The following is a 230,686-nucleotide window of genomic DNA, read 5'->3' on the forward strand; positions in this document are numbered from 1 at the left end:
GATCGGCGCCGTAATGCTCGCCGAATTCACCGCGCTGCCAGCGCGGCGGCTGCGGCCAGGTGGCGCAGGGCGGCACGCTTTCCGTGCGTCGGCGCAGCACCAATGTGACATCGATCGGTTCGGTGCCTTCGTGTTTGCCGAGGTATTTCATGCCTTCCGGCGAGGTCCAATGCGAGGTGCGCTTGCTGGGCTGGCTCATGACGCGACTCCAGGGAGGGGGACGTGCAATGCCCGAAGATGCCACACGCTTTGTGTCGATCTTGCTAACGCGGGCATGGGCGTTCATCTAGCGTCGTAATTGTTGATGACGCGCATCTCAGCGCCTGCGCCGACGCGGCGCGGCGATGTGTCCGAGCGCACAGAAATGCACAGCGTTAAACTAGGCGAACTGATCGCAAGAGATTTCACCGATGAACTTCCCCGCCATCCGCATGCGTCGCATGCGCCGCGACGCCTTCTCCCGTGCACTGATGCGTGAGCACAGCCTGCTGCCCGGCGATCTGATCATGGTGGCGTTCGTGATCGATGGTGAAGGCCGACGCGAAGCGGTGCCCTCGATGCCGGGCGTGGAGCGCGTTTCCATCGATGGCCTGCTGCAGCTCGCCGCCGAATGCGTGCGACTGGGCATTCCTGCCCTGGCGTTGTTTCCTTCGCCGGGTGCCGCAGTGAAAAGTGAAGATGCAGCCGAAGCCTGGAATCCGCAGGGCCTGATGCAGCGGGCCACGCGCGCGCTGAAGGCGAAATATCCGGAGCTCGGCCTGATCGGCGATGTCGCGCTCGATCCCTACACCACGCATGGTCAGGACGGCCTGATCGACGAGCACGGCTACGTGATGAACGAGCCCACGGTCGAGGCGCTGATCAAGATGTCGCTGGCGCAGGCCGAAGCGGGCATGGATTTCGTGGCGCCGTCGGACATGATGGATGGCCGTATCGGCGCCATCCGCGAGGCGCTGGAACAGGCCGGTCATATTCACACCCGCATCCTGGCCTATTCGGCCAAATATGCCTCGGCGTTCTACGGTCCGTTCCGCGATGCGGTCGGTTCGGCCGCGAATCTCGGCAAGGGCAACAAGCACACTTACCAGATGGATATCGCCAACAGCGACGAAGCGCTGCGCGAAGTGGAACTGGATATCGCCGAAGGTGCCGACGCGGTGATGGTGAAGCCGGGCATGCCGTATCTGGATGTGTTGCGGCGAGTGAAGGATGCGTTCGGCGTGCCGACCTTCGTGTATCAGGTAAGCGGCGAATACGCGATGCTGAAAGCGGCCGCGCAGAACGGCTGGCTGGACGAGAAGGCGGTGGTGCTGGAGTCGCTGACCGCGTTCAAGCGTGCGGGCGCCGATGCGATTCTTACCTATTTCGCAATCGACGCTGCGCGCTGGCTACGCGGCGAATAAAACAGCATTCTCGATGCGCACTGTAGGTTGGGTTGCCCCGGACTTGATCCGGGGTAACCCAACAGTTCCTCATGGCTTCGGTGGAGATTTGTTGGGTTACGCTGCGCTAACCCAACCTACGCCGGTGACGCGTTACGCGTATTGCGCAACGCCATGGCCGAACGACCAGTTTTCCTTGGCCGTTTCCAGCAAATTGATAAACACGTCTTCCGGCCGCACGCCCGGATCGGCCGCGAGCTTCTCCGCCACCGCTTTATAAAACGCCTGCTTCTGCGCCACTGTGCGCGTGTTGTTGCAGGCGATCTGCACGATCACCAGATCGTCGCTGCGCGCAATGTCGAGATAGCTGGGGTCGTAGTCGAATTCCTCGGCATCGTGCTGGCTGACCAGGATGAAGCGATCTTTGTCCGGCACGGCGAAGCTTTCGCGCATGGCTGCGTAGATGCCGTTGCGCAAGGCGGCGATATAGGCGGCGGATTTGCCGCGGCGCAAAGCGATGCGAACGAGTGGCATGGCTGACTCCGGATCAGGATTGAGGTTGGGAAATATGGCCGATGGCGTAGACATCCGCATCATCGCCTTGCGGCCGTTCGACGAGGTCGCGCCACAGGCGGAAACGTAGCAGCGTCCATGACGCAGGATCGAATGCACTGAGCGAAGCGAGCGCGCCGCGATCCAAGTCGGTCTGCAGCCTGGCGTTTTCTTGCGCGCGCACCGCATCCAGCGCAGCGTGTGCGGGAATGGGGGCGATCTCACGAGTGGCATAGCCTGCACTGGAAAGATCGCGCGCTGTTTCCGCGCGCCAGACCGACCACGTGCGCACCAGCGGGCGCCCGAACGAGGCCACCACGCCGGCAAAGCCGGCACCGCCGAGGAAGGCATTCATGCCTTCCGTGCTGTGCCACAGATAAAACGGCGCATATAGATTCTCGCCGCCCACCGCATCGCGGCCGGCGTACAGGTAGGCCTTGAAGGCCAGTCCTGGCAGCTTGTCAGTGAGGTGTCCGCGCTCGGCGATGCGGCGGCGAATGATGTCCATGTCGTAATCGGCGGGCAGGCCGATGCGGTATTGCATGGTGATCATGGCAGGTGCCTGAGGTGACTTGACGGACCCAGCCTAGCGGTCCAGCATCGTGTTGAAAATCGGTAAATTCAATATCGAAACTTCAGAAAAACAGGACGATTGCCATGAGTCGCGTGAATCTCGACCTGGATGTGCTGCGCAGCTTCGCGGCCGGCATCGAGCTGGGCAGTTTCGCCAGGGCGGCGGACCGGCTGGGGCGCTCCACCTCGGCAGTCAGCGCGCAGCTGAAGAAACTGGAGGAGCAGGCCGGTACGCCGCTATTGCGCAAGGCCGGGCGAGGCATGGCGCTGACCGAGGCGGGCGAGGTCATGCTCGGCTATGCACGGCGGTTGCTGGAACTGAACGACGAAGCGGTCAGCGCGGTACGTGGCGGCCAACTGGAGGGACGCGTGCGTCTGGGCCTGCAAGAGGATTTCGGCGAAAGCGTGCTGCCCGAGGTGCTCGGCCGCTTCCGCCGCGCGCATCCCAAATTGCGCGTGGAAGTGCAGCTGGCGCGCAATACGGCCCTGCTGCAGTCGCTGCAATCGGACCGGCTCGACCTGGCGCTGGCCTGGGAGACCGAATCGGCCGCGCCGCATGCCGAGCATGTGCAGATGTTGCCGATGTGCTGGATCGCCGGCCAGGAGGAGTTGCCGCTGCTGCGCGAAGCAGGCGAACCGTTACCGCTGGTGGTGCTGGATGCGCCGTGCCTGATGCGCACCGCGGCTACCCAGGCGCTGGATCGCGCCGGGCTGCCCTGGCGCATCGCCTTTACCAGCCCCAGCCTGGCCGGCAACTGGGCCGCGGTAAAAGCGGACCTGGGGCTCAGCGTGCGTACGCCGCTGGGCTTGCCGCCGGATCTGCGCGTGCTGGATGCTGCCGCGGCAAAACTGCCACCGCTGCCGCAGCTCGGGCTGGCGCTTTACCGCAGTGAAGCCGAGCCGGAGCCGGCGGTGGCGCGGCTGGCCGAACTGATCATGCAGAAGCTGGGCGAATCGCTCGCCGCCTGATGCTTAATGGGCGGCCTGTGCGGCCCCGGCTGCGTTGTTCGGCAGCGGCACCAGCTTGATCTCGTAGATCAGCGGCCAGCGCTTGCCGGTGACGAACAGGCGATCGTGCACGGCGTCGTAGGCAATGCCGTTGAGCACGTCGTTGTCCGGATCCTTGGTTTCCTGCGGCTTGGGGCCGAGGCCGGTGAGATTGATCACGCCCACCACTTTGCCGCTGGCCGGATCGATGCGCGCGATCACGTGGGTCAGCCATACATTGGCGTAGATCTGCCCCTTCACCCATTCCACTTCGTTGAGATTGTTCACCGGGCGGCCTTCCGCGGTGACATCGATCTTGCCCACCTGCTTGAGCGTGGCCGGATCGAGGATGCGCAAGGTGGGCGTGCCGTCGCTCATGTAGATGTGGCGACTGTCGGCGGTGAGCGCCCAGCCTTCGCCGGGATACTGGAATTGCCCGATGCGCTTGAAAGTCTTCAGGTCGTAGATGAAGCCGTGCTGCGACTGCCAGGTCAGCTCCATCAGGCGGTCTTTCCAGGCCACGATGCCTTCGCCGTAGTCCGGCGGCCCCAGCTCGGCTTGCTGCAGCACCTTGCCGGTATTCATGTCGACCTTGCGGATGGTCGATTCGCCGACGGTGCCGGTGCCTTCGTAGAAATAACCGTCGCGGTAGAAGAAACCTTCCGTGTACGCGTTGGTATCGTGCGGATAGGTGCGCACCACCTGGTAGCCGTAGACCGGAATCGCGTCCTGCGCCTGCGCCATCGGCATGCAGCACGCCAGTACCAGCAGCAACGAACAAATCAGTGACTTCATGGCGCCGGATCATCCCATGCCAGGATGCATACGTCAGTAGCAAGCGAAGCGTTTTTTCTTGCGCTGGCGTGAAATAATCGACATCTGCATCGGCGTTCAACAGGAGCAAGCGTGGATAGCCATCATTTCCTGCGGGCCGCGGTGGTCTTCTTGCTGGCCACGGTGATTGCCGTGCCGCTGACCAAGCGCTTCCGCCTCGGCGCCGTGCTGGGCTATCTGCTGGCCGGTATCGCGATCGGCCCGGAAGAGCTGGGCCTGATCGGCGACTACAACGGCGTGGCCTCGATTTCCGAATTCGGCGTGGTGCTGATGCTGTTCGTGATCGGCCTGGAGCTGTCGCCGCAGCGGCTGTGGGTGATGCGGCGTGCCGTGTTCGGCACCGGCCTGCTGCAGGTGCTGGCTACCAGCGTGCTGGTGGGCATGGTGGCGTATGCGTGGTTCGGCTTGATGCCCGGCGCGGCGGCGATCGTCGGCGGCAGCCTGGCCTTGTCGTCCACCGCCTTCGGCCTGCAGATCCTGGCCGAGCGCAAGGAAGCCGGTTCGGCCTACGGGCGCCAGTCCTTCGCCATTCTGTTGTTCCAGGATCTGGCCGCGATTCCATTGATCGCCGCCGTACCGCTGCTGGCCTCCACCACGCGGCACGGCATCGATCCCTACGCCGTGCTGCGCACGGTCGGCGTGATTGTGGCGGTGGTGGCGGGCGGCCGTTATCTGCTGCGCCCGATCTTTCGTTTTGTCGCGCGCACAGATTCGGTGGAGGTCTCCACCGCCACCGCCTTGCTGGTGGTGATGGGCACGGCCTTGCTGATGGAAGTGTCGGGCGTGTCGGTCACGCTGGGCGCCTTTCTGGCCGGCGTGCTGCTGGCCGATTCGGAATACCGGCACGAGCTGGAATCGAATATCGAGCCGTTCAAAGGCCTGCTGCTCGGGCTGTTCTTTATCAGCGTCGGCATGTCGATGCAGGTGCACATACTGCTCGAATCGCCCTGGCTGGTGCTGGGACTGACACTGGCGATCATGCTGATCAAAGGCGTGCTGTTGTGGCCGCTGGGGCTTACCGCCGGCGGCCTGCATCGCGGCGATGCCTTGCGCATGACCGTGCTGCTGGCCAGCGGCAGCGAGTTTGCCTTCGTGGTGTTGCGCGCGGCGATGGACAAGGGCCTGATCCTGCCGCAGCAGGGCAACGTGCTGGTGCTGGCGATCACACTGTCGATGGCGCTGACGCCACTGCTGGTTGCCGGCACCGGCAAACTGCTGGGCGCCAAAAAGAAAGAAGCGTCCACGCGCCCCTACGACACCATCAACGTCGAGCATCCGCGGGTGATTATCGCCGGCTACGGCCGCATGGGGCAGATCGTGGCGCGCGTGCTGCGCACCCGCAAAATTCCGTTCGTGGCGCTGGATCACTCGGTCGAGCAGATCGACCTGGTGCAGCGTTTCGGCAATCTCGGGGATATCTTCTACGGCGATCCGGCCCGTCCGGAACTGCTGCGCGCGGCGCAGGCCGAGAAGGCCGAAGTGTTCGTGCTGGCCACCGACGATGCCGAATCGAGCCTGCGCGTGGCGCGCGTGGTGCGGCGCATGTATCCGCACCTGAAAGTGATCGCGCGTGCGCGCAACCGCCAGCACGTATGGCGCCTGATGGACCTGGGCATCGAGGAGCCGGTGCGCGAGACGTTGTATTCCAGCCTGAAGATGACGCGCAAGGCACTGGAGGCACTCGGTATCCCGAGCGAGGAAGCGATGGAGGAGATCGACCGCTTCCGGCGCAAGGATGCGGAGCTGATCAAGATCCAGTACCTGGTCTACGACGACGAAGCCAAGCTGATGCAGACCACGCGCGAGGCCATCGCCGATCTCAACAGGTTGTTCGAGGCCGATGCCGAGACGCCGGCGCCGCCGCCTGCGCAGGGGCCGGATACGGATGCGCCGTTGATCGAGCCGCGCTGATGACTGGCTAACTCGGAGCGGACGTCATTGCGTTTTCGCGGAAATGACGTCCGTGGAGGATGCAGCTCGTTACGCTTGATCCGAAGGCTGTGCCGGTTGGCGCAATGTCTGCCGCACGCTGGGAATCGCACTGCCGCCACGCGCCGCCAGTTCGTGCGCGATATCGATAAAGCCCAGGTGCCGCGCCACATCCGCCGCGGTGCGGCCGAAGTTGTCGGCCGCATTGCGATCCGCGCCGCGCGTCAGCAATACGCGTGCGGGCGGCAGCAGCGCATGCATGGCGCTGGCATGCAGGGCGGTCACGCCGCGTTGGTCGGCGTGCTCGATGCGCGCACCGGCATCCAGCAGCACCGGCAGCAGTGCGCCGATATGCGTGGCATCGCAGGCACTGCCCGGACGCTGGTGCGCCCCAAGCAGCAATAGCAGCGGCGTCTTGCCTTCGCTGTCGGCCAGGTTTACGTCGGCCTTGCGCTTGAGCAGGGCGTCGAACAGGCGGCGTGCGCGCAAGCTGTCGTTCTGTTCGAAGCCGAACTGCGCAGCCGCATGCAGCGCGCTATGGCCGCGCGCATCGACGGCATTCGGCTCGGCACCGGCATCGAGCAGTTGTTCGGCAGTGTCCGGATAACCCTGCACGGCGGCAATCATCAGCACGGTGGCGTCACCGGGCAGACGCTGGTCCACCGCGGCACCGCGTTCCAGCAACAGCGCCACCAGGGCTTCGCGGCGCGCGGCGACCGCTGCGGCCAGCGGCGTCATGCCGTTGTTGGCGCTGGCGGCGAGATCGGCGCCAGCGTCGATCAGGGTGACGGCCACCTCGCGGTGACCGGCGCCACAGGCGTGCAGCAGCGCGGTGGCGCCTTGCGCGTCGCGCGCATCGACCGGGAAATCCAGCTCCAGCAGACGGCGCACGGCGGTATCGGCGCCTTGCTTGGCCGTCTGGATCAAGTCTTCGGCGCGCAGGGCGCGGCGCGGACGCTGCCAGTCGCTCCAGTCCAGCCAGCGCTCCAGTTCGGGATGCTCCAGCGCCAGGCCCAGCGGCGTTTCGCCGTTGGCATCGGTAGCTTCGGCATCGGCGCCATGTGCGACCAGCGCCCGCACCAGCGGCAAGGCCGTGCTGCCGTGTTCGAGCGCGGCGAACAGCGGCGTGCGCCCCTGGCTGTCGCGCGTATTCGGATTGCCGCCGCGACTGAGCAGGCTCTGCAGCAGCGCAAGCTGGCCATTGACTGCAGCCAGATGCACCGGCGTGCGTGCGCGTTCGTCCGGGCCGAACGGATCGGCGCCGCGCTCGAGCAGATCCAGTGCGAGGGCGGCGCCCTGCGGTGCGTTGTGCAGCCCTGCCAGCGCCTGCGCCAGCAGGCCGGTGCCGGCCGGGCTTGCGCCGGCGGCGAGCAGGTCGCGGATGGCTTCGGCGCTGTCGGGCAGTTGCGGCAGCAGCGCATCGAACAGGCGGCGCCCCAGCGGCGGCAAGGTCGGCTGATCGGTATCCGGATCGTCGATCAGCTGCGGCTGCATGCGTGCTTCGGCCTGCAGGCCATGATCGAGCAGCCAGCGGCGTGCGGCGCCGAGGCCCGGCTCAGTCAATTCGAGATACAGCTGGGCCAGCTGCGCTTGCGACCACTCGCGCACGCGTCCGGCAAAACCGGACACGATCGCCCAATGGCCGAAGCGCAGTGCATCGAGCAGATGCGCGGGGGTGTCGGCGCCTTCGGCGATGGTGTCCAGGTCGAGGCTGGCCGGCAGCGGCGTATCCGGGTCGAGCAGGGCGACCAGATCCCAGCGTCCGCTCGCGGCCGCGTGGTCCAATGCGCTGCGGCCGTCGCCGCCGGGTGTCTTGGGCTCGGCACCGAGGGCGAGCAGTACGCGCACCGTTTCGACTTGTGCATGCGGCGACTGGCAAGCGAGCGTCAAGGCATCGCGGCCGTGCTTGTCGCGCGCCAGCGCATTGGCTTGTGCATCGGCCAGCAACTGCACCACGGCCACGGCGCCGGCACGCGCGGCTTCCATCAAGGCGGTGGCGCCATGATGATCGGCCAGATTTACATCGGCGCCGGCAATGCGCAGCGCGCGGGCGATTTGTTCGTGGCCTTCGGCGGCGGCACTCATCAGTGCGCTGCGCTGGCGCGCATCCACGCCGTTCGCTGCGGCGCGGTGCTTGAGCAGCATCTTGACGCCGGTAACGTCGTCATCCGCAATGCCGGCAGCGGCGACCAACGCCGGCTCGCCGTTGGCCGGCGACGGCTTGGCGCCGCGCTCCAGCAGGAACTGCGCGAGCGGCCAGTTGGCGGCGCGGCAGGCGACCGACAGCGGCGTGGCGCCGGCCTGGTTGAGTGCATCCACGCTGGCGCCGGCATCCAGCAGCATTGCCGCCACCGTAGGCTCGCCGCTGAGCACGGCGCCGTGCAAGGGCGTGTTGCCGTCGGCATCGGCGGCCAGCGGGTTGGCGCCGTTGGCGAGCAGGGTCATCACTGCGTCGGCACGGCCGTGCCAGCTGTCGCGGGTGGCGGCGAGCAGGGCGCTGAGGCCGCCGCTGGCGCGGTTCACGTCAGCGCCCTTGACGATCAGCGCACGCAGCAACTGCGGGTCCGGCAGCAGGGCGGCCAGCATCAGCACCGGCCGCTGGTCGCGGTCGCCGGGCAGCGGGGCGGTGTTCGGATCGGCGCCGGCCTCGATCAGTGCGAGCGCGCGGGCGATATCGCCCTGGCGCGTGGCCGCGAGCAGGGCCTGCGCCTGCTCCGGCGTGCCGGCAGTGCGTTCCTGCTCGCTCAGCTGCGGCGGCGCGACGGGAATCGTGGCTTCAGGCTCTGCGCGCTCGGCGTCCTTGCGGCGCGGCCGGCGGCTTTCGCACAGCATCACGCGCAGCGTACGGTTGGCCACCACCAGGCAGCCCAGCGGCAGCACCACTACCGCGTACAGCACCAGCGCCGCGGTGCGCATCTCGGTCGGCAGCACCACATACAGGCCGCTCAGCGCGATGCCGGCAAAAGACAGAATCACCAGCGCCAGTGCGCTGGGCAGGAAGTGGCTGAAGAAATGTTCTTCGCGCGACAGGTGCCGGCCGAAGGTGAGGCTACGCGCGGTGGCGGTAAACAGCGAGGAGCCTTCGTGCTTGTCATGCGCGGGATAGGCGTCATCCCATACGAAGACCAGGGCAAACGCCGGCCACAATCGCCATAGCACCGCCAGCGCCACCACCAGCGCCGCAGCCAGCAGCAGGCTCGCGCCCAGGGTCGGCTGCTGCGTCAGCCGCAGCATCGGCCATGCGATCAGCAGGAACACCAGCGCCACGTAGCAGGTGAACATGGTCAGGTGCGCCGTACCTCGCCGCAGCACGGTGCGGGCGAAGTTGGGCTCCGGGTCGAAGCCGATCGCGTGGCATACCGCGGCCATGGTCAGCGTATTGGCCAGCAGCAACAGGATCAGCGTTGCCGGATGAGCACCGACGGCGGCGGCTATGCCGGCCACGGCGAAGCCCGGCAGAAACCAGATCAGGGATGTCAGTGCGGAGGATGGGCGGCGCGGTTTGTTGGATGGCATGTCGGCGAGTATAGGAATCGGGAGCGCGTCAGACGGTAATCACACGTTAACCGTGGCTTGTCAGTGCTTACTCAGGTGCGTCATCCCGATTCAGCGCAGCACCCTCCACCAGGCCGGCATCCGCATCGGATGTAGCGGGTGGCGCAGCCAGTGTCTGCTGCGGCGGCAGCTGCAAATGCCAGCCCTGCGTGCGCAGATGTTCCATCACCACCTCGACATCCTCATGCGGCAGGCGGCGTTGTGCGTGCAGCTCCACTTCCAGCACGAAGCGCAGGTCGCCCAGCAGCATGGCCAGCGAGGCCGGGATCGGCTTGAAGTTGTCCCGCTGCTGCAGCCACACGTAGGTATCGGCCTTGCGCTGGCTGGCATAGACGAAACAGTGCATGGCTTGAACCCGCGAAATCCGTAGTGGGTCGTGAAGGTTAGCAGCACGCCCTGTCAGCGTCGCCCCAATAACCAAGTAGGCACATGGGGTAGGAGGCTGTAGCTGAATGCTGCAAGCGCACTTGCGCGGCCCCACCCGAGCCGGCAGAGTGCCCGCCGGGGTTATCAAACGCGCGTATGAAATTGGCCGTGATGCCCCCCGCCCAAACCCGAGCCGTCATTCCACCCGAGGGATGCCGATCCCTCGGCTGATGCCGGTCGCCCGTTGGCCGCACTCGTCACCAAGAAGAAGCAGGAGCAAGCAAGCGATGCACATGTTTTTCCGCAACACCGTTCGTGGTGGCCGTCCGTTCGCCCTCGCCGCGCTTGGCCTGGCCATCGCCGGTGCCCTGGCTGCGCCGCAGCAGGCCCGGGCCAGTGCTTTCCAGCTGAAGGAAGACAGTGCGCAGAGCATGGGCCGCGCTTATGCCGGTTCGCTGACTGCGGGCGGTGACGTATCGGTGGTGGCCAATGGCCCGGCCGCGATGAGCGATCTGAAGGGTACCTATTTCGAGGCGGACGTCACCGCGATCAACTTCGGCACCAGCTTCAGCGGCAGCGCGCACGACGTATTGAACAACCCGATCAGCGGCAATAACGGCGGCAATGCCGGCACCACCATGCCGGTGCCGGCGTTCTTCTTCGAAACGCAGCTGAGCGATCGCTGGCACGTGGGCGCGGCCTTCAGCGTGCCGTTCGGCTTCAAGACCCAGTACGACAACAACTGGGTGGGTCGTTACAACGCGATCGAGTCCAAGTTCGAATCGCTCGATGCCACGCTGTCGGCCTCCTATGACATCACCGACAACTTCAGCATCGGCGGCAGCGCCATCGCGCAGCGCACCAGCGCCACGCTGAGCAATGCGATCAATTTCGCCAGCGTCGGCCTGGACCTGGCCGGTCCGAACTCGGCGCTGCAACTGCCGCCGAGTAAGGTTTACAGCCTGATCCCGCCGGGCACCGACGGCTACGCCCGCATCACCGGCAGCAGCTGGGCCTGGGGTTGGCAACTGGGCAGCTACTGGAAGATCGATCCGCAGGATCGCCTCGCTTTCAACTACCGCTCCAAGATCAGCCACCGCCTGCAGGGCACGGCTGATTTTGCCGTGCCGCAGAACGTATCCACCCTGATCGGCCAGCTGGCGCCGGCACTGGGCCTGAACACCTCGAACCTGCCGTTCCAGAACACCGGCGGCACCGCCGACTTCACCACCCCGGCCGTGGCCACCGCCAGCTACTGGCACCAGGAAGACAAGTTCGGCTTCGGCATGGACGTGTCCTGGACCGAGTGGGACGTGTTCAAGAACCTCACCGTCAACTACGCCAACCCGTACCAGCCGGCCACCACCCAGGTGTTCAACTGGCATAACTCCTGGTACACCTCGATCGGCGGCGAGTACTACCTGACCGACCAGCTCACGCTGCGCGGCGGTATCGGCTTCGATACCACCCCCACCTCCGGCCCCACCCGCGATGTGCGCGTGCCGGACGAAACCCGCAAGCTGGCTTCGGTGGGCATCGGCTACAAGGCTACCGAGCACTTCTCGATCAATGCTTCGTATGCGCACATCTTCGTGAACCGGGCGACCATCGCCACCGACGTCAGCGCCACCGAAGACACCATCACCGGCACCTCCAGCGACTACGGCAACCTGTTCGCCATTTCCGGCGTCTACAAGTTCTAAGCTGCCGGCATCGAGGGCCTTCCCTGCTTCGGTCGGGAAGGCCCTTTGTTTTGCAGGGGATTGAGGCAACACGTCACAGCTCCATCAGGCGGCTTGTGGAGACCGCGTCATGGCGCAGGCGGTTCTGCTATAAAAGCCGGCGTCCCGTTACCTGCCTATGAGATCGGCAAGCAATGCTGCAAACCGTTTCCGCCCGTCAGCATCTCCGCGAAGCGTTCGTGCCGCTGGCGGTAATGTTCCTTATTTCCCGGCTGGTACTGCTGGCGATTGCGGCAACAACGATGCAGCTGGCCGGCGTGCATGGCGAAGCGGCCTCGGTGGCGCACGTACTTTGCCGTTGGGATTGCAAGTGGTACCTGGATATCGCCGCGAACGGCTACTCGCCGCTCGAGACGGGCGGTATTCCGGGCGAATCCAATTTCGGCTTCTATCCGCTGTTTCCGCTGCTGTTGCGGCTATTCATGCCGTTCAACGGCGGCGATGCTCTGCATGCCGGCATATTTGTATCGAATCTGTGCTTTTTCGGCGCGCTGTTCTATGTCTATCTGTATGTGCGCGAACTGGGCCTGGATCGGACGGTGGCCCTGCTGACGGCGGCGATATTGTGTGTTTTTCCGCAAAGCATCGTGTTCAGCGCGCCCTACACCGAAGGTCTGTGCCTGTTGCTGCTGGCTGCGGCGATGTATCACTTACGGCGCGAGCATTATCTGGCGGCAGGCGTGGCGGCGGCGATGTTGTCCGCGGCGCGGCCGAACGGGGTGTTGTTTATTGTTTTTGCGGTTGTCTGGATCTGGCAACGTGATGGCCTGCGTGCCTTGCTGATGCCCTGGCGTGCCCCGGAAAAATTCATCCCCGTGGTATTCGCGCCGCTCGGTGCGTTTCTGTTCTTCGGCTATTGCCTGGTTGCCACTGGGGACGCGTTCGCGCATTCGTCCACTCAGCTCATCGGCTGGGGCTGGACGTTTGCGCCGCCATGGGAAAACGTACCGCAGCAATTGCATAGCGGCGGCAACTTCATGCTCGGCGCGCTGGTCAGCATAACGGTTGCCCTCTGCTCCTTGTTGCTGCTGCAGGAACGGTTGTACGCAGAATTTGCGTTTTGTATCGTCACCGTTGTGCTGATCTGGTGCGGGCAGGGCCTGGTATCGGTGTTCCGCTACTGGCTGGTGCTGTTTCCCGTCTGGATCGGCGTGGCGCGGGTCTTTGCGGCGCGGCCGCTTGGAGCGGCGCTGTTATGTGGAACGCTGGGCATGATCAACGGCGTCCTGGCTTGCGCATGGGCACTCGGCATGGCGATTTCGATATGACCGCTCCGGCATGGCGGCGAGGGGTGTTGTTCGGGGCGCTATTGGTGCTGGGTGCCGGCTACATCGCCGCCTATGCGCTGTTTGTCACGCACAGCGAAAATTTCATCGTGGTGCAGCGCAATCGCCAGGCCACGCTATTCAGTCAGGCGCATCCGCTGTTGCCGCCGGCGACCTTGACCTTCGGCAGTAGCGGCCATGACAACGCCTATCTCGGCAATGGCTGGATCATGCTGCGCGATCATCACGGCATGTGGATGGCCGCCAACGATGCCTTGGTGATGCTGGCTACTGCTCCGCGCAATGCCGATCGGGTGCTTAGCCTGCAGACCATGGTGGCGACCACGCCGCAACAGCCGCGCAATCGGGTGGAAGTGTCGGTCAACGGACACGTGCTGGGTTCATGGGAGCGCGGTGGTCCCGACGGCATGACGCCGATTGCCGTGCGTGTGCCAGGCGCGTTGGTGCGAACGGGAATGCTGCGGGTGAAGATCCATGTCGATCGCCTGGCCTCTCTTTACCGCCAGGATGTCGGCGACAGCAGGGATGGGCAGCACGTCGGGATTACTGCCATTTCGCTCGATCAGGTGGACAGCGCGCCGCACTAACGCGTCGCGCGCCGCAGCGTATCAACCGCGGCGCAGCAAGATCTCCAGCATCTGTCGGAACCGCTTGCCATACGGCGGATTGAGCAGCCCGGTACCGTTGAAGCGCGCCTGCCGGAATACCGGCTTCATATGCGAGAACGTGCGGAAGCCGGCTTCGCCGTGATAGCTGCCCATGCCTGAAGGGCCGACACCGCCGAACGGCAGGCTGTGCTGGGCGATGTGATAAAGCGTGTCGTTGAGGCTGACGCCACCGGCATGCGTACGTGCCAGCACCCGGTCGATACGCGCCTGTTCCTGCTCGAACAGATACAGTGCCAGCGGGCGTGGATGACGCGCCACGTAATCGATGGCCTCGTCGAGCTGGTCATAGGGCAGCAGCGGCAGCAGCGGGCCGAAGATTTCCTCCTGCATCACCAGCATGTCGTCGTGCACACCGGTCAGCAGCACCGGCGTAAGCAGTCGCCGCTCGGAGCGGTCTTCCACGTCGGCCAGCCTGGTTACGCTGGCGCCCGCGTTTTCCGCGCCGTCGCGCAGATTGGCCAGGCGCTGGTAGTGGCGTTCGGTGGCGATGCTCGCGTATTGCGGATTGCGCGCCAGATCGGGATAAAGACGCGCCGCCGCCGCGCGCGCCGCCGCGGTGAAACGCGCCACGTCGGCGCGCGGCAGCAAGACGTAGTCGGGTGCGATGCAGGTCTGTCCGGCGTTGACCAGCTTGCCGAACACGATGCGTTCCACCGCGTGCTCGAAGCGTGCGCCGGGACCGATGATGGCCGGCGATTTGCCGCCCAGTTCCAGGGTCACCGGGGTGAGATTGGCGGCCGCCGCGCGCATCACGTGATGGCCCACGGCGGTGGAGCCGGTGAACAGCAAGTGGTCGAACGGCAATGCGGCGAAAGCCTGGCCTACCGACGCATCGCCATTCACCACCAGCACCTCGTCGGGCTGGAAGTGGTGCGAGACCAGCTCGGCGAACAGCTGCGAGAAGCGCGGGGTGAACTCGCTCATCTTCACCATCACGCGATTACCGGCTGCGAGCGCATCGGCCAGCGGACCCACCGCCAGATACAGCGGGTAATTCCACGGCACGATGATGCCGACTACACCCAGCGGCTGCGGGCGCATTTCCGTGCGCGCCGGCAGGAACGCCAGGCCGGCCAATGCACGGCGCGGTTTCATCCAGCGCCGGCCATGGCGCAGTGCGTGGCGAATCGCCGAGAGGCTGGGAAATACCTCCAGCATTTCGGTTTCTTCGCGCGGTCGGCAGCCGAAGTCGGCGTGGATGGCCTCGGCGATGTGCTGGCGATGCTGGTACACCATCGCCTCCAGCGCGCGCAGGCGGCGCGCGCGCGTGCGCCAGTCGGGCAGCGGCTCGCTTGCCTGCACGGCACGCAGGCGTGCCAGTTCGCTGGGCAGGTCCAGATGATCAGGCTGGTTCATGATGGCCGTGGCGCCTCCCCCGTTCAGAACTTCGTGCGCAGCTCGATACCGTATACGCGCGGCGGCGTTACGATAGCGTAGGGCGTGCCGAAGTCGTTGGTGCTGTCATTGCCGATGCTCACCACGTAGCGCTTGTTGAACATGTTGTTGACGTACAGCGCCACGCCCCAGCGCTGGTCCGGCGTGTGCCAGTCCAGGCGCGCATCGGTGCGCTGGGTGGAGGTGCCGACCGTAAACAGCGGGGTGCTCAGGCAGGTGCCCTGCACACCGGAGTCGGCGTTGCAGCGCGTCGGGCCGCGATAGGCGTATTGCAGGTTGAATTCCAGATTGCCGCGGTAGACGCCAAACCAGGTGTAGTCCATGCCGGCGGTGGCGGAGAAGGTCGGCTCGCCGGTGGGCTGGCCGTTGAGGCTGACGCCGGAGGTGGAGACGCCCTGGATGTAGGTGCTGTCGATATAGGCGCTGGTGAAATTCAGGCGCAACGCATTCACCGGCTGCCACTGTGCTTCCACATCCAGGCCGTGCGCATGCTGGTCGCTGGTCATCACCGTATAGAACGGCACGCCCGAACCGTTGAAGTTCGGATCGAGCACCGAAGACTGCAGGTTGGAATAGCGGTAGTAATACGCCGACGCGTTGAACATCAGGTTGTACTGCGGGAACACCGCTTTCACGCCGCCCTCGTAGTTCCACACTTTTTCGGGCGCATACAGCGAGCCGACCTGCAGGCTGTTGTAGCCGCCGGCCTTGTAGCCCTTGGTCACCGAGACATAACCCATCACGTCGGGCGTGAACTTGTAGCTGAGCACGGCGCGCGGGCTGAAATCGTGCCAGCTGTGCTGGGTCTGCACCCATTGGCCGACCGCATTGGGAAAGATCAGGTTGGTGCCGAACGCATTCAGCGCCTGCTGCGCATCCGGCGGCAGGATGCCGAAGATGCCGCTGCTGACCAGTTGCGCAACGGTCTGGTCGAAGGCGTTGGCCTGGCGCAGCGGCGTGTACCAGGTGAAATCCTTCTGGTCCTCGGTGTAGCGCAGGCCGGTGGTCAGGTCGAGCTGGTCGTTGAGATGCCAGATCACGTCGCCGAACGCGGCATAGGCCTTGAAGTGGCCGACGTTGTTGATCTCCTCGCGCCACGGGTCGCCGAGCAGGTTGTAGGGCAGGCCGAACTGCTGCAGACCCTGCGTGATCTCGGTCAGCGGCAATCCTTCGTTGTCGACGTTCTGCGCCAGCGTGTCGAGGCTGTAGGTGTTGGTGTTGACCTGGCTGGTCTGGCGCGCCTGCTCGGAATAGGCGCTGACCCCGGCGACCCAGTCCATCAGGTCGTTGTCGCCGGCCAGCTTGAACTCCTGGTAGTAGCTGTTGTTGTGCTCGATATTGGCGGTGTCGAGGTAGCTGACGATGTGGTCGGTGCCGTCGTTGTCTTCGTCGTTGAAGGTATTGAAATGCCGCCAGGCGGTGGTGGAGGTAAGGCTGCCCCAGGAGAACGAGTGATCGATGATCAGGGTGGAGCCGTCAAAGTGGCGCCACTCGGCGGCCTGGCTGGCGTCGTTGTACAGCGGCGCGTTGAGCGGATCGAGGTAGGTTTGCGGATTGGGCGGAAACGGCGGCCGCTGGTACGTGTTGTTGGACAGCGCCACCAGGCCGATCGCCGGCTGCGGCGGCTGGTCCAGGCGCTCGTGATCCCACGACCACAGCAGGCGCGTATCTGACGTGATGTTCCAGCGGTAGACCATGCGGGTGCCCCAGTCATCGTTGCGGCCGTAATGCTGGCCGGTGGCCTGGTCGCGGATCCAGCCGTTGCTCTGGTTGTCCAGCACGCTGATGCGCAGCGCCATATCCTGGTTGAGCGGGATATTCACCAGCGCGCTTTCGTATTTCTCGCCGTAGTTGCCGAAGCGCACCAGCGCATTACCCTCGAACTTGTCGGTGGGTTCGTTGGTGACGATGGAGATCGCGCCGCCCGCCGCATTGCGGCCGAACAGCGTGCCCTGCGGGCCCTTCAGTACTTCGATGCGGTCGATATCGTTGAACGCCAGCAGGGCGCCGCCGGAACGCGCGGCATACACGCCGTCGATATACACACCCACTGCCGATTCGGTACCGATGCCGAAGTCGCTGGTGCTGATGCCGCGCAGCGAATAATTCGGCTGCGTCGGCTGGCTGCCGCTTACCACCAGCCCCGGCACGAACAGCGAGATCTTGCTCAGATCCGTGGCCGCCTGCGTGGATATCTGCTGTGCGGTAAGAATCTGCAGCGGAATCGGCACCTGTTCCATCTGCTGCGAGCGGCTTTGCGCGGTAACGGTGATATTGCCCAGCTGCTTGGCCTGGCTGGCGTCGGCGGCGGTCTTGCTGGCGGTTTGCTTGCCGGCAGGCGGATTGCTGTTCGCATCCTGGCCCTGTGCGCCGCCCGGCCAGCAGGCGCCGAGCAACAGTGCCGCGCCGCCGAACATCGCCTGGCGCAGGCACCTGGATAAAGTACGTTGCCGCATCGTCATGTCGATCTCCCCTCTCGCTGTGTCGGATTGCATCGCCGCATCAGGCCGATGCATCGCGTTTATTTGAAGTGCTCGCCTCCGGCCAAAACCCCGTTCCCGTCGCCGGAAGGAGCGCGAAACTTCACCAACAACAAAGCCACCACTACGCACACCGCGAATCCCGCCGCGATCAACGGTATGCCTTGTACATCGTCGCCGTGCACGCTGAACGAAGCGGCCAGCGGCCCGAAGCCGGAACCCAGCAGCTGCGCCGGCGGCACCAGCAGGGCGATGCGCCCGTGCGGATCGATCTGGAACGCCAGGCGCACGTGGAACGGCATCTGGAACAGCCAGGCAAAACCGAATACTGCGCAGAGCGCGGTAAAACGCCATGGATCGGGCGTGGCCAGCTGGTGCATGCCCAGGCCGATCATGGCCACTACCACGGCGCTGGCCACCAGCGTCGGGCCGACGCGCCAGCGACGTACCACCAGCGCGGCCAAGCTGCCGCCGATGACCTGCATCAGCAACGTCAGCGCCACCAGGGCATCCGCGTTGCCGCCGGCAATGCCGGCGTGCTTGCTCAAGGGTTCCAGATACGCCCACAGCGTGCCGATCGCACTCAGATGTGCAAAGGGCACCAGCAGGGCAAACAGGCCGCGCCATGACACGATCGACGGCATGATCGCATCGCTATGCGAGCCGACCTGGCGCGGCAGGCGCGAGATCACCAACAGCGGGGTGATACACACCGCCGCCAGCACCACAAAGCCGGCCTGCCAGCCCAGCGCATGCAGCGGCAACTTGGCCAGCGCAAGCGCCACCAGCGCCTGGGTCAGCGTTTGTGCGGTGAGAAAAATGCCGGCCAGGCGGTCGGGCTCATGCGAGCGCACGATCACCACGGTAGTGATCCAGAACAGGCTCGCTTCCAGCAGCCCGGCCAGCACGCGTATCGCGGCGCAGGTTGCGTCGCCGTGCACGAGCAGGGTGAGCAGATTCACCATCACGAGCAGCAAGCTGCCGCAGATCGCCACCGGGCGAAGATGCTGCAAGGGCAGGAATTTTTCCGCTAGTACCACGCCGATGCCGAGTGCGAAGATTTCGCCCATCGCCACGATGCCGACGCCTTCCATCGAAATGCGCTGCTGCTCGACCAGATCGCCCAGCAGTGCCGGCTGCAGGCCCAGCATCATCAGCGCCACGCAACCCACCGCCAGCGCGGCGGCGCGTTCGGAGCGGCGGAAGGTGAGCGACACGGCGGTGCTCATCGGCCGGCCCTCCCTTGCAGTTTGCTATGTCGATGCATGCATGCGCCTCAGTAGCCTTTCACTTCTTCGGGTAGCAAGCCTTGGGCAAAACGTTCGGTGGCTTTGCGCTGATCTTTTTTCAGGCGCCCGTTGGCGATCCGGCAAACCCACCAGGGCAGCGTGTGTACGCGCGCTCCGCACGCTAGCGCCAGCACATAGGCCTTGGCGCATTTCTCCAGCAACTCTGCATTGAGCACCAGCCGATGTGCGGTGCTGCCGAATACCAGCACGGCGTCGCCGCAGACCCAGGCATCGCCGCCGGTGCCCAGGCAGCGCTCGGCGCCGGCCTGCGGATCGCCGCGCCGATCGTGCAATGGCAACGCGGTGCGCCCCAGATGGCGCGCCTGCTCATCGAACACCTGCGGCAGGTTACCGCCGAAGTCGCCCAGGCTACGACCATAGCTGCCGCCGCCCAACGCAACCGCACCGACATCAGCGCGTGTGCGGTAGACCGCGGCATGCCATGCTTGCTCGCCTTGTGCGTCGGCCAGTGCTACGCGCGCCACGGGATGTGCCACGGTGCCGAACAGCATGTCCTGCGTGCCAGGCAGGCGCACGGATACGCTGGCGCCGCTGCCCAGCAACTGCTTGCCGTCCAGGCGTTTGATCGCGTCTTCGAGCAGAGAGGTCAGCGGCATGTTCGCTACACCTGTTTCAGCACGTCTTCGAAGCGGTTCAGCGCATCGTCGATCACTTCGTCGGTGTCGGCCATGCTGGTGTAGATGCGGCTGCCGGCCAGGGTGATCAGGCCATGCGCGGCATACGCGGCGCCCATTTCCTCCATCATGTGCTTGCGCTGCTTGGCTTCGTGGCGCGCGCGCACCAGTTTGAGCAGGCTGCTGGTGTCGAGCAGCATCACACCCGAGGTCTGCAGGTGCACGATCGAACCCATGTTGTAGGCGACGTAGGGCAGGCCCAGCCGCTCGATGATCTGTTCCAGGCCCTGGCGCAGGCGATCGCCTGCGCGGCCGGCCTTGGCCGCCGCATCGGTGCGCTGCATTTCCTGCAGCGCGAAATAGCCGGCGGCGCATGACAGCGGATTGGCGGTGAGCGTGCCGCCGACGAAGGCGCGCTTGGCGGTCGTGCCGATGCCGCCGACCAGCATCATCATGATGTCGCGCTTGCCGCCGATGGCGCCGGCCATTGGATAGCCGCCGGTAAGGCATTTGCCGAGAATGGTCAGATCCGGCTGCACGTTGAAATACGCCTGCGCACCGCCCATGCCGGCGCGAAAACCCGTGACTACCTCGTCGAAGATCAGCAAGGTGTTGAATTCATCGCACAGCTTGCGCAGCTGGGCATTGAAATCTCTGGTCACCGGGCGTGTGCCGCTTTCCGGGCCGAACGGTTCGACGATGATCGCGGCGGTGCCGCCGCGCAGCCGGTTCCATTGCAGCTTGCGGCGGATGGCGGCGAGATCGTTCGGCAGGCTTTCCTGGGTGCCGGCAGTGGCGCCGCGCGGAATGCCGATCGCCTCCATGCGACCGGTATTGGGCAGGCGCATGCCGTACACCATCTGGTCGCTCCAGCCGTGGTAGCCACCGCCGATCTTGATCACGCGCCGCTTGCCGGTATACGCACGCGCCAGCCGGATCGCGCCCATCACCGCCTCGGTGCCCGAGCCCATCATGCGTAGCATGTCCACGCCCGGCATGGCATCGCAGACCAGTTCGGCCAGCTTCACCTCGTACTCGTGCAGCAGCCCGGTGACCGGACCGCAATGCTCCAGCAACGCGCGCACTTGTTCGCGCACCACCGGATGATTGGAGCCGAGCAGGGTGGGGCCGCCCGCCTGCAGGAAGTCGGTATAGCGATTGCCGTCCACGTCCGTCATATGCGCGCCGTCGACCTGGGCGATGGCCAGCGGGAACGGATAGTTGAAGGCCAGGTTGTGCTGCACGCCGCCGGGAATCACCTGGGCGGCCTGCTCGGCCAGGCGCTTGGAGCCTTGGCAGCGCTGCTCGAAATGCGCGAGCACGCGCTGCATGGCATCGCGCTTGAGCGGGCGCATCGGCTGCTTTACCAGCGCGTCGAAGCGACGGTACAACGCATCGGTATCCGGCCATTGCGATACCGCGCTGGCGGCTGGCAAGGCGGCGTTGGCGTGATTGAAATTCATGCGATCAACTCCTGCACGGGTTGTGCGTCGAGCGTGGCGACCAGCTTTTGCAGTGCCGCCTGTTCGGAGGCCGGGCGAGTGGCGCGCGCGGCGATGCGCGCGCGCAGATGGGCGGCGGCGAGCGCTTCCAGCGCGGCAATGGATTGCAGCGCGCGCTCGGCGCTGCTGCCGCAGCAGATGGCGCCATGCGTGCGCAGCAGATAGGCATTCACCTCCGGCCGCAGCACGCGTTGCAACTTGCTCGACAACCAGCGCGTGCCGGATGGCGCATAGCCGGCGATCAATACCTGCGGCCCGAGCAGTGCGCGCTGTTCCGGCGGTACGGGCAGCGGTTGGCCGAGCAGGCTTAGGGCGCTCGCTACCGGCTGATGGGTGTGGATGCTGGCGTGGCAGTCGGTGCGTTTGCGCAATACCTGCGCATGCATGCCGGTTTCCACCGAAGGCTTGCGCTCGCCATCGATCTTGACCAGATCGCTCAGACGCAGCACGCAGATGTCCTGCGGACCCATCTCGTAATAGTCGACGGCCGATGGCGTTACCACGATATGTTCGGCGTCCACGCGCAGCGCGAGATTGCCGCCGGTTGCCGCGAAATAACCGCGGTCGGCCAGCAGTACGCTCATCTCGACCACGCGTTGGCGCATCGATTCGAATTTCATCGCGGCGGACTCCGGTGTTGATTGATGCGGCGATACAGCGGCGCAAGCCGGCGATGCAATTGCTTGAAGGTGGCGAAGCTGTCGTCGTACAGGCTGCGCAGCGCCGGGCGCGGCTCGAAACGCTGCCGATAGCGGCATAGCGCAGGCACATCCTGGAACGACAGCTCGCCCAGCCCGACGCCGGCGATAAACGCCGCACCCAGTGCGTTCGCCTGGATCGGCGCCTGTGGCTGCTGGATCAGCATGCCGGTTACGTCAGCCATCATCTGGCACCACACCGCCGACTGGCCGCCGCCGCCCACGATAGTGATGGCGCCGCCGCGTGGCGCGCCGACGAACGCCAGCATCGGCTCCAGCATCCAGCGGGTGTTCAAGGCCACGCCTTCGAGGAAGGCGCGGATTATATCTTCGCGCGTGTGTTCCAGCGAAAGATTGAACAGCCCCGCGCGCAGATGGCGGTCGTCTACCGGCGTGCGTTCGCCCAGCAGCCACGGCATGTAGAGCAGTCCGCGCGCGCCCGGCGGCACGCGTTCGGCAATGCGGTCGAGCAGCGGATACACGTCGCCGCGCTGCTCGTCGACCTGCAGTTCGTCGCCATGGAACAGAATGCGGTCGCGCAGAAACGCCAGGTTGCCGGCAGCCGAGGTCTGCATCGCCATGGCCAGATAGCGGTCGCGCTGCGCACAAGGCAGCGATGCGATGTATGCACTCAGGTGCGTACGCTTGCGCGGCATATGCGCACCGAGCCAGGACGAGGTGCCCAGATACAAATGCAGTTGGCCGTCGCGCACCGTGCCGGCACCGATCGCCGCCGCGGAATTGTCGATCGCACCAGCCACCACCTTGGTATCGGGGGCCAGCCCCAGCGCGTGCGCCACGGCGGGCAGCAAGGGGCCGAGCACGTCGGTGGAATGCACCAGCTCCGGCAGCTTGTCGCGTTCGATGCCGAGCAGGCGCAACAGGCCCTCGTCGTAGTGCACGTGGGACAGATCGCGGTTGTCGGTGGCCCAGGTGGTGAGCGCCGAATCGTAGGTGGCGCAGCAGCGGCCGGTCAGGCGCAGATTCATGAAATCCAGCGCATTGAGGAATTTGCTGCTGCGCTCGACCACCGCCGGTTGCCGGTCGTAGAGCCATGCAATGTGACCGGCCGGATCCTTGCCCGACAGCGACGGCACGCCGCCAGTCAGGCGCAACCAGCGCGCCAGACGCAGCGGGCTGTAACCCTGGATATGCAAGCGCCCGCGCCGTGCGCGCCGGCGGATCGCATCGGCACCGCGCATATCCACCCACAGCATCGCGCGCGCCAGCGCGTTGCCATCCCGGTCAACCGGAATGGTGCATTCGCCGAAGGTGGAGCAGCACACCGCCACTACCTGCCGGCGCCGTTGCGCATCGGCTGCCAGCAATTCCTGCGCGCCGTCGAGGAAGGCCTGCCACCAATCCTGCGGATCCTGTTCGACGCCCAGCTCATCCACCAGATGCAGTGCTACCGGGCGGAAGGTCCACGCCAGCACGCTGCCGTCCATGCCGACCAGCGCCACCTTGCAGCCGGACGTGCCCAGGTCGACCGCCAAGACCAGGCGTTCGCTGCGGATAGGCGTGATGGCTGGCGCCGCGCTGGGCATGAACACTCGCTCCCCAAAAGCTAGTATTAGCTACAATATAGTTATAGCTATAATTCGCGCAATAGCCGAAGGACCCCGATTCCGTGCCAGCCCCGACCAAGCGGCCCCGCCGCAGCGCCAAGCCGCCCAAGCTCGATCTGGCTCCCAAGTTGGCCCCCGCGCAGTCGCGCGCGGCTGAGACCTACGAACAGCTGCTGGACGTGACCGCCCAGGTATTGGCCGAAGTCGGCTTCGAGCAGCTCAGCACCAATCTGGTATGCCAGCGCGCGGGCTTGTCGCCGCCGGCTCTGTACCGTTACTTCCCCAACAAGTACGCGCTGCTGCACGAACTCGGCCTGCGCCTGATGCAGCGGCAGAATGCGTTGCTCGGCCAATGGCTGACGCCTGCGGCGTTCGCTTCCGCAACGCAACTGGAAGACGCGCTTACCGGCCTGCTGCTGGAAACCTACGAAGTCACCCGCCAGGCCACCGGCGGCATCTGGATCATGCGCGCATTGCGCGCCATTCCCATGCTGCAGGATGTGCGCCTGGCCTCGGCCAGCGAAGTGGCGGCGCAGGCGACGGCGCGTTTGCGCGACGCGTTTCCCGGCGCACCGGCCACCGAACTGCAGCTGCTCAGCCGGGTTGCCGACAGCATGGCCTTTGCCGCGCTGGAAATGCTGTTCGACGATCCCTCGCTGGATGCGCCGTCGGTGATGCGCCTGGTGGCCGCCAGCCTGGCCAGCAACGTGGCGCGCCTGCAGAACAAGCCGGGGCGCTGAGCGGCACGGCATTCGGGAGCGGGCGGCGAAAGCGCTGCCGCCGGTGCGCATGGCGATCCCGGCCATGTTCAGTGCAGTACCACGCATTGGCCGGGCAGCGATGCAATCCACGCTTTGATCAGCGCAAGCCCCTCCTGATGCACGGTGCTGCGCCCTAGTTCCGGCATCATCGTGCCGGGCACGGCGGAGCCGAGACGATAGGGAATGATCGAGTCGTCCGGATGGCCCGGCACAATATCGAACAAATGATCGCCGGTGCCCTGGCCGGCCGCGGTAGGCGGCTTGCAGATGCCGATATGCCGGTCTTCTGCCGTGGCGATGTCCAGCGTCAGGCCGGTGGTATTGGCCGCTCCCTTAGGGTTGTGGCAATGGCCGCAGTTGATATCCAGATACGCGCGCGCCCGTGCATCCAGCGACGCGTGCTGATCCAGCCAGTTGGCGTTGCGCGGCGCGTCGGCCGGTGCGGGCGCACCGCTCAGATAGCCCACGCGCACCAGATGCTCCAGTTCGTTCTCGTCGCCGTCGGCGTAGCGGTAGTCGCGGTTGAGATGACGCGCTTTCGGGCCGATCGGCTGGATCGCGCGCGTGGTCCAGTCGCGGGCGTGACAGCTGGCGCACTGGCTTTGATCGGGCACGACGTAGTTGAAGTTTTCGCGTGTACCGTCGTCACCGACCAGGGTCAGCGCCTGCACGTCGCCGGTGCGCGCGAGCACCGCTTCGGTCTGGTCGGCATTCCATACATAGGGAATCGCCACCCAGCCTTCCTTGCGCCGCACCAGCAAGCGCGTCTCCACCAGATGCACATGGGCCAGGTTCAAGCCTTGTCCGGCGAAATCGCGGCTGGTGTCGTAGGTGCGCGCGATATCGGTGGCGTTGCGCGCCTCGCCTTTCGGCAGCGGATAGAAGAAGGTCTTGCTGATGATGGTGCCGACGGGAAAATCGAAGGTATCGGTGGCGCTGTATGTGGCCGCGACGCCCTTGGGCATCCAGATCGTGCGCAGTTTGTGCGCGTAGTCGGTGAACAAGGGTGTATTGAGTTCGTACGGCACCACGCCTTCGTTCAATTGCAGCACGCCATCGCGTGCTTCCACGACGTGCCAGTCGCTGAGCTTGGGCGGATAACCGTCGTCATGGAAAGCCACGGCATCCATCGAACGATGGCAGGCCGACACGCACAGTGCGGCCAGCAGCAACAGCATGCGCAGCAATGGGCTCCTCCCCCTGCTCCCAGAGGGAGATTGGATAGGAGGTGTCCCCGCTTGCGATGGATTGCGCGGGCGTGGAGAACCCCACCCCAGCCCTGCCCTGCAAGCAGGGGAGGGAGTCGCGTGCGTCACTTCGTGGCTGCTCATCAGACCTTCGGTTCCGGACTCAGCGTTACCGGCGGCAGCTTGGGCAGCGTGCACTGGTAGGGCTTGGTATCGGTGCTCGGATTCTTGTAGCCGTGCGGGCCATCGATATCGAGCACGCCGTTTACATCCTGGATGCAGATGCGGTTCTCCGGCGCCGGAGTTCCATTTACTGCCTGCTTGGGATCGGCATAGCCGTCCCAGACCACATCGGGGAATTTGCCGGTAAGGCCGAATACCGCGGTCTTCAGGGTTTTCAGCTTCAACCCGTCGGGCGAATCGCCGCCGCCACTGAGGCGGTTGCCGTAGACGTAGATCGCCTTCGGATAGGGGTTGTAGTCGGCGGCCACACCGCTGGTGTTGTAGTAGTTGGTGGAGAAATAGCTGGAGATGATGACATTGGCGGTCTGGTTGTCGGCGATGTCGTTATCGAAGATTTCCACTTTGTCGTTGGAATTGACCACGATGCCCGAACCGGCCGGCACGCTGGCCACGGCAGCGCCCTTGCGCGCGAAATTGCCGGTGTTGTTGGCAAACACCTTGTTGTGGAACACGCGTGTGGAATGACCTTCCTGCGACAGGTTCGGCATGTTGAACACCAGGATGCCGCCGGTGTTCTTGGTGGCGGTGTTGTCGTACACATCGGCATTCACCGAGTTTTCGATCTCCACGCCCGCCACGTTCTGCTCGGCGCGATTGCGGCGCACCACGATGGTGTTGGACTGGCCGACGTAGATACCGGCATCGGACGCGCCGATCACCACCGAGTCTTCTACCAGCACGTTCTGCGTCTTTACCGGATACAGGCCGTAGGCGCCGTTGGTGGTCTTGGGGCCGTCGGTCCATTCGATGCGCACGCCGTGGATGGTGATGTTCTTGCCCTGGTTGATCTTCAGCGCATCGCCCATGGTGTCTTCGATGGCGAGGTTCTCGATGGTGAAGTCGTCCGCATTCACCAGCAGCCCTTCAGGGCCCACCACCTGGCCCTTGAACGACAACACGGTCTTGTCCATGCCGGCGCCGCGAATGGTCACGCCGCTGGTACGCAGACTCAGGCCGCGCTTGAGCGAGTAATGGCCGGCGGGAATATCGATCACGCTGCCCGGTTTGGCGTCGAGCAGTTGTTGTTCCAGTTTGCTTTCGAACGACACATCGCCCTGGCTTTGCGTGGCGTTGTCCTGGTGGCCGCAGGCGGCCAGCAGCCCGGCCATGGCGATCAGCGTGCAGGTCTTGCGCATGACGGCATCTCCCCTCGCGCCATACGGGCGCGTACCCCTGCACTGTCCTGCAAGCGGCGCCGGGAGGGGAGGGCGGAAGGGACGGGGATGGGGGGTGAATCGGCCAGCGTGAGCCTGGCGTGATGGTGGCGCGGTCGACCCTCTTGCGCGCACTTGAGTGATCAGCCTTCACATCAGCTCAAGGCTGGCTTGCAGAGATATCGCTTTTGCGCCACATCGAACACTTCTATCTTGAATGCAGATCAATGGTTCCGGAGATGATCATGCACTCGTCCTGGATGAATCGGCTGTTCCGCCACGCTCCCGCTGGCGGCCGGGTTTCGACCCAAGCGATGTTGAGCTTGTCCGCTTTGCCCCCGCAGCCGGCCATCAAAAAAGCAGCGGCGCGAGTGCGCGCGGCCAACTCCTCCGCATCGCCGCGCCTATGCCTGGGGATTGGCGACGGCAGCGTGCATCGGCAATAAAAAAGGCCCTGCCGGATCCGGCAGGGCCTGTTGTTTCATGGCGTCGCTGAAGCAGCGGATCAGCGCATGCCGCCGGCCGCGAACAGATGCTCGCCGGTCAGCCAGTACGAATCGTCGGAAGCCAGGAACACGGCGATCGAAGCGATATCGTCCGGCTGGCCGATGCGGCCCAGCGGGGTCTGCGCGGTTGCGTGCTGATGGAAATCCGAGCCGATAAAGCCGGCTGCGTGCGTGCCTTCAGTCTCCACCATGCCCGGATTCAGCGCGTTGACGCGGATCTTGCGCGGACCCAGTTCACGCGCCAGTACGCCGGTGATCGCATCCACCGCACCCTTGGTGGCGGTGTACACCGCACTGCCAGGCGGGGTCAGGCGCGTCACCAACGAGCCGATATTGATCACGCTGCCGCCTTCGCCCAGATGTTTGGCGGCTGCCTGGGTGGTCAGCAGCAGGCCCAGCACGTTGACGTCAAAGTGCTTTTTAAAATGCTGCTCGTTGATCTCTTCCAGCGGTGCGAACTCATACACACCCGAGTTGTTGACCAGCACGTCGAGACGGCCGAATTCCTTCACTGCCGCATCGATAATGCCCTGTGCCTCGGCGGCCTTGGAGACATCGCCGCCCACCGCAATCGCCTTGCCGCCGGCCTTGGCGATATCGGCCACCACGGCATCCGCGCCGGCCTTGCTGGATGCGTAATTGACGACGACGGCAGCGCCCGCGGCGGCGAGCGCCTTGGCGATGGCCGCGCCGATACCCTTGGAACCGCCGGTTACGACGGCGACTTTGCCTTTCAGCTTGCTCATGGATGTGTCCTCAAGACAGGTGGTGGGGTTGGTTCATAAATCCCATAGTTCGTAACTTATGAACTATGGAACTAGAAATCAAGCCCCTGGTAAAATGCGCGACATGAGACCGCTGATTCACCCGTCCATCGAGGACATCACCGTCGAGGGCATCCTGCACGCACTGTCCGATCCGGTGCGCGCGGCCATTTTCGCCGAGCTGGCCGTCTGCGCCGGCGCCACCTGTTCGAACTTCCTGAAAATCAGCGACCGCGATATTCCTAAGTCGACCTTGTCGCAGCATTTCCGTGCGCTGCGCGAGGCCGGCCTGATCCGCAGCGAGCGGCAGGGTGTGGAGATGCGCAACAGCACGCGCTACGCCGAAGTCGAGCAACGCTTCCCGGGACTGGTCGGCACCATCATGAAAGCGCATCAGGCGCAGGCCGAGGAGCGGCTGCGCGCAGGTAGGCGCAAGGCTGCCGCCAAGAAAAGCAAGGCAGGCTGATCGGCGTCAGACCGGAAAACTGCGCCGTGCCAGCTGCGGCGGCATGCCGGTCCAGCGTTTGAATGCACGGCGGAATTCGCGCGGATCGCTGAAACCCAGTTCGATGCCGATTTCGGCCACGCTCATCTGGCCGGCATGCAACAGTTCCAGCGCGCGTTCGGCGCGCACGCGATCGTGGATCTCGCGGAAGATGCGGCCGCTGTCGGCCAGCCTGCGGCGCAGCGAGCGTTCGCTCAGATGCAGCGTACGCGCTACTTCGGTCAGCCTGGGATGCTCGCGCAGGCGGCTGCGCAGCAGGCGCTCCACCGAACCGACGATTTCATCCGAGCTGCTGGTGCCGCGCAGTTGCTGGTGGCATAGCGTCAGCGCCTGGCGCGAGGTAAGCGGGTTGTAGCCGGGCAGCGGGTAGTCCATCCAGTGCGTATCGATCAGCACGCGGTTGTGCTGCGCGCCGAAGCGCAGCTCGCACTGGAAGGTTTTGGCGTATTCGTCGCGATACGGCGGTGCCGGATAGGTGAATTCCACCCGCACCGGAATCAGCTTCGGCCCGACCAGTTCGCGCGCAATGGCCAAACTGCTGGAAAACAGCTCTTCGCACAGGAACGGCAGCAGTTCGATTTCGCCGAAGCGCGGCCATGCCTGCGCCGCCACGGTGCGTGCATCGACCTCGGCAAAATCCACATCGAGCAGGCTGCCGCAGATTTTGTGGTTTTCAATGCCCACGCCCATCGCATCGCCGAAATTGCGCGAGGTCATCATGGCCAGACCAAGCAGGCCGAAGCTGCCGATGGTTTCGTTGCGCCCGACCGACAGGCCAAGCCCCGGATCCCGCAGCACCTTCAGTGCGCGCGCGATAACCGTGCGTGCCTGGCGATAGGAAACACGCACCGACGGATCGTTGATCTGCTGGCGCGTGATGCCGAGCCCGGCAAACCATGCTTCGCTGGAAAGCCCGCGGCGCGCGGCAAGCTCAGTGAGATGCACCAATACATTGGGCGGTATATCGGCGGCGAGTGCGCGCGGATCCGGTTCGATCGGTAGCGGCGACATGCGCCGCGTGCGCTGCATTTCAAATGCCAGTTCTGACATGCCAGACCTTCCCCCGTGCCGACCCTCTTCGGCGCAGAACGTATCTTCTAGCACGTGTGGGCGCGAGGTGGTTGGCGCGGCGCACAAGCGTCGCCGCGTATGTTGCGAAGCGTTACGGCTTCGTCGACATGGCGTGCTGCCACTGCGCGACCCAGCCATCCAGATCGGCCAGCCGCTTCACGGAATCATCACTCAGCGACATGCCCACCGCTGCGCCTGCGACGCGGCCGCTTGGATCGATCAACATCAATGTCGGATACGTACCGACGCCCAGCGTATCGGTCAGCGCAACGCCGTCGTACAGCACGTTCCAGCTCAGGCCGTGGTCGTCGACAAAGCCGCGTGCAAGCACAGCGTCTTCGAATGTGATCGACACCACATTCATCTCGCCATGCTCGCGTGCGAAGGCATTCAAGGTAGGCACCTCGGCGATGCATGGCCCGCATTCGGCGAAGAAAAAGCTCACGAGCGTATAGCGCCCGTGAAAATCACTGAGTCGCTGGGTGGCGCCGCGCAGCGAGCGCAATTCAAACGGCGGAAAGGCATCGCCGCGGCCGAACGCGAAGCGGCCGGGCTCGCCGGCATGGGCGCCGGGCGGACGCAGCCGCAGTACGGCGGCGCCGGCCTGACGATCGCGCGTAATGCTGTAGGAACGGCGCGCGTGCAGTTGCTGCGCGAAGCCGGCGTAGTCCAGCGGCTTGCCGTTGGAGTCGAGGTAGCGGACGTGCGGTGTGCTGCCGAGTTGCAGGGTGGCGAGGAAGCTTGCTTCGTCGCTGTCGTGCGAGGCCGCGCTTGCCTCACACTTCACGCTCAAGTGGATTTGCCCTTGCCAGGTCCGCGCAATGAAGAAAGATTGCGCGAGGTTTCCCCTCACCCCAACCCTCTCCCCGGAGGGGAGAGGGAGCAGGGCGGCTTACTCGCCGATCGTCAGCAGCGACGCGTTGCCGCCCGCCGCCGTGGTGTTGATGGTGAGCGTGCGCTCACCCGCAAAGCGCAGCAGATAGTGCGGGCCACCCGCTTTCGGGCCGGTACCCGAGAGGCTCTCGCCGCCGAACGGCTGCACGCCCACTACCGCGCCGATCTGGTTGCGGTTGACGTAGCAATTGCCCACCCGCGCATGGCTGCGGATGTATTCCACCGTATCGTCGATACGGCTGTGCACGCCCAGCGTCAGGCCATAGCCGGTGCCGTTGATGGCGTCGATCACCTGCGCCAGCTCGCTACCCTTCCAGCGGATCACGTGCAGCACCGGACCGAACACTTCGCGCTTGAGGATATTGAGCGAGGGAATCTCGTACGCGCGCGGCGCGAAGAACGTGCCGTTGCCGGTTGCGGCCGGATCGAGCGTGGCTTCAGCGATCTTCTTCGCTTCCTTGTCCATGCGTGCGGCATGGTCGTTGAGGATCTTCAGCGCATCCTCGTCGATGACCGGACCCACGTCGGTGGACAGCTGGCCGGGGTCGCCCACCTTCAGTTCGGCCATCGCACCGGCCAGCATGCCGGTGACCTTGTCGGCGATATCTTCCTGCACGAACAGCACGCGCGCGGCGGAGCAGCGCTGGCCGGCGGACTGGAAGGCGGAGGCGATCACGTCCTTGACGATCTGCTCGGGCAGGGCGGAGGAGTCGGCAATCATCGCGTTCTGGCCGCCGGTTTCGGCGATCAGTGCGGCGATCGGCGCATTGCGCGCCGCCAGTGCGCGGTTGATCGCCCAGGCGGTTTCGGTGGAGCCGGTAAAGGCCACGCCGGCCACGCGCGGATCCTTGGTCAGCGCGGCGCCGACCACGGCGCCATCGCCGGGCAGGTATTGCAGCACGTCGGCCGGCACGCCGGCTTCATGCAGCAGCTTCACGGCCACGTAGCCGATCAGGCTGGTCTGCTCGGCCGGCTTGGCGATCACGCTGTTGCCGGCAGCGAGCGCCGCCGATACCTGGCCGAGGAAGATCGCCAGCGGGAAGTTCCACGGACTGATGCAGACGAACACGCCGCGGCCATTGAGGAACAACTGATTGCTCTCGCCGGTCGGGCCGGGCAACTGCTCCGGATGGCCGAACAGGCGGCGGGCCATGGTGGCGTAGTAGCGCAGGAAGTCGGCGGCTTCGCGGATTTCGGCGATCGCGTCGGGCAGGCTCTTGCCCGCCTCGCGCACGCACAGCGCGATGAATTCGCCGCGGCGTGCTTCGAGCTGGTCGGCAGCGTGCTCGAGGATGGCGGCGCGGCTGGCGGCGGGCAGGCGGTCCCAGTTCGGCTGGGCGGCCACGCCATTGGCCAGCGCCTTGTCGACCAGCGCGGCGTCGGCGCTGACATAGCTGCCGACCGGGTCGCGCCGATCGGCCGGATTGGTGACCGCGACCGTGGGGCCGTTGCCCTGTGCGCCCGGCACCAGCGGCGTGGCGTTCCACTGGCCGGACTTCGCGTTGATCGCCTCGGCGAGGGCCTTCAGTTCATTGTCGTTGGAGAAGTTGACGCCCATGGAATTCTTCCTAGATACCCAATTTGGATTTTGCGCAAGCGCAAAATGGTCACCAAACAAGTTGACCGGCAGGGGAATGCGCGGGTGCGCAAAGCTGGAATGATTGGCCGCGTAGTAGCGGCGCACCGTTTCGCACGGATCGGCCACCAGTTCGCGCACCGGCAGCGTTTCATCCACCACGCGGTTGACGAAGCTGGTGTTGGCGCCATTTTCCAGCAGGCGGCGCACCAGATACGGCAGCAGGTCCTCGTGCGTGCCCACCGGCGCATACACGCGGCAAGGCACGTTGAGGTTCTGCGGGCCGATCACTTCGGCATACAGATCCGTGCCCATGCCGTGTAGGCGCTGGAATTCGAACGGACGGCCGCGGGCAATGTGATGCACGGCGGCGATGCTGTGCGCGTTATGCGTGGCGAACTGCGGATAGATCAGCTCGCTACCGGCATCGAACAGCTTGTGCGCGCAGGCCAGGTAGGACACGTCGGTGTTCGGCTTGCGCGTATACAGCGGATAGCCGGACAGGCCCAGCTCCTGCGCGCGCTTGATCTCCGCGTCCCAGTACGCGCCCTTGACCAGGCGCACGTACCAGCGGCGGCCGCTGGCGCGCGCGGTTTCGATCAGCCAGTCGATCACGAACGGCGTGCGCTTGGAATACGCCTGCACCACGATGCCCAGGCCGTTCCAGCCCTGCAGCGAAGGGTGCGCGAACACATCGCCGATGATGTCCAGCGAGAGTTCCAGGCGATCGGCTTCCTCGGCATCCACCGACAGCGCGATGCCCTGCTTCATCGCCAGCTGCGACAGTTCCAGCAGCTTGGCGCTGAGGTCGCGGCGCGCGTGTTCGCGATTGGCCACTTCATAGCGCGGGTGCAGTGCGGACAGCTTGACCGAGATCGACGGCGCATCGGTGTGATTGGCAAACGGGCCGCGCGCGCCGATGCGCGCGATGGCGTTGCGGTAATCCTGCTGGTAGCGCTCGGCGGTTTCGCTGGTGAGCGCCGATTCGCCCAGCATGTCGTAGGAATAGCGATAGGCGGCGTATTCGCCCTTGGCGCAGCGATCCAGCGCCTCGTCGATGCTACGGCCCATCACGAACTGGTGGCCCATGATGCGCATGGCCTGGCGCACCGCCAGGCGAATTGCCGGCTCGCCCGCGCGGCCGATCAGGCGGCGCAGCGCGCTGGTGAAATCGTGGCGCGTTTCCTCGGCCAGGTTGACCAGCTTGCCGGTGAGCATCAGGCCCCAGGTGGAGGCGTTGACGAACAGCGACTCGCTCTGGCCCAGGTGCTTCTTCCAGTTCGCGTCGCCCAGCTTGTCGCGGATCAGCTTGTCGGCGGTGGCCTTGTCGGGAATGCGCAGCAGGGCCTCGGCCACGCACATCAGCAGCACGCCTTCCTCGCTGGAAAGGTCGTACTGGCGCATGAACGACTCCACCGCGCTCTGGTCCTTGGCGCGGGCGCGCACTCGGGTGACCAGGTCGGCGGCCAGGTCGATCACTTTTTCGCGCTCGACCGGGGGCAGGGTGGCTTGAGCGAGCAGGTCGTTGACCGCCTCGGTCTCGTCGCGCAGCCAGGCCGCGGTGATGCGTGCGCGGGCCGGCTCCGCGCCGGTCGGCAGTTCGGGGGTAAGAATGGGTTGGGTCACGATGGCGTGGCGCGTAGGAATGGGGCTTGGGAACGCGGAATTGTACGGCGGGGCGGCCTGTGAACGCATCCGTATAGATAAGGTGTGGGCCGGAAGCGCCTGGCCGCCCTGGCCCCCGGTCATTCCGGCGCAGGCCGAAATCCATGTGCCGTCTGGCGCAGGGCGCGCCGATGACGGTGACATGTCTGCCGCCGATGCTTTGAGAATGGATCCCGGCCTGCGCCGCAATCACGGTCAGCGGGAAGGGGGTTGCTGGCGTGCGGCGCGCATTCGCCCCGCGACAATTTGTAGCAACCGCAGAAGCGGGCACCGGCTCGCACGCGTCCCAAATCGGTATCGGCACGCAAACTCCGCACAACGCGTATATCCCGGCAAATATTCGTTTTTTTGCCGGTGCGCAACGCGGCTGCCGACACCTTGCACGCGCTGCACCCATCCTTGCCGGCTCCAGCATCGCGGCCTATGATCGGAACGTTCCAGGCACGCCGGACTTCCCATGATCGTGCTTCGACCAGCCCTCGGCGGCCTGCCGTGCGTGTTGTGGCTACGGCCCAATCGCATGCTCAGCCGGCGCGGCCTGCGTCGCCTGATCCTGGTGCTGGCTACCCTGGCGTTGATGACGGCAGGTCTGGGAGCGTGGCAGGGCAATGTATTCGCCCCGTTGTTCGCCCTGATCGAGGCTTCCGCCGTGGCCATCGCCTTGAGCGTGGCCTGGCGAGCCGGCGACCGCAGCGAACGCATCACCCTCGACGCCGAGTCGCTGGAGGTGCAAACCCTGCCGGGACGCCGCTGTACGCGCTTCCAGCCCTATTGGGTGCGCGTGCTGCTGGAATCAGGGGAGGGGCGTTACCGATTGTTGTTGTCGTCGCACGGACGCAAGCTGGAAGTTGGGGCTTTCCTCGCGGAGGAGGAACGCGCCGAGCTGTTCCGGAAACTCAGGGTGCTGCTGGCCGATTTCCAATCCCAGTCGCGCAGGTAGGTTCAACAAAGGTGCAAACATGAGAGCTGGCGGCATCGGGAAGCACGGCATCAGGTTCGGGGCGAAGCACATAGTCGGGGCATGGGGGGCAGCAGTCCTCGGTTTGTTCGGCAGCAGCGTTGAGGCGAATCCGCAGCCCGGGCAATTGAATCTCACGCCTGGCGTGACGACCTATTCGGAAGTGCCGTACCTGCTCAACAACGTGTCGCTGGGCGTCTGCGTGGTGATCGGCATCCTGGTGTTCGGCGCGATGTTCATCGCCATGTTCCGCTTCCGCAAATCCGCCGGCGCGGTGGCCGAGAAGTGGTCGCACAACACCACGGTCGAGATCATCTGGACCGTCATCCCCATTCTTATTCTTATTACCCTGGCGTGGCTGGCCACCAACGGCCTGCGCCAGTTCTCCGACACCACCGGTGCGCAGATGACGGTGAAGGTCACCGGCTACCAGTGGAAGTGGCGCTACGACTACGTCGACTACCAGGGCAAGGCGATCAGCAAGGTCGGCTTCATGTCCAAGCTGGACGACCAGAGCAATGCCACTCGCCAGCTCAATTCCGGCCTCGATCCGTGGGCGGTGAAGGCCGATGGCGAGCAGACCTATCTGCTCAACGTGGACCACCCGCTGGTGGTGCCGATCCATACCAAGATCCGTTTCGTGATCACCGCCGACGACGTGATCCATTCCTGGTTCGTGCCCGCGCTGGGCTGGAAGATGGATGCGATCCCGGGCGTGGTGAATGCGGCGTGGACCAATATCAATACGCCAGGCATCTATCGCGGCCAGTGCGCGGAACTGTGCGGCCAGGACCATGGCTTCATGCCGATCGTGGTGAAGGCGGTCTCGCAGGAAGATTTCGCCAAGTGGCTGGCTTCGCAGCAGCAGCCCGCTGCCGCACCGGCTGCGGCCGCCACCGCGGCGGCGCCTGCACAGGCCAGCGTGCAGGTCCCGGCACACGCAACACAGGGTTGATCATCCGGCTGCTTTCGTTCCGCAGTTCACGTAAACGCATTCATTAAGGCAGAGGTTCAAGGCCATGGCCCAGGCAGCCACCCACGACCACCACGATGAGCACCACGACGAACACCACGAGCATCTGAACTTCTTTCAGCGCTGGGTGATGTCCACCAACCACAAGGACATCGGCACGCTGTACCTGGTCTTCTCGCTGCTGATGTTCTTTATCGGCGGCAGCTTCGCCATGGTGATCCGCGCCGAGCTGTTCAAGCCCGGCATGCAGCTGGTGCAACCGTACTTCTTCAACGAAATGACCACCATGCATGCGCTGGTGATGATTTTCGGCGCCGTCATGCCGGCCTTCGTGGGCCTGGGCAACTGGATGATTCCGTTGATGGTCGGCGCGCCGGACATGGCGCTGCCGCGCATGAACAACCTGTCGTTCTGGATCCTGCCGTTCGCCTTCGCGCTGCTGCTGTCCACGCTGTTCCTGCCGGGCGGCGGTCCTGCCGGCGGCTGGACCATGTATCCGCCGCTGTCGCTGCAGAGCGCTTCGCTGGCCTACGTGGTGTTCGCGGTGCACTTGATGGGTATCAGCTCGATCATGGGCGCCATCAACATCATCGCCACCATCCTCAATATGCGCGCGCCGGGCATGGACCTGCTGAAGATGCCGGTGTTCGTGTGGAGCTGGCTGATCACCGCGTTCCTGCTGATCGCGGTGATGCCGGTGCTGGCCGGTGCGGTGACCATGCTGCTCACCGACAAGTACTTCAATACGCACTTCTTCGATGCCGCCGGCGGCGGCGATCCGGTGTTGTTCCAGCACGTGTTCTGGTTCTTCGGGCATCCCGAGGTGTACATCATGATCCTGCCCGCGTTCGGGATCATCTCGGAGATCATTCCGACCTTCGCGCGCAAGCCGATCTTCGGCTACAAGGCGATGGTGTTCGCGATCGCCTCGATCGCCTTCCTCTCGTTCATCGTGTGGGCGCACCACATGTTCGCGGTGGGCCTGCCGCTGGGCGCTGAAATCTTCTTCATGTACGCCACCATGCTGATCGCGGTGCCCACCGGCGTGAAGGTGTTCAACTGGGTCGCCACCATGTGGGGCGGCTCGATGACCTTCGAAACGCCGATGCTGTTCGCCATCGCCTTCGTAATTCTGTTCACCATCGGCGGCTTCTCCGGCCTGATGCTGGCGCTGGTGCCGGCGGACTTCCAGTATCACGACACCTACTTCGTGGTGGCGCACTTCCACTACGTGCTGGTGACCGGCGCGATCTTCGCCATCATTGCCGCTACCTACTATTGGATCCCGAAGTGGTCGGGCCATATGTACAGCGAGTTCTGGGGCAAGATGCACTTCTGGAACTCGGTGATCTGGGTGAACGTGCTGTTCTTCCCGCAGCACTTTCTTGGCCTTGCCGGCATGCCGCGCCGCATTCCCGACTACAACGTGGCCTTCGCCAACTTCAACATGATCAGCTCGATCGGCGGCTTCCTGTTCGGCGCCTCGCAGCTGATCTTCCTCGGCGTGCTGATCCACTGCGTGTGGTTCTCCAAGAAGAAAGCCACCGACCGCGTGTGGGAAGGCGCCAGGGGCCTGGAGTGGACCGTGCCGTCGCCGGCGCCGCACCACACCTTCGCCATCGCGCCGGTGATCCACGATGAAGAACTGGCCCATGGCCATGTCGAGGATTGATCGATGAAGCTCGACCAGCAGATGCTCGAAACAGACCAGGCGCGGCGCGTAAAGCGCGCCCGCCGCACGGCGGCGGCGATCGGCATCGTTGCCTTCGCCGTGTTCGTGTTCTCGATCGCGCAGATGCTCTGGCTTCAGCACCACCCCGAGGCGCACGCGCGTGCGGTTGCCGAGGCGCTCATGCAGTAAACCTTGCCAAGGCAGGGACGTAGGTCACCAGGAACATCTACGGGATACACATCATGGGTCAGCAGCACGACATTTATTACGTACCGAGCAAGAGCCAGTGGCCGATCGTGGCCGCCGTGGTCATGTTCCTCACCGTGTTCGGCGCGGCGCACTGGCTGAATGCCGAACCGGGCGAGGCGGGCTTCGGCAAGACGCTGCTGCTGATCGGCTTCATCGGCATCCTCGGCATGTTCTTCGGCTGGTTCCGCTCGGTGATCCACGAGTCGATGGCCGGCCGCTACAACAGCCAGGTGGACCGCTCGTTCCGCATGGGCATGATGTGGTTCATCTTCTCCGAAGTGATGTTCTTCGGTGCCTTCTTCGGCGCGCTGTTCTATGTGCGCATGTTCTCGGTGCCGTGGCTGGGCGGCTATGGCCACGGCGTGCTTACGCACCAGTTCCTGTGGAGCGACTACGCGGCTTCGTGGGGCAACGGCGGCGGCAACGGCCCGGGACATGTCGGCGGCGACTTCGAGACGGTGGCGCCGTGGGGCCTGCCGCTGATCAATACGCTGATCCTGCTCAGCTCCAGCGTGACCGTGACGATCGCGCACCATGCGTTGAAGGCCGGTCATCGCGGCAAGGTGCTGCTGTTCCTGGGCGTGACCGTGTTGCTGGGCGCGGGCTTCCTGTTCTGCCAGGCGCACGAGTATGCAGAGGCGTACAAGGAACTGAACCTCACCCTGGGCAGCGGCGTGTATGGCTGCACCTTCTTCATGCTTACCGGCTTCCACGGCCTGCATGTGACGCTGGGTACGATCATGCTGGCGATCATCTGGCTGCGCGTGCTGGCCGGCCACTTCAGCAAGGAACATCACTTCGGTTTCGAGGCGGTGGCCTGGTATTGGCACTTTGTGGATGTGGTGTGGCTGGGGCTCTTCATGTTCGTCTACATTCTCTGAGCCCGCATTGTTCGAGGGAATGAAAAAGCCCGCCTTTCGGCGGGCTTTTTACGTAGGTTGGGTTAGCGCAGCGTAACCCAACGATGCCGCTACGAAGATGGATCGTTGGGTTACGCTGCGCTAACCCAACCTACGCATGTTTCCGTTGCGCTCAAAGGTCGCAACCCAGGCGTATGCCAAACCGGCCCGCTACAATTCGTTACTGCCCCACACCATGGGGATGTATCCAGCCCATCTTGATCCCGACAATCACCAAGGCAATCAGCAGCAGCGAAAAGCTGATGCGCCGGGTCAGCGCCCAGACGGTGCGCTTGCTGTTGTCCTTGTCGGTCATCATGAAATACAGCGCCTGGCCGAGGTTGAAAATCACCACCAGGAACATGATCACCAGCACGACTTTGTAGATGGTTTCCACGTGATTGACCTGAGCAGGCGCGACATCGCCAGTATAGCCATCCCACCCGGAGCCACTGCATGACGTGGCTGCGGCGCCCGGCGTGGTGGGCGGTGCTGCTGACGCTGGCCGCAGTGCTTGTTTTCGCGCGTCTTGGCATCTGGCAATTGCATCGTGCCGATTACAAGGAAGCACTTCTGCGACGGTATGCCGCAGCGGCCGGCAGGCCCGCGCAGGACTTCGCTGCCGTGACAGCCAATCCGGTCGAAGACGGCTATCCGCGTGTGCGCGTGAATGGCCATTACCTGGCCGATCGCCTCTATCTGCTCGACAACCCCAAGCACGATGAAATGGGCGGCGTCGAGGTGTATGCGCCGTTCCAGCCGGAGCATGCGAATCAGCTATTGCTGGTCGACCTGGGCTTTTTGCCCGGCAACGGCAGTGGCAAGGCGCCGCAACTACCGCCCTTGCCGGATGCTGCATTGACGCTGCAAGGGTTGTATCAACCGCCCCCGGGCCATGGCTTTGAAATGGGCGGCGATGCGCTGGTACGGCAAGCGCAATGGCCGAAGACCTCGATTTACCTCGACCTGCCGCAGGTCGCCGCGGATCTGCATGCAACGCTTTATCCGCGTGTGCTGGTGCTGGATGCGGATCCGGCGGCCATCTATGTGCGCGTGCATACGCTGGATCTTTCTTCCATGCCGCCGGCAAGGCATCGTGCGTATGCGTTCCAGTGGTTCGCGTTTGCGCTGGCGGCGGTCGTGTTGTTTGTCGTTTTGCACCGCAAACGTCGTGGGCAGAATTAAGCCATGCATCTTTCGACGCGCCCACCTGTAACCGCATGCCGCATACGCCAGCCGTCATCCCGGCGAAGGCCGGGATCCAATGACTTTACGCCGCGCGCGGCGCTGGGTCCCGGCCTTCGCCGCGATGACGGTTTAGGGTGCGAAGCCGGCGTGTTTTTCAAATGTCCCGCAAAGTCCGCAATGACGGCACAGCAGCTTGAAGCTTCACAGGGGTATGCATGAACACTGTTACACCAAACCGCCGTTCCAGCCGCCTGAAATTCCTGCTGGTGGTCTTCATTTTCGCCGCACCGATCATCGCCGCCGCACTGCTCAACCTCAGTGGCTGGCAACCCACCGGCAAGGCGTACGGCGAGCCGATCCAGCCGCAGCGCAATCTGGATCAGCAGCACGTGCAGATCCGCCTGGCCGATGGCAAGGACTGGCCCTGGCGCGACAGCTCGCCGCGGCTCACCCTGATCGCCCTGGCCGGCCCGGGCTGCGCCTCCCGCTGTATGGATACGCTGACCAAGATGGCCGCCGCGCGGATCACCCTCAACAACAACGCCAGCCGCCTGCGCCTGCTCTACGTGGGCCAGCCGCCGGCAGATGCCGCCACCGATGGCATGCAGAACTACTGGGCCCTGGGGACCGACGCCGACGACAGCCTTGCGGCCTATCGCCCGGTCGCCGCCGATAGCGTTACCGCGCTGCTGGTGGAGTCGGACGGCACGGCGCTGACCCTGTATCCTGCCGGCTTCGATCCAAGCGGCCTGCGCAAGGATCTGCAAAAGGTCATTCGTTGATGTCTGTGCGTATACGCAAAATCGTGCCGTATCTGGCCGTTTTGGCGGCGGTGTTCGCCTTCGGCCTGGTGATGTTCGGTGCGTTTGTCCGGCTCTCCAATGCGGGCCTGTCCTGCCCGGACTGGCCGACCTGCTACGGCCAGGCCACCTGGCCGCAGCATGCGCAGGCAGTGGCCCAGGCCGACCAAGCTTTTCCGGATCGCCCGTACGAAGCCGACAAGGCCTGGCGTGAGCAGGTGCATCGCATGCTGGCCGGCACGCTGGGCGTGCTGGTGCTGCTGCTGGCGTTGATCGCCGCGCGGCGCGAGCGCATCGTGCTGTTGGCCTTGATCGTCAGTGCCGTGTTTGCGGCAGCCGGCGTCGTGCTTTATCTGCATGGCGAACATCAATGGTCGTCGGGCCTGGCCTTGCTGGCGATTCTGTTGCCGGTCACCGGCGCGCTGTGGTTGCCCGAGCATGCAGCGCTCAAGATGAGTGTGCTGGCGCTGGCCGTGATCATCTTCCAGGCCATGCTGGGCATGTGGACGGTCACCCTGCTGCTCAAGCCGATCGTGGTGATGGGGCATTTGCTGGGCGGCATGAGCACCTTCGGGCTGCTGGCGTATGTCGCGCTGCGCTACATGGGTGTGGGTGCGGCCGACAACAGCCATGCATCGCTGCGCCGGCTGGTCGTGTTCGGCATCCTGCTGCTCGCCGCGCAGATCGCGCTCGGCGGCTGGACGTCGGCCAATTACGCCGCGCTGGCCTGCGGCACCGACTTCCCCACTTGCCTGGGGCAATGGGCGCCGCCCACCGATTTCCACCAGGGTTTCGTGCTGTGGCGCGAGATCGGCGTGAATTACGAAGGCGGCATTCTCGATATGGCGGCGCGCAGCGCGATCCAGATCGCGCACCGCATCGGCGCGCTGGTGGTGTTCTGCTACCTGAGCTGGCTGGCGTACCGTTTGCTGCGCGGCGGCTTCCGTTTCGGCGGTATCGCGCTGTTCGTGGTGCTGCTCGCGCAGATCGCGCTGGGTATCAGCAACGTGCATTTCGGCCTGCCGCTGCCGGTGGCCACCATGCACAACGGCGGCGCCGCGCTGCTGCTGTTTAGCCTGCTGGCGAATTACGCGCGCCTGCAGCCGTGGCGCAGCGACGTCGTGGATGTGCTCGCATGAGTCTGATTCGCGAATACATGCAGCTGACCAAGCCGCGCGTGGTGGCATTGCTGGTGTTCTGCGCGGTGATCGGCATGTTCCTCGCCGTGCCCGGCATTCCGCCATGGCGCGCGCTGCTGTTCGGCACGCTTGGTATCTGGATGGCCTCCGGCTCGGCCGCGGCCTTCAATCATCTGATCGACGAGCGCATCGACAAGCTGATGGCGCGCACCGCGCGCCGCCCGCTCGCCACCGGCACGCTGAAGCCGCGCCAGGTGCTGGTCTTCGCGATCGTGCTGGGCGTCGTGTCCATGCTGATACTGGCCCTGCTGGTGAACGGCCTGACCGCATGGCTCACCTTTGGCGGCCTGATCGGCTATGCGCTGGTCTATACCGCCTATCTGAAGCGCGCCACGCCGCAGAACATCGTGATCGGCGGCCTGGCCGGCGCGATTCCGCCGGTGCTGGGCTGGACCGCCGTCACCGGCGCGCTGCATCCGTTCGCGCTGCAGTTGTGCATGATCATCTTCGTATGGACCCCGCCGCACTTCTGGGCGCTGGCGATCTTCCGCCGCGACGATTACGCCCGCGCGGAAATCCCGATGCTGCCGGTCACCCACGGTGTGCGCTATACGCGCTGGAACATCCTGCTCTACACCATTCTGCTGGTGATCGTGAGCCTGCTGCCATCGATCACCGGCTACAGCGGCCTGCTCTATGGCGGCGGGGCCGCGGTGCTGGGCGTAGGCTTCCTGTATTACGCAATCCGCATGATGAATCCACCGGACGAATACTTCGCCATGCGTACCTTCAAGTATTCGATCATCTACCTGATGGCGCTGTTCGCTTTCCTGCTGGCCGACCACTGGCTGGTACCGCCCCTGCTGCTGCAGCCTCCCGCATGAAAAGTTTCATGACCAAGGCTTGACACTTGCGCATCGCAGCATAACAATACGCGCGCCCACCGGCGCGTCACCGGCCGACCGGGCCTCTGTCCGAACTTAACCAAGGCATATGGACGTTTACCCTAGTCGCAACGTCGACATCCGCAAGCATCGGGTGCCGGCATTGCATAACAAGCTGATCGTTCGCGGCAACCGCCAGCGGTTGGCCGGCGCTTTCCTCGACTAGGGAAGTCCGGCCCGCTCCTAACGGTGCCGCGGCACCGTTATTAAGGAGATGGGCCCATGAAGCTCCTTCGCGATTTCTTCCGTCTGCGCACCGCAGGTCGTTCCCCCCTGGCCGCACGCCGTCAGGCCGTGCGCGTCCCGCTGACCGTCACGGTTCCCCAGCCGCTGAGCCCGGCCGCTCGCCAGCAGCAGGCCGAGCACGCCCGCACGTCCCGTCATCTTCATCTGGTATCTAGCCACTGATGCGCCGTTGCGAACTGCGCAAGGGGTGGCCTCCACCCTGGCCGCCGATGCGGCCGGGGCGGTATCGCCCCGTGCTCGGGTTGCCATAGCGGAAGCCGGTCGTTCCACACGCTCGTCTCCGTATCGCATGCGACACCTTTCCACGGAAGCGAGACATGACCAAGCAATCCCCCCAGGCTGTGCTGGCCAAGGCCGTTAGCAAGACCGTGGCCGCGCCGCCGCGCGTAACCGCGGCGCAGGATGCGTTCAAGGACAACGACGCCCTGCTGGCTGGCCTGGACACCACCCCGGCGGGCCTGAACGAAGATGAGATCACCGAGCGCCTGTCGCGCGACGGCGTAAACGAGGTTTCGCACGAAAAGCCGCCGCACTGGACGTTCCAGCTGCTGCGTGCGTTCAAGAACCCGTTCATCATCGTGCTGCTGATCCTGGCGATCGTGCAGGTGGTGGTGACGCCGGACGATCTGTCCGGCCCGATCATCATCGCCGTGATGGTGGGGATCAGCGTGCTGCTGAGCTTTACCCAGGAATTCCGTTCCTCGCGGGCAGCTGAAAAGCTCAAGGCGATGGTGCGCAACACCGCCACCGTCACGCGCCGCGCCTCCGACGGGCACAGCGAGCGCATCGAAGTGCCGGTGGGCGAGCTGGTGATGGGCGATATCGTGCATCTGGCGGCCGGCGACATGGTGCCCGCCGACCTGCGCCTGCTTACCGCCAAGGACCTGTTCATCAGCCAGGCCATCCTCACCGGCGAATCGCTGCCGGTGGAAAAGGCCGGCCCGGCCCAGGCCCATGCGGTGGAGTCCGGCGCGGAGGGCGTGCAGCAGGGCAATCCGCTCGACCTGCCCACCATCTGCTACATGGGCACCAACGTGGTCAGCGGCACCGCCGCCGCCGTGGTCGTGGCGACCGGTGCACGCACCTATCTGGGTTCGCTGGCGCGCAGCATCGTGGGCGAGCGCGTGCAGACCAGCTTCGATCGCGGCGTCAGCAGCGTGAGCTGGCTGTTGATCCGCTTCATGCTGGTGATGGTGCCGGTGGTGCTGGGCATCCAGTGGTACAAGCACGGCTTCCTCGAGGCGCTGATGTTCGCGCTGTCGGTGGCGGTGGGCCTTACCCCGGAAATGCTGCCGCTGATCGTCACCGCCAACCTGGCCAAGGGCGCGATGGCGATGTCCAAGCGCAAGGTGGTGGTGAAGCGCCTCAACGCGATCCAGAACTTCGGCGCCATGGACGTGCTGTGCACCGACAAGACCGGCACCCTCACGCTGGACAAGATCGTGCTGGAGCGTCATCTCGACCTGGACGGCGAAGATTCGGACGACGCGCTGGAATACGGCTACCTCAACAGCCACTTCCAGACCGGCCTGAAGAACCTGATGGACAAGGCCGTACTGGGGCATCGCGACCTGGAACCGATCGTCCAGCGCTATCGCGTGGTGGACGAAATTCCGTTCGACTTCCAGCGTCGCCGCATGTCGGTGGTGCTGGCCAACGGCGACGGCCGCCACCTGCTGGTGTGCAAGGGCGCGGTGGAAGAGATGCTGTCGATCTCTTCGATGGAGCGCATCGGCGACGAGATCGTGCCGATGACCGACGAGCGCCGCCGCGAGATCAAGGCGATGACGCGCCGGCTCAACGAAGACGGCCTGCGCGTGCTGGTGGTGGCGATCAAGCAGGAAGATCCGCATAACCGCGCCTACGGCGTGGCCGACGAAGCCGGCCTCACCGCCGTCGGCTGCCTGGCCTTCCTCGATCCGCCCAAGGACACCGCCGCCACCGCCATCGCCGCGCTGCATCACCACGGCGTGGAAGTGAAGGTGATCACCGGCGACAACGAAGCGGTAACGCGCAAGATCTGCCGCGAAGTGGGCCTGAATGTGGAGCACTCCGCGCAGGGCCGCGATATCGAGCCGCTGGACGACAGCGCGCTGGACGAGCTGGTCAAGCGCACCACTGTGTTCGCCAAGATGTCGCCGCTGCAGAAGGCGCGCGTGGTGAAGTCGCTGCAGCGCCAGGGCCATACCGTGGGCTTCCTCGGCGACGGCATCAACGATGCGCCGGCCCTGCGCGAAGCGGATGTGGGCATTTCGGTGGATACCGCCACCGATATCGCCAAGGAATCGGCCGACATCATCTTGCTGGAAAAGAACCTGATGGTGCTGGAGGAGGGCGTGCTGGAAGGGCGCATCACCTTCGGCAACATCATCAAGTACATCAAGATGACCGCCAGCTCCAACTTCGGCAACGTGCTCAGCATGGTGGTGGCCAGCTTCTTCCTGCCGTTCCTGCCGATGTTGCCGCTGCAGGTGCTGGTGCTGAATCTGCTGTACGACATCTCGCAGCTGTCGATTCCGTTCGACCGCATGGACGAGGAATACCTGCGCAAGCCGCGCAAATGGGATGCCAGCGATATCGGCCGCTTCATGGTGTGGATCGGACCGACCAGCTCGATCTTCGACATCACCACCTTTGCCTTGCTGTGGTTTGTGTTCGGCGCCAATGGCGAAGCGCATCAGTCGCTGTTCCAGTCGGGCTGGTTCATCGAGAGCCTGCTGACGCAGACGCTGGTGGTGCACATGATCCGTACGCGCAAGATCCCGTTCCTGCAGAGCGTGGCGGCAGCGCCGGTACTTGGGCTGACCACGGCGATCATCGTGATCGGCATGATCATTCCGTTTACCGCAGTAGGGACCAAGATCGGCATGGTGCATTTGCCGGGCGAGTACTTCGGCTGGCTGGCGGTGACGGTGGTGGCTTACTGCATGCTGACGCAGGTGGCGAAGCTGCTGTACATCCGTCGCTATGGGCGCTGGCTCTAATACACGCATCACGGTGCGATGCTTTTTTGTGCCGTCATTCCCCCATTCGCGGGAATGACGGCTGGCAAGATTTGTTGCACAGGTTCTGTAGCTCATTCGTCTTACGGATGAATCTGCAGCGCCGTTATTTTCAGGAGTGCCACTATGAAAGGCACCATTTCGACGTGTTAGTTCTACCGTAACGTCATTCCGGCGCAGGCCGGAAGAGCTTTACAACAGCGGATGCTGGTCATCCACGCTTCGCATCCGCCATGGATTCCGGCCTGCGCCGGAATGACGGTGGGGCGAGATTTTTGCTTTGATGTTCTATCGTTCATTCGTTTTTCGAATGAGCCATGGCATCGTTTTTTTAAAAGGAGTGCCCGCCATGAAAGGCACCTTCGCTCTCTTCGATATTGCCGGTTACGTCGCTCTGCTGCTGTGGGGCACACATATGGTCACCAGCGGCGTGCTGCGCGGCTACGGCAGTGCATTGCGCCGTTCGCTGGGCCGTTTTCTCGGCCACCGCCCGGCCGCGTTCGCCTTTGGCGTGTGCATCACGGCGCTGCTTCAGAGCAGCACCGCCACCGGCATGATGGCTACCTCGTTTGCTGCCAACGGTTTCCTCGGCCTGGCGCCGGGACTGGCGGTGATGCTGGGCGCCAATGTCGGTACCACCCTGATCGTGCAAGTGATGTCGTTCGACATCGCCCTGATTGCACCGGTGCTGATCCTGTTCGGCACGGCGCTGCATCGGCGCAGCGACGATGTGCGCTATGAAAATCTCGGCCGTGTCGGCATTGGCCTGGGCCTGATGCTGCTGGCGCTGCACCTGCTGGTGCTGACCATGAAGCCGATGGAAAACGCACAGCTGCTGCAGGCAGGCATGCAGGCGCTGGCCGACGAACCGGTGATCGCCATGCTGGTGGCGGCTGCGCTGACCTGGATGTGTCATTCCAGCGTGGCGGTGGTGCTGTTGATCGTATCGCTCGCTACCGGTGGCGTGATCGATGCGCCGGGCGCGCTGGCACTGGTGCTCGGCGCCAACCTGGGCGGTACCTTGCCGGCCCTGCTGGAGGCGCATACGCCGGTAGCCCGCCGCCTGCCGCTGGGCAATCTGCTGGTGCGCGCCTTCGGCTGCGTGATCTGCCTGCCGCTGCTGCATCCGCTGGCCCATTGGCTGGCGCCCCTGGGTGCTACGCCGGCGCGTATCGCAGTGAATTTCCACACTGCTTTCAATCTGGTGCTGGCGCTGATTTTCATTCTGCCGGTGCAGAAGCTCGCGCAGCTGCTGGTGCGCATGCTGCCCGAGCCGCCGCGTCCGGCCGACCAGGGCCTGCCGCTGTATCTGGACGAAGCCGCGCTCGACAGCGCCGGTGTGGCGCTGGTGAATGCCACGCGCGAATCCATGCGCATGGCCGACATGGTCGAAGGCATGTTGAAGGGCCTGGTCGAGATTTTCGGCAAGGACGACATCACACGCGCCACCGCCATCAGCAAGATGGATCCGTTTCTGGATCGCCTTGGTGTGGCAATTCGCCAATACCTCGCCGACCTGGTCGGCGAAGCCTTGAACGAAGAGGACGGCGAGCGCAGCCAGGAAATCCATGCGTTCGTGATCAACATCGAGCACATCGGCGATATCACCGCTAATAACCTGATGGAATTTGCGGCGAAGAAGGCCGAGCGCGGACAGGATTTTTCGGCCGACGACATCCAGGATCTTGCCGCCATGCACAGCCAGCTGATGGAAAGCCTGCGGCTGGCGATTGCGGTGTTCATGCGCGGCGACTTGCGCGCTGCGCAGCATTTGATGGAGCGCAAGGAATTGCTGTGGCGGCTGGAAAACGATGCTTCCGACCGGCATGTGCGCGATCTGCGCCAGCAACGCGATGGCGCCGGTGGCGATGTGTATCTGCGCATCCTGCGCGACCTGCGCCGCATCCATTCGCACCTTGCCGCCATTGCTTATCTACCGCTCGAACGTGCCGGCCTGCTGCAAGCAAGGTTGGTGCAAGCTAACGCATCTCATCTCGCAGAAGGAAAAGCCTGACCTTGGACAGTCATACGCAAGCCGAACCACCCAGTATTAGCCGGCCTGACTGACCCTGCCTTCGCGCGCGCTCCCTAGCGGAGCCGCACCCGGATGCAGTGGTTTTGGGCGGCCAAACCACGGTCCGGGGCAATACCTGCCAGTTTTTTTGCACTGGCAGGCCTTCCCTTCACCGTTTTGCAACAGCTCTGTGGCCTTGTGGCTACGGGGAACGCATTCGAGCACCAAGCCGAAGGGAATTTTATGTTTCATCACCTGATTCGATCTGCATCGCGTCTGACCCTCGCCGTTACCGTGGCACTGAGCATGGCCGCCTGCTCACACGGCAGCGACGACGCCGAACAGCCGCCGGCCTTCACCGTCGACCATGGCGTGTACAAGGTTCCGGACAGTTCCCCGCTGCGCAAGGAATTGCAGGTGCAGCCGGTGCAGATGCATCAGGCACCGCATGCCAGGATTTTCCCAGGTATTGTCGAAGCCGATCCCACACATACTGCCAACGTGCTGCCGCCGCTGACCGGCAAGGTGCTGGAGTTGAAGGTGGGCCTGGGCGACCACGTCACCCGCGGGCAATTGCTGGCAGTGATCGATTCGGGCGACCTGGCCCAGGCCTATGCCGATAACGACAAAGCCAAGGATGCGCTCGACCTGGCCAAGAAGACGCTGGATCGCGCGCGCGCCGTAAAAGCCGCCGGCGGCAATGCCACCAAGGATCTGGAAGCGGCGCAGAGCGGCTACAACCAGGCGTTGGCCGAATTCAATCGCGCACAGACGCGCCTGGGCGCCGTAGGCGGCGAGCAAGCTGCACAAGGCAAGCGCCCGATGCAGATCACGGCGCCAGCCAGCGGTTATGTCACCACGCTGACGGTATCGCCGGGCACCTACGTCAACGATGCCACGGCATCGATGATGACCATCTCCAATCTCGACAGCGTGTGGATCACTGCCAACGTGCCGGAGAGCGATGTCGGCCAGATCGCCAAAGGCGAAAACATCCATGCCGTGCTGGCGGCTTATCCGGACCAGGTATTCAACGGCACTGTCAGCTTCGTCAATCCGGTACTGCAGCCCGATACGCGCCGCGACCTGGTGCGCGCGGTGTTCGCCAATCCGGACGCCAAGCTCAAGCCGAACATGTTCGCCAACGTCAGCATCGATATTCCGCAGCCGGAGCAAGTGTTCGTGCCGGAGTCGGCGTTGCTGATGAACAACGACAACATCAGCGTGTTCGTGGAGACCGCGCCGTGGACCTTCGAGCGGCGCACGGTGGACCTGAGCTATGACGAAGGCGATGGCACTCGCGTACTGAAGGGCCTGAAGGCCAGCGATCGCGTGATCGTCAAGGGCGGAGTGCTGCTCAATGATTAATCAGCTCTTCCGCTTCTGCTTCGAGAAGCGCCTGCTCTTTATCGTGGTGACCATCCTGGTGGTCTGCTTCGGCTACTACTCCTGGACCCAGATTTCGATCGAGGCCTATCCGGAACTCAGCGACGTCACCGCGCAGGTCACCACCCAGGTGCCGGGCCTGGCTGCCGAAGAAATCGAGCAGCAGATCACCACGCCGCTGGAGCGCAGTCTGGCCAATACGCCGGGGCTGGTCAGCATGCGTTCGAGCAGCACCTTCGGCCTGTCGCTGATCACCATGGTGTTCAAGGATGGCGCCGAAGATTACTGGGAACGCCAGCGCATCATGGAGCGCATCAGCCAGGTGACGCTGCCTGCCGGCATCACCCCGGGACTGGACCCGGTGAGCGGTCCGGCCGGCGAAATCTATCGCTACACACTCGAATCCACCAGCAAGAATCTGATGCAGCTGTCGGAGATCCAGAACTGGGTGGTGATTCCGGCGCTGAACCAGGTGCCCGGCGTGATCAACGTCGACAACTTCGGCGGCTTCACCAAGGAATTCCAGCTGGAACTGGATCCGCAGCAACTGCTGCACTACGGCGTCAGCGTCAACCAGGTAACCGCGGCGATTTCCGCCAATACCTCCAATGCCGGCGGCGGACGCATCACGCGCGGCGAGCAGTCCTACATCGTACGCGGCATCGGCATGGTGCATTCGCTCGCGGACCTGGGCGAAATCGTGGTGACGCAAAACAACGGCGTGCCGGTGCTGGTAAAGCAATTGGGCAAACTGCGCTACGGGCATCAGGTGCGCGAAGGCATTCTGGGCAAGGACAACAACCCCGATACCATCGAAGGCATCGTCGACCTGCTCAAGTATGAAAATCCGTCGCGCGTGCTGGATGGCATCCACGCCAAGGTGGCGGAGCTGAACAAGCAACTCGCCGCGCAGAACGTGCGCATCGTGCCGTATATCGACCGCGACGATCTGGTCAATGCCACCAAGGAAAAAGTCCTCCACACCGTGATGGAAGGCATCGGCCTGGTCTGCATCGTGCTGATCCTGTTCCTCGGCAGCCCGCGCTCGGCGATGGTGGCCGCGGTGGCGATCCCGATGTCGCTGGTGACCGTGTTCATCCTGATGCAGTTCACGCATATGTCGGCGAACCTGTTTTCGCTGGGTGCGATCGACTTCGGCGTGATCGTGGACGGCGCCATCGTGGTTACCGAGGCGATCCTGCATCGGCGCGAGCAGAAGCCGACCGAAGTGCTGACCGAGGACGATGTGATGCTGGTCACCGGCCACGTCGGCCGCTCGATCTTCTTCGCCACGCTGATCATCGTTACCGCTTACCTGCCGCTGTTCGCCTTCGAGCATGCGGAAGGCAAGCTGTTCCGCCCGATGGCCTTTACCGTCGGCTATGCGCTGTTGGCGGCGTTGCTGTGCACGGTCACCCTGACCCCCGCGCTGGCGTATCTGGCCCTGCGCAAGCCGCGCAAGCTGTTCCACAACAAGCCGCTGGAACGCTTGCGCGAGATGTTTACGCACAGCCTTGGCCGCCTGCTGCACAACCTGCCGGTGGCCTATACCATCGCCGGCGTGGCGTTCTGCGGCGTACTGGTGCTCGGCGCCAGCATCGGCCGCGAATTCCTGCCGGACCTGGATGAAGGTTCCTTGTGGCTGCAGGTGCAGATGCCGACCGGCTTGTCGCTGGACAAGGCCAGCCAGATGACCGCGCAGCTGCGCAAAGTGGTGCGCGAGTTTCCGGAGGTGTCGTTTATCGTCACGCAGCTGGGACGCAACGACACCGGTACCGATCCGTGGACACCGTCGCACGTGGAAGCCGGCGTAGGCCTGAAGCCGTACAGCAGTTGGGCGCATGGCGAGACCAAGGCGGAATTCCTGCGCAAGTTCAATGCGCGCATGCAGCAGATTCCGGGCATTTCGGTCGGTATCAGCCAGCCGATCATCGACGGCGAAAACGATATGGTCGGCGGCGCGCACAGTCCGCTGGTGCTGCGCATCTACGGCGATGACCTGCATGAGATGCGCCAGATGGGCAACCAGATCGTCGATGTGCTGAAGGGCGTGCGCGGTACGGCAGATGCGTCGATCTTCCAGGAGCCGCCGATTCCGCAGTTGGCGATCACCGCCAATCGCGATGCGGCGGCCCGCTACGGCATCAATGTCAGCGACATCACCAACCTGATTCAGACCGCCATCGGCGGCGCGCCGATCACCCAGGTGTATGTCGGCGATCGCACCTATAACGTCACCGCACGTGTTTCCAACGAGGTGGCCAACAGCCTGCAGGCGGTGGGCGAGTTGCCGCTCTCCACCAGCAGCGGTGCGCAGGTGCCGTTGAAAGAGGTGGCGGATATCAAGCTGGCTTCGGGCGAAAGCACCATCGCGCACGAACATGGCAAGCGCGAGCTGACCATTCGTATCGATAACCGCGATCGAGCGTTGTCGGAGTACCTCGCCGACGCGCAGCAGCAGATCGATGCCAAAGTGCATTTCGACAAACAGACCAACCAGCTCGAATGGGCCGGCAACTTCGAGAACGAGCAACGTGCCGAGGCGCGCCTGATCGCGGTGATGGGCATGGTGATGGCGATCATGGCCGTGCTGCTGTTTGCCGAATTCGGCAAATTCCACCAGGCGGTGCTGGTGCTGGCGGTGGTGCCGCTCGCCACCGTTGGCGGCCTGATCTCGCTGCACCTGCGCGGCGAAACACTGAACATCGCCACCGCGGTGGGCTTTATCGCCTTGTTCGGTGTGGCCGTGCAGAACGGCATCATCATGGTCTCGAACATCAACCGCGTGCGGCGCGAAGGCTTGTCGCTGTTCGAGGCGGTGCTGGTCGGCGCCACCGAGCGCTTCCGTCCGGTCTTGATGACGGCCACCGTGGCCAGCATCGGCATGCTGCCGGCGGCGCTGGCCACCGGCATCGGTACCGATGTGCAGCGCGGTCTGGCTTCCGTCGTGGTGGGCGGCTTGCCGATCGCCACCTTGCTGACCCTGTACATCCTGCCCAGCTTCTATTTCGGGCTGGAGAACTTTATCCAGAAGCGTTGGGGCCACGCTCCTTCGGCAGAGGAGATCTGAGCATGCACGCCATCCAGAATGTTGCTATGCGCCGTGCTGGCCGCAGCCTGCTGGTGCTTGCCATCGCGCTGGCGCTCGGCGCCTGCGCAGTCGGGCCTGACTTTCATCGTCCGGCCGCACCTGCGGCCAAGGACTACGCGCCGAATGCCACGCCGGCGGCTACCGCATCCGCGCCGGTGGCGGACGGCAACGCGCAGCAGTTCGTGCGCGATATGGATATTCCCGGCCAATGGTGGACGCTGTTTCACTCGGTGCCGTTGAACGCGCTGGTCGACGATGCGATCAAGCACAATCCCGATGTCGGCGCGGCGCAGGAAGCACTGCGGGCGGCGCTGGAAAACGTGCGTGCGCAGCAGGGCCAGTTCTTTCCACAAGTAAACGCCAGCATCGATCCCACGCGCCAAAAAACCGGTTCGGTGCTGTCCAGCGGCGTGGTTTCCAATGCCACGCTGTACAACCTCACCACCGCGCAGCTCAGCATTTCCTACACCCCGGATCTATGGGGCGCGAACCGCCGTTCGGTGGAGTCGCTGGTGGCGCAGGAGGATGCGCAGCGCTTCCAGCTGGAGGCAACCTATCTCACCCTGACCACCAATGTGGTGAACGCGGCGGTGAGCGAGGCCTCGCTGCGTGCGCAGATCGTGGCGATGCAGGACATGATTGCCAGCCAGCAGAAGATCCTGGACACCAATCACCAGCAGTTGAGCGCGGGCGACATGGGCGAGGCCGATATCGCCGCGCAGATCGCCACGCTGGAACAATTGCGTGCCGGTTTGCCTCCGTTGCAAAAGCAGCTGGCGCAGCAGCGCGATCTGCTGGCGGTGTTGAGCGGGCGTACACCTGACCAGGAGGTACCGGCCACGTTTGAGTTGCAGGGTCTGCAATTGCCGCCCGATCTGCCGATGAGCCTGCCGGCGCGGCTGGTGGAGCAGCGGCCGGATGTACGCATGGCCGAAGCGAATCTGCACGCGGCCTGTGCACAAGTGGGCGTGGCCTTTGCCGCACGTTTGCCGAATATCGCCATTACCGCCAATGGTGGTAGTGCGGCCGATCAGATGCACAACCTGTTCGGCAGCGGTACCGGCTTCTGGAATATCGGTGCGGCGATTACCGCGCCGATCTTCGACGGTGGCACGCTCAAGCATCGCCAGCGTGCGGCGGAGGCGGCTTATCGCCAAGCCGCCGAGCAATACCGCAGTACGGTGATGTCGGCGCTGCAGAACATGGCCGATTCGCTGCATGCGGCGCAGTCCGATGCCGATGCGCTGGTGGCCAGCTCGCGTGCCGAGCGTGCCGCGGCGCACAGCTTGCAGATTGCGCAGAAGCAGTATGCGGTGGGTGACATCAGCATGGTGGCGCTGTTGAATGCGCAGGTCACTTATCGGCAGGCGGAGCTGACGTTGATCCAGGCGCGTGCGGCGCGGTATGCCGATAGCGTGGCCTTGTTCCAGGCGGTGGGCGGTGGCTGGTGGAATCGCCAGGATGTTGCGTCCACACCGTGACGGTGGGTTGGGTTACTCCGGACTTGATCTGGGGTAACTGAACAATGCCTCACGGCGTCCGTGAAGATTTGTTGGGTTACGCTGCGCTAACCCAACCTACGCGGCTGCGGTGTGTGGCTTGCGGCTAGCGCGTGCAACCCCACCCCAGCCCTCCCCTGCCGAGCAGGGGAGGGAGCGATGCATCTCCACGCTAGCACGATAAGCTCCCTCCCCTACGTGCAGTAGGGGAGGGTTGGGGTGGGGTGAAGCCCCCACACTCGCGGCCAAAGTAAGTAGCCACGTATACAGCCACCCCTACACAGCGCGGCGGAAAATCCTACATCCACGCTCAGTGCCTTTTGCTAACGTCGCTATCGTCGTCAACGCCTACTTAAACCCCAGGTGCCGATGACCCACGCAGCGATGTGTGGAAGAACGCGGATCGTACGAGTCATCACCTCGCACGACCCGCTAACCCCAACCAACTTACTAGGAGCTGATCGTGGCTACCACGGATCATACGGCACGCCCGTACTCTTCTGTTTCTCCCTTGTTCCCACTTGGACCCGCACGGCGGGTGTAGCAAACCTTTGAGACACGTACGGCCGGCTTGAAGCTGGCGCGACAAAGCTTGAACGGTTTACTGGACTACAGCACGGCCTGCTTGAACGTCCGTCGTTTTGTGCTCGACGAAAGCACCAGTCCCTGGCCGCTGACGGCAGCGCAAACCGACGGGCTGCAGGCCGCACTGCATTTTCTGGATGAATACACCGAGCTGCTCGGGCGGGAGCGGGATGGATAAGTTGCGCGTATACGCATGATCCCCTCGCGGCACCCGGTTGAGGTCGTGGTGCCGCATTGGGAACGGCGTACCACGCTCCGCTCCCTCTACCCTCCGGGGAAAGGGCTGGGGTGAGGGGACAAGCTTGCGCGATGGTGGAGAGTGCCGCGGACATCGAAGCGGTTGCTCGCATGCATTGATGAAGGCTGGGGCAAGCCGTGACCCCTCACCCCAACCCTCTCCCCGGAGGGGAGAGGGAGCAGAACGTGTGTTATTGGGAAAGTTTTTCGCTTGCGAGTGCTGTTGATGTTGTCACCAGCTATGTATCAGCAAGCTAACCTGCATACGATGATGCGCCCCCTCTCCCCTCCGGGGAGAGGGCTGGGGTGAGGGGACAAGCTTGCGCGATGGTGGAGAGTGCCGCAGACATCGAAGCGGTTGCTCGCATGCATTGATGAGGGCTGGGGCAAGCCGTGACCCCTACCCCAACCCTCTCCCCGGAGGGGAGAGGGAGCAGAGCGTGCGTCATTGGGAAAGTTTTTCGCTTGCGAGTGCTGTTGATGTTGTCACCCGCTATGTATCAGCGAGCTCACCTGCATACGATGATGCGCCCCCTCTCCCCTTCGGGGAGAGGGCTGGGGTGAGGGGACAACCTTGCGCGATGGTGGACAGTGTCGCGAACATCGAAGCGGTTGCTTGCATGCATTGATGAGGGCTGGGGCAAGCCGTGACCCCTCACCCCAACCCTCTCCCCGGAGGGGAGAGGGAGCAGAACGTGTGTTATTGGGAAAGTTTTTCGCTTGCGAGTGCTGTCGATGTTGTCACTCGCTATGTATCAGCAAGCTCACCTGCATACGATGATGCGCCCCCTCTCCCCGGCGGGGAGAGGGGGCAGAGCGCGCGTCAGGTATCAGTGGTTTTTTGCGTGCACACGCCGTTGGCGGCGACGCCAGCCAAGTACCAGCAACAGCACGAGCACCACGCCGCCGAGCACCCACAAGCTGCTCTGCCCGCGATGCACCCACATCAGCAACCACTCGCGCCGGTTCGCGCCGAAATACCCCAGGTACACCCAGAACGGCACACTGATCAGCGCCGCCATGCCATCCAGCAACAAAAAGCGCCAGAAGCTGACGCGATGGCTGGCGCCGGCCGTGATGTACACCGCGGTACGCATGCCCGGCAGAAAGCGCGCAAAGAACATCAGGCGATTGCCGTAGCGGGTGAACTTGTCCTGCATCTTGGCGTAGCGGCGCGGCGGCATCAGCAGTGCAATCGGCTTCCACTGCAGGATATGCGCGCCGTAGTGATGGCCAAGCAGGAACATCGCCGCATCGCCCAGCAGTACGCCGACCATGGTGACGCCGGCCATGATGTGCACGTTGGCGTAGCCCAGCCCGGCGATTGCGCCGCCGGCCACCAGGGTGATGTCCTCCGGCAGCGGAATGCCGGCGCCGCACAGCATCAGGGCGATAAACACCGCTGCGTAGCCGTGGTCGGCGAAGACCGCGATCAGGCGTTCAAGCAGATCCATCGACGGTCCTGGTTGTCGGTGGGCGGGGCGGACATCATGGCGCCGCGGTCGGTGCGGGCGCGCGCGCGGCGAGCAGTTCGCGCAATTCGGTTTTTTCGGCGTTGTCGAGCGTGCCGTTGCGGCTCTTGGCGACCAGTTCGTCGCGGCGCTGGTCGATGACCTGCTGCTGCATGCGCGCGAGTGCGTCGAAGAATTCCAGCCGCTGCGTTTCCGGTTCGCCCACCGCAGTGGCGGCCATCAGCTTCTGCAGCGCGGCGTATTCCTCGCGTTCGGCGAAATGTTCCACCAGCATCGCCGGATTGATGCCGGGACGCGCACGTGCGGTATCCAGCAACTCGGCCAACAGTTCCACACCAGGTTTGTTCAAGCGCAGAAAGCCGTAGGGCCGTTCCACCTGATCGGCAATGCCGGGCTGGGCAAGCAATAGCGAGATCGCGCTGCGCACCAGCGAGCGTTGCACGGCGACCGGACGCTGCACCGGTCGCCGCGCCGCTGGCTCGGCTTCCAGCACCGCGCGTGCACCGCTGCGTTTTTCCAGCTCCTGCGCCATCAGGTCGCGGAAGGCGCCATCGGGCAGGCGTGCGATCAGCGGGCGGGCGCGTTCGGCCAGGCGTGCGCGGCCGTCGAGGCTGGCCATGTCAACGTCGTGCGACAGTTCGTTGAAGAAGTATTCGGACAGTGGCGTGGCTTCGCGCAGGCGCTTTTCGAAACCGTCCTTGCCTTCCTTGCGCACCAGCGTGTCCGGATCTTCGCCATCCGGCAAAAACAGGAAGTACGCCTGGCGTCCGTCACGCAAACGCGGCAGCGCCGATTCCAGCGCCTTCCAGGCGGCCGAACGGCCGGCGCGGTCGCCGTCGAAGCAGAACACCACATCGGCTGCGGCGCGGAACAGCACTTCGGTATGGTCGGGCGTGGTGGCGGTGCCCAGCGTGGCCACGGCAATCGGCAGCCCGGCCTGATGCAACGCGATCACGTCCATATAGCCTTCCACCACCACGATGCGCGCCAGGTTGCTGTTGGCTTGCTTCACCTGCCACAGCGCGAACAATTCGCGGCCTTTGTGGAACAGCGGCGTTTCGGGTGAATTGAGGTATTTCGGACCTTGTTCCGATTGCAGCACACGGCCGCCGAAGGCGATCACGCGGCCGCGCCGATCGAGGATCGGAAACATCAGCCGCTCGCGGAAGCGATCGTATTTGTTGCCGCGCTCGTTGCTGGCGACCATGCCGGCTTCGGTCAGCAGCTGCATGCGGCGGTCGCTGGTGCCGAGGCTGCGGATTACGCCGTCGAAGCCCGCGGGCGCCCAGCCGATACGGAAGCGCGCCATGGTGGCCGCGTCCAGGCCGCGCTTGCTGCAATACGCCTTGGCCTCGGTGCTTTTCGGCAGCTCGTTTTCGTACCAGCGCGCCGTGGCGTCGAGCACGGCGTAGAGATCGGTCTTGTCTTCGCGCGGGGCGTTGTCGCGCGCGCCTTCGTACGGCACTTTCAGGCCGACCGATTGCGCCAGTTCTTCGACGGCGTCCGGAAATTCCAGCCGCTCGTAATCCATCAGGAACTTGATCGCGCTGCCGTGCGCGCTGCAGCCGAAGCAATGGAAAAACTGCTTGGCCGGGCTGACGTAGAACGACGGCGTGCGCTCGTTGTGGAAGGGGCAGCAGGCGGTCCATTCGCGCCCGGCCTTTTTCAGCGGCACGCGCCGCTCGATCACGTCGACGATGTCGACGCGAGCGAGTAGTTCGTCGATGAAGCTGTCAGGGATGCGGCCGCGCATGATCCGGCTAGTCTAGCCGGAGGGCGGCTGCTTGATCAGAGCAGATGGATCAATCCGATCACCGCCAGCATCACTACCAGGAAGATCACCACGAAGATCGCGAACAGCACCTTGGCGATGGTGGCGGTGGCGCCGGACAGCGAACCGAAGCCCAGCCAGCCGGAGATCAGCGAGACGAGGCCGAAGATGATGGCCCATTTGAGCAGGTGCATGCGTTTCTCCGTCCAAGATCGCGCACGGGCGCGGTGGCGTGAGCCTAGTTCAAACGGCAGGGCGGTGAACATGCCGTCACCGCCGGGTTGCGCCTGGGCGATCAGCCGCCCAGCTTGGCCTTGATGCGGGCCGAGACCTGGCCCATGTCGGCCCGGCCGGCGACCTTGCCCTTCACCACGCCGACCACCTTGCCCATGTCGCGGGCGCTGCTGGCACCGGTTTCGGCGATGGCGGCGTCGATCAGGGCGTCGACCTCGGCCTCGCTGAGCTTGGCCGGCATATAGGCCTCGATCACCACCATTTCGGCGCGCTCGACGTCGGCCAGGTCCTCGCGGCCGGCGGCGCTGTACTGGGTGACCGAGTCCTTGCGCTGCTTGAGCATTTTTTCCAGCACGCTCAGGACCTGGGCGTCGTCCAGTTGGATGCGCTCATCCACCTCGCGCTGCTTGATTGCGGCCAGGACCAGGCGGATCACGCCCAGGCGATCCTTGTCGCCGCCGCGCATGGCGGTCTTCATGTCGTCAGTGAGCTGTTCTTTGAGGCTCATGGGAAGACTCCTTTACGGAAAGCGGAAAGCACAAAGCCGACGTTGCGGGGCAACGTCGGCCAGTGCAGGTACCTGCTAGCGACAGCGGCTGCGGATCAACGCGCCTGGCTGACGGCCTTTGAGGGTTCGGCGCGGATGGCGCCCGAACGCATGCTCCGCCCGGAGGCGGGGCGGACTCAGTACAGGCGGGTCTTGCGGGAAACGTCGCGCGACAGACGGCGCAGATGACGCTTCACGGCAGCGGCGCGCTTGCGCTTGCGTTCCTGGGTCGGCTTCTCGTAGAACTCGCGCTTGCGGGTCTCGGCGAGCACGCCGGCCTTTTCACAGGTGCGCTTGAAGCGACGCAGGGCGAGTTCGAACGGCTCGTTCTCGCGAACTTTTACGCTGGGCATGGAAACTCCGGGTAGTAAACGGGCCCGCTGAACCGGGCGAGCCGCAAAGTATAGCCGCAGGCGTGGATGAATTTCAAAGGCGTCGAAGCGATTTCGGCGTAAAACATGCGCCCCCCGCCGTTTGCCGATACCATTTCGCTTTCGCGCGGCTTCGATTTTCGCCGCTGTGCGACCCACTTTGTTCCCGGTTCCCGCCACGAGCATGCCCTTGCCCGCCACCCCGCGCCCCATTCTCGGCATTGAAACGTCCTGCGACGAAACCGGCGTGGCTCTGCTGCGCTGGGAGCCGCAGGCGCCGGGGCAGGGCCTGCTGGCGCATGCCCTGTACACCCAGATCAAGCTGCACGCCGATTACGGCGGGGTGGTGCCGGAGCTGGCCAGCCGCGACCACGTGCGCAAGCTGCTGCCGCTGGTGCGCGAGGCCCTGGCCCAGGCCGGGCTGACCCCCGCCGATCTGGGCGGCGTGGCCTACACCGCCGGCCCCGGCCTGGTCGGGGCCCTGCTGGTCGGCGCCGCCACCGGCCGCGCGATGGCCTGGGCGCTGGGCGTGCCGGCCATCGGCGTACACCATATGGAAGGGCATCTGCTGGCGCCGCTGCTGGAAGAGGACCCGCCCGAAGCCCCGTTCGTGGCCCTGCTGGTGTCCGGCGGCCATTCGATGCTGGTGGAAGTGCAGGCGGTGGGCCGTTACCGGATTCTGGGCGATACCTTGGACGACGCGGCCGGCGAAGCCTTCGACAAGACCGCCAAGCTGATGGGCCTGCCATATCCGGGCGGCCCCGCACTGGCCAAGCTGGCGGCCAGCGGCCAGGCGGGACGATTCCGCTTCTCGCGCCCGATGACCGACCGCCCCGGCCTGGACTTCAGCTTCTCGGGCCTGAAGACCCAGGTGCTGCTGGCCTGGCGGCAGTCGGACCAGAGCGAGCAGACCCGCGCCGACATTGCGCGCGCTTTCGAGGAAGCCATCGTCGACACGCTGCTGATCAAATGCCGCCGCGCGCTGGCCGAGACGGGCGCGCGTCGACTGGTGATTGCCGGCGGCGTGGGCGCCAACCGGCGGCTGCGCGAAGAACTGGCCGCGGCCGGCGTCAGCGATGGCTTCAAGACGTATTTCCCGCGCCTGCAGTTCTGCACCGACAACGGCGCCATGATCGCCCTGGCCGGCGCGATCCGGCTGGCGCACGGCCAGCAGCAGGACGAATCGGTGCAGGTGTTCCCGCGCTGGGACCTGCAGACCCTGCCGCCCGCGGCCTGAACGCGGCACTATTCCCCTCTTCGCCGTTACGTTGCCGCCTATGGATATCGTTTTTATCGAAGACCTGCGCATCGATACCGTCATCGGTATCTACGACTGGGAGCGGCGCGTGCGCCAGACACTGTCTTTCGATATCGAAATGGCCTTCGACAACACGCTGCCTGCGGCCAGCGACGATATTGCGTTGACGCTCAACTACAAGGATGTGTCCAAGCGTTTGATGGCCTATGTCAGCGAATCCAGCTTCGGCCTGGTGGAAACGCTGGCCGAGCGCTGCGCGGCGATCATCCGCGAGGAATTCGGCGTGGCCTGGGTGCGGTTGAAGCTGTCCAAGCCCGGCGCGGTACGCGGCGCCAAAGCCGTGGGCGTGTGCATCGAACGCGGCCAGCGGCCCGGCTGATGGCGCGCGTCTATTTGAGCCTTGGCTCCAACCAGGAGCCGCATCGCTATCTGCGCGCCGCGCTGGATGAATTGCAGGCGCGCTTCGGCCGGCTGGATATCTCGCCGGCTTACCGCAGCGCGGCGGTGGGTTTCGATGGGGCGGATTTCATCAATCTCGCCGTCGGCATGGATACCGATCTCGACCCGATGCCCTTGAACGACTGGCTGCACGCACTGGAAGACCGCCATGGGCGCCGCCGCGACGTGCCGCGCTATGCCGACCGCACGCTCGACGTGGATATCGTGCTGTACGACGACCTGATCACCCAGGGCCCCGGGCACCTGGATATTCCGCGCAAGGAACTCAAGCACGCCTTTGTGCTGAAGCCCTTGATGGATATCGCCCCGGCCCTGCGCCATCCGGTCAGCGGGCGCAGCATGGCCGAGCTGTGGACGGCGTTCCCGGTCGAGAGCGAGCCGCTGACGGTCGAGCCGCTCTAGCGCCCCGTTGCGCGGCACCGGCCCTCCCATCAAGCTAGCCGCACGCAGGATCACACACAGGGGAGGGCTTGGAATGGCCGGCAAATTTGCACGCAGTTGGGCGTTGCTGAAGGCGAGCGCGGATGTGTTGCGCTCGGATAAATCGCTGCTGATGTTTCCGTTGATGTCGGGTATCTGCACGCTGCTGGTGGCGGCGACCTTCTTGCTGCCGGTCGGCATCGAGGTGCTGGCCGACGAGCGCATCCGTGCCTATGGCGTGGCGCATCAGCTGTCGCCGCTGCATTACGCCTTTCTGTTCTTGTTCTATCTGGCGCAGTACACCGTGATCATCTTTTTCAACACCGCGCTGGCGGCGGTGGCCACCGCACGCTTGCGCGGCGATGAGGCGGATGTGAACTATGGTCTGGCGGTGGCGCGTTCGCGCTTCGGCACCATCCTGGGCTATGCGGTGATCGCCGCGACGGTGGGCGTGATTCTGCGTTCGCTGCAGGAACGCCTGGGCTTGATCGGCCGCCTCGTAGTCGGCCTGATCGGCCTGGCCTGGACGGTGGCCACCTTCCTGGTAGTGCCGGTGCTGGCCAATGAAGAAGTCGGCCCGCTGGAAGCGGTGAAGCGCAGCGTGGACATGCTTCAGCGCACCTGGGGCGAGAACCTGGTGGGCAATGTGGGTATCGGCCTGGCCTTCGGCATCATCACGACCGCGGCGGTGCTGGTGTCGGTGCTGCTGGTGATGGGCGCGGCGGCATCGCAATCGCTGTCGCTGCTGGTAGTCACCCTGACCATCGTGGTGATCGGCCTGGCCTTGCTGGGCATGATCCAGTCGTCGCTGCAGGGCGTGTACGCGGTGGCCTTGTATCGCTATGTGGACGAGGGCGAAGGTGGTGCCGGCTTCGACCAGCAGGTGCTGCAGCAGGCGTTCCGCTCCAAGTCCTGAGCGGCTTGCATGTCGCTGCGCAGCTGGCCTGCGCAGCGACAATATTCAGATCGAGACCGAGCGTCCGCCATCCACGCGGATGATCTGGCCGGTGACGAACGTTGCATCGCGCAGCAGCCACAGCACCGCGACGGCGACATCTTCCGGCGAGCCGTCGCGACCGAGCGGCGTGCGCGCCAGCATCGCTTGCTGATCGTCGTAGGCCTTGCCATCGCTGGGCCACATCACCGCGCCCGGTGCGACGCCGTTGACGCGTACTTCCGGGGCCAGATCCAGCGCCAGCGTGCGCGTCATCGCCGCCAGCGCGCCCTTGGCCATCACGTAGATGGGATGTTCGGCGATGGCGCGTTCGGCATAGATATCCACGATATTCACGATCGCGCCATGTGCGGCGCGCAGCGACGGCAGTGCGGCCTGGGCCAGGAAAAACGGCGCCTGCGCGTTGGAGGCGAACAGTTCCTGCCACTGCACTGCGGTGGCGCTGCCGATCGGCGTGGGATAGAACGCGGAGGCGTTGTTGACCAGTGCGTCGAGGCGCCCGTAGCGCGCCAGCGTGTCGTCGACCAGGCGCGGCAGCGCATCGATATTCGCCAGTTCGGCCTGCACCACCAGCACGCTGTCCGCCCGTTGCGCGCGCAGTTCATCGGCGAGTGCGGTGGCTTCCTGCACCGAATGCCGGCAGTGCAGGGCGAGGTCGTAGCCCGCGGCATGCAGGGTGCGTGCAATCACCGCGCCGACGCGCCTGGCGCCGCCGGTGATCAAGGCAACCGGGCGCGGATGGGTGGGACGCATGCGTTGACTCCTGCACGACAACAGTGATGGCGCAGCTTGCCGCAAACGCCGCGCGCCGTCACATCAATGCGGGCGCGTGGCGGGAATCTCGCGCGCAGTGGCCTGGATCGGGTGGTCGCCGCTGTCGCTGGCGATCTCGCTTTTCAGCATGGCGATGGCGGTGGCGGCAACCTGGCGCGTGTCGTAGTAAGCGTAGCCGCCCACGCCGATCGCACCGATCACCGGCATCCAGCGCGACAAACCTTCGCCCAGTGCACGCTGCGTCACTTTCACGCCGATCTGCTTGGCGACGCGCTCGATCATGCTGTAGGACAGGCGCCGGAAAATCAGCCGGTCGCCCAGGCGCACCACCAGATCGCGAAATGCTTGCGCGGAGGTGTGGCGAAACAGGCACCACAACATCTGCTCGCGGCCCAGCTCGGCATGCTTGCCGTAGGCGGCGGCGATATCGCTGACCAGCTGCGCCTGGATTTTCCAGATCGAAATCAGCTCGGGCAGAATCGTCAGCCAGCCCAGCGGCCCCGGCGGCAGCGCCAGCGAACCGGCGGTGATGGCGGCGCGCTGCGCGGCGCGGCGCGCCAGCTTTTGGGCCTGCGCTTCCGGGTCTTCCTCGCTGCGCACCTTGCTGTCGGGGATCTGGCTGATGAAATCCAGGATCGCCCGGGTGACCCGGTTGCTGGCGTCGTCCTGGCCGATCACGGCCGGCAGGCTGGCGCCCGACGCGGTCTGATTGGGAACGGTCTGCTTGGGCTCGGTCATGCCGTGCTCCCTGTCGAAACGTCCGCCGATCATAGGCCGCCTATGTGGCCGGCTGATGAGGGCGGCATGAACCCGCAAATCGCCAGGCATGACTTCTGGGAGGGGCGTACAGGTGTGATGGGAATGTTATAACATATCGGTCTTCGGCCCCTTGGCCGACCCTTATAACAACATCCGCCCCGGTACCCCTGCATGAAATTGTCCCCGCTTGCCCTCGGACTCAGCCTCGCCTTGTACGCAGCCACGGCCGCTGCGACGACGGCTCCGAGCACGACTAATACGCCTACCGCTACGCCTTCACCGGCAACAACGGCCCAGCAGCCGGCCGACGACAACAGCACCGATGGCACCGACGGCAATAACGACGGTGGCTCGCGCAATCGCCGTCCGAGCAAGGTCAAGCAGCTTGGTGCCGTCAGCGTCACGGCGGCGCTGGACGAAGCGCGCAACAGCCTGTCGCCGGATACCGGCAGCAGCCAGTACGTGATCACGGCGCAGAACATCCAGGCGCTGCCGCTGGGCGACGCCACGCCGATGAACCAGGTGCTGCTGCAGGCGCCGGGCGTGGTGCAGGATTCCTACGGCCAGCTGCACGTGCGTGGCGACCATGCCAACCTGCAATACCGCATCGACGGCGTGATGATTCCCGAATCGATTTCCGGTTTCGGCCAGACGCTGGATGCGCGCACCATCGAAAGCGTGAAGCTGCTGGACGGCGCGCTGCCTGCGCAATACGGCGAACGCACTGCTGCGGTGGTCGATATCACCACCAAGAGCGGCAGCGATCTGACCAATGGCGGCAGCGTGGGCATTACCGGCGGCTCGTTCGGCACGGTCAATCCGAATGCCTCGTTCTGGGGCCATAGCGGCAACTGGAGCTACTTCTTCACGGCCAACTATCTGGAAAACAACGTCGGCATCGAAAATCCGACCGCCAGCCGCGATCCGGTCCACGATCACACCAACCAGGTGAAGGCGTTCGGCGATGTGTCGTACCTGATCAATAACGACACGCGCCTGAGCTTTATGTTTGGCGTCACCAATAACCGCTTCCAGATTCCGAACAACCCCAGCCAGACGCCGCAGTTCGGCTATCTGGACGTCACCAATTTCAACTCCGCCGATTTGGACGAGCGCCAGAACGAGCAGACCCGCTTCGGCGTGCTCGCGCTGCAGGGCAAGCTGGGCGATACGGCGTACCAGGTCTCGGTGGGCCAGCGCTTCAGCGGCCTGCAGTATTACCCCGATGAAGTCGGCGACCTGATGTTCAACGGCGTGGCCGCACAGATCAATCAGGGCGACCGCGCTTCCACCCTGCAGGCCGATTTCTCCATGCCCTGGGGTAGTAACCACACGCTTCGCTACGGTTTGTACGGTGAGCTCGATCGCGCGTACACCAATACGTATTCCTCGGTATTCCCCGCCGATGATGCCGGCGACCAGATCAGCACCACGCCGATCAATATCAATACCGGCGATCGCATCCTGGCCAAGACAATGGCGCTGTACGTACAGGACCAATGGGACATCAGCGAAAACTGGACCATCAACTATGGCCTGCGCGGCGACCGCTACCAGGCCTTCCGCGAAGAAAGCCAGCTGAGCCCGCGCGTGGGTGTGGTCTGGCAGGCCACCGACAGCACCACCGTGCATGCCGGCTATTCGCGCTACTTCACGCCGCCGCAGACCGAGCTGATTTCGTCCGAGAACATTGCCGCCTTCGCCAACACCACCAATGCGGTGCAGAACTACGGCAACAACACGCCGCTGACCGAGCGTTCCAATTACTACGACATCGGTGTTTCGCAGAACGTCGGTTCGGCCTGGACCTTCGGCTTCGACTCTTACTACCGCCAGGTGGACCGCCTGCAGGACGAGGGGCAGTTCGGTACCGCGCTGATCTATTCCACCTTCAACTACCGCTATGGACGCATCCGCGGCAACGAATTCAGCGCGACGTATAACGACGGCCCGGTCTCCGCGTATTTCAACTTCTCCTACAACCGCGCGATGGGCAAGGACGTGATCACCAGCCAGTACAACTTCGGTGTGGATGAGCTGGCCTACATCGCGGATAACTGGATCCATCTGGATCACGACCAGAAGGAAACCTCATCGGGCGGGATCAACTACGCGATCACCGACAGCACCAAGGTCGGTGCCGACTACCTGTTCGGCAGCGGCCTGCGCGAAGATGGCGAAGTGCCGAACGGCTTGTCGCTGCCGTATTACTTCCAGCTCAACTTCAACGTCTCGCACGATTTCAACTTCGACGGTTTCGGCAAGCTGCATACGCAGCTGGCGCTGATCAATGCGCTGGATCGCACGTATGAACTGCGCAGCGGTACCGGCGTGGGCGTGGGTGCGCCGCAGTACGGGCCGCGGCGCGGCTTGTACCTGAGCCTGCAGAAAGATTTCTGAGGAAACGGCGTAGGTTGGGTTAGCGCAGCGTAACCCAACGATGTCGCTAAGAAGATGGATCGTTGGGTTACGCTGCGCTAACCCAACCTACGCTGGCTACTCGGGCTCACTCCCTCTCCCCAGCGGGGAGAGGGCTGGGGTGAGGGGGCAACCTCGCCAGGATGCAGATTCAAGCGGCGCTTCGAGGGTGCTCACTCGCAAGAGCGGCCCCTCACCTCAATCCTCTCCCCGGAGGGGAAAGGAGGCGGATGCGAAAAGCGACGTTATTTGATGCGCGCTGTGGTTAGTGCGCCGTGGCTGCGGGCATGCCTGCGTCATGGCGCAAGGCCAGTCCCTTCAGAATATTCAACGCCTGCGACAACGCATAATCGCTGGTCGCCAGCTTGGCGTTCTCCGCGCTGCCATCGTTGTTGATGTTGGCGCCCGGTATCGCGGCAATCTCATTGGCCAGATGGTGCGGCAGGTCCGCTTCGGAGCTGACCGGCGCCTGCGAGTCGTCCACCTTTGCCACGGTCAGGTCGGCCAGGGCGATATCCGGCTTGATGCCTTCGGCCTGGATCGAGGTGCCGTTGGGTGTGTAGTAGCGCGCGGTGGTGAGTTTCACGGCGTGATCGGCATCCAGCGGCAGCACCGTCTGCACCACGCCCTTGCCGAAGGTGCGGCGGCCGACGATCAAGGCGCGGTGGTTGTCCTTCAAGGCGCCGGAGACGATTTCCGCGGCCGAGGCGGTGCCGTTGTCGGCCAGCAGCACCATCGGTGCGCCGTGCAGCAGATCGCCATTCGGGTGGGCGTTGAAGGTGAGGTTGGAGTCGGGCAGGCGACCGCGCGTGGTGACGATGGTGCCGGAGTCGAGGAAGTCGTTGCTGACACCTACGGCGGCGGTCAGCAGGCCGCCCGGATTGGAGCGCAGGTCGAGGATCGCGCCTTTCTGCGCGCCATCCTTCTTTAGTACATCGCCCAGTTTCTTTTCGAGATCGCTGGCGGTGTCGTCCTGGAATTGGCTGATGCGGATATACGCATAGCCCGGCTCCAGCTCGCGCACCTTCACGCTGGTCATGGAAATGCGTTCGCGGGTGAGGGTCATGCTGACCGGCTGGTCGGACTTCTCATGCAGGATGCCCAGCGTGATCTTGCTGCCCGGATCGCCGCGCAGGGCGTCGAACATGTCGTCGATATTGTCGGTGGTGACGCCCTTGCCGTTGATCGCCGTGATCACGTCGCCCGGCTTGATGCCGGCGCGCGAGGCGGGGGTATCGTCGATCGGCGACACGATGCGCAGCAGGCCGTTGTCCTCCATCACCTCGATGCCGAGGCCGCCGTACTGGCCGGTGGTGTCTTCGTTGAGCTCCTGCAGGCCGTCCTTGTCGAGGTAGGCGCTATGCGGATCGAGGCCGGAGAGCATGCCCTTGATCGCGTCGTTCATCAGGGTCTTGTTGTCGACTTTTTCCACATAGGCCTGGCGGATGATCTGGTACACGTGCGCGAAATTGCGCACATCGTCCATATCGACCTGGTCCGACGGGGCAGCGGCGCTGCTGGAAGCCTTGGCGGGGGTGTCGCTGTCGGTTGCCGCACCCGCATCCGTCTTGGGCGCTGCCTGCGCGTGCAGCAGCGGCGCCGCCAACAGCAGGGCGAGCAGGCAATGGCGGGGGAAACGCATGGGGCAAACTCCACAGGAAAGTGTGACGGCGGGGGTTGGACCGCTTGATGCCGTCCGAATTCAACCGCGACAGAATACGCCGATCTTGGTTGCCGGAGTGTTGTACGGCGCCGGGTGGACGCGGCGTGTAGGGGCCTGCCGGCAGGGTTCACGCAAGCCGGCGGCGCTCAGCGCCGCTGGCTGAGCCAGGTGCGCGGATCCACCGGCTGGCCGTTGTGGCGCAGTTCGAAATACACCCCGTTGCTGTCGCTGGTGGAGAGCATCGCGGTGCCCAGCGTCTGGCCGGCGGCGACGTCGTCGCCCACGCCGTGCAGCAGGGTTTCGTTGTTGCCGTACATGCTTAGCCAGCCATTGCCATGGCTGAGGATGATCAACTGGCCGTAGCCGCGCATGAAATGCGCGTACACCACCCGGCCGGCGGCCACCGCGTGCACGTCGCTGCCGCGCGGGGCGGCGATCAGCACGCCGTTACCGAAGGTGTGCACCGGTCCGGCGGCCGGCCACGGCAGGTTGCCGCGGATATTGGCCAGCGCCTTGCCGCCGCTGGGCACGGTGGGATTGGCGCGCGCCTTGCGCTCCGCTTCGCGGGCGGCCTCGTCGATCGCCTTCTGCAGCTTGCTCAGCAGCTCGTCCAGCGACTGCTCGTTCTGCTTCATCGAGGCCAGCTTCTGTCCCTGGTTCTTGTATTGCGCGTCGATCTGGCTGGCCACCTGTTGCTGTTGCCGGCGCTGCTGTTCCAGTGCGCCAGCCTGCTGCTGGCGCTGGGTGCGGGTGGCCTGCAGGGCCTGCTGCTCGGTATTGATCTGGGTTTCCAGGTCCTGCAGCTTGGCCAGCTGGGTCATCAGGTCCTGCACTTTCTGCACACGGTCCTGCTGGAAGTATTTGGAATAGGCGAGCGAGCGCGCAATGCGCGCGATGTCTTCATCGCCCAGCAGCAGGCGCAGGTCCGAACCCTGGCCGACGGCGTAGGTAGCGCGCAGCAAGTCGGCGATCGCCGCACGCTGGCTATCCAGGCGCTTGCTCAGTTCAGTTCGTTGCGTTTGTAACTGATCCAGCTGCTGCTGCTTGGCGGCGATCTGCGTGTCGGTATCGCGCACGGCCCTGGCGGCGACGGCGACCGCATCGGATTGCTTGGCCAGGGTGGCGTTGGCGCTGTCGCGCTTGGCGGCGGTGTCGGCCTGCTCCTTGGTCAGCGCCTGCATTTTTTCGCGCAGGTCGGTCAATTGCTGCTTGGCCTCGGCCTGCTGGGCTTCGGCTTTATTGTCCTGGGCAGTACTGACGGGTACGAAGACGCTGGCGGCAAGGACGATCGCAGCAGCGATCAGCGGGGCCAGGAGTGGGCGAAAGGCGCGGGAAGGTGTCGGCATGGGGCCGGATTATCCCTGAGCCGGCTTGTTCCGGCGAGATGGCACGGATGGCGCCGTGATGCGGGCTGGCGGCGATCGCCGCGGCACTGGTCTGTTAGCGCGCACGCTTACAAAGCGTGGAGATTCTCATTTGGACGTCTAGAAGGCTTTGACGCGACGCACAACTTATGCGTAAAGTCGGGTTGCAAGCCTCATCGCATCTGCTTGCCGTCCCCGCGACGGCAGGCGTTTTGCGCCCCTGCGAGCCGGAGTAAAGCAAGAGGAAACAGCACATGTCGGTGGTACCGCGGTTGTACGACCCCAGCTTCGAACACGATAGCTGCGGCTTCGGTCTGGTTGCCCAGATCGACGGCCGCGCCAGTAAATGGGTGGTCGATACGGCATTCGCGGCGCTGGCTAAACTTTCCCACCGCGGCGGCGTGAATGCCGACGGCGTCAGCGGCGACGGCTGCGGCGTGCTGATCCATCATCCACAGTCCTGGCTGCGTGCGCTGGCGGTGGAGGCGGGCATTGCGCTGGGCGAGCGTTTCGCTGCGGGGCTGGTATTTCTGGATGCGGCTAGCGACGCGGCCGCCAAGGTGCTGGAGCAGCACGTGGCCGAGGAAGGCCTGCGCGTGGCCGGCTGGCGCGATGTGGCGGTGAACGCCGATGCGTGCGGTCCGCTGGCCGCCGCCGCCAAGCCGCGCGTGCGGCAGATCTTCATCAATGCCAAGGGCGACCTGGATGATGCGGGCTTCGAGCGCGCGCTGTTCCGTGCGCGCCGCCGCGCCGAGACCGCGCTCAGCCAGGACGAGCAGTTCTATGTAGTGTCGCTGTCGGCGCAGGTGATCGGCTACAAGGCGATGGCCGCGCCGGGCCGGCTGCGCGAGGTATTCGACGATCTGCAGCATCCGGCCCTGGTCGCCGATGCGGTGGTGTTCCACCAGCGCTTCTCCACCAACACCACGCCGCAGTGGCGCCTGGCGCAGCCGTTCCGCCTGCTGGCGCACAACGGCGAGATCAATACCATCCGCGCCAACCGCCGCTGGATGCAGACGCGCGCAGAAATCTGGCGCTCGCCGCTGGTCGAGCTGGGCGATATCGGCCCGTTCGTGCGCCAGACCGGTTCGGACTCGGAAAGCCTCGACAATGCGCTGGAGCTGCTGCTCGCCGGCGGCCTCGACCTGATCGCCGCCATGCGTGTGCTGGTGCCGCCGGCCTTCGCCGCACGCGAAGGCATCGACGAAGACCTGGCCGCGTTCTACGAGTATTACGCCCTGCACAGCGAACCCTGGGACGGCCCCGCCGGACTGGTGATGTGCGATGGCCGCTACGCTGCCTGCACGCTGGATCGCAACGGCCTGCGTCCGGCGCGCTGGGCCTTGTCGGACGACAACCATCTGATCGTCGCTTCCGAAGCAGGGTTGTGGGACGTGCCCAGCGCCCACGTGATCGCCAAGGGCCGGCTCGCGCCCGGCGAAATGATCGCGGTCGATTTCGCGGCGCGCCGTCTGCTGCGCGATGCCGATATCGACGAGATCAACCGCAAGCGCGCGCCGTATCGCGACTGGCTGCGCGCCGGCGTGAGTTATCTGGAATCGGATCTGATCGATCCCTCGCTGGCGGCCGAACCGCTGCCGACCGACGAATTGCGCTGCTATCAGAAGCTGTACGGCCTTTCGCGCGAGGAGCGCGAGACGGTGCTGAAGGTGATCGCCGAGCTGGAAGCCGAAGCCACCGGCTCGATGGGCGACGACACGCCGATTGCCGCGATGTCGCGCCAGGTGCGCCCGCTGTTCGACCGGTTCCGCCAGGGCTTCGCCCAGGTCACCAATCCGCCGATCGATCCGCTGCGCGAGAAGCTGGTGATGTCGCTGGTGACGCAGATCGGGCCGGAAGGCAATGTGTTCGAGCTCAAGCCCGAGAACGCCAGGCAGATCCTGATCAATTCGCCGGTGCTCTCGCAGCGCAAGCTGCGCCAGCTGCTGGCGATGCCGCAATACCAGCAGGCGCCGCGCTTCGACCTGATGTACGCGGCCGAAGAAGGACTGGAAGCGGCGCTGCGCCGGCTGTGCCGCGACGTGGCGCAGAGCGTGCGCGAAGGCTGCTCGCTGGTGTTCCTCAGCGACCGCTATCCGCGCCGCGATCGCCTGCCGATCCATTCGCTGCTGGCCACCGGTGCCGTGCACGCCTACCTGATCGACGAAGGCCTGCGCTGCCAATGCAACATCGTGGTGGAGACCGCCACCCCGCGCGACCCGCACCAGTTCGCCTGCCTGATCGGCTATGGCGCTACCGCGATCTATCCGTGGCTGGCCTACCAGAGCCTGTTCGAGCTGGGTCGCGAAGGCCATATCGAAGGCGACCGGCAGGAAATCGGCCGCAGCTACCGGCGCGGCATCCGCAAGGGTCTGCTGAAGATCCTGTCGAAGATGGGCATTTCCACCGTCGCCGGCTACCGCGGTGCGCAGCTGTTCGAAATCGTGGGGCTGGCGCCGGACGTGGTGGGACTGTGCTTCCCCGGCACACCTTCGCGCATTGGTGGCGCCGGCTTTGCCGAGCTGGAGCACGAGCAGCGCCTGCTCGCCGCCGAAGCCTGGAACGAAGCTCTGCAGCTGCGTGCCGGCGGCCTCTACAAATACGTGCACGGCGGCGAGTACCACATGTACAACCCCGACGTGATCGCCAGCCTGCAGAAGGCGGTGCGCACCGGCAATGCGGCGGACTACCGCGCCTACGCCGATTTCGTCGACCGCCGGCCATCGTCCGCATTGCGCGATCTGCTCGGCCTGAAGCTCGCCGCCGCGCCGCTGGCGCTGGAACAGGTCGAGCCGGTGGAGGCCATCCTCAAGCGCTTCGATTCCGCCGGCATGTCGCTGGGCGCACTGTCGCCCGAAGCGCACGAAGCGCTGGCGATCGCCATGAACCGTCTCGGCGCACGCAGCAATTCCGGCGAAGGCGGCGAAGATCCGGCGCGCTACGGTACCGAGCGCGCGTCGAAGATCAAGCAGGTGGCGTCGGGCCGTTTCGGCGTCACGCCAGCCTATCTGGTCAATGCCGAAGTGCTGCAGATCAAGATCGCCCAGGGCGCCAAGCCGGGCGAGGGCGGCCAGCTGCCGGGACACAAGGTGGACAGCACCATTGCGCGCCTGCGTTATGCCAAGCCCGGCATCGGCCTGATCTCGCCGCCGCCGCATCACGATATTTATTCCATCGAAGACCTGGCCGAACTGATTCACGACCTGAAGGAAGTGAATCCCGAAGCGCTGGTATCGGTGAAGCTGGTGTCGCACGCGGGCGTGGGCACGGTGGCGGCAGGCGTGGTGAAGGCCGGTGCGGATCTGATCACCGTCAGCGGCCACGATGGCGGCACCGGCGCGAGTCCGCTGTCCTCGATCAAGTACGCCGGCACGCCGTGGGAGCTGGGCCTGGCGGAAACGCAACAGACCCTGCGCCGCAACGATCTGCGCGGCCGCGTGCGGCTGCAGACCGACGGTGGTCTGAAGACCGGCCTGGATGTGATCAAGGCGGCGCTGCTCGGTGCGGAAAGCTTCGGCTTCGGCACTGGCCCGATGGTGGCGCTGGGTTGCAAATACCTGCGCATCTGCCACTTGAACAATTGCGCCACCGGCGTGGCCACCCAGCATCCGGTGCTGCGCAAGGATCACTTTATCGGCCTGCCCGAGATGGTGATGCATTACTTCACCTTCGTCGCGCAAGACGTGCGCGCGCACCTCGCTCGCCTTGGCGTGCGCAGCCTGGGCGACATCGTGGGCCGCAGCGATCTGCTCGAACAGCTCGAAGGCGGCACGCCGGTGCAGCACAAGCTCGATCTCACTCCGCTGATCGACGGCGCCGGCCTCAGCGCCAGCAGTGATTTCGCCTGCACGCTGGCGCGCAATCCGATGCGCGACGAAGCCGAGCTGGCCTCGCGCATTGCCACCGACACCGCCGATGCGGTCGCCACGCTGGGCGGCGGCAGTTTCAGCTACCGCATCGCCAATACCGATCGCGCGATCGGCGCGCGCCTGTCCGGCGATGTCGCGCGCAGGCACGGCGATCACGGCATGGACGAAAATCCGATCGAATTGAAACTCGAAGGTGCGGCCGGCCAGAGCCTGGGCGCATGGAATGCCGGTGGCGTGCATATCGACCTGGTCGGCGAAGCCAACGACGGCGTCGGCAAGGGCATGGCCGGCGGCCGCATCGTGGTGCGTCCGCCTGCGGATGTACCGTATGCCAGCCAGGACGCGGCGATCATCGGCAACACCTGCCTGTACGGCGCCACCGATGGCGAGCTGTACGCCGCCGGCCGCGCGGGCGAACGCTTCGCCGTGCGCAACTCCGGTGCGCTGGCGGTGGTGGAAGGCGCCGGCGATCACTGCTGCGAATACATGACCGGCGGCGTGGTGGCAGTGCTCGGCAAGGTCGGTCTCAATTTCGGCGCCGGCATGACCGGCGGCTTTGCCTACGTGCTCGATCTGGAGCGCGATTTTGTCGACTGCTACAACCACGAGCTGGTCGACATCCTGCGTATTTCGCCCGAGGGGATGGAAAACTACATGCAGCATCTGCGCAGACTGGTCACCCGTCACGTGGAGCTGACCGGCAGCGACTGGGGCCGGCAGATCCTGCGCGACTTCCGCGGTCTGCAATACAAGTTCTGGCTGGTGAAACCGAAAGCCGCGAGCCTCGCCGTGCTGGCCGAAGAACTGCGGAGGGCGGCATGAGCGCAAAGCTGTTCCAGTTCCTCGATGTGCCGCGACAGCCGCCGCGCACCGTGCCGGTGGCGGTGCGCGTGCTCGGCTACGGCGAAATCGGCGGCGACTTCGCCTCGCCGCAGGCGGCAACGCAGGCCGAGCGCTGCATCGATTGCGGCAATCCGTATTGCGAGCATGCCTGCCCGGTACACAACTACATTCCCAACTGGCTGAAGCTGGTGCAGCAGGGGCGCATCATGGAAGCGGCCACGCTGATGCACGAAACCAATCCGCTGCCGGAAATCTGCGGCCGCGTCTGTCCGCAGGATCGTCTTTGCGAAGGCGCGTGCACGCTGGAGCAGACCGAATTCGGTTCGGTCACCATCGGCAGCATCGAGCGGTGGGTGACCGATGAAGCGCTGCGCCAGGGCTGGCGGCCGGATCTTTCCAAGGTGCGCGAAACCGGGCAGCGCGTGGCGGTGATCGGCGCCGGCCCTGCCGGTCTGGCCTGCGCGGATCGTCTGCGTCGCGCCGGCATTGCGGTGGATGTCTACGATCGCCAGCGCGAGATCGGCGGCTTGCTCACCTTCGGCATTCCGCCGTTCAAGCTCGACAAGGGCGTGGTGCGCACGCGCCGCGCCGTGCTCGAAGACATGGGCGTGCGCTTCCTGCTGGAGCGCGAAATCGGGCGCGATGTGGAATTCGGCAGCTTGCTCGAAGACTACGACGCCGTGTTCATCGGCACCGGTGCCTACACCTTCGTCGATGGGCAATTGCCGGGCCGCGAACTGCTCGGCGTGCACGATGCGCTGCCATTCCTGATCGCCAATACCGAACGCCTGCTGCGCGACGAGCCGGCATCGCTGTTCGATTTCCGCGACAAGCATGTGGTGGTGCTCGGCGGCGGCGATACGGGCATGGATTGCAATCGCACCGCCATTCGACTCGGCGCGGCATCGGTCACCTGCGTGTATCGCCGTGACGAGGCGAGCATGCCGGGCTCGGCACGCGAAGTGAATTACAGCCGCGAAGAAGGTGTGACGTTCCTGTTCCAGCGTCAGCCGCTGGCGATTCTCGATAACGGGCATGGCCAGGTATGCGGCGTGCGTGTGATCGAAACGGAATTGGTCGATACCGGCGATGGACGTCCGCGTCCGCAAAACGTGGCCGGTACCGAATCGGAAATTACTGCCGACGTAGTGATTCAATCCTTCGGTTTCCTACCCAGCCCGCCGAGCTGGCTCGCTGCGCATGGCGTGGAACTGTCGGCGTCGGGCAAGGTAGTCACCGGCGCGAACGGCCGGCTGCCGCACCAGACCAGCCATCCGCGCATCTTTGCCGGCGGCGACAATGTACGCGGTGCCGATCTGGTGGTCCGTGCGGTCTACGACGGCCGTGAAGCTGCCGTGCACATCGCAGCCTTGTTGGCCGAAACGGCGGCGGAGAAGCAGGCCTCGGCCTGTTAAGCGATCCTCACGTTAAACGCAGGTAATTTCGGATAGATCAAGGGCCGGTAGCCATGGGTTACCGGCCTTTTTATTTTTATTGTCGCTATATCAGCTAGATAGCACGGAAATCATCAGGCGAAACCTGAATAAGCCGGCACGTACCTACTTTCGATTTGTTAAGGACTTGTCGGATTAAATCGATCTGTGAAACACTCGGGAAGTGTCCCCACACACCCAACGTCCCCAATCCCTGATTTATCCCCCGTTGGGTTAATCACAAATCAAGTTGTTCCTTGGAGGGTTGAAAAATGACTCGTAATAAGCTTGCGCTTTCGTTGGCGGGCTTGCTGCTGGCTCCGATTGCCGGCACTGCATTTGCCCAGAGCGCACCGGCACAGGATCAGTCCCAGCCGACCGCCAGCCAGAGTAACCCGCAGCAATTGCAGACCATCACGGTGACCGGTTCGGCACTTCCCCGCGTCGATACGGAAACCCCCTCGCCGGTGACGGTACTGACCGCGCAGCAGATTGCCCGCAGCGGTTACACCACCATCTCCGACGTTGTTCGCTCGATCTCCGCCGACAACAGCGGCTCGATCCCCAATGCCTTTACCGCCGGCTTTGCGGCCGGCGCTTCCGGTGTCGCACTGCGCGGCCTGACCGTGAACTCCACCGTGGTGCTGATCGACGGCCATCGCGCCGCCAGCTACCCGGTTTCGGATGACGGTGAGCGCTCGTTCGTCGACCTCAACACCATTCCGATCTCGGCCGTCGAACGCATCGAAGTGCTGAAGGACGGCGCGTCCTCGCTGTACGGCGCCGACGCCATCGCCGGTGTGGTCAACATCATCCTCAAGCCCGGTTACCAGGGCGTGGAAGGCACCGCCGACATCGGCAACTCGCAGCACGGCGGCGGCTTCACCAAGAAGGCCACCTTCCTGGCCGGCTTCGGCGACCTGAACAAGGATCGCTACAACGTCTACTTCAGCGCGCAGTACGAGATGGACAACCCCATCTACAACCGCGAGCGCGACTATCCGTACAACTCCAAGGACCTGACTGCGCTTGGCGGCCCGAACGGCAACTTCGGCAACCCGGCAACGTTCAACGGTTCCACCGTCGGCGCCACCGCCCCGGCTACGCTGGGTGTAGGCGCCAATCCGCTGACCGGTGCGACGCAGGTCAAGAATTCGCTGTACTCGCCGCTCGGTTCCTGCACCAACGGCACCGTGCTGACCAGCACCGCTGGCGTCGGCAGCTACTGCGCAGAAAATCAGGTTGCGCAGTACGGTGAAATCCAGCCGCAGACCGAGCAGGGCGGCCTGTACGCCCGCGGCACCTTCAAGATCAACGACACCACCAAGGCTTACCTCTCGGTCAGCTACATGGAGTCGAAGCTGTGGGCACAGCTGACGCCGCAGCAGATCCAGACCTCCACGCCGAACAACACCAACAACATCGCGCTGCCGCCGGTGCTCACCACGGGCCCCAACGCCGGCAAGCTCAACCCGAACGATCCGTATGCGGCGGCGGGCGAGTACGCGCTGCTCAACTACCAGTTCGGCGACATCCCGCAGAACAACACCTACGACAACCACAACGCACGCGTGGTGGCTGATGTCTCCGGTATAGCGGGCGAGTGGAACTACGACGCCGCCGTGGTGCTCAACCACGACTGGCTCAACACCACCCAGACCGGCTTCATCAACTACCCGGCACTGGTCAACGCGATCACCAGCGGTTCGTACAACTTCATCAATCCGTCGGCCAACAGCGCTGCGGAGCTGGCCCAGTTGTCGCCGAACCTGTCCAAGCAGTCGACCTCGGACCTGGATTCGCTGGACTTGAACGCCAGCCGCTCGCTGTTCGACCTGCCCGGCGGTTCGGCCGGCCTGGCCGTGGGTTCGCAGTTCCGCTACGAAGCGCAGAACGATCCGGCGCTGAACCCGGATGACCTGTTCCAGAGCCTGGGCATCGCCCAGACCAAGGGTCACCGCAACGTCAGCGGCGCCTACGCCGAACTCGACCTGCCGCTGCTGGAATCGCTGGAAGTGGACGCTTCCGGCCGTTACGACCATTACAGCGACGTGGGCAACAACTTCTCGCCGAAGATCGGCTTCAAGTGGAAGCCGCTGGACTGGGTTGCCATCCGCGGTACCTACTCGAAGGGCTTCCGCGCGCCGAGCTTCGCTGAAAACGGCTCCAGCTCGTCGGAAGGCTTTGTCACGCTGAACCCGGCGCAGTACACGAACTTCGTGAATGCGCACAACGGCAATGCCTATTCGACCGTGCCGTACAGCCTGGCCGAATACACCGTGGCCAATCCGAACATCCGTCCGGAGAAGGCCAGCAACTTCACCTTCGGCGTGGTGCTGCAGCCGACCAGCTGGCTGAATGCCTCGGTCGACTACTACGACATCAAGAAGAGCAACGTGATCACCGGCCCGAACTTCGGCCAGGCGATCAGCAACTACTTCGCCACCGGTGCCACCGGCGTGCCGGGCGTCACCGTGATCCCGGACATTGCCGACCCGACCGCACCGAACGCGCAGGCGCGTCCGGCTGAGTTCATCGGCCAGTACATCAACGCCAACTCGCTCAAGACCGATGGCGTCGATATCGATCTGCAGGGCCATTGGGACTTCGGCAACGGCATTCACTACGTCAGTGAACTGTCGGGCACCGAGGTGTTCAACTGGCGCATGGTGCTGCCGGACGGCACGGTTGAGTCGTTCGCCGGTACGCAGGGTCCGTACAACCTGTCCTCGGGCGCCGGCACGCCGCGTCTGAAGGGCTCCTGGTCGAACACGGTGCAGTACGGCCCGGCCACGGTCACCGCCACGATCTACTACACCGGCGGCTACTCCGAGATCGCCGAAGACGTGGGCGTAGGTCCGGATTCGTGCCTGTCGTTCAACGCCGCCGGCACTCAGTTCCTGCCGTCCAACTGCCGCATCAGCTCGTTCACCGACGTGGACCTGACCGGCAGCTACGCGATCAACAGCCACATCAGCGTGACCGCCTCGATCATGAACGCCATGGACCGCAAGGCCCCGTTCGATCCGGCCAACTACGCCGCTGTGAACTACAACCCGACGTATTCCTACGCCGGTGTCGTGGGTCGCTTCTACAACCTGGGCGTGAAGGTGAAGTTCTAAGCCGGATACGGTTTTCGCCACGGCAGTCCGCTGCCGTGGCGGATGTATTCCAAGCTTCGAATTGGACCATCAAGGCGACGTACCCTTACCGGTACGTCGCTTTTTTTTGGGAAATCGCAGCCTCTGCACCGTCATCCCGGCGTAGGCCGGGACCCAGTGACTTTGGTGCCCCCGAAAACGCGGGGTCACGGCCTTCACTGGAATCACGGCGGTGACGCCATGCATTGGCCTGCGCGCGCCAGTGACCGACAATGCCCGCATGCCCCTGCCATCTCCCAGCACTGCACCAGCATGCTGAGCCGCCTCTGGTTCGGCTTCTTCCTTGCCGCCACCCTGGCGGCCCTGGCGCGCTGGCTGGTCGGCGGCGACGAAACAGTATTCGCGGCCATTGTCGGCTCGCTGTTCGAGATGGCGGATTTGTCGGTCAAAGTGATGCTGCTGTTGTTCGGCACGCTGACCTTGTGGCTGGGTTTCCTTGCCATCGCCGAGCGTGCGGGCCTGGTCGATGGCCTCGCGCGCCTGCTGGGCCCCTTGTTTGCGCGCCTGATGCCGGAGGTGCCGCGCGGGCATCCGGCGATCGGCCTGATCACGCTGAATTTCGCCGCCAACGCATTGGGCCTGGACAATGCCGCCACGCCGATCGGGCTGCGCGCGATGCGCGAGCTGCAGACGCTCAATCCTTCCGACAGCACTGCCAGCAATGCGCAGATCCTGTTCCTGGTATTGAACGCATCCTCGCTGACGATCTTGCCGGTGACCGTGTTCATGTACCGCGCGCAGGCCGGTGCGCAAGATCCGACCCTGGTGTTCCTGCCGATCCTGCTGGCGCATTTCGCCTCCAACCTGGTCGGATTGCTGTCGGTGGCGTACATGCAGCGTCTGCGCCTGTGGGATCCGGTGGTACTGGCGTGGCTGCTGGGAGGTGCTGCGGTGCTGGCCGCGTTCCTCGCCTTGCTCGTGTCGTTGACGGCGACGGCGCTGGCCTCGTTGTCGTCGCTGCTGGGCAATCTCGCTTTGTTCGGCATCATCATCGTGTTTCTGTGTGCCGGCGCGTACAAGCGGGTGCCGTTGTTCGAAAGCTTTGTCGATGGTGCGAAACAGGGCTTCGACGTATCGAAAGAATTGCTGCCGTACCTGGTGGCGATGCTGTGCATGGTCGGTGTGCTGCGTGCCTCCGGCGCGCTGGATTTTGCGTTGGACGGCATCCGCTGGCTGGCGCAGCACGCGGGCATGGACACGCGCTTCGTCGATGCCCTGCCCACCGCGCTGGTCAAGCCGTTTTCCGGCAGTGCGTCGCGCGCGATGCTGATCGAAACCATGCATCATTCGGGGGTGGACAGCTTTCCCGCGCTGGTCGCGGCGACGGTGCAGGGCAGCACCGAAACCACCTTCTATGTGGTGGCCGTCTATTTTGGTGCCGTGGGTATCCGGCGCGTGCGCCATACCGTGGGCTGCGCGCTGCTGGCGGAGCTGGCCGGCGTGCTCGCGTCGATCGGCGTGTGCTATTGGTTCTTCGGTTGAGTCGACAAACAGGGGATAAGCAATGCGAATGGGTCTGGCTGCCAACGCGATTCATCACGATCACGATGATGCGGCCCTGTTTCGATGGCTGCGCGCCAGCGAGCGTGGCATCCGCGAATTGAACCTGGGTCTGCATGCGGTAGGGCGCACGTATGCGGCCATTGCGCGGCAAGGCCTGCTCGCCGATTACCCCGGCCTGGTGCGCTATCCCTATGGCCACGAAGGCGGCCTGATGAAGCTAGTGGCGGAAGTGGTAGGCATGCCGCAGCCGGGACGCATGCTGGATGGTGCGATCTACCTGATCAATCCGGTCGATCCTTCCTCGACATTTCCCGAAGCGGTGGCCTTGAAGCGCCAGTGCGTGATTCACCAGAAACCGTTTATTTCCACGGTAGCTTCGGCGCGCGACTGGATCGAGGTCGAACGCATTCACGCCGGCCTGGCGCCGGATCCGGGTGCCGACGGGCTGTATGCGCTGGAACAGCAGACCATCGCAATGATCGCCCACGATGCGATGAAGCCGCAGATGATGGCCTACGCCACCGATCACTTCGATGTGCTGTCGCGCTTTGCGCGCCGCGTCGCCACCGGTACCACCGGCCAGCAGTTGAATGAGTTGGCCTGGAGTCGCGGCTGGCCGCAGGACCAGCTGTGGGTGCAGCGGTTCCAGAGCGGCCCGATGGGTGGCGATGCACAGATCGCCGACATGGTGTTGGAGCGTTGCTGTCAGCGCGCGATCTTTTTTGAAGACCCACATGTCGCGCGCCAGCATGAAGCGGATATCCAGCTGCTGGAACGCGCCGTTACCACGGTTACCGATGAAACCGTATGCATGACGGCGCCGCGGGTGGCCCATCGCTGGGCCGAGGCAGTGCGGCAGCGCTCCGCGCGCCGATGAGCTAACATCGCCAGTCCTATGTGCCTGATCGCCTTCGCCTGGCAAGCCCATCCCCGCTGGCGCCTGTTGCTGGCCGGCAATCGCGATGAATATCACGCGCGTCCCAGCGCTGCGCTGGCGCGCTGGGACGATCTGCCGATCGTCGGCGGCCGCGATCTGGAGGCGGGCGGCACCTGGCTCGGTGTGACCGAAGCGGGCCGCTGCTGCGTGGTGACCAATGTGCGTGATCCGCGCGATCCGCAGCAGGGCACTTCACGCGGCCTGCTGGCTACCGATTATCTTGCCGGTGCGAACGATGCGAGCGCGCATGCGCAAGCGCTGCTGGCCGCCGCATCCGCATATCGGCCGTTCAACCTGCTCACCTTCGATGAAGAGCATGGTTTTTATCTCGGCAATCGCCCGTCGGCGCGTGCGCAATGGATTGCACCTGGCGTGCACGGGCTTTCCAATGCGGACTTCAATACGCCGTGGCCGAAGACCAAGGCCTTGATGCGGCGTTTGCAGGCGTGGCTGGATGCCGGGCATGAAGTGGATTTCGCACCGCTGTTCCGCGCGCTGGCGAATGAGCAGCATGCGCCGGATGAATTGCTGCCCGATACCGGTGTGGGTGTCGAGCTGGAACGCTGGCTGTCGTCGGCATTTATTCGCGGCGAGCAATACGGCACGCGCGCCTGCACGGTGGTGGCGATCGGCTATGACGGCAGGGGCATGATCGTGGAGCGGCGCTTCGGCCCGAACGGGCGTTTTGAAGGCGAAAGCGAGCTTTCGTGGCAGGCCCCGTCCGACCTGCCCATGCGCCGGCTGGGCTAGGTTGCGTAGGTTGGGTTAGCGCAGCGTAACCCAACAAATGCTCGGTCGAGCACGAGTGCTGGAGGCTATGGGCGAGGGTGTAGATTTTGTTGGGTTACGCTGCGCTAACCCAACCTACACGGGTGCGGCTCAGCTTTCCGGGAACTGGCCGTCCAGGTAATACCAGCGTCCCTGCTCGCGCACGAAGCGGCTGATCTCATGCATGCGCTGCGCCTTGCCGCCGCCGTAGCGCAGCCGGGCGATGAATTCCACGGTGGCATGCTCGCCATCCTGCTCGTGCCGGCGCACCTCCAGCCCCAGCCAGGTCGGTGCGGGCTGCTGCGCGGCGAGCTTCAGGCTGGCCGGGCGCGTGCTGGCGTGCCAGGTGGCCAGCAGATAGTCCTCGCGCTTGAGCACATAGGCGCTGTAGCGCGAACGCATCAGGACCTCGGCACTGGTCGCCGCCTCGCCCGCATGCAGCGGGCCGCAGCAGCGCGCGTAGCCGGCGCTGTTGCCGCAGGGGCAGGGCGTTAGCGTGTCGATGGCCTGCAAGCGCGTGCTCCGGTGGGGAGAGCGCTCATGCTAATGCAAGGCTTATCTAGGCAGAAAGTCATGCATGGCTTTTGGCCTGGATCGCTTAAAGTCGAGCGGCTGCCGGGAGAGCAGCTTCCAGACATCGATGGCACTCGCCGCCTTCAGAGTGGGGCGGCCGTTGCGGAGATCCCCATGCACGCACTTCGTTCCCTGTTTTCCGCCACTGCGCTCGCGCTGGCCTTGTCCGCGGCCGTTCACGCGCAGACCGCGCCGATGACGCCCGATATTCCCACCGGCTTCACCGCACCCACCAGCGCCAACGACTACATCAAGCGCGTGGTGATGATCCCGATGCGCGATGGTGTGAAGCTGCATACCGTCATCGTGATCCCGAAGGGCGCGCATAACGCGCCGATCCTGCTGACCCGCACGCCGTACAACGCGGATGGACGCGCCCAGCGCAACGACTCGCCGCGGATGCTCGATCTGCTGCCGCAGGGCGACGAGGTATTCGTCAAGGCCGGCTATATCCGCGTGTTCCAGGATATCCGCGGCAAGTACGGCTCCGAAGGCGACTACGTGATGACGCTGCCGCTGCGCGGCCCGCTCAACAGCGGCAAGGTGGATGAATCCACCGATGCCTACGACACCATCGACTGGCTGTCGAAGAACATTCCCGAGTCGAACGGGAAGATCGGCATGCTCGGTTCCTCGTATGAGGGCTTTACCGTGGTGATGGCGCTGATCAATCCGAACCCGGCGCTGAAAGTGGCCGCGCCGGAAAGCCCGATGGTGGATGGCTGGATGGGCGACGACTGGTTCCACTACGGTGCCTTCCGCCAGAACAACCTGGACTACATCACCGAGCAGACTACGCAGAAAGGCACGGGCTACACGATCCCGCGCGAAGGGTTGGACGACTACACCAATCTGCTGCGCGCCGGCTCCACCGGCGATTTCGCGCGCGCCAACGGACTGGATGGACTGCCGTTCTGGCGCAAGATCCACGAACATCCGGCCTACGATGCGTTCTGGTCGAACCAGGCGCTGGACAAGATCCTTGCCAAGCAGCCGCTGAAAGTGCCGGTGATGTGGGAGCAGGGCCTGTGGGACCAGGAAGACATGTGGGGCGCAATCCACAGCTACGAGGCGCTGGAGCCGAAAGACACCGGCAACAACATGAACTACCTGGTGATGGGCCCGTGGCGGCATAGCCAGGTCAACTACGACGGCAGCACGCTGGGGCCGATGAAATGGGATGGCGATACCGCGCTGCAATTCCGCCGCGACGTGCTGCTGCCGTTCTTCAATCAATACCTCAAGGACGGTGCGCCGAAAGCGAATACGCCGCCGGTGCTGATCTACAACACCGGTGAAAACCATTGGGATCGCTTCAAGCATTGGCCGCTGTCCTGCGCGCAGGGCTGTACGTCCAAGCCCAAGCCGCTGTATCTGCAAGCGGATGGGAGCCTGTCCTTCGATGCGCCCGCGGCCGGCGCTACGCAGTACGACGAATACATTTCCGATCCGGCCAAGCCGGTGCCGTACATTCCGCGTCCGGTGGTGCCGACCGATCACGAGGCGTGGACGCACTGGCTGCTCGACGACCAGCGCTTCGTCGACGGTCGCCCGGACGTGCTTACCTATGTCAGTGCGCCGCTGAGTACGCCGCTGCATTTGGGCGGCGCGCCGCAGGTGAACCTGGTGGCTTCCACCAGCGGCACCGACAGCGACTGGGTGGTGAAGATCATCGACGTCTATCCCGACACGGTGCCTTCCAATCCGTCGATGGGCGGCTATGAACTGCCGATTTCGCTGGACATCTTCCGCGGCCGCTACCGCACCAGCTTCGAGCATCCGCAGGCGATCGAGGCGAACACGCCGCTGTTGTACAGCTTCGGCCTGCCGACGGTGAACCATGTATTCCAGCCGGGGCACCGCATCATGGTGCAGGTGCAGTCGAGCCTGTTCCCGCTGTACGACCGCAATCCGCAGACCTTCGTGCCGAACATCTTCGATGCCAAGCCGGGCGACTACGTGAAAGCCACCCAGCGCGTGTGGCACGCGCCGGACCACGCCAGCTTCATCAGCTTGCCGGTAGTGTCGGGGCAGTAAGAACCGTGTGCCGGCGCAGTGCTCAGGCGCTGCGCCGGCGCCACAGCCGCAGGTAGTTGTTGGCGGGCATGGCGACATCTTCCGCCAGTTCGAAACCGGCGGTAGCAGCAAGCTCGTCCACTGCGGCGGCATCGCGGATGCCCATGTGCGGCGCGCGCATTTTCAGCTCGCGATCGAAGGCGGCATTGCTGTCGCTGGTGAATTGGCCGTCGCGATTGAACGGCCCGTAGATCGCCACGCAGGCATCGTCGGTGGTGACCTGCGGCAGCGCGGCGAACATCTGCTGCACTTCGTGCCAGGCCATGATGTGCAAGGTGTTGGCGCTGAATACCGCGTCGTAGCGCCATTGCGGCCAGCTGCCGGTGACGTCGAGCTGCAGCGGCGCCGGTGCATTGGGCAGTGCGGCGGCATCCAGCCATAGGCGAATACCGGGCAGATGTTCCGCGCGATCGGAGGATTGCCAGATCAAATGCGGCATGGCCTGGGCGAAATGCGCCGCATGCTGGCCGGTACCGCTGCCGATTTCCAGCACATGGCGCCGATCGGCGAACCACTCGCGCAGTTGCGCCAGGATCGGCGCGCGATTGCGTTCGCTCGCCGGCGAGTAGGGCTTTTCGATCAAGCCGGGCGTCCGCGCAGTACGCGCGCCGGCAGCATCAGCATCGCGCCGAGCAGCGAGAACACCGCAGTAACGGTGATGCCGAGCAGGCGGAACGGCAGCAACAGCAGCCACACGATGGGATACAGCACCAGCGCCAGCAGCGCGAGCGGCCAGCACACCACCAGCAACAGCAACCAGAGCAGGAAACCGACCATGTGCATCACCATGACGACGGGTTGAGTAGCCGACTCTAGCGCAGGCGACCCGGCCGGCGTAGATGACTGCCGGCACCCCGTTCAGACCAGCGGGCTGACGCCGATCAGCCGGCTGTGCAGCCAGAACGCGAACAGTGCCCAGGCCGCTACGCCGATCGCCACGGTAACGATGTCGCCCTTGATCGAGCCGGCCCGATAGACCGTTCCCGCGCGCCGGTCGCGGCTGCGCGAGATCGTGAACAGTGCGATCGACCAGCACAGGAACGGCACGAACAGCACCAGGTCATGCAACATGCCGGTAGCCAATAAGTGACCGAACGACCATGCGCCCGCCGACAGCGCCTGTGGATGGCCCAGCTTCGAGCGGAAATGATTGCCGGGCACATAGGGCGCCACGAACAACACCAGCGCCACCAGCATGAACAGCGCGTTGAGATGCATCAGCCACACTGGCGGCAGGTAGATCGGGGTTGGATGCTGGCGCGCGTGGCCGAAGCCGACCACGATCAGCACGATGCCGATCAGCGAGAGCAGGGCATAGAGGCCCTTATAGGGCATGCCCATGCGCGCGACCAGCCGATTGCGCCAGTCGTTGGCGACCAGGCGGATGGAATGCACGCCGAGAAAGACGATCAGGCCGAGGATCAACACAAGCATGGTGAGATCTCCAGATGGGTACGCTTGATTCGCTCTATAGGGAGCGGCACCTACGCTAATTGCCGCGCGATTCCACTCGCGCCACAAGTGCCAACGCCCCCGGATTCATCGTGATACGCCCGATCGAGCGCACCGGCAGCCATGCATCGCCCGGCTGCAGGCGTCCCTCGGAGGTATCGATATGGCCTTGCGCGCAATAGATCAGCACCACCGCATCGTCGACCACCTGGCGGCCGGGCTCATCCCATACCACCAGTTCGCCGTGCACCTTCGACCGCCGCAGCATCAGATTGAAATCGCGGGTGGGACCGCCATTCAACGTGACTTCCACCTGTGCTTCGCCGGCAAATGCAAACGGCGAGAACTTTGTGGCGAGCGCATGCATGCTGCCATCGTCGAGCTTCATCACGAAGCCTGCGCCTTCGAGCAAGGCGATATGCCGGTCGATACCCGGGAACGCCGAGAACGGCGCGGCGCTATCGACCTCGGCCACGCTTACGCGCCAGTCGAATTCGTCCATGCCGGCGCCGACCGGATGCACGGCGAGCTCGCGCGTGCGGCCCATGCCGTTTTTCCAGGGTGTTGCGACACACTCGCGCAAGCGGATGATGCTCATGCCGTACGCTCGATCACGCGTTGGAAAGGTGGCAACGCTTTTAGCATCTGGCTGCCGTACTGGCGCGTAACCACGCGGCGGTCGAGCAGCACGATGCGGCCGCGATCGGTTTCGCTGCGGATCAGGCGTCCGCAGTACTGGGTCAGCAGGCGCGTGGCTTCGGGTACCGCCACTTCGATAAAGGGATTGCGTCCGCGCGATTCCAGCCACTCGGCATAGGTGGCGCCGACCGGATCGGTCGGTACCGCAAACGGCAGCTGCGTAATCACTACGGTTTCGCACAGCTTGCCGGGCAGATCCAGGCCTTCGCCGAAGGACGCCAGGCCGAACAGCGTGCTGCCCTTGCCGGCCTCGATCGCCGCGGTGTGTTCGGCGATCAACTGCGTCTTGCCGAGCGAGCCTTGCGCGCGCACCTTGCGCACCTTGTCGATCGGCAGCCGCTGCAGCACGCGCTCGAGCTTTGCGCGCGAGGTGAACAGCACCAGGTTGCCGGCGTCCCAGTCCAGATGTTCGGCCAGCCAGTCGGTAATTTCCTGGGCGTGCTGTTCGCGCGCATCGGGCATGGCGGCGATGGCCGGTACTTCCAGCCGCGCCTGCGCGTTCAGATCGAACGGCGAGGGCAGACTGATGGTGACGGCGTCGTCGGGCAGGCCTACCGCATCGGCGAAACCGCGAAAATTGCCGCCTGCACTGAGGGTGGCCGAGGTCATCACCGCGGCGCTCGCGTTGTCCCACAGGATGTGGCGCAGCAAGGCGCCGGCCGATACCGCCGAGGCGTGACAGACCAGCTGCTGGTCGGGCGACAGCGTGACCCAGCGCGCCAGCGGCGGCAGGTGCTCGGGATCTTCGCCGGCCCACGCGCGCCAGGTACGCACCTGGCGGTCGATGCGCTCCAGCGCCATGCCCAGTTCGCGCGACAGCGCTTCCTGGGTAGGGCCGCCTTCGCTCATCTCGGTGACGGTACGGCGCACGGCGGTGAGCCAGCGCTGGATTTCCGCGCTGGCGAGAAACAGCAGGTTGGCCTGCTGCACCCATTGCTCCGGCAGCTGTCCCAGCGAGCCGCGATACATCGGTTCGGTTTCGGCGGGATCGGGCAGCCAGGACTGGCGGATATCCTTTTCCAGCTCCTCCAGCGCGTTGCTCAGTTCCTGCAGTTTTTCATCGCCCACATCGAGCGTGAGCTTGCCGATCACTTCCTTGTCGGTCAGCGAATACGCCGCGTGCACCTGCCGCCCGAGCCGACTGATCTGGCGCACGGCATGGCCCAGTGCCACCTCCGACGCGCCGCGGTCGATGGTCTTGTTCGGCATGTGGTGCGCTTCGTCGAACACGTACAGCGTTTCTTCCGGCTTGGGCAGGAATACGCCGCCCCAGCTTTCTTCACCACTGGATAGGGTGAGATCGGACAGCACCAGGTCCTGGTTGGCGACGATGATGTCCGCGTCGGCCACCGCGCGGCGCGCGGCGAAGAACGGACACAGCATGAAATGCCCGCAACGGCGGCCGGTGCAGCCGCCAGCGCTGGTGGTGATCAAGGCACGCAGCATGTCGCCCGGTGTTTCCGGCGCGGCATCCATGTCGCCGTTCCATTCATTGCGCTCGAACGCATCGGTGAGCTTGCGCATCACCTGCTTGTCGCGCTCGGCCGGCGGCTTGCTCCACAAGGCCAGATCGTTGTCGAAACCCAGGCCCATCTGGTCGGCGCCGCCAAGGCTGCCGGCGGCCATCTGCAAGTTGCGCGGGCACAGATAACGTCCGCGGCCCTTGGCCAGCGCCACCTTGGCCTCGGTGCCGTTGAGCTTGAGATAAAGCGGGATATCGCGTTCGACCAGCTGTTCCTGCAAGGCCACCGTGGCGGTGGCGATCAGCAGCTTTTTCTTCTGCGCCCTGGCCACTTCGACACCGGCGATCAGATAGGCCATCGATTTGCCGGTACCGGTCGGCGCTTCGATCACCGCCGCACCCGCTGGCTGCGCCAAGGCCTTGGCCACTTCGGCAATCATGCGCAGCTGCGCCGGCCGCCCGCGGAAGCCCGGCAGGCCATCCTTGATGCGCGTGTAGGCGCCACGGATGGCGTCCTTGGCAGTGTCGGTGAGCATGGATAGATAAGGTGCGAGGCGAAGCTGCTGCCCATTCTCGCATATCGGCGCCGGCACCCGCGGAGACCTGTTGCGTAGCCATGGCGGACAAGGCATGGCGCCTTGGCGGGGGCCTCAAGGTCGATGAGCCATATTCCAGCGCGCCCATAGATTCGACCAACCCATCCATTGCCCCGGGTAGCTGCGTACCAATTGGCTGAAGTAATCGTTGACTCGCTGGCTCGCCTGTTCACCCGACAGCGAACGAAGATCGAGGGCTTCACCGATATCCAGCACCTGGCTGCCGTCCCTATAGATCGATGCGGTAGGCACCACGATCGCGCCGGCCCGTTGGCCCAGGCGGTACAGCGCTCCGGGTGATGCGGCCGGTTTGCCCAGGAAATCGGTATACAGGTCCGTGTCGGCGCCGTAATAGCAATCGAGCATGGTCGCCACGGTCCCCCCGCGCCCTAGCTGCCTGAAAATACGTAGCGCGACGGTACTCTCGGCGGATCCTACGACCTGGATGGGAAAGCCGCAGGCGAGCGAGATTTTCTCGAACAGTCGCAATCCTGGCCGCGGATCGCCGGCTGCGACGACCAGCAACTCTTTTACCCATCCCTTCATTGCCAGCAAGGCGAAGAACATGAAGCCGAAATACGAGCAGCCAAATAACAGTGGTCGCCCATCTTGGACATATCTGCGAACGGCTGCGTAGTTGATGTCGTGTTCGCAAATGGTGGGGGCGAGCTTGCCGATGTCATGCGGGTCGGCATGGGCAAGAAACATCTGGTCCGCCATGAATCTTGCGCGTACCAGGCTGATATCGCGCAGCGTTTTGCGTGAGTAATGGCCTGCCTGCCGCAATGCGCTTTCGGCATCTTGCAGATAGTGTGCATGCTCGTTCGAAGTATGGAGTTTCCGCGCTGCGATTAGCGGCAATACATGGCGAGCAAGATGCGGGTGGTGCTTGATGAGCAAGGGGGCGAATTTCAAAAATGTTTCCTTGTCGCTGGCATGTGTCGCGCAATACGCAGGTGCGTATTGCACGTGGCCAGCTATGCCGGCCACGTGCAATCCATACAGACACTTACCAATGCATGGCGCAGCAGGGGCAGCCGACCCTGCTGGCCACGGTGTTTGCATGAGCGATCACCGGTAGCGACAAGGCGGCGACGCCGGCGAGTGACGCGATGCGGCGCCAGGTGTTTGCGAATAGCTTCATGGAAATCTCCTGATGTGTTTCGGCGTTTGCGCGGGATGCGAACGTCGGGCGACGATGATCAGAACGCGCTCCAGCCCGTGTCCCAGCAAGGGCATCCACGTGCGGAAAGGGTGCTCGATGCTTGCGCAATGGCTGGCAAAGGCGTCGCAGCCACGCTTGCGGACAATGCAAGGTGGTGCCAGATCCTGGCGGGTAACTTCATCATTGTTCTCCGTATCTAGCGATCGAATGAGGTTCGCGGCAGCAGGCTGCAGCCGCTCATCCAGCATTGCGATACGGTCTGTGCTTCACAATCGGAGAAGTGCGCGTACCCGGGTCGTTGTTCGCGGAAAGCTTGTAAGGCTTTTCTTAAGCTTCACACTGTCGGCGTCGCATTCATGGAATCGCCACTACGTTTGCCATTCGAACACTTTCAGGCTTTTGTGCCGATCGCCAGCGCTACCGCCTCTGCGATACGGATGCCGTCCACGCCGGCAGAAAGAATGCCGCCGGCATAACCGGCGCCTTCGCCGGCGGGAAACAAGCCGCGGGTGTTGAGGCTCTGGTAATCGTCGTCGTTGCGGCGGATGCGTACTGGTGAGGAGGTGCGTGTTTCCACGGCGGTAAAGATCGCATCGGGGCGACCGAAGCCCTTGATCTTGCGGTCGAAGGCCGGCATCGCTTCGCGGATGGCTTCAATCGCATAGTCCGGCAGTGCGCCGGCCAGGTCGGTGAGATGGACACCGGGCTTGTAGGAAGGTTGGACTTCGCCGAACGCGCTGGATGGCCGGCCGGCAAGAAAATCGCCGAGCAATTGCCCCGGCGCTTCGTACGTACCGCCGCCGAGTTCGAACGCGCGGCTTTCCCAATGGCGTTGCAGGGCGATGCCGGCAAGCGGGCTGCCGCTGTTGTCGTACGGCGTGAAATCGGCCGGATCGATGCCGACCACGATGGCGGCATTCGCATTGCGCTCGTTGCGCGAATACTGGCTCATGCCATTGGTAACCACGCGGCCCGGTTCGCTGGTGGCGGCCACCACGGTGCCCCCGGGGCACATGCAGAAGCTGTAGACCGAACGCCCGTTGCGGCAGTGATGCACCAGCTTGTAGTCGGCGGCGCCGAGCAGCGGATGGCCGGCCTGCGGGCCGAAGCGGGCCTGATCGATCAGCGACTGCGGATGCTCCACGCGAAAGCCGATCGAGAACGGTTTGGCTTCCAGGTAGACGCCGCGCCGGTGCAGCATTTCCACGGTGTCGCGGGCGCTATGGCCAAGCGCGAGCACTACGTGGTCGGTGCGGATCTGCTCGCCGCTGGCCAGCATCACGCCGCGCACGTGGCGCGTGCCTTGTGCATCGGTCTCGACCAGCAAGTCGTCGACGCGCTGCTGGAAGCGGATCTCGCCACCCAGCGCCTCGATCGTGTTGCGCATGTTTTCCACCATCGTCACCAGGCGGAAGGTGCCGATATGTGGCTTGCTTACATAGATGATTTCTTCCGGCGCGCCGGCCTTCACGAACTCGGTGAGCACCTTGCGGCCGTAGTGGTGCGGATCGGAAATCTGGCTGTAGAGCTTGCCGTCGGAAAACGTGCCGGCGCCGCCTTCGCCGAATTGCACGTTCGACTCCGGATGCAGGTTGCGCTTGCGCCACAGATCCCAGGTGTCCTTGGTGCGCTCGCGTACTGCCTTGCCGCGTTCGAGGATGATCGGGCGGAAGCCCATCTGCGCCAGCAGCAGGCCGGCGAACAGTCCGCAAGGGCCCAGGCCGATCACGACAGGACGATGTGCCGCTCCCTCCGACGCCTTGGCGACAAAGCGGTAGTCGGTGTCGGGGGTGGGACGTACATGCGGATCATCGGCAAAGCGCTGCAGCAGCTTTGCCTGGTCGGCAACCTCGACATCGAGCGTGTAGATCAGCTGGATGTTGCCGCGTTTGCGCGCGTCGTGGCCGCGGCGGAACACGCTATAGCTGCGGATAGCCTGGGCGCCGATATGCAGCTTGGCGCGGATGGCCGCGGGCAGCGCATCTTCGGCGTGATCCAGGGGCAGCTTGATATCGGTGAGTCGCAGCATGCGGGGCAGGGCAAATGAGACGGTGGGCTATTGTCTCAAAGCTGGCCGCAAACCGCTGCGTACCGTGTTTTGCCCCCTCGCCCCGGGTTCCGCAGGGGCGGGGGGGCAAAGCGCATCAACCTTCGGCGGCGACCTTCTGCAGAATCTCCTCGAACGCTTCCGGCGGCTGGCCACCCTGGATCAGATACTTTTCGTTGATGATCACCGAGGGTACGGCGCGGATGCCCTGCGACTGGTAGAAGCGCTCCTGCTCGCGCACTTCCTCGGCAAAGCGGTCGCTGTCCAGCAACTGGCGCGCCTGGGCGGCGTCCAGCCCGGCCTCGCCGGCCACGCGCGCCAGCACCTCATGCGAGCTGACATTCTCGCCATGGCTGAAATAAGCCTGCAGCAAGGCTTCCTTCAGCGCCTGCTGCCGACCTTGCTCGCCGGCCCAGTGCAGCAGCCGGTGCGCATCGAAGGTGTTGTAGATGCGGCTGCGCTTGTCCATGTTGAAGGTGAAGCCCAGCGCTGCGCCGCGCTCGCGGATGCCAGCCTGGTTCTTGGTGATCTGCTCCGGCGTGCTGCCGTATTTGTGCGCCAGGTGCTCGGTGATGTCCTCGCCTTCCGGCACCATCTGCGGATTGAGCTCGAACGGCTGGAAATGCAGCTCGGCGCTGACCGTGCCGTCCAGGTTCTTGAGCGCCTGCTCCAGCGATTTCAGCCCGACCGCGCACCAGGGGCAGACGACGTCGGATACAAAGTCGATTTTCAGGTGCTTGGTCACGGCGGCTCTCCGGTGGCGAAGGCCCGAAGATGGGGGCGCGGCCATGGCCAATCAATGCGACCCGGCCCCAAACAAGCAGGGCCGGCGATGCCGGCCCTGCGATCGATGTGCCCCTCGTCCAGTGGCTTACCAGTCGTAGCTGGCCGACACGCGCACATAGCGCGGGTCTTGCAGATACAGCGGCATGCCGTAGGTATTGGAGACCGTATACGGTGCCGTTTCATAGGTGGCATCGAGCACCGTGGCCTTGCGCTCGTTCAGTACGTTGAACACGTCCAGGGTCAGCGCCAGCTTCTTGTCCGCAAAGGCGGGCTGGTAGGTGACGCCGAGATTGAGCTGCCTGGTCCAGGGCAGGCGGCCGAGGCTGCCCAGCGGCGTGGGGCTGCCCGCGCAATAGCGATAACGCGAGCCGTACAGCGTCGGATCCGATTCATTGCTGCCGTAGTAGCCGAGGCAGGCCTTGGGGGCGCCGGACATCAGCTGAAGCGAACCGGAGACCATCCATTCCGGCGAAATCAGGTAGGCACCGTAAGCCTTGAACTGATGCGTGCGATCGTTGGACAGCACGCCATTGCTGTTTTCCATCAACTGCGCGAAGTCCCAGTCCTGGGTCTTGGAAATATCCTTCTGGCCCTGGGTGGACAGCACCTGTCCCTCGGTATTGCCGTAGTTGCGCGAGAAGGTGTAGTCGATGCGGCCCTGCCACTTGCCGTCGAAGGGGTGTTCCAGGAACAGATCCAGCGCGTAGTACTTGCGCTTGGCTCCTTCATTGAAGCCCCAGTCGCGATTGCTCATGGTGACTTCGCTGTAGCCGATGCCGTTGCTGTTGGGCAGCAGGAAGGTATTGCTCCTGCCGGGATTGAAAATCCAGCAGCCGCCGGGGATGGTGATCTTGCTGACATCGATGCCCTGCGCCGTGGCGGCTTTCTCCAGTGCGCCGGCATCGCACACGTCATCGATGGCGGCCTGCAGCTTGCGCACGGTCAGCTTGGCGCCGTAGACCCAGTTGCTGCCGAGGGTTTTACTGAAGCCGAGGATGGCCTCGTCCTGATATTGCGAGCGCAGGTTCTTCGCCGTCACCGTGTGGGGATCCGGCGTCTGGCCGTATTCGTTGTTGGCGGAAACGGGCCCTGGACCGAGCGGCTTCAGGCCGGTCGGTGCGCCGGTGACCGGATCGATGCCGCCGTAGGTGAAATATTCCTTGGTATAGGTGGAAGCGGATGCGCCGCGCACGGCCACGCTGTTGGGCAGGGCCAGGTAATAGCGCCCCAGGTTGCCGAACAGCTTGAAGCTGGCATCGCCGAACACGTCCCAGCTGAAGCCAAGCCGCGGCGCCCACTGGGCGGTGTTGTGGACGAAGGCCTGGTGCGCGGAGTTGTAGTTGGTGAACTGGTCGTTGCGCAGGCCGATGTTGAGCAGCCAGCGGTCGTTGATCTGCCAGCGGTCTTCGATGTACTGCGCTTTTTGATCCACCGACATGTTGGTGGTGGAGTCGAAGACATACTTGTAGGCGTAGTAACCCTGGCCGCCCGGTGCGCCGATGCCGAAGCTGCTGTTCAGCGGCTTGCTGGGATCGGCGGCCTTGCTGTAATACCAGGCGTAACCGGGGCCGAATACCCGCATGCCTTCGTCATGCGCATTGCTGCTGATGTTGTCGATACCGGCCGACAGCAGATGATCGCCCAATTTGTATTCAAGATCGGCGCGCAGGCCGCGGCTGCTGTAACGCGCGTCCGGTGCTTTCACGTCGCGTGTGGTGATGCCGTTGCGGATCGGCGTGCCGCCGGTGATGGTCGGATCCTGGTCGGTGACGCCGGCGAGGTAGGTGAGGCTGGGATTGGCGCCCGGATATTGCTGGAAGTCGATGGCGCGGTTCACGCCGTAGGTGGCCGAGAAGGTCAGGTCTTCGGTGATATAGCTGGTGAATTTGCCGGTGTAGATGTCCGAGCCGGCCTTGGTCCAGGCGTTGTGTCCAAACAAGGCACCTTGCTGGCCGGTGGTGTAGTCGTACGCATACAGGTTGCTGTTGTAGGAATTCTTGTTGGAGATATTGGTCAGCTCGAGGATGTTGCTGTCGTTGATGTTCCAGTCGAGCTTGACGTAATGCTTGGGCAGGCTATAGCTGTAATGATCGACGTTGGGCTGGGCCGATGCGATGTTCGAGGTCGACTTTCCATCCTGCTTCTGCGCCTCGACCGCTGCGAACAGGAACAGCGTGTTCTTGATCAGCGGGCCGCCAGCATAGGCATCGTAGGTGGTGACGGTGCGCGTGTTGTTCTTTTGCGCGCGGTAGATCGTTCCCGGCAGCTTGTCGTTGGTGTAGCCGAAGCCGACCGGTAGCGGGCGATCCGGGTAATACACGTTCCTGGGATCGGAGGCCAGCGCGCTGGGCGACCACTGCACCTGCACGCCAAAGTGCCATTCGTTGCTGCCGCGCTTGCCGATCTGGTTGATCACGCCGCCGGTGGAGCGGCCGTACTTGGCGCTGTAGCCGCCGGTGAAGATTTCCTGCTGGTCGATCGCGCCGTAGGGCAGGCCGATGCCGCCCAGGCCGTTGAGCGGATCGGTGGTGTTGTAGCCGTTGATGTAATACGCGTTTTCGGACACGGAAGCGCCGCCGAAGGACACCAGCGGATTGCCGGTCGGTCCGGTGAAATAGCTGCTGCCGCCGACCACACCCGGCGCCAGCAGCGCAATCGCTTCGGCCGAGCGGCCGAGCGGAAGCTGCGCCAGATCCTTGGCGGTGATGACGGTGCGTGAATCCACCGTGCTGACATCGATCGGCGGCAACGCCGAGGCGCTGACGCTCACGGCCTGAAGGGATTTGGCATTCGTCTGCGAAGCAAACGAGACATCGGCGCTGGCATTCACCACTACCTGCACGTTGCTGCGCGTATCGACCACGCTGCCGGCGTTTTGCAGGGTTACCGTGTAATTGCCGACCGGCAGACTGGTGATGGTGTAGTGCCCGCCGGCGTCCACGCTGGCCTTGCGGCTTACGCCGGTATCGCTGGTGGCGATGACGGTGCTGCCCGGTTGCGCCTGCCCGGCAATACCGCCGGTGGTCGACTGCGCGGACACGTCAGTCATGCCCAGCGCCATTGCACATGCCAGTGCGAGCAGCTTGTAGCCATGCCGTGGGTGATGTTCTGCCTTCATGCTTGCGTTCTCCCTGCTTGGAATGATGTCGACCGCATGCCTGAGCGCAGGCAATGCCTCCCCTTGGATCGCCGCGGCGATCGGTGTCGACGTGAATGAGTTCGAAGGTTTTCCCCCGCGGCACCCGCGTCAGTGGCGGGTGAATCGGGTCCGCGCATTAACACCTGTTAAAAAAGGCGTAACAATCGGATTGATCGCAAACTCACTGCAGAAAGTGATGTTGTGCATGCCGGCGGCGATGCATCGTGCAGCGGCGCAGTGGCAATGCTGCGCAAGCACAAAAACAAAATGGCGCGGTCGGTGCCGCGCAAGCACAAAAAACGGCGCGGTCGAAGCCGCGCAAGCAAAAAAAAACGGCGCGGTCGAAGCCGCGCCGTTGCTGTTGCATGGGTTATGTCTGATCAGGGCTTGCCGATGAAATCCTGCTTGCCGATATCGGCGCCGGCTTCGCGCAGGATGTTGTAGGCGGTGGTGCTATGGAAGAACAGGTTGGGCAGTACGAAGTGCAGCAGATAGGCCTCGCCTTCGAAATCCTGCGTGCCGTTGCGTGTCTTGATCGTCACGGTGCGCGTTTCGCAACCGTCGAGCTGTTCGGGCTTGAAGCTCTTGATGTAGTCGACGGCGCGCTCGATGCGGTTGTACAGCTCGTGGAACGAGGTTTCGTTGTCCTCGAATTTCAGCGGGTCGACGCCGGCCAGGCGCGCGGTGCCGTTCTTGGCCATGTCGGTGGCGATCTGCACCTGCTTCACCAGCGGCAGCATGTCGGCGATCAGGCGCGTCTGCAGGATGGTCGAATCGTCCACGTTCTTGGCCTTGGCGTGCGCCTCACCCTGCTTCAGCACGTGCTGCAGGTTGTTGAGTGCGCGCAGGAATACGGGGACGGCGACCTGGTACATCGAGATGCTCATGGGGATGACTCCGGTTGATCGTGAGGATGATGCTCGTGGGCGATGACGTCGGCCACGGGGGAAAGCTCGCCGTGCGCCGGCATCGACGGATGTTCAGATGCTGTCGCCGCCTGCACCGGCTGAACGTGGCGGATGGCATAGCTGGCAAGGATGGCCGCACCCACCAGCAGCAAGGCGGCCAGCACAAAGGAGATGCCGGGCAGGTGCATCGGCGCGTGGTCGCTGATGAACAGCGCGAACAGGTTGGCGAACACCGCCGGACCGAAAATACCGGCGAGACTGGCCAGGCTGGTCAGGGCGCCTTGCAGGCGGCCCTGTTCGTGCGGATCCACCTGCTGGGTCATCAGCGCTTGCGCGGGCGGCCCCGACAAGCCACCCAGACACAGGAACGGAATGCCGAGCAGGAACACCCATCCGACCGATGCCAGTCCGAACAGCAAGTAGCCCAGCACGCACAGCGACAGGCCGATCATGATCAGCCGCCGTTCGCCCAGGCGGGGCATCAGCTGCCGCACCAGCACTGCCTGCACCACGCCGCTACACAGGCCGACCAGGCCGAGCGTAAAGCCCACTGCCTGCGGGCCCCAGCCATAGCGGTAATCGGTGTACAGCACATAGGTGGAATTGAGCGAAAACTGCGCCAGATTGATCAGGAAGACCACCGCGGCGAAGGCGAACACTTGCGGATAGCGGCGCAACAGCACCAGCGCACCGAACGGGTTGGCATGGCGCCAGTTGAAATGCCTGGTGCGCTGCTCCGGCGGCAGCGATTCGGGCAGCACGAAGAAGCCGTAGCAGAAATTGATCAGCGACAGCACGGCCGCCACCCAGAACGGCAGGCGCAGGCCGATATGCCCGAGGAAGCCGCCCAGCGCCGGACCGATGATGAAGCCGACGGCGAAGGCCGCGCCCATCATGCCGAATGCGGCGGCACGCCGTTCCTTCGGCACGATGTCGGCGATATAGGCGTTGGAGGTGGAGAAACTGGCCGCGCAGATGCCGGATACGGCACGGCCCACGAACAGCAGCCACAGCGTTGGCGTCAGCGCCATCACCAGAAAATCCACGCCCAGGCCGAAGCTGGAAATCAGGATCACCGAGCGCCGCCCATAGCGATCCGACAGCGTGCCCTGCACCGGCGAAAACACGAACTGCATCAGCATGTAGACCGTGCCGAAGGCGCTGGTCCACACCGCGGCCTTGGCGATGCTGCCGCCGATCAGATCCACGATCAGGTGCGGCAGCACCGGAATGATGATGCCGAAGGCCAGCATGTCCAGCATCACCGTCACGAAGATGAAGGCGAGGGCGGCTTGGTGGCGGGGTGATGCGGTGGGCGGGGCGGAATCCATGCTGCGGGCGTGGCCAGTGCGGGCTAGGACAAAGGTGCAACGATAGCCGATGGCGGGCGGCTTGGCATGGGCGGTGCCCGCGCAAAAAGTCGCGCCGGCCCGGGAGATGCGTTATTTCACTTTTGCGTCATGCCGGCTTGCGCCAGCATGACAGCCCGGCGCCTTACTGCGGCGGCTGCAGCAGTTCCCGCTCGGTCAGGTAACCGTGGTGGTGATGGTCGAGCTTGCGGAATTCGCGGCGCAGATTGTCCTGCCACTCCTGCAAGGTCACGGGCTTGCCGTGGCCGCCGGGCAGTTCGTCCGCTTCCAGTACGCCGTCGTGGTTGCGGTCCAGGCGATAAAAGCCCTGGCTCATGTACGCCACGTACTCGGTTTCGCTGACGCGGCCGTCGCCGTTGCTGTCCATCGCCTGGAACAAGCTGCTGGCCGTGCCTTGTGCGCACACCGCCAGAGGCAGCCACAGCAGCCACGCCGCGACTGCCGCGCGCATCAGCGGCGGCCGCCGCGCAGGCCGATGAAGTCGAGGAATTCGGCGCGGGTGCGTGCGTCGTCGCGAAACGCGCCCAGCATCTGACTGGTCACCATCGAGACGCCGCGCTTGTGCACGCCGCGCGTGGTCATGCATTCGTGGCTGGCATCCACCACCACGGCCACGCCGGCCGGATGCAGGTTTTCCTGGATGCAGCGGGCGATTTCCGCGGTCATCTTTTCCTGCACCTGGAAGCGGCGCGCATAGGCGTCCACCACTCGGGCCAGCTTGCTGATGCCGACCACCCGGTTGGTCGGCAGATAGCCCACGTGGGCGCGGCCGATGATCGGCGCCATGTGGTGTTCGCAATGGCTTTCGAATTCGATATCGCGCAGCACCACCATCTCGTCGTAGCCGGCCACTTCCTCGAAAGTGCGGCGCAGGTATTCGCCCGGATCGGTCTGGTAGCCGCTGAACCAGTCGCGATAGGCCTTGACCACGCGGCGCGGCGTATCGATCAGGCCTTCGCGCTGCGGATCTTCGCCGGCCCAGCGCAACAGGGTGCGCACCGCTTCTTCGGCTTGCTCGCGGGTGACGTCGGTGGGCTCGTGATGCTCGCTCATGCGGCTTCCTTGATACGGGTTCAGACCGCTTATTGTAATGCTCGCGTCAAGCCTTGACGTGCCGGGGCGATCACTCCGGCACAAGCCCGCCCCGGCAGGGGGGGTATGATGGTCGGCCCCTGGCCCGTCCCCGCTCGCCATGACCCGCAGCATCAACCGCGATACCCAGTTGTGCATGTCCCTGTCTGGCCGTCCGGGCAATTTCGGCACGCGCTTCCAGAATTTCCTGTACGAGGCGCTGGATCTCAACTTCGTCTACAAGGCCTTTACCACCCGCGATCTGCCGGCGGCGATCGGCGGCATCCGTGCGCTGGGCATCCGCGGCTGCGCCGTCTCGATGCCGTTCAAGGAAGCATGCCTGCCGCTGGTCGATGCGATCGACGATTCGGCCCAGGCGATCGCCTCGATCAACACCATCGTCAACGACGACGGCGTGCTGCATGCCTATAACACCGACTACATCGCCATCCGCAAGCTGATCGAGCAGCATGGCCTGTCGCCCGATCTGCCGCTGGCGCTGCGCGGCAGCGGCGGCATGGCCAAGGCGGTGGCCTGCGCTTTTCGCGACGCCGGTTTCCGCCACGGGCAGATCGTGGCGCGCAACGAAGCGGCAGGGCGCAAGCTGGCCGAGGTCAGCGGTTTCTCATGGGCGCGCGATATGTCCGGTGTGCAGGCGCAACTGTTGATCAACGTGACGCCGCTCGGCATGGAAGGTGCCGAGGCGGATCAGCTGGCATTCGAGCGCATCGAGGTCGAGCACGCGCACGTGGTGTTCGATGTCGTGGCGCTGCCGCCGGAAACGCCGCTGATCAAGCTGGCGCGGGCGCTGCACAAGCCGGTGATCACCGGCGCCGAAGTGATCGTGCTGCAGGCCGTGGAGCAGTTCGTGCTCTACACCGGCGTACGGCCGGACGATGCGCTGGTTGCCAAGGCCGCAGCGCATGCCTTGGGCCAAGCTGCGTAGCTGGGACTCAATCTTCGGTCGTTTCTTCGTCGCCGACGATCGCATCACCCAGGAATTGCTGCGCCTGCTCGCCCGGCAATGATTCCACGTCGCGCAAGCGGCGCTCGATCGCGCGCGTGCGTACGCTGGTGGCATCGATATGCTTGCCGGCTTCGTCGAGCTTCTTGCGCACCATGCGCAGCACGTCGCCGAACTTGCCGAATTCGTTCTTGACGGCGCCAAGCAGCTGCCACACTTCGCTGCTGCGCTGCTGGATCGCCAGAGTACGAAAGCCCATCTGCAGGCTGTTGAGCAAGGCCGACAGCGTAGTCGGGCCGGCAATGGTGACGCGCTGTTCGCGCTGCAGGCTTTCGAACAGGCCGGGGCGGCGGATGATTTCCGCATACAAGCCTTCGGTGGGCAGGAACAGAATGGCGAAATCGGTAGTGGCCGGCGGCGCGATGTATTTGGCGCGGATGGTCTTGGCTTCTTCGCGGATATGCCGCTCCAGTGCCAGCGCGGCGCGCTCGACGCCCTCCGCGTCGGCCTGCTGTTGCGCATCGAGCAGGCGTTCGTAGTCTTCGCTGGGGAATTTTGCGTCGATCGGCAGCCAGACGTGATGATCGCGATCGCTGCCGGGCAGGCGCACGGCGAATTCCACGCGATCGTCCGAGCCGGGCACGGTGGCGACATTGGATGCGTATTGCTCCGGCGCCAGCATCTGCTCCAGCAGTGCGCTCAATTGCATTTCGCCCAGGATGCCGCGCGTTTTCACATTGCTCAGCACGCGCTTGAGATCGCCCACGCCGCTGGCCAGCGACTGCATCTCGCCCAGGCCGCGCTGCACCGCTTCAAGGCGGTCGGAAACCAGCTTGAAGGAATGACCCAGCCGCGTCTCCAGCGTGGCCTGCAGTTTTTCGTCCACCGTGGCGCGCATTTGTTCCAGCTTGGCGGCGTTGTCCTGCTGCATCGCGCTGAGCCGGGTTTCCAGCGTGCTGCGCACTTCGCCGAGCCGCGTTTCGCTGTTGGCGGTGAGTTCGCTCAGGCGCTGCTGTTGCTGTTCGCCGAAGCGTGCGAAGGTCGCAGCCAACTCCTCGCGGCCGCGGCGCGCATCTTCGGCCAGGCGCTGGGCCAGTGATTGCATGCCGTTGTCGGTGCGTTCGGTCAGCAGCTCCAGCCGCTGGCCGAACTGGCCGATGCGCTCCTGCTGCTGTGCGGCCATCGCATCGAGCTGCTCCTGTACCAGGCCGCGGAACTGCGCCAGCGCCTGGCTGAGTTCGCCGCGCCCGGCACGCTGCTCCTGCGCCAGCGCGTCGCGCAGATGGCGATTGTCGTCCTTCAGCGCATCCAGCCGCGCATGCAGTCCGCCATCGCCGCGACCACGCAACAGGAGCACTACCTGCAGCACCAGCAGCAGGACGGTCAGGGCCAGCAAGAGATCGATCAGGGGCATGGTGGATTCCGAAACAGTGCGGGGTACAGTTTACGCGCTGCGATATCAATCCTTGAGATCGACGTACCGACGGGGCCCGCGCATGCCAATTACCCATACGCTGAACGGCAAGACCCGCTGGCTGGCTGTGCTGATCGCGCTGGCCGGCTGGAGCGGCTTGCTGCTGCAATGGTATCTGCTGCAGCGTGCGGCGCAGACCGATGGCCGCGGCATCGGGCAGTTGCTGGTGGCGTATTTCGGCTATTTCACCATTCTCACCAATCTGCTGGTCTGCGCTGCCGTGAGCTGGCCGCTGGCGGCGCCGACATCGGCACCCGGCCGGTTCTTCCTGCGGCCCGCGGCGATCGGCTGGGTCACCGCCAGCATCGTCTTCGTCGGCCTGGCTTATCACCTGCTGCTGCGCCGGATATGGCAGCCGCAGGGCCTGCACTGGGTGGCCAATACGCTGCTGCATTACGTCACGCCAGGGCTGTTCGTGATCTATAGCCTGGCGATGTTGCGGGGGATTGCGCTGCGCTGGACGGCGCCGTTGTGGTGGAGCGGCTATCTGGTGGCTTACTTCGTCTACGCGCTGGTGCGTGGGGCTCTGATCGGCAGCTATCCGTATGGGTTTATCGATGTGGCGGCGCTTGGTTATGCGGTGACGATACGCAACGGGTGCTTTTTGCTGCTGGCGTTTTTGTTGCTGGGTTATGTGCTGATCGGTGCGTGGCGCCTGGGCTCGCGTCGATCGTAGGTTGGGTTAGCGCAGCGTAACCCAACGAATTCGCTACGAAGCGGCATCGTTGGGTTACGCTGCGCTAACTCAACCTACCCCTGCCTACCAAGCCATGTGCTGGTGGGGTTTAGTCGACGCGGCAGAACACGGCTTTCAGATAGCGACTCTCCGGCACATCTGTGCGCACCGGATGATCGGCCCCGGCGCCGCGCACTTCCAGCACCTGGATTTCGCGCCCTGCGTTCAAGGCCACACGTCGCAGCATTTCCAGGAAATCCGCCTCGCTGACCAGGCCGGTGCAGGAGCAGGTCAGCAGCAGGCCGCCGGGCGGGATCACGTCCAGCGCCAGCCGGTTCATGGCGAAGTATTTCTTCAGCGCATCGAGCACTTTGTTGCGATCGCGGGTGAGCTTGGCCGGATCGAGGATTACCGCGTCGTAGCGTTCGCCGCGCGCCACGGCCTGGCGCAGCCATTCGAAGATATCGGCCTGTTCGAAGCGAGCGGCCAGATGATTGGCCTGCGCATTGGCGCGGGCGATTTCGAGGATGCCCGCATCCATGTCCACGCCGGTGGCTTCGCTGGCGCCGCCGGCCAGCGCATGCACGGCGAAGCCGCCGGCATTGCAGCACAGGTCCAGCACGCGGCGGCCGCGCGCCAGCTCGGCAAAGCGCCGGCGGTTTTCGCGCTGGTCGGCGAAGAAGCCGGTCTTGTGGCCATAGCCGGGCGCCGCATGGAAACGCAGGCCGTGCTCGTGCACTTCCACGGGCGTAGGGGCTTCCATCGCGCGGCAGTCGAAAGATTCCTGCTTCTGCACATGACTTTCGGCAAACCAGTACAGGCGCGCACCCGGAAAATTGCGCAGCAGCGCCGCGTGGATGGCGTCGCGGAATTTCCACATGCCGGCGGCGAAATACTCGATCACCAGGATATCGGCGTAGCGGTCGACGATCAGTCCGGAAAGGCCATCGCCTTCGCTATGCACCACGCGCCAGGCGTCTGTGACGTTGTCGAGAGTGAGCAGCTGCCGGCGCAGCGCCACCGCGCGGTCGATGCGTGCGCCGATCCAGTCGGCATCGATCGCTTCATCCGCATCGGCGGTCAGCAGGCGCAGCGCGATGCGCGCATGCCCGTTCCAGAAGCCGCGCCCGACAAAGCGCTGCTTGGCGTCGACGACATCGACCACGCTGCCCGGTGGAATCCGCGATTCGGGCTTGTGCACCTGCGCCGACCAGACCCAGGGGTGGCCCGGCGTGCGGTCGGATTTCAGGCGGATAAGAGGCAGTTCGGCGGGGGTATTCATCCGCCCATGATAACCGCTACCCCGGCTTTTCCAGCGAAATCGCCCCACCCGCAGGTTGGGTTACCCCGGACTTGATCTGGGGGTAACCCAACAAAATCGCGCCAAACGCAGGCTTATCCCCGCATAAAGTCCGATGTAGCCCAGTGGACGCTAACAGCTCAACGCAGCTTCAGCACCAGCCACGACAGCAGCGCCAGCACGTTCACCCCCAGGCGGGAAACGCCGGGTCCCGAGAACGCCAGCATGAAGCGCTGGCTGCCGAACTGCCAGCTGAGCTCCGGCCGGGTGGGAATATGCAGCGCCGCGTACAGATCGATGCAGGCGCCGCAGTGCAGGGCATAGACGAAGATCGGCGTGGCGATCAGCGGCAGCTGCAGCAATTGCGCGATGCTGGAGAAGCGGATGCCGCGCTCGCTGTTTTCCAGCAGCAGCACGCCGGCCACCAGCACGAAGGCATACAGCGCAAACTGGATCAGCCCGATCGCTGCCGTATGCAGCGGTCCGATCGCCAGCAGGCGCGGCAGTACGGTGGCCATGCCGTAGAAGCCGCCGGCGACTTCCAGGATACCGATCAGGCGAAACAGGATCAGACGCATTCAACACCCCAGCAAGAAAAATTATTCGAGTTCATCGGCCTGCTCATGCAGGTCCGTGATGTGCTGCTCCCACCAGCGCGCCTCGGCAGCGAACGGAAACGCGGCAGGGAAGGCCGGATCATGCCAGCGTGCGGCGATCCAGCCCGCATAATGCACCTGGCGCATGGTGCGCAGGGCCGGAATCAGCGCCAGTTCGGCGTGATCGAAGTCACGCATCGAAGCATAGCCTTCCAGCAAGGCCTCCATCGCCTGTTCGTCGTGCGCCAGCATCCATAGATCCTGTACTGCCGGGCCCATGCGCGCATCGTCGAGATCGACGAAATGCGGACCGGCATCGGTCCACAGCACATTGCCCGGATGGCAATCGCCATGCAGGCGCAAGGTGCGCACCGGGCCGACCGCGTCGAAGCGCGCAGCTACCGCACGATCGACGCGCTGCACCGCCTGGCGATAGCGCTCGCCCAGCGCGGAAGGCAGCAGGCTGGAGGCGAGCACCGCATGCATCGGCTGCGCGATCAGGCTGTCGCGATCGAGCCGCCCACGATGCGCAAACGCGCTGCGCGAACCCACCGCATGCATGCGTGCGATCAAGCGCCCCAGCCATTCCAGCTGATCGGCCGATTCCAGCGACGGCGCGCGTCCGCCATGCCGCGGCGAGAGCGTGTAGCGGTAGCCATCGTGATGCAGCAGAGTGCGGCCGCCGAATACGCACGGCGCCACTACCGGCAATTCCGCCTCGGCCAGTTCCTGTGCGAAGGCATGCTCTTCGAGGATCGCCGCATCGCTCCAGCGCTGCGGCCGATAGAACTTGGCGATCACCGGCGAGGCATCTTCCAGGCCTACCTGCCAGACCCGGTTCTCGTAGCTGTTCAAGCCCAGCAGGCGCCCATCCGGCCACAGGCCGCAGGCGCTCACCGCGTCGAGCACGAGGTCGGGCGTGAGCCGGGCGTAAGGGGTTTCGTCAGACATGCGCGCACTTGCGCATCAACGCGCACCCACCGCGCCGGCCGGCACCACGGCCATGGTCAGGCGTGAAATGCACACCAGCTTGCCGGCCTCGTCTTCGATGCGGATCTCCCACACCTGCGTGGAGCGTCCCAAATGAAACGGACGGGCGGTGCCGACCACGTTGCCGCTGAGCACGCCGCGCATATGGTTGGCATTGATATCCAGGCCCACGGCGCGTTCCTTGTCCGCATCGAGCGTGAGCATGGCGGCAGTGCTGCCGAGGGTTTCGGCCAGCGCCACCGAGGCGCCGCCATGCAGCAGCCCGTAGGGCTGGTGCGTACGGCGATCGACCGGCATGGTGCCCTGCAGCCAGTCGTCGCCGACTGCGCTGATGCGGATGCCCAGGGCCTCCATCAGCGTGTTCTGGCTCCAGCCGTTCAGGCGGGCGAGGTCGGTATCCTGTTTCCAGATGCGCATGCGGTTGATACTCGTGCAGGGAGGCCGCATTGTCCGCCGACCACCCCTGCGGCGACAATGCGCCCCGTGTTTATCGTCACTCTCAAATCTTCCGGCCGCCGCTTCGGCGTGATGCCCGGCGAAACCGTGCTGGAAGCGGCGCAGCGCGCCGGCATCGCGCTGCCGTATTCCTGCCGTGCCGGCGTGTGCGGCAGCTGCAAGGCGCTGCTGCTGGAGGGGCGCTGCGAATATCCGCACAATCCGCCCGCCGCGCTCGATGCGCACGATCGCCTGCAGCATGCGGTGCTGCTGTGCCAGGCGGTGCCGGCGAGCAACCTGGTGCTGCAGGCACGCGAAGTGACCTCGGTGGAAGATATCGCGCGGCGCCGGCTGATCGTGCAGGTGAGCCGCAAATGGCAGCTTGCGCCGGACGTGATCGGCCTGCATCTGCAGCCCGCGCAAGGCGAATTGCGTTTGAACTGGCTGCCGGGCCAGTACCTGGACGTGCTGCTGGACGATGGCCGGCGGCGGCCGTTCTCGATCGCCAACGGGCCGCAGGCCGATGGCGTGATCGAGCTGCATGTGCGGCATGTGCTCGGCGGCGGCTTCACCTCCTGGGTCAGCGATGTGCTGCGCGAGGGCGACACGCTGCCGATCGAAGGCCCGTTGGGCACGTTTGTGCCGCGCGAGGATTCGGAGCGGCCGATGGTGTTCATGGCCGGCGGCACCGGCTTTGCGCCAGTGAAAGCGATCGTCGAGCACTTTCTGGCGCTCGGCACGCGCCGCGCGATCGAGGTGTATTGGGGCGCACGCAACCGGGAAGATCTCTATCTGCAGCCGCTGGCCGAAGGCTGGGCGGCGCAGGCGCATCGGCTGCGCTTTCACGCGGTGCTGTCCGATCCGCAGCAGGCGCAGGCGGCCGGCATACGCGCCGGGCTGGTGCATGAAGCAGTGCTGCATGATCAGCCGGATCTTGCCGGCCACGACGTGTACATGAGCGGGCCGCCGCCGATGATCGATGCCGGCCGCCGGCTGTTTGTCGAAGCCGGACTGCCGGAAGACCGGCTCTATTACGACTCGTTCGACTATGCGCCCGACGTGCTGGCGCAGATCCTGGCCGCGCGTGCCGGACTCAACGTCGGTTGAAGCGGGCGCTCAGTTTTTGCCCTTGGCCACCGGCATCTGCGCCTGCTGCCAGGCCAGCACGCCGCCGCCCAGGGTATAGACGCGGGTAAAGCCGGCCTTGATCAGGCGTTGCGCGGCGCCGTCGCTGTTGCGGCCATCCTTGTCCATCACCACCACCGGCAGCTCGCGCGCCTTGGCCAGATCCTTGTTTTCCGGATCGAACTGGCTCATCGCCACATGTTTGGCGCCGGGCACGTGCATCTTCTCGAAGTCGGCGATGGCGGAAAGGTCGATCAGCAGCGGGGTGTCGCGGTTGATCAGCTGGGTCAGGCCGGCCGGGGTCAGTTCCTTGTACTTGCGCAGCAGCACCATGAGCTGGGTGACGATCAGCGCAATCACCAGCGCGACGAGGGCCAGGACGAGCACGAGGTGGTTGCCCAGGAACTGGGGCAGCTTATGCAGGAAATCGTTCATGGAGGGCCGGACCGGTTGCAGGCAAACGGCAATTATAGGCGAGTTCCCCGGCGCCTGTTCGCACCGGGGCGGCGATTCAATTGGACTGGTTGATGTCCGGGATGCCGCTTTCCAGCCACCAGTGGTTCTTGTCCTGGTCGTAGTGCCAGACCTGGTGGTCGACGATGGTGCGTACCGACTGGGTATGCACATTGGTCAGGCTGATCTGCACTACCTGGCGCACTTCGTTCGGGCCATTGGGCATCGGGCCGTTGCCGTCGTCGTAGTCGCTGACCTGCACCTGCTTGAAGCGGGCGCGGTCCAGGTCGGTGATCGGGTGGGCGTCGCGCACCTTCGGATCGACAAACTGCTCTGCCGCCTCGAAGCCATTCCAGCGGACGGCGTTGGCGTATTCGATCATGGTGTGGGTCAGCGCATCGCTGCGCTTGTCGGTGGCGCAGCCGGCCAGCAGCAACATCGTCGACAGCAGGATCGGACCAGTCATAAGGCGCATGGACATACAGCGAACTCCCCTCCCAGATCGGCTCATTCTGCCGCAGGCGTGCGCCGTTTCGCCACGAACTGTGCCGCAAGCGTGGCAGCCGGCTTGCCGTCCTCGCCCGGCACTTCGGCGGTAATCGCGATGCGGGCCCGGCCACGGGCCGACAAGGTGGCGAAGAACACTTCCCAGCTGGCGTCCTCGGCACGCTGCGCCAGGGACTGGAAATCGCCCCAGACCGGGCTGAGGTAGCGCACAGCGGATTCGCCCACGTAGACGTCGCAGTCTTCGCCGTGCTGGCGCAGGGCCAGCTCCACCACGCCCCAGCCGGTGAGCGTCATCAGGCTGACCAGGCTGCCGCCGAAGGCGCAGCCCTTGTCGTTGACGTTGGGCCCGAGCGGGCAGGCGAGGGTGAGGCGTTCGCCGTCGTAGCTGCCCAGTTCCAGTGCCATGGATTCGGCCAGCGGAATGCCGTCGCGGATAAAGTCCACCAGATTCTGGGCGGCCGCGTGCAGGTCGAGCTTGTCCATCGAAGATCGTATTTGGGGGAGGGAGTCGGCAAGTGTAGAGGCTAGACTCGGGTTCCTGCCTCCCTCGCTGCCGCTGCCGATGCCATCTCGCGTGCGTCCGACCTCGCCATCCTCTGCGCCGGGCCCGCTGGCTGGACGGACGATCGTGATTACGCGCCCTGCCGGCACCGGCAGCAGTCTGGCGCGCAAGGTACGCACGCTGGGTGGCCTGCCGCTGCTGCTGCCGGGCTTGTCGCTGCGTGCCGCGCCCGCTACGGATGCGCTGCGCAGCCAATGGGACGCCGCCCAGCACGACGATGTGCTGATCTTCACCAGCCCCGCCGCGGTGCGTTATGCGCTGCGCTTGGCGCTGTGCCGCACCACGGCCGTTGTCGTTGCCGTGGGACAGGGCACGGCGCGCGCCCTGCAGCGCCATGGCATCGAGGCGCTGTTGCCGGAAGTCCAGCAAAACAGCGAAGGGGTCTTGCAGTTGCCGCTAATGCAAGCACTGCGCGGGCGCAGCGTGGCGCTGATCACCGCGCCTTCCGGGCGCGGCCTGCTGCAAGCGGAAATCGCCACGCGCGGTGCGGCGCTGCGTGAAGTGCATGTCTATGGGCGGGCCGCGCCGCGGCTGAACCGGCGGCATGCCGAGGCGCTGCTGCAACTGCCGGCCGGCGCCTGTGTGCTGCTGTCCAGCGGCGAGGCCATCCAGCATCTGCAGGCCCAGCTGCCGGCGCAGGCATGGCAGCGGCTTTGCAGCGCCTGTGCCGTAGTCAGCAGCGAGCGTATCGGCGAGCAGGCGCGCGCCGCCGGTTTCAAACGACTTCATCAGGCTACATCGGCCACGCAGGCCGATTTGCTGGCCGCAGCCGTGGAGATTTGTTCACAAGTACGCCACGAAGCGGGCGACGCGGGCTGTTAGCATGCGCGCATGAGCCAGGACGATCTCACCCCCGAACGAAACACCGCGCCAGCCGGCGTGCCTGCCACCGCCACCCGCGCCGCGCGGCCGCCGGCCCGCTCCAGCGGCACCCTGGCACTCGCGCTGCTGCTGGCGCTGATTGCGCTGGTCGGCACTGCCTACGTGGCTTGGCGGCAATGGCAGGTGCTGCATCTGGATGCACGCACCTTGCGCGTCACCGCCGGCCTGGAACAGCGGGTCAATACGCTGGAACACAATCTTTCCGGCGCCACCGGCCAGAACAATCTGCTGAGCCAGCGCCTTAACGACGCCGACCAAGTCAACCGTTCGCTGCGCGAAGAGCTGCTGTCGCAAGACCAGCGCGTGCGCGATCTGGAAGAAGCCGTCGGCCGGCTGTCCGAAAAGACCCTGTCCGGCCAGGACGCCATGCGCCTGGACGAAACCGAGGCGCTGCTGCGCATGGGCGCCGAGCGCTACACCCTGTTCCACGATGCGCAAAGTGCGGCGCAGGCTTTTGCGCTGGCCGAACAGACGCTTGCCGGCGTCAACGACAATGCTTTCAACGGCGTGCGGCAGAGCATCGATGCCGAACACGAAGCCCTGCTGAAGAGCCAGCCGGCCGATCGCCAGCAACTGCTGGACAACATGGCGCAGCTGCGCAACGCATTGCCCGAGCTTGCACTCAAGCCGCTGGACCAGCCGGTTACGGGCAACGACAGCGGCGTCTGGGCACGCATTCGCCATGCGCTCTACAGCGTGGTGCAGATCCAGCGCGACAACGGCGCACCGATCGATATCGCCGATGCACGCATTGCACGCGAAATGGTGGCGCTGGACCTGGCGCAAGCGCAGGCTGCGCTGATCGCCTGGGACAACGCCGCCTGCAGTGCTGCGCTCAAACGCGCCGATGCCGGCCTTGCGGCACAGTTCGACCTGCAGTCGCCGCCGGTGCAGCAGGCGCGCGAACAGCTCGCCACGCTGGGCAATCAGCTCAAGCCGGCCATTCCGGTCACCCTCGGCGGTGCCTTGGCCGAGTTGCGCAATCTGCGTGCGGTGCATGCGTTGAAGCCCGCCGCCGAGAGCACGGCGGCGCCGGCACCGGCAGGTAACAAGCCATGAAGGTCTGGCGCTGGATTCTGCTGCTGGTGATCGTGGCGGCGGTGGCCGCCTTCGGCTGGCACTGGATTGCCACCGATCCGGGCTATGTATTGGTGCGTTTTCGCGGCGTCACCGCGCAGACCAGCCTGCTGGCGGCGGTGGTATTGCTGCTGTTGGCCTGGGCATTGCTGGTGGCGCTGTGGCGTTTGCTGCGCTGGCCATTCGGTGCGTTTTCGCGCCGTCATCGCCGTCTGAGCCAGCAACGCCTGGCCGATGGTCTGGTAGCGCTGATGGAAGGACGACATAGCGAGGCGGAACGCGATCTCAGTCGCGCCTCGCGCCTGAATACCTTGCGCGGGCCGGCCTTGCTGGCGGCCGCGGAAGCGTCCTCGCGCCGTGGCGAGCATGCGCGTGCGCTGGAATCGCTGGATGAGGCGGCACAGGTCGCGCCGCGTGCCGCACGTGTGCTGCGTGCGCGCGTGCTGCGTCGCGATGGTCGTCCGGCCGAAGCCCTGACCCTGCTTACGCCCGAGGCGGAAAGCGGCAATCTCAGCCCGGGCGGCTGGCGCGAATATGCGTTGGCGGCATTGGCCAGCGGCGATACGCGCCGCGCGCGCGAAGCGCTGGATCCGCTGCAAAAGAGCGGTGTGCTTGGTACGCGCGCCTACGGCTCGCTGGAAACCCTGACCCTGGTCGCCAGCATCAATGCGGCGACCGATGGCGCGGTGCTCAATACGCTGTGGTCGCAATTGCCGAAGTCGCAGCGCCGCGCGCCGGCCGTGATCGATGCGTATGCGCGCAAGGCCGCCGCGTTCGGGCTGGAATTGCCGGCCATGGACGAAGTGGAATCGGCCTTGCGGCGCGAATGGTCGCCGCAGCTGGTGGAGACCTACGGCAACTTGTCCGGCGGCGATCTCGAAGCACGCCTGCGCCGCGCCGAGGCCTGGCAGGATAGCCATCCGAACGATCCCAGCTTGTTGTTGGCGCTGGGCCGCATGAGCGTGCGCCTGGGGCAGTGGAACAAAGCGCGCCAGCATCTGGAGCGTGCGCTGGCGCTGGTGCCGACGCCCAATGCGTGGGAGGCGCTGGGCGATGCGTATACCGGGCTCGGCGATGCGCAGCTGGCGCAGCGTTGCTATCGCAATGCGATTGCGATGGGGCGTGGGGAAAATCCTGAGCTGTTGCCGGCCAGCAGCATGGTTGGCGGGCGCCTGGATACGCGGCCGATTGCGATTGAAGAACGCGATGAGCATGGGGTGCCGCGGTTGCGTTCGTGATGTTTGGCGGTGAGTTGTGCACCGCGTGCCGTACGCACGGCATGTCGTTAATGCGGACCACTGCCTGCGGCGCTTTCGGCCCCGCACCGCTGCCGAGGGGCCCCGGGAGAACAGCGCGCCATTCTGGCGCGCACTCTTCAATGAAGCTCGCAGACCGGAATACGCGGCAAATGTGCTGCCTTATCGAATCCCGCGCGATCGACCCCCTACCCTGCTCGGCAGGGGAGGGTTGGGGTGGGGTTGCACGCGCTTGCCCCGAAGCACGCTAAATCTCATAAGCCGCGCCGGAATGTGCGACAAAGTCACCTGCAGGCAGGCCTGCATCGCACCAGTCAACCTTACGCGTTCATACCCGGCAAGAAGCGATAACCAACACCCGGCTCGGTCTTCAACCAGCGCGGCGTCGCGGGATCATCGCCAAGTTTCTGCCGTAATTTACCCAGCACAATGCGCAGGTAGTGGGTGTCCTGCACATGCGTGCCGCCCCAGATCTCGCGCAGCAATTGCTGCTGGCTGACCACGCGCCCCGCATGCCGAACCAGCATCGCGAGCACCGCATATTCCTTGCGCGTCAAGGATAGCGGTGCACCATCCAGCGTCACTTCGCGCAAACCAAGGTCGATATGCAGCCGTTTGTCTTCGTAACGCGGCGGTGCTTCGGCGCCTGCCACGCGATTGCGCAGCAGCGCGCGCAGGCGCGCCATCAGTTCCTGGATGCCGAACGGCTTGGTCATGTAGTCGTTGGCGCCGGCATCGAGCGCTTTTACTTTTTCCTGTTCGGTATCGCGTACCGACAACATCAGCACCGGCACCTGCGTCCACTGGCGCAGCTCGGCCAGCACTTCGTGGCCTTCGCGATCGGGCAGGCCGATATCCAGCACCACCACGTCCGGATCGCGCGTGGCGGCCAGCGCCAGGCCGTCTGCTGCATTTGCCGCCAGCAGCACGTCATAGCCTTCGGCGCGCAGGCCGATATCGAGGAATTTGCGGATCTGCGTTTCGTCGTCGATGACCAGCACGCAGGGAATGGCAGCAGTCATGGGGTAGGCGGCGCGGGCAAGGGCAGGCTGATGCGAATGGTGGTGCCAACGCCTTCGCCGGGCAAGGCTTCCACGCTGCCGCCGTGCGCGCCGATCATGCCGCGGCAGATCGCCAGGCCCAGGCCGGTGCCTTGCGGGGCGCGGTCGCCGCGGGCCACGGAATAGAACATGTCGAAGATGCGTGCGCGTTCGTCTTCGGGAATGCCCGGACCGCGGTCGATCACGTCCATGAACAAGCGATCGCCGGCCACGCGCACAATCACCCGTACCGCCTCACCCGGCGGCGAGAAACGCGCCGCGTTTTCCAGGATATTGAACAGCGCCTGCTCGATCAGCGCCGGATGCACGAACAGCAGCACCGTTTCGCTGGGCAGCATGGTATCCACGCGCAGTTCGGGGAACAGCTTGCGCAGGCGGGTGATGGCCGAGGCGACGATTTCCGCTGCATCGGTCCAGTCGCGATTGAGCTTGAGTGTGCCGTGGCCCAGGCGCGTCATGTCCAGCAGATTCTGGATATAGCGATCCAGGCGCTGCCCTTCGCCCAGGATCGCGTCGAGCAGCTCCTGGCGCTCTTGCGCTGGCAGCTGTTGCCAATAGCTGGAGAGCGTGCCGGCTGAGCCGATCATCGAGGCCAGCGGCGAGCGCAAGTCGTGCGACACGGAAGACAGCAGCGCATTGCGCAGGCGCTCGGTTTCACCCTGCACGCGCGCACCTTCCAGCTCGGAAGCCAGCCGCGCGCGTTCCAGCGCCTGGCCGATGTCCTGCACCATGGCCAAGGCCAGGCTGCGCCGTTCGATGTCGGGCGAGTTACCGTTTTCGAAGCGCAGCGCCGCCACGCCGAGATGGCGCTCATCGGTACCCAGCGGCAGCATCCAGCAGCGCGCGCCGTTGAGGGTGTCGGTAAAGCGGCCGGCCGGTTCCGCGTGCTGCTCGCACCACTCCGCGGCGGCCATGTCCTGGGTAGTAAGCGCAAGCGTGCGCGAGCTGTTGGCGGCCACCTGCAGGTGATGCTCTACATCGCGCGAAAGAATCGCCGCTTCGCAGCGCAGGCCATGCGCGAGCGCGGCGGCGCCGACTTCGTGCACGCCATCCGCATCCGGGCTGGTGGCCAGGCGCTGGCCCAGCGTGAGCAGCGCATGCGAATGATCGTGCGCGGCGCGCAGCGATTCCACCTGACTGGCCAGTCGCGTCGCCAGCCGGCTGCAGATCAGCGCCACCAGCAGGAACAGCACCACCGCCAGCACGTCGTCCGAATTGGCGATGGCCAGTGTGTAGCGCGGCGGCGCGAAAAAGAAGTTGTAGCCGATAAAGCACAGGATCGCGGTGTAAACCGCCACCGCCATGCGCGTGCGCACCGCCACGGTCATCACCGCAGTCAGGAAGATCAGCGCGAGGTTGGCCACGGACAGATAGCGGTCCGCAATAAAGGCCAGCCCGATCGCGATGGCGGTGACCACGGTAGCGAAGATGTATTCGTCGCGGCGCCCGCGTGCCGGCATCAGGCGCAGTCGTTTGCGCGCACGCACGCGTTCGGTCGGCGTGGCGATGATGGTGAGTTCGAGATGCGCGCCGCGGCGCAGCAGCTGCTGGGTCAGCGAACGTCCCAGCATGCGGGCCAGCACGCGTTCGCGCGTGCGCCCCAGGATGATCTGGCCCACGCCTTCGCGATCGGCGTGCACCAGCAGCTCATCGGCGATGGCGTGGCCGCGCAGTACGGAGGCATCGCCGCCAAGGCGGCGCGCCAGGCGCATGGCGGTATCCACGCGTTCGCGCCGGGCATGGTCGAGCGTGGCGCCGGTATCGACGAATACCACGCTCCACGGCGCGCCGCGCCGTTCGGCGATGCGGCGTGCAATCCGCACCAGGTATTCGCTTTGCGCATGGCCGTCGATGGCGGCCATCACGCGGCGCCGCACCGGCATGGCGCCGCCGCGCGCGAGCATGTGTTCGCGCAGGTCGCTGTCGACATGGCCGGCGACGGTATCCACCGCCAACTCGCGCAGCGCGCCCAGGTTGGTGGGGGAGAAAAACGCGTCCAGGGCTGCGGCCGCGGTCTCCGGCACATAGACCTTGCCTTGCCGCAGGCGCCCGATCAGTTCGCGTGGCGGCAGGTCGATCAGCACGATGTCGCGCGCGCGATCGAGGAAGGCGTCCGGCACCGTTTCGCGCACGGTAATGCCGGTAATGCGCCGCACCTGGTCATTGAGGCTTTCCAGGTGCTGCACATTGAGCGCGGTATACACCTCGATGCCGGCATCGAGCAGCTCGGCGATATCCTGCCAGCGCCGTTCGTGGCGGCTGCCGGGCACGTTGCGATGGGCCAGTTCGTCGACCAGCAAAATCGCCGGCTTGCGTGCCAGCGCGGCATCGGGGTCGAACTCGGTGAAGTCGCGGCCCTGGTAGGTGAGGGTGCGCCGCGGCAGTACTTCCAGGCCTTCCAGCAAGGCGGCGGTTTCGGCGCGGCCATGCGTTTCCACCAGGCCGATCACCACGTCCACGCCCTGGCGCTTCAGCTCGCGCGCGGCCGACAGCATGGCGTAGGTCTTGCCCACGCCTGGCGCGGCGCCGAGGAAGATTTTCAGGCGGCGGTTGCTGTCTTCCTGCACCACGTCGAGCAGGGCGTTGGCGCGTGCGTCACGGGAGGGGTCGGTCATGCGCGCATCTTAGCTCTTGATATCAGGACGAAGTCGGGGCGGTACCGCAAGGCAGGCTTATACCGGACGTCATTCCCGCGGTAGCGGGAATGACGTCCGGTGTCACGTCGACATGATGCGTTGAAGAGGCGCCGTTCCTGGCCTATGCACAGGGCCGATTTCTACTTCGCCGACAATTGGTCAAGCGCCAGATTCAACTGCAGCACATTCACCCGCGGCTCGCCCAGCAAGCCGAGCTGCCGCCCTTGCGTGTACTGCGCTACCAGTTGCTGCACCTGCTCCACGCCAAGCTTGCGCACTCGCGCCACCCGTGCAATCTGGTACTGCGCCGCCGCCGGGCTGATCTCCGGATCGAGGCCGCTGCCCGAGGCCGTGACCAGGTCCGCCGGTACCGGCGCGTTGTTGCCCGGATCGGCCGTACGCAGCGCATCGATGCGCTGCTTCGCCGCATCGTGCAGCGCCGGATTGGTCGGGCCCTGGTTGGAACCATTGGACGCGGTGCCGTTATACGGTTGCGGCGACGTGGCCGAGGGACGGCCCCAGAAGTACTTCGGATCGTCGAAGCTCTGGCCGATCAGCTCCGAGCCGACCGGCTTGTCGCCGTGCATGATCAGGCTGCCGTTGGCCTGATGCGGAAACAGTACCTGCGCCACCCCGGTGGCGACCAACGGGTAGACCAGGCCGGTGATCACGGTCAGTACCAGCAGCATGGTTACGGCATTGCGAATCAAGCGAGCCATGGCGGCTTACCTCAGTAGTGAATGATGGCGTCGATCAAGGCGACGAACTGGTAGTCGCGATTGCCGCCGTTGTACGCATTGGCGTCGTAGGAGCGCTCGTAGCGGATCTCCGGCTGGATCTCCAGGTCCTGCGTGACGTAGTGCGTGACGCCCAGCGTGTGGCTGCTGTAGCGCGTGGCGTAGCCGGTGCGCTGGCCCTTTTCGTCGTTGTAGAACTCGTTGCGGAACGACAGCATGTTGTTGCTGTCCAGCTCGAAGTTCAGATAGTTCACCACGCCGAATTCACCCGCAGTGCCGGCAAATTCGGACGAGCCGACCACGCCCGGCGTGCCGCCCGGACCATAGCCGGGGATATTGCGCCCGTACATGCGATAGGCCTCGGTGAGCATGTGCACGCGCTTGCTGAATTTGTGGCCCCAGGTGGCCACGTACATCTGCACGTTGTTGTAGTTGTAGTCGGAGTGGTTCCAGTTATTCACGCAGGGGTAGAGCATGTCGTTGTTGTCGGCCGACACCCAGCGCACGCAGGTCTGCAGGGACGGGCGTGCCGAATGATTCCAGGGCGCGGTGTCGTTGCTGGCGTTGATGCCGAGCTGGAAGGTCCACTGCTGGCTCAGCCGGGTGGTGGTGAGAATGCCCGTCTGGGTATACGGATCTTCCGTATAGAGAATCGAGTGGGTCATCAGATAATTCTGCGGCGAGAACTGCGCCTCGATATCCGGCAGCGACAGATAGCGGCCGATGCGCACCACCATGCCCTCGGCCACCCACGGAATGTAGATGTCGCCGTAGAACAGCATCGGGTCGTCGCCGTAGATCTTGCCGTTCTGCGGTTCGCTGGTCGTAGGGTTGTTCAACAATTGATTGCTGAACACGCCTTTGGTGGTGGTGTAGTGATAGTCGTAGCCATACAGATTGGAGATGGCGAAGCCCCAATCGAGGTGATCGGTCTGCACCGTGTCTTCCACGCGCGTGATGGTGGTGACCAGCTGGTCGAATTCCACCCGGTTGGCGCGCGTGTTGTAAGAGAGCGGCGCATTGGTGAAGTTGGACGTGCTCAGGTTGGCCGAAGGCGTGACCCAGCCGAACACCTCGATGCGGTTGCGCTGCATCCACTGGCCGAGACTGGTGCAGCCAAGCGCCTTCTCCAGCGGATAAGTGTTGTCGGTATCCGGCACGCCGATCGGCGTGGCCACGCCGCCGAGCTGCCATTCGGCGCTGGGGAAGGGCGGGGAATCGAGCGGTGCGTCCATCGCGCGGCGTGCCGGCGCGGGTGCGTTCGGATCGGCCGGCTGCGCGTCTTCGCGGTAGGCAGCGGCAAAGCGCGAGAAGAAACCTTTGCTGCAATCGCCGCTTACTGCGGCGACCGGCGATGCCGGCAGGCTGCCGGCGGGCATGCTGCTGACATTGGTCGATTGCGCCAATACCTGCGTCACTGGCGCTGCGGCCAGCAGGATCGACGTGACAAGAGCCTTCTTGGAAACCATACCTTCCTCTCGAACGGGGCGTTACTGGGCGGCATCGCCCAGTAGCGACGCCGATGTCTAGGTGGTCAGATGCCGGCGTAGCCGCCGAGCACGTATTCGTCTTCTGCGGACATCGGTGTGTCCGGCGCCCTGGCGGCGGCTTCCCTTGACTGGCCTCTTACCGGCAGCTCAATCACTACATCGCAATCGGAATCGTTGGAGGAGACGCGTAGTTCCATTTGCGGGTGGTTGGCGTCGGGCAGCGAGACAGACAGTTTCAGGGTTTGCATGGCAACACTCCTCAGGCCAGTCCGAACAGGACCAGCAGCATGTCGATCAATTTGATACCGATGAAGGGGACGACCACGCCGCCCAGGCCGTAGACCAGCAGGTTGCGGCGCAGCAGCGCACCGGCACCGAGCGCGCGGTATTTCACGCCTTTCAGGGCCAGCGGGATAAGAAAGATGATGATGATCGCGTTGAAGATCACCGCCGACAGGATCGCGCTCTGCGGCGTCGCCAGTTTCATCACGTTCAAGGTATTGAGCGCGGGATAGGTGGTGGCGAACGCAGCCGGGATGATGGCGAAATACTTGGCCACGTCGTTGGCGATCGAGAAGGTGGTGAGCGAGCCGCGCGTGATCAGCATCTGCTTGCCGATCTCCACCACTTCGATCAGCTTGGTCGGGTTGGAATCGAGGTCGACCATGTTGCCGGCCTCTTTCGCCGCCTGCGTGCCGGTGTTCATCGCCACCGCCACGTCGGCCTGGGCCAGCGCGGGCGCATCGTTGGTGCCGTCGCCGCACATCGCCACCAGCCGGCTTTCGCTCTGCATGCTGCGGATCAGCTTGAGCTTGGCTTCCGGCGTGGCTTCGGCCAGGAAATCGTCCACGCCTGCTTCGGCAGCAATGGCGGCGGCGGTCAGCGGATTGTCGCCGGTGACCATCACCGTCTTGATGCCCATGCGGCGCAGTTCGGCGAAGCGTTCCTTGATGCCGCCCTTGACGATGTCCTTCAGTTCGATCACACCCAGTGCGCGATCGCCTTCGGTAACGATCAGCGGGGTGGCGCCGCGGCGGGCGATATCTTCGGCCATGCGCTTCACCGCGGGCGGCAGATGGCTGCCCTGGCCGTCGAGATAGCGCTCCACCGCATCGAGCGCACCCTTGCGGATGCGGCGTTCGCCCAGGTCCACGCCACTCATGCGGGTCTGTGCGGTGAACGGCACGAACTCGGCATGCAGAGAGCCCAGCTCGCGTTCGCGCAAGCCGAATTTCTCCTTCGCCAGCACCACCACGCTACGGCCTTCCGGCGTTTCGTCGGCCAGCGAGGCGAGTTGCGCGGTATCGGCCAGCGTGCGCTCCTCAATGCCCGGCGCCGGATGAAACGCGACCGCCTGGCGATTGCCGAGCGTGATCGTGCCGGTCTTGTCGAGCAGCAGCACGTCTACGTCGCCGGCCGCTTCCACGGCGCGGCCCGAGGTGGCAATCACATTGGCGCGGATCATCCGATCCATGCCGGCAATGCCGATCGCCGAGAGCAGCGCGCCGATGGTGGTGGGAATCAGGCACACCAGCAGTGCGATCAGCACGGTCAGGGTGATCGGATTGCCCTTGCCGGCCACCTGCACGCTGTAGATCGAATACGGCAGCAGGGTGGCGCAGGCAAGCAGGAAGATCAGGGTGAACTTGGCCAGCAGGATGGTCAGTGCAATCTCGTTCGGCGTCTTGCGGCGCGCGGCACCCTCCACCATGGCGATCATACGGTCGAGAAAGCTCTCACCCGGATTGCGCGTGATCTGCACCACCAGCCAGTCCGACAGCACGCGAGTACCGCCGGTGACGGCACTGCGGTCGCCGCCGGATTCGCGGATCACCGGCGCGGATTCGCCAGTAATGGCGCTTTCGTCCACGCTGGCGGCGCCGACCACTACTTCACCGTCGCCGGGAATCTGCTCGTTCGCTTCCACCAGCACGTAGTGGCCGGCGCGCAGTTCGCTGGACGGGGTGAACACGATGGCGGCATCGCGCTTGGGTTCGGCCAGCTTCTTGGCGACGACATCCTTGCGCGTGCTGCGCAGGGCCGCGGCCTGGGCCTTGCCGCGGCCTTCGGCCAGCGCTTCGGCGAAGTTGGCGAACAGCAGGGTGAACCACAGCCAGATGCTGACCCAGAAGATGAAGGCGGTGGGTGCTTCGCCGTGGCCGGCCAGTGCCTGGAACCACAACAGCGTGGTCAGCACACTGCACACGAACACCACGAACATCACCGGGTTGCGGAATTGCAGGCGCGGCGACAGCTTGCGGAAGGCGTCGCCGACCGCCTTGAGGATCAGCGTGCGATCGAACGAGCTGACGGTTTGGGTATGCGAAGTCATGTGCTCGAAACTCCGGAATCTCTCACTCCCTCTCCCGGCACGGGAGAGGCAGAAAAATCAGTGCGCCGACATCAGGTACTCGGCAATCGGGCCGAGTGCCAGGGCAGGCAGGAAGGTGAGTGCGCCGACAATGATCACCACGCTGGCGAGCAGGGTGACGAACAGCGGCGTATGCGTGGGCAACGTGCCGGCCGAGGCGGGTACATGTTTCTTGGCGGCGATCGAACCGGCCATCGCCAGCATCGCGATCGCCAGCATGAAGCGCGCCCAGAACATGCACACGCCGAGCATCACGTTCCAGAACGGGATGTTGGCCGAGAGACCGCCGAACGCGCTGCCGTTGTTGTTGGTAGCCGAGGTGACCGCGTACAGGATCTCGCTGAAGCCATGCGCCCCCGGATTGCCCACGGTAGCGGTGGCCGCGGGCGTCATGACGGCGATGGCCGTGCAGATCACCACCAGCGCACACGGAATCAGTACGGCGAGGCTCGCCATCTTCATCTCGTAGGCTTCGATTTTCTTACCCAGGTATTCCGGCGTGCGGCCCACCATCAGGCCGGCAATAAACACCGCGACCACCGCGAAGGCGAGCATGCCGTACAGGCCCGAACCCACGCCGCCGAAGATCACCTCGCCCAGCTGCATCAGCCACATCGGCACCAGGCCGCCGAGCGGCGTGAGCGAATCGTGCATATTGTTCACCGCGCCGCACGAGGCCGCCGTGGTAACCGCTGCGAACAGACTGCTGGCGGCGATGCCGAAGCGGGTTTCCTTGCCTTCCATATTGCCGCCCGACTGCAGCGCCGAAGCGTGCTGGTCGATCGGCAGGCTGTGCAGGATCGGATTGCCGGCCTGTTCGGCCGCCGTCACACCGATGGTCAGCGGGACAAAGATCACCAGCATGGTGGCAAGAATCGCCAGTCCCTGGCGCCGGTCGCCCACCATCTCGCCGAAGGTGATGCACAGCGCAGCGGGGATCAGGAAGATCGCCAGCATCTCCAGGAAGTTGGAGAACGGCGTGGGATTCTCATACGGATGCGCCGAGTTCGCACCGAAGAAGCCGCCGCCGTTGGTGCCCAGCATCTTGATCGCGACCTGCGAAGCGGCCGGACCCATCGGCAGGGTTTCGGTGGTGAGCTGGGCCGGCTTGGTCACCGCATTGCCCGCCGCATCCTTGACCGGATTGCCGGCGGCATCGGTCACCGGGTTGGCGTAGGTGGTGGTCTGCACCACCGGCACATCCACATACGGCTTCAGGTTCTGGATCACACCCTGCGAGACAAGCAGCAGCGCCAGCACAAAAGAGATCGGCATCAGCACATACAAGGTGCTGCGGGTGAGATCGACCCAGAAATTGCCGATGCCTTTGGCCGTCTTGCGCGCAAAGCCGCGCACCACCGCAATCAGTACCGCAATGCCGGTCGCCGCGGAGACGAAATTCTGCACCGCCAGCGCCGCCATCTGGGTCAGATAGCTCATGCTCGATTCGCCGGAATACGCCTGCCAATTGGTATTGGTGACGAAACTGATGGCGGTATTGATCGACAGATCCGGGCTCAGCGCCGGAAAGTGCTGCGGATTCAGCGGCAGCCATTGCTGCATGCGCTGAAACGCATAGACCAGCACCATGCCGCATACGTTGAACAACAGCATGGCGATCGCATAGCGCTTCCAGCCCATGTCCTCGCCGGCATCCACGCCGCAGATGCGGTAGATCAATCGTTCCACCCCGCCGCCGAGGCGGGTGATGCGGTTGGGCTGGTCGGCAAACACGTGGGTCATATAGCTGCCCAGCGGCTTGATCAGCAGCAACAGCACCACCAGAAAGATGCCGATCTGCAGAAAATCATTGGCAGTCATTCGAACCACTCCGGTTTCAACAGCGCCACGCACAAATAAACCGTCAAAGCCACCGCAAGCACGGCGGCCAGTCCGTAGAAGAAATTCATGGGATTGCTCCGTTAATCAGTCGCGGCCGCGCCGCCAACACTCAGCCGCGCGGGCCCAGGCGGTCGCAAAGCAGCAGGAAGCCCAGCGTGGCGGCAGCCAGCACGAAGCCGAACAGCAGGTAGATAACGTCCATGGGAATCACTCAATGCCTCACAGCTGCGCACTGTAGGCACCGGGGCATAAGAAGCGGGTAGCGAAAGGGCGATCCCGCGTATAGAAAGCGTAAAATTTTTACGCGAGGCGGAACTTGGAGCGGGCCAGCACGAGCAGGTTCAAGCGTAGTGGCGGCGCGAGCAAGCGGCGGTGGCCGGCTTGGCGAAGGGATTAGTCAATGTCTGCCTGGCATGGAACATCCCTGTTCGATGCCGGGTAACGTACCGCGGCTGCCAGCCTCGGCTGGTACGCGCGTCGCTCAGTTGCATTCCGTGCCGGAAGAGAATTTCCTGGAAGAAAGATAGCTCTGCACCTTGGGCACGCTCGGATTCTCTACCGAGGCATTGATGGCGTCGGTGAGTTTTTCGTCGTAGCACAGCTTGTTTTGGGTGGGATCCAGGGCATACAGCTCCAGGATGTCTTCGTCCTGCCCGTCGCCGACTTGCGGATTGGAATAGGTCGACATGAAAGCGATCCAGGGCTTGCCTGCACCGTCCTTGCCGGTGGCATAGAGCGCCACCTTGGTGCATGGCGTGCTGTCTTCCGAGCTTCCTGAATTGTATTTGCGCTTGACTACTGACAGCGCCTTCTTCGAGGCGTCGTAGATGCCGACATAGCAGCGGTCGATGCGGCTGGAGTGGTCGCTGAAGTCCTCGCCGATGAAGCTCACCACCGACACCGAGTTAGACAGCGAAACATCCTTGGGCGAAATGGCCAGGTCCGATTCCGGCGTATCGGTTTTGGATGACATGAAGTCGCGAGCAAGTCCGTGAACCGCATCGGTATCGGTCTTGGATAAGTTCTGTTGCCGCAACTCTGTCTCTTGGGCGTTCACCTGGTTTGCTCCTGCCAATAGAAGTGGCGTTATGGCCAGCGCTAGTGCTGCAATTTTTGTGATCATGGTCTTTGAGGTGTGTAGTCGACTTTGACGCTTGCGGTTTTCTTGCCGTGCGAGGCGGAAATCTCTTCGCTGCCGGATTTTATTTCGTCAGAAATAACAGAGTACGCATATCTGGCAAATCCTTGCCGCTCGAAATAGCCGTTGCCGCCGCCATTTACCAGCACGGAGACGCGGCCGATAGTGTCAGTGGACAAGGCGGCATCGCAGTTGCGATTGATATTGTAATTTTTGCTGCCGACGTACTTGCTTACCCAATAGAAGCCACCGCTGTCGCAGGCTGAGTAGTTGTCCGACGCGACCTTGTCCGGGTCGTAGCGAGGCGCCCATTGCTTGAGCAGTTTCGAGTCGAGCGTGCCGTCCTTTTTTTTCGGGTTGGACCAATAGTGCTCGCTGGTCTGGGTCAGGCGATCGTCGACATAGGCACCGGTGTTGCTAGGGAAGTTTCTATACGTGCCGTAGTCTTCATAATTGCTGGCCCAGGTCAGCTGCATGATGCCGCGGCCGTAAAAAACGGTGTAGTACTCCATCGCCGGTGCCGGCCATTTGCCCTTCTTGTTCTTTTTACCTTCTCCGTATTCCTTGACGGTCCTGACCACGTCGGTTTCGGTATAGACCTGAGCAAATAGATGCGCCATCCGCGTTGCGGTGGTGATGCCGTACTTCAGGAAGGTCTTGTTCAAGTTGATGCGGTAAGGGCTGAATCGGCCGGAGCTGGTCGCATAGCCAATCGAGCCTTGCGTTCTCTTCATGGCATCGGAGCCCTTTTGGGCCGAATAAGTAAAGAACGTCCTTGGTAGCAACTGGCTTATTTCGTCCAGGGAAAGCCATTTACATTGCTTATATTGAGCTACGAACTGGGCCGGGTGGAAATGCCACACACTGCGATCCAGACCGGTCTTCGACCAGAACGCCAGCTTGCTCGCATGAGTTTTGAAATTGTTCCATGAGGTGTCCTGGCCATCGTTGTTGGCCAGGTCTTTTCCGGGCTGCCGTTCCTTGGCAAAGCGGGTTTCCAGATCGCTGTCGTCCCATTCGCTCGGATGCTGTACCACCAGATAGCGCAGCTGGTCCGCTACGCCTTGGGCAGTGGCATGCGCGATAAAGTCCTTTTGCTCGTCCGCCATGGATGGTGGTGTGGCGGGTGGAGTGGTCCCGTGCAGTAGTTCCAGCAATTTAGGTACGTCGCAGATGCCGCTGACAGGGTCTACCGCCTGGGCTTGTCCGATCTTCTGCCAGCCAAGCCAGTACGGAAAATCGGCATCGGACAGCTTGGTTATGTCATCACTCGCCAGATCGATGTAGCCGGTCTTGTCGCTGGCGTAGCGGATTAGTTCCCAGTTTTCGTTGGTCTGCGTGGTATCCGTACCCAGCACGCGGCCAAAGCGCAGCCATTCATAGCCGGCGCTGGGGCAGTCCTTGTAGAGCTTGCTCGCCAGTTGGTGCAGTTGATATTCGTAGCTGGCCTGGATGACCGGCTGTCCGACCTGTTCGAATTTTCCGCTTGGCAATTTGCGATACGTGGTTGCCGTGCGCGTGCCACGAGCCAAATGGACGCTGACGTACAGGTCACCTGATTGGATCTGCCCTTGCGTGCCAGCAGGTGCCAGGCTGCCCGACGGTGGAGTGACCGTTGGCGCCGGGGTGCTTGCATCATTGTTGTTGCCGGCTACCGGCTTTTCCGTCGGAGCGGCCAGCAAGCCGTGAATGGCCTGCGCGTGTGGATGGTTGGCCTGGAAACTCTTGCCCGCAGGGATAATAAAGCCAGCGTTGCCGAAAAAGTCGGCCGAACCGTTGGCGCCTTTTGCCAAGGCGCTGCTGTCTTTCCAGAATGTACCCAGGTCGGTATCGGTTGCGAAGATTTCGAAATGCACGCGCTCTTCGCCGCCGTACACGCCGCTGAATCCCAGCACGTCCTTGCGCCATACCTTCTGTGCTTTGGCCGGTTGTTGCACGGTGTCGCTGGCGGAGGCAGTGCGTAACCAGTCGGGCAGCAGCTTTTGCTCGTCTGCGCTGAGCTTGCTACGTCCCTTCAGATGCATCAGCAGTGAATAAAACACGACCGGCGTATTTTCGCCGCTCTCGGTAGAGTGTTTGAGTAATACGAAACTGGTGTCGTAGTCACCCAGGCCAGGATAATTTTCCGCCTGCGCGGCCACGCGATAGCACACTACTTCGCCGTCGGCGATAGCGTGCAAGGCTTCCTTGCCTGGCTTGAGATGGATGCCGCCATGCCAGCGATCTTCAAAGCTGATCGGGTAAAAGCCGGTTGCGCTATCGACGTAGGTGTCCAGGAAATGCTTGAGTTGCGCGTCCTCGTCGGTGGCATCCGCGCCGCTCGGCAAGATGGGGTAGCTGATCAACATGCGTGCGTCCTAGCCTGAAAAGGGTTTGATGCCCTGGAATTTCGCCTTGTCGTTCGGCAGCGGTGGCAATGCCGGAGATTCATTCTGCGGCCCCACCCACTGATGCGTCCCACTCTTCACCGTGAAATTGCCGGGACACGCAAAGGTGATGTTGCCGCCTTCCAGCGTCACCGTGCTTTGCCCCGCCTGCAGCACGATCTTGTCCTTGGCCAGCACCTCGATGGTATCGGTGGTGGAGGTGACGGTGACGGACTGGTCGGCCAGGATCTGCATCGCATCGGTATGCGCTTCGATGCTGACCGGGCCATGGTTGGCGATGACATTCATGCCGCCATCGGCGGTGTAGAGACTCACGGCATCGCCGGTGGCGGCACCGATGGTCGCTCCGGCAGCCAGGTGCATATCGCGCTGGCTGGTGGCGTGAAGATGGTTGCCGGCGAAGGCGGCGGCGCTTTGCGAGGAAGCGAGCACCATCGATTGCGGGGCTTCGACCAGGATCACCGGTTGCGCGAAGCGTTCGACCGGATCGCCGCCGCTGCGCTGGTTGTCGGTGGGCTTGGTGGCAGCCAGACCGTTGACGTCGCCGCTGTATTTGCCGTTCTTGCCGGGATCGATCGCCTGCTGCAGGGCGGTTTGCGCCGGATTGGCGGCGAGACCGTTGGCCTTGGCCTGGGTGGCGGCGCTGTCCAGGCGTTGTGCGGTGGCGGCTGCGGCGTTGAGTTGGCTGACGGCGCCGGCGGCATCCATCTGGGTGGATGCGCCTTGGGCTTGTTGCGTGCCCGATAGCAGCAGGCCCTCACCGGCGCGCACTACGGCCCAGCCTTCGGTCAGCAGCTCGAAGCCTTCGCCGCGATAGTTGCCGCGCGTATTGCCTTGCTGCTCGATCAGGTAGCCGAGATTGAGCTGGCTGTTGGCGGTGCTGTTGGACAGCGAGTGGCGCATTTGCCCGCCGGCATCGTCCAGCACCCATTGGCTGCCGGCGGCACCGTCGAGCGTTTGCGTCTGCATGCCGCTGAGCGTGCCGGGATGGTTGGCGCTGCTGTTTTCGCCGGCCGAGAACGGCGGTGCGGCCTGGCCGTTGTAGAGCTGGCCTACCACGATGGGCTGGTCGATATCGCCGTGGGCGTATTCGATCAGCACTTCGTTGCCGATGCGCGGCGCCATGCTGTGGCCGTGATTGGCGCCGGCCGATACTTCGGTCACGCGCACCCAGGTACCGGATTGGTCGGTGCCGGGCGCATGGCCTTGCGGATTGCCTGTGCTGGCAGTGTCGGTCAGGCCGCCGGGCAGCGGCGCGCTGCCGCGCTGCCAATAGAACTGCACACGCACCTGGTGATCGCGGCTGCCGCTGAGAGCATTGCCGGGCACGCCTACCACGATCGCGCTCTGGCAGCCGGGTGCGATCGGCTTGTCGCGATAGGGCGGCGCGATCGGTGTCTGCGCGGGTACGGCGGTGAAGCGGTTGCGATAGCTGCCCTTGTCCTGCATGCCGCTGCGGCCGTGCAGATGGGTGATGTCGGTGCCCAGGTTGTTGCTGGCGATGTGTTCGATGCGCAGCGGCACAAAGGCGTAGCCGCTGAGGTCCGGATGTTCGGTGAGCGTGTAGCTCTTGCCCGCTTCCAATGTGCGCACCGAGCCTTCGGCGCGGTTGCTGCGTACTTCCAGGCGCAGGGCATCCAGGCGATGGGTGGCAAAGCGTTGCGCCTGGTCGGCGTTGTCGAAGCGGTTGCTGCGGTCGGCTTCGAACACTTCCAGCGGCGGCAGCGCCGGCGCGCCTGACGTGGGCGAGGCCTGCGCGCTGCCGGTAATGCTGGCGACCTGGTCCGGACGCCAGCTCGCGGCCGTCACCGTATCCGGCGCCATTTGGCGGCGATCGGTGAACAGGGTGATGGTGTCGCTGGTTTCGGTGGCATCGACGCGATGGAAGCGGATGCTGTCCGGCGTACCGCTGGGCAGGCTGGCCTGGCTGTCGAAGATCACCAGGGTATGGCCGGCGCCTTCGCTGTCCTCGCCCTGGTCGTGTTCGAAGCGATAGGACAGGCCTTCTTCGCCGAGCAGGCGATGCACGAAGTCGTAGTCGGTTTCGCGGTACTGGGTGCAGATCGGCCGCTGGCGCAGGCTGGCGGTCACCTGGGTCTGGCACTGCACTTGCGGATAGTCGGCGAAGATCGTGGTGACCACGTCGAGTGCGGTCTGGTCCTGGAAGATCAGCGCATTCCGGCGCAGCTTCAGAAATGCCAGGCTCGATTCCATCACCACGCGATAGCGCGCCAGGCCGCCGTCGGCACCCAGCGACGCGGCATGTGTGACATAGCCATGCCAGTAGCGGCGACTGCCGTCGGCGGTCGCCACGCCCAGGCGCAGCGGCTTGCCCAGCAGCTGGGTGAGGTCGAGAAAGGCCGATGCGCAGACGCAATCGAGATCGAAGCGGAAATTATCGTTGACCGCTTCGTGGCCATTGAGCTGTTCGACAATCAGGCCATCAATGGCTGCGTCGAGCGTGATAAAGCGGGTGGTTTGCGACAGCAAGCCCAACCAGGCGGAGACATCCATTCCTTCCATTGCCGATCCTCTGCGACAACACAACGACCGGGATCGCTGCTCCTAGGCGTATTGCTTGATCCCGTGGGGTTCCCTGTAAGGGGCGAGCTTACCCTGACGGGCGGTAGGGAGGAAGCTGCAAGGCGGCTAGCTAGCCGGAATTTGGCGGGTTTTTGTGACTTGCCCCGCGCTGGCGAAGGGTGACATTTATGTGTCACGCCACTGGCGGCCGCCTCGCCCCAAGGCGGAGGTATGTGAAATCCGCGTGCAGATACCTAGTGGAAGGACGATATCGCCCAGGTGATAAAGGCGGCATTGACCGCGGTGAGGGTCAGCGAGCCAAGGAACAGCACGTCGGCGATCCGCTCCAGGCGGTGATTGCGGCCCAGGCTGCGGGTGCGCAGTGCCCAGTAGGACATCAGGCAGGCGGCCAGGTAAGCCATGGCGTTCAAGGCCAGCAGGTCATCGCCGAGCACGTCCGTATGCCGCAGCGACACCACCATGCGGATGATGCCGATGACGGTAAGACACACGCCGACCATCGCCGCCGAGGCGGTGAAGATGTGTACGCAAATATCGTGATCCAGCAGTGGCTGTGGCGGGTTGTCGTTCATGACCGTCCAAACGCATGGGCACCGACTTGGATGGACCGGGATGCGCCATGCGGGTTGCACGGCAAGAGCTTGCGTTTAGGCTTGATTAGGAAATTTGCATGGCATCGAATGCGCCAGCCGTCATGCCGTAGGTTGGCCTACCCCCGGATCAAGTCCGGGGTAACCCAACCTACACAAGGGCGAGGCTGGGTGAAAGCTGGGCCTGGATCTCGTTGATCGAACCACGAATGCGCGCGGTGAATACCGATTCTTCGTGATGGATCAGCACCAGTTGCTCGGTCGCACGCGTCATCGCCACGTACAACAGGCGCGCTTCCAGCGTTTCATCCTGGCCGGCCTTGGGCATCGCGCCGAGATGGGGAATGATCACCAGCGGAAATTCCAGCCCCTTGCTGGAATGCATGCTCACCAGCTTCACGCTGTCTTCGGCGGAAAACAGCGAACGCTTGCCTACGCTGTCGGCCAAGCGACAGAGAATGCCGGCCTGCTGCAGGGCCTGCTGGATTGCTTCGCCTTCCCAGTTGTTGCGGAAAATCACCGCCATATCGGCCAGCGCGCGTCCGTGCTCGTGCTCGCGGCGCAGGCGTTCGACCAGGCTGCGCAATTCGGCCTGCGCGTTTTCGACCCGGATCAGTTCCGGGATGGCGCCGCGGCGGCCGGCACTCTCCGGTGCGATCAACGGCACACCATCATCCTCGCCCTGGCGTTCGTCCAGCAGCTCATGCGCGAAGCGGCGCGCGACGGAAAGGATTTCCAACGTATTGCGGTAGTTGATGCGCAGGATGGTGGTGCGGCCCTGCGCTTGCACGCCCACGCTTTTCCAGGTGAAGGCAGGGCGCTCGGCCTTGCCGTAGATATTCTGCGCATCGTCGTACAGTACCAGCAGCGCATTGGTATCCGGATCCACCATCTGCACGATCAGGCGATACCACTCCGGTTCGAAATCGTGGCCTTCGTCGATCAGCACGGCGCCGTACTGGAAACGCGGAATGCGGCCTTGCTCCACGCCACTCATCACGCCTTCCACCATGGCTTCGAAGAAGCCGGCGCCTTCCGGCGGCAGCGGTTCGTGGTAGGCCTCCAGCATCTTCCGGCACCACTTGTGGAAGTTGTAGACCTGCACCTTGTCGCTGAGGCCGCGCTCGCCCATCAGCTGATCGAGGCGTGCGGCCAGCGTCTTGTTGTAGCAGAGGATCAGGATCGGCTTGGCCATGCTGCGCGCCAGGTGGATCGCGCGATAGCCGAGGATCATGGTTTTGCCGGAACCGGCCACGCCGTGGATGATGCGATGCTCATCGCCGAGCGAGCGCGCCAGTTGTTCCTGTTGCGTGTCCATCACGCGGACCAGGTCGGGAATGGCGATCTGTACGCTGCTTTCCGGTGCGGTGTCATAGGGCAGGCCGAACTGGCCTTCGCCCCATTCCACACGCAGCTCCGGGAACATGTGCCAGCGGATGCGATCGATCTGCGGCAGGGTAAGTGCGCACGGGAAGGATTGCTGGAACATCGCCCACAGCCGTTCCTGGAAGGCTTCCGCATCCACTGTCTCGTACATCTCTTCGCGGCAGATCACCAGGTGCGCCGGAATCACCTCGCCCAGGCCGCCGTCGTCGAATTGCTTGCGGCTGATATTGCTCAGCACCACGCCATACGCCCACGGCAGCAGCAGATGGCCTTCATGGCGATGTCCCGCCGGATGGCGCAGTGCCGGATCCTGCTCCAGCATGCTTTTTATTTCCTGCACGCAGGCGCGCGCCTGCAGCAGCGGATTGGCTTTCTTTACCGCGCCGTAGCTGGTGATCAGGGTGAACTGGGTCTTGTCCGCGCCGCTGACGTTTTCGTATTTCCAGTCCTTCACTTCCAGCACCAGCAGGCCGCGGCGCGGATGGAAGATGGCGAAGTCGGGCTTGGTCTGGCGCGGGCCGATCGGCACGTCGTACCACAGCAGGTAGTCGTCCTCGAGCTTCTGTTCCAGGCGTTCGGAAAAACGCTTTTCGCCGGCCTGCATCCGCGCCAGGCAGCTGTTGCGAGTAGGAATCAGCTTTGCCATCGATGGCCGTCTCCGGCGTGATTGGTGTAGTCCAGCACGCCGGCCATCATAGGGGAATTCCGCCGGATTACCCCAGGTTTTCCCTACACCGGTCCGCCTAAGGCGGGTCGTCGTGCGTACCGGGCTCGCGTTCCAGCCAGCGTTGTTCCAGCCACTGCGCCACCCCGGTCACCACCAGCGCGCAGGCGATGCCGAGCGTGACCTCGCCCAGGCGGGTCAGTGCCACTGTCCAGAACGGTCCCTCATGCGGTACCAGCATCACGATGGTGGCAGTGGTGGCGCTGAGCTTGCCGGCGTTGCCGATGTTGAAGCACCAGCACAGCATGATCACTAGCACCATGGTGCCGGCGTAGCACAGATAACTGTCGCCCAGCAGATAGGTGGCGCCGATGGCCACGGCGGCGCCGATCGCTGCGCCGATCACCTGGTCGCGCGAGGAATTGCGGGTATCGAGATAGGTCTGCTGGGTGACCGAGATGGCGGTCAGCGCCGCCCAGAACGCCTGCTGCGTATGCAGCAGCAAGCCCAGCCCGTAACCCATGCTGGCGCCAGCCAGGGCCTGCAGGCCCATCGATACGCCCTTGAGCAGCCGATGGCCCCATGGCATGCGCCGATAGATCTGCACCAGCTGCTGTTGCCCATGGCTGAGCTGGCGTGCGCTCTCGCGAATGGGGCGTGATTCGCTCATCGCGCTATCTGAACTAAAGCGGTGTGAGATTGGCGTAGGCGGCGACCAGCCATTTGCTGCCGGCGCCTTCGAAATTCACCTGCAGCCGCGTATGTGCGCCGCTGCCTTCCGCACTCACCACCACGCCTTCGCCGAAGCTGGGATGGCGGACGCGCTGGCCGAGCTTTACCGGCAGATCTTCCTTCAGCGAGGGCGCCGGCTCGGCGAAACGCCCCGCATACAAAGGCCGGCTGACCTGCACGCGCGGGCGTATTTCGTCGACCAGCGAAGGTGGAATTTCGCCGAGGAAGCGCGAGGGCCGCGCCAGCATCTCGGTGCCATGCATGCGGCGCGATTCGGCGTGGGTGATCACCAGCCGTTCGCGCGCACGGGTGATGCCGACATAGGCCAGGCGGCGTTCTTCTTCCAACCGGCCTTCGTCTTCCACCGAGCGCTGGCTGGGGAACAGGCCTTCTTCCACGCCGACCAGGAACACCAGCGGAAATTCCAGGCCCTTGGCCGAATGCAGGGTCATCAGCTGCACGCAGTTGTCCCAGGATTCGCCCTGGCCTTCGCCGGCTTCCAGCGCCGCGTGAGAGAGAAAGGCGGAGAGTTCGCTCAAGCCCGCTTCGATATCGTCGGGAGTCATCTCGAAGCGGCTGGCCACGTTGACCAGTTCGTCGAGGTTTTCCACCCGCGATTCGGCGTTGCCGCGGCTGTCCTTTTCGTAGAACTCGCGCAAGCCCGATTGCACAATGGCGTGGTCGATCTGTTCCGCGAGCGAAAGCGCATTGGCTTTGGCAGCGCGCTTGCCCGCGGGGAGCGCGCTGGGCGAGGAGCTGTCCGCAGCGGGATCGTCAGGCAGGAGCGAGCCTTCACTCCAGGCTTCTTCAGGTTGAGTGGAGGGAGCGAAAGCGCGCGCCATGTCCTCGATCATGGCGAGAAAACTCTTGACCGCGTTCTTCGCGCGTCCGGCCAGCTCGCCACTTGAGCCCAGCTCTTGCAGCGCCGCTTCCCACATCGACAAACCTTCGCCGCGCGCACGGCGACGCAACACGTCCAGCGTGCGATCGCCGATGCCGCGCGGCGGCGTATTTACCGTGCGCTCGAACGCGGCGTCATCGTGCCGGTTGGCGGTAAGACGCAGATAGGACAACGCATCCTTGATTTCCGCGCGCTCGAAGAAGCGCAGGCCGCCGTACACGCGATACGGAATATCGCGCTGGATCAGCTGCTCTTCGAAATTGCGCGACTGCGCGTTGGAGCGATAGAGGATCGCGCAATCCTTCGCTTCGCCATGCTCGTCGATGTATTCGCGAATGCGTTCGATCACGAAGCGCGCTTCGTCCTGCTCGTTATAGGCGGCGTACACGGCGATGCGCTCGCCTTCCTCGCCGGCCGTCCACAACTGCTTGCCCAGGCGATTGCCATTGCGCTCGATCACGCTGTTGGCGGCCTTGAGGATATTGGAGGTGGAGCGGTAGTTCTGTTCCAGCTTGATGGTGCGTGCACCGGGGAAATCGCGCAGGAATTGCTGCACGTTCTCCACCTTGGCACCGCGCCAGCCGTAGATCGACTGGTCGTCGTCGCCGACCACGAAGACCTGGCCGCTGTTGCCGGCGAGTACGCGGATCCACGCGTATTGCAGTGCGTTGGTGTCCTGGAATTCGTCGACCAGCAGATGCCGCCAGCGCTGCTGGTAGTGCTCCAGGATAGCCGGCTGCTTCAGCCACAGCTCGTGCGCGCGCAGCAGCAATTCGGCGAAATCGACCAGGCCGGCGCGGCGGCAGGCATCTTCGTAGGCTTGATAGATCTGCACCAGGGTGCGCGTGACCGGGTGCTGGCCGTGCTCGATATTTTCCGGGCGCTTGCCTTCGTCTTTCCAGCTATTGATCTGCCAGGCGGCCTGGCGCGGCGGGAAGCGCGCCTCATCCAGGCCCAGGCCGGCGACCACGCGCTTGACCAGGCGCTGCTGGTCGTCGCCATCCAGGATCTGGAAGCTTTCCGGCAGACCCGCTTCGCGCCAGTGGCGGCGCAGCAGGCGATGTGCAATGCCATGGAAGGTGCCGACGGTGAGCCCTTGCGTGCCGCCCGGAATCAGGTTGTCCAGGCGCGCGCGCATTTCGCCCGAGGCCTTGTTGGTGAAGGTGACGGCGAGAATCGCCCACGGCGGCACGCGATCGACCTGGGTGAGCCAGCCGATGCGGTGGGTAAGTACGCGGGTCTTGCCGGAACCGGCGCCGGCGAGGACGAGGTAGTGGCCAGGTGGCGCACAGACCGCCTCACGCTGGGCGTCGTTGAGCGAATCGATCAGGTGGGAGACATCCATCCGCTCATTGTAGCGGCTGCGCCACTTTCACCAAAAACCGCACGCGCAGCTTGGGTCCGCGCAGCGTAGCCCAACAGATCCGGCGCAGACCGTCGAATTGCCCCCGAATCATGTCCGCACTAACCCAGGCTGCATCGATGGCGCTCAGCGCTTGGAGAACAATCCGCCCAGCGTCAGCAGCGCACCGACCACAATGCCGGCAATGCCCAGCCATTGCGGAATGGCCTTGTCGTGCGTGGCGGTGAGTTTGGCCGAGCCCAGCTGCAGCACGGTGTCGGTCTGGGTGTAGCTGCCGTGGCCGAATACGGCCCACAGGCCGCCGACCAGCAAGATGAGTCCGATCACGATCAGGATGGCGCGCATGGATCGCTCCTTGGAAAGAGTGTGCCGATCATAGGTGGCATGCGCGGCCGAAGGAAGGCGCGCGCAGCGCCTTCCTCAGGCTTGTTTCACGATCGGCTAGAACTTGTAGTCGATCATCAGGCGGTTGTAGACGAAACTCTTGTTGCTCGGGTTGAGATTGTCGACCCCGCCGTTGGAAATCTCCCAGCGGTCGCGCAGGGTGAGCCCGCGCAGATAGCCGTCCAGGTGATAGATCACGTCGAAATACAGGTCGTGGCTGTTGCCGCGGTAGTCGGTGATGTATTTGGCGTATGCGACGGTGAGATCCAGCTTCTTGTCGAACAGTTGGTAGTTGAAGCGGCCCTTCCACGCACGGCCGGGGCCTGCTTCGACCAGGCCGCGGATCATCGAGGTGGTGAACAGCGGATCGGTGCCGTAGTTGCTGGTGTAGGGCGAGATCAAGGCGCCGCCGCCTACCGCGCCGTCTTCGCGCGCCAGCTTGTTGTAGAACAGATCGAAGCGGCCGTCGGGAATCACCACGCCCAGATCGCCGCCAATGGCCTGGCTTTTCACCCGGTCGCCGGCGATGCCGAACAGCTTGGTATCCGTCTCGCTGAAGCGATTGTCCGAGCCGTAGTTCTGCGTGAGGTATTGCGCGCCGACCACCGGATTGAAGCCGCTGTCGGTATCGAACACATAGCTGCCCACCGCATAGCCGGTGCGCGCGAAGTTCATGAAGTCGTAGTAGCGCACCTGCGCGTTGAGGCCGCCCTTGGTGTAGCTGGTGCCGCCTTCCCAGGTGCCCGGGTCGCTGCGCGTATCGAGCGGCAGCGAGCCGTTGTTGCCGTACATCGAATCGCCGTCGTATTTGGACGGGTAATACAGGTTGTCCGGATACATGCCGTAGGAAGTGCGGCTTTTCCAGCTGTATTCGCGCAAGGCGAACAGCTTCCAGCCGGCGACCGGCGTGAGCTGCAGCAACAATGCGTTGTAGGAGGAGGGGATGATGCGCGAATCGTTATTGCCCATCCACGGATCGTCGACCAGGTATTGATAGCCGCCGCGGAACAGGAACATGCCCTGCTGGTATTGCAGGTAAGCCTGACTGAAGGCGCCGATGGAATTGTTCGGGCCGGCCAGGGTGGTGTCGATCTTGGCGGTGTTGTCCGAATGCGTGCCCAGCGAATTGACGGTGACGAACGAGCCGCCGATGCTGAAGCCGCCGAAGAACGTGCCGGTCTGCGCATTGATCAGTGCGCCCAGCGAAAACGCGCTGGCGTTCGGCGTGGTCTTGCTGTCGTACAAACGGTTGAAGTTGTACAGGCGCAGGTCGCCGTCGACGTGGCCGTTGGTGAAGATGTTATCCAAGCCATAGTCGTCATCCGCATGCGCGGCGAAGCTGCCGGCCATCAGGCCGAAGGCAGCGGTGGCAACGATCCAGTGCTTCAACATGCAGGCTCTCCGGGTGAAGGGATGGCGTATCGCGTTGATGGTGTGAAGCAATTCAATGGCGATCAGGGTGTTGCAGCGCTGCGTGTGACCTCGATGGTGGTGACGCTATGGATCCAGCGGGCCGGCCGCTTGTCGCCAGGTACGACCAGGCGGAACGGACCGTTCTTGCTGAGTGGCTGGCCGTCCTGCGTATCGGCCAGCAGCACCTGCTCGTTGCCCAGCAGCGGGTCGAGTTCGCCGAGGCTGAACACCACCTGGTAATGGTCGGCAGCGCTGACACGCACCACGGTGCTCATGCTTTTTCCGCGCAGTTGTTCCCCGCTTACGGCGCCGGCACGTTGCAGTACTTCTTCCAGCGTTACGCCTTGCCAGTGCGTCGCCGGTTCGTGGTGGATCGCGGCGGTATCGATACTGGTGCGCGGCATGGCGGCGAGCGCGCTGCGGTCCAGCGTAAGCGGCGGCTTGCCATCGACCAGCACGCGGATCGTCGATGCTGCGGGTGGGGTGGTCTGTGCCTGGGCGGGATGGGCTATCAGAACGAAACAGCCCAGCAGCAGGGCTGCGCCTGCGATTTGCACATGTACGCCGAGCCATCGCCGGATCAGGCGATATCCGTTATCGAGCAGCATCTGGCTTTTCCCCAACGCCCGGTAGGCGCTATTACATGGAGTATATGACGGGGTGGGGCTAACGCGCCGTGACGGCAGTTCAGCGGCTTGTGCCGAGGATCACACTGGAGGCTTTCACGATCGCCAGCACCGGCGTGCCTTCGGCCAAGCCCAGCGCGGTGGCGCTTTCGGCGGTGATGATGGCGCCCATGGTGCTGCCGCCGGCCAGGCGGATACGCACGTCGGCATTGACCGGCCCGAGCGTCACCTGAGTGACGTTGCCCGGGAACTGGTTGCGTGCCGACAGGCGCAGTCCTTCGTCGGGCAGGCCGACCAGCACCGAGGAGGCCTTGATCAAGGCGATTGCCTCGCTACCCACTTCCAGCCCCAGATCCTGGGTGCTTTCGCTGGTAAGCGTGGCCACTACGTGTTCGCCGCCGGGCAGGGCGAGTTCCACCGTGTCATTGACCACGCCCTTGTGGATGGTCACTACCCGGCCGGCAAACTGGTTGCGCGCGCTGGTGCGGAACATAAGGCTCCTTAGCAGCCGGATATCGCTGGCCGAGGCATCGGCCAGGGTTTCAAATTGCGCCAGGAAACGGCGATGCACTTCTTCCAGTGCGGCAAACGCCTCGATCAGTTGCTGTCCGCGTTCGGTCAGGCGCGTGCCGCCGCCGCCCTTGCCGCCGGCCACACGCACCACCAGCGGCTGGTCGGCCAGATTGTTCATCGCGTCGATGACGTCCCAGGCACCCTTGTAGCTCATGCCGACCGCGCGTGCGGCGGCGGTGATCGAGCCGGTTTCGCCGATTTTCGCCAGTAGGGCGATCCGGTCGGCGCCGCCCAGGGTCTGGTCGCCGGATTGCAGCGAAAGCATGCCTTTCAGCTTGAACATGATGCGCCCGAACTGTCGGCTGAGGACCGGGCGAGTCTAACTAAATACGAGTTGGCAATCTGTGCCTTGACCACAGCATGCCGCGCTGTCATTCCGGCCTTTGCCGGAATGACAGCGCGATAGATGTTGGTCTATTCGCGAGAGGTACCGATATCCGGAATCAGGGCACGAACTCGTAGTAGTCCACGCCCAGATCCTGGAACGTCGCCTCATAGGTGCTGCCGGTACGGGCGATGCGGAACTGGTCGCGCGGCGGCACATCCAGTTCGATGTGCTTGCCATCGTGCAGCCCTTCGTACTGCTGCTGGGTCAGGTCGGCGGCTGCGGCCAGCGACTGGCGGAAACCGATCTTGCCGGCGGCTTCGCGCCAATGCGGCACCACCTTCAGCGGAATCGCTTCGGAAGCGTCGCCGCTGCCGTAGCCGATCGCGTAGAGGCGCGCATTGGCCAGCTCGACCTGGTCTTCCAGCGCCTGCTCGAAACCGGCGGCGATCCAGGCCGGCAGGGCGGCGGTGTAGAGATTGCCCAGTTCCATCGCCCAGTCGGTGCCGAGCTTCACGCGCTCGGCCAGCAGTTGTTGGAACGCCGGGCTCTTGCGCACCACACCCGAGAGTTTGGTGGTGAGCGGATGCGGTTCCTGCGCGGCATCGGCGCCGGCACCCAGGCGTACGAATTCGCCGAACAGGTCCGGCTTGTTGGCACACTCGGCCACCACGCCTTCGGCCGATACGCCGGCCTGTTCGCACAGCGCCTGGAATGCCGCATTCGGCTGCGGCGCGCGGGCCAGTGCACGCGCATAGATAAAGGCCAGCGCCTGCAGCGGCATCATGTGGTACGGGCGATGGAAGAACAGACCGTCCGCGCCGTTGATGAAGTCCATGTCGGAGATGCCCAGGCGGGCGAGCATCGCGTCTACCGCTTCGCCGGTTTCGTCGAGGTAGGCGAAGGTGGAGTATTTGCCGCTGAATACCGGGAAATCGTGCGCGCGCTTGCTGCGCTGGCCGTAGTCCTGGTCGAAGTGGCGCGAGAACGGCTTGCGGAAATCCGGGCCGCGGTAATCCGAGGCGCTGCCGGCATGGGCCAGGTCCACCTCGAACAGCTTGGGCTCCGCTTCCACCAGCATCGCCACTGCACCGGCGCCCTGGGTCTGCTCGCCGCTGGAGCCGCGCTCGTACTCGGCGATGTCGCTGCACACCACAATGGCCTGCTTGCCCTTGGCGTCGAACGCCACGTAGCGCAGCGCGCTCTTCAGGGCGTACACGCCGCCGAGGCAGGCGTGCTTGAACTCGGGCACTTCCAACTGGCGAGACAGGCGCGGCAGGCCCAGGCGTTCCAGTTCGCGATCGACCATGCCGCGCACGATCACGGCGCCGGCCGAGTTGTCCTTGCTGCTCTCGGTGCCCAGCGCAAGCTGGCCGACGTTGCGCGGATCGATGTTGTACTGGCGGATCAGCCGCAGCACAGCCGTGGCGGCCATGGTGTAGGCGTCTTCATACGGCGCCGGGCGGCGGAAGCTGCGGCCGACCACGGCTTGCACCTTGTCCCAGGAGTTGCCGGTCCAGGTGCACCAGTCCTGCAGGGGGATGCGCGGCTGGGGGACATACAGGCTCATGCCGCTCACGCCAGGATTACGCTGCTGTGCTGCCGTCTCGTTCGCTGTGTTCAAAACCTGTGTTCCTCGGTGATTTGCTGGGGGCAAAGCCGGCGTCACGATAGCCGAAGCCTGCACGCACGGGCATGCATGGTGGGGTGGCCATGGTTGAGCGCGTCGTATGCCGGAATCAGGGGCCGCCTGCGGTCGCTGAAGAGCCGTCCATAACGGGGACCCATGCGGTGCGCCCTGCCGGAACTACAGGATTTTAACTCTTCTTTCCCCGAGGGGCGACTGCCGGTGTCGCGGTGCAGGTGTTTGCTTTGGCAATATTTGTAGGTAGTTACGCATGTAACTGATGGTTTCTTGTTGGGTTCGCCTAGCTTGGCTTGTTGTTTATCGATAAGCGATATACGATGGCGACGCGACTTAATTTTTACGCGTTGCCAGAGAAGGCGGCCTGATGATCAAGACCTTTGCGGATAGGGATACCGCAGCCCTGTTTGATCGAACACGTGTGCGCCGCTGGATGAATATTGAACAGGTGGCGCGCCGAAAGCTGGAACAGCTGGACGCCGCGGCCACCCTGGATTTCTTGCGTAGTCCGCCTGGAAATCGGCTAGAAGCACTGAAAGGCAATCGCGAAGGGCAGTACAGCATTCGCATCAACGAACAGTTTCGCCTTTGTTTCCATTGGCGAGGCTGTGATGCATACGACGTCGAAATTATTGATTACCACTGATGGAGCATGGAGCAGGCATTTATGTCCAAGAAGCTGGCACCGATCCATCCGGGCGAAATCCTGCGCGAAGAATTCATGCTGCCGGCAGGTCTATCTGCCAATGCCCTGGCCCAGGAACTGGGCGTTACGGCGGCGCGGATCAACGAGATTGTGCGGGAAAAGCGCGGTATCACGGCGGACACCGCGCTGCGCCTGGCGCGGTTCTTCGGTACTGACGCGCAGAGCTGGCTGAATTTGCAGATGCGTTATGAGTTGCTGATGGCACAAGATGCCATCGGCGACGAGCTGAAACAAATTCGTCCGCGCGCCGCCTAGACAGGCAAATAGGTTTATTTACTTCAGGCGGGCGAACAGTACGCCATGTCCCGGCAGCCGTACCTGACCGTCGGCCAGTGTCCCTTGCTGCAACCCATGGCCGTCAAGCAATTCCGCAGCTGCCATGCCGGGTAAATCCAGCGACTGCGGCTGCTTGCCAAGATTGAACACGGCCAGCACTTGTTCGCTCGCATGGCTGCGCACAAAGGCGAGCACCGGCTCGGGCGCGTCGAGAAAACGAATCGTGCCTTCGCGCAGCGCTGGCTGTGCGGCGCGCCATTGCATAAAGCGGCGGAAGCCGTGCAGTACCGAATCGGGATCGGCTTCCTGGTGCGCAACGGCCAGCGACTTGTGCGCCTCGTCGATCGGCAGCCACGGCATGGCGCGGCTGAAGCCGGCGTAGTCGCTGGCATCCCACGGCATCGGCGTGCGGCAGCCGTCGCGTCCCTTGAAGTTCGGCCAGAAGGTGATGCCGTAGGGATCGCGCAAGGCTTCGAACGGTACCTCCGCTTCGGTCAGGCCCAGCTCTTCGCCCTGGTATACGCATACCGAGCCGCGCAGCGAGCACAGCATGGCGGTGAGCACGTTGGCCAGCTTCGGCGTGGCATTGCCGTTGCCCCAGCGGGTGAGCACGCGTTCCACGTCGTGATTGGAGATTGCCCAGCACGGCCAGCCCTGGTCCATCTGTGCTTCGAGCTGCTCCACCGTGTGGCGGATATACGCGGCGCTGAATTCGCTGCTCAGCAATTCGAAGCTGTAGCCCATGTGCAGGCGCTGGCCGCGAGTGTATTCGGCCATCGTGGCGAGCGAATCTTCAGAAGAGATTTCACCCAGCGTTACCGCGTTGGGATAGCGATCCAGCAGCGCCCGCAATTCTTCGAGAAAGGCGAGATTTTCCGGCTGCGTATTGTTGTAATAGTGGTACTGGAACGCATACGGATTGTCCGGACTGAAACCGCGACCGACCCGCATTTCCTTGGGTTTGGGCGGGTTGTCGCGCAGCTCGCGGTCGTGATAGCAGAAGTTGATCGCGTCCAGGCGCAGGCCATCCACGCCTTTGTCCAGCCAGAAACGCACGTCGTCGAGTACGGCTGCGCGTACTTCCGGATGATGGAAATTCAGATCCGGCTGCGAAGCGAGAAAGTTGTGCAGGTAGTACTGGCCGCGGCGCGGCTCCCATTGCCAGGCCGAACCGCCGAACAGCGACAGCCAATTATTCGGCGCACTGCCGTCGGGTTTGGCATCGGCCCACACATACCAGTCGGACTTGGGGTTGTCGCGGCTTTCACGGCTTTGCTTGAACCAGGCGTGCTGGTCGGAGGTGTGGCTGAGCACCTGGTCGATCATCACCTTCAGGCCCAGCGCATGCGCGCGCGCCAGCAGGCGGTCGAAATCGTCCAGCGTGCCGAACAGCGGGTCGACATCGCGGTAGTCGGCGATGTCATAGCCGAAATCGGCCATCGGCGAGCGGAAGAACGGTGCGACCCAGATCGCGTCCACGCCCAGGCTCGCCACATAGTCCAGGCGCTGGATGATACCGGGCAGGTCGCCTACACCGTCGCCGTTGGTGTCGAGAAAGCTGCGTGGATAGATCTGATAGATGACGGCACCGCGCCACCAGGATGCTTCAATCATTGAAAACCCCACCTGTGAGCGCAGGAATTCCGTGGTCCTGCGCTGCGAACGGTGTGCAGCTTAGCCGTGGCCGCAAGGCAATTCGCAGGGCCCTGCATACGTATTCATTCGTGCTGCGGTTGCGTTATGCATGCCGGTGCCGGCCACCGCGGGTGCGTCTGCGGCGGCTCGCGGCAAGCGCGGAAAACTGCGAGAATTGGCGGTTTTTCGCGTTGCCATCACGGTTACGATGAGGCACGCGGCGGCCTCATGCTGCAATGCGATGCGCACGGAAAGGGGCTGGTTATGAATACGTATGCAGGATGTGGTTTGCGCGGAAATCCGCGCCCTACCATCCGCTTCACGCCGTCGGCATGACCTGTCGGCGTGCAAGCGGCCGGTGTCTGCGTTGCGCGAAAGAAAAAAAGACGGGCCGCCAGCGATCAGAAAACCAGGCGACTAAATAATTTTGGGGGAGGGGAACACGTGATACTCAAGCGAAATATGCTTGCCATGGCGTTGGCATCGACGGGTCTGTGCATGACCTTTGGTGTGGCTGCGCAGACGGCGCCGGCCACGGCGACGCAGCAGACCGGCACCGCCAACAGCACCAGCAACAACAGCAGCCCGGACCAGACCGGCACCAGCCCGAAGAACCAGCAGCAGCTGGTCAAGAGCCTGTCGTCGGTGACGGTGACCGGCTTCAGCAGCAGCGTCGAGAAGTCGATCGACTACCAGCGCTATTCCGACACGCTTACCAACGTGGTGACGGCGGCCGATATCGGCGGCCTGCCCGATCAGTCGATCGCCGATTCGCTCACCCACTTGCCGGGTGTCTCGGCCGAGCGCATTGCCGGCCAGGCCTCGCAGATCAATATCCGCGGCCTGTCGGGCGATTTCATTCTCACCACGCTGGACGGCCGCGAGCAGCCTTCCACCAGCGGTACCAACTACATCCAGTTCGATCAGTATCCGTCGGAGCTGATCAACCAGGCGACCGTGTACAAGTCCTCGCAGGCGTCGCTGATCGAAGGCGGCGTGGCCGGCACCATCGCCATGCAAACGGCCAATCCGCTGGAAAACTCCAAGGATCAGTCGCTCAATATCGATGCGCGCGGCAGCTATGACGGGCAGGCGCACGATGTGCCCGATGCCAACCCGATGGGCTACCGCCTGAGCCTGGCGTACCAGGGCAAGTTCCTCGACAACACCCTGGGCGTTGGCCTGGGTTTCGCGGATATGTACCAGCCGCACGTGGCCGAGCAGTTCGTGGGCGAAGCTTCCGACGGCAGCCTCTACCAGCTCAACAAGAACAGTTCGCAGCAGGCCTACCTGCCGGAAGGCGTGCAGGTGCAGCAGAACGGCGGCGAAGAGCGCCGTCGCGGCTATCTCGCCACCGTGGTGTGGAAGCCGGTCGACGAACTGCAGCTGACCGCCGATACCTTCTTCTCGAAGTTCGACAATACGTCGTTCGGCTACGGCATGCGTTCGCAGAACTATTACGGCAACAACGCGCAGATCACCAATCCGGTGATCGGCTCGCTGGGCACGGTGACCGGTGGTACGGCGAGCTCCAATCCGGCCGGCGTGGGCGGCAATCAGTTCTCCAACGAAACTACGCTGGACAACTACACCACCGATACCAGCGTGTTTTCCGGCGGCCTCAACCTGAAGTGGAACCACGGCAACTGGCATGTGGAATCGGACGTCTCGCTGTCGCATGCCTCCAGTGACGAAATCAACGTCGACGCCACCGCCGATCCGTACACCGGCCTTGGCACCAGCAATCCGCAGCTGATGTCGCAGTCGGCCAACTTCCAGCTGGCCGGCCGTTCGATCGGCAATTTCTCGGTCGCCAATCCGGGTGTCTATACTAATCTCAACGACATGGCCCTGTCGCGCTACGGTGTGTATCCGTACATCTATCACGACAAGGACAAGGCGTTCCGCACCAGCGTGCAGTACGACCTGCCGAACAATCCGGTGTTCTCGGCCGTCGAGGCCGGCGTCTACGTCAACAACCACGACTACAACGCCGACCGCTCGGTCTACGTATACGGTTCGGAATGGAATACCGCCCCGATTGCCGGCCAGCCGCCGCTGACCATTCCGGCGGCCGATGCGAAAGTCACCTGCTGGCAGGGCAAGTTCAGCGGTTTCCCCTGCTTCCTGACCCTTAACGGCCCGGCGATTCTCGCTTCGCACGGCATCACCGCCAATCCGGTGAAGAACATCACCGACCAGAGCTGGTCGGAAATCCAGAGCGGCTCGGTCAACGAGAAAACCCGCGACTTCTTCCTGATGGGCGACATCGATGCACAGCTGTTCGGTCATGAGCTGACCGGCAATGTGGGCGTGCGCGTCTCGCACCAGTCGCAGTACAGCAGCGGCCTGCAGGAAGTCGAGCCGGGCGAAGGCATCCTGATCGTCGACGGCAATGGCAACAGCAGCAATGCCTATGCGCCGATCACGGTGGGCAAGACCTATACCGACTATCTGCCGTCGTTGAACCTGGTCTATCACTGGACCGATAACGACCAGTCGCGTTTCGCCGTGGCGAAAGTGCTGTCGCGTCCGCCGATCGATACCATGCTGGCCGGTGCGGGTTCCTGGATCTCCAATGGCCAGTACAACGTCTACGGCAGCACCAGCCCGCTGCTGAGTCCCCTGCGCGCCACCCAGTTCGATCTGGATTACGAGCACTACTTCGACGACTCCACCGGCTCGGTCACGGCGGGTGTGTTCTTCAAGAAGGTGGATTCGTTCATCCAGCAGGTGACCTACAACAACTTCAATTTCGCCTCGGTCGGCATCGTGGTGCCGAACGATCCGGATACCGGCAAGCCCTACGAGAACGGCGAGTACCAGACCGCCTACAACGCCAAGGGCGGCGACGTGCGCGGCCTGGAAGCCTCGTTCACCAAGACCCACTTCCTGCCGGGCATCTGGTCGGGCCTTGGCTTCGACACCAACCTGGCGCTCACCTCGAGCAACGTGCACAACCCGACCAATCTGGCTGGCCCGACCACCTACATCGGCCTGCCGGGTCTGTCGCGGCGCGTGGCCAGCGCGGCGGTGTTCTACGACAACGGCACGTTCTCGGCGCGCCTGTCCGGCAACTATCGTTCGTCGTTCCTCTCCAACACGCAGATTGCGGTCAACAATCAGCTGGTCACCTTCGCGTCCGAGACCGTGTATGACTTGCAGGCCTCGTACAACATCACCAGCCAGCTGAGCGTGGTCTACCAGATGCTCAACCTGACCAATCAGCCGACCAAGACCTATTTCGGCGGCAATCCGCAGCAGACCGGCACCATCCAGTACTTCGGTCGCACCAGCTACCTGGGTTTCAATTTCAAGCTCTAAACCCTGCGGTAGTGCCGGGTGGCGTCCAGCCGCTGCCCGGCATACTCCCCTCACCCGGTTCCATGGTTGATTGTGGAACCGGGTTCTTTTATTTCAGCGCTTGAATCTCCGCTGGGTGTGACGGTTCAAGGGCGGTAACGCTCCGTCCCCGGGAGATCACCATGCCAGGCTTACGTGCTGTTTTTCTTCAGGCTGCGCTCGCCGCGGCGACTTCGCTGCTGTGCACGGCGTCGCTGGCGCAAGCGGCACCGATGGCTGCATCTGCCGCACCGGCAGCATCCGGCGTCTATTACGAAATTTTCGTGCGCGCCTTCTACGACAGCAACGGCGACGGCATCGGCGACCTGAAGGGCATCACCCAGAAGCTCGATTACATCAAGTCGCTGGGCGTCAGCGGGATCTGGCTCACGCCGATCAATCCCTCGCCCAGCTATCACGGCTACGACATCACCGATTACGAAGGCATCAATCCGCAATTCGGCACGCTGCAGGACTTCAGGCAACTGCTGGATGAAGCGCATAAGCGCCATATCCAGGTGCTGATGGACATGGTGATCAACCACACCAGCGATCAGCATCCATGGTTCAAGGCGGCGCTCAACCCGAAGGATCCGCATCACGACTGGTACGTATGGGCCAAGCCGGGCAGCGATCTCGGCGCGATCAGCGCTACCGGCGGACCGGCCTGGCATCGCGCACCGAACGGCCAGTACTACGTGGGCGTATTCACCGGCGCCATGCCCGATCTCAACTACGACAATCCGGCCGTGCGCAAGGCGATGATCGATGTCGGCGCGTTCTGGCTGCGCCAGGGCGTGGACGGTTTCCGCCTGGATGCCGCGCAGCATATCTATGACGATCTGCGCACCGATGTGGATAGCCCCATCGCATTGCAGAAAAATCTTGCCTGGTGGAGCGAATACCACCGTGGCCTGGAAGCGGTGGATCCGAAGGTATGGCTGGTGGGCGAAGTGGCGCGCCAGAATCCGGACGATCTCACGCCCTACATGGGCGCCTTGAACACCGTGTTCAATTTCCCGGTGGCGACCCAGCTGATCGACAGCGTGAAGCAGGAGCGCAACCTGGGCATCGGGCGCGGCCTGCAGTACACCTATGCGGCCTATCGCGCGCATGATGGCGGCCAACTCGACGATGCGCCGTTCCTGACCAATCACGATCAGGAGCGGGTGATGAGCCAGCTGGATGGCAACATGGCGCATATGCGCCTGGCCGCGGCGCTGCTGCTGACGTTGCCGGGGCATCCGTTTATCTATTACGGCGAGGAACTCGGCATGCAGGGCACCAAGCCCGACGAGGATATCCGCGAGCCGATGCGCTGGTACCGCAAGGGCGATGGTCCCGGGCTGGCGCATTGGAAGGACTGGAGCAGCAAGGACGGCGCGGATATTTCGGTGGAAGCCGAGCAGGCCGATCCCACCTCCTTGCTCAATCTCTATCGCAAGCTGATCGGCTGGCGCGAGCAAGTCAGCGCGCTGCGCGACGGCGTGTTGCACGATGTGCCGGCCGACGATCCGCATCTGCTCGCCTACATGCTGCAGGACGCGCAATCGCGGGTGCTGGTGGTGCATAACCTGTCGCGCGAAACACGCAGTTTGCCGCTACCTGCCGATGTCCGTGTAGCGAACGTGCTGCTGCAGAGCACGCCCGGCATCACGCTGACATCCGGCCGCCTCAGCCTGCCGCCGTACGCCACGGCGATCCTGCAATAAGCCGGCGGCGGTGCATGGAAGTGCACCGCCACGGCGATCATCTGGCCGTCTAATGCCCCCAGTGCGCAACAACTGCGGTTATAGTCGGGCGGCCTCGCGGCGGCGTGCCTGGCGGTAACGTCGCGTCGAGGCGGCAAAGCTCCTGCACTGAAGAAGGACGGTTGGATGAGTACACCGCGTCATCTCGTTATCGGCGGCCTGTTGCTGGCTGCCGCACTATCCACCCAGGCAGGATCTCCAGACAGCGGCAGCAGCGGTTTCCAGCTGCAGCACGTCGATGCACAAGGCATGGTGCTGGCGCAGGGCGCCGCGCGCATCACGCTGCGTTTTCTCACGCCCGACACCGTGCAGGTGCACGGCATGCCGCATGGGGTGGATACCGCGCCGGGCATCGTGATGGATCCCCACGCCAGCCGCGAAACGCTCACTAACCTGCGCGTCAGCAGCACGGCCGATAGCGACACGGTTGCCAGCGATGCGCTGGCGGTTACCTGGGACAAGCATGGCGGCCATCTGAAGATCGCCGATGCGCAGGGCCAGGTCCTGCTGGAGACCGATCCTGCCAGCCTGATGGATGGCCATATCGAGCTGCAGCACGCCGCCACCGATACCTTCTACGGCATCGGCAGCTACGACGCTTTCGAGCCGGCCAAAGAAGGCGTGACGCGCAGCGGCGCGAAGGTGGTCAAGGCCGGTGAGCAAGGTTACGCCGGCGGTCCGTTCGTGTGGAGCACGCGCGGCTATGGCGTGCTGGTGGATACCCTCGGCGCTCGCTTCGAGCTCGGCAAGGATGCGATCAAGGTCAGCGGCATCACGCGCCCGGACGTCAGCTATGACGTGATCGTGGGTCGGCCGCCGCAGATCTTCAAGGCGCTCTCGCGGCTCAGCGGCGCGCCGCCGCTGTTTCCGAAATGGGCCACCGGTTTCACCAATAGCCAGTGGGGCAGCGATCAGCAGGAAGTGCTGGCGATCGTGCACGGCTACCGCACGCGGCATATCCCGATCGACAACTTCACCTTCGACTTTGACTGGAAGGCCTGGGGCGAGGACAACTACGGCGAATTCCGCTGGAATGCGAAGAAATTTCCCGATGGTCCCAGCGGTGCGCTGAAGCAGACCATGGATCAGCTAGGCATGCACATGACCGGCATCATGAAGCCGCGCATCCATGTCGACACCGAAGAAGGGCGCTATGCCGAAGCGCACCACTACTGGGTCGCCAGCCGTCCGGCGAGCCCGGATTATTTCTCGCTCAAACCGGTGCGCGATGTGGATTTCGATCAGCCCGCCGTGCGGGCCTGGTTCTTCAACGCCGCGCTGAAGCATTCCTTCGATACCGGCATCGTCGGCTGGTGGAATGACGAGGCCGACAATACCAACAGCAATACGCAGTTCCTCAACATGCAGCGTGCGCTGTATGACGGGCAGCGCGCGTTCACGCAGACGCGCGTGTGGTCGATCAATCGCGATTTCTTCCTCGGTTCGCAGCGCTATGCCTATGGCCTGTGGTCCGGCGATATCGATACCGGCTTCGAGAGCATGGCTGCACAGCGCCAGCGCATGCTCAGCGCGATCGATGTGGGCGAGATGAAGTGGGGCATGGATACCGGCGGCTTCAAAGGCCATCCCGACAACGAAAACTATGCGCGCTGGATGGAATTCGCCGCCTTCGTGCCGATTTTCCGCGTGCATGGCACCTTCGGCGAAAAACGCCAGCCATGGATGTACGGGGCGGTGGCGGAAAAGGCGGCAACCGATGCGATCCGCCTGCGCTACGCGTTGATTCCCTATATCTACAGCTATGACCGTGCCGCCACCACCGAAGGCGTGGGCCTGGTGCGGCCGCTGTACTTCGACTATCCGAACGATCCGCAGGTACGCGACGACGTCGACGCCTGGATGTTCGGCGACGGCCTGCTGGTCGCACCGGTAGTGGCCAAGGGGCAGACGCAGAAAGACATCTATTTGCCGGCCGGGCAGTGGATCGATTACTTCAAGGGCACGGTCTACCAGGGCGGCCAGACCATCCATTACGCGGTGGACAGCAAGACCTGGAGCGACATCCCGCTGTTCGTCCGGGCCGGCGCGATCATTCCGACCCAGCCGGTCATGGACTATGTGGGCGAGCATCCGCTGACCGAGCTGACGGTGGATGTATTCCCGGCCAGCGACGCCACCCATTTCGACTACTACGATGACGACGGCGATACCTATGCCTACGAGCAGGGCGCATTCTTTTCACAGCGCATGAACACCCAGCGCACGGCCGAGGGCGTAACGTTCGCGACCGATGCGGTGAAGGGCACGTTCAAGCCGGTGCTGCGCACCTATCTGGTCAAGCTCCATGGCAACGCTGCGCAGCATGTCAGTGCCAACGGCCATGGCGTGCGCCAGTATGCGGACCTGGATGCGCTCAAGGCAGCCACGGAAGGGGAGGGCTGGGCCAGCGGCAGCGACCGCTATGGTCCGGTGACGTGGGTGCGGATGGCGGCCGGTGCGGCGACCAGGCTGGCACTGGATAACCCTGCTGCGCACTGAGGAAAGCAGCCAGGGCGGCAGAATGGTGCGCCGTGCTGCAGCCGCAGCGGGCGTGCCTCCGGCGTCATGAGATAGCTGAAATACGGCTAAGTATCCAACAGCGGAGTATGCATGCTGAGTGTGGTGATGATGGCGGCTCTGGCGGCAGCTGCGGGAACGGATACCTGGACCGAACAGACCATTCCATGGCGCGGCGAACAGGCGCGCATGACCGCGCAGGCGGACGGCCGTTTCACTCTGCAGGGCCCCTTCGGCCAGCGTGACATCGCTGCGCAGCGCATGCGCAGCGATACCGCCAGCCCGATGTTCGACGGCCTGTTTGCCATGGCGCAGGACGATCTGGCGCAGGATTCGGTCAGCGCCATCCGTGACGGCGCCTTCGACGATGGCAAGCCGATGCCGTGCACCTGTTTCGAAACCGGTGCGAAGTGGCCGTATGTGTGGACACGCGATCTGTCCTACTCGATCGACCTGGGCCTATGGAAATTCGATCCCTTGCGGGCGCGCAATGGACTGAAATTCAAATTGTCCGATGTGCGCGATCCGGTGCAGCCGCAAGGCCTGTATGCGATGCAGGACACCGGCTCGGGCGGCAGCTGGCCGATCAGCACGGATCGCGTGGTGTGGTTCCTTGCTGCGCAGCATCTGCTGGAAAACCAGGCCTTCGCCGACGATGTGTACCGCGCCTTGAACGACACGCTGGCGCAGGACCGGCTGTACACCTTCGATCCGGACCTCGGCCTCTATCGCGGCGAAACCTCGTTCCTGGACTGGCGCGAGCAGACCTATCCGGCGTGGACGGCGAACAACGTGGTGTTCATCGCCCAATCCTTTGCGCTGTCCACCAACGTGCTGCACTACCAGGCCCTGCAGCTGGCTGCGCGGCTGGCCGGCCAGCACGGTGACAGTGCCAGGGCGATGGGTTATGCCGAGCAGGCGGCGGAACTGAAGGCGGCGATCAACGCGCGCTTCTGGCGCGAGGATCGCGGCATGTACATGAGCTACATCGGCGGCGACGGCACGGCTTACGACACCTATGATCTGCTCGGTACCGCGCTGGCCATCACCAGCGGCGTGGCCGAGGGCGATCGCGCGCGCAGCGCATTGGCGCGATATCCGACCTGGCCGGCGGGCAGTCCGGTGATCTGGCCGGAACGCGCCGATCAGCCGATTTATCACAACCGCGCGATCTGGCCGTTTGTCAGTGCGTATGCGCTGCGTGCGGCGCGGCTGGTCAACGATCCTGAGCGCATCGCGCACGAGTTGCGCTCGATCATGCGTGGCGCGGCGCTGTCCGGCTCCAATATGGAGAATTACGAGCTGGCCACGCAGTCCGTACATGTCGACGAAGGCAAGCTCAGCGGTCCGGTGGTGGATTCGCCGCGCCAGCTGTGGTCGGTGGCGGCCTACCTGGACATGGTCAGCGAGGGCGTGTTCGGCCTGAACGAGGATGGGCGTATCGAGCCCAAGCTGCCGCTGTCGCTGGTGCCGTTGCTGTTCGGCGATCGAACCAGCATCAGTCTGGAGTTGTCCGAGCGACGCATCACCTTGCGCCTGCCGCGCCGCCTGAGCGGCAATTTGCTCGTGGCCGGCAAGATCACCCAGCGCAAGGGCGAAACGGTGGTGGCCCTGAAGGGCATCGATGTAGCGACCACGCCCTTGCGTACCGATGCGCCGCTATACGCGCCGCCGATGCCGGATGCACCCACGCTCAGCGCCGACAACCGCGGCTGGCGCGTGCATGTGGATGGCAAGACCGTGCTGTATGCCGATGGCCAGCGCGTCGGCAATATCGACGACAGCACCTATATCGCACAAGGTGGCAAGCCGCCGTGTGTCAGTGCTACCACTCAGGACCGGCAAGGGCTCGAATCGATGCATAGCCCGATGGTCTGCGCCGGTGAACCGGAAACGCTGGACGGCACCTGGCCGCGGGCGTGGACTGCACCGGGCACCGGCCGCTACCGCGTGGCGCTGCGCTATGCAAACAATCACGGCCCCATTCCCACCGGCGTCACGGCGGCGGTGAAAATGCTGGTGATGACCTGCGGCAGCGATCCGGCGCAGCGCGTGCCGATCGTGATGCCGCACAGCATCGGCGATCAGCTTTCCACCTACGGCGTCGTTACCGTGAAGGCCGGCGTGCAGTGCCGCTTTGCGCTGGAGCCGGGTTTCAATATGAGCGCGCTGAGTCACAACGCGCATTACACCGGCGGCAAGGGCGGTGCGGATGGCGTGGTCAACGATGCGCGCGTGGGCGATTTGCTGATTGCACCGACGGCGAAGAAGCCATGACGCGCAAGCCGGCGCTTTCGTTCTGGCAAATCTGGAACATGTGCTTCGGCTTCCTGGGCATCCAGTTTGCCTTCGCGCTGCAGAACGCCAATGTCAGCCGCATCTTCCAGACCCTGGGCGCGGCCGTGGACGATATTCCGGTGCTGTGGATCGCCGCACCGCTCACGGGGCTGCTGGTGCAACCGCTGATCGGCTATGCCTCCGATCGCACCTGGGGCCGGCTGGGCCGCCGGCGGCCGTATTTCCTGGCCGGTGCTGTGCTGACCACGCTGGCGCTGCTGTGGATGCCCAATTCGCGCGCATTGTGGATGGCCGCATTACTGCTGTGGGTGATGGATGCGTCGATCAATGTATCGATGGAACCGTTCCGCGCCTTCGTCGGCGACCAGTTGCCGACGTCGCAGCGGCCGTTGGGCTATGCGATGCAGAGTTTCTTTATTGGTGTAGGCGCGGTGGTGGCTTCGCTGCTGCCCTATCTGCTCGCCCAGCTGGGCGTGAGCAATGTGGCCGGCGCCGGCGGCATTCCCGCTACGGTGCGCGATGCCTTTTATATCGGCGGTGCGGTGTTGCTCGGCTCGGTGCTGTGGACGGTGTTTTCCACCCGCGAATATCCGCCCGAACAATTGCGTGTCTTCGACGAAGCCGCCGCGCCCGCAGCGGTGCCGGTGAATCGCACCGCGGCATGGCGGCGCGGCGCGCTATGGCTGCTGGTCGGCCTGCTTGGCGTTGCGCTGGTGCATGGCTATGGGCTCGAGCGCGAGCTGTACCTGCTGGCCGCGGGCGTGGCCGTCTTCGGGCTGGCCCAGCTGTGGCTCGGCACGACACGGCGGGGAGGCGTGCTGGTACAGGTGCTGACCGACATGCACAACATGCCCGCAGCCATGCGCCGGCTGGCCTGGGTGCAGTTTTTTTCCTGGTTCGCCATGTTTGCGATGTGGATCTACACCACTGCCGGCGTGGCGCAGGTGCATTTCGGCAGTACCGATCCGCACTCGGCGGCCTATAACGACGGTGCCAACTGGGTGGGCGTGCTGTTTGCCGCCTACAACGGCTTTGCTGCCGTGGCCGCGCTGGTGATTCCGCTGATGGTGCGGCTTTGGGGGCTGCGGATCAGTCATCTGCTCAATCTATGGCTGGGCGGTGCAGGGCTGGTGGCGTTCCTGTTGATCCGCGATCCGCATTGGCTGTTGCTGCCGATGGTGGGTGTCGGCTTTGCCTGGGCGTCGATACTTTCGCTGCCCTATGCGCTGCTGTCGGACAATCTGCCGGCGGAGAAGATGGGCGTGTACATGGGCATCTTCAATTTCTTTATCGTGATTCCGCAGCTGCTGGCGGCGAGCGTGCTGGGCGTGTTGCTGCGGGTGTTCTTTCACGGTCAGCCGATTTATGCGCTGGTGCTGGGCGGTGCCAGTTTGCTGATAGCTGGATTGAGCGTGCTACGCGTCGACGAACCAAGACCCGGTGCGTAGGTTGGGTTAGCGCAGCGTAACCCAACGATGTCCCGTCGTTTCGATCGATGTTCCGTCGCTTCGATGAGGGATTGTTGGGTTACGCTGCGCTAACCCAACCTACGTGGCTTATGGGGTGCGGGCGGCTTCGGCACAGGCTGCTGCACGCTGCTCCAGGAAATGCCGCTCGCGCGCATTGCGTGCCAGCGCTGCGGCACGCTCGAATTCACCGCGTGCTTCATCATGCCGCTGCAAGCGGCTCAGCAGATCGCCGCGCACACTGGGCAGCAGATGGTAGCTGCGCAATTGCGGTTCATCGGCCAATGCATCGACCAGGGCCAGGCCGGCAGCGGGTCCGGCGGCCATCGCCACCGCCACCGCACGATTGAGCTCCACCACCGGCGACGGCAGCACGTTGGCGAGCACTGCGTAGAGCGCAGCAATGCGATTCCAATCCGTCGCTGCGGCGGTGCGCGCCCGCGCATGGCAGGCAGCGATGGCCGCCTGCAAGGCATAGGGCCCGTTCGCGCCGCCGAGTTTGTCGATGTGTTCCAGTGCGCTCAGCCCGCGGCGGATCAGCAAGGGATCCCAGCGGCTGCGGTCCTGGTCCGGCAGCAGAATCGGTTCGCCATCGGGCTTGGTACGCGCGTGCAGGCGCGAAGCCTGGATTTCCATCAAGGCCAGCAGGCCGAGCACTTCCGGTTCCTGCGGCGCCAGGCCGGCCAGTACGCGGCCCAGGCGCATGGCTTCGTTGCACAGTTCCGGCCGGATCCAGTCTTCGCCCGAGGTGGCGGTATAGCCCTCGTTGAAGATCAGGTAGATCACTTCCAGCACGGACGCGAGGCGTTCGTCGCGCTCTTCGCCGCGCGGCACTTCGAACGGAATCTGCTTTTCGGTCAGCGTGCGCTTGGCGCGCACGATGCGCTGCGCCACGGTAGGTTCGGGCACGAGAAAGGCGCGCGCGATTTCATCCGTGGTGAGGCCGCCGAGCAGGCGCAGCGTCAACGCCGCGCGCGCTTCGGCCGACAACACCGGATGGCAGGCGGTGAAGATCAGTCGCAGCAGATCGTCGCCGATATCGTCGTCGAGCATGTGCTCCAGCTCCAGCCGTTCGTCCGTGGCTTCGAACTCCGGTTCATGGGCGAGGACTTCATGCTTGCGTTCGATCAGTTTCTTGCGACGCAGCTGATCGATGGCGCGGTGCTTGGCGGCGGTCATCAGCCAGGCGCCCGGGTTGTCCGGGATGCCGCTCTCCGGCCAGCGTTCGAGCGCGGCGACCAGCGCATCCTGCGCCAGTTCCTCGGCCAGCCCCACGTCGCGCACCATGCGGGCGAGGCCGGCGATCAGGCGTGCCGATTCGATGCGCCAGACGGCGTCGATCGTGCGATGGATGTCGGTGGCCGTCATGGCCACCGATCACAGCACGTGCTTTCTTGCGACGCAAGCGACGAAAGTCCCGTCAGGCGGCACTCTGGCGCGGGTCCTGGAAACCCTCCGCCGCCTTCTGCACATCGACCGGAAAATCGGCCATTTCGAACACCTGGCGCACTTCGATGGTGTCGCCGGCCGCGAGCGGGCAGCGCGAGGCCCAGGCAATGGCTTCGTCGCGCGAGCCCACGTCGATCATCCAGTAGCCGCCGACCACTTCCTTGGTTTCGGCGAACGGGCCGTCGGCGACGCGCACCTTGCCGTCCACCAGGCTGACGCGGGCGCCGGCCGAGGGCGGATGCAATCCGTCCAGCGCCAGCAGCACGCCGGCCTCCTGCATCAGTTTGTTGAACCGCATCATTCTCTCCACCGCCTCGGCACTGGGGCGTGCGTCGGGCGGGGCCCCGCATTGGCTGGCGGGAAGCATCAGCATCATGAAGCGCATGGCGGCCTCTCCTCGATCGATGGCTTATTGCTGCGGGATGATGACCATCCAGTTCACGCCGAAACGGTCCGCCACCATGCCGAAATACGGCGAGAAAAAGGTCTGCGTGAGCGGGCAATGCACCTGGCCGCCGTCGGCGAGCGCGTTGAACGCGCGATCGGCTTCGGCCTTGTCCTTGACCGTAAGCGAGAGCGAAAAGCCCTGGAACTTGGTCTCGGGATTGACGCAGTCGTCCGAGGCCATCAGCACGGAATCGCCGATGGTGAAGTTGCAGTACATGATGTGTTCGCCGTTGGCCTTGGCGGCCATGCCGTCGCCGGGCGGCGCTTCCTTGTAGCGCATCTGCGCGTTGAGCTTGGCGCCCAGGTGCTGCTGGTAATACTTCACGGCTTCTTCGCAGCGGCCGTTGAAGAACAGATAGGACTCGATGTGCATGGCATTCCTCCGTGGGGTGGCAGGGACCGGCGTTTTCCGGTTCTTGCTGAGGCGACGAACCGGCCCTGCCGGAATCGACACGGAAGCTGCGGCGACGCTCAGGCGCCGAACTGGCTGGACCGGCGCACCACCAGCCGCACCGGCAGCAGGCGGGTCTCCACCGATTCGTTGCGGATCAGCCGCAGCAGGTTGTCCACCAGGGTTTCGCCGGCCAGCTTGGTGTCCTGCAACACGGTGGTCAGCGGCGGATTGAGGAAGCGGGCCATCGGGATGTCGTCGAACCCGGCCACGGCCACCTGGTCGGGCACCTTGATGCCGCGGTTGGCGAGGGCGCGCATGGCGCCGATGGCGATCAGATCGCTGGCGGCGAACACGGCGTCGAAGGCGGTGCCGCGCTCCAGCAGCACGGCCATGGCGTTGTAGCCGGCTTCTTCGGTGCTCTCGTTGGCGTCCACCTGCAGTGCCGCCTCAGCCGTGAGGCCGGCTTCCTGCAGCGCCGCCACATAGCCGCGGTAGCGCTCGAAGAATTCCGGATAGTGGCTGGAGGCATCGCCCAGGAAGGCGATGCGCCGGCAGCCCTGTTCCAGCAGATGCGCGGTAACCGCATGGCCGCCCTGCAGGTTGTCGCAGCCGATCGATACATCCGGCTGGTCCGGCAGCACCGCGCCCCAGCGGATCGAGCGCGTGCCCTGGGCCGCCAGTTTTTCCAGCTTGTCGCGGTAGGCCAGGTAATCGCCATAGCCGAGCAGGATGATGCCGTCGGCCTTCTTGGTATCGGCGTAGTCGGCGTGCCAGTCGTAGGACAGCTGCTGGAACGAAATCAGCAGGTCGTAGCCGCGCTGCGCGCAGGCGCGGGTGATCGAGCCGAGCATCGACAGGAAGAAGGGGTTGATGTGCGAGTCGTCCGCGGTGGGATCCTCGAACAACAGCAAGGCCAGCGTGCCCGAGTGCTGCGAGCGCAGGTTCGAGGCGTTCTTGTCGACTTTGTAGTTGAGCTGTTCGGCGGCCGCCTTGATGCGCTGGCGCGTTTCCTCGCTGACCAGGGGACTGCCGCGCAACGCTCGCGACACCGTGGATTGGGAGACCCCGGTGAGGTGGGCGATGTCGAACGAGGTGGCTTTCCCTTTGGTGGACACTGCGCAGGAACTCTCTGCTCGGGCGAGCCGCGGGCAGCGGCGGGCCGTGATAACGCTATCCTAACGGTTGCACTGCCGCCTGTCCTGACGCGGAGCAAGAAAAAGCCCCGAGAACTTAGGGGGAGTCCTCGGGGCCGGGGGGAATCGGAACCCAGGGGAGAGGACCGATTCCGGTTGGCGACCCAGGGAGGTGGGCGCCGGGGGATGCCGTTGCGTGCATCCGATAGGTAAGAACGCAGATGCACCCCAAAAGTTGCACTGGCGAGGACAAAAATTCCGGAACTGGTCAGCCGTGATTCATCTGCATGACACGGATGCATGACCTTTGGCATACGGACGTCCAAATCAGCGCGGTTGGAGGGTGCTCAGTGCGCCTCGTCCCAGTTCTTGCCGACGCCCACGTCCACGATCAGCGGCACATGCAGCTCGGCCGCGCCGGACATGCGTTCGCGCACGGCTTCGCGTACGGTATCGATCGCGTCGGCGCGCACTTCGAATACCAGTTCGTCGTGCACCTGCATCAGCATGTGCGCATCGTCGCGGTTCTTCAGCCATGCGGCTACGGCGATCATCGCGCGCTTGATGATGTCCGCGGCAGTGCCTTGCATCGGCGCATTCACTGCGGCGCGTTCGGCGCCGGCGCGCAGCGCCTGGTTGCGTGCGCTGAGGTTTTCCAGGTACAGGCGGCGGCCGAACAAGGTTTCGACATAACCGTCACGATGCGCCCGCTCGCGGGTGGCTTCCATAAAGGCATGCACGCCGGGATAGCGCGAGAAATAACGCGCCATGTAGTCGCTGGCCTCGCCGCGGTCCACGCCCAGCTGGCGCGCCAGGCCGAAGGCGCTCATGCCGTACATCAGGCCGAAGTTGATCGCCTTGGCTGCACGGCGCTGGTTGCTGGTGACTTCGCCGGGATCGAGTCCGAACACTTCCGCTGCGGTGGCGCGATGGATATCGCCGCCTTCCTGGAACGCGCGCACCAGGCCTTCGTCGCCGGACAGATGCGCCATGATGCGCAGCTCGATCTGCGAATAGTCGGCCGCCATCACCAGCCAGCCCGCGGGTGCGATAAAAGCCTGGCGAATGCGCCGGCCTTCTTCGGTGCGTACCGGGATGTTCTGCAGGTTCGGATCGGTGGAGGAAATGCGCCCCGTAGCCACTGCACCCTGGTGATAGCTGGTATGCACGCGGCCGGTACGCGGATTGACGATTTCCGCCAGTTTCTCGGTGTAAGTGGAGCGCAGCTTGGCCAGGCCGCGGTAATCGAGGATCAGCCGGGGCAGCGCGTGTTCCTCGGCGATGGCTTCCAGTGCTTCTTCGTTGGTGGATGGCTGGCCAGTGGGCGTTTTCAGTTTCGCCGGCAGGCCGAGCTGGTCGAACAGAATCGCCTGCAACTGCTTGGGTGAGTCCAGGTTGAATTCGTGCCCTGCCGCTTGCCAGGCTTCTTTCTGCAACTCGTGCATGCGCTTGCCGAGCTGCTGGCTTTGCTTGCGCAATTCGTTGACATCGATCAACACGCCATGCTGTTCCATGCCGGCCAGCACAGGTACCAGCGGAATCTCGATGTCTTCGTAGACTTTCAACAGTTTCGGCTCGCCTTCCAGCAGCGGCCACAGTGCATGGTGCAGGCGCAGGGTGACGTCGGCATCTTCGGCGGCGTAGCGGCAGGCGGTATCCAGGTCGACTTGCGAGAACGAAATCTGCTTCGCGCCCTTGCCGGCCACTTCCTCGTATTTCACGGTTTCGTAGCCGAGGTATTTGCGTGCCAGCGAATCCATGTCGTGACGCGTCGCCGTGGCGTTCCACACGTAGGATTCCAGCATGGTGTCGTGCTTCAGACCCTGCACCGCAATGTCGTAGTGCGACAGGATGTTCATGTCGTACTTGGCGTGCTGGCCGACCTTGGGGCGCAGCGGGTTCTGCAGGATCGGCTTGAGCGCGGCCAGCACCTGCTCGCGCGGCAGTTGCGCGGGCGCGCCGGGATAATCGTGCGACAGCGGGATATAGCAGGCGTGGCCCGGCTGCACCGACAGGCTGATGCCAACGATATCGGCCTGCATGGCGTCGAGGCCGGTGGTTTCGGTGTCGAAGGCGATCAGTGGCGCATCTTGCAGGCGTGCCAGCCAGCCGTCGAACTGTGCCTGGGTGGTGACCAGTTCGTATTGGCCCTCGCCACTCAATGCCACCGGGGTGGCATTGAGCTCAATGCGCGCAGGTGCCGGTGCCGTGGGCGCCGTCGATGTAGGGGCGGCAGCGCTTGCTTCTGCGGCGGCGTTGTCCAGGTCCTTCAAGGCGGCCTTGAATTCGTAGCGGGTGAACAGCTCACGCAGAGCCTCGATATCGCGCTCGCGCAGCATCAGCTGTTTGACGCCCAGCTCCAGCGGCACGTCGGTCTTGATGGTGACCAGCTGGCGCGACAGCGGCAGCGACGGCAGCGCCTCGCGCAGGTATTCGCCGATCTTGCCGCCGATCTTGTCGGCATGCGCGATCACGCCATCCAGCGAGCCGTATTCGGCCAGCCATTTGGCGGCAGTCTTCGGACCGCATTTGGTCACGCCGGGCACATTGTCGACGGTGTCGCCGGTAAGGCTGAGGAAGTCGATGATCTGCTCGGGCTTTACCCCGAATTTCTCCATGACGCCGGCACTGTCCATGGTGCTGTTGGTCATGGTGTTGATCAGGGTGACACCGGGGCGCACCAGCTGCGCCAGATCCTTGTCGCCGGTGGAGATCAGCACGTCGACGCCTTGTTCGTGCGCCTGCGTGGCCAGCGTGCCGATCACGTCGTCCGCTTCCACCCCGCTGACCCGCAGGATCGGAAAGCCGAGCGCGCCCACGATCGCCAGCATCGGCTCGATCTGCGCGCGCAGATCGTCGGGCATCGGCGGCCGGTTGGCTTTGTACTGGTCATACAGCACGTTGCGGAAGGTCGGCCCCGACGCATCGCTGACAAAGGCCACGTAGTCGGGCCTGGCCTTGAGTGTAGCGCGCAGCATGTTGACCACGCCGAACAGCGCACCGCTCGGCTCGCCCTTGGCATTGCTCAGTGGAGGAAGCGCATGGAAGGCGCGATAGAGATACGAGGAGCCGTCGATAAGCGTGAGGTTTGGCATGAGCGGGATTCTAAGCGAAGCGGGTGCAGGGGGCGGGTAGATGAAGGTTCGACGAATTCGGTTGCGGCCGGCGCCAGGCATTCACGGCCGGGGCCAGCGGCGGCTGCTATGCTTCCCGGCCCTGATGAGGTGCTCGCCATGAAACACGTCGCCTGCCTGTATGCCCTTGCCTTGCTGGCCGCATCACCGGCCTTTGCGCAGTCCTCATCATCGTCTTCGGCAGCTCCCCATTTTGCGCCGGCGCCGATGCCGCCCGGCATGAACGATCCGGGCGTGGATCCGCGCAAGGCGCCGCCGCCCGCGGCCGAGTCATCCACCGCCGAGCCGGCCGTGAGCCCGGCCGAACTGCAGCCCAGCCATCTGCAGGGCAAGCCGATTCCGATGCCCAAGATGCCTGGCGCGCCGGCCGGCGCAGACGCCAACGGCGATGCGCCGCCGGACGTGAGCGTGCATCAGGAAGGCGACAACACCATCCAGGAGTACCGCCAGAACGGCAAGGTCTACATGGTGGTGGTGACGCCGAAGTTCGGCCCGCAGCAGATCTACAACGTCGATCCGGATGGCCACATGCTCAACCAGAACGGGCAGCCGCCGGTGAAGCCGGTGATGTACAAGATCATGCAGTGGGGCGGCAGCAAGCCGGCCTCGGCATCGTCGTCGGAAGACAGCGGCTCCTGATTTTTCTCCAGCGCGCAAACACGCATGAATCTGCGCGAAAGCTGGCTGCTGTTCGCCCTGGGTTCGGCGTTCTTCGCCGCGCTTACTGCCTTGTTCGGCAAGCTCGGCGTGGCGGGCATCAACTCCAATCTGGCCACCTTTATCCGCACGCTGGTGATCCTGGCGGTCACAGCGGGCATCCTGAGCCTGCGTGCGGAATGGTCGCGGCCGACGGGCCTGCCCTGGCATAGCTGGGTGTTCCTGGTGCTGTCGGGCGTGGCGACCGGGCTTTCCTGGCTCTGCTATTACCGTGCCTTGCAGCTGGGGCCAATCAGCAAGGTGGCGCCGATCGACAAGCTGAGCGTGGCGATCGCGATCGTGCTGGGCCTGTTGGTGCTGGGCGAGAAGCCGAGCTGGCCGGTGTTGATCGGCGGCGTGCTGATCGTGGCCGGTTCGCTGGTGATTGCGCTGTTCTAGCGTGCGCGATCCAGTTCCGGATAGTGGCGGAAGATGCCGTCTTCGTTGAATGCAATGCGCCGTGGCGATTGCAGGTAGGCGCTGATGTTGGGGCGCTCGGCGATCCGTGCGGCCAGTGCGCGCAGGCGCGTCATACGCTTGTGCATGCGCGTCATCGCATTGGGAAAGGCGTAGTCGAGTCCGCTGACTAGCTGGAACAGCGACAGATCGACATAGGAATGGCGCGACAAGGCCTGCCTTCCATTGCCTCGCGCAATCACGTCTTCAAAATAGCCGAGGAATTTCGGCAGGCGCTCGTCGAGAAATGCCTGCGTGCGCTTGCGTGCCGCCGGTCGTTGCTGTTCGTAATATTCGCTCAGCACCAGGGGATGATGCGTGTCGTGCACTTCGGCGACGAAGTCGGTGATGGTTTGCTGTAATTGCTGCGCGTAAATTTCGGCGCCGGATCCTTCCGGCACCAGGCCAAGGCGCGGGCCCAGGTAGGCGAGGATAAGTGCGGTCTGTGCGATTACCAGGCGACCCGCCTTGAGGAATGGCGGGGCAAACGGCAGCGCGCCAGCCTGCATGCCTTGCAGGAACGACAGCATGGCGTTATCGCCGCGCTCGCGGGCCACATCGATGTAATCGGCCCCGGCATCTTCCAGTGCCAGCCGCACAAATTCGCCGCGGCCCTGGATGCCGGTCCAGTAGTAGAGCTCGTAGCGCATGTCGCATGCTCTGGCTTGCTGTGAGGGTGCGAGGCTAGCGAACCTGCGCTCAATACGATGTGAGCTTGTCGTTGGCAGCCAGTTCGCGCAGGCGATTCCAGACCAGCGCAGCCAGCGGCGACAGCGAGCGCAGGCGGCGGTGAATCAGCATCACCGTGCGGTGTTCCACCGGCGTCAACGGGCGCATGGCCAATGACGGTGGCGGCGAGGAAAGTGCGGGCGTGATGGTGATGCCCAGTCCCGCTTCGACCATACGGAACGCGGTATGCGTATGTCCCGTCTGTTGCACCACATCCGCCACCACGCCGTGCCGATGCAGGGCCTGGTCGATCAGGCGCCGGCTGCCGGAGGAATAGTCGAGCAGCACCAGCGCCTGTCCCTGCAGCTTTTTCCACGGCACGGATTTCAGGGCGGCGAGCGGATGATCGGGGCGGCAGGCGAGATAGAACGGGTCGCGCATGATCGTTTCACTGTCGAAGTCGCCGGTTTCCGGCGGATCGATGGCGATGCCGAAATCCACTTCGCCGCCGCGCACGCTGTCCAGCACCAGGGTTTGCGCCTGGTCGTGCAACTGGATGGTGAGTTCCGGGTATTCGCGCGCGCAGTCGGCAATGCATAGCGGCATCAGGCTTGCCGATAGCGTGGGCACCGAAGCGATGCGCACCTTGCCGCGCCGCCGCTCGCCTTCCGAATGCACATGGCCGAGCACGCCCTCAAGCTCATCCAGCACGCGCTCGATCGCGCTTTCCAGATAGCGGCCGGTTTCGGTAGGCACCACTTCGCGCGTGGTGCGATCGAACAGGCGCACGCCCAGCTCGGCCTCCAGCTCGGCGATATGGCGGCTGATGGCGGGTTGGCTCAGATGCAGATGTTCGGCTGCGCGGCGGAAATGCCGTTGCCTGGCCACCGCCAGAAACGCACGCAATTGCCGTAGGCTGATATTCATGCTCATATCGAATCAATCTATTCAATAAAACGATTTGATTTATCAATAGGGTAGCAGTGAAATACCTCGCATCCCAACTACCCAGGTCGCCTTGTACAGGCGTGTAGCCATGTCTTTGCGCCGTTTCCTGCCGGACAACTTCACCCTCTGCCTGATCGCCACCGTCATCACGGCCAGCCTGCTGCCGTGCAGGGGTTCGGTCGCGCATCTGTTCGATCTGCTGACCGACCTGGCCATTGCCATGTTGTTCTTTCTGCACGGTGCGAAGCTCTCGCGCGAGGCGGTGGTGTCGGGGCTGACCAACTGGCGCCTGCACCTGACGGTGCTGGCAAGTACCTTCGTGTTGTTTCCGATCCTGGGGCTGCTGCTCAAGCCCGTATTGATGCCGCTGGTTACGCCATCGCTCTACGTGGGCATGCTCTTTCTGTGCACGCTGCCGTCGACGGTGCAGTCCTCGATCGCATTTACCTCGATCGCGCGCGGCAACGTCTCGGCCGCGGTGTGTGCGGCATCGGCGTCCAGCTTGCTCGGCATCGTGATCACGCCCCTGCTGACCGGCCTGGTGCTGCAGGCGCATGGGCAGGGTGCGATGTCATGGCATTCGGTGGGCGAGATCGTGCTGCAGTTGTTCGTGCCGTTTGTGGCGGGGCAAGTCGCGCAGCGCTGGATCGGCGGCTGGGTCGGGCGCCATCGTCCGCTGGTGGGCCTGGTCGATCAGGGCTCGATCCTGCTGGTGGTCTATACCGCGTTCAGTGCGGCCGTGCTGCAGGGTTTGTGGAAGCAGCTGCCATTGTCAGTGCTGGGCGGCGTGCTGATCGTCAATGCCGTGCTGCTGGCCTGCGCCCTGCTGATCACCCGCTATGGCTCGCGTGCACTGGGCTTCGATCGCGAGGATGAGATCACCATTGTGTTCTGCGGCTCGAAGAAAAGCCTCGCCAGTGGCGTACCGATGGCCAACGTGCTGTTTCCCGTGCATGCGATCGGCATGATCGTGCTGCCGTTGATGTTGTTCCATCAGATGCAGTTGATGACGTGCGCGGTGCTGGCGCGTCGTTACGCGCAGCGTGCGGGCATCAACCGGCGCAAAGCACCGGAAATGGCCACCGCGTCCGAGTGATTTCGTAGGTTGGGTTCGCGCAGCGCAACCCAACGATGCCTGATCGCTTCGACGTATATCCGTTGGGTTACGCTGCGCTAACCCAACCTACGAACTGCGAATTGCGGACAGATTCCGCCTCAGTGGCGGAAATGGCGCATCCCGGTAAACACCATCGCCATATCGTGCTCGTCGGCCGCCGCAATCACCTCGGCATCGCGCATCGAACCGCCCGGCTGGATCACCGCACGGATACCGGCCGCCGCCGCGGCATCGATCCCGTCGCGGAACGGGAAGAAGGCATCGGATGCCATCACCGAACCGCGCACTTCCAGCTTCTCGTCCGCGGCCTTGATGCCGGCGATGCGCGCGCTGTACACGCGGCTCATCTGGCCGGCGCCGATGCCGATGGTCTGGCGATCGCGCGCGTAGACGATGGCGTTGCTCTTGACGTACTTGGCCACTTTCCAGGCGAAGATCAGGTCGTTGATTTCCGCCTCGGTCGGCGCGCGGCGGGTGACGATCTTAAGATCGTCGGCAGTCACCATGCCGCGGTCGGCGGTCTGGATCAGCAGGCCCGAGCCGACGCGTCGGCAGTCGTTGCCGGGATGGGCGGCCGCAAGATCGCCGCCGGCGGGCGGCGGAATTTCCAGCACGCGCACGTTGGTTTTCTTGGCGAAAGCCTTCAGTGCATCGTCTGCGTAACCCGGTGCCAGCACCACTTCCACGAACTGGCGTTCGACGATGGCGCGGGCGGTGGCACCGTCGACCTCGCGATTGAACGCAATGATGCCGCCGAAGGCCGAGGTGGGGTCGGTCTGGTAGGCCAGATCATAGGCACGGCCGATGCCGTCCAGGCTTACCGCCACGCCGCAGGGATTGGCGTGCTTGACGATCACGCAGGCCGGCTTGCTGAAGCTGCGTACGCATTCCCACGCGGCGTCGGAATCGGCGATGTTGTTGAACGACAGTTCCTTGCCTTGCAGCTGGCGGAACGTAGCCAGCGTGCCGGGTGCGGGATACAGGTCGCGATAGAAAGCAGCCTGCTGATGCGGGTTTTCGCCGTAGCGCAGATCCATCAGCTTGACGAAGCGGCCGTTGGCCTGGCCGGCGAAGGCTTCATGGCCGGCAATGGCATCCTGCGTTTCATTGAGTTGCAGGCCGGACAGGTAATCGCTGATCGCGCCGTCATAGTTCGACACGCGATTGAAGGCCGCCACGGCAAGCTTGAAACGCGTGGCGCGGCTGAGGCCGCCATGCTGCTCGAGCTCGGCCAGGGCGGCGTCGTATTGATCGGGCGAGGTAAGCACGCCGACATCGTTCCAGTTCTTGGCCGCCGAGCGCAGCATCGCGGGGCCGCCGATATCGATGTTCTCGATCGCCTGCTCCAGCGTGCAGTCGGGCTTGGCCACGGTGGCTTCGAACGGATAGAGGTTCAGCACCAGCAGATCGATCGGCGCAATCTCCAGTTCGACCATGACCTTGTCGTCCGTGCCGCGGCGCCCCAGCAGGCCGCCATGCACCTTGGGGTGCAGGGTCTTGACGCGGCCATCCATGATTTCCGGAAAGCCGGTGAGATCGCTGACGTCCGTTACCGCCACGCCGGCATCGCGCAGGGCCTTGGCGCTGCCGCCGGTGGAGAGCAGTTCCACCTTTGCCGCGGCCAGGCGCTGCCCCAGTTCAATCAGCCCGGTTTTGTCCGATACGCTGATCAGGGCGCGGCGGACAGGGGTGACGGCAGGTGCGGACATGGCGGCTTCCAGGGCTGTAGAGCCGCGCATTATAACGCGCCCGGGCCGCTCTGGCCGGGTGCATCACTTCATGCGGTTTGGACGGCTAAACGGAGGAAGCGCGCAGCGCTTCAGAGCAGGCCGTGTGCGGCCAGCTTCTTGCGCAGGGTGGCGCGGTTGATGCCGAGCACGGCGGCGGCGCGGCTCTGGTTGCCATCGTGGAATGCCAGGACTTCGCGCAGCAACGGACCTTCGACTTCGCGAATGACCAGTGCATGCAAACCTTCGTCGCACGCAGTGTCACCGATGTCCGCCAGATAGCGGCGCACGGTACGGCTGACACATTCGCTCAGTGCGCTCTGCGACGAGGTCTCGCGAACAGCCTCGTTGGCAGGCAGTCTGACGGCGTTCAAGGACATTTCCCCTCACGTACTTTCGCAACGGCTGCATGGGCCGTCGCCATGTTTATGGCAGTTACCGCTTTCGCGGCGGGTAGGCAGTTTGCGCTCTTTCTTTTGCGCGAGGGATCGAGTGTACTCGCGACCGGCGACAAAATTAAGAGGCTTCCGACAAGAAAAACAGAAGCCTATGCCGAACAGGTACTAACGAAGCCTACCTGCGATAAGGTTGCAGCTAAGCCATGGCTCTATTCGAAACCGAGGTCAAAGGCAACTGCCTGATGACCGGGATCTTCCACTTCAAAGACCAGGGCAGTACTGGCTCCTGCAGCCAGGCCGCGATGCAATGTGTCGGCATCGTCCAGATACTCATAAGGATTCAAGCGGCGCATGGCGATGACCTTGCCGTTGCCGTCGGACAAGCGGATGGTTACCACCGGCCAGGGCTGGGTAAAGGCCGCGTCGTTGCGCATGGTCGCGCTGATCAGCAACGCGCCGGGAACGGTTGGATGTGTTTGCACGTCGCGTGCCAGCAGGCGCAGCTTGGCCACGTCGCGTACCGGCGGCAGCGTGCATTGCAGGGTGGCGCAAGCCTGGCGCAGCAGCGCGCCGGTATCCGGATCGGTGATCAGCGTATCGCGCAAGGCCCATGCAAGCTGCGCGGTAAGGCCAAGCAGCAGCGCCACGGTAATCAGTATCCACGGCCAGCGCCGCGGCTTGTCGGCGTGACGGTCGCGTGCAAAGCGCGGCGTGACGATCAGGTTGGCGAACTCGTCTTCTACCGATAGCGGCGGCGACTCCGGCTGCGGTTCCGCTGCGGCCGGCTGCGGCCGGTAGACCACCAGTTCGACCCGCGGCGGCTCGATGCCCGGTTCATGCGAAGGCAATTCGTCGAACGGCTCCGGCGGCAGTTGTTCCGCCAGCGTGGCAATGCAATCGAAGCCCGCGCCGCAATGCCCGCACATGACGAAGCCGTGTGCCTGCGCAATGGTGCGCGCATCCACAGAAAACACCGACAGGCATTCAGGGCATTGCGAGTACATGCTTGAAAAGGGCGCTAGTGCGATTGCGGATGGGAGGGCAGCTCAGTGCTGGCGACGCAGGCCGCTGATGCGCACCCAGTCTTCGCGTGTATCCACGCGCAGTGCATCGAACCACTCGCCATAGCGTGCCACCAGTTCATCCTGTTGGCCTTGCAGGATACCGGAGATCGCAAACGGTGCGCCCGGCCTGGCGGCTGCGGCAAAGGTGGGCGCCAGTTCGCCCAGCGGGCCGGCAAGGATGTTGGCGACGAACACGTCGGCCGGTTCGCCAGCGAAGTCTTCCGGCAGGAACAGTGCCAGGCGCTCGGCCACGTCGTTGCGCTCGGCGTTGTCTCGCGAGGCCGTAAGGGCTTGCGGGTCGTTGTCCACGCCGACTGCTGCGGCGGCGCCCAGCTTCAGCGCGGCGATGGCGAGGATGCCCGAGCCGCAGCCGTAGTCGATCACGCGCTTGCCGCCGAGCGCGAGGCTGTCCAGCCATTCCAGGCACAGGGCGGTGGTGGGGTGGGTGCCGCTGCCGAACGCCAGGCCCGGATCAAGCCGCACGATGACGCTGTCGTCCTGCGGTGGCTCGATATTCCATGGATAGATCCATAGCCGCCGGCCGAACGGCATCGGCTTGAACTGGTCCATCCAGGCGCGTTCCCAGTCCTCGTCGGCGACGTCGCGGAACAGCAGTTGTTCCGGCTCCAGCCATGGCAGCAGTTCACCCAGTGCCTGGGCGAGGCCGCGACGATCGGTATCGGCCTCGAACAGCGCGTTCAAGGTAATGGTCGGCCACAGCGGCAGCTCGCCTACGCCAGGTTCGAAGATGGCCTGTTCGTCGGGCGTTTCCGCGTCGGCGTCCTGCAGCGTGATCGACAGCGCGCCGAGGTCGTCCAGCGCCTCTTCCACGCGAGGCTGTTGTTCGGCGCGGACGGTCAGGGAGAGTTCGAGCCAGGGCATCGGCGTTCCGTGGAATGGCGTGAGACGACGATTTTCCCTCGCCGCGGCGGTCGGAGGGTAGGGCGATGGGTGAATCTTGCGATGATCTTCACTAACACCCCACCGTCATCGCGGCCTTTGCCGGAATGAAGGTGGGGGTCATGCTCGGCATCGCGCCGATGCCGAGGAACTCAGTGCCCGCTATGCGGATGCTCTTTATGCTCCGCCATGCGCTTTTCCAGGTAGTGGATGTTCTGTCCACCCTGCTGGAATCCCACGTCGGACATGATGCGCTGTTGCAGCGGAATATTGCATTTCACGCCTTCGATCACCGTTTCGGCCAGTGCCAGGCGCATGCGCGCGATCGCCGTTTCGCGATCCGGGCCGTGCACGATCAACTTGCCGATCATCGAGTCGTAGTTCGGCGGGATCTTGTAGCCGTCGTACAGATGCGTATCCACGCGCACACCGGGGCCGCCCGGGGCTTCGAAGCGCTTCACCGTACCCGGCGAAGGCATGAAGGTGTCGGGATCCTCCGCGTTGATGCGGCATTCGATTGCATGGCCCTGGATCTTGATGTCTTCCTGCTTGATCGAAAGCTTTTCGCCGGCGGCGATCAGCAATTGCTCGCGCACCAGGTCCACGCCGGTGATCAGCTCGGTGACCGGATGCTCCACCTGGATACGCGTGTTCATTTCGATGAAGTAGAAGCGACCGTTCTCGAACAGGAATTCGAAAGTGCCGGCGCCGCGATAGCCGATGCGCAGGCATGCATCCACGCACACCTTGCCGATCTGCGCGCGCTGTTCCGGCGTGATGCCGGGGGCAGGCGCTTCTTCCACCACTTTCTGGTGGCGACGCTGCATCGAGCAATCGCGCTCGCCCAGGTGGATGGCGTTGCCCTGGCCATCGGCCAGCACCTGGATTTCCACGTGGCGCGGATTCTCCAGGAACTTCTCCATGTACACCTGATCGTTGCCGAAGGCCGCCTTGGCCTCCTGCTTGGTCATGGTGACGGCGTTGCCCAGATGCGCCTCGGTGCGCACCACGCGCATGCCGCGGCCACCGCCGCCGCCAGCGGCCTTGATGATCACGGGATAGCCGATTTCGCGCGCAATGCGCATGTTGTCTTCGACATTGTCGCCGAGCGGGCCGCCCGAACCGGGCACGCAGGGAACACCGGCTGCTTTCATTGCGCGGATCGCTTCGACCTTGTCGCCCATCAGGCGGATCACATCCGCCGTAGGGCCGATAAAGATGAAGCCGGACTGTTCCACCTGCTCGGCGAAGTCCGCGCGTTCGGACAGGAATCCGTAGCCCGGATGGATCGCGTTGGCGTCGGTGATTTCGGCCGCGGCGATGATGCGCGGAATATTGAGGTAGCTGTCGGTCGACGGTGCGGGGCCGATGCAGATCGCTTCGTCGGCCAGCCCCACATGCTTGAGGTTGCGATCGGCGGTGGAATGCACGGCCACCGTCTTGATGCCAAGACTGTGGCAGGCGCGCAGCACGCGCAGCGCGATTTCGCCGCGGTTGGCGATAACGACTTTTTCGAGCTTTTGCATATCTCGCGGGCCGCTCAGGCGATTACGAACATCGGCTGATCGAATTCCACGGGCTGGCCGTTATCGATCAGGATGGCCTGCACGGTGCCGCTCACGTCGGCCTCGATCTGGTTGAACATCTTCATCGCTTCGATGATGCCCAGGGTTTCGCCGGCCTTGACCTGCTGGCCGACCTTCACGAAGGCGGCCGCGCCCGGGGTGGCCGAGGCGTAGAAGGTGCCGACCATCGGCGCTTTCACCACGTGCCCGGCCGGCAGGTTGCTGGCGGCTTCGGCCGGCGCCGCGGCGGGAGCGGCAACCGGTGCTGCGGCCACCGGGGCCGGCATGTGCACGGCGGCCGGTGCGGCGGCAACGACGCTGCCCTTGGGTACGCGCGACAGGCGCACGACTTCTTCGCCTTCCTTGATCTCCAGTTCGGCGAGGTTGGATTCCTCGAGCAGGTCGATCAGTTTTTTGATCTTGCGCAGATCCATAAGTGTTGCCTTCTTAGGGTCTTGGCCACAGCTTGGCGGCCGGAAAGTGAAAGATAAGGGGTAGCGCGAACTAGCCGGCTGGCGTCGGTTCAAGTTTGGCCAGCGCCGCGTCCAGGCCCAGCCGGTAGCTGTGGCTGCCGAAGCCGCAGATCACGCCCATGGCGAGATCGGACAGATAGGAGTGGCGCCGGAACGGCTCGCGGGCGTGCACATTGCTCATGTGCACTTCGATAAACGGAATGGCCACCGCCGCCAGGGCATCGCGCAGGGCGATGCTGGTGTGGGTGAAGGCGCCGGGATTGATCACGATGCAGGCGACCTGTTCGTCGCGGGCCTGATGGATGCGGCCGATCAGCTCGTGCTCGGCATTGGACTGATACCAGGCCAGGTCATGGCCGGCGGCTTGTGCGCGCTGGGCCAACTGGTTGTTGATATCGGCCAGCGTTTCCCGGCCATAGATGTCCGGTTCGCGCACGCCAAGCAGGTTGAGATTGGGTCCGTGCAGGACCAGCAGCTTTGCCATATGAGCTCCAGGCAGCCCCAGGCGCCTCGGAATGCGCGCAGTGTGCGCGCTGCCGTGGATGTTGTCTAGTTCGACGTAGTTCGGCGATGTTTGCCGGAGAAGTGCGGGCTGAACCGTGCGGGAACGTATGTGCGGTGGAAACCGCGTCAGGGCGCGGTTGCCGGGGACAGCCAGCGGGCCAGTTGAGCGGCATCGAGCGCGCCGCGGTGGCTGGCGATCACCCGGCCCTGCCCATCCAGCAGCACGCTGAAGGGCAATACTTCCTCGGTATCGCCCAGGCGCAGCGAGGTGCTGGGGCTGTCCAGCTCGCCCAGCAGCACCGGGTAGGCCACGGGATGGGCGGCGAGGAAGGCCTGTACGCGGGAGGGATCGTCCATCGCAATACCCAGCACGATCGCCCCCTGATCGCCGAACTTGCGCTGTGCCGCATCCAGCGCCGGCATTTCGGCCAGGCAGGGGACGCACCAGCTTGCCCAGAAATTGATCAGCACGCGCTGGCCGCGGAACTCGGACAGGCGATGTTCCTTGCCGTGGAGATCGAGAAGGGCCAGGTCTGGACGAAGATCGCCGACGTTCGCGACATGAACCCCATCAGGCACCTGCGCTAGCCGGCTGCGATGCTGCAGCCAGCCGCCGGCCACGGCGGCCAGCAGGGCCAGCAGCAGGATCAGCAGGTTGCCGCGGCTCAGCATGCGGCTTACTTCGCCGCCTCGGTCAGCGCCGTTTCCACCAGTGATGCGGTCAGCACCGTCGGCAGTTGCTTGCCGGGGCCGCCGTCGCGCGGAAACACCACGTACAGCGGTACGCCGGGCGAGTGGTATTGCTGCAGGAAGGCGGTGATGGTGGGGTTTACGTCGGTCCAGTCGCCTTTCATATAGACCGCGCCGGTGCGCTTGAGCAGGGCCTGGAAGGCCTCGCCGTCCAGCACCGCATGTTCATTGGCCTTGCAGGTCACGCACCAGTCGGCGGTCATATCCACGAACACCGGTGTGCCGGCTTTGCGCAGTTCGGCGAGCTTGTCCGGCGAATAGGCGACGGTGCCGTCACTGCTTGCGCTGGCCTGTGGAGTGGCAGCCGGCAACTTGGCCAGGGTGTACAGCGGCACCACGGTGGCGGCGGCCAGCACCACGACCAGCACGCTGCTGAGGGCGCCGCGGGCGCGGCTGCGCTCGAACCACCACAAGGTCATGGCCAGCAGCACCGCGGCCACCAACAGCAAACCGACCGCGTCGGCACCGCGCTGATGCGCCAGCACCCAGGCCAGCCACACCGCGGTGAGGTACATGGGAAAGGCCAGTACCTCTTTCAGCGTTTCCATCCAGCGGCCCGGCCGCGGTAGCAGGCGCGATACCGCAGGCACGAAACCCACGGCCAGAAACGGCAGCGCCAACCCCAGGCCCAGGGCCACGAAGACCAGCAGCGCGCTCAAGGTCGGCGCCACGAAGGCATACGCCAGTGCGGTGCCCATGAACGGCGCGGTACACGGACTGGCCACCACCACGGCGAGCACGCCGGTGAAGAAATCGCCGGCCGCGCCGGAGCGACTGGCCAGAGTGCTGCCGGTATTGCCCAGCGAAGCACCGAATTGCACGACGCCCGACATCGACAGCGCCACCGCCAGCATCACCAGCGCCAGCACCGCCACCACCAGCGGATTCTGCAGATGCGCGCCCCAGGCGCTCTTCAGGCCGATCACGAGCAGGCCGAGCGCGACGAAGCTGATCAGCACACCAGCGGTGTACATCAATGCATGACTGCGCCGGCGCGCCACGCTTTCGCCGCTTTCCAGCAAGCCGATCGCCTTGATCGATAGCACCGGCAGCACGCACGGCATCAGGTTCAGCACCAGGCCGCCGCCAAAGGCGAGCAGCAGCGCATACCAGAGGCTGACACTGCCCGTGCCGCCTTGTGCGTCGGCCGGCGGCATTTCCGGTGCGGGGCCCTGTGCGGCCACGCTGGCGGCAGTGCCGCCGTTGACCAGGTCGATGTTGGCCTGGCGCGTCATCAGCGGATAGCACAGGCCGCCGTCCTGGCAGCCCTGGAAACTGGCGGTAAGCGCGAGCGTTTTCAGTCCGCTGACATCGCCGTGCACGGTGACCGGCACATCCACCTCGTTGAAGTACACGGTGGTGTTGCCGAAGTGCGCATCCTGGTGCGCGACACCGGCCGGCCACGCCGGGGTGAGCGACAGCTGCGGCGCGTCTTTCGCGGCCAGCGTGGTCTGGTCGCGGTACAGGTAATAGCCCTTGGGCATGGTCCAGCGCAGCAGCAGGTGCTGCGCATCCTGCGCAATGGCGGTGAACTGGAATGCCTGCTCGGCCGGCAGCGGCGAACCATCGCCGGCACCCAGCGACTGCGGCCGCGCGCCGAGCAGGTTGCTCAGCTTGTTGCCGGCGGCGCCGGCCGGCAGCGGCAGCTCGAGCTGTTCGGTATGCGGCGGATAGCAGATCTTCGGTTCGGTTTCGTGGCAGCCCTGGTAGCGCACGCTCAGCGTCAGCTTGCCGGTGCCGGGCGCAACCGTGTACGGAATGCTGGCATCCACGCTGTGGTGATAGGTCTCGACCGGGCCCAGGTAGGGATCGTCGTGCTTCTCTCCATCGGGCAACTGCGCAGTGCCCAGGGTGACGCCGTCGCCGCCCTTGAAGTTCATGCGGCCGCGATAGAGGTAGTAGTCCTGCGCGATATCCCAGTGCAGCTTGATCACGCCGGGCGTGCTGCTGTCGGCAGTGAGCTTGTAGGCCTCGGTGACCGGCAACAGCTGGGCGGTGTCCTGGGCCGATGCCGTCGATACGCCTGACAGCAGGCCGAGCCATAGCAACAAAGTGGCGACGATGCCGCCGTAACGAAGCGAACGCATTCCAGCTCCAGCATTTGGGGTCGCGCCGAGGCGCGCATAAGGGGGAATTATGGCCCAGCCTTATGCCTCTTCGGTCGCACCCCGTAGCTTGGTTACACCCCGCAGCCTGAGCATGCCGGTGGTCAGCGCCACCCCCAGCAAGATCACACTGCAGCCGCCGGCCATCGCCAGGGTCACCGTCTCGCCCAGGAACAGCGCACCCCATAGCACGCCGAAGACCGGGATCAGGTACAGCACCGCCATCGCCGGCCCCGATCCGGCATGCGCCATCAGCCGGTAGAACAGCACGTAGGCGAGCGAGGTGCAGCCGGCGGCGAGGCCGAGCATGGCGAGCCATGCCTGTGCATCCGGGGTCTTCGCAGGCCACAGCCAGAGCGTGAAAGGCAGCAGCATGATCGCCGCGGCGAACTGGCTGCCGATCGCCACCGTCAGCGGCGTTACCCGGCGCAGGTGGCGTTGGCTGTAATGCGCGCCGAAGGTGTAGCAGAGATTGGCGCCCACGCAGGCCGCCATCGCCCAGCCGGTGCCCGCGCCGCCGTGCCCGAAGCCGATGCTGCCGCCGATCAGCCACACCACGCCGAGCAGGCCGATCAGCAATCCGCTGGCTCGCGAAAGATTGAGCTTCTCGCCCAGCCACAGCCAGCCGGAAGCGGCCACCAGCAGCGGTGCGATCGCATCGAAAATGGCGGACAGGCCCGACGGCAGACTGGTGGCGGCATACGAGAACAGTACGAACGGCAGCGCCGAATTGCTCAGCCCGATCAGCGTGACCGGCCACCAGTTTGCACGCAGCTCGGCCAGCCGCTGGCGCGAGGCCAGCAACGGAATCGAGCAGATCGCCGCGCCGATCGCGCGCATGCCGGCCAGCGCCATGCCGCCGAACTGATTGGCGCCCATGCGCATGAACAGGAACGATGCGCCCCACAGGGCGCCCAGTGCCAGCAGTACGAGCAGGTCGGATTTCTTCATGGCCGTGGACTCTCGGGCGATAACGCCAATCTAGATGGACGCAGTGACAGAACCTGTCAGCAGTGCGAGGCCGTTATTTCGGCGAAGAGGCCTGCTGCCCGAACAACACGCGCCGCTCCTCGTCCGACAGGGGCTGTTTGGGCGCATACGCGTTTTCGACACCTTCATAAGTACGCAGCGTCGCCGGCCGCACTGCCATCGCTTCGAACCAGCGTTGAAGATGCGGAAACGCCTCCAACTGCTGGCCATGCGCCTCGTGCGGCACGATCCACGGATAGCAAGCAATATCTGCGATCGAAAACGCGCCGGCGATAAATTCGCGATCGGCCAGCCGCTGATTCAGCACGCCGTACAGGCGGCTGGTTTCGCGGGTGTAGCGTTCAATCGCGTACGGCACTTTTTCCGGCGCGTAGACATTGAAGTGGCCAATCTGCCCGGCCATCGGTCCCAGGCCGGCCATCTGCCAGAACAGCCATTGCAGCACTTCGGCGCGGCCGCGCGGGTCGGCAGGAATCAGCCGGCCGGTTTTTTCGGCCAGGTACAGCATGATCGCGCCCGATTCGAACAGGGTGACCGGCGCGCCGCCGTCGGCCGGATCGTGGTCGACGATGGCGGGGATTTTGTTGTTGGGCGAAACGGCCAGGAACGCCGGCTGGAACTGCTCGCCCTTGCTCAGGCTTACCGGCCGCACCCGGTACGGCAGCTGCGCCTCTTCGAGGAACAGCTTGGCCTTCAGGCCGTTGGGGGTGGCGGCGAAGTAGAGCTCGATCATGGCGCGGACCTTGGCGTCGTGGTGTTGGAGACAAAGGGTAGGGTGACTCATGGACTTGCAAAAGCACCACATCAGGAGAAATCTACAGATCCAATTTCGTGCCTGGTGATCGCCATGGATCATCTGTTCGAGTTTCCGCTCGAGATTCCGCAGCGCGGCTCGCGCCAGCGGCTCGGGGCACTGCATGGGCAGTTACGCAGCGCGATCCTGGATGGGCGCCTGAAAGCCGGTGCGCGGCTGCCGGCCACGCGTGCGCTGTCCGAGGCGCTGGGCGTTTCCCGCAATACGGTGGTGGCTGCATACGACTTGCTGCTGGCCGAGGGCTATATCGCCGCGCGGCGCGGCGCCGGCAATTTCGTCGCCGATCTGGCATTGCGCCGCCACGCCATGCCGCTGCCCGCTGCCGATGCGGATGTGACCGCGCGGCTGGCGCCGTATTGGCGCCGCTTTATGCAACTGCCGGTGTCGGCAGCGCCGGCGGTCTTCGCGTTCGATTTTCGCCTGGGCGTGCCCGACAGCCGCCCGTTTTCCTACGACACCTGGCGCAGGCTGGCGGCGCGGGCGCTGCGCCAGATGGTCAGGCACGCACCGCTGTACGACCTGGCCGCCGGCCGTCCCGCGCTGCGTGCGGCGATTGCGCGGCATATCTCGTTTGCACGCGCGGTGGCCTGCGCGGCGGACGACGTGGTGGTCACCAACGGTGCGCAGCAGGCCTTCGATCTGCTGGCGCGCGTGCTGGTGACGCCGGGTCGCACGGTGCTGGCGGTGGAAGACCCCGGCTATCCGCCGTTGCGCGCGGCCTTTGCTGCGGCGGGTGCGCGCGTGGTCGCGGTGCCGGTGGATCAGGAAGGACTGGTGGTGGAGCAACTGCCGCCCGATGCGCAAGTGATCTACGTGACGCCCTCGCACCAGTTCCCGCTCGGCGTAGTGATGTCGCCCCGGCGGCGGGTGGCTTTGCTGGCGTTTGCGCGGACCCATGGCGCACTGGTGATCGAAGACGACTACGACAGCGAATTCCGCTACAGCGGCCGGCCGCTGGATGCCTTGCAGACGCTGGATCGCAACGATTCGGTCTGCTACGTAGGCACGTTTTCCAAATGCCTGTTTCCGGCGCTGCGGATCGGCTATGCGGTAGCGCCGCCGTGGTTGCACGCGGTGCTGATCAACGCCAGGCAACAGGCGGACTGGCACGGCGACGTGGTCACGCAAGATACGCTCGCCGCGTTCATCGACGAAGGACATCTGGTGCGCCACGTGCGGCATATGCGCAAGCTCTACGCCGAGCGGCGCGACAGCTTGCTCGATGCGCTCCACCGGCATGCCGGTGAGCGCCTGCAAGCATGGCCGGCCGATGCGGGCCTGCATGTGGCGGCCCGGCTGTGCATGCCGTGCGATGCGGCAACGCTGGCGGCACGCGCGGCGTCACACGGTATCCATATCGAAGCCTTGGGTGGCTATGCGCTGGAAGCGAAAACCGCGAATGGTTTTGCCTTCGGCCTGGGCCTGCTCGATACGCCGCGTATCGATGAAGCAGTACGCCAACTCGCGGCCTTGCTTGTCGCCTGAGCAAGCCGCACGAAGCGGAATCAGTTTTCGCCGGCGTTGCGGACCCAGTCCAGATACGCCTCGTGGCCGCGTTCCACCGGCACGGCGATCAATTCCGGCAGTTCGTAGGGATGCAGGTCCAGCAATCGTTGCTTGAGTGCATCGAAGCGTTCGGCGCTGGTCTTGATCAGCAGCAATGTTTCGCTGTCCGTCGTGACCTGGTCCTGCCAACGATAGGTGGACTGGATGCCGTCGAGCCGATTGACGCAGGCGGCCAGTCGTTCGTCGACCAGGGTCTCGGCCACGCGCTGCGCGCTGGCTGCATCGGGACAGGTGCAATAGCACAGCAGCACGCGCTCGGGCTGGCTCATGCCGAGGCCTGTTTGGACATCAGCCCGTAGTTGCCGAATTTCTCCAGCGCTTGCACCACTTCCGCATCGGTCAGCAGCACGGGTTTGCCGGCCTGCAGCGCCAGCGTGTACTGGCGTGCCAGCGTTTCCACTTCCACTGCGCGCCACATCGCCTGTTCTATGTCGGCGCCGGTGGCGATCATGCCGTGATTGGCCATCAGGCAGGCGCTGCGCCCTTCCAGTGCGCGTACCACCGCATCGGAAAGCGCCTGGGTGCCGTAGGTGTAGTAGTCGCTGCAGCGGATCGAGTCGCCGCCGCTGACCGCGATCATGTAATGCACGGCGGGGATGTCCATGCGGCAGATGGCCAGCCCGGTGCTGTAGGGCGGGTGGGCGTGCACCACGGCATGCACGTCGGGCCGGGCGGTATAGATATCGCGATGGAAGCGCCATTCGCTGGAGGGGCGCCGGCGGTGTTCGTAGCGGCCGTCCATGTCCACCAGCACCACGTCCTCAGCAGTGATCTCGCCATAGGGCACGCCGCTGGGGGTGATCAGGAAGCCGTCGCCGCAGCGGATGCTGAGATTGCCCGAGGTGCCCTGGCTGAGCCCGGACGGGGTCAGCTTCAATCCGTTGGTGACGATGTCCTCGCGTAGCGCGCGTTCGTTACTCACTGCCGAAAGCCTTTCTGTACATGCAATGCGCCATCGTTGACGTTCCGCGGGCGCATGTCGATAGGCCGTCCAGCGTTGCCAGGCTGCTCCTGGGAAAAGACTTAGGCTCTTGGTGTCTCCGGGCCCCTTGAAACCCGCCCGGCCACCCCTATTCACCCTGACAGTCCCGTCCGCCCCTGTTGCAGGGGTTTTTTTGGAGGCTAGAATTGGCACTCATCCTCGCCGAGTGCTAACAGCTAGCCGCCTCAAGGCCGGTCCGGGGTCAAAAATTGTCCATCAAACCAAAGCCATAGCTGGAGTCCATCCCATGAGCAAACTGCGTCCGCTGCACGATCGCATCATCGTCAAGCGCCTGGAAGAGGAGCGTGTCTCCGCCGGCGGCATCGTGATCCCCGATAGCGCCACCGAAAAGCAGACCCGCGGCAAGGTCATCGCCGCTGGCGAAGGCCGCATCCTGGAAGACGGCAAGGTCCGTCCGATGTCGGTCAAGGTCGGCGAAGTGGTGCTGTTCGGCAAGTACTCGGGCCAGGACATCAAGATCGACGGCGAAGAGCTGGTCTTCCTGAAGGAAGACGATGTGGTGGCTGTTATCGAAGGCTGATTCGACGGCGGCGGGTGTTGGAGCCAGGAGCTCGCATCCAGTCGCCTTCGGCTCCTTCTGTAGGTTTTTCGCGAGATTTTCCGTATTTATTTAATTTTTTTGAGGCAAAAAAATTATGGCAGCTAAAGAAGTACGCTTCGGCGAAGACGCCCGTGCGCGCATCCTCAAGGGCGTGAACACCCTGGCCAACGCCGTCAAGGTGACCCTCGGCCCGAAGGGCCGCAATGTCGTGCTCCAGAAGAGTTTCGGCGCCCCGACCGTGACCAAGGACGGCGTGTCCGTGGCCAAGGAAATCGAACTGGCCGACGCCTACGAGAACATGGGCGCGCAGATCGTCAAGGAAGCCGCTTCCAAGACTTCCGACAACGCCGGTGACGGCACCACCACCGCCACCGTGCTGGCCCAGGCGTTTGTGCGCGAAGGCCTGAAGGCCGTGGCCGCCGGCATGAACCCGATGGACCTCAAGCGCGGCATCGACAAGGCCGTGGTCGCCGCGGTGGAAGAGCTCAAGAAGCTGTCCAAGCCCACCGCCGACGACAAGGCCATCGCCCAGGTCGGTACCATCTCCGCCAACTCCGACGTGGCCGTGGGCGACATCATCGCCACCGCGATGAAGAAGGTCGGCAAGGAAGGCGTGATCACGGTTGAAGAAGGTTCGGGTCTCGAAAACGAACTCGACGTGGTCGAAGGCATGCAGTTCGATCGCGGCTACCTGTCGCCGTACTTCATCAACAACCAGCAGAGCCAGCAGGTCGAGCTGGATGATCCGTTCATCCTGCTGTACGACAAGAAGATCGCCAACGTGCGCGAAATGCTGCCGATCCTCGAAGGCGTGGCCAAGGCCGGCAAGCCGCTGCTGATCGTTGCCGAGGAAGTGGAAGGCGAAGCGCTGGCCACCCTGGTGGTCAACACCATCCGCGGCATCGTCAAGGTTGCCGCCGTGAAGGCGCCGGGCTTCGGCGACCGCCGCAAGGCGATGCTGGAAGACATGGCCATCCTCACCAATGGCCAGGTCATTTCCGAAGAAGTGGGCCTGCAGCTGGAGAAGGCGACCATCGCCGACCTCGGCCGCGCCAAGAAGATCGTGGTGACCAAGGAAAACACCACCCTCATCGACGGCGCCGGCGAAGCCGACAAGATCCAGTCGCGCATCAAGCAGATCAAGGCGCAGATCGAGGAAACCTCCTCCGACTACGACCGCGAGAAGCTGCAGGAACGCGTGGCCAAGCTGGCCGGCGGCGTGGCCGTGATCAAGGTCGGTGCCGCTACCGAAGTGGAAATGAAGGAAAAGAAGGCCCGCGTCGAAGACGCCCTGCACGCTACGCGCGCAGCCGTTGAAGAAGGCGTGGTGCCTGGCGGTGGCGTGGCGCTGATCCGCACGCTGAAGGCGATCGACAGCCTGAAGGGCGACAACGAAGACCAGAACCACGGCATCGCCATCACCCGCCGTGCGCTGGAAGCTCCGCTGCGCGAGATCGTGTTCAACTCCGGCGACGAGCCGTCCGTGATCGTCAACCAGGTCAAGGAAGGCAAGGGCAACTACGGCTACAACGCCGCCACCGGCGAGTTCGGCGACATGATCGAATTCGGCATCCTGGATCCGACCAAGGTGACCCGTTCGGCCCTGCAGTACGCCTCGTCCGTGGCCGGTCTGCTGATCACCACCGAAGCGATGGTGGCCGAGCTGCCGAAGAAGGAAGAGCACAACCATGGCGGCGCCCCGGGCGGCGGCATGGGCGGTATGGGCGGCATGGACTTCTAAGTCCTGCGTTCATCGCAAGCTGTTACGAGAAAACCCCGCGCAAGCGGGGTTTTCTTTTTGCGTGATCGCCGTGCGGCAGATGGCTTACAGTGCGGCTTCGCGGCAACAGCCATCAGCAGTGGAGAGAGCGATGAAACGGATGTTGTTGCTGGCCTTGCTGTCGCTGCCGCTGCACGCCGCGGAGCTGCCGTCCGCCGTCGCCAGCCAGCTGCCGCAGGGCTATGAAGTGCTGAGCTATGCCGCCGGCCAGCTCGACGATAGCGGGCGCACTGATTATCTGGTGGTCATCCACCGCGCCAACGACAGCAGCGATACGCCATCGCCGCGCCCTCTGCTGATTTATACGCAGAATGCCGATCGCAGCTTCACGCTCGCGGCGCGCAACGATCAGGTGGTGATGCGCGCCGACCAGGGCGGCCAGTGCGATCCGTTCGAGGACGGCGACAACGGCCTGGCGATCAAGAACCGCTATTTCACCGTGCAGAACGGCGTCGCCTGCGGTCAGCACTGGACCGACTACATCACCTTCCACTACGACGCGCAGCGGCATGCGTGGTTGTTCCACAAGCAGATTTTCGAAAGTTGGGAGATGAATGACGATCCCAACGGCGATGCGCTGAAACCCGGGACGCGCAAGGTGACGTCGGCGGATGTTGCGCATCCGATTCGCTTCGAGGCGTGGCGGCCCAGCGATAAATAGGCAGGGCAAATAAAAGCCGTATCCACGCCTCCGCGTCATCCCAGCGAAAGCCGGGATCCAGCGTCTTTCGAATGTGGTGGAGTCACTGGACCCCAGCTTTTGCTGGGGTGACGCGGAGGCGAGAGTGAGGCCGGCGTTCCAGCTCTCTAGCACCGCCTCAGCGATGCATACCCATGGCCGACAAGGTCGTTGCATCGTGATCGGCGTCATCCTGCTTCGCCACCGCCGTATTGGCGGGTAGCAGGCTCGCCGGCAGCAGCTTGTCCAGCTTGCCCTTCATGCGCAGCACCGCAACGCTGGCCATGTCGCCGTCGAACTGCTTCTGCTGCGCATTCTCCGATACCGGAGCGGCGCCGGGTGCACGGGTGAGCATGGCCAGCGAAGGCGCCAGCACCTGGGTCAGCGCGAAATATGCATCGTCATGAATGCCGGCGCGTTCCAGCAGCAAGCCCGGCAACATCCACGAAGCCATGTCCACGCGCTGCGCATGGCCCGGATTGCGCGGATCGATCAGCAACCACGTGCCAGCCTGGCTCAATGCCGGCTGGCCGTCGACGAAACCGGTGGATTGGAACGCTTCGTTGAGGCCCGGCAGATGATCGCCGTAGAACAGCAGCAAGGTCGGGCGGCTGCGCTTGGCCAGCATGGCGGTCAGGCGGCCCAGCTCCTGGTCGGCGTGTTGCATGTGATAGAGATAGGTCTGCACTTCCGCCTTGTCCTTGGCGTTCACCGCGGCCGGTACCGGAATGGCATCGCGTGCCGCTGTGTCCTTCGGCGGTACGTCGTACGGGCCGTGCGCTTCCAGGCTGATCGCGAACAGGAACTGCGGCGGACCGGCGTCCTTCAGCTGCGACATGATCTCGTCGGTCATCGCGCTGTCGGCCATGTACTTGCCGTCCATCGCTGCATTGGCCGGGAAGCTCGATTGCGAGACGAAGCGATCGAAACCCAACACCTTGAAAGCCGTGTTGCGGTTCCAGAAAGTGGGATCGTTGCCGTGGATCGCCACCGTTTCATAGCCGTGAGCGCGCAGCACGCGCACCATGCTCGGCACCACTTTGTCGTGCATCTGCAGATACGGGAACTGCATATTGCCGAAATAGCGCAAGGACAGGCCGGTGAGCACTTCGAACTCGGTGCGGATGGTGCCGCCGCCGTAGGTGGGCACATGCAGCGGACCGCTCATGCCTTCGCTGGCAAGGCGCGTCAGATTGGGTGTGAGATTGGCGTTCTCATAGCCGTGCAAGATGCTCGGATCGAAGAACGATTCGCTCTGGATCACCACGATATCGGGCAGCGCGGTGCCATCCCCGGCCGGCGTCTGCATGCGCGCGCGCACCGCATCGCCGGTCGATTGCAGCAGATTGCTGACCGCGTTCGGATCGGCCTTCTGGTTGCTGCGCCGATCCTGCAGATGAAACATCATCAGCGAGCTGACCAGGCCGGAATGGCTGGTAGTGGCCGCCGCCGACCATGGCTCCAGCCACAGCTTGCGGCCGTTGTAGAGATTGCCCCAGCCGGGCACGCCGACCAGCAGGGTGGCGAGGGTGATGGCGAGCACGCTGCCCGCCACGATGCGCCTGCCGCCGGTGCGGCGGGCAAACAGCGGTGGCTCGAAGCGCCACATCGCTGCGATCAGCGCGACACCGCCGATGATCGCCAGGTAAGGCCAGGGGCTATGCGGCAGGTAACTGCCCAGCACGTGCATGCCGCCCTTGCGCAGCTGTCCCACCATACGGAAATCCGCCGGCAGTAGCGGCACGCCCAGGTTGGCCACCTTCAGCGCGTTGACCCCATACATCACGCCCTGCGCCAGATAGGCCAGGCCGAACGACAGCACCAGCCGGCGGGTAAGCATCAGCAGCAGCAGCGCGGTGAGCACGCCGGGCATCGCGTTGGCCAGCGGATAGGTCGGCTGGGCCAGCAGTTGCGCGGTGGAGACGCCGTCGTTGCCGTCGAGCAGGCCGGTCAGCAGCACGAACAGCACGGCCGTCGCGCCGACCAGAGCGATGCGGATGGCGACGCTGCGCGTCAGGGTTGTCGAGGAAGGGGTCATGCAGTCCAGCGACCTGTCATGCCAGGGGATGTGGACTGTAACGTGGCTGACATGAATCCGTTGTCTGGCATCCCTCGAAGGTTGCTGCCGGTTCAGCCCATTTCGCAGCTAACTAACGGAATCTTCGCAAGAAAATGGGTGTTGTCCGAGGCCCTGTCGGGGCTTTGTAATGCCGCTCAGTGACTTGCGTCCAATCCTTCCAGCTGGCGCAGGGCTGAATCGGGACAGGGAACCAGCGTCTCGCTCAGGCGGCGTCCGCCAGCCGGCCAGCATCGCCGCCCAGCAGTTCGCCATGCCAGTGCGACGCGGCAGCCAGCCCGGCCACTTCACCCAGGATCAGCAGGGCCGGCGCGCGTACCGCGTGCCGGATGGCCAGGGCGGGCAAGTCGCGCAATGGGCCGGTGAGCGTGCGCTGGCTGGGCAGGGATCCGTTTTCAATCAGGGCGAACGGCGTTTCCGCGTCCCGTCCATGCGCAAGCAATTGCCGGGTGAGCTGGTCCAGTGTGGCGACGCCCATATAAATGGCCAGAGTCTGGCGATCGCGCGCCAGCTCTGCCCAATCCAGGGTGTCCAGCGATTGCTGGCAATGCGCAGTGACCAGTCGCACTGATTGCGCATGATCGCGATGCGTCAGCGGCACGCCGCTGTAGGCGGCGCAGGCGAGTGCGGCAGTGATGCCCGGCACGATCTCGCAGGCGATGCCGTGTTCGCGCAGAAAGACCAGTTCTTCGCCACCGCGGCCGAACACGAACGGGTCGCCGCCTTTCAGGCGCACCACTCGCCGGCCGGCTTGTGCGTGCTCGCGCAGCAAGGCATGGATGGATGACTGCGGTGTGTGTTTGCCGCCGCCGCGCTTGCCGACGGCTATCTGCACGGCATCGCGCCGAGCCAGGTCCAGGATCTGCGGATTGACCAGCTCATCGTGCAGGATCACGTCGGCCTCATGCAGCGCGCGCAGTGCGCGCAAGGTCAGCAGGCCCGGGTCGCCAGGGCCTGCGCCGACCAGCACCACGGAGCCCTGTTGCGCGGGCACTTCGCGCCTGGACAAGACCTCGACCAACTGCCGTTCCGCCTGCAGCGGCTGCGCGGCACGCAGCAGCGCATTAACTGGACCGTCATGCAGCCAGTCATAAAAGCGCCGCCGCGCGGCCAGATCCGCATGGCGCTGGCGAATGCGTGTGCGGTAGCGCTGCGCCAGCTGCAGCAGCGAGCCCAGTGCCGGATCGAGCAGGCTTTCGATCCGCTCGCGCAGGCGACGCGCCAATACCGGTGCCACGCCGCTGCTGGAAATGGCCACCAGCAGCGGCGAGCGGTCGATCACCGCCGGCACCTGGAAGCTGGAGAGGGCCGGATCGTCCACCACGTTCACCAGCCGCTGGCGCGCATGGCCCTCGGTCGCGATGCGGCGGTTGAGTGGGCGCGAACGGGTGGCGGCCACCACCAGCCACATGCCGTCCTGCCAGTCGGATTGATAGCTGCCGGCGCGATAGTTGATACGCGACTGCTGCAATAACTCGCGCAATTCCGGCGCCAGCACCGGCGCGCCGACCGTGACCTTGGCGCCGGCACGCAGCAGCATGGCGGCTTTTCTGGCCGCCACGTCGCCGCCGCCCACGACCAGCACGGGGCGATCGGCAAGGTCGGCGAACAAGGGATACAGCTGCATGCCGGCGTCCGCTAAAGGAAGGAATGGACGTCCAAGCTAGCGCCGCGAAGGATCCTTCGGAAATGGCGGCAGCGCCGGAGGATATGGCCCTGCGGCATAGCCGGAGTGCCGAAATTGAGGGACTGATAGATGTATAGACGTCCAAATAACGCTGTGTTAAGGTCGACCGACCCGCAAGTTTGGTAATTGTCTGGAGATCGTGATGAAACGCCGTCCAGGGTGGTGCGTGAGCTGTATGTGCTGCGCCAAGCGCAATGCGCAGCCCTGCACGCAACCCATCCTGGAGCCGATCTCATGACCCTTACGCAACTTCGCTACATCGTCGCCATCGCCGACGCCGGCCTGAACATCACCCTGGCCGCCGACAACGTCCACGCCACCCAGTCCGGCATCAGCAAGCAGCTCAAGCAGCTTGAAGGGGAGCTGGGTTTCCAGGTGTTCACCCGTCGCGGCAAGAGCCTGGACGCCATCACGCCCGCCGGCAGCCAGGTGCTGGAGCGGGCGCGCAGCATCCTGCACGAGGCGCGCAACATCCGTGCGCTGGCAGCCAATCTGCGCGAAGAAGCTCATGGCGAGCTGTCGCTGGCCACCACGCATACCCAGGCCCGCTTTGTGCTGCCCGAGGCGATCGCCAAGCTGAAGCAGCAGTATCCGGAACTGGGGGTGCACATCCGGCCGCAGGGCGAGGGCCGCATCATCGGCCTGTTCGAAAGCGGCGAAGTGGATCTGGTCATCGTCAGCACCAGCGGCAATGCGCCCGAAGGCGGCATCGCGGTGCCGCTGTTCCGCTGGTACCGCCGCGCGGTGGTGCCGCATGGCCATCCGCTGGCCAAGCTGGGGCGCCCGCTGCGCATCCAGGATCTGGCCGAATATCCGCTGGTCAGCTACGAATCCTCGCTGCAGCCGGAATCCTCGCTGCGTCGCGCCTTCAATGCAGCCAGTCTGTCGCCGCGTATCGCCTGCACCTCGGCGGATGCGGACCTGATCAAGACCTATGTGCTGGCCGGCCTGGGCGTCGGCATCCTGGCCGAAATGGCGATCGGCGCCGCCGATGCGCGCGAGCTGGTCACGCTGGATATCGACGGCCTGCTGCCGGTATGCACCAGCTGGCTGGTGTTGCGCCGCGACCATGTATTGCGCAGCTATGTGGCGCAACTTGCGCGCCTGGTGGCGCCGCAGATCGACGAGGCCGAACTGCGCCGTGTCGTTGCCGGTCACGCCGAGCCGAACTGGCCCGCGCCGCCGCTGTGGGGCGAATTGCAGCAGCGCGGCGTGCGTCGCGCTGCCACGCGCGCGGCCTGAAACGGCCGCGCTGCTTGCGTTCACGTCAGCTCCTGCTGGCGCAGCCATGCGATCACCTGGTCCGCGGCCTCTGCCACGGATAGCGTGCTGGTATCGACGCGCAGCTCCGGTGCAGCCGGTGCTTCATAGGGATCGTCGATGCCGGTAAAGCCCTTGATCTTGCCGGCGCGTGCGGCGGCATACAGTCCCTTGCGATCGCGTGCTTCGCACACTTCCAGCGGCGTGGATACGTGGATTTCCACAAAGCGTCCATGCGTCTGCACCAATTGCCGCGCTTCCTGGCGCGCTTCCGCATACGGTGCGATCGGTGCGCAGATCACGATGCCGCCATGGCGCACCACTTCGCTGGCGACAAAGCCGATGCGGGTGATGTTGGCGTTGCGATCCTCGCGAGAGAAACCCAGACCCTTCGAGAGATGTCGGCGTACTTCGTCGCCATCCAGCATGGTCACCGGCCGGCTGCCGGTTTCCAGCAGACGCGCCAGGATCGCCTGCGCCAGGGTGGATTTGCCGGAGCCGGAAAGGCCGGTGAAGAACAGTGCAAAGCCCTGGCTGGCGTTGACGGGATGGCGCTCGCGCAAAATCTCCACCACCTCCGGGAAGGTGAACCACTCCGGGATCGCCTCGCCCTGATGCAGCCGTCGCCGCAATTCGGTGCCGGAGATGTCGCGCACTTCATCCTGCGCCGCTACTTCCGTTTGCGGCAGGTAGGTATCGCGATTGGCGGCATAGACCATGGCCGGAAACGGCACGATGCGGATGCCGAGTTCTTCCTGGTGGCGGGCCAGTAGTTCCTGTGCGGCATACGGGTCGTAGAACGGCTTGCCCTCGGCATCCTTGCCGGGGCCGGCGTGATCGCGTCCGACGATGAAGTGGCTGGCGCCGTAGTTCTTGCGGATGATCGCGTGCCACAACGCCTCGCGCGGGCCGCCCATGCGCATCGCCAGTGGCAGCAGCGATAGCGTGGCGTGATTTTTCGGGTAGTGCTCCAGCAGCGCGCGATAGCAGCGCACCCGCGTGTAGTGATCCACATCGCCCGGCTTGGTGCGTCCTACCGAAGGCTGGATCAGCAGTTTTGCGCCGACTTGCTCGGCAGCACGCAAGGTCAGCTCACGATGCGCGCGATGCATCGGATTGCGCGTCTGGAATGCCACGATGCGCTGCCAGCCGTGCTGGCCGAACCACTCGCGCAGCTGGCGCGGGCTTTGCCGCAACGGCGTGAAGTCGTAGTGCGGCGGCGGCTGGATGCCTTGCAGGCTGCCACCCAGATACACCGGAAGCGTGCGATCGAGCAGCTCGGCCACGCCAGGATGGGTGCGATCGGTCGTGCCGAATACCGCCCGCGCTTCGGCGATGCGATCGGGAAAATACACATCCTCGACCGTGAGCACCGCCAGCGGCGTACCCTGCACATCGTTGAGGCTGATGCGCGCGTCGACGGAGAGGCTGGCCGCAAAGGCTTCGTCGACATCCAGCGTGATCGGTATCGGCCAGAGCGTGCCATCCGCCAGGCGCAGTTCCTGCACTACGCGATCGTAATCGGCGCGGCCGAGGAAACCTTGCAGTGGCGAGAAGCCGCCATTGAGCAGCAGCTCCAGATCGCACAACTGGCGCTGATTGAGCGTCCATTGCGGCAGCGCCGCGCTGTCCCGTTTCAGCGCTTCGGCCTGTTCGGGTGGCAGATAAAGCTCGCGCAGTGTGCCGCCATGCGGCGCTACCAGCGCATCGAGTTCGGCCGAGGCAAGCTCGGCGGCAACAGCATTCATTGGGTTTTCCTTCTCGGGGCTTTTATTGGTTTGTTCGGTTGCTGCAATAAGTCACACGTCCAGGTGCAGGCCGCATTCGCGCTTGATGCCGAAAAAGCGGGTGTCCTCTTCGCGCATGCCGGGTTCCCAGCGGCGCGTGGTATGCGTATCGCCGATCGATACGTAGCCCTGGTCCCACAAGGGGTGATAGGGCAGGTCGTGGCGGCGCAGATACAGGCCGATATCGCGGTCGGTCCAGTCGACGATCGGATGCACTTTCCAGCGGCCGTGGCGATGGTCGACGGCTGGCGCGTTGGCGCGGCTTTGCGCCTGCTGTCGCCGCAAACCGGCGAACCAGGTGCCGGCGCCCAGTTCCTGCAGCGCGTGCTGCATCGGCTCGACCTTGGCCAGGCGGTTGTAGTGATCGAGCCCTTTGCGGCCCTGCGCCCACAGCTCGCCATGCCGCGCTTCCAGCCACGCAGGCGAGAGTGCCGGGCGCACGATATGCAGCTTCAGTGACAGGCGCTCGGCCAGCTCGTCGATAAAACGATAGGTCTCGGCAAACAGATAGCCGGTATCCACCACGATTACCGGGATCTCCGGCAGGCGCTGGCTGAGCATGTGCAGCGACACCGCCGACTGCGCGCCAAAGCTGGACGACAGCACGTGCGCACCGGGTAGCTGGCGCAGGGCCCAGTCCACGCGCTCCTCGGCGCGCAGGCCAAGCAGCCATGCATCGAGCTTGCCCAGCGCCTGTGCATCGCGCGCAGCGATGGCGGGAGTGGGCAGGCTCATGCCAATACCTCGACATCGACGGCATGGCGCGCGCTCGGCAGCAGGCCGCTGCGCAGCAGGAAATCGCCGAAGCGTTCTTGTGCCTGGCGCTCGCCGGCATAGCGGGCGAACAGCGCATCGAGTTCGTGCAGGATCTGCGCTTCGTCGATGTTTTCGCGCACGGTGCGATTAAGGCGCTGGCCGGCGAAATCCGCGCCCAGACGCAAGTCGTAGCGTCCGATCGCGCGGCCGATCAGTGCGATTTCGCCGAGGTAGGGACGCGAGCAACCGTTCGGGCAGCCGGACAGGCGCAACAGGATCGGCTCGTCGCGCAAGCCGTGCCGGTCGAGCAATGCCTCCAGCTTCGGCAGCAGTTGCGGCAGATAGCGTTCGCTTTCGGCCATTGCCAGCCCGCAGGTGGGCAGTGCCACGCAGGCCACCGCATGGCGCCGGATGCCGCTGAGGCGGCGATAGCCGTCGAGCTTGTATTCGGTCACCAGCGCATCGATGCGTGCGCGCTGTGCAGGCGGCACGTTGGCAATGATCAGATTCTGGTTGCAGGTCAGGCGAAAATCGCCCTGGTGTTCCTGCGCAATCGCGCGCATGCCGCTCAAGTGCGGCTGGCCGGGCAGGTCGGCGAGGCGGCCCGATTCGATCTGCAAAGTGAGATGCCAGTTGCCGTCATCGCCCTCGGTCCAGCCGTAGCGATCGCCGTTGTGATCGAAGCGATAGGCGCGCGCGGGCTGCAAGGCAAAGCCGAGCCGCTGTTCCAGTTCGGCCTTGAACACCGGCGGCCCGATGCGATCGAGGGTGTATTTCAGACGCGCATGCTTGCGCTCCTTGCGGTCGCCGAGATCGCGCTGCAGCTCGATCACGCCCACCGCCGTGCGCAGCAACTGCTCGGGCAGCACGAAGCCGAGCACGCTGCCCAGGCGCGGGTAAGTGCTGGCGTCGCCTTGCGTCGCGCCCATGCCGCCGCCGACGGATACATTGAAGCCCAGCAATTGGCCGTGTTCGATGATGGCGATAAAGCCCAGGTCTTGCGCGAACACATCGATATCGTTGGTCGGCGGCACAGCCACGCCGATCTTGAATTTGCGCGGGAGGTAAGTGGGGCCGTAGAGCGGTTCGCTTTCCTCTTCGCCGCCGGCCACGCGCTGTTCGCCCAGCCAGATCTCGTGATAGGCGCGCGTCTTGGGCTTGAGGTGCTCGGATAGCTGCTCGGCCCAGTGATACGCCAGCCGGTGCGCCGGCGTGGCCACCGGATTGGCGCTGGCCACTACGTTGCGATTGACATCGCCGCAGGCGGCGATCGTGCTGACCAGGGCCTGGTTCATGGCGGCGATCGAGCGCTTGAGATTGCGCTTGAGTACGCCATGCAGCTGAAAGGTCTGGCGCGTGGTGATGCGCAGTGTGTTGTTGGCCCAGGTGCGCGCGATATGGTCGAAGCTCAGCCATTGCGCCGGGCTGAGCACGCCGCCGGCCAGGCGCGCACGCACCATGAATTGATACGCCGGCTCCAACTTTTGCTTGCGACGCTCCTCGCGCAGGTCGCGATCGTCCTGCTGATAGCTGCCATGGAATTTCAGCAGCTTGTTGTCGTCTTCGCTGATGGCGCCGGTGACCGGATCGGCCAGACCCTCCACCAGACTGCCACGCAGAAAACGGCTATTCGCCTTGATGCGTTCCAGTTCGGAAACGGTGTGCTCGCTCATCGCCGACCTCAATACACGTCGCGGGCGTAACGGCCCTGCTGGATCAACTGGTTCAACCAGGCCTCGGCGTCTTCCGCAGTGCGGCCGCTGTGCTCGGTGACGATCTCGATCAGCGCCTTGTGCACATCCTTGGCCATGCGGCTGGCGTCGCCGCAGACATAAAGATGTGCGCCTCCATCGAGCCATTCGTACAAACGCCGTCCCTGTTCGCGCAGGCGATGCTGCACGTAGATCTTGTCTTGCTGATCGCGCGAGAACGCCAGGTCGAGACGATGCAGCTGTCCGCTCTTCAATGCCTGCTGCCACTCGGTCTGGTAAAGGAAGTCGGCGTGGAAATGCGGGTTACCGAACAGCAGCCAGTTGCGCCCGGCGGCACCGCGCTCGGTGCGCTCCTGCACGAAGGCGCGGAACGGCGCCACGCCGGTGCCGGGGCCGATCATGATGATGTCGCGCTCGTTGTCGGCGGGCAGGTGGAAGCGTTCGTTCGCTTCGATAAACACCGGCACGCTTTCGCCTTCGGCGCGCTGTGCGAGATAGCGGCTGGCGGCGCCCCAGCGTGCTTCGCCATTGAGCAGGTAGTCCACATGGCTGACAGTGAGATGCACTTCCTCACCCACCACTGACTGGCTGGAGGCGATCGAGTACAGGCGCGGTGCCAGCGGGCGCAACGCGGCGACCAGTTCATCGGCCTGCCATGCGGCCGGATGGCGGCGCAGCAGGTCGAGCAGCTGCCAGTGCGAAAACGTTGCTGCCAGCGCATCGCGTGCGGTCGGCGCCAGCTGTTCACGCAGTGACTGGTCGCCGCTGCGCTCGGCATGTGCCGCGAAGAAGGGGCGAGTGAGCTGGGTCAGCTCGCGCCGTTCGGCCAGCCAGATGCGCAATGGCAGTTCTTCGCCGCCAGCCTGCACCAGGGCATCGCCATCAAGCTGCAGAGTGCCGAGCACGGCTTCGATCAGTGCGGGGGCCTGGGTCGGCCAGATGCCCAGGGCATCGCCGGGTGCATAGCGCAGGCCGGAGCCTTCCAGCGACAGTTCCAGATGGCGCACATCGCGATCACTGTCACGGCTGGTAATGCGCTGGTTGAGCAGCAGCGGCGCGGCGAAGGGCTGGTCGCGATGCCAGGCCGGCGTGCTGCGCGCCGTGCGCAAGGTGGTGACCTTGGCCAGCGGCGCAGACGTCTTCAGCTGCTCGCGCGCCTGCTGCAGTGCCTGCTCCAGCCAGGGCTGGGTGACGGTTTCCAGATCCACATCGGCTTCCCCGGCAGCAAACAGCCGCTGGCCGCCGAGTACCTGCAGACGTTCGTCCAACTGGCGTCCGATCGCGCAGAATTGCGGATAGCTCGAATCGCCCAGGCCAAGCACCGCGTAGTGCAGGCCTTCGAGCTTCGGGGCGCGTGCACTGCCGAGAAATTCGAGCAGGGCGCGCGCATCGTCCGGCGGCTCGGCATCGCCCTGCGTGCTGATGACCACGTACAGCAGGCGCTCCTGCTTCAGCTCGCGCGTCGGATAGGCATCGGCGCGGACCACACGTACCGCGAGCCCGGCTGCAGTAGCGCGGCGCCCCAATTCTTCCGCCAGGCGCTTGGCATTGCCGGTCTGGCTTCCGTACAGCACCGTCAGGCGCGCCAGCGCTTCGGCTGCAGGCGCCACGGCTTCGCCAGGCGTTTGCCGGCCGCTGCCCAGCCGTTGCACGGCTACGCCGGCGAAATAACCGGAGAGCCAGTGCAGGGCAGGAATATCGAGTCCTTCGACCAGGCGGCTGGCGAGTGCTTGCTTGTCTTCCGGCAACGGCGATAGGGTGGCGACGGTCATCGTTCTTCATCCCTGGACGTATAGACGTCCATCTGATTTCAAGGATGTTAGAACTTCGTTTTTTCGCGAAGAAATGAGGGGGCGGCATATCCGCATGCCATTCCCTCCTTTCCGCCCGGCAAAGCCGGGCCGGCAGCATGGAATCGTCAGCACGCCCGGCCGGGCGGCTGCATCCTGGGGAATTCATCTATCGAGAGGCGCCGCAGTGACGCAGCGCCGGAGGAATCCATGCCGCGAAGACCGAGCTATACACCTCTTTTGATCGCCGCCCTGGCCTTGTCGGCAAGCGTGCCGGCGGCTGCCGACACCAGCGACTACGACTGGCTCAACCACTGGCCCACACATGTGCAGTTCAACGACGGCACCGATCTTGGCCTGGTGATGCGCTATCAGTACGACGTGAACGACTTTTCACATGACGACGGCAAGTTTGTCGATGCGCACACCAATCGGCGTAAATATCTGGGCTTTTACGTCAAAAAGCCCGGCGTCTATGACGCGACGGTCTACTACGATTTCCAGTCCAGGCAATGGCAGGACGCATTTTTCCGGCTGCAGTCGCAGGCTGTGCTCGGCCAGGATTTCGGCGCCATCCGCGTCGGCCAGAGCAAGACGCCGGTGAGCTTCGAGGGCGTGACTACCTCCACCCAAACCACCTTTATCGAGCTGGCATTGCCCTCGCAGGCGGTCTACGAGAATCGCCGCATCGGCGTCGACTGGGCGATCCAGCGCACGCATTGGCTGGCCAGCCTGGGCTATTACGGCGAAAACCTGCAGGGCAAGAGTCACGGCCATACGGTGGCCGCGCGCGCGGCCTGGGTGCCGATTCATGCGCCGGGTCATGTGTTGCACCTGGGGCTGGCCGTCTCGCAGGAGCGTCCCTACGGCCTGGTGAATGCGCTGGGTGTGCAGCAGCCGGCTACTGCCAGCTTCAAGACGCCACCCGAAGCGGGACTCACCACCGTCACCCTGATCAGCAGCGGCACGCTCAGCGGCGTCGACCATATCAATCGCCAGGGTTTTGAAGGGCTCTGGATCGATGGTCCCTGGTCGATCCAGAGTGAATATCTGCAGGCGCAGACCACCTTCGCCAATGGCAAGCCGAGCTACGACTTCAATGGCTACTACGCCTTCGGCAGCTGGGTCGTGACGGGCGAATCGCGCCAGTACCACGATGGCAACGTCAGCAATGTGATTCCCGCGCATCCCTGGGGCGCACTGGAATTTGCCTTGCGCTACAGCGAACTCGATCTCAACGATGGCCTGGTGCCGGGCGGCAGGGAGCATGACTGGACGGCCGGCGCCAACTGGTACGTCGGCACGCATCTGCGGCTGCAGGCCAACTACATCCGTGCCTACAGCGATCGGCGCGGGCTGCTGCTCAATCCGCGCGTATTCGAGCTGCGTGCGGAGATTTTCATCTGATCGGGGTCAGGCGCTGACCTCTGCGGAAAGAGCAGGGGCGTAAGGCATATGGATAGGACGATCCACCCTTTCAGCCGTCTGGACATCCAAATCTATAGTCGATGATGGGCGTCTTTCGACCCGCCCGAAGGAGCTGTTTCGCATGAAACGAAGTCTGCTGATCCTGGCCGCGCTGCTCAGCTTTGCCGTGGGCTGCGCCAATGCGGTCGAGACGCGCCTGCTGAATGCGTCCTACGATCCCACTCGCGAGTATTTCCAGGAAGTGGATGCGGCGTTCAAGGCGCAATGGGCGAAGCAGGCGGGTGAAAACGTCACCGTCACCACATCCAATGGCGGCTCGGGCAAGCAGGCGCGGGCGGTGCTGGATGGCTTGCAGGCCGACGTGGTGACGTTGGCGCTGGCCTACGACATCGATGTGCTGGCCGACAAAGGCCTGCTGGCCAAGGGCTGGCAGAGCAAGCTGCCGGACAACAGCTCGCCCTACACCTCGACCATCGTATTGCTGGTGCGCAAGGGCAACCCCAAGCACATCCGCGATTGGCCGGACCTGATCCGCCCGGATGTACAGGTGATTACGCCCAATCCGAAAACCTCCGGCGGCGCACGCTGGAATTTTCTCGCTGCCTACGGCTGGGCAGCGCGCCAGCCAGGCGGCAGCGATGCCAAGGCGCGCGCCTATGTCACCGCGCTGTACAAGAACGTACCGGTACTGGACACCGGTGCGCGTGGCGCCACCAATACCTTTGTGCAGCGGGGCATCGGCGACGTGCTGATCGCCTGGGAAAGCGAAGCCCTGCTCACGCAGCAGGAGTTCGGCAAGGGCAGCTATGACATCGTGGTGCCTTCGTCGACCATCCTGGCCGAGCCGCCGGTGGCGGTGGTCGATAGCGTGGTCGCGGCGCACGGCACGCAGAAAGTCGCGCAGGCTTATCTGCAATTTCTCTACAGTCCGCAGGGCCAGGCGATTGCCGCCAAGCATTTCTTCCGCCCCCGCCTGGCCTCGGTGGCGGCCAGTTATGCGGCGCAATTTCCGGCAGTGAAAACCTTCACCCTGGCCGAGCAGTTCGGCGACTGGCGCAAGGCGCAGGCGGCTTATTTCGCCGATGGCGGCGTGTTCGACCAGATTACCGAAGGCCAGCATTGAGCCGCCGATGACGCGCCACGTGCTGCCAGGATTCCGCTTGAGCGTGGGCTACACCCTGGCCGCGCTGGGCAGTTGCGTGCTGCTGCCGCTGGCGGCACTGGTATGGACGGCTTGCGAGCTGGGGCCGTCAGGATGGTGGGCGCAGGTGGGCACACGGCGGGTAATGGCGTCGCTGCGGCTGAGTTTCGGAGCCGCCTTGCTGGCGGCGGTGATCGACATGGTGCTGGGACTGCTGGTGGCCTGGGTGCTGGTGCGCTATCGCTTCGCCCTGCGGCGCCTGTGCGATGCCCTGGTCGATCTGCCCTTTGCGTTGCCCACAGCGGTAGCCGGCATTGCCTTGACCGCGCTGTATGCGCCAAACGGATGGCTGGGCAGCCGGCTGGTGCCGTTCGGCATCGAGGTGGCTTATACCCAATTAGGTGTGTTGCTGGCGATGGTCTTCGTGGGCCTGCCATTCGTGGTGCGTACCTTGCAGCCGGTGCTGGAAAGTCTTGAGCACGATCTGGAAGAGGCGGCCTATATCCTGGGTGCATCGCCGGCGCAGCGTTTCTTCCGGGTGCTGCTGCCGCTGCTGTGGCCGACCTTGCTGACCGGCTACGCGCTCGCGCTGGCGCGCGCGATCGGCGAATACGGCTCGGTGGTGTTCATTTCGGGCAATCGCCTGTTCCGCACCGAAATCACGCCTTACCTGATCGTGCAGAAGATCGATTCGCAATACGACTATCGCGGCGCTGCTGCGCTCGGCGCCGTCATGCTGGCAGCGTCCTTGCTGCTGCTGGTGGCGATCTCCGCCTGGCAGCGCCGGGCCCGGCGCTGGGCGAGGTTGCGCTGATGGCTGCCATTGCCGCGGTGGTATCGATCGGTGGTCGTCCGGCGTGGACGACGCGTATCGCACGCGCTGCGCTGGTGCTGGCAGCGGTCGCCGTACTGGCGTGGCTTCTGGTGCTGCCGCTGCTGGCGATTTTTGCCGAAACCTTGCGTCAGGGCGTAGCGTTCTATGTCGCGGCGATTCGCCAGCCGGATACGCTCGCCGCGGTGCGGCTGACGCTGACGGTGGCGGCGATCGCGGTGCCATTGAACCTGGTCTTCGGCCTGGCGGCGGCGTGGTGCATGACGCATTTCCAGTTCCGCGGCAAAGCCTTGCTTGGCGCCTTGATCGACCTGCCGTTTTCGGTCTCGCCAGTAGTGGCGGGCATGATGCTGATTCTGGTCTACGGCAAATACGGCTGGCTCGGCGCATGGCTGGAAGCACATGGCTGGCAGGTGATCTTCGCGTTGCCGGGGCTGGTGCTGGCGACGGTATTTGTCACCTTGCCGTTTGTGGCGCGCGAACTGATCCCGCTGATGCAGGCGCAAGGCTCGGAGCAGGAAGAGGCCGCGCTGACGCTCGGCGCGCACGGCTGGCAGATCTTCTTCCGCGTCACCCTGCCGCGTGTGCGCTGGGCGCTGTTGTATGGCGTGTTGTTATGCAATGCGCGCGCGATGGGCGAATTCGGCGCGGTATACGTGGTATCCGGCCATCTGCGCGGCATCACCAACACGCTGCCGCTGCAGGTGGATCAACTCTACGAAGAAAATTTTTCCGCCGCCTTTGCAGTGGCGTCACTGCTGGCGCTGTTGACGGTCGTCACGCTGGGCATCAAGCGCCTGCTGGAGTGGCGGCATGGCGGCGACATGCGCGCGGGGTATTGAGGAACGGCATGGCTATCGAGATTTCCCATCTGCGCCGCCAGTACGGCCAGTTCGCGGCTCTGGACGATGTCAGCGTCAGCATCGCCGACGGCGAATTCGTCGCGCTGCTCGGTCCTTCCGGTTCCGGCAAGACCAGCCTGCTGCGCGTGCTGGCCGGCCTGGATCAGCCGGACGCCGGCAGTGTGCAGCGCGACGGCCAGGACCTGCTGGCGCTGGATGCACGCCGTCGCGGCGTCGGCCTGGTGTTTCAGCACTACGCGCTGTTTCCGCATATGACGGTGGCGCAGAACGTCGCCTTCGGCCTGCGTGTGCAGCCATGGCGGCTGCGGCCGAAGGCGGCGGCGATCAAGGCGCGGGTGGAAGAATTGCTGCGCCGGGTGGAGCTGGAATCGCTGGCAGCACGCTATCCGGCGCAGTTGTCCGGCGGCCAGCGGCAGCGTGTGGCCTTGGCCCGTGCGTTGGCGATCGAACCGCGGTTGTTGCTGCTGGACGAGCCGTTCGGCGCGCTGGATGCGCAGGTACGCGTGAATCTGCGCCGCTGGTTGCGCGACTTCCATCGCTCGCTGGGCATCACCTCGCTATTCGTCACACACGATCAGGACGAGGCGCTGGAAATGGCCGACCGCGTAGTGCTGATGAACCGCGGACGCATCGAGCAGATCGGTACGCCGGAGCAGATCTACCAGCATCCGGCCACGCCCTTCGCCTCACGTTTTATCGCTCGCGGCCAGGCGCTGCCAGGCGAACGGCAAGGTGCCGCGCTGCACGTGCTCGGCCAGGCCTGGCGGCTCGAAGGCTTCGGCGGCGATGTGCACAGCATTGTCGTACACGTGCGGCCCGAACATATCGTTCCGGCCGCACGGCAGGGTGAGGGTTTGCCGGCACGCGTGTTGAGTGTGCGCCAAGTCGCCGGCATGACCCGCGCGGCTTTGCAATTGCAAGGCGTGGACGAGCCGCTGGAAGCGGCCTGGAGTGCACGCGATGGCGCGCGCCACGGCGTGACCGCGGACGAAACGCTCAGCGTGCAGTTCCAGGCCCTGCACATGTTCGGTCTGGATCGCGACGGGCAGGTGCGTGCGCAGGCCGAAGTGACGCAGCAGCCGTCCGCCGGCCCGGTCACCATCGGGCCATGGCGGCGGCTGGAGGCCTGATTACCGTCGTCGGAGCGGATAGCCGGGCTTGTACAGACTCGCCTCGTAGGCCGCAGCACGCGAATGCCGCCGTTGCTCGAACGAACGATGCGCGCACTTGGCGTGCTTCAGCGCTGTCCAGGTCAGCTGATCGACGATGCCGCTGGCCTTCAGGCCGTAGTCGTATTGAAACGCCTCCACGGCATGGCGCGTGTATTCGCCGAATACGCCATCGATGCGCAGCGGTCCGTCGATATCGTGATAGCCGAGTACGGCCAGGTGTTGTTGCAGCTGCCGGATCAGCTCGCCTTGTTCGCCTGGCTTGAGCGGGGCATGCGGCAGGTGCGGATCCTGTGCGGAGGTTATGGAGCGTCCTTGCATGGGCGGTTGGCCTCGATAATGTGCTGCCCACTACCTTCGCCGCTCTGCCGGAGCGGGTCTGTCGGATCGGGCTGAGCCGCGGCGCAGGCATCCGCCGGCCTGGCATGCCGGGGCGATGGCCAGAAAGGATGTGGGCATAATGCGCAGATGCCTGTCACCGCTTCCCCCGCCGAATCGTCCGCGCTGCGCGCATTGATCGACGACCGCTACGCTCAGCTGGTCGCCCGCTGCCGTGCCGCCGGCGTGCCCCTGCACGACGATGCCGGCGTAGCCGAGCGCATTCGTCGCACGCTGCTGGCCAGCGATTTCGCGTTCGAGACCTGGCGCAGCCAGCCGCAACTGCTATCGCCGCAAGGCCTGGAACGGCTGCGTTCCGGCAGCGACGCGGCGGCGCGTATCGATGCACTGAAGCTCGATACGGACGAAGCGGCATGCATGACGGCCTTGCGCCGCTTCCGCCACGCCGAAGCGCTGCGGCTGGTATTTCGCGACGTCAACGGCCTGGATGAACTGCCGGAAATCCTGTCGGCCACCAGTGTGTTGTATGAGGCCCTGCTGGGCAGTGCATTGGCCTGGTCGGAGCGCATGCTGGCCTCGCGCTACGGTCATCCACGCGGCGAAGACGGCAGCCTGCAGCGGCTGATCGTAATCGGCTTCGGCAAGCTCGGCGGTGCGGAGCTGAATTTCTCCTCCGACATCGATCTGGTGCTGGCCTATCCGCAAGGCGGTGAAAGCGACGGTAGCCGTGCACTGGATAACAGCGAATACTTCGTGCGGCTGGTGCGGCAACTGGTGCGGCTGCTCCACGAACCGACCACCGACGGCATCTGCGCACGCGTGGATTTGCGCCTGCGTCCGTTCGGCAACGCCGGCCGCCTCGCGCTGCCGTTCACCGCGATGGAGCAGTACTACCAGCGCGAAGGGCGCGACTGGGAGCGCTACGCCTGGATCAAGGCGCGCACGGTGGCGGGCGATCGCGGCGCGGGCAAGCAACTGCAGGAGATGCTGCGGCCGTTTGTGTATCGCAAATATCTCGATTACACCGCCTTTGCCGGTTTGCGCGAGATGAAGGCGCTGATCGACGCGGAAGTGGCGCGCAAGGACCTGGCCGACAATCTCAAGCTGGGTCCCGGCGGCATTCGCGAAATCGAATTTATCGTCCAACTGGTTCAGTTGATCCGCGGCGGCCGCGAGCCCAGCCTGCGCGTGCGCGGCCTACTGCCGGCATTGACCGCCTGCGAAGCGCGCGGGCATATTCCGGCGGCCCGCGCGCGGGCGCTGCGCGAGGCCTATGTATTCCTGCGCAAGCTGGAAAACCGTGTGCAGATGCTGCGCGATGCGCAGACGCACGACCTGCCCGACGACGCGCTGACGCGCGAACGCTTAGCACTTGGCCTGGACTATCCGGCGTGGGAGCCGCTGGCCGAAGAATTGGCCCGCCACCGCGATATCGTCGCCACCGAATTCGCTGCGGTGCTGATGCCCGAAGGCGGCGCCAAGGCCAGCGTGCCGGCCGCCGATGCGGTGCTATGGAAACAGGCCTGCGATGAATCGCTGACGGCAGCGCTGATGGAGGCATCCGGTTTCACCCCGGGCGCCGATGCCGCCGATGCGCTGTTGAAATTGCCGCAGGCCGCGCAATTGCGCGCGATGTCGGCGCGTGCCCGCGAGCAGCTCGACCATCTGATGCCGCAGTTGCTGGTCGTGGCGCGCCAGACCGCTGCGCCGGTGGCGTGCCTGCTGCGCTTGTGCCGGCTGATCCAGACCGTGGCGCGGCGTCCGTCGTACCTGGCCTTGCTGGAAGAGCAGCCGGCGGCACGCAAACGCCTGGCGCAATTGTTCGCCGACAGCGCTTTTCTGGCCGAGCGCGTCATCGCGCAGCCGCTGCTGCTGGACGACGTGCTCGATCCGCGCATCGACCAGCTGCCGCTCAAGCGCGCGGATATCAGCGCCGAAATCGCCCATGTGCTGACCACCCTGGACGAGCGCGAGGCGGAAGCCGAGCTGGAGCGCATCAACGAATTCAAATCGAGCATTGCCTTTCGCCTCGGGCTGGCCTTCAACGATGGCCGTGCCGATGCGGTGGCCACGGCACGACGGCTGGCGGCGCTCGCCGAGGCGGTGGTGAATGCGGTGGCCGCGCTGGCCGAACGCGAAGTGATTGCTCAGCATGGCCGCCTGCCGGGACAGGGCTCGGGATTTTCCGTGCTGGGTTACGGCAGCCTCGGCGGCGAAGAACTGGGCTTTGCGTCCGATCTGGATCTGGTGTTCGTGTTCGATGGCCAGCGCGCGCAGGAAACCAGTGACGGCGCGCGGCCGCTGGATGGCTCGCGCTGGTACCAGCGCCTGACTCAGCGCGTGATGAACTGGCTGACGGTGCTGACGCGGGCGGGGCGTTTGTACGAAGTGGATACGCGCTTGCGGCCGGATGGTTCCAAGGGTTTGTTGGTCGGCAGCCTGGAAGCGTTCGTCACCTACCAGGAAAGCCGTGCCTGGACCTGGGAGCATCAGGCCCTGCTGCGTGCACGGCCGGTAGCCGGCGATGCGGCATTGAATGCGGAGCTGGCGGAAGTACGGCGCCGCACGCTCGCGGTGACACGCGAGCCGGCGGCGGTGTTGGCCGAGGTCAGCAATATGCGCCAGCGCTGGCGTGCCGAACGCGATCGCTCCGATGCTGCGCAGATCGATCTGAAACAAGGCCACGGTGGCTTGCTGGATATCGAGTTCGCCTTGCAGGGGCTGGTGCTGGCGCATGCTGCCAGGGCGCCCGGGTTGCTGGCGATCACCGCCAATGCGGGTTTGATCGAAGCCTGCCGCGATGCGGGGCTGCTGGATATGGCGCAGGCCAATTGCCTCAGCGTGGCGCACGCCGAACTTCTGCGGCGTGCGTTGCTGTGCACCTTGGATCTGCGCTCGCGCATCGCGCCGCGTGATGCGGAGCTGGAGGCCTTGTGCAGCGATGTGAATGCGGTGACGCGGGCGCTGGGTTTTGCTTTTTAGCAAGGGTGTTTCGGTTAGTCGCGGAACTCAACAAGTGTCTGTGCCCTGGTTGCGCATGTCGCTGGTTTGGGGATTGCCTGCAGCGCTTTCGGCCCCCTGCGGGGCCTGTCCTCCCACCCTTCACCGCTCCCCAGGGGCCCGGTCAGAGCGTGAGGTTCTTCGCACGTTGTGTAGTGCGCCACATTCAATCTCGCGTCATCAGCTCCCTCCCCTACGTCAGTAGGGGAGGGTTGGGGTGGGGTTGCACGCGCTTGCCCCAACACCCATCGCACCGCGATGCACCCGCGTAGGTTGGGTTACCCCGGACTTGATCCGGGGTAACCCAACAGATGTTTGTGCCTTCGGCCCTATCTACCCGTACACGTCGCGTTGATGGATGCCATTGCGGCCCCAAAAGTGGCCTTGTCCCTTCATCCAATAAATGCTCAAACAGCCCGGATACGTTTACGCAACGCATCTGCGATGCCTGCGGTTTCACGCAACGGCGTCTGATGCGCAGGCGAATCACTGTCCATGCCATGCAGCAATCCCGCTTCGCGCAGGCTTTGATGAAACCGTGCGAGCTTGTCCGGCAGCGGGTCAAGCACCAGCGTCTGCACGGCGCAGCCCACGGCGCAGGCTTCGCTGAGCATGTTGACCGAATCGGGTGTCACCACTAGCCGGTCGGCCCAGCCGAGTACGCCGGGATAAGGATTGCTGCCATCGTCGGGGCCGGCCCAGAACATGCCGGGCACATCGCGCAGGGCGTTGTGCACGGTGTCGATGACCGCGGCGGGTGTGCGGCGCGAGACTAGGGCCAGCAGGCTGCCGCCTTCGCTGCGCTGGCGTTGCAGCAGCTGCGCGACCAGTTGCTGTGCATAGTCGACGTCGATGCGAATGCCCTGGCGCGGTCCACCGATCAACACGCCCACGCGCGGGCCCGGCAACTTGCCCAGTGCCGGAAAGGCATCGCGGCCATCCTGCAGCCAGGCCTCGTCGATGGGATTGAGCGAACCGAGCGGGTTCAGCACATTGGCGCCGGTGAGCCGGTCGTGGCGCGGTGCGATGACCGTGTCCCAATACGCAGGATCCAGGCGCGGATCGAGGATCTGCACCGTGTGGCAGTGATGCCCGCTGAGCTTGCGCAGCATGCGGGTGAACAATGCGGCGCTGCGGCCGCAGCCGATCGCCACACTGGGCCATGGCGCTGCGAAGCCATGGCGCTGCGCACGCGGCAAGGCCAGGCGGCCGCCGGGCAGCATGCGCGGCGACAGCCATGACCATGGCGCGCGCGGCGACAGCACCAGATGGCGCACCGGCATGCCCAGCCGCTCGGCCAGTGCCAGGGCCTGGCGCTGGTTGCCAGCGGCATGGTCAGTAATTGCCCAGCACTCGCCCGGCAGGGTGGCATTGCTCATGGATTGGCCGCCGTGGCCGGGAGGGCCGTGGGATCCGGGGCGATTGTGGTCGGATTCTGCACAGTTCGTTCCGTCCCGTTGACCTCTGGCCGATACCGCTTGCGCTTACACTCTGCGGCTGTTGCGCCGGCGCCGGCGCGTTGTCATGCAGAGGATACCGATGAGCGAGAAGCTTGCCGAGGCAGCACTGGACCAGTTGTTCCGCCAGGCCCGTACCTTCAACGCGTTCCTGCCCAAGGCGGTGAGCGATGAGCAGCTGCATGCCTTGTACGAACTTGCGAAGTTCGGCCCGACCAGCGCCAACTCCTCGCCGATGCGGCTGGTATTCGTGCGGTCCGCCGAGGGCAAGGAAAAGCTCAAGCCGTTCCTGTCCGAGGGCAATCGCGCCAAGACGCTGGCGGCACCGGTCACCGCGATCGTGGCCAACGATCACGCGTTCTACGAAAAGCTGCCGCAGCTGTTCCCGCATGCCGATGCGCGCAGCTGGTTCGTCGGCAACCAGGAACTGATCGACCGCACCGCGTTCCGCAACGCCACCCTGCAGGGTGCGTACGTGATCATGGCGGCGCGTTCGCTGGGCCTGGATTGCGGCCCGATGTCGGGCTTCGACAACGACGGCGTGGATCGGGCTTTCTTTGCCGGCACTTCGATCAAGTCGAACTTCCTGATCAACATCGGCTATGGCGACACCAGCCGCGACTTCTTCCCGCGCAGCCCGAGGCTGTCGTTCGAAGAAGCCGTCCGCGTGGAATAAGGCCGGAGCGGCGGAATCATGTCGGTTCCGCCATCCGCCACCTGGGCTATCCTCCAGCGATGATCGACGCATTCGAGGTGTTTCTGCGCATCGCCCTGGCCGCCGCGCTGGGCGCGGTGATCGGGCTCAACCGCAGCCGCAAGGAATGGGCCGCGGGCATGCGCACCCACATGCTGGTATGCGTGGGGGCCGCGCTGGCGATCATCGTCTCCGCCTTCGGTTTCCACGATGTGCTGGGCAAGAACGTGGTGCTGGATCCTTCGCGTATCGCGGCACAGGTGGTCAGCGGGATCGGTTTTCTCGGCGCGGGAACGATCATGTTCCTGCAGCGCGAGCAGATCATCCGCGGGCTTACCACGGCTGCCGGCCTGTGGGCGACTGCGTCGGTTGGCCTGGCCGCCGGCAGCGGCATGGTGGCCGCGGCGGTGATTGCCACGGCGGTGATCTGGCTGATCCTGGCCATGCTCAAGCCGCTGGAGCGCAAGCTCTCGGCCTGGGGACGGCCAGCTTCCGGTCCGCCGCGCCTGCGCTTGCGGCTGTCCGACACCGCGGCGCTGGGCTCGGTGGAGGCGATCGTGTCGCGCGGGCATCTGCCGCTGCGGAAGATCGTGCTGCGCCGGCAGGAAGATGGCGACGACCTGGTGGATCTCATTTTTGGTCCGGCCTTGCGCAACGATCAGCTGGTCAATCTGGCCGATGCCTTGCGTGAGCTGGAAGGTTTGCAGTCCGTGTCATTCGAATCGGCGTCGCGTACGCCTCCCTCACCACCACCCCCTACCGATTGAAGCAGGAGATTCTTCAATGCGTACTTTCCGTTATGTGATGCTGGCCGGTCTGCTCGGCGCAGCGATGTCGGCCCAGGCCGCCCCGGTCACCTACCAGCTCGACCCGGGCCACACCATGGTGCTGTTCAGCTGGAGCCACTTCGGCTTCTCCAACCCGGTGGCCGACATCGGCATCGCCAACGGCACCGTGGTGTTCGACCAGGCCGATCCGGCCAAGTCGACGGTGGAAGTGAGCATGCCGCTCAGCAACCTCGACACCCACGTGCCGGCGCTGGACAAGCACCTGAAGGAAGCCGATTTCTTCGATGCCGACAAGTACCCGACCATCACCTTCAAGAGCACCAGCGTGCAGTCGCTGGGCGGCAAGCATTACAAGGTGACCGGCGACCTGACCGTGCACGGCGTGACCAAGCCGGTGGTGCTCAATGCCACGCTGAACAATGTCGGCCCGCACCCGATGACCGGCGCGCAGTCGATCGGCTTCAACGCCAGCGGCACGCTGAAGCGTTCGGACTTCGGCCTGGGCGCGTATGTGCCCAAGGTCAGCGACGAGATCAAGCTGACCATCACCACCGAAGGCTCGGTGCCGAAGGCCGGCCAGTAAGCGCTGCTTGCCGATCGAAACAAGGCGCGAGGGTGTGTTCCGGCACACCCTCACGCTGCGGGCCGCATCCCTTGCTAAACTAGCCGGCCCATCCGTTTTATCCCGGAGCAACATCCCATGTCGGGTTCCTCTGCCACGGCCAAGCCCATCCTGGCGAATGCCGAAAATCGTTATGAAGTGACGCGTTCGGACCTGCCCCTGTCGTGTCCTATGCCCGGCATGGCCCTGTGGAACTCGCATCCGAAGGTCTATCTGCCCATCGTCGAGGACGGCGGCGAGTCCGTATGTCCTTACTGCGGCGCACATTACGTCCTGCGCGACTGAACCGCGGCAGACATCCCGGCGCACGAGGCGCCGGGCGGCACGATTAGTGCTTGTTTTACCGGATGAAAGTCGCGAATGAGGGAATCATGTCCGTTGCCGCCACACCGGCCAGGGCGCTGACTGTTGTGCAGCTGATCCCTGCGCTGCGCGCAGGCGGCGCGGAGCGTTCGGTGCTGGAAGCGGGCCAGGCCTTGGTGCAGGCCGGCCATCGCTCGGTGGTGATTTCCGCCGGCGGCCGCATGACCGCGCAGCTGGAAGCCGAAGGCAGCGAGCACATCACCCTCGACATCGGTCGCAAGTCGTTGTCCACCCTGGGCAAGCTGTGGCGCCTGCGCCGCGTGCTGCGCGAGCTGAAGCCGGATATCGTGCACGTGCGCTCGCGGCTGCCGGCCTGGCTGGGCTGGTGGGCGCTGAAAGGCATGTCGCCCCGCCCGCATTTCGTCACCACCGTGCATGGGCTCAATTCGCCGGGCCGCTATAGCGCGATCATGCTGCGCGGCGAGCGTGTGGTGGTGGTCTCGCAGACGGTGCGCGATTACCTGCTCAGCCACTATCTGAAGCTCGATCCGGCGCGCATCCGCATCATTCCGCGCGGCATCGATCCGGAAGCGTTTCCGTACGGCCACCGGCCGGATGAGAGCTGGCAGAAAGCCTTTTTCAATGAGTTCCCCGCCCTGGCCGGCGCACCGCTACTGACCTTGCCGGGGCGCGGCACGCGCCTGAAAGGCCATCACGACGCGATCGAGCTGGTGGCCGAACTCAAGCAGCGCGGTATCGAAACGCGCCTGCTGCTGCTGGGCGTGATCGAGCCCGGCCGCGAAGCCTATGTGAGCGAGCTGCGCGACCTGATCAAGGCGCGCGGCATTGCCGGCCAAGTGGTGCTGACCCCGCCGCGGGACGATGTGCGCGACATCTACGCCATGTCGGCGCTGGTGCTGCAACTGTCGAACAAGCCCGAAGCCTTCGGCCGCACCGTGGTGGAAGCGTTGTCGTTGTGCCGCCCGGTGCTGGGCTATGCGCACGGTGGCGTGGGCGAATTGCTGGCCGAACTCTATCCGGCCGGGCGCGTACCGCCTGGCGATCGCGAACGGCTGGTGGAACGTGCTGCCGAGCTGCTGCGCGTGGCGCCACCGATTCCGCCGCTGCAGCGCTATCGCCTGATCGATATGCAGCGCGCCGCCTTGGCGCTGTATGAGGAAGTAGCGGCCTAACCGGTCTCGGGCGCCTCGCCGAGTCGCCTACAATGTGCGGACCGTTATCCGGATCCGGCATGCATCCTCCCTCCGCCGCATTGAAAAACTGGCTGCGCTCGCCGCTGCTGCCGCTATGGCTGCTGGCGGTGTTGCTGCCGTTCGGGCGCAGTGCGGAGCTGGGTACGTTGCTGTGCACCGCTGGCGTGGTGCTGGCGTGGCTGCGCGACCGCGATGCCTTGCGCCGCGATCCCGGTATTCGCCTGCTGCTGCTGTTGCTGGGCTGCTATATCGGCGCGGCATTGCTTTCCGCCTTCAGCGCGATCATGCCGGGCAAGAGCTGGTCCACGGTGCTGGCGCTGCTGCGCTACATCCCCCTGGGTGCTTATGCCTGCTACGCCATGCGCGGCGAAACACGCCTGCGCGGTTTCTATATGGCAATGGCGGTGCTGATCGCGTGCTGGGTGCTGGATGCCTGGATGCAGATGTTGACCGGCTGGAGCCTGCGCGGCCACGCCGAAGCGGAACGTATTTCCGGCCTGTTCGGCGCCGACGATCCCAAGCTGGGGCCGACGCTGGCGGTGCTGTCGCCGTTCGCACTGTGGGCGGCGCGTGCGCGCTGGCAGCGGCGCGGCCTGATCGTGGCGCTGCTGTTGCTGCTGGGGCCGATCATGCTCAGTGGTTCGCGTGCCGCCTGGCTTTGCTTCGGTTTGGTGGTACTGGCGTGGCTGTGGCGCGAAGCAGGTTCGGCACTGCGTTTTCTCGCGGCCTGTGCCCTGGCGGCGGTGGTCGTGCTGGCGGCCGGCGGCATCGCCTGGAAAACCTCTACCCGCTTCGATGCACGCATGCAGCACACGCTCGCCGCGCTGGGCGGCAGCGAGCAGGATCTCAACGAGGCCAGCACCGGGCGGCTGGATATCTGGCGCAACAGCGTGGCGATGATCGCGGCGCATCCGGTCACCGGCGTCGGCGTGCGCGATTTCCGTTATGCCTATCCGCAGTTCGCGCCGGCCAACGATCACTTCATGCTGGCCGAGAATTGCGGCGATGGCGTAGGCGCCTGCCATCCGCATCAGCTGCTGCTGGAGATCCTGACCGAGACGGGGGCGGTGGGTTTGCTGCTATGGCTGATCGGTGTCGGTATCGCCGTGCAGGCCTGGCGGCGCGCAGGTCCGCGCGGCCGTAACGACGCCTTTCCGGTCACACTGGCGCTGGGCGTGATGCTGTTTCCGCTCAATACCCATCTGGCCTTCTATTCGGCCTGGTGGGGTCTGCTGTTCGCCTGGCTGCTGGGCCTGTGGTGCGCGGCGCTCTATGCTGCGGGCAAGGAGCCGCGCCATGGCACGTGAACCGCTTTCCGTCGTTGTCATCACCTACAACAACGCCGACACGCTCGATGCCTGTCTGCGCGAAGTGGACTGGGTGGACGAAATCATCGTGCTCGACTCCGGCTCCACCGACAGCACCGTGGCCATTGCGCGCATGCATGGTGCGCAGGTGGACGTGCATCCGTTCGACGATTACGGCCCGCAAAAGCAGCGTGCCTATGACATGGCGCGCAACGACTGGATCCTGAATCTCGACGCGGATGAAATCCTGTCGCCGGGCACGCGGGCGATCATCGAACGTGCGCTGGAAGATCCCCAGCATGCGGGCTTCCGGCTGCCGCGGCGCGAGCGCATGTTCTGGACGGTGCAGCACCGCTGGAGTCATCGCAACGGCCACCTGCGCTTGTTCAATCGCCAGCGCGGCGGCATGAACGATGTAGAGGTGCACGCGGCGGTGGAAGTGCGCGGGCCGGTGAAGACGCTATGGGGCGCCGATTTCGTCAACGACGGCGATGGCGATATCGCTGCCCGCGTGGAAAAAATCAATCGCTACAGCAGCGGGATGGTGGCGCACAAGCTGCGGCGTGGGCAGCGCTTTACCGGGCTGCGCATGGTGGTGTATCCGCCGCTGTTCTTTCTGCGGCAGTTCCTGCTGAAGCGGTATTTCCTCAACGGCTGGGCGGGCTTTATCGCCAGCATGCTGGGCGCGTTCTATGTGTTCCTGAAATACGCCAAGTTGCACGAAGCGCGCCGACGTAGGTTGGGTTAGCGCAGCGTAACCCAACGTATCTTCATCGAAGCGATCGGGCATTGTTGGGTTACGCTGCGCTAACCCAACCTACGGTCAGCGATCGCCGAGGATTCGCACGAATTCGTCGGCCACCACTCGCGTACTGAAATGCCGGTCGACAAAATCGCGTGCCGCCACCCCCATCGGTTCGCGCACGGCCGGATCGCACATGCGCACGATCGCATTGCGCCAGGCGGCTGCGTTGTCCGGCGGCAATAGCAGGCCGGTGACGTTGGACGACAGCGTTTCGGGCACGCCGCCGATATTGCTGCCCAGCACGGGTGCGCCGGCAGCCTGCGCTTCCACCGATACACGCCCGAAGGTTTCGGTAGCGATGGATGGAAAGGCCAGCATCGAGATCGCGCTGTAGTACGGGTGCACGTCGTCGATCCAGCCGAGCATGTGATGGCGGTGCGCGAAGGAACCGCCCTCGATGCGTTCGCCGAGCTGCTGCGCATCCGGCCCATGGCCCAGCCACATGCCGTGCAGGCGCGGTTCCTGCGCCATCGCGCCATCCAGCGCTTCGAGCAGGGTGAAGATGCCCTTGCTGTGATGGATGCGGCCGAAATAGCCGAGCACGATCGCGTCTTGCGGCATGCCGAGCTTGTGCAGAATGTCCGCACGGCGCTGCGCATCCGGGCGGCACCACTGCATGTTCACCGGGTTGTACAGCACGCGCACCAGCTGCGGCGGCACGCCGCGATCCAGATAGGCCTGGCGCGCATGGCTGGAAACGGCGAAAAAGCGCTGCGCCAGGCGCGGCACCAGATAGCCGGAAACGCGCCCCATCGGCGGCGTGCGGTGGCGGAACAATGCAACCGGCACGCGTAGCAGGCGGCTGAGCAGGATCAGCGGCCAGTACTCCTTGCCGAAGTTGCCCACCAGCCAGTCCGGCTTGAGTTCGCGTGCCGCCTTGAGCGTGGCGAAGTAGCCGCGCAGGTCGAATACATTGCGGAACCTGGCCGGATACAGGCGCACGCCTGAGCTGGCCAGGTGATTGGCGATCAGGCCATTGGGATAGACCACCGCGCTGACCTGATGGCCGGCTTCGACCATCGCCTGCGCGAGTGCGATGAAGTGCGTCGCCGCCCCGGTATTTTCCGGGTTGGTTCCCACGAACAGGAATTTCATGCGCGGCGATTCTCATAATTGGTAAAGGCGCGCAGGGCGAACTGCGGCAGCGCATGGTGTCGTGCGATTTGCACACGCGGCAGCCGCCACAGGTCCATGCCGGCGGCGGCGCGTCCACGATGAGTGGTGGTGGCGGCGTCGTAGCCGGCCGCGTAGGTCGCTTTGGCGACCCGGTCATTCATGTCGCCGTAGGGGTAGCAGAATTGGGTGACGGGTGCGCCCAGGTGATCTTCCAGATCTGCCTTGCTGCCGGCGATCTCGTCGCGCAGTTGCGCGTCGTTGCATTGGGTCAGGCGCGGATGGCTGCGGGTGTGCGCGCCGATCTCCATGCCGCCGGCATGCCAGGCGCGCAGTTGCGTCGAGGTCATCAGCGGCTTCTGGATGCCGAGCTTGTCTGCATCCCAGTCGTTATGGCGGCCGATGCTGCCGCTGACCACGTAGCAGGTGGCGGTGAAGCCATAGCGCTGCAGTACCGGCAGCGCCGCCTCGAGATTGTCGACGTAGCCGTCGTCCAGCGTGACCACCGCAATGCGGCCGTGCTTTTCGCCGCGCAGATAGGGCATCGCATCGGCCATCGACAGGCCGGTATAGCCCAGCCGCTTGAGCAGCCACATCTGCCGCGCGAACGCGCTCGGGCTCACGTACAGGCTGCGCCAGCGGCGCAGGCCGCGCGGGGCCTGGGCAATGTTGTGGTACATGAAAATCGGGCAGGCCTGGGCCTGCCATCCCGCGCTCGCGCTCATGCGCACTCCCAGTCAGCCGGACGCAGGATCTTACGGCAAACGGAGCTGCCGGGCAGGACTGCGCAGGTGGGGGCGGAACGGTGGTTGGGCATGGAGACAGCTGCGGGGGGAAAAAGCCAGCCTGCTTATCTACCCGGCAACGCTGTCGCCGGCCTGTCGGCCGCCGTTCAATAGATCTGCGGATAGCCTTCCGGGCGCGTCTTGAAGCGCTTGTGCACCCACAGGTATTGCTCGGGCGCCTCGCGCACCATCTGCTCGATGCTGCGGTTGACGCGGTCGGTGTCGGCCTGGGCATCCTCGCTGGGCACGCCTTCCAGCGGTGCCCCCAGGCGCAGCACATAACCCTGCCCGTGCGGCAGGCGGCGATGGAAGAACGGGATCACCACCGATTGGGACATGCGCGCCAGATGGTGGGTAGCGGTAATGGTGGCCGCCGGCACGCCGAAGAACGGCACGAATACGTTGTCTTTGCTGCGCATGTCCTGGTCGGGTGCGTACCAGAGCGTGCCGCCGCTGCGCAGGTACTTCACGGTGCCGCGGATGTCGTCTTTTTCGAACATGGTCTTGGCGTAGCCCAGGCGTGCGCGCAGTACCGCCCATTCGAATACCGGGTTGTCCATGCGCCGGTACATGCCGGCGATCAGGATGCGCTGCGAGACCAGCCGCGCGCACAGTTCCAGATGTGAAAAATGGCCACCGACCAGCAGCACGCCGCGGCCTTGCGCATGCGCAGCCTGCAAGTGCTCCAGTCCCTCGAATCGCACCGGGATCTTGGCAATGGCGCGGTCCGAGCCCATCCAGCCCAGGGCGAATTCGATCAGCATCAGGCCGATGTCGCGCAGATGCGCATCCACCAGCGCGGCCTGCGCCTTGGCATCGAGCTCGGGAAAGCACAGCGCGATATTGGTGGCGGCCACTTTGCGCCGCGGCGACGGATAGCGTTCGATCACCGCGCCCAGCGCGCGGCCCACACCCATCAGCGCCTTGAACGGCAGCATGGCGAGCAGTTTCATCACGCCTACGCCGAACCAGGCCGGCCAGAGGCGTGGAGCGAGCAGGGAGCGGGTAAAGACAGGTCGGGGTGTTCCGGGCATCCGTCGCATTGTAGCGGCTGAACGTCGGGGGCGAAGCGCGGGCCGCGGCGGCGTGGGCCGTGCATCGCGTCCCCTATACTTTCGTGTCACGACCGGGAATGTCCGTTGCGCTACCTCTATACGCTCCTCATGTACCTGGCCACGCCGATCATCGTGATGCGGCTGCTCACGCGTGGCATGCGCTACGGCAATTACCACCAGCGCTGGCCGGAGCGCTTCGGCATTTTCAAGGCGCCGGAGCTGCGCGGCAGCATCTGGGTGCACGCGGTGTCGGTGGGCGAGGTGAATGCGGCCGAGCCGCTGATCAAGGCATTGCGGGTGGATTATCCGAATGCGCCGCTGGTGGTGACCACGGTTACGCCGACCGGCTCGGCCCGCGTGCAGCAGCTGTTCGGCGACAGCGTGTTCCATGTGTATCTGCCGTACGACCTGCCGTTTTCGGTGCACCGTTTTCTGTCCCAGGTGCGGCCGCGCCTGGCCTTGATCGTGGAAACCGAAATCTGGCCGAATCTTTATTTCGGCTGCTATCGGCGCGGCATTCCACTGATGATCGTCAATGCGCGCCTGTCCGGCCGTTCGCTGCGCGGGTATGCGCCGATGCGCGCCCTGCTGCGCTCGGCTCTGCGCTGCGTGCGGCAGATTGCGGCGCAATCGCGCACCGACGCGGCACGCTATCGCCTGCTGGGCGCGGATCCGACCCAGGTCACGGTCAGCGGCAATCTCAAGTTCGACATGCCGGTGCCGGTGGGTGCCCTGGAAGGCGGCGCGCTGTTTCGCCAGCAATGGGGACATCTGCGGCCGGTATGGATCGCCGCCAGCACCCACGAAGGCGAAGAGCTGGCCGTGCTGGAGGCGCATCTGGAAGTGCTCAAGCGCGTGCCCGACGCGCTGCTGTTGATCGCACCGCGGCATCCGGAGCGTTTCCGCGCGGTTGAGCATTCGGTGCGCAGCCTGGGCTTCGCCACTGCCACGCGCAGCGTCGACCGTGTGCCGGGCGCTTCACACCAGGTCTTCCTGATCGACAGCATGGGCGAGCTGATGCCGTTCTTTGCCGCCTCGGACCTGGCCTTCGTCGGCGGCAGCCTGGTGCCGATCGGCGGCCACAACGTGCTGGAGCCAGCCTCGCTGGCGCGGCCGGTGCTGGTCGGGCCGCACACGTTCAACTTCGAGGAAATCACCCTCAGCCTGATCCGCGGCGGCGGCGCCAAGCGGGTGCTGCAAAGCGAATTGCTGGGTGCGCAGGTGCTGGATCTGTTGCATGACGAAGCGCGTCGCAAGCAGATGGGCTGTCAGGCACGCGTGGTATTCGACAGCGAGCGCGGTGCGGTAGGGCGAGTCATGAAGCTGATCGACCGCATGCTGCAGGAATAAAAAAAGGCCGGGTTTCCCCGGCCTTTTTCGTTCACTGCGCGGTAGGTTGCTGCAGCAGCGAGTTGACGTATTCCATATCTTTGTAATCGATGGTGCCGGCCGACTCGCGCAGCAGCAGGCGATTCAGCACCAGCTGATGACGCGAGGCGGAGTAGGTGCTCTGGTTCTGCGTCAGGGTCTGAATCGCGGTCAGCACGTCCAGCATGATCTGCGTACCCACCTGGAAGCCGGCCTTGGTGGCATCCAGTGCTTCCTGTGCCGATTCCACCGCGGCCTTGCCCGACTGCACTTCGCTGATGCCAGCCATCACCGAGTTGTAGTAGTTGATGGTGTTCTGCGTGGTCTGGCGGCGCGTGAGTTCCAGCGAATCCTGGCTTTCGTCGCGCTCGTACAGGGCCTGGCGCACCTTCGACTGCGTGATGCCGCCGGAGAAGATCGGCACCGACAGCGTGACGCCGATGGTGTTGCCCCAGCGACCGTTGCCGGCGCCGCCGTTGGTGATCGCGTTGTAGCTGCCGTTCTCCAGCCAGGTGGTGCTCTTGCCGCGGCTGAGGCTGGCGGTGATGGTCGGCAGATGGCCGGCGCGGGCGGCGTTGACGCTATGTTCGGCCGCGTCGACGCTCAGCTGCGCCGCCAGCAGGGTGGGGTTGTTCTTCATGGCGCTGTCGACCCATTGCTGCGGATCGTTCGGCGCGGGCGCTTCCATCGGCAGGTCGGAACGCAGCACCTTCAGTTCGCCGACCGGCTGGCCGGTGATCACGGTGAGCGCCTGGCGATCGTTCTCCAGCGTATTCTGCGCGCTGATCGTGGTGGCCTTGGCCGCCTCATAGAACGACTTGGCCTGGTACACGTTGGTGACCGCGGCGATGCCGACCTTGTACTGCTGCTCGGCCTGGTCGTAGGTAACGCGGTAGGCCTCTTCGTTCGCCTTGGCGTACTTCAGCTGTTCCTGGTCGTTGAGGATGGTGAAGTAGGCGGTGGCGACGCGCACGAACAGTTCCTGCGCGGCGGCCTCGTAGGTCTGCTGCTGCGAGTCGGAGGTGGAGTGCGCGGCCTGCAGGTTTGCTACGTCGGCCAGGTTGAGGATGGTCTGGTCCAGCTCGACCGACATCGAGCGCGTGCGGGTATGGCCGAGGTCGTCGCGCGACACGCCCGAGTCGCTGCTGCTACTGCTGCTGCCACCGCTGCTGGACTGCTGCTGCAGCCCCAGGGTGCCGTTGATCTGCGGCAGCAACAGGCCGCGTGCTTGCGGCACTTGTTCGTGAATGGCGAGGCGGGTCGCATCGGCCTGTGCCAGCACAGGGTCGTTCGCACGCGCCTGACGATATGCATCCAGCAAATCCTCGCCATGGCTGGGCAGGGACACTGCAGCCAGGGACAGGGCAAGGGTCAGAAGCTTCAAGCGCATGGTTCGCCTCGTAGGGTCGGGGTCGGTTGCGGGGAAATCAGAAAACAAAACGACGGGGAGGAGCGGCGTGCGCGAGATACGGCAGATCCGTCTCCAGCACGCTTTCTTCGCGATAACGGTTGCTGCCTTCGCTGGTCAGCAGCATCACCTGCTGCACCGGCGATTCGCCGCGGATGGCGAGCAGGCGGCCGCCGGGCTTGAGCCAGCTGAGGAAGCGATCGGGAATACGGTACATGGCGCCGGTTACCACCACGGCATCGAAGCTGCCCTGCGGCTGCCAGCCTTCGATCGCCTCGCCGGTGGCGAACTGCACATTATTAATGCCCGCGGCCTGCAGGCGCTGGCCCGCGGCGGCGGTGAAATCGGGATGGATGTCCACGCTGGTGACGCGCTCGGCCAGGCTGGCCAGGCAGGCGGTCAGGAAGCCCGAGCCGGTGCCGATTTCCAGCACATGGTCTTCCGGCTTCAGCGCCAGCGCCTGCAGCACGCGGCCTTCCAGCACCGGCTTCATCATCACTTCGCCATGGCCGATCGGCAGGCACAGATCGGCGAAGGCCAGCTGGCGGTGTTCCGGCGCGACGAAATCTTCGCGGCGCACGCGGCCCAGCACCTCGAGCACACGGCCATCCAGCACCTCCCAGGGGCGCACCTGGTTCTCAACCATGTTTTGACGCGCCTGATCGAAGTTCATCGCCATGAAAAAAGTGCCTGTATGGATCGAAAAAAGGTCAAAAAGGATAAGCGTTTAGACCCTGTTTCGACAATGGTTAGGGTGCGGTGAGCGCCCTGTGGTACGAAGTGCCGGAAGTCATCGCAACGATCTGACGTAAGTCATGCAAGTGCCTGTGTCCGCGGACACTTAGGCGCTTTTTCGACGTTTGCGCAGGGTCTCTCCGGCGATGCCGACGGGCAACTGCGCAAGCGCCAGTTCGGTACTCGTGCCCAGCGCCGGATCCAGCCGCCAGAGGCGCGGCAGGATCGACTCGCCGCGGCTGATCGCCGCCACGTCCAGCCAGGCCAGCCAGCGCGACAGGCTGTGCTGGTCCCGCGCATCCAGGCCGGCGATGGCCGCGCGCAGGGTAAATACCTGTCTGTGGGCTGTCCGGTCGCGCTCCAGCCACGCCGCCAGCAGCCGCTGCGCCTTGCGATAGGCGGCGCTCAGCGCCATTTCCGGGGTAGTCGCGCACATCTGACGAATATTCGGTATCATTCAGGAAATAATTAAACCGCTCCGTATAATAAATTGGGTTTTTTGATTTGTGAAGGTGCAACTATGAACTCGATCCCGCTGACCAAGCCGCACGGGCCCGGCCGCCCGAAGGACATGGAAAAGCGCGCGGCCATCCTCGATGCCGCCAAGGCTCTGTTCATACGCAACGCCTTCGCCGGCACCAGCATGGATGCGATTGCCGCCGAAGCGGGCGTATCCAAACTGACCGTTTACAGCCATTTCGGCGACAAAGACAACCTGTTCCGCGAAGTCATCCGCGCGCGCATCCAGGACCTGCTCCCCGAAGAGACCTACAACTTCGATGCCGATGCCGACATCGGCACCATTCTCAGCCGTATTGCCCTGATCCATGCCCATCTGGACTGCGACCCGGAAAACGTCGGCACCTTCCGCGCCATCCTCAGCGACTGCCGCCAGGGCAACCCCCGCTACGGCAAGCTGATGTGGGAAGAAGGCCCGATGCGTACCCGGGCCCTGATGGAACGCCTGCTGCAGCGGGCCGTTGACGCGGGCAAGCTGGATATCGACGACATAACGCGCGCCGGCATCCAGTTCATGTCCCTGATCAAGGGCGACATGATGATGCGCCGCATGTTCGGCTGCGCCGACTGCGTGCAGACCTACGCCAAGGAAGTGGAAGAGAACGCCCGCGCCGGCGTCGCCATGTTCCTGCGGGCCTACGCCCCTCGCTGAGCCCTTCACGGGCGGCACACTCGTTTCTCCCCCCGCTTCGTGGTCAAATAAACCCCTTGGAAGCGGGGGTGCCGGCGGCAGTCGGCTGAGAGAGTCCCTTCGAACCTGATCCGGTTAGCACCGGTGTAGGGAGCTTCGTCGCACAGAGCAACGTGCGTTGGCGCCATCGCTTCGATCCAGTGCGGACCTTTCGCACGCCCTCCGCGTCCGCGCGGATACCAGAAGGACGAATGCCGATGAATGCCTTGCCCTCCGATCTCGTGCGTGCCGCACAAGAACTTTCCGAAGCCGTCACGCGCCCGATCCCGGGTTCGCGCAAGATCCATGTACAGGGCAGCCGCGCTGACCTGCAGGTGCCGATGCGCGAGATCGAACAGGCGCAGACGCCGACTCTGTTCGGCGGCGAGGCCAATCCGCCGGTTACCGTCTACGACACCTCCGGCCCGTACACCGATCCGAACTACAGCGTCGATCTCGCGGCCGGCCTGCCGGCGCTGCGTGCGGCGTGGATCATGGAGCGTGGCGATGTGGAACAGCTGGGCGGCCTCACCTCCGCCTTCGGTCGCGAACGCGCCGCTGACGCCAGGCTGGATGCCGTGCGCTTTACCCATACGCGCGCGCCGCTGCGCGCTAAGGCCGGCGCCAATGTCACGCAGATGCATTACGCGCGCCGCGGCATCATCACGCCGGAAATGGAATACATCGCCATCCGCGAAAACCAGCGCATCGAAGCGCTGCGCGAAAGCGCGTTGCGTACGCAGCATCCGGGCGAGTCGTTCGGCGCTTCGCTGCCCCGGCTGATCACCCCGGAATTCGTGCGCGACGAAGTGGCGCGCGGCCGCGCCATCATTCCGGCCAATATCAACCATCCGGAAAGCGAGCCGATGATCATCGGCCGCAACTTCCTCACCAAGATCAACGCCAACATCGGCAACAGCGCGGTGTCTTCGGGCATTGCCGAGGAAGTGGAAAAGCTGGTGTGGTCGATCCGCTGGGGCGGCGACACGGTGATGGATCTTTCCACCGGCAAGAACATCCATGAAACGCGTGAATGGATCATCCGCAACTCGCCGGTGCCGATCGGCACCGTGCCGATCTACCAGGCGCTGGAAAAAGTCGGCGGCGTGGCCGAAGACCTCACCTGGGAGCTGTTCCGCGACACCCTGGTGGAACAGGCCGAGCAGGGCGTGGATTACTTCACCATCCATGCCGGCGTACTGCTGCGCTTCGTGCCGCTTACCGCCAAGCGCGTCACCGGCATCGTCTCGCGCGGCGGCTCGATCATGGCCAAGTGGTGCTTGTCACATCACAAGGAGAATTTCCTCTACACGCACTTCGAGGAAATCTGCGAGATCATGAAGGCCTACGACGTGTCCTTCAGTCTCGGCGACGGCCTGCGCCCGGGCAGCATCGCCGATGCGAACGACGCGGCGCAGTTCGGTGAACTGGACACGCTCGGCGAACTCACCCAGCTGGCCTGGAAGCATGACGTGCAGACCATGATCGAAGGCCCCGGCCACGTGCCGATGCAGCTGATCAAGGAAAACATGGAGCGTCAGCTGGAGAAGTGCCATGAAGCGCCGTTCTACACGCTGGGGCCGCTGACCACCGATATCGCACCGGGCTACGACCACATCACCAGCGCGATCGGCGCGGCGATGATCGGCTGGTTCGGCACCGCCATGCTCTGCTACGTGACGCCGAAGGAACACTTGGGCCTGCCGAACAAGCAGGACGTGCGCGACGGCATCATCGCCTACCGCATTGCCGCGCATGCCGCCGATCTGGCCAAGGGCCATCCGGGCGCGCAGGTGCGCGACAACGCGCTGAGCAAGGCGCGTTTCGAATTCCGCTGGGACGATCAGTTCAACCTCGGTCTCGATCCGGAAAAAGCACGCGAATTCCACGACGAAACGCTGCCCAAGGATGCGCACAAGTCTGCGCATTTCTGCTCGATGTGCGGTCCGAAGTTCTGCTCGATGAAGATCACCCAGGACGTACGCGACTACGCTGCCGAGCATGGCGTGGACGAAGGTGCGGCCTTGCAGGAAGGCATGGACGAGAAGTCGGCCGAATTCCGTGCGCAGGGTGCCGAGGTGTACCACAAGGCCTGATGTACCGGGTTGAGCAGCCGCGCCTGGCGGCTGCTCGGCTCAGGCCGCGCGTTCAGTGCCGGTCTTGGCTGCGCGCATAGTCGCCAGGCGCGCGTCCGATCAGCTTGCGAAAGTCGCGGATGAAATGCGCCTGATCGAAATAGCCCAGTTGCAGCGCCAGCTCGCTCCACACAATGGGCGTGCCGGCCTGCAGCTGCGCAACGGCTTCATGTAGCCGGTAGCGATTGATCACCCACTTCGGGCTCACTCCGACGTATTCGTTGAACAGGCGCTGCAGGCTGCGCTTGCCCAGGCCGCTGCGCGCAGCGATCTCTTCCACCGACGTGATGCTGCGATCAGTGGCGATGTCCGCTACCAGGGCGCTGACCTGCGCCACCGTGGCATCGTGCGGCGGCAGTCTGGCGAGTAGCAATGTTTCCGCCGCATCGATCATGGCATCGAAGCTGTCGCTGGCCAGGATCGTTTGCTCGAAACGGCTGGCTGGCGCGCCGAAGATGGTGGATGCATCCATCGAGCTATCCATCAGGGTGGACACTGCCTTGCCGTAGAAGGGGCGAAAGCCGCCGGCCCTGAACTTGATGCCGAACACACGGCGTTGTCCCTCCAGCATGCGCACATAGCGTCCGCTGTGCACACCATAGATGGCGGTGAGGCCGGGTTCGATCACGTAATGCACGTTCGGATGGGGCAGGGTTTCCTGCTGCTGCGCGGGCAGGCCGCGCAGGTCCCAGGCCACGTACCAATAGTGTTCGACCAGCATGGCCAAGGCCGCGGAGGGCGCGCGCCGCGCGTGCTCGAACGTGCCTTGTTCCAGGCGCTGGTGCAGCACGCCGCGCGGCGGCCCTGGATCAGCGCCCATGCCGGTACCGCTGTCGCGTTTTTCCAATCGGCCTGCGCATGGAATGACGTAAGGTTGCCCTGGGCGCGGCGGATGGCCGCGCGGCTATTCTGCCGGCCGGCATGGCGGCGGCGATAGCTTCTTGTCCGATCTGCGGATCGCCTTCTCGCACAGGAGCTTGTCATGCAAGCAAACGGATCCTTCGAAGTAAAGCTGGTACCGCAGGCGGCAGCACCCGGTATCGAAGCGGCCAATCTGGGCCGGCAAACCCTCGACAAGCGTTTCAGTGGCGACCTGGAGGCCACCAGCCTGGGCGAAATGCTCTCGGCGATGGGCCAGGTGCAGGGCTCGGCGGGTTATGTGGCGATCGAGCGCATTACCGGCACGCTGCATGGCAAGCGCGGCAGTTTCGTGCTGCAGCATTCGGGCACGATGGATCGCGGTGTGCCGAGCCTGGCGATCAGTGTGGTGCCCGATTCGGGTACGGACGAACTGGCCGGCATCACCGGCGCGCTGCAGATCCGCATCGAGCAGGGCCAGCATTTCTACAGCTTCGACTACCGCCTGCCGTAAGCGCGACCGGCTGAACGAAGCGACGCTTCCACCACTTCAATTTCACCCATGCTTTGCGGATGCGCAGACAGGATGGCACGGCAGTATTGACCCGTTACGAGGAGATAGCCATGTCGGCCAAGCCCTTCCAGTCGGATATCGAGACGATCCGCAAACGTGCCCGCGAACATATCGACCGGGGCGCCATCACCGAAGGCTATACCGCCGATCGCGCCACCGTGATCAAGATATTGAACGAGGCGCTGGCCACCGAGCTGGTCTGCACCTTGCGCTACAAACGGCACTACTACATGGCCTCGGGCATTCACGCCAAGAGCGTGGCGGCGGAGTTCCTGGAGCATGCCAACGAAGAACAGCAACACGCGGACATGATTGCCGAACGCATCACCCAGCTCGAAGGTGCGCCGGATTTCAATCCGCAGGGCTTGCTTACGCGCAGTCATGCCGACTACGTGGAAGGCGATGATCTGGTCGACATGATCAAGGAAGATCTGGTGGCCGAGCGCATCGCCATCGACAGCTATCGCGAGATCGTGCAGTACCTGGGCAATGACGATCCGACCTCGCGGCGCCTGATGGAACAGATTCTGGCGATGGAGGAAGAGCACGCCGAGGATCTGTCGACCTTGCTGGAAGAACTGGGCAAGAAGGGCGAGCCGGCGAAGCCGGCGCGGCGGCATCACTAAGCGCGGTTTTTTCGCGTTGTTGCGTGAGTAGCCTGTTCGTAGAAAAGCGCTAACTCTCCAGACCGTCATTCCGGCCTTCGCCGAAATGACGGTGAGGGGGTTGTGCATCGGGAACCGGCGTGAGCGGGCCGCCAATTGACCGCAATGCTTACCAGCCGGATAGCACCAGCTTGCCGATCGTTTTGCCCGATTCCAGCCGGCGATGCGCTTCGCGCAGATTTTCCGCATTGATCGGGCTGAGCGCCTCGCGCTGAATGCCGCGCAATTCACCCTCGTCGATCAGCGCAGCCACCCGCGCCAGGATGCGGCCCTGCTCACCCATGTCAGCGGTGCGGAAGCGCGGACGCGCAAACATCATTTCCCAATGGATGCCGATGCACTTGGACTTGTAGGGGTCGCCGAGGTTGACCGGGTTGGCCGGTTCCACGATCAGGCCCAGGTGGCCTTGCGGCGCCAATAGTTCGCCCAGCTCGTCCCAGTAGCGCGAGGTGTCGGCCAGGTTCAGCGCGGCATCCACGTGTTCGAAACCCAGTGCGCGCAACTGCGCCGTCAACGGCTGGCGATGATCGATCACCTGCTGCGCGCCCATGGCGCGGCACCAGGCCTGCGTTTCCGGGCGCGAGGCGGTGGCAATCACGTTGAAGCCGGCGCGGCGCGCCAGCTGGATGGCGATCGAGCCCACGCCGCCGGCGCCTGCGATGATCAGGATCGACTTGCCACGGCCGCCATCTTCAGGCCGGTACGGCATGCGCTCGAACAGCAATTCCCATGCGGTGATGGCAGTCAGCGGCAGCGCCGCCGCACCGGCGGCATCGAGCCGGCGCGGACGATGCGCTACCAGCCGTGCATCCACCGCCTGATACTGCGCATTGCTGCCGGGGCGCGTGACATCGCCGGCGTAATACACCTCGTCGCCCGGCTTGAAGCCGCTTACGCCAGCGCCGACCGCTTCCACCACGCCGGCCGCGTCGAAGCCAAGCACGCGCGGCTGCGCTTCCACCTGCGGTTTGGGTGCGCGCAACTTGGTGTCCACCGGATTGACCGAGATCGCTTCCACACGCACCAGCAAGTCCTCGGCGCCGATGGCCGGGGTGGGCAGTTCCACGTCGAGCAGCGATTGCGGGTCGTCGATCGGCAGATAGCGGGTGAGTGCAACGGCTTTCATGGTCGGTTCTCCTTCAAGCATCGGCAGACGATAAGGCCAGGATGGCTAAACGGTTGTATGCGGAACAGGGAATCAGGCTTCGTTGCCGGCGCAGGCGGCCAGGCGCAGCTCGCCGTTTTCGCGCTGGCGTGCCCACAGCGCCACCAGCAGTCCGCTCAGCGTGACCAGCGCGGCCACCCAGGTCAGCGCCGCCAGCCCCGGCCCGCGCGCCACCACCACGCCGCCCAGCCACGCACCCAACGCATTGCCCAGATTGAAGGCGCCGATATTCAGGCTCGACGCCAGGCTTTGTGCATTGTGCGCCTTGTGCAGCACCCACAATTGCAGCGGCGGCACGGTGGCAAACGCGGCTACGCCGAGCAGGCCGACGAACAGCACGGTCAGCACTTTGTTGTGCAGCACGAAGCCCATTACGCCGAGCACCGCGATCAGCACCAGCAACGTGGCGAGCAGTGCCGGCATCAGGCGCCGGTCGGCCAGTTTGCCGCCGAGCAGATTGCCTGCGATCAGGCCGATGCCGAAGATCAGCAGGATCGGCGACACCGCGCTTTCGCCGAAGCCGGTCACTTGCGTAAGCATCGGCTGGATATAGGTGAATACGGTGAACACGCCGGCAAAGCCCAACACGGTCATCAACAGGCCCAGCAACACGGCGGGATTGCCGATTGCGCGCAGCTCGTCGCGCACCGCGATGCGCTTGCCGGCGCCATGGTCGGCCGGTACCAGCGCGGCAATCACCAACATCGCCACTACGCCGATCGCGGCCACGGCCCAGAACGTCGAGCGCCAGCCGAAGTGCAGGCCCAGCCACGCGCCGGCCGGTACGCCGAGCAGGGTGGCGATGGTCAGGCCGGTAAACATGATCGAGATGGCCGAGGCGCGCCGGTCGGGCGCCACCAGGCTGGTCGCCACCACCGCGCCGACGCCGAAAAAGGTGCCATGCGCCAAGGCGGTGATCACGCGCGCCAACAGCAGTACGGTGTAGTTGGGCGCCAGTGCACAGAACACATTGCCGATGGTGAAGATCGCCATCAGCGCCAGCAGCACCAGCTTGCGCGGCAGGCGGCTGGTGGCCACGGTCAGCACGGGGGCGCCGACGAATACCCCGAGCGCATAACCCGAGATCAGCAGGCCGGCAGTGGCAATGCTCACTTTCAGGTCGGCCGCCACCTGCATCAGCAGGCCCATGATCACGAATTCGGTGGTGCCGATGCCGAAGGCGCCGGCGGCCAGGGCATACAACGCTGCCGGCATGGAGCGGGAGGGGGAGGCGGCCACAAGCGGGCTCCGTCAGAGAGATGCGTGCAGCCTAGGTGTTTGCATCTTCTGTAAAAACCAGCAAGATGACTAATCACTTTCAATGGAATATTGAAAATCGTGGACCGCGTCGGCGACCTCATCCTGTTTATGCGGGTGCTGGACCAGGGTTCGATCAGCGCGGCCGCGCGCAGCCTGAACCTGTCTGTGGCCGTCGCCAGCCAGCGGCTGAAGCGGCTCGAACACGATCTGGGCGTACGCCTGCTGCACCGGACCACGCGCCGCCTGCATCCCACCCCGGAAGGGCTGGCGCTGGCCGAACAGGGGCGTCCGCTGGTGGAAGACCTGGAGGCGCTTACCTCCGGCCTGCGCCAGGGCGCCAAGGATGTCGTCGGCACGCTGCGGCTCACCGCCTCCGCCTCGTTTGGACGGCAGTACGTATCGCCGCTGCTGGCGGCCTTCATGGAGCGTTACCCGCGCGTGCGCCTGAGCGTGAATCTCACCGACGAAATGCAGGACTTGGTCAGCGCCGGCTACGACCTTGCCATCCGCATCGGCGCCTTGCACGACTCGCGCCTGGTGGCGCGCAAGCTGGCGGTGAATCGCCGCGTGCTGTGTGCGTCGCCCGACTATCTGCGCCGCCGCGGTACGCCGCGCACCCCGGAAGAACTGGCCACGCATGAATGCGTGATGCTGGTGGGCAGTGCGGGCCGCCAGGATGTGTGGCGCCTGCACGATGCACAGGGACATCTGCACACGGTGCGCGTCAGTGGGCGACTGGAATCGTCGCTGGGCGAGTTGCTGCGCGATGCGGCGCTGGCCGGGCTGGGCATCGCCCAGCATTCCACCTGGCATGTATGCGACGACCTGCGCGCGGGGCGCCTGCAGGTGGTGTTGCCGGACTATTCGATTGCCGACACCGGCATCTACGCGGTGATGCCGCAGCGGCGGCTGGTGCCGCTGCGGGTGCGGGCGTTTGTGGATTTCCTGGCCGAGCAGTTCGGGGACATCCCGCCGTGGGAGCGGGGATTGTCGGCGTAGATACCCGCGAATGTTCGCGCTCGCCCTGCCGCCATCCCAGCTCTCGCTGGGATGGCGGCAGGGCGAGATAGTCATTGCTCGCAACGCATCTGCAATCAGCAAAAGAAAACGGCGCATCGCCAGGGCGATGCGCCGTTTCTGCAAACCAGGCAAAGCAGCCTTACTTGGCCTGCTTGTGACGCTCGATGCCGGCCATGATTTCGGCCTTCGCCTCGTCGGCGCCGACCCAGCCCTCAAGCTTCACCCACTTGCCCTTCTCCAGGTCCTTGTAGTGCTCGAAGAAGTGGCCGATGCGCTCCAGCCAGTGGCCGGACACGCCCTTGATGTCTTCGATATGCGCGTAGCCGGGGAAGATCTTCTTGGACGGGATCACCACCAGCTTCTCGTCGCTGCCGGCCTCGTCGGTCATCTTCAGCATGCCCACCGGATGGCAGCGGATCACCGAGCCCGGCACCAGAGGCAGCGGCAGGATCACCAGGGCATCCAGCGGATCGCCGTCGCCGCCCAGGGTGCCCGGCACGTAGCCGTAGTTGCAGGGGTAGCGCATGGGGGTGGAAAGGATGCGGTCGACGAAGATCGCGCCGCTGGCCTTGTCGACTTCATATTTGACCGGCTCGGCATCCTTGGGGATTTCGATGACGACGTTGATTTCGTTCGGCACGTCGCGGCCGGCGCTAACCAGATCCAGGCCCATGGGGCACTCCTTACGTGTAACCAAAGCGGGGAAAGCCGCTCAGGATACGGCAAACCTTGCCGCGGCGCACCAACGCGCGCCGGCGCCGGCGCGCACGTTCAGGGCCGGCCCGGGCCCGATGTAAAAAACCTGTGCGAATTGGCCCTGCGCGATGGCGGCCGATTGGCTATGGAAGGTGCGCTGGCAGGTGCCTAGCCTGGACCCATCGACGGTACCGTGACGCTGCCGCGATTCCGGTGTTCTCCCTCACCCGCGGGCCGGTTTCCCCCATTGCCGCCCGCGGGCTTTTTTTGCTCGCGCCGGCTGCCGCCAGGCAACTCAGCGCGATTCAATATGATCCAGGCATTCGCCGAACAGCTGCATGGCCTCGCGCAGCTCGGCCACGGAAACACCGCAATAGCCGAGCATCAATCCCGGCTGCGCCGGTGCATGCAGATACAGCGGCGCCACCGGATAAAGCCCCAGGCCCTGGTCATGCGCATAGGCGATCAGCGCCTCGCACTGGTCCGCGTCGTAGTTGCGCAGCCATACCACCAGGTGCATGCCGGCCGGTGTGTCGGCAATGTCCACGCGGTCGCCGGCATGCTGGCGCAGACCGGCGATCAGGGCTTCGCGGCGTATCTTCAGTTCCTTGCGTGCCAGACGCAGATGGCGTTCGAAGCCGCCGTCTTCCATGAAGTGCGCCAGCGCCGCCTGCTCGATCACCGGGCAGGCCATGTCGTTGAGGTATTTGGCGTTGCAGAAATCCCCGTGCAGGGCCGCAGGCAGCACCATGTAAGCCAGGCGCAGGCCACCGAACATCACCTTGGAAAACGTGCCGATATAGATGACGCGATCGCTGTCGTCGAGCGAGCGCATCGCCGGCATTGGATGCGATTCGTAGCTGAATTCGCCGTCGTAGTCGTCTTCGATGATCCAGCATTGATGATGCTGCGCGTAATGCAGCAGTTCCTTCCGGCGCGGCAGCGAAAGAATCGAGCCGGTCGGGAACTGGTGCGATGGCGTTACGTAAATCAGGCGCGGCGGTTGTTCGGGCAGCTCGCCGCAGACGATGCCGTCGTGGTCGGTGCGCACCGCGATCAGTTCGGCGCCATGCGCCTTGAGCACCTGGTGCGCGCCGAAGTAATGCGGCTCTTCCAGCACCACGCGGTCGCCCTCGTTCAACAGCACGCGGGCGGCCAGGTCGATTGCCTGTTGCGTGCCGGAGACGATCATCACGTCGTCCGGCGAGGCTTGTACGCCGCGGCGGCGAGCCAGATAGTCGCAGGTCTGCTTGCGCAGGGCCGAGAAGCCGGCCACTTCGTTGACCGACAGCCGCGTATAGGCGGCCGCGCGCGCCAGCTCACGGCCCCAGGCATTGTTCAAGGCCGGATTGATCAGCGGATTGCCGTATTGCAGGTTGTAGCGCAGCCCGCGATGGATGCGCGGGATATCCCAGTCACGCACTTCGCGGGCCCGTTGTGCATAGCGCGAAGGCGCGGCAATAGCTGTCGCGGCATCATGATGGTTGACCGGCCTGGCTTGCAGATTGCTGACGTAACTGCCGGAGCCGACGCGGCCGGCGATAAAGCCTTCCGCGCGCAACTGCTCGTATGCGGCAAGCACGGTGGTGCGGGAAAGCTCCAGTTCGTCGGCCAGCTCGCGTGTCGGCGGCAATTGCGTGCCGGCGACAATGCGGCCGTCCAGGATCGATGCCTTCAAGGCGCGCGTGAGCTGCTCATACAGCGGTCCGCGTCCGTCGAGTTCCAGATACACGCCATGCCCTCCCGATGGACTTCGCGTCGCCCGCGGCCAGCCTGCGGACGTCCTTGGTGCGTGGTGCCGGCGGTTCTTGCTGACCGCTCGATTGGCCTTAGGAAAATACGTGCAATTGGTTATGGAGGGAATGGGGGTAAATACCTAGTCTGAATGGGTCGCGGGTTCCCGGGCGGGGAACCTGTTTGCCGGCCGTCCCCAAGGCCGGTGAACTCGGCGGCATTGCTCCCTCACTTCCGCACCCGCGGGATGGCTCACTCTCACGGCCATCTCGCGGGTCTTCTTTTTCCTGGATCAAAGCGAGTCACGGCGAATGTCGATGCCTGTGGATGACCCTGTATTGCGCGCTGCATCGCCGCTGCAGCGCGGGTGGCGCTCGGCCGCCCTGGTGATTTTTCTGCTGGCCAGCGCCGACCTGGTGTTTGCATGCAGCTATTGGCATTACGCCTATGCGCTGCCCCCGGCGCGGCTGGTGCAGAACATCGCAGCAGGGCTGCTTGGAAAACGCGCCTTTGCCGGCGGCGCGGATACGGTATTGCTGGGGTTGCTGCTGCAGTACGCGATGATGTCGGCGATGGTCGGTGCGTATTACCTGCTCAGCCGCCGGCTGGCGGCGTTGCGCGCGCATCCTTGGCGCTACGGCAGCCTGTACGGCGTGCTGCTCTATATCGTGATGAACGAGATCGTGCTGCCGCTATCGGCCGCGCCGAAAACACCCTACATCCTCAGCTGGATCATCAGCAGCATCGTGATGCACTGGGTGATCGGCGTGGTCACGGCGCATGCGGCACGCTGGGCTTACCAGGATTGACCGGCGTCAACGGCGCGAGAGGCTCTGGAACGACCGCTCGCGCAGCCACTTGGTGGCGATCCATTTCTCGCCTTGCTGCACCGGCAGCCCGGCATGCAGCGAGGCGTGATCGCCGGTGTCGTAGGCGAAATAGACGGCCGAACCGCGTTGTGCCGTCACCGTCAGCCCCAATTCGGGGAACGCGGTGCCGCCGCCCGCTTCGGGCGTGTTGAGATACATCACCAGGCTGGCGATGCGCTGACCGCCCTTGGCGGTGATGGCGGCAAAGCCCGGCTGTTCCGGATCGAACCAATCGTAATGCGGCTCGTACTGCTGACCGGGCAGGTAATGCAGGACCTGCAAGCCTTCGCCGTGATCGACCGGCATGCTCAGCAAGGTAGCGATGCGCTGCTCGATGCGTTTGACCAGCGCCGATTCGCCGAGGGTGAAGAACATGCCTTCGCTAGTGCGGCGCGCATCAATCTGCTGCTTGCCGCTGCTATCCACCGTCTTGGCGCGCTGCAGGCGCGGCGTGGTTTCCTTGATCAGTGCGTCGCATTCCTCGTCGGATAGCAGGTTGTGCAGCACACGCAGCGTAGGCGACTCCACGCTCAGCGATACGTCGATCCTGCGCCCGTCCACGTTCATGCACGGCGCTTCCGGATGACGCGTGCGGCGCCCGGGCGGGCTCTTCGGTGCCTGTGCATGCGCATCGAGTGCGCTGACCGGCATGTTCAGCACGCTGGCAAGAATACTGCGGCTCTGGCGCGGGTCGTAGCCGGTCTCCAGCATCAGCTTGAGCACCGCCTCGACACTGTGGCCGGCACGGGTGGTGGACAGAATCCACTCGCGAAGTTCAGGGCGGATCGGCGGACGCGAAGTCATGGTGGGCAGCAATCAATGAAAAGCGGCGAGGGCTTATTCTAGCCGCTCGCCGCCGAAACCCCGCCGGAGCAGGTTTTATTGCAGGCGATCCCACAGGAAGTCATACACCAGTGCGTGCATGTACGCCGCCTGCTTGTTGTCGGCGCCGGCACCGTGGCCGCCTTCGGTGTTCTCGTAGAACCACACGTTCTTGTAGCCCATGCCTTCCATCTTGGCCGCCATCTTGCGCGCCTGCACGGGGCCGACGCGGTCGTCGCTGCTGGTGGTGAAGAACAGCACGGGCGGGTATGCGGTGCCCGCCTTCAGGTTCTGATAGGGCGAGAAGGTCTTGATGAAGGCCCATTGCTTGGGATCGTCCGGATCGCCGTATTCGGCCATCCAAGAGGCGCCGGCAGACAGATGCGTGTAGCGCTTCATATCCAGCAACGGCACTTCGCAGGCAATCGCGCCAAACAGTTGCGGATAAAGCGTGAGCATATTACCCATCAACAGGCCGCCGTTGCTGCCGCCTTCGGCCCCCAGGTGCGCGGCGGACGTGACGCCGCGCTTGACCAGATCCTGCGCTACCGCGGCAAAGTCTTCATAGGCGCGCAGACGATTCGCCTGCAGCGCAGCCTGGTGCCAGCGCGGACCGTACTCGCCGCCGCCACGGATATTCGCCACCACATAGACGCCGCCCCGACCGAGCCATGCGCGGCCCACGCTGGCGCTGTAATGCGGCTGCAGCGAAACTTCGAAACCGCCATAGCCGTACAGCAGGGTGCGGTTGTTGCCGTCGAGCTTGAGTCCTTTCGGTGCAAGTTCGAAGTAGGGCACCTGAGTGCCGTCCTTGGACGTGACGAAATGCTGGCTCACTTCGTATTTCGAAGCGTCGAAGAACGCCGGGCTTTGCTTGAGCGCCTGCGCCTGCTGTTCGCCCAGTACGCCGCGTTCCAGCGACGGCGGGGTGAGGAAGCCGGTGACGCTAAGCCAGTATTCGTCGCTGTGGTCCGGATCGGTGCCGACCACATCGACCGTGCTGAACTGCGGTGCGCCCGGCATGGCCTCATGCTTCCAACTGCCGTCCGCTTGCGGCGTCAGCACGTCGAGCCGGCTTTTCACGTCGTCCATCACGTTGATGATCAGGTGATGGCGCGTCCACATGTAATCGGAAAGCGCTGTGTGCTGGTCCGGCGTGAACAGCGTGGTGAACTGGCGCTTGCCGGCCATGAAATCGTCGTACTTGGTGGCGATCAAGGCTCCGGACGGATAGGTAGTGCCGCCGACCGTCCACGCATCGCGCAACTGCACCAGCAGCCATTCGCGATGTGGATCGACCGCGGCAGCATCGGCCGGTGCATCGAGATGGATCAGCTTGCCGTCCTTAAGCTGATACGTATCGCTGTGATAGAAGTCGTGCGCGACACTGACGAAATCGCGTTCGTAGCCAGGTGTGCGATCGTGGCTTGCATTCACCGCAAGATCGGTGTCCTTGCCTTCGTAAACGGTCTTGGCCGCACTGAGCGGCGTGCCGCGCGTCCAGATCTTGGCGATGCGCGGATAGCTCGATTTGGTCATCGAGCCGAGACCGAAATCGGTGCCGACATACAGATGGTTTTCGTCGATCCAGCTTGCCTGCGTCTTGGCGACCGGAAGCAGGAAGCCGCCTTTGACGAAGGATTTGCTGGGAAGGTCGAACTCGCGCACCTCGATCGCATCGCCGCCGCCGGGCGAGAGGCTGACCAGGCATTTGCGATAGTCCGGCTTCAGGCAGTCGGCGCCTTGGAACACCCACTTCTTGCCTTCGGCCTGGTTGAGCGCGTCGATATCCAGCAGCACTTCCCAGTTGGGTTGCGCCTTGCGGTATTCGTCCAGTGTGGTGCGCCGCCAGAGGCCGCGCGGATGCGCCTTGTCCTGCCAGAAGTTGTAGAGGTGGTCGCCCAGGCGCTTTACGTAGGGAATCTTGGCGTCGGAGTCGAGCACTTCCAGGATGCCGTCGCGGGTACGCGCGAATTCCGGGGTGCCGGCGAATTGCTTCTGAGTGATGGCGTTCTGCGCTTTCACCCAGTCCATCGAGCGCTGGCCGTGAATGTCTTCCAGCCATAGATAAGCATCGTCGCTGGCGGCCGTGGCGCCGGGCGCCGAAGTGTCGTGGGCTTGTGTGCTCATGCCGCCCATTATGACGGCCAGCGCAAGCGCCAGCCGAATCGATGCTTTCAAATGCATGCTCCCGCTCCCCGATAGGCGCGGCGCACACGGCCGCGCGGAACGCCCAGCATGCCGATCCGGCAGAAAAACGCCAGTGAGGGAAGTCAGTTCGCGCCGCAAAAAGCCGGATCTTCAAGACTGCCGAACCTTCATTCCGGACTTCGCCGGAATGAAGGTCTGGAGAGATCGCCCCGGAGCCGATTACGGCCCCGGGGTATATACGACTTGTGACTTACAGCAACGGAATCAACAGCAGCGCCACGATATTGATGATCTTGATCAGCGGATTCACCGCCGGGCCGGCGGTGTCCTTGTAGGGATCGCCCACCGTGTCGCCGGTGACGGCGGCCTTGTGCGCATCCGAGCCCTTGCCGCCGAAATTGCCGTCCTCGATGTATTTCTTGGCGTTGTCCCAGGCACCGCCGCCGGTAGTCATCGAAATGGCCACGAACAGGCCGGTGACGATGGTGCCGATCAGCAGGCCGCCGAGTGCGACCGGGCCGAGGAAGAAACCGACCAGGATCGGAATCAGCACCGGCAGCAACGAGGGAATCATCATTTCGCGGATCGCCGACTTGGTCAGCATGTCCACCGCGCGCGAGTAGTCCGGCCGGGTGGTGCCCTGCATGATGCCGGCGATTTCGCGGAACTGACGACGTACTTCTTCCACCACCGCACTGGCCGAACGGCCCACCGCTTCCATCGCCATCGCGCCGAACAGGTACGGGATCAGGCCGCCGATCAGCAGACCCACGATCACCCGGTGATCGGACAGGTCGAAGCTGAAGGTCTGCCCCGGATGATCCAGCGCCAGCCGATGGGTGTAGTCGGCGAACAGCACCAGTGCAGCCAGGCCGGCCGAACCGATCGCATAGCCCTTGGTCACCGCCTTGGTGGTATTGCCTACCGCGTCGAGCGGATCGGTAACCCCGCGCACTTCCGGCGGCAGTTCCGACATTTCGGCGATGCCGCCGGCGTTGTCGGTAATCGGGCCATAGGCGTCCAGCGCCACGATCATGCCGGTCATCGACAGCATGGCGGTGGCGGCGACGGCGATGCCGTACAAACCGGCCAGCGCAAACGCACCCCAGATCGCCGCACACACCGCCAGCACCGGCAACGCGGTGGACTTCATCGATACGCCGATGCCGGCGATGATGTTGGTGGCATGACCGGTGGTGGACGACTGCGCCACGTGCCGCACCGGCTTGTACTCGGTAGCGGTGTAGTACTCGGTGATCACCACGATCACTGCGGTCAGCACCAGGCCGATCAGCGCGCTGCCGTACAGGCGCGTGACGCCCAGCGTGGCATCGGCCATCAGCGCGGAGGTGATCGGCCAGAACGCCAGCGCCGCCAGCACACCGGACACCACCACGCCCTTGTACAGCGCGCCCATGATCTTGCCGCCGCCGCTGACACGTACGAAGAAGGTGCCGATCACCGAGGCGATGATCGAAGCGCCGCCAAGCAGCAGCGGATACAGCACCGAGTTCGAACCGGCCTGATCACCCAGCACGCCGCCCAGCAGCATGCTGGCGATCAGCGTTACGGCATAGGTCTCGAACAAGTCGGCGGCCATGCCGGCGCAGTCGCCGACGTTGTCGCCGACGTTGTCGGCAATCACCGCCGGATTGCGCGGATCGTCTTCCGGAATGCCGGCTTCGACCTTGCCGACCAGATCCGCGCCGACATCCGCACCCTTGGTGAAGATGCCGCCGCCCAGGCGCGCGAAGATCGAGATCAGCGACGAGCCGAAGGCCAGGCCCACCATCGCATGCAAGGCACGCTCAGTGTCGTAGCCGACGTGCATCAGCACCGCGTAGTAGCCCGCCACGCCGAGCAGGGCCAGTCCGACCACCAGCATGCCGGTGATCGCGCCGCCGCGGAACGCGACGTTCAAGGCGGAAGCCAGGCCGCCACGCGCCGCTTCGGCCGTACGCACGTTGGCGCGTACCGACACATTCATGCCGATGTAGCCGGTAGCACCGGACAGGACCGCGCCGATCGCGAAACCGATCGCCGTGCCCCAGTCCAGTGCAAAGCCGATGATGATCAGCAGTACGACACCCACCAGGGCGATCGTGCGGTATTGCCGGTTGAGGTAGGCGCGCGCGCCTTCCTGGATGGCCGACGCAATCTCTTGCATGCGTTCGTTGCCTGGCGATTTCGCCAAGACCCAGCGTACTGAAAACGCCCCGTACAAAATCGCCACGACCGCGCAAGCCAACGCGATCCACAAGCCATACTGCTGCAGCATCGGTGCCTCCCTCGATTTGGTGTCGCCCGTCCAGGACGGACGGTGCGCCCCGAGTATAGGCAGAGCTTGTGTGATGAAACGTTGTGCGCCGCAGCGGCTGCCCTGTGCCGGATCGCCTCAGTGCGCGAAGTCCGGCAGCTTTTTCGCCACCGCCACGTTCTTCAGTTGCACGTACTTGGGCAGGCCGTTGCGTCCATAGGGCAGGGCCGCTTCGCCCTGGATCAGCGGCGCCAGGTATTTGCGTGCCGCCGCGGTGATGCCGAAGCCGTCGCGGGTGAGAAAGCCGGGCGGCATCTTTTTCTCGCGATTGGCGATCTTGTCCAGCGCAGCCGCTTCGATTTTCCAGCGATAGGGGGCGTCGGCGGTGCGCACGATCACCGGCATCACCGCATTCATGCCGGCCAG

194 protein-coding genes and 1 riboswitch (2 of these 195 only partly in view) are annotated in these 230,686 nt (G+C 64.4%); of the genes, 78 read left to right on the forward strand and 116 right to left on the reverse strand.

Annotation, left to right across the window (positions count from 1 at the left end):
* On the reverse strand, nt 1–199 hold the beginning of the coding sequence (locus IGX34_RS07375; RefSeq protein WP_192555065.1) for a S53 family peptidase. 1,328 nt of this gene lie to the left of the window's left edge; the window shows 199 of its 1,527 coding nt (coding positions 1–199); it begins with the start codon at nt 197–199; the stop codon falls past the left edge of the window.
* 211 nt (nt 200–410) lie between these two features.
* Here IGX34_RS07375 and hemB point away from each other — a divergent pair, with 211 nt between their 5' ends.
* Nucleotides 411–1,403: a porphobilinogen synthase gene (gene hemB / locus IGX34_RS07380; RefSeq protein ID WP_192555066.1), complete on the forward strand. Its 993-nt coding sequence runs from the start codon at nt 411–413 to the stop codon at nt 1,401–1,403.
* A 132-nt stretch (nt 1,404–1,535) separates the two neighbouring features.
* On the opposite strand, the gene IGX34_RS07385 is transcribed toward hemB, so the two are convergent.
* Nucleotides 1,536–1,916, reverse strand: a complete 381-nt coding sequence (locus IGX34_RS07385) for a tautomerase family protein (protein ID WP_192555067.1) — start codon at nt 1,914–1,916, stop codon at nt 1,536–1,538.
* Between the two features lie 13 nt (nt 1,917–1,929).
* Nucleotides 1,930–2,487, reverse strand: coding sequence for a DUF4865 family protein (locus IGX34_RS07390; protein WP_192555068.1), 558 nt, complete (start codon nt 2,485–2,487; stop codon nt 1,930–1,932).
* 104 nt (nt 2,488–2,591) lie between these two features.
* Here IGX34_RS07390 and IGX34_RS07395 point away from each other — a divergent pair, with 104 nt between their 5' ends.
* Nucleotides 2,592–3,476 carry a LysR substrate-binding domain-containing protein gene (locus IGX34_RS07395; RefSeq protein WP_192555069.1) on the forward strand — a complete coding sequence of 295 codons (885 nt, stop codon included), beginning with the start codon at nt 2,592–2,594 and terminating at the stop codon, nt 3,474–3,476.
* 3 nt (nt 3,477–3,479) lie between these two features.
* Here the strand turns inward: IGX34_RS07395 and IGX34_RS07400 are convergent, their stop codons facing one another.
* Nucleotides 3,480–4,289 (reverse strand): glutaminyl-peptide cyclotransferase, encoded by an 810-nt coding sequence (locus tag IGX34_RS07400; RefSeq protein WP_192555070.1) that lies wholly within the window; start codon nt 4,287–4,289, stop codon nt 3,480–3,482.
* 111 nt (nt 4,290–4,400) lie between these two features.
* On the opposite strand from IGX34_RS07400, the gene IGX34_RS07405 reads away from it, so the two are divergent.
* Complete coding sequence (locus tag IGX34_RS07405; protein WP_192555071.1) at nt 4,401–6,239, forward strand: monovalent cation:proton antiporter-2 (CPA2) family protein; 1,839 nt, start codon at nt 4,401–4,403, stop codon at nt 6,237–6,239.
* A gap of 69 nt (nt 6,240–6,308) precedes the next feature.
* Here IGX34_RS07405 and IGX34_RS07410 read toward each other — a convergent pair whose 3' ends face one another.
* Complete coding sequence (locus IGX34_RS07410; protein WP_192555072.1) at nt 6,309–9,773, reverse strand: ankyrin repeat domain-containing protein; 3,465 nt, start codon at nt 9,771–9,773, stop codon at nt 6,309–6,311.
* A 67-nt stretch (nt 9,774–9,840) separates the two neighbouring features.
* The gene (locus IGX34_RS07415) at nt 9,841–10,158 is read right to left on the reverse strand and encodes a YcgL domain-containing protein (protein ID WP_192555073.1); all 318 of its coding nucleotides are present in this window, start codon (nt 10,156–10,158) and stop codon (nt 9,841–9,843) included.
* A 307-nt stretch (nt 10,159–10,465) separates the two neighbouring features.
* Here IGX34_RS07415 and IGX34_RS07420 point away from each other — a divergent pair, with 307 nt between their 5' ends.
* The 3 genes from IGX34_RS07420 (at nt 10,466) to IGX34_RS07430 (ending at nt 13,793) form a co-directional block, all read left to right on the forward strand.
* On the forward strand, nt 10,466–11,881 hold the full coding sequence (locus IGX34_RS07420) for an OmpP1/FadL family transporter (protein WP_192555074.1): 1,416 nt from the start codon (nt 10,466–10,468) through the stop codon (nt 11,879–11,881).
* Nucleotides 11,882–12,054: 173 nt separating this feature from the next.
* Entirely contained in the window at nt 12,055–13,188 is a 1,134-nt protein-coding gene (locus IGX34_RS07425; RefSeq protein WP_192555075.1) for a mannosyltransferase family protein, read from the forward strand.
* On the forward strand, nt 13,185–13,793 hold the full coding sequence (locus IGX34_RS07430) for a hypothetical protein (protein WP_192555076.1): 609 nt from the start codon (nt 13,185–13,187) through the stop codon (nt 13,791–13,793). The genes IGX34_RS07425 and IGX34_RS07430 overlap by 4 nt, the downstream gene beginning before the upstream one ends.
* Nucleotides 13,794–13,814: 21 nt before the next feature.
* Here IGX34_RS07430 and IGX34_RS07435 read toward each other — a convergent pair whose 3' ends face one another.
* Genes IGX34_RS07435 through IGX34_RS07465 form a run of 7 tightly spaced genes read right to left on the reverse strand, consistent with a single transcriptional unit; the run spans nt 13,815 to nt 23,420 of the window.
* Nucleotides 13,815–15,230 (reverse strand): coniferyl aldehyde dehydrogenase, encoded by a 1,416-nt coding sequence (locus IGX34_RS07435; RefSeq protein ID WP_192555077.1) that lies wholly within the window; start codon nt 15,228–15,230, stop codon nt 13,815–13,817.
* Nucleotides 15,231–15,253: 23 nt separating this feature from the next.
* Nucleotides 15,254–17,731 carry a TonB-dependent receptor gene (locus IGX34_RS07440; protein ID WP_192555078.1) on the reverse strand — a complete coding sequence of 826 codons (2,478 nt, stop codon included), beginning with the start codon at nt 17,729–17,731 and terminating at the stop codon, nt 15,254–15,256.
* Between the two features lie 59 nt (nt 17,732–17,790).
* Nucleotides 17,791–18,978, reverse strand: a complete 1,188-nt coding sequence (locus IGX34_RS07445) for an MFS transporter (RefSeq protein WP_192555079.1) — start codon at nt 18,976–18,978, stop codon at nt 17,791–17,793.
* Between the two features lie 47 nt (nt 18,979–19,025).
* Complete coding sequence (locus tag IGX34_RS07450; protein ID WP_192555080.1) at nt 19,026–19,655, reverse strand: class II aldolase/adducin family protein; 630 nt, start codon at nt 19,653–19,655, stop codon at nt 19,026–19,028.
* 5 nt (nt 19,656–19,660) lie between these two features.
* Entirely contained in the window at nt 19,661–21,136 is a 1,476-nt protein-coding gene (locus IGX34_RS07455) for an aspartate aminotransferase family protein (RefSeq protein WP_192555081.1), read from the reverse strand.
* Nucleotides 21,133–21,795 carry a class II aldolase/adducin family protein gene (locus IGX34_RS07460; protein ID WP_192555082.1) on the reverse strand — a complete coding sequence of 221 codons (663 nt, stop codon included), beginning with the start codon at nt 21,793–21,795 and terminating at the stop codon, nt 21,133–21,135. The genes IGX34_RS07455 and IGX34_RS07460 overlap by 4 nt, the downstream gene beginning before the upstream one ends.
* Nucleotides 21,792–23,420 (reverse strand): xylulokinase, encoded by a 1,629-nt coding sequence (locus IGX34_RS07465; protein ID WP_192555083.1) that lies wholly within the window; start codon nt 23,418–23,420, stop codon nt 21,792–21,794. The genes IGX34_RS07460 and IGX34_RS07465 overlap by 4 nt, the downstream gene beginning before the upstream one ends.
* 83 nt (nt 23,421–23,503) lie before the next feature.
* On the opposite strand from IGX34_RS07465, the gene IGX34_RS07470 reads away from it, so the two are divergent.
* On the forward strand, nt 23,504–24,181 hold the full coding sequence (locus IGX34_RS07470) for a TetR family transcriptional regulator (protein ID WP_192555084.1): 678 nt from the start codon (nt 23,504–23,506) through the stop codon (nt 24,179–24,181).
* Between the two features lie 68 nt (nt 24,182–24,249).
* On the opposite strand, the gene IGX34_RS07475 is transcribed toward IGX34_RS07470, so the two are convergent.
* The 3 genes from IGX34_RS07475 to IGX34_RS07485 all read right to left on the reverse strand — a co-directional run bounded on the left by IGX34_RS07475 (nt 24,250) and on the right by IGX34_RS07485 (nt 28,038).
* Complete coding sequence (locus tag IGX34_RS07475; RefSeq protein WP_192555268.1) at nt 24,250–25,380, reverse strand: SO2930 family diheme c-type cytochrome; 1,131 nt, start codon at nt 25,378–25,380, stop codon at nt 24,250–24,252.
* A gap of 152 nt (nt 25,381–25,532) precedes the next feature.
* On the reverse strand, nt 25,533–26,768 hold the full coding sequence (locus IGX34_RS07480) for a parallel beta-helix domain-containing protein (protein WP_192555085.1): 1,236 nt from the start codon (nt 26,766–26,768) through the stop codon (nt 25,533–25,535).
* Nucleotides 26,769–27,291: 523 nt separating this feature from the next.
* A complete protein-coding gene (locus tag IGX34_RS07485; RefSeq protein WP_192555086.1) occupies nt 27,292–28,038 on the reverse strand; it encodes a glucose 1-dehydrogenase in 747 nt (248 codons plus the stop codon).
* A gap of 103 nt (nt 28,039–28,141) precedes the next feature.
* Here IGX34_RS07485 and IGX34_RS07490 point away from each other — a divergent pair, with 103 nt between their 5' ends.
* Nucleotides 28,142–28,522 (forward strand): ArsR/SmtB family transcription factor, encoded by a 381-nt coding sequence (locus IGX34_RS07490; RefSeq protein WP_192555087.1) that lies wholly within the window; start codon nt 28,142–28,144, stop codon nt 28,520–28,522.
* A 6-nt stretch (nt 28,523–28,528) separates the two neighbouring features.
* Here IGX34_RS07490 and IGX34_RS07495 read toward each other — a convergent pair whose 3' ends face one another.
* The 3 genes from IGX34_RS07495 to putA all read right to left on the reverse strand — a co-directional run bounded on the left by IGX34_RS07495 (nt 28,529) and on the right by putA (nt 33,728).
* Nucleotides 28,529–29,611 (reverse strand): AraC family transcriptional regulator, encoded by a 1,083-nt coding sequence (locus tag IGX34_RS07495; protein ID WP_225737297.1) that lies wholly within the window; start codon nt 29,609–29,611, stop codon nt 28,529–28,531.
* A gap of 112 nt (nt 29,612–29,723) precedes the next feature.
* Nucleotides 29,724–30,419 (reverse strand): redoxin domain-containing protein, encoded by a 696-nt coding sequence (locus tag IGX34_RS22330; protein ID WP_192555088.1) that lies wholly within the window; start codon nt 30,417–30,419, stop codon nt 29,724–29,726.
* Nucleotides 30,420–30,524: 105 nt separating this feature from the next.
* The gene (gene putA / locus IGX34_RS07505; RefSeq protein WP_192555089.1) at nt 30,525–33,728 is read right to left on the reverse strand and encodes a bifunctional proline dehydrogenase/L-glutamate gamma-semialdehyde dehydrogenase PutA; all 3,204 of its coding nucleotides are present in this window, start codon (nt 33,726–33,728) and stop codon (nt 30,525–30,527) included.
* 496 nt (nt 33,729–34,224) lie between these two features.
* Between putA and IGX34_RS07510 the strand changes: the two genes are divergently transcribed.
* From IGX34_RS07510 to IGX34_RS07530, 5 genes are all read left to right on the forward strand, one after another.
* Complete coding sequence (locus IGX34_RS07510) at nt 34,225–34,707, forward strand: DUF2244 domain-containing protein (protein WP_225737299.1); 483 nt, start codon at nt 34,225–34,227, stop codon at nt 34,705–34,707.
* A 19-nt stretch (nt 34,708–34,726) separates the two neighbouring features.
* Entirely contained in the window at nt 34,727–35,680 is a 954-nt protein-coding gene (gene coxB / locus IGX34_RS07515; RefSeq protein ID WP_192555090.1) for a cytochrome c oxidase subunit II, read from the forward strand.
* Between the two features lie 64 nt (nt 35,681–35,744).
* Complete coding sequence (gene ctaD, locus IGX34_RS07520) at nt 35,745–37,370, forward strand: cytochrome c oxidase subunit I (protein WP_192555091.1); 1,626 nt, start codon at nt 35,745–35,747, stop codon at nt 37,368–37,370.
* Between the two features lie 3 nt (nt 37,371–37,373).
* A complete protein-coding gene (locus tag IGX34_RS07525) occupies nt 37,374–37,559 on the forward strand; it encodes a hypothetical protein (protein ID WP_192555092.1) in 186 nt (61 codons plus the stop codon).
* Nucleotides 37,560–37,612: 53 nt separating this feature from the next.
* Nucleotides 37,613–38,500, forward strand: a complete 888-nt coding sequence (locus tag IGX34_RS07530) for a cytochrome c oxidase subunit 3 (protein WP_192555093.1) — start codon at nt 37,613–37,615, stop codon at nt 38,498–38,500.
* A 199-nt stretch (nt 38,501–38,699) separates the two neighbouring features.
* Here IGX34_RS07530 and IGX34_RS07535 read toward each other — a convergent pair whose 3' ends face one another.
* Entirely contained in the window at nt 38,700–38,915 is a 216-nt protein-coding gene (locus IGX34_RS07535) for a twin transmembrane helix small protein (protein ID WP_192555094.1), read from the reverse strand.
* A gap of 59 nt (nt 38,916–38,974) precedes the next feature.
* On the opposite strand from IGX34_RS07535, the gene IGX34_RS07540 reads away from it, so the two are divergent.
* The 11 genes from IGX34_RS07540 to IGX34_RS07590 all read left to right on the forward strand — a co-directional run bounded on the left by IGX34_RS07540 (nt 38,975) and on the right by IGX34_RS07590 (nt 54,590).
* Entirely contained in the window at nt 38,975–39,703 is a 729-nt protein-coding gene (locus IGX34_RS07540) for an SURF1 family protein (RefSeq protein ID WP_192555095.1), read from the forward strand.
* Between the two features lie 218 nt (nt 39,704–39,921).
* Nucleotides 39,922–40,488, forward strand: coding sequence for a hypothetical protein (locus IGX34_RS07545; RefSeq protein ID WP_192555096.1), 567 nt, complete (start codon nt 39,922–39,924; stop codon nt 40,486–40,488).
* Complete coding sequence (locus tag IGX34_RS07550; protein WP_192555097.1) at nt 40,488–41,645, forward strand: COX15/CtaA family protein; 1,158 nt, start codon at nt 40,488–40,490, stop codon at nt 41,643–41,645. Before IGX34_RS07545 ends, IGX34_RS07550 begins: the two co-directional genes overlap by 1 nt.
* Nucleotides 41,642–42,529 (forward strand): heme o synthase, encoded by an 888-nt coding sequence (gene cyoE / locus IGX34_RS07555; RefSeq protein ID WP_192555098.1) that lies wholly within the window; start codon nt 41,642–41,644, stop codon nt 42,527–42,529. Before IGX34_RS07550 ends, cyoE begins: the two co-directional genes overlap by 4 nt.
* Nucleotides 42,530–42,811: 282 nt before the next feature.
* Nucleotides 42,812–42,997 (forward strand): hypothetical protein, encoded by a 186-nt coding sequence (locus tag IGX34_RS07560; RefSeq protein WP_192555099.1) that lies wholly within the window; start codon nt 42,812–42,814, stop codon nt 42,995–42,997.
* Between the two features lie 155 nt (nt 42,998–43,152).
* Nucleotides 43,153–45,819 carry a magnesium-translocating P-type ATPase gene (mgtA, locus tag IGX34_RS07565; RefSeq protein ID WP_192555100.1) on the forward strand — a complete coding sequence of 889 codons (2,667 nt, stop codon included), beginning with the start codon at nt 43,153–43,155 and terminating at the stop codon, nt 45,817–45,819.
* Nucleotides 45,820–46,186: 367 nt separating this feature from the next.
* Entirely contained in the window at nt 46,187–47,851 is a 1,665-nt protein-coding gene (locus IGX34_RS07570; protein ID WP_192555101.1) for a Na/Pi cotransporter family protein, read from the forward strand.
* A gap of 243 nt (nt 47,852–48,094) precedes the next feature.
* Nucleotides 48,095–49,219, forward strand: coding sequence for an efflux RND transporter periplasmic adaptor subunit (locus IGX34_RS07575; RefSeq protein WP_192555102.1), 1,125 nt, complete (start codon nt 48,095–48,097; stop codon nt 49,217–49,219).
* Nucleotides 49,212–52,307 (forward strand): efflux RND transporter permease subunit, encoded by a 3,096-nt coding sequence (locus IGX34_RS07580; protein ID WP_192555103.1) that lies wholly within the window; start codon nt 49,212–49,214, stop codon nt 52,305–52,307. Before IGX34_RS07575 ends, IGX34_RS07580 begins: the two co-directional genes overlap by 8 nt.
* Before the next feature lie 2 nt (nt 52,308–52,309).
* Nucleotides 52,310–53,809 (forward strand): efflux transporter outer membrane subunit, encoded by a 1,500-nt coding sequence (locus tag IGX34_RS07585; protein WP_225737300.1) that lies wholly within the window; start codon nt 52,310–52,312, stop codon nt 53,807–53,809.
* Between the two features lie 610 nt (nt 53,810–54,419).
* Nucleotides 54,420–54,590, forward strand: a complete 171-nt coding sequence (locus IGX34_RS07590) for a hypothetical protein (RefSeq protein WP_192555104.1) — start codon at nt 54,420–54,422, stop codon at nt 54,588–54,590.
* A gap of 889 nt (nt 54,591–55,479) precedes the next feature.
* Here IGX34_RS07590 and IGX34_RS07595 read toward each other — a convergent pair.
* From IGX34_RS07595 to rpsU, 5 genes are all read right to left on the reverse strand, one after another.
* Entirely contained in the window at nt 55,480–56,103 is a 624-nt protein-coding gene (locus tag IGX34_RS07595) for a DedA family protein (RefSeq protein WP_192555105.1), read from the reverse strand.
* A gap of 34 nt (nt 56,104–56,137) precedes the next feature.
* Entirely contained in the window at nt 56,138–57,874 is a 1,737-nt protein-coding gene (dnaG, locus tag IGX34_RS07600; RefSeq protein ID WP_192555106.1) for a DNA primase, read from the reverse strand.
* Between the two features lie 35 nt (nt 57,875–57,909).
* Nucleotides 57,910–58,080 carry a DUF1328 domain-containing protein gene (locus IGX34_RS07605; protein WP_192555272.1) on the reverse strand — a complete coding sequence of 57 codons (171 nt, stop codon included), beginning with the start codon at nt 58,078–58,080 and terminating at the stop codon, nt 57,910–57,912.
* 107 nt (nt 58,081–58,187) lie between these two features.
* A complete protein-coding gene (locus IGX34_RS07610) occupies nt 58,188–58,634 on the reverse strand; it encodes a GatB/YqeY domain-containing protein (protein ID WP_192555107.1) in 447 nt (148 codons plus the stop codon).
* Nucleotides 58,635–58,810: 176 nt separating this feature from the next.
* Nucleotides 58,811–59,026, reverse strand: coding sequence for a 30S ribosomal protein S21 (gene rpsU, locus IGX34_RS07615; RefSeq protein WP_115477777.1), 216 nt, complete (start codon nt 59,024–59,026; stop codon nt 58,811–58,813).
* Nucleotides 59,027–59,255: 229 nt separating this feature from the next.
* Here rpsU and tsaD point away from each other — a divergent pair, with 229 nt between their 5' ends.
* From tsaD to IGX34_RS07635, 4 genes are all read left to right on the forward strand, one after another.
* On the forward strand, nt 59,256–60,281 hold the full coding sequence (gene tsaD, locus IGX34_RS07620; protein ID WP_338015437.1) for a tRNA (adenosine(37)-N6)-threonylcarbamoyltransferase complex transferase subunit TsaD: 1,026 nt from the start codon (nt 59,256–59,258) through the stop codon (nt 60,279–60,281).
* Nucleotides 60,282–60,321: 40 nt separating this feature from the next.
* Nucleotides 60,322–60,681: a dihydroneopterin aldolase gene (gene folB / locus IGX34_RS07625; protein WP_192555109.1), complete on the forward strand. Its 360-nt coding sequence runs from the start codon at nt 60,322–60,324 to the stop codon at nt 60,679–60,681.
* A complete protein-coding gene (gene folK / locus IGX34_RS07630; protein ID WP_192555110.1) occupies nt 60,681–61,163 on the forward strand; it encodes a 2-amino-4-hydroxy-6-hydroxymethyldihydropteridine diphosphokinase in 483 nt (160 codons plus the stop codon). The genes folB and folK overlap by 1 nt, the downstream gene beginning before the upstream one ends.
* 73 nt (nt 61,164–61,236) lie before the next feature.
* Entirely contained in the window at nt 61,237–62,097 is an 861-nt protein-coding gene (locus IGX34_RS07635; protein ID WP_192555111.1) for a DUF6159 family protein, read from the forward strand.
* 45 nt (nt 62,098–62,142) lie between these two features.
* On the opposite strand, the gene IGX34_RS07640 is transcribed toward IGX34_RS07635, so the two are convergent.
* Entirely contained in the window at nt 62,143–62,889 is a 747-nt protein-coding gene (locus IGX34_RS07640; RefSeq protein ID WP_192555112.1) for a pteridine reductase, read from the reverse strand.
* Between the two features lie 63 nt (nt 62,890–62,952).
* Nucleotides 62,953–63,648, reverse strand: a complete 696-nt coding sequence (locus IGX34_RS07645; protein ID WP_225737302.1) for a hypothetical protein — start codon at nt 63,646–63,648, stop codon at nt 62,953–62,955.
* A 192-nt stretch (nt 63,649–63,840) separates the two neighbouring features.
* Here IGX34_RS07645 and IGX34_RS07650 point away from each other — a divergent pair, with 192 nt between their 5' ends.
* The gene (locus tag IGX34_RS07650) at nt 63,841–66,069 is read left to right on the forward strand and encodes a TonB-dependent receptor (protein WP_192555113.1); all 2,229 of its coding nucleotides are present in this window, start codon (nt 63,841–63,843) and stop codon (nt 66,067–66,069) included.
* Between the two features lie 283 nt (nt 66,070–66,352).
* On the opposite strand, the gene IGX34_RS07655 is transcribed toward IGX34_RS07650, so the two are convergent.
* Both IGX34_RS07655 and IGX34_RS07660 read right to left on the reverse strand, forming a co-directional pair.
* On the reverse strand, nt 66,353–67,729 hold the full coding sequence (locus IGX34_RS07655; protein WP_192555114.1) for a S41 family peptidase: 1,377 nt from the start codon (nt 67,727–67,729) through the stop codon (nt 66,353–66,355).
* 167 nt (nt 67,730–67,896) lie between these two features.
* The gene (locus IGX34_RS07660; RefSeq protein ID WP_192555115.1) at nt 67,897–69,096 is read right to left on the reverse strand and encodes a murein hydrolase activator EnvC family protein; all 1,200 of its coding nucleotides are present in this window, start codon (nt 69,094–69,096) and stop codon (nt 67,897–67,899) included.
* 272 nt (nt 69,097–69,368) lie between these two features.
* On the opposite strand from IGX34_RS07660, the gene gltB reads away from it, so the two are divergent.
* From gltB to IGX34_RS07690, 6 genes are all read left to right on the forward strand, one after another.
* On the forward strand, nt 69,369–73,805 hold the full coding sequence (gltB, locus tag IGX34_RS07665) for a glutamate synthase large subunit (RefSeq protein WP_192555116.1): 4,437 nt from the start codon (nt 69,369–69,371) through the stop codon (nt 73,803–73,805).
* The gene (locus IGX34_RS07670; RefSeq protein WP_192555117.1) at nt 73,802–75,241 is read left to right on the forward strand and encodes an FAD-dependent oxidoreductase; all 1,440 of its coding nucleotides are present in this window, start codon (nt 73,802–73,804) and stop codon (nt 75,239–75,241) included. The genes gltB and IGX34_RS07670 overlap by 4 nt, the downstream gene beginning before the upstream one ends.
* A gap of 290 nt (nt 75,242–75,531) precedes the next feature.
* Nucleotides 75,532–78,381: a TonB-dependent receptor gene (locus tag IGX34_RS22335; protein ID WP_192555118.1), complete on the forward strand. Its 2,850-nt coding sequence runs from the start codon at nt 75,532–75,534 to the stop codon at nt 78,379–78,381.
* A 291-nt stretch (nt 78,382–78,672) separates the two neighbouring features.
* Nucleotides 78,673–79,902, forward strand: coding sequence for a nucleoside recognition domain-containing protein (locus tag IGX34_RS07680; RefSeq protein ID WP_192555119.1), 1,230 nt, complete (start codon nt 78,673–78,675; stop codon nt 79,900–79,902).
* Between the two features lie 22 nt (nt 79,903–79,924).
* Nucleotides 79,925–80,800 (forward strand): methylglyoxal synthase, encoded by an 876-nt coding sequence (locus tag IGX34_RS07685; protein ID WP_192555120.1) that lies wholly within the window; start codon nt 79,925–79,927, stop codon nt 80,798–80,800.
* Between the two features lie 18 nt (nt 80,801–80,818).
* On the forward strand, nt 80,819–81,610 hold the full coding sequence (locus tag IGX34_RS07690; protein ID WP_192555121.1) for an NRDE family protein: 792 nt from the start codon (nt 80,819–80,821) through the stop codon (nt 81,608–81,610).
* Between the two features lie 129 nt (nt 81,611–81,739).
* Here IGX34_RS07690 and IGX34_RS07695 read toward each other — a convergent pair whose 3' ends face one another.
* Entirely contained in the window at nt 81,740–82,141 is a 402-nt protein-coding gene (locus IGX34_RS07695; protein ID WP_192555122.1) for a YchJ family protein, read from the reverse strand.
* Between the two features lie 174 nt (nt 82,142–82,315).
* Between IGX34_RS07695 and IGX34_RS07700 the strand changes: the two genes are divergently transcribed.
* A complete protein-coding gene (locus tag IGX34_RS07700) occupies nt 82,316–84,238 on the forward strand; it encodes a CocE/NonD family hydrolase (RefSeq protein WP_192555123.1) in 1,923 nt (640 codons plus the stop codon).
* Between the two features lie 22 nt (nt 84,239–84,260).
* On the opposite strand, the gene IGX34_RS07705 is transcribed toward IGX34_RS07700, so the two are convergent.
* From IGX34_RS07705 to IGX34_RS07745, 10 genes are all read right to left on the reverse strand, one after another.
* Entirely contained in the window at nt 84,261–84,857 is a 597-nt protein-coding gene (locus IGX34_RS07705) for a DUF938 domain-containing protein (RefSeq protein ID WP_192555273.1), read from the reverse strand.
* Complete coding sequence (locus IGX34_RS07710; protein ID WP_192555124.1) at nt 84,857–85,054, reverse strand: hypothetical protein; 198 nt, start codon at nt 85,052–85,054, stop codon at nt 84,857–84,859. The genes IGX34_RS07705 and IGX34_RS07710 overlap by 1 nt, the downstream gene beginning before the upstream one ends.
* Before the next feature lie 81 nt (nt 85,055–85,135).
* On the reverse strand, nt 85,136–85,711 hold the full coding sequence (locus IGX34_RS07715) for an NnrU family protein (RefSeq protein ID WP_192555125.1): 576 nt from the start codon (nt 85,709–85,711) through the stop codon (nt 85,136–85,138).
* A 55-nt stretch (nt 85,712–85,766) separates the two neighbouring features.
* Nucleotides 85,767–86,327, reverse strand: coding sequence for a HutD/Ves family protein (locus tag IGX34_RS07720; protein ID WP_192555126.1), 561 nt, complete (start codon nt 86,325–86,327; stop codon nt 85,767–85,769).
* Entirely contained in the window at nt 86,324–88,426 is a 2,103-nt protein-coding gene (dinG, locus tag IGX34_RS07725; RefSeq protein ID WP_192555127.1) for an ATP-dependent DNA helicase DinG, read from the reverse strand. The genes IGX34_RS07720 and dinG overlap by 4 nt, the downstream gene beginning before the upstream one ends.
* A 114-nt stretch (nt 88,427–88,540) precedes the next feature.
* A complete protein-coding gene (locus IGX34_RS07730; RefSeq protein WP_192555128.1) occupies nt 88,541–89,401 on the reverse strand; it encodes an LpxL/LpxP family acyltransferase in 861 nt (286 codons plus the stop codon).
* A gap of 94 nt (nt 89,402–89,495) precedes the next feature.
* Complete coding sequence (locus IGX34_RS22340) at nt 89,496–89,630, reverse strand: hypothetical protein (RefSeq protein ID WP_274380819.1); 135 nt, start codon at nt 89,628–89,630, stop codon at nt 89,496–89,498.
* 412 nt (nt 89,631–90,042) lie between these two features.
* Nucleotides 90,043–91,680, reverse strand: coding sequence for an NAD(P)/FAD-dependent oxidoreductase (locus tag IGX34_RS07735; protein ID WP_192555129.1), 1,638 nt, complete (start codon nt 91,678–91,680; stop codon nt 90,043–90,045).
* 115 nt (nt 91,681–91,795) lie between these two features.
* The gene (locus IGX34_RS07740; RefSeq protein ID WP_425598782.1) at nt 91,796–92,443 is read right to left on the reverse strand and encodes a DsbA family oxidoreductase; all 648 of its coding nucleotides are present in this window, start codon (nt 92,441–92,443) and stop codon (nt 91,796–91,798) included.
* Nucleotides 92,444–92,569: 126 nt separating this feature from the next.
* Entirely contained in the window at nt 92,570–95,602 is a 3,033-nt protein-coding gene (locus IGX34_RS07745) for a TonB-dependent receptor (protein ID WP_192555131.1), read from the reverse strand.
* Between IGX34_RS07745 and IGX34_RS07750 the strand changes: the two genes are divergently transcribed.
* Entirely contained in the window at nt 95,601–96,020 is a 420-nt protein-coding gene (locus IGX34_RS07750; protein WP_192555132.1) for a hypothetical protein, read from the forward strand. The two genes, IGX34_RS07745 and IGX34_RS07750, sit on opposite strands and share 2 nt — an antisense overlap.
* Here IGX34_RS07750 and IGX34_RS07755 read toward each other — a convergent pair.
* From IGX34_RS07755 to folE, 4 genes are all read right to left on the reverse strand, one after another.
* Nucleotides 96,004–96,510 carry a DUF1993 domain-containing protein gene (locus IGX34_RS07755; RefSeq protein ID WP_192555133.1) on the reverse strand — a complete coding sequence of 169 codons (507 nt, stop codon included), beginning with the start codon at nt 96,508–96,510 and terminating at the stop codon, nt 96,004–96,006. The genes IGX34_RS07750 and IGX34_RS07755 overlap by 17 nt on opposite strands.
* The gene (locus IGX34_RS07760) at nt 96,507–97,862 is read right to left on the reverse strand and encodes a TCR/Tet family MFS transporter (protein WP_192555134.1); all 1,356 of its coding nucleotides are present in this window, start codon (nt 97,860–97,862) and stop codon (nt 96,507–96,509) included. The genes IGX34_RS07755 and IGX34_RS07760 overlap by 4 nt, the downstream gene beginning before the upstream one ends.
* A gap of 163 nt (nt 97,863–98,025) precedes the next feature.
* Nucleotides 98,026–98,352, reverse strand: a complete 327-nt coding sequence (locus tag IGX34_RS07765; protein ID WP_192555135.1) for an EF-hand domain-containing protein — start codon at nt 98,350–98,352, stop codon at nt 98,026–98,028.
* Nucleotides 98,352–98,954: a GTP cyclohydrolase I FolE gene (folE, locus tag IGX34_RS07770; RefSeq protein WP_192555136.1), complete on the reverse strand. Its 603-nt coding sequence runs from the start codon at nt 98,952–98,954 to the stop codon at nt 98,352–98,354. The genes IGX34_RS07765 and folE overlap by 1 nt, the downstream gene beginning before the upstream one ends.
* 139 nt (nt 98,955–99,093) lie before the next feature.
* Here folE and IGX34_RS07775 point away from each other — a divergent pair, with 139 nt between their 5' ends.
* On the forward strand, nt 99,094–99,918 hold the full coding sequence (locus tag IGX34_RS07775) for a shikimate 5-dehydrogenase (RefSeq protein WP_192555137.1): 825 nt from the start codon (nt 99,094–99,096) through the stop codon (nt 99,916–99,918).
* 7 nt (nt 99,919–99,925) lie between these two features.
* On the opposite strand, the gene IGX34_RS07780 is transcribed toward IGX34_RS07775, so the two are convergent.
* On the reverse strand, nt 99,926–101,350 hold the full coding sequence (locus IGX34_RS07780; RefSeq protein ID WP_192555138.1) for a DNA recombination protein RmuC: 1,425 nt from the start codon (nt 101,348–101,350) through the stop codon (nt 99,926–99,928).
* Nucleotides 101,351–101,432: 82 nt separating this feature from the next.
* Here IGX34_RS07780 and IGX34_RS07785 point away from each other — a divergent pair, with 82 nt between their 5' ends.
* Complete coding sequence (locus IGX34_RS07785; protein ID WP_192555139.1) at nt 101,433–102,086, forward strand: Pr6Pr family membrane protein; 654 nt, start codon at nt 101,433–101,435, stop codon at nt 102,084–102,086.
* A gap of 109 nt (nt 102,087–102,195) precedes the next feature.
* On the opposite strand, the gene IGX34_RS07790 is transcribed toward IGX34_RS07785, so the two are convergent.
* The 4 genes from IGX34_RS07790 to IGX34_RS07805 form a co-directional block, all read right to left on the reverse strand.
* Nucleotides 102,196–103,368 carry a class I SAM-dependent rRNA methyltransferase gene (locus IGX34_RS07790; protein WP_192555140.1) on the reverse strand — a complete coding sequence of 391 codons (1,173 nt, stop codon included), beginning with the start codon at nt 103,366–103,368 and terminating at the stop codon, nt 102,196–102,198.
* A 158-nt stretch (nt 103,369–103,526) separates the two neighbouring features.
* Nucleotides 103,527–103,964: a hypothetical protein gene (locus IGX34_RS07795; RefSeq protein WP_192555141.1), complete on the reverse strand. Its 438-nt coding sequence runs from the start codon at nt 103,962–103,964 to the stop codon at nt 103,527–103,529.
* Nucleotides 103,965–103,985: 21 nt separating this feature from the next.
* A complete protein-coding gene (locus IGX34_RS07800; RefSeq protein ID WP_192555142.1) occupies nt 103,986–104,933 on the reverse strand; it encodes a serine/threonine protein kinase in 948 nt (315 codons plus the stop codon).
* A gap of 15 nt (nt 104,934–104,948) precedes the next feature.
* Nucleotides 104,949–105,389, reverse strand: coding sequence for a hotdog fold thioesterase (locus tag IGX34_RS07805; protein ID WP_192555143.1), 441 nt, complete (start codon nt 105,387–105,389; stop codon nt 104,949–104,951).
* A 57-nt stretch (nt 105,390–105,446) separates the two neighbouring features.
* On the opposite strand from IGX34_RS07805, the gene IGX34_RS07810 reads away from it, so the two are divergent.
* Complete coding sequence (locus tag IGX34_RS07810; RefSeq protein ID WP_192555144.1) at nt 105,447–106,514, forward strand: 2Fe-2S iron-sulfur cluster-binding protein; 1,068 nt, start codon at nt 105,447–105,449, stop codon at nt 106,512–106,514.
* Nucleotides 106,515–106,523: 9 nt separating this feature from the next.
* Here IGX34_RS07810 and IGX34_RS07815 read toward each other — a convergent pair whose 3' ends face one another.
* The 3 genes from IGX34_RS07815 to IGX34_RS07825 form a co-directional block, all read right to left on the reverse strand.
* Nucleotides 106,524–106,967: a rhodanese-like domain-containing protein gene (locus tag IGX34_RS07815; RefSeq protein ID WP_192555145.1), complete on the reverse strand. Its 444-nt coding sequence runs from the start codon at nt 106,965–106,967 to the stop codon at nt 106,524–106,526.
* Nucleotides 106,968–107,043: 76 nt separating this feature from the next.
* Nucleotides 107,044–107,466, reverse strand: a complete 423-nt coding sequence (locus IGX34_RS07820) for a hypothetical protein (RefSeq protein WP_338015432.1) — start codon at nt 107,464–107,466, stop codon at nt 107,044–107,046.
* A gap of 26 nt (nt 107,467–107,492) precedes the next feature.
* Nucleotides 107,493–107,975, reverse strand: coding sequence for a YiiD C-terminal domain-containing protein (locus IGX34_RS07825; protein WP_192555146.1), 483 nt, complete (start codon nt 107,973–107,975; stop codon nt 107,493–107,495).
* Between the two features lie 145 nt (nt 107,976–108,120).
* Between IGX34_RS07825 and IGX34_RS07830 the strand changes: the two genes are divergently transcribed.
* From IGX34_RS07830 to IGX34_RS07840, 3 genes are read left to right on the forward strand one after another with little or no spacing between them, the layout of a single operon-like run.
* Nucleotides 108,121–108,876 carry a uroporphyrinogen-III synthase gene (locus IGX34_RS07830; protein ID WP_338015433.1) on the forward strand — a complete coding sequence of 252 codons (756 nt, stop codon included), beginning with the start codon at nt 108,121–108,123 and terminating at the stop codon, nt 108,874–108,876.
* 9 nt (nt 108,877–108,885) lie between these two features.
* Nucleotides 108,886–109,995, forward strand: coding sequence for a uroporphyrinogen-III C-methyltransferase (locus IGX34_RS07835; protein WP_192555148.1), 1,110 nt, complete (start codon nt 108,886–108,888; stop codon nt 109,993–109,995).
* Nucleotides 109,992–111,251, forward strand: a complete 1,260-nt coding sequence (locus tag IGX34_RS07840) for a heme biosynthesis protein HemY (protein WP_192555149.1) — start codon at nt 109,992–109,994, stop codon at nt 111,249–111,251. The genes IGX34_RS07835 and IGX34_RS07840 overlap by 4 nt, the downstream gene beginning before the upstream one ends.
* A 338-nt stretch (nt 111,252–111,589) precedes the next feature.
* Here the strand turns inward: IGX34_RS07840 and IGX34_RS07845 are convergent, their stop codons facing one another.
* The 20 genes from IGX34_RS07845 to IGX34_RS07940 all read right to left on the reverse strand — a co-directional run bounded on the left by IGX34_RS07845 (nt 111,590) and on the right by IGX34_RS07940 (nt 138,119).
* Entirely contained in the window at nt 111,590–112,291 is a 702-nt protein-coding gene (locus tag IGX34_RS07845; RefSeq protein WP_192555150.1) for a response regulator, read from the reverse strand.
* A complete protein-coding gene (locus tag IGX34_RS07850) occupies nt 112,288–114,945 on the reverse strand; it encodes a sensor histidine kinase (RefSeq protein WP_192555151.1) in 2,658 nt (885 codons plus the stop codon). The genes IGX34_RS07845 and IGX34_RS07850 overlap by 4 nt, the downstream gene beginning before the upstream one ends.
* A gap of 161 nt (nt 114,946–115,106) precedes the next feature.
* Nucleotides 115,107–115,685: a potassium-transporting ATPase subunit KdpC gene (gene kdpC / locus IGX34_RS07855; protein ID WP_192555152.1), complete on the reverse strand. Its 579-nt coding sequence runs from the start codon at nt 115,683–115,685 to the stop codon at nt 115,107–115,109.
* 11 nt (nt 115,686–115,696) lie between these two features.
* Nucleotides 115,697–117,172, reverse strand: coding sequence for an outer membrane beta-barrel protein (locus IGX34_RS07860; protein WP_192555153.1), 1,476 nt, complete (start codon nt 117,170–117,172; stop codon nt 115,697–115,699).
* Between the two features lie 65 nt (nt 117,173–117,237).
* Nucleotides 117,238–117,441: a hypothetical protein gene (locus IGX34_RS07865; protein ID WP_192555154.1), complete on the reverse strand. Its 204-nt coding sequence runs from the start codon at nt 117,439–117,441 to the stop codon at nt 117,238–117,240.
* A gap of 11 nt (nt 117,442–117,452) precedes the next feature.
* The gene (gene kdpB / locus IGX34_RS07870; protein ID WP_192555155.1) at nt 117,453–119,525 is read right to left on the reverse strand and encodes a potassium-transporting ATPase subunit KdpB; all 2,073 of its coding nucleotides are present in this window, start codon (nt 119,523–119,525) and stop codon (nt 117,453–117,455) included.
* Between the two features lie 57 nt (nt 119,526–119,582).
* Complete coding sequence (kdpA, locus tag IGX34_RS07875) at nt 119,583–121,385, reverse strand: potassium-transporting ATPase subunit KdpA (RefSeq protein ID WP_192555156.1); 1,803 nt, start codon at nt 121,383–121,385, stop codon at nt 119,583–119,585.
* Nucleotides 121,382–121,474: a K(+)-transporting ATPase subunit F gene (gene kdpF, locus IGX34_RS07880; RefSeq protein WP_192555157.1), complete on the reverse strand. Its 93-nt coding sequence runs from the start codon at nt 121,472–121,474 to the stop codon at nt 121,382–121,384. Before kdpF ends, kdpA begins: the two co-directional genes overlap by 4 nt.
* Before the next feature lie 413 nt (nt 121,475–121,887).
* Nucleotides 121,888–122,379, reverse strand: a complete 492-nt coding sequence (locus IGX34_RS07885) for a hypothetical protein (RefSeq protein ID WP_192555158.1) — start codon at nt 122,377–122,379, stop codon at nt 121,888–121,890.
* A 146-nt stretch (nt 122,380–122,525) separates the two neighbouring features.
* Complete coding sequence (locus IGX34_RS07890) at nt 122,526–124,892, reverse strand: hypothetical protein (protein WP_192555159.1); 2,367 nt, start codon at nt 124,890–124,892, stop codon at nt 122,526–122,528.
* A 9-nt stretch (nt 124,893–124,901) separates the two neighbouring features.
* Complete coding sequence (locus IGX34_RS07895; RefSeq protein ID WP_192555160.1) at nt 124,902–127,454, reverse strand: type VI secretion system Vgr family protein; 2,553 nt, start codon at nt 127,452–127,454, stop codon at nt 124,902–124,904.
* Between the two features lie 254 nt (nt 127,455–127,708).
* A complete protein-coding gene (locus IGX34_RS07900) occupies nt 127,709–128,047 on the reverse strand; it encodes a hypothetical protein (protein ID WP_192555161.1) in 339 nt (112 codons plus the stop codon).
* A 169-nt stretch (nt 128,048–128,216) separates the two neighbouring features.
* Nucleotides 128,217–130,097 carry a 3'-5' exonuclease gene (locus IGX34_RS07905; RefSeq protein ID WP_192555162.1) on the reverse strand — a complete coding sequence of 627 codons (1,881 nt, stop codon included), beginning with the start codon at nt 130,095–130,097 and terminating at the stop codon, nt 128,217–128,219.
* 97 nt (nt 130,098–130,194) lie between these two features.
* Nucleotides 130,195–130,785: an FUSC family protein gene (locus IGX34_RS07910; RefSeq protein WP_192555163.1), complete on the reverse strand. Its 591-nt coding sequence runs from the start codon at nt 130,783–130,785 to the stop codon at nt 130,195–130,197.
* A 13-nt stretch (nt 130,786–130,798) separates the two neighbouring features.
* Nucleotides 130,799–133,093 carry a DNA helicase II gene (locus IGX34_RS07915; RefSeq protein WP_192555164.1) on the reverse strand — a complete coding sequence of 765 codons (2,295 nt, stop codon included), beginning with the start codon at nt 133,091–133,093 and terminating at the stop codon, nt 130,799–130,801.
* A 144-nt stretch (nt 133,094–133,237) separates the two neighbouring features.
* The gene (locus IGX34_RS07920; RefSeq protein ID WP_192555165.1) at nt 133,238–133,456 is read right to left on the reverse strand and encodes a hypothetical protein; all 219 of its coding nucleotides are present in this window, start codon (nt 133,454–133,456) and stop codon (nt 133,238–133,240) included.
* A 96-nt stretch (nt 133,457–133,552) separates the two neighbouring features.
* The gene (locus tag IGX34_RS07925) at nt 133,553–134,887 is read right to left on the reverse strand and encodes a hypothetical protein (protein WP_192555166.1); all 1,335 of its coding nucleotides are present in this window, start codon (nt 134,885–134,887) and stop codon (nt 133,553–133,555) included.
* A gap of 62 nt (nt 134,888–134,949) precedes the next feature.
* Complete coding sequence (locus IGX34_RS07930) at nt 134,950–135,516, reverse strand: molybdopterin-dependent oxidoreductase (protein ID WP_192555167.1); 567 nt, start codon at nt 135,514–135,516, stop codon at nt 134,950–134,952.
* 79 nt (nt 135,517–135,595) lie between these two features.
* A complete protein-coding gene (locus tag IGX34_RS07935; RefSeq protein ID WP_192555168.1) occupies nt 135,596–136,390 on the reverse strand; it encodes a TOBE domain-containing protein in 795 nt (264 codons plus the stop codon).
* 160 nt (nt 136,391–136,550) lie between these two features.
* Nucleotides 136,551–138,119, reverse strand: coding sequence for a hypothetical protein (locus tag IGX34_RS07940; protein ID WP_338015434.1), 1,569 nt, complete (start codon nt 138,117–138,119; stop codon nt 136,551–136,553).
* Between the two features lie 325 nt (nt 138,120–138,444).
* Between IGX34_RS07940 and IGX34_RS07945 the strand changes: the two genes are divergently transcribed.
* Both IGX34_RS07945 and IGX34_RS07950 read left to right on the forward strand, forming a co-directional pair.
* The gene (locus tag IGX34_RS07945) at nt 138,445–138,723 is read left to right on the forward strand and encodes a type II toxin-antitoxin system RelE/ParE family toxin (RefSeq protein ID WP_192555170.1); all 279 of its coding nucleotides are present in this window, start codon (nt 138,445–138,447) and stop codon (nt 138,721–138,723) included.
* Between the two features lie 21 nt (nt 138,724–138,744).
* A complete protein-coding gene (locus IGX34_RS07950) occupies nt 138,745–139,038 on the forward strand; it encodes a HigA family addiction module antitoxin (RefSeq protein WP_192555171.1) in 294 nt (97 codons plus the stop codon).
* Nucleotides 139,039–139,056: 18 nt separating this feature from the next.
* On the opposite strand, the gene IGX34_RS07955 is transcribed toward IGX34_RS07950, so the two are convergent.
* Complete coding sequence (locus IGX34_RS07955; protein WP_192555172.1) at nt 139,057–140,673, reverse strand: alpha-glucosidase family protein; 1,617 nt, start codon at nt 140,671–140,673, stop codon at nt 139,057–139,059.
* Between the two features lie 519 nt (nt 140,674–141,192).
* Here IGX34_RS07955 and IGX34_RS07960 point away from each other — a divergent pair.
* From IGX34_RS07960 to IGX34_RS07980, 5 genes are all read left to right on the forward strand, one after another.
* A complete protein-coding gene (locus tag IGX34_RS07960) occupies nt 141,193–144,018 on the forward strand; it encodes a TonB-dependent receptor (protein ID WP_192555173.1) in 2,826 nt (941 codons plus the stop codon).
* A 161-nt stretch (nt 144,019–144,179) separates the two neighbouring features.
* On the forward strand, nt 144,180–145,748 hold the full coding sequence (locus IGX34_RS07965) for an alpha-amylase family glycosyl hydrolase (protein ID WP_225737305.1): 1,569 nt from the start codon (nt 144,180–144,182) through the stop codon (nt 145,746–145,748).
* Nucleotides 145,749–145,913: 165 nt separating this feature from the next.
* Nucleotides 145,914–148,286 carry a TIM-barrel domain-containing protein gene (locus IGX34_RS07970; protein WP_192555174.1) on the forward strand — a complete coding sequence of 791 codons (2,373 nt, stop codon included), beginning with the start codon at nt 145,914–145,916 and terminating at the stop codon, nt 148,284–148,286.
* Between the two features lie 111 nt (nt 148,287–148,397).
* A complete protein-coding gene (locus IGX34_RS07975; protein ID WP_192555175.1) occupies nt 148,398–150,581 on the forward strand; it encodes an alpha-L-rhamnosidase-related protein in 2,184 nt (727 codons plus the stop codon).
* Nucleotides 150,578–152,050: an MFS transporter gene (locus tag IGX34_RS07980; RefSeq protein WP_192555176.1), complete on the forward strand. Its 1,473-nt coding sequence runs from the start codon at nt 150,578–150,580 to the stop codon at nt 152,048–152,050. Before IGX34_RS07975 ends, IGX34_RS07980 begins: the two co-directional genes overlap by 4 nt.
* A gap of 108 nt (nt 152,051–152,158) precedes the next feature.
* On the opposite strand, the gene IGX34_RS07985 is transcribed toward IGX34_RS07980, so the two are convergent.
* From IGX34_RS07985 to polA, 5 genes are all read right to left on the reverse strand, one after another.
* Nucleotides 152,159–153,436 (reverse strand): RNA polymerase sigma factor, encoded by a 1,278-nt coding sequence (locus tag IGX34_RS07985; RefSeq protein WP_192555177.1) that lies wholly within the window; start codon nt 153,434–153,436, stop codon nt 152,159–152,161.
* Nucleotides 153,437–153,488: 52 nt separating this feature from the next.
* Nucleotides 153,489–153,902, reverse strand: a complete 414-nt coding sequence (locus IGX34_RS07990) for a YciI family protein (RefSeq protein WP_192555178.1) — start codon at nt 153,900–153,902, stop codon at nt 153,489–153,491.
* A gap of 24 nt (nt 153,903–153,926) precedes the next feature.
* Complete coding sequence (locus tag IGX34_RS07995; RefSeq protein ID WP_192555179.1) at nt 153,927–154,337, reverse strand: VOC family protein; 411 nt, start codon at nt 154,335–154,337, stop codon at nt 153,927–153,929.
* A gap of 98 nt (nt 154,338–154,435) precedes the next feature.
* Nucleotides 154,436–155,473 carry a substrate-binding domain-containing protein gene (locus tag IGX34_RS08000; protein ID WP_192555180.1) on the reverse strand — a complete coding sequence of 346 codons (1,038 nt, stop codon included), beginning with the start codon at nt 155,471–155,473 and terminating at the stop codon, nt 154,436–154,438.
* A 365-nt stretch (nt 155,474–155,838) separates the two neighbouring features.
* Entirely contained in the window at nt 155,839–158,586 is a 2,748-nt protein-coding gene (polA, locus tag IGX34_RS08005) for a DNA polymerase I (RefSeq protein ID WP_192555181.1), read from the reverse strand.
* A 138-nt stretch (nt 158,587–158,724) separates the two neighbouring features.
* Here polA and IGX34_RS08010 point away from each other — a divergent pair, with 138 nt between their 5' ends.
* Together IGX34_RS08010 and IGX34_RS08015 are read left to right on the forward strand one after the other, a co-directional pair.
* Nucleotides 158,725–159,264 (forward strand): DUF2782 domain-containing protein, encoded by a 540-nt coding sequence (locus IGX34_RS08010; RefSeq protein WP_225737306.1) that lies wholly within the window; start codon nt 158,725–158,727, stop codon nt 159,262–159,264.
* A 24-nt stretch (nt 159,265–159,288) separates the two neighbouring features.
* On the forward strand, nt 159,289–159,720 hold the full coding sequence (locus tag IGX34_RS08015) for an EamA family transporter (protein WP_192555182.1): 432 nt from the start codon (nt 159,289–159,291) through the stop codon (nt 159,718–159,720).
* On the opposite strand, the gene IGX34_RS08020 is transcribed toward IGX34_RS08015, so the two are convergent.
* Nucleotides 159,717–160,427 (reverse strand): glutathione S-transferase, encoded by a 711-nt coding sequence (locus IGX34_RS08020; protein ID WP_192555183.1) that lies wholly within the window; start codon nt 160,425–160,427, stop codon nt 159,717–159,719. The two genes, IGX34_RS08015 and IGX34_RS08020, sit on opposite strands and share 4 nt — an antisense overlap.
* 49 nt (nt 160,428–160,476) lie before the next feature.
* On the reverse strand, nt 160,477–161,373 hold the full coding sequence (locus IGX34_RS08025) for a LysR family transcriptional regulator (protein WP_192555184.1): 897 nt from the start codon (nt 161,371–161,373) through the stop codon (nt 160,477–160,479).
* Nucleotides 161,374–161,482: 109 nt separating this feature from the next.
* Between IGX34_RS08025 and IGX34_RS08030 the strand changes: the two genes are divergently transcribed.
* Nucleotides 161,483–162,490: a bile acid:sodium symporter family protein gene (locus IGX34_RS08030; protein ID WP_192555185.1), complete on the forward strand. Its 1,008-nt coding sequence runs from the start codon at nt 161,483–161,485 to the stop codon at nt 162,488–162,490.
* Nucleotides 162,491–162,609: 119 nt separating this feature from the next.
* Here IGX34_RS08030 and purH read toward each other — a convergent pair whose 3' ends face one another.
* From purH to IGX34_RS08085, 11 genes are all read right to left on the reverse strand, one after another.
* Nucleotides 162,610–164,220 carry a bifunctional phosphoribosylaminoimidazolecarboxamide formyltransferase/IMP cyclohydrolase gene (gene purH / locus IGX34_RS08035; RefSeq protein WP_192555186.1) on the reverse strand — a complete coding sequence of 537 codons (1,611 nt, stop codon included), beginning with the start codon at nt 164,218–164,220 and terminating at the stop codon, nt 162,610–162,612.
* A gap of 110 nt (nt 164,221–164,330) precedes the next feature.
* Nucleotides 164,331–164,618 carry a helix-turn-helix domain-containing protein gene (locus IGX34_RS08040; protein WP_192555187.1) on the reverse strand — a complete coding sequence of 96 codons (288 nt, stop codon included), beginning with the start codon at nt 164,616–164,618 and terminating at the stop codon, nt 164,331–164,333.
* 227 nt (nt 164,619–164,845) lie between these two features.
* The gene (locus IGX34_RS08045) at nt 164,846–165,640 is read right to left on the reverse strand and encodes a zinc-ribbon and DUF3426 domain-containing protein (RefSeq protein ID WP_192555188.1); all 795 of its coding nucleotides are present in this window, start codon (nt 165,638–165,640) and stop codon (nt 164,846–164,848) included.
* Nucleotides 165,641–165,682: 42 nt separating this feature from the next.
* The gene (gene prmA, locus IGX34_RS08050; RefSeq protein WP_192555189.1) at nt 165,683–166,582 is read right to left on the reverse strand and encodes a 50S ribosomal protein L11 methyltransferase; all 900 of its coding nucleotides are present in this window, start codon (nt 166,580–166,582) and stop codon (nt 165,683–165,685) included.
* Nucleotides 166,583–166,752: 170 nt separating this feature from the next.
* Nucleotides 166,753–168,126, reverse strand: a complete 1,374-nt coding sequence (gene accC / locus IGX34_RS08055; RefSeq protein WP_192555190.1) for an acetyl-CoA carboxylase biotin carboxylase subunit — start codon at nt 168,124–168,126, stop codon at nt 166,753–166,755.
* A 14-nt stretch (nt 168,127–168,140) separates the two neighbouring features.
* Nucleotides 168,141–168,599 carry an acetyl-CoA carboxylase biotin carboxyl carrier protein gene (gene accB, locus IGX34_RS08060; protein ID WP_192555191.1) on the reverse strand — a complete coding sequence of 153 codons (459 nt, stop codon included), beginning with the start codon at nt 168,597–168,599 and terminating at the stop codon, nt 168,141–168,143.
* 70 nt (nt 168,600–168,669) lie between these two features.
* Nucleotides 168,670–169,122 carry a type II 3-dehydroquinate dehydratase gene (gene aroQ / locus IGX34_RS08065; protein ID WP_192555192.1) on the reverse strand — a complete coding sequence of 151 codons (453 nt, stop codon included), beginning with the start codon at nt 169,120–169,122 and terminating at the stop codon, nt 168,670–168,672.
* A gap of 146 nt (nt 169,123–169,268) precedes the next feature.
* Nucleotides 169,269–169,814 carry a TlpA disulfide reductase family protein gene (locus tag IGX34_RS08070; RefSeq protein WP_192555193.1) on the reverse strand — a complete coding sequence of 182 codons (546 nt, stop codon included), beginning with the start codon at nt 169,812–169,814 and terminating at the stop codon, nt 169,269–169,271.
* 5 nt (nt 169,815–169,819) lie between these two features.
* Nucleotides 169,820–171,979 (reverse strand): protein-disulfide reductase DsbD family protein, encoded by a 2,160-nt coding sequence (locus IGX34_RS08075; protein WP_192555194.1) that lies wholly within the window; start codon nt 171,977–171,979, stop codon nt 169,820–169,822.
* A gap of 60 nt (nt 171,980–172,039) precedes the next feature.
* The gene (locus IGX34_RS08080; protein ID WP_192555195.1) at nt 172,040–172,948 is read right to left on the reverse strand and encodes a DMT family transporter; all 909 of its coding nucleotides are present in this window, start codon (nt 172,946–172,948) and stop codon (nt 172,040–172,042) included.
* 73 nt (nt 172,949–173,021) lie between these two features.
* On the reverse strand, nt 173,022–173,720 hold the full coding sequence (locus IGX34_RS08085) for a glutathione S-transferase N-terminal domain-containing protein (protein WP_192555196.1): 699 nt from the start codon (nt 173,718–173,720) through the stop codon (nt 173,022–173,024).
* Nucleotides 173,721–173,834: 114 nt separating this feature from the next.
* Here IGX34_RS08085 and pdxR (IGX34_RS08090) point away from each other — a divergent pair, with 114 nt between their 5' ends.
* Entirely contained in the window at nt 173,835–175,286 is a 1,452-nt protein-coding gene (pdxR, locus tag IGX34_RS08090; RefSeq protein ID WP_192555197.1) for a MocR-like pyridoxine biosynthesis transcription factor PdxR, read from the forward strand.
* Nucleotides 175,287–175,306: 20 nt separating this feature from the next.
* Here the strand turns inward: pdxR (IGX34_RS08090) and cutA are convergent, their stop codons facing one another.
* Nucleotides 175,307–175,636 (reverse strand): divalent-cation tolerance protein CutA, encoded by a 330-nt coding sequence (cutA, locus tag IGX34_RS08095; protein WP_192555198.1) that lies wholly within the window; start codon nt 175,634–175,636, stop codon nt 175,307–175,309.
* Nucleotides 175,633–176,289, reverse strand: coding sequence for a class II aldolase/adducin family protein (locus IGX34_RS08100; protein ID WP_192555199.1), 657 nt, complete (start codon nt 176,287–176,289; stop codon nt 175,633–175,635). The genes cutA and IGX34_RS08100 overlap by 4 nt, the downstream gene beginning before the upstream one ends.
* Before the next feature lie 307 nt (nt 176,290–176,596).
* Here IGX34_RS08100 and IGX34_RS08105 point away from each other — a divergent pair, with 307 nt between their 5' ends.
* The 3 genes from IGX34_RS08105 (at nt 176,597) to IGX34_RS08115 (ending at nt 179,352) form a co-directional block, all read left to right on the forward strand.
* The gene (locus IGX34_RS08105) at nt 176,597–176,890 is read left to right on the forward strand and encodes a co-chaperone GroES (RefSeq protein WP_192555200.1); all 294 of its coding nucleotides are present in this window, start codon (nt 176,597–176,599) and stop codon (nt 176,888–176,890) included.
* A gap of 115 nt (nt 176,891–177,005) precedes the next feature.
* Nucleotides 177,006–178,652, forward strand: coding sequence for a chaperonin GroEL (groL, locus tag IGX34_RS08110; protein ID WP_192555201.1), 1,647 nt, complete (start codon nt 177,006–177,008; stop codon nt 178,650–178,652).
* A 130-nt stretch (nt 178,653–178,782) separates the two neighbouring features.
* Complete coding sequence (locus IGX34_RS08115; protein WP_192555202.1) at nt 178,783–179,352, forward strand: hypothetical protein; 570 nt, start codon at nt 178,783–178,785, stop codon at nt 179,350–179,352.
* Between the two features lie 157 nt (nt 179,353–179,509).
* Here IGX34_RS08115 and IGX34_RS08120 read toward each other — a convergent pair whose 3' ends face one another.
* Complete coding sequence (locus IGX34_RS08120) at nt 179,510–181,408, reverse strand: LTA synthase family protein (RefSeq protein WP_192555203.1); 1,899 nt, start codon at nt 181,406–181,408, stop codon at nt 179,510–179,512.
* A 244-nt stretch (nt 181,409–181,652) separates the two neighbouring features.
* A complete protein-coding gene (gene cysG, locus IGX34_RS08125) occupies nt 181,653–183,074 on the reverse strand; it encodes a siroheme synthase CysG (RefSeq protein ID WP_192555204.1) in 1,422 nt (473 codons plus the stop codon).
* A gap of 294 nt (nt 183,075–183,368) precedes the next feature.
* Here cysG and IGX34_RS08130 point away from each other — a divergent pair, with 294 nt between their 5' ends.
* On the forward strand, nt 183,369–184,376 hold the full coding sequence (locus IGX34_RS08130) for a LysR substrate-binding domain-containing protein (protein WP_192555205.1): 1,008 nt from the start codon (nt 183,369–183,371) through the stop codon (nt 184,374–184,376).
* 20 nt (nt 184,377–184,396) lie between these two features.
* On the opposite strand, the gene IGX34_RS08135 is transcribed toward IGX34_RS08130, so the two are convergent.
* Genes IGX34_RS08135 through IGX34_RS08150 form a run of 4 tightly spaced genes read right to left on the reverse strand, consistent with a single transcriptional unit; the run spans nt 184,397 to nt 190,421 of the window.
* Nucleotides 184,397–186,142: a bifunctional sulfate adenylyltransferase/adenylylsulfate kinase gene (locus tag IGX34_RS08135; RefSeq protein WP_192555206.1), complete on the reverse strand. Its 1,746-nt coding sequence runs from the start codon at nt 186,140–186,142 to the stop codon at nt 184,397–184,399.
* A 51-nt stretch (nt 186,143–186,193) separates the two neighbouring features.
* Nucleotides 186,194–186,916, reverse strand: coding sequence for a phosphoadenylyl-sulfate reductase (locus tag IGX34_RS08140; RefSeq protein ID WP_192555207.1), 723 nt, complete (start codon nt 186,914–186,916; stop codon nt 186,194–186,196).
* A complete protein-coding gene (gene cysI / locus IGX34_RS08145; protein WP_192555208.1) occupies nt 186,913–188,610 on the reverse strand; it encodes an assimilatory sulfite reductase (NADPH) hemoprotein subunit in 1,698 nt (565 codons plus the stop codon). Before cysI ends, IGX34_RS08140 begins: the two co-directional genes overlap by 4 nt.
* Before the next feature lie 8 nt (nt 188,611–188,618).
* Nucleotides 188,619–190,421, reverse strand: coding sequence for an assimilatory sulfite reductase (NADPH) flavoprotein subunit (locus IGX34_RS08150; RefSeq protein ID WP_192555209.1), 1,803 nt, complete (start codon nt 190,419–190,421; stop codon nt 188,619–188,621).
* A 228-nt stretch (nt 190,422–190,649) separates the two neighbouring features.
* Between IGX34_RS08150 and IGX34_RS08155 the strand changes: the two genes are divergently transcribed.
* The 5 genes from IGX34_RS08155 (at nt 190,650) to IGX34_RS08175 (ending at nt 195,833) form a co-directional block, all read left to right on the forward strand.
* Nucleotides 190,650–191,846 (forward strand): OprO/OprP family phosphate-selective porin, encoded by a 1,197-nt coding sequence (locus IGX34_RS08155; protein WP_192555210.1) that lies wholly within the window; start codon nt 190,650–190,652, stop codon nt 191,844–191,846.
* 142 nt (nt 191,847–191,988) lie between these two features.
* Entirely contained in the window at nt 191,989–192,990 is a 1,002-nt protein-coding gene (locus IGX34_RS08160) for a sulfate ABC transporter substrate-binding protein (protein ID WP_192555211.1), read from the forward strand.
* A gap of 7 nt (nt 192,991–192,997) precedes the next feature.
* A complete protein-coding gene (gene cysT / locus IGX34_RS08165) occupies nt 192,998–193,822 on the forward strand; it encodes a sulfate ABC transporter permease subunit CysT (RefSeq protein ID WP_192555212.1) in 825 nt (274 codons plus the stop codon).
* Entirely contained in the window at nt 193,822–194,682 is an 861-nt protein-coding gene (cysW, locus tag IGX34_RS08170) for a sulfate ABC transporter permease subunit CysW (RefSeq protein ID WP_192555213.1), read from the forward strand. Before cysT ends, cysW begins: the two co-directional genes overlap by 1 nt.
* A gap of 8 nt (nt 194,683–194,690) precedes the next feature.
* Entirely contained in the window at nt 194,691–195,833 is a 1,143-nt protein-coding gene (locus IGX34_RS08175; RefSeq protein ID WP_192555214.1) for a sulfate/molybdate ABC transporter ATP-binding protein, read from the forward strand.
* Here IGX34_RS08175 and IGX34_RS08180 read toward each other — a convergent pair whose 3' ends face one another.
* Nucleotides 195,834–196,193, reverse strand: a complete 360-nt coding sequence (locus tag IGX34_RS08180; protein WP_192555215.1) for a peptidoglycan-binding domain-containing protein — start codon at nt 196,191–196,193, stop codon at nt 195,834–195,836.
* A gap of 147 nt (nt 196,194–196,340) precedes the next feature.
* Between IGX34_RS08180 and glnE the strand changes: the two genes are divergently transcribed.
* Nucleotides 196,341–199,193 (forward strand): bifunctional [glutamate--ammonia ligase]-adenylyl-L-tyrosine phosphorylase/[glutamate--ammonia-ligase] adenylyltransferase, encoded by a 2,853-nt coding sequence (glnE, locus tag IGX34_RS08185; protein ID WP_192555216.1) that lies wholly within the window; start codon nt 196,341–196,343, stop codon nt 199,191–199,193.
* Between the two features lie 425 nt (nt 199,194–199,618).
* On the opposite strand, the gene IGX34_RS08190 is transcribed toward glnE, so the two are convergent.
* Nucleotides 199,619–200,590 carry a mitochondrial fission ELM1 family protein gene (locus tag IGX34_RS08190; protein ID WP_192555217.1) on the reverse strand — a complete coding sequence of 324 codons (972 nt, stop codon included), beginning with the start codon at nt 200,588–200,590 and terminating at the stop codon, nt 199,619–199,621.
* Nucleotides 200,591–200,750: 160 nt separating this feature from the next.
* Here IGX34_RS08190 and IGX34_RS08195 point away from each other — a divergent pair, with 160 nt between their 5' ends.
* The 7 genes from IGX34_RS08195 to IGX34_RS08225 all read left to right on the forward strand — a co-directional run bounded on the left by IGX34_RS08195 (nt 200,751) and on the right by IGX34_RS08225 (nt 206,344).
* Nucleotides 200,751–201,344, forward strand: a complete 594-nt coding sequence (locus IGX34_RS08195) for a malonic semialdehyde reductase (protein WP_192555218.1) — start codon at nt 200,751–200,753, stop codon at nt 201,342–201,344.
* Nucleotides 201,345–201,403: 59 nt separating this feature from the next.
* Nucleotides 201,404–202,129, forward strand: a complete 726-nt coding sequence (locus IGX34_RS08200) for an MgtC/SapB family protein (protein WP_192555219.1) — start codon at nt 201,404–201,406, stop codon at nt 202,127–202,129.
* Nucleotides 202,130–202,145: 16 nt separating this feature from the next.
* Nucleotides 202,146–202,733 carry a YceI family protein gene (locus IGX34_RS08205; protein ID WP_192555220.1) on the forward strand — a complete coding sequence of 196 codons (588 nt, stop codon included), beginning with the start codon at nt 202,146–202,148 and terminating at the stop codon, nt 202,731–202,733.
* Nucleotides 202,734–202,850: 117 nt separating this feature from the next.
* Nucleotides 202,851–203,057: a zinc-finger domain-containing protein gene (locus IGX34_RS08210; protein ID WP_192555221.1), complete on the forward strand. Its 207-nt coding sequence runs from the start codon at nt 202,851–202,853 to the stop codon at nt 203,055–203,057.
* A gap of 86 nt (nt 203,058–203,143) precedes the next feature.
* Nucleotides 203,144–204,268, forward strand: coding sequence for a glycosyltransferase (locus tag IGX34_RS08215; RefSeq protein WP_225737307.1), 1,125 nt, complete (start codon nt 203,144–203,146; stop codon nt 204,266–204,268).
* 59 nt (nt 204,269–204,327) lie between these two features.
* A complete protein-coding gene (locus tag IGX34_RS08220) occupies nt 204,328–205,596 on the forward strand; it encodes an O-antigen ligase family protein (RefSeq protein WP_192555223.1) in 1,269 nt (422 codons plus the stop codon).
* Nucleotides 205,586–206,344 (forward strand): glycosyltransferase family 2 protein, encoded by a 759-nt coding sequence (locus IGX34_RS08225; RefSeq protein WP_192555224.1) that lies wholly within the window; start codon nt 205,586–205,588, stop codon nt 206,342–206,344. Before IGX34_RS08220 ends, IGX34_RS08225 begins: the two co-directional genes overlap by 11 nt.
* A 75-nt stretch (nt 206,345–206,419) precedes the next feature.
* Here IGX34_RS08225 and IGX34_RS08230 read toward each other — a convergent pair whose 3' ends face one another.
* From IGX34_RS08230 to lpxL, 3 genes are all read right to left on the reverse strand, one after another.
* A complete protein-coding gene (locus tag IGX34_RS08230) occupies nt 206,420–207,496 on the reverse strand; it encodes a glycosyltransferase family 4 protein (protein WP_192555225.1) in 1,077 nt (358 codons plus the stop codon).
* Entirely contained in the window at nt 207,493–208,239 is a 747-nt protein-coding gene (locus IGX34_RS08235; RefSeq protein WP_225737308.1) for a polysaccharide deacetylase family protein, read from the reverse strand. Before IGX34_RS08235 ends, IGX34_RS08230 begins: the two co-directional genes overlap by 4 nt.
* A gap of 167 nt (nt 208,240–208,406) precedes the next feature.
* The gene (gene lpxL, locus IGX34_RS08240) at nt 208,407–209,342 is read right to left on the reverse strand and encodes an LpxL/LpxP family Kdo(2)-lipid IV(A) lauroyl/palmitoleoyl acyltransferase (protein ID WP_192555226.1); all 936 of its coding nucleotides are present in this window, start codon (nt 209,340–209,342) and stop codon (nt 208,407–208,409) included.
* Between the two features lie 96 nt (nt 209,343–209,438).
* Here lpxL and waaA point away from each other — a divergent pair, with 96 nt between their 5' ends.
* Nucleotides 209,439–210,704: a lipid IV(A) 3-deoxy-D-manno-octulosonic acid transferase gene (waaA, locus tag IGX34_RS08245; protein ID WP_192555227.1), complete on the forward strand. Its 1,266-nt coding sequence runs from the start codon at nt 209,439–209,441 to the stop codon at nt 210,702–210,704.
* A gap of 31 nt (nt 210,705–210,735) precedes the next feature.
* Here waaA and IGX34_RS08250 read toward each other — a convergent pair whose 3' ends face one another.
* The 3 genes from IGX34_RS08250 to IGX34_RS08260 all read right to left on the reverse strand — a co-directional run bounded on the left by IGX34_RS08250 (nt 210,736) and on the right by IGX34_RS08260 (nt 213,301).
* A complete protein-coding gene (locus tag IGX34_RS08250) occupies nt 210,736–212,112 on the reverse strand; it encodes a TolC family outer membrane protein (RefSeq protein WP_192555228.1) in 1,377 nt (458 codons plus the stop codon).
* A gap of 37 nt (nt 212,113–212,149) precedes the next feature.
* Entirely contained in the window at nt 212,150–212,809 is a 660-nt protein-coding gene (locus IGX34_RS08255) for a protein-L-isoaspartate O-methyltransferase family protein (RefSeq protein ID WP_192555229.1), read from the reverse strand.
* A gap of 162 nt (nt 212,810–212,971) precedes the next feature.
* Nucleotides 212,972–213,301, reverse strand: coding sequence for a hypothetical protein (locus IGX34_RS08260; RefSeq protein WP_192555230.1), 330 nt, complete (start codon nt 213,299–213,301; stop codon nt 212,972–212,974).
* An 84-nt stretch (nt 213,302–213,385) separates the two neighbouring features.
* On the opposite strand from IGX34_RS08260, the gene IGX34_RS08265 reads away from it, so the two are divergent.
* Both IGX34_RS08265 and thiC read left to right on the forward strand, forming a co-directional pair.
* Nucleotides 213,386–214,036 (forward strand): TetR/AcrR family transcriptional regulator, encoded by a 651-nt coding sequence (locus IGX34_RS08265; protein ID WP_192555231.1) that lies wholly within the window; start codon nt 213,386–213,388, stop codon nt 214,034–214,036.
* Nucleotides 214,037–214,090: 54 nt separating this feature from the next.
* Nucleotides 214,091–214,185: riboswitch (TPP riboswitch) on the forward strand.
* 87 nt (nt 214,186–214,272) lie between these two features.
* The gene (gene thiC, locus IGX34_RS08270; RefSeq protein WP_225737309.1) at nt 214,273–216,150 is read left to right on the forward strand and encodes a phosphomethylpyrimidine synthase ThiC; all 1,878 of its coding nucleotides are present in this window, start codon (nt 214,273–214,275) and stop codon (nt 216,148–216,150) included.
* A 52-nt stretch (nt 216,151–216,202) separates the two neighbouring features.
* On the opposite strand, the gene IGX34_RS08275 is transcribed toward thiC, so the two are convergent.
* Entirely contained in the window at nt 216,203–217,009 is an 807-nt protein-coding gene (locus tag IGX34_RS08275; protein ID WP_192555232.1) for a helix-turn-helix domain-containing protein, read from the reverse strand.
* A 162-nt stretch (nt 217,010–217,171) separates the two neighbouring features.
* On the opposite strand from IGX34_RS08275, the gene IGX34_RS08280 reads away from it, so the two are divergent.
* Together IGX34_RS08280 and IGX34_RS08285 are read left to right on the forward strand one after the other, a co-directional pair.
* Nucleotides 217,172–217,561 carry a DUF3224 domain-containing protein gene (locus tag IGX34_RS08280; RefSeq protein ID WP_192555233.1) on the forward strand — a complete coding sequence of 130 codons (390 nt, stop codon included), beginning with the start codon at nt 217,172–217,174 and terminating at the stop codon, nt 217,559–217,561.
* A gap of 110 nt (nt 217,562–217,671) precedes the next feature.
* Nucleotides 217,672–218,247: a ferritin-like domain-containing protein gene (locus IGX34_RS08285; RefSeq protein ID WP_192555234.1), complete on the forward strand. Its 576-nt coding sequence runs from the start codon at nt 217,672–217,674 to the stop codon at nt 218,245–218,247.
* 148 nt (nt 218,248–218,395) lie between these two features.
* Here the strand turns inward: IGX34_RS08285 and IGX34_RS08290 are convergent, their stop codons facing one another.
* Entirely contained in the window at nt 218,396–219,412 is a 1,017-nt protein-coding gene (locus IGX34_RS08290) for a zinc-binding alcohol dehydrogenase family protein (RefSeq protein WP_192555235.1), read from the reverse strand.
* 72 nt (nt 219,413–219,484) lie between these two features.
* Complete coding sequence (locus tag IGX34_RS08295; RefSeq protein WP_192555279.1) at nt 219,485–220,666, reverse strand: MFS transporter; 1,182 nt, start codon at nt 220,664–220,666, stop codon at nt 219,485–219,487.
* 123 nt (nt 220,667–220,789) lie between these two features.
* On the opposite strand from IGX34_RS08295, the gene IGX34_RS08300 reads away from it, so the two are divergent.
* Complete coding sequence (locus tag IGX34_RS08300; RefSeq protein WP_192555236.1) at nt 220,790–221,710, forward strand: LysR substrate-binding domain-containing protein; 921 nt, start codon at nt 220,790–220,792, stop codon at nt 221,708–221,710.
* 160 nt (nt 221,711–221,870) lie between these two features.
* Here IGX34_RS08300 and ppa read toward each other — a convergent pair whose 3' ends face one another.
* On the reverse strand, nt 221,871–222,404 hold the full coding sequence (gene ppa / locus IGX34_RS08305) for an inorganic diphosphatase (RefSeq protein ID WP_192555237.1): 534 nt from the start codon (nt 222,402–222,404) through the stop codon (nt 221,871–221,873).
* A gap of 318 nt (nt 222,405–222,722) precedes the next feature.
* On the reverse strand, nt 222,723–224,159 hold the full coding sequence (gene pdxR / locus IGX34_RS08310) for a MocR-like pyridoxine biosynthesis transcription factor PdxR (RefSeq protein WP_192555238.1): 1,437 nt from the start codon (nt 224,157–224,159) through the stop codon (nt 222,723–222,725).
* Nucleotides 224,160–224,478: 319 nt separating this feature from the next.
* Between pdxR (IGX34_RS08310) and IGX34_RS08315 the strand changes: the two genes are divergently transcribed.
* Nucleotides 224,479–224,970, forward strand: coding sequence for a hypothetical protein (locus tag IGX34_RS08315; RefSeq protein ID WP_192555239.1), 492 nt, complete (start codon nt 224,479–224,481; stop codon nt 224,968–224,970).
* Nucleotides 224,971–224,976: 6 nt separating this feature from the next.
* On the opposite strand, the gene IGX34_RS08320 is transcribed toward IGX34_RS08315, so the two are convergent.
* From IGX34_RS08320 to IGX34_RS08335, 4 genes are all read right to left on the reverse strand, one after another.
* Complete coding sequence (locus IGX34_RS08320; RefSeq protein WP_192555240.1) at nt 224,977–225,834, reverse strand: 2OG-Fe(II) oxygenase; 858 nt, start codon at nt 225,832–225,834, stop codon at nt 224,977–224,979.
* Nucleotides 225,835–225,909: 75 nt separating this feature from the next.
* Nucleotides 225,910–228,039: a prolyl oligopeptidase family serine peptidase gene (locus IGX34_RS08325; RefSeq protein ID WP_192555241.1), complete on the reverse strand. Its 2,130-nt coding sequence runs from the start codon at nt 228,037–228,039 to the stop codon at nt 225,910–225,912.
* Between the two features lie 214 nt (nt 228,040–228,253).
* Nucleotides 228,254–230,281: a sodium-translocating pyrophosphatase gene (locus tag IGX34_RS08330; protein ID WP_192555242.1), complete on the reverse strand. Its 2,028-nt coding sequence runs from the start codon at nt 230,279–230,281 to the stop codon at nt 228,254–228,256.
* 117 nt (nt 230,282–230,398) lie between these two features.
* Nucleotides 230,399–230,686, reverse strand: partial view of a 6-phosphofructokinase gene (locus IGX34_RS08335; RefSeq protein ID WP_192555243.1) — the end only. It continues 984 nt past the right edge of the window; 288 of the gene's 1,272 nt are visible here — the last part of the coding sequence; its start codon lies beyond the right edge, outside the window; its stop codon occupies nt 230,399–230,401.

The organism is Dyella acidiphila (assembly GCF_014863405.1).
Classification (GTDB): Bacteria; Pseudomonadota; Gammaproteobacteria; order Xanthomonadales; family Rhodanobacteraceae; genus Dyella_B; species Dyella_B acidiphila.

Excerpts from the sequence above, each read along its gene's own strand:
- IGX34_RS07455 (WP_192555081.1), bottom strand. The coding sequence starts at position 21,136 with ATGAATTTCAATCACGCCAACGCCGCCTTGCCAGCCGCCAGCGCGGTA.
- IGX34_RS07540 (WP_192555095.1), top strand. The coding sequence starts at position 38,975 with ATGACGTGGCTGCGGCGCCCGGCGTGGTGGGCGGTGCTGCTGACGCTG.
- IGX34_RS07860 (WP_192555153.1), bottom strand. The coding sequence starts at position 117,172 with ATGGTTTCCAAGAAGGCTCTTGTCACGTCGATCCTGCTGGCCGCAGCG.
- IGX34_RS07820 (WP_338015432.1), bottom strand. The coding sequence starts at position 107,466 with ATGTCCATGCGCCTTATGACTGGTCCGATCCTGCTGTCGACGATGTTG.
- IGX34_RS07890 (WP_192555159.1), bottom strand. The coding sequence starts at position 124,892 with ATGTTGATCAGCTACCCCATCTTGCCGAGCGGCGCGGATGCCACCGAC.
- IGX34_RS07910 (WP_192555163.1), bottom strand. The coding sequence starts at position 130,785 with ATGAGCGAATCACGCCCCATTCGCGAGAGCGCACGCCAGCTCAGCCAT.
- kdpB (WP_192555155.1), bottom strand. The coding sequence starts at position 119,525 with ATGACTTCGCATACCCAAACCGTCAGCTCGTTCGATCGCACGCTGATC.
- IGX34_RS07735 (WP_192555129.1), bottom strand. The coding sequence starts at position 91,680 with ATGCTGCGACTCACCGATATCAAGCTGCCCCTGGATCACGCCGAAGAT.
- IGX34_RS07915 (WP_192555164.1), bottom strand. The coding sequence starts at position 133,093 with ATGGATGTCTCCCACCTGATCGATTCGCTCAACGACGCCCAGCGTGAG.
- IGX34_RS07475 (WP_192555268.1), bottom strand. The coding sequence starts at position 25,380 with ATGCTGTTGCTGCTGGCCGCACTGTGCGTGTCGGCCTGCCATCGTTCG.
- cysT (WP_192555212.1), top strand. The coding sequence starts at position 192,998 with ATGACGCGCCACGTGCTGCCAGGATTCCGCTTGAGCGTGGGCTACACC.
- IGX34_RS07395 (WP_192555069.1), top strand. The coding sequence starts at position 2,592 with ATGAGTCGCGTGAATCTCGACCTGGATGTGCTGCGCAGCTTCGCGGCC.
- purH (WP_192555186.1), bottom strand. The coding sequence starts at position 164,220 with ATGTCCGCACCTGCCGTCACCCCTGTCCGCCGCGCCCTGATCAGCGTA.
- IGX34_RS08160 (WP_192555211.1), top strand. The coding sequence starts at position 191,989 with ATGAAACGAAGTCTGCTGATCCTGGCCGCGCTGCTCAGCTTTGCCGTG.
- IGX34_RS07465 (WP_192555083.1), bottom strand. The coding sequence starts at position 23,420 with ATGCCCAGCGCGGCGCCAGCCATCACGCCTATCCGCAGCGAACGCCTG.
- IGX34_RS07935 (WP_192555168.1), bottom strand. The coding sequence starts at position 136,390 with ATGTTCAAGCTGAAAGGCATGCTTTCGCTGCAATCCGGCGACCAGACC.
- cutA (WP_192555198.1), bottom strand. The coding sequence starts at position 175,636 with ATGAGCCAGCCCGAGCGCGTGCTGCTGTGCTATTGCACCTGTCCCGAT.
- IGX34_RS07850 (WP_192555151.1), bottom strand. The coding sequence starts at position 114,945 with ATGACCGACCCCTCCCGTGACGCACGCGCCAACGCCCTGCTCGACGTG.
- IGX34_RS08085 (WP_192555196.1), bottom strand. The coding sequence starts at position 173,720 with ATGATCGAGCTCTACTTCGCCGCCACCCCCAACGGCCTGAAGGCCAAG.
- kdpC (WP_192555152.1), bottom strand. The coding sequence starts at position 115,685 with ATGGCTCGCTTGATTCGCAATGCCGTAACCATGCTGCTGGTACTGACC.
- IGX34_RS07440 (WP_192555078.1), bottom strand. The coding sequence starts at position 17,731 with ATGACGATGCGGCAACGTACTTTATCCAGGTGCCTGCGCCAGGCGATG.
- IGX34_RS07765 (WP_192555135.1), bottom strand. The coding sequence starts at position 98,352 with ATGCGCGCGGCAGTCGCGGCGTGGCTGCTGTGGCTGCCTCTGGCGGTG.
- IGX34_RS08225 (WP_192555224.1), top strand. The coding sequence starts at position 205,586 with ATGGCACGTGAACCGCTTTCCGTCGTTGTCATCACCTACAACAACGCC.
- IGX34_RS07495 (WP_225737297.1), bottom strand. The coding sequence starts at position 29,611 with ATGTCAGAACTGGCATTTGAAATGCAGCGCACGCGGCGCATGTCGCCG.
- cysG (WP_192555204.1), bottom strand. The coding sequence starts at position 183,074 with ATGCAGCTGTATCCCTTGTTCGCCGACCTTGCCGATCGCCCCGTGCTG.
- IGX34_RS08325 (WP_192555241.1), bottom strand. The coding sequence starts at position 228,039 with ATGCATTTGAAAGCATCGATTCGGCTGGCGCTTGCGCTGGCCGTCATA.
- IGX34_RS08115 (WP_192555202.1), top strand. The coding sequence starts at position 178,783 with ATGAAACGGATGTTGTTGCTGGCCTTGCTGTCGCTGCCGCTGCACGCC.
- IGX34_RS07635 (WP_192555111.1), top strand. The coding sequence starts at position 61,237 with ATGGCCGGCAAATTTGCACGCAGTTGGGCGTTGCTGAAGGCGAGCGCG.
- IGX34_RS07570 (WP_192555101.1), top strand. The coding sequence starts at position 46,187 with ATGAAAGGCACCTTCGCTCTCTTCGATATTGCCGGTTACGTCGCTCTG.
- IGX34_RS08175 (WP_192555214.1), top strand. The coding sequence starts at position 194,691 with ATGGCTATCGAGATTTCCCATCTGCGCCGCCAGTACGGCCAGTTCGCG.
- cyoE (WP_192555098.1), top strand. The coding sequence starts at position 41,642 with ATGAGTCTGATTCGCGAATACATGCAGCTGACCAAGCCGCGCGTGGTG.
- IGX34_RS07805 (WP_192555143.1), bottom strand. The coding sequence starts at position 105,389 with ATGCGCATCTGGAAACAGGATACCGACCTCGCCCGCCTGAACGGCTGG.
- IGX34_RS07715 (WP_192555125.1), bottom strand. The coding sequence starts at position 85,711 with ATGCTTGTGTTGATCCTCGGCCTGATCGTCTTTCTCGGCGTGCATTCC.
- IGX34_RS07945 (WP_192555170.1), top strand. The coding sequence starts at position 138,445 with ATGATCAAGACCTTTGCGGATAGGGATACCGCAGCCCTGTTTGATCGA.
- IGX34_RS08105 (WP_192555200.1), top strand. The coding sequence starts at position 176,597 with ATGAGCAAACTGCGTCCGCTGCACGATCGCATCATCGTCAAGCGCCTG.
- IGX34_RS07680 (WP_192555119.1), top strand. The coding sequence starts at position 78,673 with ATGCTGAGCCGCCTCTGGTTCGGCTTCTTCCTTGCCGCCACCCTGGCG.
- IGX34_RS07460 (WP_192555082.1), bottom strand. The coding sequence starts at position 21,795 with ATGAAATTCGAATCGATGCGCCAACGCGTGGTCGAGATGAGCGTACTG.
- accC (WP_192555190.1), bottom strand. The coding sequence starts at position 168,126 with ATGCAAAAGCTCGAAAAAGTCGTTATCGCCAACCGCGGCGAAATCGCG.
- IGX34_RS07685 (WP_192555120.1), top strand. The coding sequence starts at position 79,925 with ATGCGAATGGGTCTGGCTGCCAACGCGATTCATCACGATCACGATGAT.
- IGX34_RS07530 (WP_192555093.1), top strand. The coding sequence starts at position 37,613 with ATGGGTCAGCAGCACGACATTTATTACGTACCGAGCAAGAGCCAGTGG.
- IGX34_RS08015 (WP_192555182.1), top strand. The coding sequence starts at position 159,289 with ATGAATCTGCGCGAAAGCTGGCTGCTGTTCGCCCTGGGTTCGGCGTTC.
- IGX34_RS07960 (WP_192555173.1), top strand. The coding sequence starts at position 141,193 with ATGACCTTTGGTGTGGCTGCGCAGACGGCGCCGGCCACGGCGACGCAG.
- IGX34_RS07385 (WP_192555067.1), bottom strand. The coding sequence starts at position 1,916 with ATGCCACTCGTTCGCATCGCTTTGCGCCGCGGCAAATCCGCCGCCTAT.
- IGX34_RS08320 (WP_192555240.1), bottom strand. The coding sequence starts at position 225,834 with ATGACTTCGCGTCCGCCGATCCGCCCTGAACTTCGCGAGTGGATTCTG.
- IGX34_RS08030 (WP_192555185.1), top strand. The coding sequence starts at position 161,483 with ATGTCTTTGCGCCGTTTCCTGCCGGACAACTTCACCCTCTGCCTGATC.
- IGX34_RS08200 (WP_192555219.1), top strand. The coding sequence starts at position 201,404 with ATGATCGACGCATTCGAGGTGTTTCTGCGCATCGCCCTGGCCGCCGCG.
- IGX34_RS07410 (WP_192555072.1), bottom strand. The coding sequence starts at position 9,773 with ATGCCATCCAACAAACCGCGCCGCCCATCCTCCGCACTGACATCCCTG.
- IGX34_RS08180 (WP_192555215.1), bottom strand. The coding sequence starts at position 196,193 with ATGCAAGGACGCTCCATAACCTCCGCACAGGATCCGCACCTGCCGCAT.
- coxB (WP_192555090.1), top strand. The coding sequence starts at position 34,727 with ATGAGAGCTGGCGGCATCGGGAAGCACGGCATCAGGTTCGGGGCGAAG.
- IGX34_RS07480 (WP_192555085.1), bottom strand. The coding sequence starts at position 26,768 with ATGCGCAAGACCTGCACGCTGATCGCCATGGCCGGGCTGCTGGCCGCC.
- IGX34_RS08230 (WP_192555225.1), bottom strand. The coding sequence starts at position 207,496 with ATGAAATTCCTGTTCGTGGGAACCAACCCGGAAAATACCGGGGCGGCG.
- IGX34_RS08150 (WP_192555209.1), bottom strand. The coding sequence starts at position 190,421 with ATGACCGTCGCCACCCTATCGCCGTTGCCGGAAGACAAGCAAGCACTC.
- IGX34_RS08190 (WP_192555217.1), bottom strand. The coding sequence starts at position 200,590 with ATGAGCAATGCCACCCTGCCGGGCGAGTGCTGGGCAATTACTGACCAT.
- IGX34_RS07800 (WP_192555142.1), bottom strand. The coding sequence starts at position 104,933 with ATGTCTGACGAAACCCCTTACGCCCGGCTCACGCCCGACCTCGTGCTC.
- lpxL (WP_192555226.1), bottom strand. The coding sequence starts at position 209,342 with ATGCGACGGATGCCCGGAACACCCCGACCTGTCTTTACCCGCTCCCTG.
- ppa (WP_192555237.1), bottom strand. The coding sequence starts at position 222,404 with ATGGGCCTGGATCTGGTTAGCGCCGGCCGCGACGTGCCGAACGAAATC.
- IGX34_RS08080 (WP_192555195.1), bottom strand. The coding sequence starts at position 172,948 with ATGAAGAAATCCGACCTGCTCGTACTGCTGGCACTGGGCGCCCTGTGG.
- pdxR (WP_192555197.1), top strand. The coding sequence starts at position 173,835 with ATGGATCATCTGTTCGAGTTTCCGCTCGAGATTCCGCAGCGCGGCTCG.
- IGX34_RS07610 (WP_192555107.1), bottom strand. The coding sequence starts at position 58,634 with ATGAGCCTCAAAGAACAGCTCACTGACGACATGAAGACCGCCATGCGC.
- folE (WP_192555136.1), bottom strand. The coding sequence starts at position 98,954 with ATGAGCGAGCATCACGAGCCCACCGACGTCACCCGCGAGCAAGCCGAA.
- IGX34_RS07640 (WP_192555112.1), bottom strand. The coding sequence starts at position 62,889 with ATGCGTCCCACCCATCCGCGCCCGGTTGCCTTGATCACCGGCGGCGCC.
- IGX34_RS08045 (WP_192555188.1), bottom strand. The coding sequence starts at position 165,640 with ATGTACTCGCAATGCCCTGAATGCCTGTCGGTGTTTTCTGTGGATGCG.
- IGX34_RS07785 (WP_192555139.1), top strand. The coding sequence starts at position 101,433 with ATGCCAATTACCCATACGCTGAACGGCAAGACCCGCTGGCTGGCTGTG.
- aroQ (WP_192555192.1), bottom strand. The coding sequence starts at position 169,122 with ATGGCAAAGCTGCTGGTCCTGCACGGACCCAATCTCAACCTGCTTGGC.
- IGX34_RS22335 (WP_192555118.1), top strand. The coding sequence starts at position 75,532 with ATGACTCGTAATAAGCTTGCGCTTTCGTTGGCGGGCTTGCTGCTGGCT.
- IGX34_RS07660 (WP_192555115.1), bottom strand. The coding sequence starts at position 69,096 with ATGCCGACACCTTCCCGCGCCTTTCGCCCACTCCTGGCCCCGCTGATC.
- IGX34_RS07840 (WP_192555149.1), top strand. The coding sequence starts at position 109,992 with ATGAAGGTCTGGCGCTGGATTCTGCTGCTGGTGATCGTGGCGGCGGTG.
- IGX34_RS07655 (WP_192555114.1), bottom strand. The coding sequence starts at position 67,729 with ATGCGTTTCCCCCGCCATTGCCTGCTCGCCCTGCTGTTGGCGGCGCCG.
- mgtA (WP_192555100.1), top strand. The coding sequence starts at position 43,153 with ATGACCAAGCAATCCCCCCAGGCTGTGCTGGCCAAGGCCGTTAGCAAG.
- IGX34_RS22340 (WP_274380819.1), bottom strand. The coding sequence starts at position 89,630 with ATGAAGCTATTCGCAAACACCTGGCGCCGCATCGCGTCACTCGCCGGC.
- IGX34_RS08135 (WP_192555206.1), bottom strand. The coding sequence starts at position 186,142 with ATGAATGCTGTTGCCGCCGAGCTTGCCTCGGCCGAACTCGATGCGCTG.
- IGX34_RS07760 (WP_192555134.1), bottom strand. The coding sequence starts at position 97,862 with ATGGATTCCGCCCCGCCCACCGCATCACCCCGCCACCAAGCCGCCCTC.
- IGX34_RS08040 (WP_192555187.1), bottom strand. The coding sequence starts at position 164,618 with ATGTCCTTGAACGCCGTCAGACTGCCTGCCAACGAGGCTGTTCGCGAG.
- IGX34_RS07650 (WP_192555113.1), top strand. The coding sequence starts at position 63,841 with ATGAAATTGTCCCCGCTTGCCCTCGGACTCAGCCTCGCCTTGTACGCA.
- IGX34_RS07815 (WP_192555145.1), bottom strand. The coding sequence starts at position 106,967 with ATGAACGATTTCCTGCATAAGCTGCCCCAGTTCCTGGGCAACCACCTC.
- IGX34_RS08295 (WP_192555279.1), bottom strand. The coding sequence starts at position 220,666 with ATGCCGGCAGCGTTGTATGCCCTGGCCGCCGGCGCCTTCGGCATCGGC.
- accB (WP_192555191.1), bottom strand. The coding sequence starts at position 168,599 with ATGGATCTGCGCAAGATCAAAAAACTGATCGACCTGCTCGAGGAATCC.
- folK (WP_192555110.1), top strand. The coding sequence starts at position 60,681 with ATGGCGCGCGTCTATTTGAGCCTTGGCTCCAACCAGGAGCCGCATCGC.
- dinG (WP_192555127.1), bottom strand. The coding sequence starts at position 88,426 with ATGCTCACCGACACTGCCAAGGACGCCATCCGTGGCGCCTACACGCGC.
- IGX34_RS07965 (WP_225737305.1), top strand. The coding sequence starts at position 144,180 with ATGCCAGGCTTACGTGCTGTTTTTCTTCAGGCTGCGCTCGCCGCGGCG.
- IGX34_RS07550 (WP_192555097.1), top strand. The coding sequence starts at position 40,488 with ATGTCTGTGCGTATACGCAAAATCGTGCCGTATCTGGCCGTTTTGGCG.
- IGX34_RS07775 (WP_192555137.1), top strand. The coding sequence starts at position 99,094 with ATGACCCGCAGCATCAACCGCGATACCCAGTTGTGCATGTCCCTGTCT.
- IGX34_RS08285 (WP_192555234.1), top strand. The coding sequence starts at position 217,672 with ATGTCGGCCAAGCCCTTCCAGTCGGATATCGAGACGATCCGCAAACGT.
- IGX34_RS07995 (WP_192555179.1), bottom strand. The coding sequence starts at position 154,337 with ATGCACATCGAGTCCTATCTGTTCTTCAACGGCCGCTGCGAAGAAGCC.
- IGX34_RS07885 (WP_192555158.1), bottom strand. The coding sequence starts at position 122,379 with ATGTCATCCAAAACCGATACGCCGGAATCGGACCTGGCCATTTCGCCC.
- polA (WP_192555181.1), bottom strand. The coding sequence starts at position 158,586 with ATGCCAAACCTCACGCTTATCGACGGCTCCTCGTATCTCTATCGCGCC.
- gltB (WP_192555116.1), top strand. The coding sequence starts at position 69,369 with ATGTCGGTGGTACCGCGGTTGTACGACCCCAGCTTCGAACACGATAGC.
- IGX34_RS08075 (WP_192555194.1), bottom strand. The coding sequence starts at position 171,979 with ATGCGTTCGCTTCGTTACGGCGGCATCGTCGCCACTTTGTTGCTATGG.
- IGX34_RS07415 (WP_192555073.1), bottom strand. The coding sequence starts at position 10,158 with ATGCACTGTTTCGTCTATGCCAGCCAGCGCAAGGCCGATACCTACGTG.
- IGX34_RS07755 (WP_192555133.1), bottom strand. The coding sequence starts at position 96,510 with ATGAGCATCTCGATGTACCAGGTCGCCGTCCCCGTATTCCTGCGCGCA.
- IGX34_RS07645 (WP_225737302.1), bottom strand. The coding sequence starts at position 63,648 with ATGACCGAGCCCAAGCAGACCGTTCCCAATCAGACCGCGTCGGGCGCC.
- IGX34_RS08260 (WP_192555230.1), bottom strand. The coding sequence starts at position 213,301 with ATGTGCGCGACTACCCCGGAAATGGCGCTGAGCGCCGCCTATCGCAAG.
- IGX34_RS07595 (WP_192555105.1), bottom strand. The coding sequence starts at position 56,103 with ATGGATCTGCTTGAACGCCTGATCGCGGTCTTCGCCGACCACGGCTAC.
- IGX34_RS08155 (WP_192555210.1), top strand. The coding sequence starts at position 190,650 with ATGCCGCGAAGACCGAGCTATACACCTCTTTTGATCGCCGCCCTGGCC.
- IGX34_RS08130 (WP_192555205.1), top strand. The coding sequence starts at position 183,369 with ATGACCCTTACGCAACTTCGCTACATCGTCGCCATCGCCGACGCCGGC.
- groL (WP_192555201.1), top strand. The coding sequence starts at position 177,006 with ATGGCAGCTAAAGAAGTACGCTTCGGCGAAGACGCCCGTGCGCGCATC.
- IGX34_RS07780 (WP_192555138.1), bottom strand. The coding sequence starts at position 101,350 with ATGCCCCTGATCGATCTCTTGCTGGCCCTGACCGTCCTGCTGCTGGTG.
- kdpF (WP_192555157.1), bottom strand. The coding sequence starts at position 121,474 with ATGAATTTCTTCTACGGACTGGCCGCCGTGCTTGCGGTGGCTTTGACG.
- IGX34_RS07920 (WP_192555165.1), bottom strand. The coding sequence starts at position 133,456 with ATGCGCGCCATCCTGATCGTGATCGGACTCATCTTGCTGGTCGGCGGC.
- IGX34_RS07545 (WP_192555096.1), top strand. The coding sequence starts at position 39,922 with ATGAACACTGTTACACCAAACCGCCGTTCCAGCCGCCTGAAATTCCTG.
- IGX34_RS07485 (WP_192555086.1), bottom strand. The coding sequence starts at position 28,038 with ATGAGCAAGCTGAAAGGCAAAGTCGCCGTCGTAACCGGCGGTTCCAAG.
- IGX34_RS07990 (WP_192555178.1), bottom strand. The coding sequence starts at position 153,902 with ATGCGCTTCATGATGCTGATGCTTCCCGCCAGCCAATGCGGGGCCCCG.
- IGX34_RS07390 (WP_192555068.1), bottom strand. The coding sequence starts at position 2,487 with ATGATCACCATGCAATACCGCATCGGCCTGCCCGCCGATTACGACATG.
- dnaG (WP_192555106.1), bottom strand. The coding sequence starts at position 57,874 with ATGCGCGGCCGCATCCCTGACAGCTTCATCGACGAACTACTCGCTCGC.
- IGX34_RS07420 (WP_192555074.1), top strand. The coding sequence starts at position 10,466 with ATGCACATGTTTTTCCGCAACACCGTTCGTGGTGGCCGTCCGTTCGCC.
- IGX34_RS07450 (WP_192555080.1), bottom strand. The coding sequence starts at position 19,655 with ATGCCGCTGACCTCTCTGCTCGAAGACGCGATCAAACGCCTGGACGGC.
- IGX34_RS08025 (WP_192555184.1), bottom strand. The coding sequence starts at position 161,373 with ATGAATATCAGCCTACGGCAATTGCGTGCGTTTCTGGCGGTGGCCAGG.
- IGX34_RS07865 (WP_192555154.1), bottom strand. The coding sequence starts at position 117,441 with ATGCAAACCCTGAAACTGTCTGTCTCGCTGCCCGACGCCAACCACCCG.
- IGX34_RS08220 (WP_192555223.1), top strand. The coding sequence starts at position 204,328 with ATGCATCCTCCCTCCGCCGCATTGAAAAACTGGCTGCGCTCGCCGCTG.
- IGX34_RS07425 (WP_192555075.1), top strand. The coding sequence starts at position 12,055 with ATGCTGCAAACCGTTTCCGCCCGTCAGCATCTCCGCGAAGCGTTCGTG.
- IGX34_RS07560 (WP_192555099.1), top strand. The coding sequence starts at position 42,812 with ATGAAGCTCCTTCGCGATTTCTTCCGTCTGCGCACCGCAGGTCGTTCC.
- IGX34_RS08275 (WP_192555232.1), bottom strand. The coding sequence starts at position 217,009 with ATGGGCGCTGATCCAGGGCCGCCGCGCGGCGTGCTGCACCAGCGCCTG.
- IGX34_RS08315 (WP_192555239.1), top strand. The coding sequence starts at position 224,479 with ATGCCTGTGGATGACCCTGTATTGCGCGCTGCATCGCCGCTGCAGCGC.
- IGX34_RS08205 (WP_192555220.1), top strand. The coding sequence starts at position 202,146 with ATGCGTACTTTCCGTTATGTGATGCTGGCCGGTCTGCTCGGCGCAGCG.
- cysW (WP_192555213.1), top strand. The coding sequence starts at position 193,822 with ATGGCTGCCATTGCCGCGGTGGTATCGATCGGTGGTCGTCCGGCGTGG.
- IGX34_RS07525 (WP_192555092.1), top strand. The coding sequence starts at position 37,374 with ATGAAGCTCGACCAGCAGATGCTCGAAACAGACCAGGCGCGGCGCGTA.
- IGX34_RS07510 (WP_225737299.1), top strand. The coding sequence starts at position 34,225 with ATGATCGTGCTTCGACCAGCCCTCGGCGGCCTGCCGTGCGTGTTGTGG.
- IGX34_RS07750 (WP_192555132.1), top strand. The coding sequence starts at position 95,601 with ATGCTTGCGTTCTCCCTGCTTGGAATGATGTCGACCGCATGCCTGAGC.
- IGX34_RS07720 (WP_192555126.1), bottom strand. The coding sequence starts at position 86,327 with ATGAGCATCATCCGCTTGCGCGAGTGTGTCGCAACACCCTGGAAAAAC.
- IGX34_RS07575 (WP_192555102.1), top strand. The coding sequence starts at position 48,095 with ATGTTTCATCACCTGATTCGATCTGCATCGCGTCTGACCCTCGCCGTT.
- ctaD (WP_192555091.1), top strand. The coding sequence starts at position 35,745 with ATGGCCCAGGCAGCCACCCACGACCACCACGATGAGCACCACGACGAA.
- IGX34_RS08070 (WP_192555193.1), bottom strand. The coding sequence starts at position 169,814 with ATGCTGAGCCGCGGCAACCTGCTGATCCTGCTGCTGGCCCTGCTGGCC.
- IGX34_RS08210 (WP_192555221.1), top strand. The coding sequence starts at position 202,851 with ATGTCGGGTTCCTCTGCCACGGCCAAGCCCATCCTGGCGAATGCCGAA.
- rpsU (WP_115477777.1), bottom strand. The coding sequence starts at position 59,026 with ATGCCCAGCGTAAAAGTTCGCGAGAACGAGCCGTTCGAACTCGCCCTG.
- IGX34_RS07580 (WP_192555103.1), top strand. The coding sequence starts at position 49,212 with ATGATTAATCAGCTCTTCCGCTTCTGCTTCGAGAAGCGCCTGCTCTTT.
- IGX34_RS07700 (WP_192555123.1), top strand. The coding sequence starts at position 82,316 with ATGCACGCACTTCGTTCCCTGTTTTCCGCCACTGCGCTCGCGCTGGCC.
- IGX34_RS08330 (WP_192555242.1), bottom strand. The coding sequence starts at position 230,281 with ATGCTGCAGCAGTATGGCTTGTGGATCGCGTTGGCTTGCGCGGTCGTG.
- IGX34_RS07585 (WP_225737300.1), top strand. The coding sequence starts at position 52,310 with ATGCACGCCATCCAGAATGTTGCTATGCGCCGTGCTGGCCGCAGCCTG.
- IGX34_RS07905 (WP_192555162.1), bottom strand. The coding sequence starts at position 130,097 with ATGGCAAAGCTGATTCCTACTCGCAACAGCTGCCTGGCGCGGATGCAG.
- IGX34_RS07975 (WP_192555175.1), top strand. The coding sequence starts at position 148,398 with ATGCTGAGTGTGGTGATGATGGCGGCTCTGGCGGCAGCTGCGGGAACG.
- IGX34_RS07430 (WP_192555076.1), top strand. The coding sequence starts at position 13,185 with ATGACCGCTCCGGCATGGCGGCGAGGGGTGTTGTTCGGGGCGCTATTG.
- IGX34_RS07955 (WP_192555172.1), bottom strand. The coding sequence starts at position 140,673 with ATGATTGAAGCATCCTGGTGGCGCGGTGCCGTCATCTATCAGATCTAT.
- IGX34_RS08255 (WP_192555229.1), bottom strand. The coding sequence starts at position 212,809 with ATGGCGATGAACTTCGATCAGGCGCGTCAAAACATGGTTGAGAACCAG.
- IGX34_RS07435 (WP_192555077.1), bottom strand. The coding sequence starts at position 15,230 with ATGAACCAGCCTGATCATCTGGACCTGCCCAGCGAACTGGCACGCCTG.
- hemB (WP_192555066.1), top strand. The coding sequence starts at position 411 with ATGAACTTCCCCGCCATCCGCATGCGTCGCATGCGCCGCGACGCCTTC.
- IGX34_RS07835 (WP_192555148.1), top strand. The coding sequence starts at position 108,886 with ATGAGCCAGGACGATCTCACCCCCGAACGAAACACCGCGCCAGCCGGC.
- IGX34_RS08250 (WP_192555228.1), bottom strand. The coding sequence starts at position 212,112 with ATGCGCTTGAAGCTTCTGACCCTTGCCCTGTCCCTGGCTGCAGTGTCC.
- IGX34_RS07490 (WP_192555087.1), top strand. The coding sequence starts at position 28,142 with ATGAGACCGCTGATTCACCCGTCCATCGAGGACATCACCGTCGAGGGC.
- IGX34_RS07895 (WP_192555160.1), bottom strand. The coding sequence starts at position 127,454 with ATGGAAGGAATGGATGTCTCCGCCTGGTTGGGCTTGCTGTCGCAAACC.
- IGX34_RS07925 (WP_192555166.1), bottom strand. The coding sequence starts at position 134,887 with ATGTTGAAGCACTGGATCGTTGCCACCGCTGCCTTCGGCCTGATGGCC.
- IGX34_RS07845 (WP_192555150.1), bottom strand. The coding sequence starts at position 112,291 with ATGACTGCTGCCATTCCCTGCGTGCTGGTCATCGACGACGAAACGCAG.
- IGX34_RS07400 (WP_192555070.1), bottom strand. The coding sequence starts at position 4,289 with ATGAAGTCACTGATTTGTTCGTTGCTGCTGGTACTGGCGTGCTGCATG.
- IGX34_RS07930 (WP_192555167.1), bottom strand. The coding sequence starts at position 135,516 with ATGCTGCTCGATAACGGATATCGCCTGATCCGGCGATGGCTCGGCGTA.
- IGX34_RS08235 (WP_225737308.1), bottom strand. The coding sequence starts at position 208,239 with ATGAGCGCGAGCGCGGGATGGCAGGCCCAGGCCTGCCCGATTTTCATG.
- folB (WP_192555109.1), top strand. The coding sequence starts at position 60,322 with ATGGATATCGTTTTTATCGAAGACCTGCGCATCGATACCGTCATCGGT.
- IGX34_RS08290 (WP_192555235.1), bottom strand. The coding sequence starts at position 219,412 with ATGAAAGCCGTTGCACTCACCCGCTATCTGCCGATCGACGACCCGCAA.
- IGX34_RS08265 (WP_192555231.1), top strand. The coding sequence starts at position 213,386 with ATGAACTCGATCCCGCTGACCAAGCCGCACGGGCCCGGCCGCCCGAAG.
- cysI (WP_192555208.1), bottom strand. The coding sequence starts at position 188,610 with ATGAGCGAGCACACCGTTTCCGAACTGGAACGCATCAAGGCGAATAGC.
- IGX34_RS07745 (WP_192555131.1), bottom strand. The coding sequence starts at position 95,602 with ATGAAGGCAGAACATCACCCACGGCATGGCTACAAGCTGCTCGCACTG.
- IGX34_RS07690 (WP_192555121.1), top strand. The coding sequence starts at position 80,819 with ATGTGCCTGATCGCCTTCGCCTGGCAAGCCCATCCCCGCTGGCGCCTG.
- glnE (WP_192555216.1), top strand. The coding sequence starts at position 196,341 with ATGCCTGTCACCGCTTCCCCCGCCGAATCGTCCGCGCTGCGCGCATTG.
- IGX34_RS08215 (WP_225737307.1), top strand. The coding sequence starts at position 203,144 with ATGTCCGTTGCCGCCACACCGGCCAGGGCGCTGACTGTTGTGCAGCTG.
- IGX34_RS07710 (WP_192555124.1), bottom strand. The coding sequence starts at position 85,054 with ATGGTCGGTTTCCTGCTCTGGTTGCTGTTGCTGGTGGTGTGCTGGCCG.
- IGX34_RS08195 (WP_192555218.1), top strand. The coding sequence starts at position 200,751 with ATGAGCGAGAAGCTTGCCGAGGCAGCACTGGACCAGTTGTTCCGCCAG.
- IGX34_RS07980 (WP_192555176.1), top strand. The coding sequence starts at position 150,578 with ATGACGCGCAAGCCGGCGCTTTCGTTCTGGCAAATCTGGAACATGTGC.
- IGX34_RS07810 (WP_192555144.1), top strand. The coding sequence starts at position 105,447 with ATGCGCCCCGTGTTTATCGTCACTCTCAAATCTTCCGGCCGCCGCTTC.
- IGX34_RS08120 (WP_192555203.1), bottom strand. The coding sequence starts at position 181,408 with ATGACCCCTTCCTCGACAACCCTGACGCGCAGCGTCGCCATCCGCATC.
- prmA (WP_192555189.1), bottom strand. The coding sequence starts at position 166,582 with ATGCCCTGGCTCGAACTCTCCCTGACCGTCCGCGCCGAACAACAGCCT.
- thiC (WP_225737309.1), top strand. The coding sequence starts at position 214,273 with ATGAATGCCTTGCCCTCCGATCTCGTGCGTGCCGCACAAGAACTTTCC.
- IGX34_RS07795 (WP_192555141.1), bottom strand. The coding sequence starts at position 103,964 with ATGCGTCTGATCCTGTTTCGCCTGATCGGTATCCTGGAAGTCGCCGGC.
- IGX34_RS08010 (WP_225737306.1), top strand. The coding sequence starts at position 158,725 with ATGAAACACGTCGCCTGCCTGTATGCCCTTGCCTTGCTGGCCGCATCA.
- IGX34_RS07970 (WP_192555174.1), top strand. The coding sequence starts at position 145,914 with ATGAGTACACCGCGTCATCTCGTTATCGGCGGCCTGTTGCTGGCTGCC.
- IGX34_RS07985 (WP_192555177.1), bottom strand. The coding sequence starts at position 153,436 with ATGACGGCCACCGACATCCATCGCACGATCGACGCCGTCTGGCGCATC.
- IGX34_RS07445 (WP_192555079.1), bottom strand. The coding sequence starts at position 18,978 with ATGAGCACCGCCGTGTCGCTCACCTTCCGCCGCTCCGAACGCGCCGCC.
- kdpA (WP_192555156.1), bottom strand. The coding sequence starts at position 121,385 with ATGACTGCCAATGATTTTCTGCAGATCGGCATCTTTCTGGTGGTGCTG.
- IGX34_RS07825 (WP_192555146.1), bottom strand. The coding sequence starts at position 107,975 with ATGGACAAGCTCGACCTGCACGCGGCCGCCCAGAATCTGGTGGACTTT.
- IGX34_RS07950 (WP_192555171.1), top strand. The coding sequence starts at position 138,745 with ATGTCCAAGAAGCTGGCACCGATCCATCCGGGCGAAATCCTGCGCGAA.
- IGX34_RS07790 (WP_192555140.1), bottom strand. The coding sequence starts at position 103,368 with ATGAATACCCCCGCCGAACTGCCTCTTATCCGCCTGAAATCCGACCGC.
- IGX34_RS08140 (WP_192555207.1), bottom strand. The coding sequence starts at position 186,916 with ATGAGCCTGCCCACTCCCGCCATCGCTGCGCGCGATGCACAGGCGCTG.
- IGX34_RS08280 (WP_192555233.1), top strand. The coding sequence starts at position 217,172 with ATGCAAGCAAACGGATCCTTCGAAGTAAAGCTGGTACCGCAGGCGGCA.
- IGX34_RS08020 (WP_192555183.1), bottom strand. The coding sequence starts at position 160,427 with ATGCGCTACGAGCTCTACTACTGGACCGGCATCCAGGGCCGCGGCGAA.
- IGX34_RS07900 (WP_192555161.1), bottom strand. The coding sequence starts at position 128,047 with ATGAACGACAACCCGCCACAGCCACTGCTGGATCACGATATTTGCGTA.
- IGX34_RS07670 (WP_192555117.1), top strand. The coding sequence starts at position 73,802 with ATGAGCGCAAAGCTGTTCCAGTTCCTCGATGTGCCGCGACAGCCGCCG.